Here is a 165874-nt window from a genome sequence, read left to right on the forward strand (position 1 = left end):
TAACGGCCCCACGGCGACCATCACGGTGGCCTTCCAGGGCCACTACTCCCGGTTCGTGGACATGGCGCAGACCTGAGGTCACGCGCTGGTCTGCACACCGGCGTTGGTGAGGATCTCGCGCGCTGACAGGGCGGTGCTCTGTGCGGCGGTGAGACCGGAGGCCGCCAGATGGGCGTCCACGATCCGCAGTCCGGCCGCGTACCCGGCGAAGTCCGGCAGCCCCACGGGTTGTTGCCCCATGCGCTGCGCGGTGGCGTCGCCGAAGACGTACGGGAGCAGATTCTGCATCCCTGCCACGTCGATCCCGGCGGCGATCTTTTCGTAGGCGCGGTCCAGTTCGGCGCCGGACAGTCCCTGCGACCACGGCCCCATGGCCTGCTCGCCGGCCAGCTCCCGCACGAACGCCTCGGCCAGTCCTTCGGCGACGACGTGTTCACCAACCGTCACGGCCATCGGGTCCCAGGTCACGTTCGCGTAGCGCACGTTGTGGTGCAGCTCGTGTGCGGCGGCGTGGCCGATCTTCTTCAGACTCGTGTCAGTGGGCCACATCAACAGATGGATCGCGCCCGGGATGCCGCCCATACCGAGGTAGCCGGCACTGCGGACGGTGAGGTGGTCGTCGTCGGGATCGCCGAGCACCAGGACGACGTGCACGGTCTCGGCGTGCTTGATACCGGGCACCGCACCGTCGATCCGCTGCCACGCGGTGGCGAGGGAGTCCTCGATCCGCGTCCACACGTCCGCGTTCTGCATCTGGCGCAGGGCAGACAGGTACCGCGGGTCCTCACGGTCGAGTCGGAAACCACTGCCCTGGCGGTGCACCTCGACCAGGTCCATGCCCGTCACGGACATCGCGCTCTGGAGCGGGCTGAGCATTTCCCGGAGGGCGTCGGGCCGCTCCTCCATGGGGCGTTGCAGGAGATCGAGCATGGCGGATGCCGTGTCATGAACAACAATCTTCATGGCTCGGGACCGTAGGACCTCCCGTTACGGGAGGTGCAACCCCTGCCGCTCGACCGCTCGCTCGACTCCGCTGTCGGCAAACACGCCTGGGGAAGGCACCGCCGCCTGCCAGCCTGGGCGGATGGGCAACGATTCAGCGGTTCGCCGCCTCGACCTGGGGTACTTCGTCCGGCCCGCGGCAGAGACCGGTGGCCCCCAGCCACGTGTGGAACCTGTGCTCGGCTACCTGGTCCGACGCAATGAAGGGCTGATCCTCTTCGACACGGGTATCGGTGCCGTCGACCCCGGCACCGAAGCCCACTACCGCCCTCGGCGCAGGGAGCTGGAGGGTGCGCTCGCAGCCGCGGGGACAGCCCTCGCCGACGTCTCTCTGGTGGTGAACTGCCATCTGCATTTCGACCATTGCGGCGGGAACCCGCTGCTGGGCGGGAAGCCGATCCTGGTGCAGGAGGCGGAGCTGGCCGCTGCCCGCCGAGGCGGCTACACCATCGACGCGCTTGTCGACTTCTCCGGTGCGACCTACGAGGAGATCTCGGGCGAGGTGGAGGTCTGGCCGGGAGTGTGGATCATCCCCACCCCGGGTCACACCGACGGTCACCAGTCACTGGTGGTCCGGCAGAGCGACGGGACCGTGATCCTCGCCGGTCAGGCACACGACTTCGCCTCCCACTTCGCCTCGGATCACCTGGCTCACCAGGCTGCGCGGGAAGGCGTGGAACAGCCGCTTCCCACCCCTCCACCCTGGCTGGAGCGGCTCACCGCGTTCGACCCCCGCCGGGTGCTCTTCGCACATGACTGCTCGGTCTGGGAACCGTCCGGCAGAACCCGGGGCAGCACCGACGGCTGACGGTGGAGCGGAAGGGCCAGGGCCGCGCAGGCAGCTGCGCCAGAGGCTTTGACCTTCAGGTTGGTTGAAGCTCCACAATCGCGTCCATGGACGACAGCGAAGACCTGTTGAGCATCGGCACCTTCGCGCGGAGGGTGGGGCTCGCGCCGAGCGCCTTGCGGTTCTACGACGACTGCGGGGTGCTGCGGCCGGCTCGGGTGGATGCCGGGACCGGGTACCGGCGCTATGCGGCGGAGCAGGCGGTCCGGGCGATACGACTGCGGCAGTTGCGGGAGGCAGGGCTGCCACTGGTGGATGTCGCGATGGTGCTGGACGGGCCCGAGGACGCCGCGCAGGGTGTCCTCCGGGCGCATGTGGAGCGGATGCGGCGGACCGCGGACGAGGCGCGGGTGGTGGTGGAACGGTTCCTGGCGGAAGCGGCCGGCCCCGGCACGTATGGCGGGAGCCGGGCGCGGGCACGGGTGGGCGGCGCCGAATTCGCCAGTGCGGTACGCCAGGTGGCGCCCGCGGCCGCGACCGGGGCGGCCGTGGAGGACTTCCCCGTGCTGGGCCATGTGCTGCTCGAACTCATCGGGGGCGAGGTGCGGTTGACAGCCACCGACCGCTATCGGCTGGCGGTGCGGGTGCTGCGGCCGACGGAGTTCGAGGGCGGCCCGCGGCGGGTCCTGATCGGTGCGGACAGGGCACGGAGCCTGGCGGAGTGGGCGGTGCGGCAGACGACGGTCGAGGTGGAGTGCGCGGGTGACGGGGGTGGGGCGCGGCTGCGCAGCGGGGCGGAGTGTCACGAGGCGGAGGACCGTGAGGGGCGGGGCAATGCCGTAGAAGGGCACGGCGGAGGCTCGGACCCAGCGGCCTTTCCGGACTACCGGTTGATGCTGGGGGGCCTGGAGGCCGGGCGGTATCGGGTCATCGTGGACCGGGTCGGGCTGCGGGATGCGGTGGCCGGACGGGCGGGAGTGGTCTCGTTGCTGCTTGGCGAAGGGGACGGCGCCGGGGGCGGTGCTGAGGCGGGCGGCCGGGGAGAGCGCGTCGTTTCACGTGAAACAGCGTCCGGGGCGGCGGCTGAGCGGACGCTGGAGGTGGCGGGCGGAGGACGTGAAACCGTTCGGCTGCGGAGCGTTCGCAACGGGCCGGGGCTGCGGATCGCCTTCGATCCGGCGGTGCTCGTACCCGCGCTGGAGGCCGGGGTGGGGCCGGATGTGCTGCTGGAGATCGCCTCGGCGGACCGTCCCGTCGTGGTCCGCTCTGCCGACCAGGGGAGTTTTACGACGTTGGTGATGCCGGTGAAGGCAGTGGGAACGAGGGCTGACCAGTGAAGACTGAGGACAGGAGCGGGCCGGTGGATCCGGAACTGCCTGTGGTGCGGCTGTGCGTGGAAGGGATGCAGGCCGAGGCGGCCGGGCATGCCGATGCGGCGCTCGCACTGTTCCAGCAGGCCTGGGACATCGCCGCCGACGACTATGAGGCGTGCATCGCCGCGCACTATCTGGCACGGCACCAGAGCACGCCCGAAGAGACGCTGCGGTGGAACCAGGAGTGCCTGGACCGCGCCGACCGGGTGGGGGACGAGCGGGTACGGGGGTTCTATCCGTCGCTGTACGTGAACATGGGCCATGCGTACCGGGACCTTGGCCAACCTGCCCTGGCGCACGACGCTTTCCTGAGCGCAGCGAAGCGGGTGAGCGATGTCCCTGCGGGACAGTACGGCGACTGGAACCGGTTCGCGATCGCGGAGGGCTTGCGGGACACGGCCTCTGCGGTGGCAGGGCAGGCCCCCGAGGGAGACTGCGACGGGGACGGGGACGGGGACGCAGTGCCACGGGCGCTCGATGAGGAGGTCGACGCACGCATCCGGGCGCTATTGGCGCGCTGGTGTGCGCGGGCCGATCTCAAGGCGCTGGGGCTGACGCTGCCGGCGTACCTCGGCCACCTCGGCACGGCCGAGGACCGGATGCGGCTGCGTACCACGCTGCACATGGTGCATGCGGCGCGCTGGCTGCCGGACGACGAGCAGACCGAACTGGGGGCGGTGACCGGGGCGGTGGCGACCGGCTGACGGGCGAGCCGGTGCGACGGAGCGGAGCAGGGCTGAGCTGGATCGATGCGGCGGGAAGCGCGAAGCTGTTCGCCTGAACTGGATCGGCCGAGTCGGATCTGTTGCTGAGGAGCGCCATGACGATCACCGAATCCGCGGAGTCCCACGACACCGGGGCGAGCGAGCCCGAGCCGGTCCGCCGTGCGCCGGTGGCCGATACGCCGGAGACGTTTGCGGAGCTGCTGCCCCAGACACGACGGGCGTTGCTGCGGCGGCTGGCGGTCGGACAGGCGGAGGGGCGGGCGCCGTCGATGATGGGGGCGGTGGTCCGCGACGGGCGAGCAGTGTGGACCGGGGCCCGGAGTTCGGTCGACGGGGAGGTACCGCACGGCGATGTGCAGTACCGGATCGGTTCTCTCACCAAGACCTTTGTCGCCGTGCTGGTGATGAGGCTGCGGGACGAGGGGCTGCTGCGGCTGGAGGACCCCATCGGCAAGCATCTGGACGGCACACCCGTGCCGGATGCGACGGTCGGCCAACTCCTCGCTCACAGCTCGGGGTTGGCTGCCGAGACACGGGGACCCTGGTGGGAGCGGACACCGGGTGAGCTGCGACCGGAGCTCGCCGATCTCTTCGATGACCGGCCGCAACGCCACCCGGCCGGACGGCAGCACCACTACTCCAACCCCGGCTATGCGCTGCTCGGTGCCCTGGTCGAACGGCTGCGGGGCGGCACACCGTGGGGCGAGGTGCTGCGCCACGAGGTGCTGGAACCGCTGGGCATGGGCCGGACGACGCCGCGGCCGGAGATGCCGCACGCGGGAGGCTGGGCGGTGCATCCGTGGGCCGACGTCCTGCTGCCGGAACCGGCGCAGGACACCGGAGTGATGGGCCCCGCCGGGCAGTTGTGGTCGACGCTGGACGACCTGTGCCGCTGGGCCGCCTTCCTGCTGCGCGGCGACGACCGGGTGCTGAGCGCGTCGAGTCTGGCCGAGATGCGGACGCCGGCCGTGATCCCGGAAGGGGCCACGGGGGAGGCGGAGTACGGGCTGGGACTCCAGCTCGCACGACGGGACGGGCGGATGCTGTTCGGGCACGGCGGCTCGATGCCCGGATTTCTGGCCGCCCTCTGGGCCGATGGCGAGGAGGACGTTGCCGGGATCGTGCTCGCCAACTGCACGTCGGGGCCGGCGATCGCGGCCATCGCCACCGACCTCGCCGGGATCGTGATCGAGCACGAGCCCCGGATTCCCGAGCCCTGGCGCCCGCTGCCCGGGCCGCTGGACCCGGATCTGCTGGCGCTGACCGGCCCGTGGTACTGGGGCGCCAACCCGCATGTGCTGCGGCTGCGCGCCGGACGCGGGCTGGAACTCGCACCGCTGTCCGGCAGAGGGCGCTCTTCACGGTTCCGTGCCGAGGAGGACGGCACCTGGACCGGTCTGGACGGCTACTACGCGGGCGAGACGCTGAGGGTGGTGCGTGACCCGGACGGCTCGGTCAGCCATCTGGACCTCGCCACCTTTGTGTTCACCCGCGGACCGTACGAGCCGTCGGCGCCGGTGCCCGGCGGGGTGGACCCGGAGGGCTGGCGACCGTGAGCAACTGGGGGTGGTGAACGGGCTCGTACGGTGAGCCCAGCGGCCGGCCGTACAGTCGAGGTCAGACGTCAGGAGCCGCGCCGAGGCGGCTCGCTACCGCTGGAAGGCCCTGGTGACAGCCGTGTCTGACCCCACCGCGAACTCCGCCGCCCCCGACCTGCTCGACCCGCCGCCGCTCACCGCGGCCCACTTCGCGCGGATCGAGGACAAGGTCGCCGCGTTGATGCGCACCCGCTGTGATGTCGTGGCGATGCAGGGCGAGGCGCTGTTGCCGCTGGAGGCCTGCATACGCTCGGCCGTGCGGCCCGGCAGCACCGCGCTCAACATCGTCACCGGTCCGTACGGCGAGACCTTCGGCGGCTGGCTGCGGTCCTGCGGCACCGAGGTGGTCACCCTCAGCGTGCCGTTCACCGGCGCGGTCGCACCGCAGCAGGTGGCGGATGCGCTGCGCGAGCACCCGGGGATCGACTTTGTGAGCCTGGTGCACGCCGAGGCGGCCACCGGCAACACCAACCCCGTCGCCGAGATCGGCGCGGTGGTCCGGGAGCACGGTGCGCTGCTGATGCTGGATGCGGTCGCTTCGGTGGGCGCCGAGCCGCTGCTGACGGATGAGTGGGGCGTGGACCTGTGTGTGATCGGCGGTCAGAAGGCGCTGGCCGGGCCCGCCGGGGTGTCCGTGGCGTCGGTCAGCGCCCGGGCATGGGAGCGGATCACCGCCAATGAGCAGGCTCCGCGGCGCTCTTACCTCTCGCTGCTGGACTGGAAGGAGCGCTGGATAGACGGCGGACGTACCGCTCTGCCGCATGCTCCGGCGCAGCTGGAGATGCTCGCACTGGAGCAGGCGGCGGACCGTATCGAAGCCGAGGGGCTGGAGGCGGTGATCAGGCGGCACCGGGCGGCGTCCGCGGCGACCCGGGCCGGAGTACGGGCGCTCGGTGGGCTGACTCCGTATGTCGTGCGGGACGAGGATGCGGCGCCGGCCGCGACCACGCTCCGAGCGCCCGAGGGAGTGGACGCTCGGGAGATCGTGACCGCCGCGCTTGCCGTGGACGCCGCAGTGCCGGTGCAGGCTGCGGCGGGCACGCTGGCGAAGGAGATGATCCGCGTGAACCACTATGGCCGCGCGGCCGACCAGACGGTGGTCACGGCGTCGTTGGTGGCGCTGGCGGGCGGGCTGCGCGCGCTCGGGGTGTCCGTGGATGCAGAGGGCGCGGCCGTGGCTGCAAGCGAAGCCTGGGCGGCGGTGCCCGTCGGCTGAGGCGTGCGTGCCGGGGGTCGTGTTTCACGTGAAACACGACCCCTTTTTTTGTGGGCGAAGCGGTGTCGTTTCACGTGAAACACCAACCCCGCTGCACGTGAGCAGCTGTGCCAGCTGCCGCGCGCCCCCGCGTTCAGCCAAGTGCCGTGAACATCAGGCCGGGTGGAGTAGTCCGGTGGCGCCTCAGGGGTTCCGGCAGCAGGCTGGACGCTGAAGACGCCGTACGCGCCGTCGATTGCGGGATTCAGCGTGTCGGGCCGTCAGTGATCATGTTTGAACCCTCCCGTAGAATCGGAACGAGCGACCCGGTTGAACTTGCGGAGCGCCCGGTCCGGATGTCGACGTTCCTCAGGAGGCCCGGCAATGTCGGACGGTGGTGCCGTGCGTACTGTTCCGCCCGCGCGTGCGGATGCCCGGCGCAACAGGGCGCTGGTGTTGCAGGCGGCCCGATCGGCCTTCGAGGAACAGGGGTTGGGGGTTCCGCTGGGGGAGATCGCGCGCCGTGCAGGGGTCGGCGCTGGCACCGTCTATCGCCATTTCCCTTCCAAAGAAGCACTGTTCAGGGCGGCGATCACAGACCGGATCGAGCTTTTCACCGACACCGCACGGGACTTGGCCGATGCCGAGGACGCCGGTGGGGTGTTCTTCCGCTTCCTGGCCTCGGTGGTGCGGCTCACGTCCCGGAACAAGGCGTTGTGTGACGCGCTGGAGGCGGCCGGCGCGGGGCAATTCGAGCCGTCGCCGGGAGTGGGGCGGGACTTCGACGAGGCCCTGGAAACCCTGCTGGTCAGGGCTCAACAGGCCGGCGCTGTACGGCGTGACGTGGGAATAACCGACCTCAGGGCGCTGCTGGTGGGCTGCCTTTCGATGGAGCAGGCCAGGTTGTCGGCCGATCCGCAGGCGCAGGCGCCGGGTCGGATGACGGCCCTGATGTGCGATGCGCTGCGGGCGGGACCGAACGTAACGAAACTACCGTCGGAAGGCGGGAGGCGTTATGAAACTCGATGCGAGGTGTGCGGTGCGGCGCTTGTGACGGCCCGTACGGGCCGTCCGGCGCGCTACTGCGGTGGCGCCTGCCGGCAGAAGGCCCACCGGGCACGCGGGCGCGCCCGGCAGCCGTGAGCCGATCCCGTCAGAGCATGAGCTTGAAGCCCAGGTGGGAGGCCTCGAAACCGAGTCGTTCGTAGAAGCGGTGCGCATCGATCCGGGTCGCGTCGGAGGTGAGCTGCACCATCTGGCAGCCGAGGGTGTGCGACTCGGCGACCGCCCACTCGATGAGCTGGCTGCCGAGGCCGCCGCCGCGCTCGTCACGGTGGATCCGTACGCCCTCGATGATCGAGCGGGTGGCGCCGCGCCGGGACAGGCCGGGGATGACCGTGAGCTGGAGGGTGCCGATCGTCTGCCCCTCGCGCACCGCCACGACCAGATGCTGCTGGGGGTCGGCGGCCAGCGTCTCGTACGCGGCGCGATACGGCGTCAGGTCGTCCGGCGACTCGCGGGCGGCGCCCAAGGGGTCATCGGCGAGCATCGCGACGATGGCGGGCAGATCGGCTTCGGTCGCACGGCGTATCTCGATATCGCTCATGGGCGCGACCTTATGCCGCGTGTTCCAGGGGGAGGGGGCAGGCGGCAGCTCGGTAACTCCGCCCCCGTGCCGGCCTGTCCACCCCTGGCTGTCAGCGGTCGTCCGACGGTGCGAGCGTTTCGACGGCCTCGACCAGCGGCGCCAGCTCCGGACGCCGTGCGGCGTCCTGGAGGGCTTCGCGTAGCGCACCGTCGTGTGTGGGCCGGGCCTCCACCAGGAGCGCGAGGCCGTCGGGCGTGACGTTGGTGTAGATCCCTCGCCGGTCGTCGGGGCACAGATAGCGCGAGAGCAGCCCGCGCTCCTCGAGCCGGGTGATCAGGCGCGTGGTGGCGCTCTGGCTGAGGACGACGGAGTCCGCGACCTGGTGCATCCGCAGGTGACCGCCCGGGCCGTCGTGCTGCTCGCTGAGCACATTGAGGACCGAGAACTCGCGAACGCTGAGGTCGTGCTGTGCCTGTAGCGCGCGCTCGATGTGCGACTCGATGCGGCCGTGCAGGGCGGAGAGCGCGCACCAGCCCTGGGCGAGCCCGGGGGCGCCCGCTGTCGGCTGCTGGTCCGCCGCCCGCTCCCGACGTTCCTGCTTCCGGCGCGTCTGCTGCGTCATCGAAGACCTCCTCAAGGGGCGCACGAACCAGGATAGGCCACGGATGAAATATCCAGCGCTTGCAATTAACCCGCGTCTGCAATTATTGTGGACGCTCGTAAAGGACGGACGCAATCATTCGAAGGGATCCGTCATGCCCCTCGCACTCCTGGCTCTCGCCATCGGTGCCTTTGGGATCGGAACGACCGAGTTCGCGGTCATGGGCCTGCTGCCCGACATGGCGGCCGGCTTCGGTGTTTCCATCCCGCTCGCCGGATACGCGACCACCCTCTACGCCCTCGGCGTGGTGATAGGCGCTCCGCTGATGACCGCCCTCGGCGCGCGCTTCACGCGTAAGCAGATGCTGATGCTGCTGATGGGCCTGTTCATCGTGGGCAACCTGCTCACGGGCCTCGCGCCGAGCTTCTGGGCCCTGCTGGCCGGCCGGATCGTCGCCGCGTTCACGCACGGTGCGTTCTTCGGCATCGGTGCGCTCGTGGCCGCCGATCTGGTCGCGCCCCAGAAGCGGGCCGCCGCCATCTCGCTGATGTTCAGCGGCCTGACCCTCGCCAACGTCGTGGGTGTACCGGCCGGCACGATGCTCGGCCAGCAGTTCGGCTGGCGGACCACCTTCTACGCCATCACCGCGCTCGGTGTGATCGGCCTGCTGGGCATCCTCAAGCTGGTCCCGGCGCAGCGGGTGAAGGCGGCCTCCCCCATAGGCAGCGAACTCGCCGTCTTCCGCAACCCGCAGGTCGGTCTCGCGATGCTGATGACGGTCCTGGGCTTCGGCGGTGTCTTCGCGGCCGTCACCTACCTCGCCTCGATGATGACCGAGGTCACCGGCTTCGCCCCGTCCGCCGTCATCTGGCTGACGGCGATCTTCGGTCTCGGCATGGTCGGCGGAAACCTGGTCTCCGGCCGCTTCACCGACCGCGCCATGATGCCGATGCTGTATGTGTCGCTGACCGGTCTGGCGCTCTCGCTGGCCGCGTTCACCTTCACCGCACACAACAAGATCGCCGCGACCCTCACCATCGCGCTGATCGGTGCCTTCGGCTTCGCCACCGTGCCGCCGCTCCAGAAGCGGGTGATGGACCAGGCGGCCTCGGCGCCCACGCTCGCCTCGGCCGGCAATATCGCGGCCTTCAACTTCGGCAATGCGCTGGCCGCTTGGCTCGGCGGGATCGTCATCTCGGCCGGTCTCGGATACACCGCGCCCAACTGGGTCGGTGCGTTGATGACCGCCGCGGCACTCGGCGTGGCGATATTCGCCTCCGCCCTGGAGCGGCGCCAGAAGGTCCGTGACCAGGTCGTGGTCGCGGGCGGCCCCGGCACGCGCGCCGACGAGCCCGTCCCGGCGACGCAGAGCTGACCGCTCCGGCGGCCGTGACCACAGGTGGGACAGCGTCAGATCGCCCGCGCTGCGATAGCGGAAGCCGGTCTCGCCTGAACCGCCCCCGGCTAGCGCACGCCCGCCCTCTCCGCACCCCCGCTCTCCGCACCGCTGCTCTCCGCACCGCTGCGCTCCGTCCGGCGTGTGCGGGTCGCGGCCGACCGGGCGTCGCGGAGTCGGCGGCCGCGTCGGGTCGGTCCCCAGGGCTTGAGGACGGAGATCGCCGTGAGGAAGAAGTAGGTGGCTGTGGCGACGGCCGGTGCGACGACGAGAGTGATGTCAGGCGTGGCGGTCCCCGCGGCCGCCTCGGCGGCCTGGTGGTCGATGCCCGGGCGGAGCGCAAAGACCGACAGCAGTACGGAGACCACCGTCAGCCAGAACTTGAGGTAGACCCAGCGGTGTCTGGCCAGCCCCCATGCGGTGCCCAGCGACAGCACCAGCCCGCTGACCAGCGTCGCCAGGGCCAGGGGGAGGACCAGCCAGTCTCCGAAGATTTTCATCGCGCGGTAGGCAACGGTCGCCATCTCGGGGTAGCCGCTCGTACAGCCCGTGATGCCGAGCGCCAGCAGTCCGAGCGTGAGGCCGAGCCAGCTGACGGATACGGCGACATGAACGACGAGGAGGGCCCGGCGGGCGGGCCGGCTGAGCTGCTGCATACGCTCCACGGTCGCGGCCGGCGCCCCGCCGTACATCTGCCCGCGGGAGTATCCACGCATACGCGCCCTTGAGTACGGCCCGATTCGCTCCGGGACCCGTCGGCCCCGCCCCTCTGGCTCCGCAGGGCTGTCCGGCCATCCCCCGGACCCGGCCCTGATCCACCGGACACCCCCTAGGCTCCCCGCATGGGCAAGCTGCATGTGTTCGACATGGACGGGACTCTGCTCTACGGGTCCGCGGCCGCCATCGAGATCTCCCGGCAGCTCGGGATGGAGCGGGAGATCGCCGAGCTGGAGCGCAGGTTTGTGGCGGGGGAGCTGACGCCGCCGCAGTTTGCTCAGCTGGCGTGCGAGCTGTGGGCCGCGGAGCTGACCGAACTTCAAGTGGCGGCGGCGTTCGACGGTGCTCCATGGCTGGCCGGGATCCGGGAAGTCTGGGCGGACATCCGTGCGCGCGGCGAACGGTGCGCGGTGATTTCCCTGTCGCCGAGCTTCTTCGTCGAGCGGCTGCTGACCTGGGGCGTCGACACCGCGCACGGGTCGCGCTGGCCGGCAGTGCCGTTCCGGGAGCCGGTGGTGCCGGCCGGCATCCTCTCGTCGGCGGCGAAGGTACGGATCGCGGATGAACTCTGCGTGCGGTACGGGCTGACGCGGGCCGACTGCGTGGCGTACGGCGACTCCATGTCGGACACCGAACTGTTCGCGGCGGTCCCCCGCTCCGTGGCCGTGAATGCGGATCACCATGTCAGTGACCTGGCTTCCCATGCGTACGCCGGACGCGATCTGCGCGAGGCATACGAACTGGTGCGTACTGGCCGGTAATTCTGATCTTTCTGCTAGTGATTCGCCCGCTGTATGTGCGGAAAAGGCACTCTGTGGGGAGGCTCACCGTTATCGGAAGGGCCGTGCGGAGTGCTCCAAGATCAGGGCTTGTGGTTTCAACTACTGCCGGTATGGTCGAGTCCGGTTTGGCGGGCGTGAGGGCTTCCGCGGGCCGCGACGGACGGGCCAAGCTCGTCAGCCTAGCGGTGAAGCGGCCCCTGGCACCCGGACTTCCGACTATTTGTCCGTTGCGATGAGCAGGGGTGGCATGGTGCTGACGCGGCATCTGTTGCGCATTGTCGCAGGGACGTGAGATGTGTCCGCTTTGGAGGGTGTTGCCGGAATCGCTTGAGTCGATTAAGAATTCCGGGGCAGGGCGGGGGAATTCCGGGCGCTTCCGATCGACGGAAGTGCGAAGTCAACCGAAAGACGTTCGAGGCGAGGCAGACCATGGACGCTCCGACCACCGCGTCGGCCGATAACGGCTCTTCCGGCGGCAGCAGTGGCGATTGGGGTTGGTTCACTCCGCCGGCGAAGAAGTCCTCCGAAGAACAGAGCGAGCGGCAAAACGTTCAGGACCGGCAGGACCAGGACGGCGGGGCCGAACCGAACGGCCGGCGTGCCGGCCATGGCCGCGGTGACCACGGAGACTTCAACGAGCGGAACGAACAGGACGAGTGGAGCCAAGGGGACGGATGGGGTGAGCACGGAGAACAGGGACGGATACCCAGCCGGCCGGTCAATCCGATCCGGCCGGTAGGCACCGCCGCCGCGCGCGAGCGCGAGGCCCCACCGCAGGCTCCCCCGCCTCCGTACGGCACGGACCGTCACCGCGCCGCCCCCGAGCCCGGCCCCGGTCCCGCCCCCGCCGCTGCCTACACCGAGCAGTCCGCCGCGGCCTCCGGATACGCCGCCCCCTCCTCCCCGTACGCCCCCTCCTCCCCGTACGCCCCCTCTTCCCCGTACGGCCCCTCCTCCCCGTACACCCCACCGCGCCGCGAGGCCGAGCCGCCCGCCCGTGACCGTGAGCCCGCCCCCCCGCTCGGATGGGAGCACAACCCGTTCCGGGAGAGCGAGCCCGAGCCCGTCCACGAAGCGGCACGCGCGGCCGAAGCCTCCACGGAGACCGCCACGGAACCGGCCACGGAACCGGCCGCCCAGGATGCGGCCTCCCCGTTCCTCCCTCCCCACCAGCGTCCCGCCGCCCCCGCGCCGGAGCCCACCCTCGACGCTCTGCAAGCCTCGGCCTCTTCCGCCACACCCGCCTCGCCCGATGCGGTTCTCATCCGTCGCACCATGGCCGAGATCGAGCCGGTGGCCGACAAGGTCACCTCGTACTTCTATGCGCTGCTGTTCGTCCAGCATCCGGATCTGCGGGCTCTCTTCCCCGCCTCGATGGACACCCAGCGCGACCGGCTGTTCAAGGCGCTGCTCACCGCTGCCCAGCACGTCGACGACTCCGAGGTACTCGCCGCGTACCTCTCGAACCTCGGCCGCGGGCACCGCAAGTACGGCACTCAGCCCGACCACTACCCCGCGGTCGGCGAATGCCTGCTCAGCGCGCTGGGCCGCTATGCGACGTCCAGTTGGGGGCCGGAGACCGAGGCCGCCTGGGTGCGTGCCTACACCGCGATCTCGCAGATCATGATCGACGCGGCCGCCGAGGACGAGGCCGTCGCGCCGGCCTGGTGGCAGGCCGAGGTCGTCTCGCACGAGCTGCGGACCCCCGATATCGCGGTGGTGACGGTCCGCCCCGACCAGCCCTATCCGTTCCTCGCCGGCCAGTACACCAGCGTGGAGACCCCCTGGTGGCCGCGGGTCTGGCGGCACTACTCGTTCGCCTCGGCGCCGCGCTCCGACGGGCTGCTCTCGTTCCATGTCAAGGCGGTCCCGGCCGGCTGGGTCTCCAACGCCATGGTGCACCGCGCCCGCCCCGGCGACGTGATCCGGCTCGGTGCGCCGGGCGGCTCGATGACCGTCGACCACACCACCCGCAACGGCCTGCTGTGCGTCGGCGGCGGTACCGGTATCGCGCCCATCAAGGCGCTGATCGAGGACGTCGCGGAACACGGCATCCGGCGCCCCGTCGAGGTCTTCTACGGCGCCCGCACCGACCACGACCTCTATGACCTCGACACCATGCTTCAGATGGAGCAGACCCACCCGTGGCTCTCCGTACGCCCGGTCGTCGCCAGCGGGCCGGCGGTCCGCGGCGGGACCAGCAGCGAAACCGGGCAACTTCCGGACGCAGTACGGCAATACGGACCGTTCCGGGAGTACGACGCCTATCTTTCCGGGCCGCCCGGGTTGATCCGCAGCGGCGTGGACGCTTTGGTGGGGGTTGGCATCCCGACCGACCGCATACGGCACGACTCCATAGAAGAGCTGGTCGCGGCAGGAGATTGAGGCCTTGACGGCACACGGCGACCACGGACCGACAGGGGAGGGGTGGGGCATGCCCCGGCAGGAGCGTCCAGGGAGCGACGGCGAGCACTTGGTGCAGCAGCGACTCGGGACGACCGAGCGCGCCGACCGGTTCTACGACGAACAGGTGCTGGATCATCTCAACGCCCGTATGCAGGAGTTCGTGGCCCGGCAGGAGATGTTCTTCCTGTCCACCGCCGACCGGCACGGGGAGTGCGATGCAACGTTCCGTGCCGGTCCGCCCGGGTTTGTCCAGGTACTCGATGCGCGGACGCTGGCGTACCCGGAATACCGTGGCAACGGTGTCATGGCGTCCGTCGGCAATCTCTCGGAGAACCCGCGGCTGGGCATGCTGCTGATCGACTTCACCCGCGACCGCATCGGGCTGCACGTCAACGGGCGGGCGCGGGTCGTGATGGACGAGGAGATGCGGGCGCAGTACCCCGATCTGCCGGTCGACCCGGTGCCCGGCCGGCGGGCCCAGTTGTGGGTGACGGTCGAGGTCGAGGAGGCGTATATCCACTGCGCCAAGCACATTCCGCATCTACAGAAAGTCCCGGCGCAGCAGCGCGGCGCGCGGGCTTGGGGCACGGACGACGTCAAGCGCAAGGGCGGGGACTTCTTCGGCGCGGCGGCCGAGGCGGGCGAGCGGCCGCCGTTCCGCCGCGCGGAGCGCAAGAACGAGCACCTTCGGGGCGGCCTGCACGAGGACATGGCCGAGGCGGAGGACGAAGCACACCCCGGTGAGCCCCAGGGATCCGGTCCGGTGCACGGCGACCGGCCGCGCCTCTCCGACCGGGAGGACTCTGTGGAGGAGCTGAACGCGGAGTTCCTCGACCGGGTCGAGCGGGTGCTGGCGCGCGCCCAGCCGCGCCGGCCCGCGGACGACGAGGCCGCATTCCGCGGCTGGTTCGACCGGCGCGAGGCCTGATCCGCTCTGCCGCGGCGGACGGCGCTGCGATCCGGCCGGTTCGCGGCGTCCGCTCAGCCCAGATCGGGCGCATGCATCGCCCGTACGCCCTCGATGTTGCCGTCCAGATAGTGCCGCAGGGACAGCGGTACGACCTCGACGGAGGCGATGCCGACGCGGGTGAAGGGCACCCGCACGATCTCGTACTCTCCGCAGGGTTCCTCGACCTCGGGGCCGTGCCGGCGGGAGAGATCCATCGAGTCGAGCCGGCAGACGAAGAAGTGCTGTACCTTCACGCCGTCCACCCCGACGTCGCTGAAGTGCTCGACGGTGTCGACGAAGACCGGCACCACGTCCTTGATCTTCGCACCCAGCTCTTCGTCCAGCTCACGGTGGAGGGCCTCGATGACGGTGGTGTCCTCGGGCTCGACCCCGCCACCAGGGGTGATCCAGTACGGGGCTCGGCCCGGCTTGGTGCGCTTGATCAGCACGAGCTCCTCGCCGTCGAGCAGAATCGCGCGGGCGGTGCGTTTCACGACTGGCCGTACGGTCATAGTCGACAGATGCCGCAACCACAGCCTGGTGAAACCCCTGTCCCATCGTCACCAGTCGACGGCGGAGCGCAGCAGCCACTCATGCGCCCGCGCGATATGCGGCAGCCCGAGCGTTCCGGTCCGTACGGCGAGGAAGAAGGTGCGCAGCGGGGGCACGGGCGGGTCGAGCAGGGCGACGACCTCGCCGCAGTCCAGGGCCTCGGTACACAGGTAGCGGGGCAGTACGGCGAGCCCGGCGCCGGCGGTGACACAGGCCAGTACCGCCCGGAGGTCGGCCGCGATCACGGCGGCCGAGGCCGCGGGTTTGGCGTCGAAGACCGCGGACCAGTAGCGGGTGATCAGCGGCAGGGTCTCATGGACCTCGACGAGCGGCACGGCGTCCAGCACGCGGACGCCCCCGGCATGCAGGACTGCCGGACCGCCCAACTGGGCCGCCCAGCGCGGCGCGGCGATCAGCACATGCTCCTCGTCGCACAGGGGGGTGGCGGTGAGCAGCCCGCCGCGCGGCCGGGTGGTGGTGACGGTCAGATCATGGTGGCCGGCGGCCAGGCCGGTCAGCAGCTCGTCGGCGGAGCCGAAGGCGGTGCGCAGCGACAGACCCTGGGCTATCAGCGGGGTCAGTGCGGGCAGCGCACGCTCGGCAAGGAACTCCGGGGGCCCGGCGAGGTGGAGGGTGCGGGTGACGGAGTCCCGGTCCAGGCCGGCCTCGGTGATCTCGGTGAGCGCGTCCAGATGCGGCGCGACTTTGTGGGCGAGTTCATCGCCGATGGTGGTGGCGGTGACGCCACGGGCGTAGCGGAGGAAGAGCGGGCGGCCCAACTGGCGTTCCAGCGCCCGGATCTGGCTGGTCACCGCGGGCTGGGAGAGGCCGAGTAACGCGGCGGCACGGGTGAAGGAGCCGGCTCGGTGCACCGTGACGAAGGTGCGCAGCAGAGCCAGATCCATCGCGTACCTCCTGCGCCGCTCGAAAGCCTGGTCGCGGGTCAACTATAAATTTGTCGATAGGGCTGTGTCGCTAGCGTGATTGGACACTGACGCTCAGTCAACTAGCCTTGTTTGAGCGGTTCGTTTCACGTGAAACATGGGGTCTCGCGTGAAACACGTGGGCTCGAGCCACGTAGGACCGCGGCCGGCAGGGTGACGAGGGGGGATACCCTGCCGGCCAGTTGTCCGTTCAGTCCGGTCAGTCCGTTCGGTCCGCTGTGGTCCGGTCCGCGGCCGCATCCAGCGCCCGGAGGACGTCCGCAACCAGATCCTCCGGCTCCTCGACGCCCACCGAGAAACGGATGAAGCCCTCGGACACGGCGTCCCCGCCCCAGCGGGCCCGCCGCTCGGCGCTGGACCGTACGCCACCGAAGCTCGTCGCATCGTCGACCAAGGTCAGCGCGGACAGAAACCGCTCCGCATACGCCTTGTCGGGCAGTGCGAAGGACACCACGGAGCCGAAACGGCCCGGCCGCATCTGGCGGGCGGCGAGCTCATGGGACGGATCGGACGGCAGGCCGGGGTGGCGCAGGCCGGTGACCTCGGGGCGGTCGGCCAGCGCCGTGGCGAGCGCCAGCGCACCGGCCGACTGCTGGCGGACGCGCAGCGCGAGGGTCGCGAGCGAGCGATGCGCCAGCCAGCTCTCCATGGGGCCCGGGATCGCGCCCACGGTCTTGCGCCACAGCCGCACGGAGTCCGCCAGCGCCGCATCGTGGGTACTGACGTACCCCAGCAGCACATCGCCATGTCCGGTCAGCGCCTTGGTACCGCTGGCGACCGAGAAGTCCGCGCCGAGTTCGAGCGGGCGTTGTCCGAGCGGGGTGGCAAGGGTGTTGTCGACGGCGACCACGGCGCCGCAGCGGTGTGCCGCGTCGGCCAGCCGGCGGATGTCGCAGACGTCGAGGCCGGGGTTGGAGGGGGTCTCGATCCACAGCAGCCGGGCGCCGTCCAGCACACCGAGCTGGGCATTGTGTGCGGTCGGCGCCGTACGGACCTCGATGCCGTAGCCCTCCAGACGGGTGCGGACCGCCGGCAGCAGCTGGTAGCCGTCGCTCGGCAGCACCACCGCATCGCCTGAGCGCAGCTGGGAGAAGAGGACCGCGCTGATCGCCGCCATACCGGAGGCGAAGGCGACGGTGTGGACGCTCTCTTCCGGCGCCTCGAGCTCGCCGATGGCCTGTTCCAGCCGGGTCCAGGTCGGGTTGGCGTCCCGGCCGTAGGTGTACGGGCCGACGGCATCGCCGGGGAGGTGGAAGTGCGCCGCGAAGACCGGGCCGGGGAGCGCAGGCTCGTAGGCCTCCGCCTCCGGGAGCCCGGCTCGTACGACGCGGGTGCCGTCGCCCGTCATGCGCTCTCCTTGGCCTGCGGCGGTCGCGGGACCGCCGCTCGGCCGCGGTCGTCGTCGTGGCCGGGCATACGGGCCGGGATCACGGTGCGGGCCGTGAGCGCGGCCCGCACCGCCGTCAGCAGGCCCTCGCTCGCGGTCTCGACCATCTCCAGGCACTCCTCGAAGCCCGCGAAATCGCCGTAGTAGGGATCGGGGACGTCCAGGTCGTACGCCTCCGCGTCCGCCGCGCCCGCGGTACCCGCCGTGTACGAGCGCAGCAGGCGAACCTTGGCGGCGTCCTGCGCGGTGGGGGCCAGCCGGCGCAGGGCACGCAGATGGCCCGAGTCGAGGGCGATGACCAAGTCGAGCCGGTCGAACCAGGACACACGGAACTGCCGGGCGGTATGGGCGGATTCATACCCGCCCGCGCGCAGCACGGCGACCGTGCGCGGGTCGGCGCCATCGCCCTCGTGCCAGCCGCCGGTGCCCGCGCTGTCCACCTCGACCAGGCCGTCGAGCCCGTCCTCCGCGAGGCGAGCGCGGAAGACGGACTCCGCCATCGGCGACCGGCAGATGTTGCCGGTACAGACGAAGCAGATACGGAAGGGGACGGTCACCGGTCAGTCCTTGTCGGGAAGGATCACATGCATCGCCCAGGAGACGATCGAGATGATCACGCCGCCGAGCAGCGCCGCCCAGAAGCCGTCCACATGGAAGGAGAGGTCGGCCTTGCCGGCGAGCCAGGAGGTCAGCAGCAGCATCAGTGCGTTCACGACCAGTGTGATCAGGCCGAGGGTGAGGATGAACAGGGGGAGGGAGAGCAGCTTTACGACGGGCTTGACGATGAAGTTGACCAATCCGAAGATCAGCGCGACGAGGATCAGCGTCAATATCTTGCGGCCGGTGTTCTCGCCGGTCAGCGTGATGTCCTTGAGCAGCCAGATGGCCACGGCAAGCGCCGCGGCGTTGGCGATCGTCTTGACCAGAAAATGCTTCATGGTGAGATCGTCGCAGACGAGTCTGAAACATCAGAGGGGTGCGAACGGCATGAAGGCCTTCAGGCTGGATGAACTCGAGGCGGAGCGGGCCGCGAACGACGGCGCGTATCTCCAGTTCATCAGGGAGCGCAACATGTCGGTCGGGCTGTACGCGCTGGACGCCGGGAGCACCGATCCGCAGCAGCCGCACTCCCAGGACGAGGTGTACTTCGTGGTCAGCGGCCGGGGAGCGATCACTGTCGGCACGGAGACGGAGCCGGTGGCGCGCGGAAGCGTGGTCTATGTGCCGGCCGGGATGCCGCACAAGTTCCATCACATCAGCGAGGACCTCAGGGTGATGGTGGTCTTCTCTCCTCCTGAGAGCTAAGGGTCGGGGCCCGGAACCCGTAGGGGAAGGGTCAGGGGAGGGCCGGGGCTGCGAGGCCCCCACGGCCGTGTCCGGCGCCCTAGCATCGTGAGTGATGGGAGAGCCGGAGGTGGCGCGGCGGCAGCGGCGCGCGGATGGTGCCCATGGCTCAACAGTGAGCGCAGTGGACAGATAGCGCGGTACGGACAACAGGTACAGACAGCGCGACCTACAGAAAGCAGGGCAGAGCAGTGGCTGGTAAGGGGATACTCGCAGGGCTTCCGTGGTGGGTCACCTGGGTGGTGATTCCCGTCATCCTGATCGTGGTCTTCGGCGGATTGATCACTGCCGCGCTGGGCATTCTGGTCGGCCTGCTGTTCAAGGTCCTGATCGCAGCGGCGCTCATCGCCGGTGTCGTCTACCTCGTGCGCAGGGTCGGCGGCTCGTCGTCGTCCTCATCGAAGAGCGACTGGTAAGCCACCTCCCCCCTCCTGCCCACGCGCCTATGCGGACGCCCAGCCACCTACCGGGCGGACGCCGCCCACTCATCGGCAGGCACCGCCCAACTCCACGCCGCTCGCGGCTGCTTCAGCCCGATGCCGGCCCCGGCGGTCCCCCACGCCGGGGCCGGACACCGCGCCGGACAGCGCTCGCCGGACCGCGCCGGACAGCCGTCCGGCTTCGCCTACGCACGTCCGACGGATGCGCCAGGCGGGTTAACTCCCCAGACTTTCTGCTTACTGCGGGGAACGGCAGGGCTAGAGTGCGGGCGCAGGCGTCTTCCGGATGGTGAGGTTCCGGAAAACACCGGGGTGAGGCGAGGCCGGGCCGGGCGTCCTCGCGGTGCCCGGGAGACGCGCGCGGGCGCGGGAGTGGTCCCGTGGCCGGGGCCCGTGCCTCATGGCGAGCGGACCTCTGGGGGGTTGGCGTTGGCAATGGTGAACGGCGAATCCGTCTCTCATCCCACCTTGATCGGATCGGTGCAGCGAGCGCTGCGGCTGCTGGAGGCGGTGGGGGCGCACGCGGACGGAGCGCCCGCCAAGCAGCTTGCCAGGGAAACCGGACTGCCCCTGGCGACCACCTACCACCTGCTGCGGACCCTGACGCACGAGGGTTATCTGGAGCGCGAGAACGGCGTCTTCGTCTTCGGAGCCGCCGCCCAGGCCATCGGGCGGGCCGGTGCCAGGTGCCGGCAACGGGTCCAGATCTCCGAAGCGCTGGCCGTCGTGGGACGGGAGCTGGCCGCCGCCGTCTACTTCGCCGTCTACCGCGAGGGTGAGGTGGAGGTGGTCGCGGTGACGGACGATCCGGAGCGGCCGCCCGTGGAGGAGTGGGTCGACTTCCGTACCACCGCTCACGCACATGCGATCGGTCAGTGCCTGCTCGCACAGCTCGACGAACCATCGAGGAAGGAGCATCTGTCGAGGTACCCCCTGCAATCGGTGACCCCCTTTTCCATGCGGTCCGAGGACGTTCTGCTGCACCGCCTGGATACCGTGCGTCGCGGCCAGGTCGCCTATGAACGCCAGGAATATGCCCTGGGCACGGTGTGCTCGGCCATCCCCATCCAGGTCGGGGCGGCCGCTGCGGCGCTGGCCGTATCGCTTCCCGCCGGGGAACTGCACCGATTGCGGTCCGTCACGGATCGACTACGGAAAATGGCGGAGGCGACACTAACGACACTCGCCTTCTCTATCAGTATCTGAAAACTCACTCCTTGTGATCTGCCTGCGCCTGGCAGACGATGGCGTCCATAGGGCTAGGGGGGATGTTTCCCGGCCATCTCCGATCAAGTGCGGGGCAGTGGTTGATGACCGACACAGTTCAGGCAGAAGTGATCATGAGCTTCGTCGTTTCGGAGGAGCTCGCATTCCGGATCCCGGTGGAGCTGGACTTCGACCGCGGCGATCCGTATGCCGTCCGTCTCACCTTCGATCTGCCCGGTGATGCGCCGGTGACCTGGGCGTTCAGCCGTGAGTTGCTGCTGGACGGGCTGAGCAGGCCGTCCGGTGAGGGCGATGTACGGATCGAGCCGGCCTCCTCCGCGCACCTCAGCGATGTCCTCATCAGCCTTCAAGTGGGCGCCGAACGCGCCCTGTTCCGGGTGAGCGCGGCGCCGTTGGTCGCCTTCCTGGACCGTACGGACCGGCTCGTACCGCTCGGCAAGGAAGAGGTCTGCGACACGCTGGAGGCCGTACTGGACCGGATCCTCACCGAGGCACCGGCCGGCTGACCCCGGCCCCCGGCCCGGCCCCCGGCGCACCGGTCAGCGCTTGCGCCGCCTGCCGTGGCCGCCGCGCCGCCCGGACCGGTCGCCGGTCGGGCCCGTGCCCGACGCTTCCGGCGCCCCCGGTGTGCCCTGTGTGACGTGGCTCTTGCGGTCGGCCGAGACGACCAGCGCCGCGAGCAGCGTCGTCAGCGGTACCGCCGCGACCAGTCCGATGCTGCCGACCAGCGTGCGGATGATCTCCTCGGCGACCACCTCACTCGTGGCGACCGTACCGACGCTGCTCTGTGCGATCGAGAACAGCAGGAGCAACGGTAGTGCGGCGCCCGCATACGCCAGGACAAGGGTGTTGACGACGGACGCGATGTGGTCCCGCCCGATCCGCATCGCCGCGCCGTACAACTTGCGCCAACCGGCCGTGGGATCCGCCTCCCTGAGCTCCCAGACCGCGGCGGTCTGGGTCACCGTCACATCGTCGAGCACACCCAGCGACCCGATGATGATCCCCGCCAGCAGCAGACCGTGGATCTCGATGTCCGGGTACAGGCCGTGCACCAGCGAGGTCGTGTCGTCCGTATTGCCGGTGAGCAGCGCCCAGTTGATGAAAACCGACCCGAGCAGCGCGATCAGCACCAGTGAGGCGAGCGTGCCGAGCACCGCCACCGACGTACGGGCGGTCAGCCCGTGGCACATATACAGCGCGATCAGCATGATCGCGCTGCCCCCGACCACCGCCACCAGCAGCGGATTGGAGCCCTGGAGGATCGCCGGGAGGATGAACAGCGTCAGCACGATGAAGCTGGCTGCCAGTGCCACCAGTGCGAGCACTCCGCGCAGTCGGCCGACGAGCACGACCGCGAAGGCAAAGATCGCGGCCAGCACCCACATGGGGAACGACCGGTCGACATCGCTGACCGAGTACTGCAACTCCTTCGGCGCCTTGGGGGAGTACGCCACCACCACGTCCTGCCCGGCCGTGTAGCGGCGCAGGGCGTCCGGCGTGACCACCGTCTGGAAGGTGCGTCCGGCGTTGTCCCCCGTAGTGACCTTGATCGTTGCCTGCTGGCAGGACTTGCCCTTGGCTGCTCCCCCGGGCGGCTGCTGACCCGTCGGCGACGGCGGCTGGGGCTGGGGCTGGGCATGGACGTCCGCGCAGTTCACCTCCGCCACCTTGATCACACGTGCCTTCTCCGTGGGCTGGTCGAAGCCGACGCCGGACGGCTTGTGAGGCGGCGCGCCGCCTGGCCAGAGCACGACCAGACCGACCGCGACCGCGGCCGCGAAGGGGATCAGCACCGCCGCGATGACCCGGCGGATGTGCCGGGAGGCGGGCGCGGCGGGGCCGTGACTGTGGGTGTGGGCGTGAGGTGTGGAGTGGTGGTGGGGCTCGTGAGAGGTCACCCCCAGATCATTGCAAGAACTCATGGGGCCCCCTGTTCACTCCGCCGCATCGGCCGCTACCGTGGTGGGACCTTTGCAATCGCGGGAGCTCGGAGCACCGGGCTGAGAGGGCGCTGACCTTCGTCCCAGCGACGTTTCACGTGAAACGTCGGCGGACGGAAGCCGCTGCGTCGACCGCCGAACCTGTTACCGGGTAATGCCGGCGTAGGGAGTTGGGTCTCCATGACTCTGCAGGATGCACGCACGCCCGAAAACGAAAACGGTGCCGGCGCGAGCGGTGAGCCGCAGATCGGCTGGCACAAGGGCTATGTCTCCGGATCGCGTCCGGACCTTCAGGTCCCGGTCCGGCGGGTGCACCTCACCAACGGCAAGCACGTGACGCTCTACGACACGTCAGGGCCGTACACCGACCCCAATATCGACACCGATGTCCGCCGTGGGCTTGCCCCACTGCGGGAGAACTGGATCATCGCCCGCGGCGACACCGAGGAGTACGCGGGCCGCCCGATGCGTCCCGAGGACGACGGCCTCAAGCACACCTCGCCGCGCGGTGGTCTCAAGAACCTCGACGCGGTCTTCCCGGGCCGTCCGCGCCAGCCGCGCCGCGGCCGTGACGGCGCCGCGGTCACCCAGCTCGCCTATGCACGGCGCGGTGAGATCACCGCGGAGATGGAGTACGTCGCGCTCCGCGAGAACGTCACTCCCGAGTTCGTACGCGACGAGATCGCGGCCGGACGCGCGGTGCTGCCGGCCAACATCAACCACCCGGAGATCGAGCCGATGATCATCGGCAAGAACTTCCTGGTGAAGGTGAACGCCAACATCGGTAACTCGGCGGTCACTTCCTCCATCGAGGAGGAGGTCGAGAAGATGACCTGGGCGACCCGCTGGGGCGCCGACACGGTCATGGACCTCTCCACCGGCCGCAACATCCACACCACTCGTGAGTGGGTGCTGCGCAACTCCCCCGTCCCGATCGGCACCGTCCCCCTCTACCAGGCGCTGGAGAAGGTCGACGGCAAGGCCGAGGAGCTGACCTGGGAGATCTACAAGGACACCGTCATCGAGCAGGCCGAACAGGGCGTCGACTACATGACGGTGCACGCCGGGGTGCTGCTCCGCTATGTCCCGCTGACCGCCCGCCGAAAGACCGGCATCGTCTCCCGCGGCGGCTCGATCATGGCGGCCTGGTGCCTGGCGCACCACAAGGAGTCGTTCCTCTACACGCACTTCGAGGAGCTCTGCGAGATCCTCGCCTCCTACGACGTCACCTACTCGCTCGGTGACGGTCTGCGCCCCGGTTCCATCGCGGACGCCAACGACGAGGCGCAGTTCGCCGAGTTGAAGACGCTCGGCGAGCTGAACACCATCGCCAAGCGGCACGGCGTACAGACCATGATCGAGGGCCCGGGCCATGTCCCGATGCACAAGATCAAGGAGAACATCGACCTCCAGCAGGAGATCTGCGAAGAGGCCCCCTTCTACACGCTCGGCCCGCTGACCACCGACATCGCGCCCGCCTACGACCACATCACCTCCGGTATCGGCGCGGCGATGATCGCCTGGTGGGGCACCGCGATGCTCTGCTACGTCACGCCCAAGGAGCACCTGGGCCTGCCGGACCGCGACGACGTCAAGACCGGCGTCATCACGTACAAGATCGCGGCCCATGCGGCGGACCTGGCCAAGGGCCACCCGGGCGCCCAGGAATGGGACGATGCGCTCTCCGACGCCCGCTTCGAATTCCGCTGGGAGGACCAGTTCAACCTGGCCCTCGACCCGGACACGGCACGCGCCTTCCACGACGAGACGCTGCCCGCGGAGCCGGCGAAGACGGCCCACTTCTGCTCGATGTGCGGCCCGAAGTTCTGCTCGATGAAGATCAGCCAGGACATCCGCCGCGAGCACGGCGGTGATCTGGCGATCGACCCCGAGGCCGGAATGGCGGAGAAGTCGAGGGAGTTCGCGGCGGCGGGGAACCGGGTGTACCTGCCGTTGGCGGACTGACCGGCCGGCTGTGTGGTGGGGGCCCGTCCTGTGCCTCCACCACACACTGCCGCACGCGCTTTGTCACCGTCTTCGGGGCCGCATCAGCCGACTTCGCGCGCCCGGTTGATCACTACGATGTGAACCACCTGGCTCCCCCAGCGTGACAGCCGATACGGAGTCTCCATGGCCGCGCAATTGAAGCTGACGGCGATAACGCTCGACTGCGCCGACCCACTGGCGCTGGCGGCGTTCTATCAGCGGGCCACCGGGCTCCCACTCGCCGATCGGTCCGACAGTGACTTCGCAGGGCTCGCCCGTGAGGACGGACTGTTCCTCGGCTTCCAGCGGGTCGACGACTACCGGGCTCCGCGCTGGCCGGGGCAGACCGTGCCACAGCAGTTCCACCTCGACTTCGCGGTCGACGACCTCGACCAGGCCGAGGCCCTGCTGCTGGAGTTGGGCGCGGTCAAGCCGGAGGAGCAACCAGGTGGGGACCGGTGGCGGGTGTTCATCGACCCGGCCGGACACCCGTTTTGCCTGACCCGTGGCTGACGTCAAGGACACCGTGGGCAGCGTGCCGTCCGGCACACGCCGGGCCGTCAGAAGACCAGCCAGTACACCAGGAAGCCGATGACGGCGATGACCGGGATGAAGGGCGCCGCGATCACCAGGACCGTGACGATGTCGACGATCCGGTCGAACACCGTCTTGCGGTCCCGTGGATCATCCTTCCTCCGCACCGGCGTCGGCATGGCTGCCAGGCGTTCCCGCTCGCGCTGCCGCGCACGTTCCCGTTCGTACTGCCTGATGCCCTCGGCGACGGCCCGTTCCGTCTCGCGTTTGTCGCCGCGCCTGGAGCGTTTGATGCCGTCGGCGATCGCCTGCTCCAGATCGCGCTTCTCCCGCCAGTCCATTCGCTCTCCCCCACTCGCAGACCGCCGCTTCCATACGGTGCCGTATGGTACCTACGCTGCGCCTGAATCTCTCGCGCGTTTTCGTCCGCCCCGCTGTGACGGTTGTTGGCGGCACAGATATCGGAAAGCGGACCCGCTTCTTGATCATGTTGTCTACGCTCCGGGGAATGGGCGGAATCGACGTGGTCAACGGAGTGGTCGGCGCCGTGATGGGCATGGTCCTGGCGACGCTGTTCCAACAGCCGCTACAGGACGCCTGGTTCAAGGCCCGCAAGCGTTCGATGCGCGCGGTGCGCAACCTGCGTGCACGCGGGGAGGAGTTGCCGGGCCGGGCCTGGACGACCTTCTCCTTGGGGCCGCTGCACACCTCGGCGCTGATCGTGGAGGGCGACGGTGAGGCGTCGATCGCTGCCGATGCGATCCACCTCCAGGTTCTCGACGACGAGATAGCCCTGCCGGCGGACATGGCCGGCTGGCGTCAGGAGATCGAGGAGGAGAGCGAGCGGCTGCGGGCGGAGGGCCGTACACCGGTGTGGAACGGTCCGCGCTACGCCGTCGAGACGTTCGATGTCTCCAGGTCGGCACTCGACGAACAGCCGGAGGTCCATCTCAGGCTGCGGCCGACGGACTACTACACCTTTCTCGCCGCCCAGCAGCTCGACCGCCGCTTGCCCGACGGCACCACCCCGCGGTCCCGTTACCTCGACCCGGACCGTCCGCTGGCCGGGCCGGCCTTCCTGCATTGCAGCTTTGGGATCAACGTTGCCGTGGTGACCGCCGATGACATGCTCGTGGTCAGCCAGCGGAGCGCTCGCGTGCGGATGGCGCCCGGGGTGTGGAACTCCTCCGTGACCGAGGGGCTGTCCCGGCACATCGACTCCTCCGGAAGGAACGCACCGGATCTGTACGCGGTCTGCCGGCGCGGAATGCGTGAGGAGCTGTCGCTGGAGCAGCACGAGTACACCAGCTCCCTCTTGGCGTTCGTGCTCGATGTGGACCGGCGCCAGTGGTGCGCGCACTTCTACGCGAGGCTGAAGGATCTGACCAGCGAGGACCTTCAGGCGCGGATGAGCAGAGGTGTCGCGGACAGATGGGAGCACCAGACCATCGAGTACGTGCCCTTCCGTCCGGCGGACGTCGCCACGTACCTGCTGCGCACGGACCGCATCCACCGGTGGGCCCCGGTGGCCCCGGCGCTGTTCCATCTGGCGCTGGTGCATGTCCACGGGCGTACCTCGGTGGAACGGGCGGAGGCACAGGTGGTGCGCCGGCTGTAGCGGGTGCGGGCCCCTGCTCCCAACTCCCTTAATCAGGAGCCCGATCCGGGCTGCCGTACTCCTGGTTGCCGTACTCCGGACTCCCGTATTCGGGACTGCCGTACTCCGGGCTGGTGTAGTCCGGGCTGGAGTACCGGGGGCGGGAGCCCGACGAGCCGCGGTCGGGGCTGGTGAACTCGGGGCGGGTGTAGCCCAGGGTGGGGATGCGGCTCTCGGGGGCCGTGGTGCGCCGCGGGACGTAGCGGACCGGGTCCTTGTCCGGGGTCGCCGACGGATCGGCCAGCGCCTCACGGAGGAAGGGCAGCAGCCCGCGCTCCAGGAGGGCGCGCCGCCAGGCCTCGTGGGCGCTGTCGAGGGCCTCGGCCAGCTGGTCAGCCCTGACGGTCTGCGCCGACGAGCCGTTGCGCAGCGCCGTGATGACCAGCCCGCCCATCGCGAAGAGGGAGCCGACGGCGGTGAGCGCCGCGAAGACCCAGCCGACGCTGATCAGCGGCTGCGCCAGCGACTTGTCGGGGCCGAGCGCCCGCAGCACATAGCCGATGAGAAGGAAGAGGACGGCGGCGATGCCTGCGAGGACCGGGGCGAGGACGGTGATCATCGCGCCCAGCCCGGCACCGGTGGTTTCGGCCTCCGTCACGGCCGCGGCGGTGGCCGGTCCTCCTCCCTCGGAGGCGGCCGCACCCGGCTCCTCGTCGCTCGCGCCGGCACCCGGCGAGGCGGCCACCGGCGCGCGCAACTCGGCACGGAGCTGTACATAGCGCTGGTATTCGGCCGTGGCGCAGGCGGCGATGGCGGTGGTTGCGCTGAGCGCCATCGTGCGCAGTTGCTGGGCGTTGAGGTGCGGTGCCGCGGCGGCGCCGGTGCCGTCCGGGCGGTATTCGGCGGTACGCAGCGCCTCATCAAGGATCCGCGCGAATTCCGCGCGGTCCTCGTTCAGCAGGTGCGGAGCGCTGTTCATGTGCATCCCCCGATGCTCCGTAGGGCCGTACGGCCGGCGTTGGCCGGGCAGTGGGCGGAAACGGAGGAGAGCCTGCTACGGATAGACCGATGGTAGAGCGACTCCGGCACGTGGTGACAGAGAGTTTGCGGAAATTGAACAATGCCACGACCGGATTCCGCCGGTGCCGCCCCCTGCTCCCGCCCCGGACCTGCCCTCCGCCGGTCCGACGTACACCTGCCCGCGGAACGCTCAGCCAGTCAGCGGGAGTTGAACGACCAGCAACTTTCCGGCCATTGTGATGCCACCGTCCATGGCGATCGCCAGCCCGTCGGCGTAGACGTGCGGGCCGTCGACCGCGATGCCGTCGCTCTCGCCGTCCTCCGTGCCGACCTCGCCCAGCAGATACGGGATCGGGCTGTGGCCGTGGACGACCCGGTCGCCGCCGTAGGCGTCCAGGAGTTCGCGTACGGCCTGTGAACCGGACTCGTCGCGGAAGGCGAAGCGCTTGGTGAACTTGCGGAAAAGATCCCAGACTTCATCGGCGTCGCTGCGGGTGAGCACGTCGTGGACGGTGTCGTTGACGGCCTCGATGGAGTCGCCGTATTCGAGGTAGGCGGTGGTGTCGGAGTGCACCAGCAGATGCCCGTCCTCCTCCATCACGGCGTCCAGCCGGGCCATCCACTGGAGGTGGTGGTCCTCCAGGCGGTCCATATCGGTCTTCTGGCCGCCGTTGAGGAGCCAGGCGGCCTGGAACGAGGCGGTGCCGGCGCCGGACTGGACGGGGGTGTCGCCGAACCGCTTGGCGCCCAGCAGCAGCAGTTCATGGTTGCCCATCAGGGCCTTGCAGTAGCCGCCGGCCGCCGCGGCCTCGGCGGAGAGCTGCATGACCAGGTCGATCACGCCGATACCGTCCGGGCCGCGGTCGGTGAAGTCGCCCAGGAACCAGAGCCGGGCGTTGCCGGCCGCCCAGTTGCCGTCGGCGTCGATCAGGCCCTCGGCGGCCAGCGCCTCGCGCAGCTCGTCGTAGTAGCCGTGCACATCGCCGACGACGTACAGCGGGCCCATGCCCTCGGGCGCGTCGGGGTCGCCGGCCGCCTCGGGCACCGGGACGACGGCCGGCCGGTCGATGAGGGTGTCCGTACGGCCCGGGGTGACGACCGGGAGGTCGCGCGCGGTCGGGGTGTAGTCCTCCGCCAGCTCGACCGGCGGTGCCGCGGGCGGCGCGGCGGGCGCGGGCGGCGGTCCGGCCGGCAGATGCAGCGGCGGACCGGCAGGGGGGACCGGGGAACCGGCGGGCACGCCGAAGGGCGCTCCGGGCAACGGGGACTCCGGAGTCTGTCCCCCCATGGTCCACACCATGGGTACCTGACTGGCCCCCTGAGTCATCGACCCCTCCACCGTCGCGCCGCCGTGCACCTCTCGGACCTTTGCCTGGTCGACGGCGGTCCGCGGTGTCGTGCGCCCATCATAGGAATGCCGATCGCGGGTTGTGACGCACCCGGGGGTGATCAATCACGCAGAGCCCGGCATTCGCGGCTGATTTGTACCGTGATCACCCAGTTTTTTCCTGGCCGACGGGGGCGCCCGCCGTCGGCCGGCAAACCCGCTCATCCGTATGCGACTGCACACGCGGAGCCTGTCCTTGACGCTCCGCCCGGGCCCGGACCGGCGTGCAAAGACAGGCTTTCAGTCGCAGGAGGGGCCCCGCGGCGGGCTGATGGTCGTCCGGGGGGACCGTCGCTGGGAAGAGGTGCGCACGATCAGATCGGTCGGTATCACCTGTTCGACGGGCCGGCCGTTGTCGAGTCCTTCGATGGCGTCGATGAGGATCTGGACGACGGCGGTGCCGATGCGGCGTGGCTTGAGCGACAGGGTGGTGATGGGCGGCTCGGTGGAGGCGTAGACGGTGGACTCGCTACAGCAGACCAGTAACAGGTCCTCCGGCACCCGCAGCCCGTAGCGCCGGGCGGCGGCGAGCAGGTCGGTGCCGTTGGGGTCGAAGAGTCCGTAGACGGCGTCCGGCCGGTCCGGACGGGCGAGCAGCCGGTCGGCCGCGACGGCGCCCGCGCACGGGTCGTGCGCCGGGTACGACTCGTAGACCGGGTCCTGGCCGACGCGCTCGCACCAGCGCAGATAGGCGGTGGTCGACAGCCGGGTGTAGGTGTCGGTGGTGGTGCCCGTGAGCAGCCCGATACGGCGGGCGCCGGCCTCCGCGAGGTGGTCGAGCAGCCCGAGGACGGCGGCTTCGTGGTCGTTGTCGACCCAGCCGGTGACCGGCAGGGTGCCGCCGGGGCGGCCGTCGGAGACGACCGGGATGCCGTGCCGGACCAGCTCGGTGACGACGGGGTCGCCGTCGGCGGGGTCGATGACGACGGTGCCGTCCAGGGCGACGTTGGACCACACGTCGTGGCGGGAGGTCGCGGGCAGGATGACCAGGGCGTAGCCGCGGGCCAGGGCCGCGGAGGTGGCGGCTCTGGCCATCTCCGCGAAGTACGCGAACTCGGTGAAGGTGAAAGGTTCATCCCCGTACGTGGTCACGGTCAGGCCGAGGAGCCCTGACTTGCCGGTACGGAGGGTGCGGGCGGCTGCGGACGGGCGGTAGCCCAGCCGGTCGGCCACCTCGCGGACATGGCTACGGGTGGCATCCGGAAGCCGGCCCTTGCCGTTGAGCGCGTCGGAGACGGTCGTGATCGACACCCCGGCTGCGGCGGCCACGTCCCGGATCCCCGCCCGCCCCAGCCGGCGACCGGTCGACCGGCTCACCTGGTGCTTCCCTGCTGCTGTCATGGCGAGCCGATAGTAGGGCTCGACAGGGCCATTCGCGGGTCTCTGCCGATGGCTGTGGAAAGGCACGTTTCTGCATGGTGATCTACCGTCAATTGCCTACGAAGTGGAGTAAGTTGGCGTTAATATTGATCATTCAGGGGGAGATTCGAGGTCTTTGCCTGTAGATCGGCTCCGGTCTCGAAGCGCTCTCATGTCACCTTGACGGGGGATGCGCGCCACGGCGTGAGCCACGGGCGCGCGCCGGTCCGGAGAGCGCGCGCTGTGGGCTTTGCGCCGGGTGCTTCGCGCGGCCGCGCCGGGGCCGGCATGCCGCGGGCACCGGTCCGGCTTCGCGTCGGGGCTGCCGCCGAACGGGTCAATCCTCATAAGGTGTGCAGTATTGGAGACGAGCGGGACGGTCGAGGAGGACCTGCGGTGAGCGAGAAGACCCCGAAGCTGCGTGCTGCGCTGGACGGTATCCCGACCTACAAGCCGGGCCGCCCGGCCCCGGCCGGCGGTCCCGTCACGTACAAGCTGTCCTCCAACGAGAACCCCTATCCGCCGCTGCCCGGGGTCCTGGAGAGTGCGGTGACCGCGGCCGGCTCCTTCAACCGCTACCCGGACCTGGCCTGCACCGGCCTGATGGCGGAGCTGTCCGAGCGGTTCTCGGTGCCGGTGGAGCATCTGGCGACCGGGACCGGATCGGTGGGCGTGGCCCAGCAGCTGGTCCAGTCGACGGCCGGGCCCGGCGATGAAGTGATCTACGCCTGGCGGTCGTTCGAGGCGTACCCGATCATCACCCAGGTCTCCGGTGCCACCGCCGTGCCGGTCCCGCTGACCTCGGGCGACGTGCACGACCTGGAGGCGATGCTCGCCGCGATCACCGACCGGACCCGGTTGATCTTCGTCTGCAACCCCAACAACCCCACCGGCACCGTCGTACGCCGTGCGGAGCTGGAGTCCTTCCTGGACCGGGTGCCGGGCGACGTCCTGGTGGTGCTGGACGAGGCGTACCGCGAGTTCATCCGTGACCCCGAGGTCCCGGACGGTATCGATCTCTACCGCGACCGTCCCAACGTCTGTGTGCTGCGGACCTTCTCCAAGGCGTACGGCCTGGCCGGGCTGCGGGTCGGCTTCGCGGTGGGGCATGACGAGGTGGCCGCCGCGCTGCGCAAGACGGCGGTGCCGTTCGGGGTCAGCCAGCTCGCGCAGGAGGCGGCGGTGGCGTCGCTGCGCAGCGAGGCGGCGCTGATGGAGCGGGTGGATGCGCTGGTGGCCGAGCGGGCACGGGTGGTCGACGGGCTGCTCGGGCAGGGCTGGACGGTCCCCGAGTCGCACGCCAACTTCGTCTGGCTGCGGCTGGGGGACCGTACGACCGACTTCGCGGCGGCCTGCGAGCGGGCCGGGGTGATCGTGCGGCCGTTCGCCGGCGAGGGTGTCCGGGTCACGATCGGTGAGACCCCGGCGATGGACCTGTTCCTCCAGGCCGCGGAGGAGTTTCGCAAGGCGCTGTAAGCGCTGTCGGGCAGTGAGCAAGCCGGTGTAAGGCGTTGCAGTGAGGCCGTGGATCCGTCGATCCGCGGCCTCAGGCTTGTCCTCTCCGCCACGAATTCAACAACGTGTTGAAGCTCGGGCGGAAGGGTGCGCGCGGGCTGCGGCGAGCCCCAGGGGAATCCGCAGACGCCATAAATCCGGACGTGATCGCAGTCACGTACCCCCGCCGTCATGGCGGAGAAGCGATGGGAGATAATTGCTTGTGAATGTGAACGCGTTCACAAGCCCGTCCCGGTATGTACCGCTTTATGTGACACAAAAGGGACATTGCCCTAGGCAATGGCGACGTTAGGAGAGCGAGGCGTGGAACTGGCGTTGGCGCCAGAGACACTGGCGCGATGGCAATTCGGCATCACGACCGTCTACCACTTCCTGTTCGTCCCCTTGACGATCTCCCTCGCCGCTCTGGTGGCCGGACTTGAGACCGCATGGGTGCGAACGGGCAAGGAGAAGTACCTCAGGGCCACCAAGTTCTGGGGCAAGCTGTTTCTGATCAACATCGCGATGGGTGTCGTCACCGGCATCGTCCAGGAGTTCCAGTTCGGCATGAACTGGTCCGACTACTCGCGGTTCGTCGGTGACGTCTTCGGTGCCCCGCTGGCCTTCGAGGCCCTGATCGCCTTCTTCTTCGAGTCCACCTTCATCGGCCTGTGGATCTTCGGCTGGGACAAGCTGCCCAAGAAGATCCACTGCTTCTGCATGTGGATGGTCTCGATCGGCACCATGCTCTCGGCGTACTTCATCCTGGCCGCGAACTCCTGGATGCAGCACCCCGTCGGCTACAAGTACAACGCCGCCAACGGGCGCGCCGAGCTCACCGACTTCTGGAAGGTGCTGACGCAGGACACCACCCTGGTCGTCGCCTTCCACACACTGACCGCGGCCTTCCTGACCGGCGCCGCGTTCATGGTCGGCATCTCCGCGTACCACCTGATGCGCAAGAAGCACCTCAAGGTCATGCGGACCTCGCTGCGGCTCGGTCTGATAACCCTCGTCATATCCGGCCTGCTCACCGCGATCAGCGGTGACTCGCTCGGCAAGGTCATGTTCAAGCAGCAGCCGATGAAGATGGCCGCGGCCGAGGCGCTGTGGGACAAGGAAGAGCCGGCGCCCTTCTCGGTCTTCGCCTACGGAGATGTCGACAAGGGCCACAACAAGGTCGCCATCGAGGTGCCCGGCCTGCTCTCCTTCCTCGCGCACAACGACTTCAGCTCGCCGGTCCCCGGCATCAATGACGTCAACAAGGCCGAGCAGCAGAAGTTCGGGCCCGGCGACTACCGGCCCAACATCCCGGTCGCCTACTGGGGCTTCCGCTGGATGATCGGCTTCGGTATGTCGTCCTTCGCCATCGGACTCGCCGGGCTCTGGCTCACCCGGAAGAAGTTCTGGCTGTCGCCCGGACTGCGTACCGGCGACGACGAGCCACCGCACCTCGCGCTCACCAGGAACAAGGTGCTCGGCGCCCGGCTGAGCAAGTGGTACTGGTCGCTCGCCTTCGTCACCCTCGGCTTCCCGCTCCTGGCGAACTCCTGGGGCTGGATCTTCACCGAGATGGGCCGGCAGCCCTGGGTCGTCTACGGCGTGCTGCGCACCTCGGACGCGGTCTCCCCGGGCGTCTCGCAGGGCGAGGTACTCACCTCGATGATCGTCTTCACCACGCTCTACGCGATCCTCGCCGTGGTCGAGGTCAAGCTGCTGGTGAAGTACGTCAAGGCCGGCCCCCCGGAGCTCACCGACTCCGACCTCAACCCGCCCACCAAGATCGGCGGCGACAGCGCCGACGCCGACCGGCCGATGGCCTTCTCGTACTAGGAGGCGACTGTGCAACTCCATGACGTCTGGTTCGTCCTCATCGCCTTCCTCTGGACCGGGTACTTCTTCCTCGAAGGGTTCGACTTCGGGATCGGCGTGCTCACCAAGCTCCTCGCCCGCGACCGGCGCGAGAAGCGGGTACTGATCAACACCATCGGGCCGGTCTGGGACGGCAACGAGGTCTGGCTGCTCAGCGCGGGCGCTGCGACCTTCGCCGCCTTCCCCGAGTGGTACGCCACCCTCTTCTCCGGCTTCTACCTGCCGCTGCTGTTCATCCTCGTCTGCCTGATCGTGCGCGGCGTCGCCTTCGAGTACCGCGCCAAGCGGACCGAGGAGCGCTGGCAGCGCAACTGGGAGCAGGCGATCTTCTGGACCTCGCTGCTGCCCGCGGTGCTGTGGGGCATCGCGTTCGGCAACCTCGTGCGCGGCGTGAAGATCGATGCGCACAAGGAGTACGCCGGCAGCGTGCTCGACCTGCTCAACCCCTACGCGCTCCTCGGCGGCCTGGTCACCCTGACGCTGTTCACCTTCCACGGCGCGGTCTTCGCCTCGCTCAAGACGGTGGGCGACATCCGGGAGCGGGCGCGCAAGCTGGCGACGGTCCTCGGGCCGGTCACCGCGGTGCTCGCGGTCGGCTTCCTGGGCTGGACCCAGGCCGAGAAGGGTGACGGCACCAGCCTGATCGCCATGATCGTTGCGGTGGTTGCGCTGGTCGCCGCGCTCGGGGCCAACAGGCTCGGGCGTGAGGGCTGGGCGTTCGCCTTCTCCGGCCTCACCATCGTGGCGGCGGTAGCGATGCTGTTCCTGACGCTCTTCCCGAACGTCATGCCGTCCACGCTGAACGAGAGCTGGAGCCTCACGGTCACCAACGCCTCGTCCAGCCCGTACACCCTGAAGATCATGACCTGGTGTGCGGGGATCGCCGCCCCCCTCGTGATGCTCTACCAGGGGTGGACGTACTGGGTGTTCCGTAAGCGCATCGGTACGCAGCACATCGCCGAATCCCACTAGCTGAGCCTCCGCCTCTCGGGGCGGCCTCGGCAGGATGGACTGTTTCACGTGAAACCCGTCGACCCGCGCCTGCTCCGTCACGCCCACGCCACCCGCGGCTTCCTCATAGCGGTGGTGGTGCTCGGGCTTGCCGGAGCGGGGCTGGTCGTCGGCCAGGCGATGCTGATCGCCGAGATCGTGGTCGGAGCCTTCCAGCGCGGTCAGGGTCTCGGCGGTCTGACCACACCGTTGGCGCTGCTGGCCGCGGTCTCCGTCGGGCGCGGTCTGGTCTCCTGGCTCACCGAGCTGGCCGCGCACCGCGCCGGTGCGGCCGTCAAGTCCGAGCTGCGGACGCGGCTGATCGAGCGGGCGGCGCGGCTGGGGCCGGGCACCGGCACGGCGGCCGATGACGGCACCCTGGACCTGCGCACCGGTGAGCTCACCACCCTCGCCACCCGCGGTATCGACGCCCTCGACGACTACTTCTCGCGCTATCTGCCGCAGCTGGGGCTGGCGGTCGTCGTCCCCGCGGCCGTGCTCGCGCGGATCGTCACCGGCGACTGGATCTCGGCGCTGACGATCGTGCTCACCCTGCCGCTGATCCCGCTGTTCATGGTCCTGATCGGCTGGGCCACCCAGTCGCGGATGGACCGTCAGTGGCGGCTGCTCGCCCGGTTGTCCGGCCACTTCCTCGATGTCGTCGAGGGCCTGCCCACCCTCAAGGTCTTCGGCCGGGCCAAGGCCCAGGCCACCGCCATCCGCACCATCACCAGCGCATACCGCCGGGCGACCCTGCGCACCCTGCGGATCGCCTTTCTCTCCTCCTTCGCGCTGGAGCTGCTGGCCACGATCTCCGTCGCACTGGTCGCGGTCGGCATCGGGATGCGGCTGGTACACGGTGAACTCGACCTCTACACCGGCCTGATGGTGCTGGTCCTCGCGCCCGAGGCGTATCTGCCGCTGCGGCAGGTGGGCGCGCAGTACCACGCCGCGGCCGAGGGGCTTGCCGCCGCCGAGGAGGTCTTCGCGGTGCTGGAGACACCGCTGCCGCCGGCCGGCACCGCGCCCGCACCCGAGGGCACCGGGCTCTCCGTCGAGGACCTGGTGGTCCGTCACCCCGGCCGGACCGCCGACTCGCTCCCCGCGACCTCGTTCGAGGTCCGGCCCGGCGAGACCGTCGCCCTGGTCGGCCCCTCCGGCGCCGGTAAGTCGACGCTGCTGAGCGCGCTGCTCGGCTTCACCCGGCCGTCCGGGGGCCGGGTCCTTGTCGACGGCCGGGACCTTGCCTCCCTCTCCCCCGACAGCTGGCGGCAGCGGATCGCCTGGGTGCCGCAGCGCCCGCATCTGTTCGCCGGCACCATCGCCGAGAACGTACGGCTGGCGCGACCGGACGCGGACGAGGCCGCGGTACGCACCGCCCTGGCCGACGCCGGTGCACTCGACTTCATCGACGCGCTCCCCGACGGTATGAAGACCCGGCTCGGCGAAGCGGGCGCCGGGCTCTCCGCCGGCCAGCGTCAGCGCCTCGCGCTCGCGCGTGCCTTCCTCGCGGACCGCCCGATCCTGCTGCTGGACGAGCCCACCGCGAACCTGGACGGCGAGACCGAGGAGGCCATCGTCGCCGCGGTCCGCCGGCTCGCGGCCGGCCGTACGGTCCTGCTCGTGGTGCACCGGCCGGCGCTGCTGTCGGTGGCGGACCGTGTGGTGCGGCTGCCGGGGCCGGCGCCCGCCGCGGGCCCGACGGCGGTTTCACGTGAAACCGCGGCACGGCCGTCCGCGCCGTCCGCGGCCCCCACAGGGACCGGCAGCGACACCACGCCGGAGACCACCGCCCCCACCCGTGGTGCGGCGCTCACCCGGCTACGGCACCTGGCCCGTGCCCGCCGCGCGCGCTTCGCCTTGGCGCTGCTGCTCGGCAGCCTCGCGCTGGGCAGCGCGGTGGGCCTGATGGCGACCTCCGGCTGGCTGATCTCGCGGGCCGCGCAGCAGCCGCCGGTGCTGTATCTGATGGTGGCCGTCACCGCGACCAGGGCGTTCGGCATCGGACGCGCGGTCTTCCGGTACGCCGAGCGGCTGGTCGCGCACGATGCGGTCTTCCGGATGCTCGCCGACGTACGCGTGGCCGTCTTCCGCCGGCTGGAGCGGCTGGCGCCGGCTGGACTCAAGGAGCGCAGCCGTGGCGATCTGCTCTCCCGGCTCGTCGCCGATGTCGATGCGGTCCAGGACTACTTCCTGCGCTGGCTGCTGCCCGTCGGGGCGGCGGTGCTGGTCGGCGCGGGCGCGGTCGGCTTCACCGGATGGCTGCTGCCGGAGGCCGGCGCGATCCTCGCCGCCGGGCTGCTGCTCGCGGGCGTGGCGGTGCCAATGCTCTCGGGTGCGCTGGCCCGGAGGGCGGAGCGCCGGCTGGCACCGGCCCGCGGCCGGCTCTCCACCCGCGTCGTCGATGTGCTCACCGGTACCGCCGAGTTGACGGTGGCCGGTGCGCTGACGGCCCGTACGGAGTCGGTGCGGCGCGCGGACCGCGAACTCACCCGGATCGCGTCCCGCTCGGCCGCGGTGGCCGGGACCGGCGCCGGGCTCTCGGCGCTGGTGTGCGGGCTGACGGTCGCCGCGGCGGCGGTGGCCGGTGTGCAGGCGGTGCACGCGGGCCGGCTGGCCGGGGTGGCGCTGGCGGTCGTCGTGCTCACCCCGCTCGCCGCCTTCGAGGCGGTCGCCGGGCTGCCGCTCGCCGTGCAGTACCGGCAGCGCACCCGCCGCGCCGCCGAGCGGGTCTTCGAGGTGCTGGACGCCCCCGCACCGGTGCAGGAGCCGACCGTGCCCGCGCCGGCTCCCGGATCGCCGTTCCCGCTGGTCGTGCGGGATCTGACGGCGCGCCACGCCGGGCAGCGGAGGCCGGCGCTGGACGGTGTCTGCTTCACCCTGACGTCCGGTCAGCGGCTTGCGGTCGTCGGCCCGTCCGGCTCCGGCAAGACCACGCTGGCGCAGCTGCTGCTGCGCTTCCTGGACCGGGAGTCGGGGACATACACGCTGGGCGGGACGGATGCCCAGGCCATGGACGGCGATGCGGTCCGGCGGCTGGTGGGCCTGTGCGCGCAGGACGCGCACCTCTTCGACAGCTCGCTGCGGGAGAACCTCAGGCTCGCCCGCCGGGACCGGAGCGCCGGCCCGGGCGACGCCGAAGACCGGGACCTGTGGGACGCACTGGGCCGGGCGCGGCTCGCCGACTGGGTGCGCGGGCTGCCCGACGGCCTGGACACCATGGTGGGCGAGCACGGCGCCCGGCTGTCCGGTGGCCAGCGGCAGCGGCTGGCGCTGGCCCGTGCGCTGCTCGCGGACTTCCCGGTGCTGGTCCTGGACGAGCCCGCCGAGCACCTGGACCTGGCCACGGCCGATGCGCTGACCGCCGACCTGCTGGCGGCGACCGAGGGCCGCACCACGGTCCTGATCACCCACCGGCTCACCGGTCTGGAGTCGGTGGACGAGGTGCTGGTGCTGGAGGGTGGCCGGGCTGTGCAGCGCGGCGGTTACGCGGAGCTGGCGGCCGCCGACGGTCCGTTCCGGCGGATGCTGGAGCGCGAGCGGACGGTGGATGCGGCGTACGGCGAAGGAGAGGCGGTACGGGCGTAGGGCCTGACTCCCTGATCTCCGTGCGGCACGGGCCGGGCCCGCGCCCCGTGCCGCCGCAAAGCTGCACTTTCCCTGCAAATGCCCCCTTATTAGGCTCGTGGGCATGGAGCCCGCCCCCGACCCCATGGATGCCGCCACCGAGGCCACCCGCAGTCTGCAAGGTCTGTCCTCCGAGCTGACCGCACGCGTACCGCAGCTGCTGGAAGCGATGCGCACGGTCGGCGCGGGCCTGGACCTGCACATCACCCTCGACCGGATCGTGGAGACCGCCGCCGAGCTCGCCGACGCCCGCTACGCCGCCATCGGGATCATCGACGACGCCCGCGAGGGACTGTCGGACTTCGTCACGTACGGCGTGACCGCGCAGGAGCACGAGCGGATCGGCGGGCTGCCCGACGGCCACAAGGGCCTGCTCGGCGCGCTCATCCACGACCCCAAGCCGCTGCGGCTCAGCGATCTCACCCAGGACCTCCGCTCGGCCGGCTTCCCGCCGGGGCATCCGCCGATGCGGACGTTCCTGGGGGTGCCGGTCCGCGTCCAGGGCGAGATCTTCGGCAACCTCTATCTGACCGAGAAGCGCGGCGGCGGGGAGTTCAGCGAGGAGGACCTGCACATGGTGCGGGTGCTCGCCACCGAGGCCGGTATCGCGATCGGAAACGCCCGGATGCACGCGGCGACCCGCCAGCGGGAGCGGTGGATCGACGGTTCGGTGGCGGTGACCACGGAACTCCTCGCCGGCAGCGGTGTCGACGATGCGCTCGCGGTGGTCGCCGAACAGGCCAGGAAACTGGCGGAGTCGGCGGCCGGCATCGTGCTGCTGCCCGACGACGAGGGCGGTCTGGAGATCGTCGCGGTATCGGCCGACGACCCGACGGGGATCATGGGGACGCATATCCCGCCCGACAGCCCGGTGGCCGAACAACTCCTCGCCGGCGAGGCGGTGTTCGTGGACGACTCGGCCACCGACCCCCGGATGGTCACGGACATCGCCGCCCGCTTCGGACCGAGCATGATGCTGCCGCTCAAGAGCGGGGGCCGGGTGCTCGGCACGCTGGCCACACCGCGGTCCCGGGGCGCTCGTCCGTTCACCGCGGCCGAGCGGACGTTGGCGATCCAGTTCGCCGCGCAGGCCGCACTGGCGCTGGTGCTGGCCGACGCGCAGCGCGACCGCGAGCGGCTGGCGGTCTACGAGGACCGCGACCGGATCGCCCGTGACCTGCACGATCTCGTCATTCAACGGCTGTTCGCGACCGGCATGATGCTGGAGAGCGCACAGCGCAGGACGATCGTCCCCGAGGTGGCGCAGGGCGTCGGCAAGGCAGTCGACGAGCTGGACGTGACCATCCAGGAGATCAGAACCGCGATCTTCGCCCTCCAGCAGGCGCCGGCCGAGGTGCCGTGCGGCCTGCGGACCCGGGTGCTGCGCGAGATCGGCACCGCCGCCGTCCCCCTCGGCTTCCAGCCGTCGGCCTCCTTCGTCGGCCCGGTCGATTCCCGGGTCGGCGAGCTGACCGGCAAGAACCTGATCGCCGCACTGCGCGAGGCGCTGTCGAACGCCTTCCGGCACGCCCAGGCCTCCCGGATCGAGGTCGTCGTCGACGCCACCATCACCTTGCCGGACGGCACCGACGGCGTCCGGCTGACCGTCGCCGACGACGGCATCGGCATCCCGGACAGCGGCCGCCGCAGCGGCCTGAAGAACCTCTCCAAGCGCGCCGAGTCACTGGGCGGCTCCAGCGCTTACGGACCGGGGCTGGGCAAGAACGGCACGGGCACGACCGTGACGTGGGAAGCGCCGCTCTAGGAGCCGTTCAGCCTGGCAGGAAGCCCGGTTCGCCGCACCGCCGCAGGATCTGCTCGATGACGACCGCCACACCGTCGTCGTTGTTGGAGGCCGTCCGGTGGGTGGTGGCCGCCAGCACCTCCGGATGCGCATTGGCCATGGCGTACGAGGTGCCGGCCCAGGTCAGCATCTCCATGTCGTTCGGCATGTCCCCGAAGGCGACGACCTCTTCGGGGCTGATGCCGCGCTCCGCGCAGCAGTGGGCGAGGGTGCCGGCCTTGCTGACACCGGGGCCGCTGATCTCCAGAAGGGCCGTGGGGCTGGACCGGGTGAAGGACGCGAGACCACCCGCGACCGTGCGGGCCAGCGACAGGAACGCGTCGGGCTCCAGCTCGGGGTGGTGGGCGAGCAGCTTGATGACGGGCTGGTCGGGGAAGGCCTGGTCGGCGTCCTCGGCGGCGCTGAGCGGCGCCACGAAGTCCTCGGCCAGCAGCTTCTCCACCGGCGCGACGACCGCGGCCGGGTCCAGCAGGAGGGGCGGGTACTGCGGCTCGTAATGGATGCCGCTGGTGCGCTCGACCGCGAACGAGGTGCCCGGCGCGGCGCTGCGCAGTGCGTCCACGACATCGAGGGCGATCGTCCGCTCCAGCGGGCTGACCTCGACGATCCGTCCGCCGCGGTGCAGATCGATGACGGCCGCACCGTTCGCGCAGATCGCCAGGCCGTGACCGTGCACATGGTCGCTGACCACGCCCATCCAGCGCGCCGGGCGCCCGGTGACGAAGAAGACCTCGATGCCGGCCCGCTCGGCGGCGGCGAGCGCGGCGATCGTCCGGTCGGAGACCGTCTTGTCGTCGTGCAGCAGCGTGCCGTCGAGGTCGGTGGCGATCAGCCGGGGCGCAACGGACGGTTCGGGCGTCCGGAGTGGCGTAGCAGGGGCATCAGTCACGGGGCCATCTTCCCGTACCTTCGCGCACAGGCGTGCGGTGGGTTGCGCGTATGAGCCCGCGAGGCGGGGCCGAAGCGGGGGCGCGGGCCGGGGTACCGGGGCACGGAGGCGGCTCGTCGGTTGTCTCCGGGCGGCCGTACGCTCGAAGGCATGCGACTGAGCACCCTTATCCTCCCCGTCCGCCGTTGGTCCGAAGGCGGGCGGGAGGTCTGGCAGCGCGCCGAGGAGCTGGGCTTCCACGCCGCGTACACCTATGACCACCTCTCGTGGCGGAGCTTCCGTGACCAGGCCTGGTTCGGCGCGCTCCCGACGTTGACCGCCGCGGCGGCCGCCACCTCACGGCTGCGTCTGGGCACCCTCGTCACCTCGCCGAACTTCCGGCACCCGGTCACCCTCGCCAAGGAACTGATCTCGCTCGACGACCTCAGCGACGGCCGTATCACCCTGGGCATCGGTGCCGGCGGCAACGGCTTCGACGCCACCGCGCTCGGTCAGGAGCCCTGGTCACCGCGGGAACGGGCGGACCGTTTCGGCGAGTTCGTGGCGCTGCTGGACCGGCTGCTGACCGAGGACGCCGTGACGTACGAGGGCGTCTACTACTCCGCGGATGAGGCACGCAACATCCCCGGCTGTGTCCAGCGGCCGCGGCTGCCCTTCGCGGTGGCGGCCACCGGGCCGCGCGGGATGAAGCTCGCCGCCCAGTACGGCCAGGCGTGGGTGACGACCGGTGACCCCAAGGTCTCGAACGGGGGCGGGACGCCGACCGACTCGCTGGAGGCGGTCCGCGGGCAGACCGAACGGCTCGCCAAGGCCTGCGCCGACCAGGGCCGGGACGCCGGTGACCTGCGGAAGATCATGCTGAGCGGCTTCACCCCGGACCGTCCGCTGGACTCCGTGGACGCCTTCGTGGACTTCGCCGGCCGGCACGCCGAGCTGGGCATCGACGAGCTGGTGCTCCACTGGCCGATCGCCGACTCGGTCTTCGAGGCCGATGTCGAGGTCTTCGAGCGGATCGCCACGGAGGGGCTTACCCAGCTGAGCGGCCAGTAGGGCGGCTGCCGGGGCCGGTCGGGGCCCCTGGCGACAGCGACTTCAGGGGCTCATGGCTCACCGGGACGGCGCCCTCCGGGCGGGCCCGACTCGCCCGGCCGGCTGCCGACCTCGGCTTTACCCCGTATATAGCCCTGAAGAGGGAGAATCGGGACAGCGGCGCAGTGTGGCGGACGCGGCGCGCGGGCCGAGGCCGGCGCGGGAGCGGCCCGGCGCACTGCGCGAAGTGCGGTGTGTGTGGAGGAGCCATGGCACAGACCCGATTCGCCCCGGACCGCGGGCTGACCTCGCGCATGGTCACGACGATGTTCCTCATCGGACTGCTGTACGTCGTGGTCGTCGGTGTGCTGGTGGTGCTGCTCAAGGGCGCCTGGGTGGTGGTGCTGCTGATCGCCGGTGCGCTGTTCGTCGCGCAGTTCTGGTTCAGCGACCGGATCGCGGCGTTCAGTATGGGCGCGCGCGAGGTCACGCCGGAGCAGGCCCCGGAGCTGCACGGCGCGGTCGACCGGCTGTGTGCGCTGGCCGATATGCCCAAACCGCGGGTCGCCATCGCCCAGTCCGATGTGCCGAACGCCTTCGCGACCGGCCGCAACCGGAAGAACTCGGTGGTCTGCGCCACGACCGGGCTGCTCAGGCGGCTGGAGCCCGAGGAGCTTGAGGGGGTGCTGGCCCACGAGCTCTCGCATGTCGCGCACCGCGACGTCGCGGTGATGACCATTGCGTCGTTCCTCGGCGTACTGGCCGGGATCATCACCCGGGCCGCTCTGTGGAGCGGCGTCGGCCGCAACAACCGGGACCAGAACACGGCCATCGCCGTGCTCATCGTCACCGCCGTCAGCGTGGTCGTCTATGCGATCAGTTTCCTGCTGACCCGGCTGCTGTCCCGTTACCGCGAGCTGTCCGCCGACCGGGCCGCCGCGCTCCTGACCGGCCGCCCCTCGGCGCTGGCCGCCGCGCTGACGAAGGTCACCGGTCAGATCGCCCGGATCCCGACCGAGGACCTGCGCAAGGCCCAGCCGTTCAACGCCTTCTACTTCGCCCCGGCGCTCACCAAGGAGAGCTTCAGCCGGCTGCTGGCCACGCACCCGACGCTGGAACAGCGGCTGGAGCAGCTGGGCCGCATAGCGACGGAACTGGGGCGGCCGTGACGGGCGGGGCGCGGGAGCCGGAAGCAGCCTTCACGGACGGTCCGAGGAGTTCCGGCGCCGCCGTGACGGCGGAGCGGGTGAGGCAGCGATGCAGTGATGTGGGGCAGCCGTAGGAGGGCGGTCCGCCGCGATGAGCAGTCGTGACGGGCGGCCTTCCGTGAGGAAGGAGCAGTTCGCGCATGGGATTCCTGGACGCCATCCTGGGCCGCAGCAAACCGGTACGCCCCGATCTCGACCAGCTCTTCGCGCTGCCGTCCGCGGCGGTGACGCTCCAGGCCGCGGCCGGCTTTTCGGCCACCGGTCTGGGGTCGGTGTGCTTCGCGAGCGTCGAGGGCGGGGCGTTCTCGCGCATCCAGGAGGAGGCGCGCGCCCTGCTGGACGGGCCGGTCGAGTTCACCCAGGACGCCTACGGCTATACGTGGCTGCTCGTCCGGCATGCACCGGAGGACGTGGCAGGCCTGGTCAACGACCTGCACGCGGTCAACACCTCCCTGGAGGAGGCGGGTTTCGGCCCGCAGCTGCTGTGCTCACTGGTCGGCTTCCGCGACGACCGGCAGCGGTCGCTGGCGCTGGTCTACCTCTACAAGCGCGGCACGTTCTACCCGTTCGCGCCGAAGCAGGACGGCGGCGAGAAGCGTGACAACCCGCTGGAGCTCCAGGCCCGGGCGATGCTCGGCAACGATCTGACGATCGAGCAGGACCTGGCGCGATGGTTCCCGGTGTGGGGGGCGCCCGGACTGTGACCCGACGAGCCCGAGGTCTTCAGGGGGGCGGAGGGCTCAGCCGGGGAAGCGCAGGAACTCGGCCGGGACGCGGCTGGTGAGCCAGACCCCGTTGGCGCTGACCCGGAAGACATGGCCTTGCTGGTGCATCGCCCCGGCCTCCACCGTCAGGACCACGGGCTTGCCGCGCCGCGCGCCCACCCGGGTCGCCGTTTCGCGGTCCGGCGAGAGATGCACGGCATGCCGTGCCATCGGCCGTAGCCCCTCCTCCCGGATAGCGGTCAGGCTGCGGGCCACCGTGCCGTGGAAGAGGTACGGGGGCGGGACGGCCGGCGGAAGATCGAGGTCCACGCGCACGGAATGGCCCTGGTTGGCGCGGATCCGGCCGTCCTCAAGGGCGTAGCGCTGCTTGTCGTTGCCGACGACCACGGCCTCCAACTCCGCCCGGGAGAACGGGAACCCATGGCGCGCCGCGGCAGCCATGAGCTCGTCGACGGGCACCCAGCCCTGGGCGTCGAGGGTGAGGCCGATCCGTTCCGGCTGATGGCGCAGATGCATCGCCAGGTACTTCGAGAGGCGCACGGAGCGCTCGCTGTTCATGGCTCCAGGGTGCCGCGCGGAGCGCCGGGCGGCACCTGAATTCGCGGCCGGGGCGTCTGCGGCCCGACCGGCGTGGCCGGGTGCGTCTACTCCCCGGCTCCTTCGGGGGCTCCGCCCTGCTCAGCGCCCTCCCCTTCCTGCCGACGGCCTGTCTCCCGGTGGCCCTCCGCATGCTGCGCCTGTGCGAGCTCGCTGGCCTTTCTGGCCTTTGCGTTGGTCACCTCTTCGGCCGCCCACCGGGCCCACTCCTCCTGGGCCGCCGAGATCCGCAGGCCGTACTCAAGAGCGATCCGCCCGTAGACCGAAATCATTTCCTCGTCCCAGTCGACGGCCTCGTCGATCCGCCGGCATGCGGCGTGCATGCGGGCGGCGCGCTCGGCCTGGTGCAGCAGGTACGTCTGCGCTTCGAGCGGAGTGACGACGCCGAGGAAGAAGACGCGCAGCAGTCCGTCATGGCGCTGGGGACTGCTGGGTTCGACCTCGGTGAGCCAGTGGCGCAGCTCCGCCAGACCGTCCTCGGTGATCGCGTACTCCTTGCGGCCGCGGGGGCCGCGGGCGGAGACCTCGACCAGGCCGGCGGTCGTGAGCTTGCCGAGCTCGCCGTACACCTGACTCTGCGTGGCCGGCCAGACGTTCACGAGCGAGGCGTTGAAGAGCTTCATCAGGTCGTAGCCACTCGCGGGGGATTCGGCCAGCAGGCCCAGCACGGCATGTTTCAGGCTCATGGTCAGCACTTTACCTTCCACTGTTGACATGTCAAAGGTGGAGGTTCTACCTTCGACATGTCGAGATTGGAATGTTCGCGGGTGAGTCTGGCCGCGAGTGAGCAGGGGGAGTCATGAACTATCTGCGGAGCTTCGTCCCGTGGCTGGTCTTCGCGGGGGTGTCCTCGGCCGGCTGGCAGTGGGGTGCGCTCGCCGGTCTGGCGGTCGCCGTCGCGCTGCTCATCGCCGACCGGGCCGCGGGCCTCGCGCTCGACTACCGCCTGCTGGAGTACGGCACGATCGTGTTCTTCGCGGCCCTCAGCGTGCTGGCGTTCGCCAGCCCCGACAGCGGCCTCAAGGCGTACGGCAGTGCGCTCTCGATGGGCTGGCTGGCGGTTGTCGCCTGGTCGTCGATCGCCGTACGGCGCCCCTTCACGATGGGCATAGCGCGCCGCATGGCCCCGCCGGAGGTCTGGCACACCCCGCTGTTCCACCGCATCAATGTCGTGCTGACGGCCGTGTGGGCACTGTCCTTCACCCTCACCGCGGTCGCCCAGGCAGCCGTCTCCGCCCTTGCGCTGAACGTCGGCTTCTCGATCGCCCTCCAGATCGCAGGATTCGTCCTTCCCGTCCGCTTCACCGCCACCTATCCGGAGCGCGCCCGCGCCCGCTTCATGGAGCAGTCCGGTGCGCGGTCCACCATCCAGGGAGGCCTGGCCTCATGACCACCGCATCTCCGAACACGCCCGTCGAATCCACCGCTCCCGCACCGCATATGGCCGGCAACTTCGCGCCGGTCAAGGAGGAGCTGACCGCCTACGACCTCCCGGTCACGGGCACGATCCCGCCCGAGCTCAGCGGCTGGTACCTGCGCAACGGCCCCAACCCGAAGGACGCAGCAAGCCGGCACTGGTTCTTCGGTGACGGTATGGTCCACGGCCTGCGCCTGGAGGGCGGCCGGGCCGTCTCCTACCGCAACCGCTGGGTGCGCACCTCGACCTTCACCGACGGAGTGCCCGCCCGGGATGCCCAGGGCCGGCGCAATCTGGCGGCGGGGGTGGCCAACACCCATATCGTCCGGCACGCCGGCCGCACGCTCGCACTCGTCGAGTCGTCCTTCCCCTATGAGATCGACTGCCGTCCCGGCCATGAGCTGGAGACCCTCGGGCCCCATGACTTCGGGGGCCGGCTCACGACGGCCATGACCGCGCACCCCAAGACCTGCCCGACCACCGGTGAGCTGCACTTCTTCGGATACGGCGGGCCCACCCCGCCGTATCTCACCTACCACCGGGCCGATGCGGCAGGGGAGTTGGTGATCAGCCGCCCCATCGACGTGCCGGGGCACACGATGATGCATGACTTCCATCTGACCGCCGGCCATGTCGTCTTCATGGATCTCCCGCTCGTCTTCGACCGCAACCACCCAGGTATGCCGTACCGCTGGTACCCGGAGTACGGCGCCCGGCTGGGCGTACTGCGCCGCGACGACCCCTTCGGCGAGGTCCGCTGGCTGCCCATCGACCCCTGCTATGTCTTCCACGCGCTGAACGCCCATGACGACGGCGACCAGCGCATCGTCCTGTATGTCTCCCGCTACGCCGACTTCGGTGGCACGACCCCGCCCTGCCTCTGGCGCTGGACGATCGATCTCGTCGCCGGCACGGTCACCGAGGAACAGCTCGACGACCAGCTCTGCGAGTTCCCGCGGGTGGACGACCGCCTGGCCGGCCACTTCACCCGCTTCGGCCACGGCACAGCCGGCGAACTGCCCGGCACCGGCAACATCCCGGGCGCCCTGCTCCGCTACGACCTACAGACCGGCGCGGTCGTCCGGCACGCTTTCGGCCCCGGCCGCACCCCGGGCGAGGCGGTCTTCGCCCCGGCCGACGGCCGCCCCGGCGGACCGGGCTGGCTGATGACCTACGTCTATGACGCCTCCACCGACACCAGCGATCTGGTCATCCTCGACACGGAGGACATATCCGCCGACCCCGTCGCCACCGTCCATCTCCCCCAGCGCGTGCCCTACGGCTTCCACGGCAACTGGCTTCCGGATCCAGCGCGTTGACGAGCTCAGGGCGCGCAGGGCCGCGTCCGCCCGCTCCTTGACAACTGAACAACGAAGAGAAGAGGCACCACGAAAGCGCGACCGGAGACGCCAAGGGGTGCGGGCGCGGGGCGATGCCCAAGACAGGCCCCTGGCCGGCCGGCCCCGCACCTGACCGGTGGATCAGGCAGGGCCCGCGACGCCTGGCCCGTCCTCGCCGCCCGCCGCCACCGTCCCACGCTCGCCGGACGCCAGTGCGTCCATGGTGCGGGCCTGCACCTCCCGCCGGGCCGCGGCAGTGATGAACGCCGCCGTGTTCTCGGCGCCCACCAGGGCCCGGACGGCCGCTACGGCCTCGGCGGGCAGCGCCACCGTCTCCGAGGCGGGCGCATTCGGGGCAACGGCCTCCGGGGCGGTGGACCCTGGGGCGGCGGGCCCCGGGGTGGCAGTCTCCGAGTCGGTCGCGGTACGGGGGTCCGCGGCCGGCTCGGGGGTGGCCCGAGGCCCGGGGATCCGTCCCGATTGATCATCTTCGGGGTCGTCCGCCCTGTTGGCCCTCCGCGTCTCGGCCGGAAGGACGGCTTCGCTGAGGTGATGGCGGAGGTAGCGGGTGGCCAAGGTGCGCATGGCGCGGGCGAGTTCGGCGTCGATGGTCTGCTGGGCCAGTGGGCGCAGCCGGCGGACGAGGGCGGCCGCCTCGGCGGCCTCGGCCTCGGTGGGCGGGTGGTCGAGGAAGGGCTGGAAGATGTGCTCGGTGGTGAAGTCCAGGAAGCGGGAGGCGATGTGCTCCACCTGGCCGCGCACCTCCCGCAGATGCCCGGAGATCGCCGGCAGCGGGACGCCGGCGGAGTGCAGTTCGGCGGCGACGGCGAGCTCCTGCGGGCTGGGCACAAGGAACTCGTCGTCCCGGCCGGGGATGCGTTCCAGGACGCCCAGCTCGACGGCCTCTGCGACCGACGCCTCGTCGGAGGTGCCGCCGAAGGTGGCGTCCAGGTCGGCGCGGCTGATGCGGGTCGCCTGCTCGTCGGTCCAGGGGCCGTCGATCTCGGCGACCAGGCCCAGCACCCCGCCGAGATCGAGGCCGGCGTCCCAGGCTTCGAGGAGTTCCTTGATGCTGGCGAGGGTGTAGCCGCGGTCGAGCAGATCGGCGATCTGGCCCAGCCGGGCCAGATGGGCATCGCCGTAGACGTTCGCCCGGCCGCGGCGCTCCGGACGGGGGAGCAGCCCGCGGTCCTGGTAGGCGCGTATCGAACGGACCGTGGCGCCGCTGAGGTGAGCCAGGTCCTCAATGCGGTACTCGGCCGCATGCGACGCGGCCGTATGCAGCGGCGCCGTATGCGACGCGGCCGTTGGGGACGGGGCTGTGCGGGGTGCGGCCTCAATCGGCTGCTCGGTCACTGGGGTGCTCCTCACGAGATGGCCGCTCGCCATGAGGCGGCCGCCCTGCCCGCCATGCCCGCCGCGGCCCGCGCGGCCGGGGAGGACGCCGGACAGGCGACGGCCGTGCGCAGCGACCCTTCCTGCGAGGGATGGTACGACCGTCGCAGATACCGCGGTATCGCCGCGCCTCGCGCACGCCGGGCGGGCAGTCCCTTGCGGCCGGCGAGCAGGTGCCCCACCGACACCGGGGCACCAACCGCGCTACGGGGACGAGCCCACCAGGCGTCGCGGGCCAGGCGGGATTTTGCGGACACGCCCTAGAGCTTCGGCTCGATGCGGGCGAGGGCGCGCAGGGCACGCGGGGCGAAGCGGGACAGCAGATGGACGCCGCGGGCCTCGGGGGTGACGGGGACGACTGCCTGGTTGCGGGCCACCGCGCGCAGAATGGCGTCGGCGACCTTCTCCGGCGGGTAGTTGCGCAGCCCGTACATCCGCGCGGCCTTTGTCCGGCGGCGCTTCTCCTCCTCCGCGGAGACGCCGGCGAAGTTGGCGGTGGCGGTGATATTGGTGTTGACCAGCCCGGGGCAGATGGCCGAGACGCCGATGCCCTGGCCGGCCAGCTCGGCGCGCAGACACTCGCTGAGCATCAGCACCGCGGCCTTGGACGTGCTGTACGCGGGCAGCATCTTCGACGGCTGGAAGGCGGCGGCCGAGGCGGTGTTGACGATATGGCCGCCCTGCCCGCGGGCCGCCATCCGCCGGCCGAAGCTCCGGCAGCCGTGGATGACGCCCCACAGATTGACGTCCAGGACCTTCTTCCAGTCCTCGGCGCCGGTCTGAAGGAAGGAGCCGGACAGGCCTATACCGGCGTTGTTCACCAGCACATCGACGGTGCCGTACTCGGCGTCGACCTTGTCGGCGAGCTTCTCCATCGCCGCCTCGTCCGAGACATCGACGGCCTCGGCCCAGGCCTGCGGGGCGCCTATCAGCCGGGACATCTCGGCGGTCCGCGCCGCGCCCTCGGCGTCCCGGTCGACGGCGATGATCCGCGCACCGGACTCCGCGAAGGCGAACGCCGTGGCCCGGCCGATGCCGCTGGCCGCGCCGGTCACCAGCACCAGCTGGCCGCCGAATCGGTCGGCATACGGACCGGAGGCCACGACCTGCTTCGCCGGGTCGCCCTCCTCCTTGGCGGCGATGAACTCGCCGATCCAGGAGACGAGTTGGTCGGGACGGGTGCGGGGGACCCAGTGCTTGGCCGGGAGCGTGCGGCGTACCAGCCGGGGTGCCCACTGCTCCAGGTCGTCATAGAGCCGCTGGGAGAGGAAGGCGTCGCTGGTGGGGGTGATGAGCTGGACCGGACAGTGCGCATAGGCGTCGGTGCGCGGACGGCGGAGCCGGGGGCGCACATTGTCGCGGTAGAGCCAGGCGCCATGCGCCGCGTCGGTCGGCAGCGAGTCGGTCGGATAGTCGCCGGCCGGCACCTTCTCCATCCGTTGCAGGATCCGCGGCCAGCGCTTGCCGAGCGGGCCCTTCCACGCGAGCTCGGGCAGCACGGGCGTGTGCAGCATGTAGACGTACCAGGACTTGGCGCCCTGGTTGAGAAGCTGCGCGGCGCGCCAGGGGGTGGGGCGCACCAGCCGCTTCTTGATCCAGTGGCCGAAGTGGTCCAGGGACGGGCCCGACATGGAGGTGAAGGAGGCGATCCGGCCCTCCGTACGGCGCACGGTGGCGAACTCCCAGGCCTGTACGGACCCCCAGTCATGGCCCACGAGATGGACAGGGCGGTCGGGGCTGACGGCGTCGGCGACGGCCAGGAAGTCGTCCGTCAGCTTCTCCAGGGTGAAGCCGCCGCGCAGCGGACGCGGGGCGGTGGACCGGCCGCAGCCCCGGACGTCGTAGAGCACGACATGGAAGCGGTCGGCCAGTCCGCGGGCGACCTCGGACCACACCTCCTTGCTGTCCGGATAGCCGTGCACCAGCACCACCGTGGGCTGCGCCGGGTCCCCGAGCTCGGCGACGCACAGCTCGATGCCACCGGTGCGCACCCAGCGCTCCGTCGCCTCCACTGGACCCTTCTTGGCCCCTCCACGTCCCGTGTTCATGCGGCCTTCTCCTCCTGCCACCGCCGCACATGCGGCAGATCGTCGTCCAGCCAAAAGGCGCTCTCCTGCGGGTCCTTGGAGTCCGTGACGACCAGGATCTCCTCGAACTTCGCGCCGGTACCCCGGAATCCGAGGTGGGGTTCGACCGCCCACAGCCCCGGCTTGGGCGGGTGGTCGGAGAAGGTGTACGGGCTCCACAGCGGGGACCAGCCGTCCCGATGACCGTGCAGCGCGTCGGAGGCGAGGCCCTTGAGGGACTGGGTGCCGAACCCGAAGAGGGTGGGGGACCAGCGGCGCTGCCTGACCCGGTCGATCTTGTGCGCGATGACGCCGAAGGGGTAGGCGCGGTGGCGGTTGGCGTAGCCCTGCCGCACCATCAGCCGGTCGACGTCCTCGTAGATCTCCCGCAGTGGGCGGCGCTCACGTACCTCGCGCAGGATCAGCTCCCGGTGTGCTTCGAGGTCGGCGAGCAGCCGGTCGTGCACGGGGTTGAGCCCCAGGCAGCCGGAGTAGCCGATATCGGCCGTGAAGCCGTTGTGGACGGGAGCCATGTCGAGGATGAAGGCCATCCCCGGTTCCAGCTCACGGTTGGTGGGGAAAAACTGCAACGGTATGCGGAAGTTGACGAAGGCGGTGCGGTCGCCGAACCAGGCGAACGGCAGATGGAACCAGTCCCGCACCCCGCGCTCGCGCAGCCACTCGCGCTGCATCCGCGCCGCGGCACGCTCGGTGACCCCGGGCTTGAGCTGGGCGGCCACCGCTTCCGCACAGTCATAGGCGAGCCGCTGGACCTCTCTGAACCCCCTTAGGTCGGCGGTGAGTTCTCCGGAGCCTGCTGAGGTCGCTGAGGTGACTGAGGCCATCGCCAACCGTCCGTCCGTGAGCGGTCCATCGCGGTACGTGCCCGTAACTTGCCACTGATGAATGTGACAATGACCGGCGGCTGCGTCAAGAGGTGCGCATGCACCGGCACAGGAACGACACGCGGTCCGGCGCCCGGTCGAAGTGCTGGAAAAGCGCAGAAACACGGCGAATGCGGAGAGAGTGGGAAGGCCCTGGAGGCCCCGAGGGCCCGGAGAGGCCCGGAGAGGCCCGGAGAGGCCCGGGGAGGCCCGGGGAGGCCCGGGGAGGCGTCGCCCCGGCACCCGGCACCCGGCCCCGGCAGCCCCCAGCTCGTCGCGCAACCCTGAGACCGGGACCGCTCAAAGCAGGAGAACCCCTACGGGCCGTAATACCGCAGGGGGAGACATATCCCATCGTCTGGTCTGACGACCGATGTGGCGGACGCCACTACCGTCGATGACGTGACTGTGATCGTGACCGAAAGCCTGAGCAAGCGGTACCCGCGGGTGACCGCCTTGGACCGGCTCTCCGTTGACATCGCCCCCGGCGTGACTGGCCTGGTGGGTGCCAACGGCGCCGGCAAGTCCACCCTTATCAAGATCCTTCTCGGCCTGGCCCCGGCCACCGAAGGGACAGCGCACGTCCTGGGTCTGGACGTGACCAAGGACGGCGGAGCCATCCGTGAGCGGGTCGGCTATATGCCCGAGCACGACTGCCTGCCGCCGGACGTCTCGGCCACCGAGTTCGTCGTGCACATGGCCCGGATGTCCGGCCTGCCGCCGACCGCGGCCCGTGAGCGCACCGCCGACACCCTGCGCCACGTCGGCCTCTACGAGGAGCGCTACCGCCCCATCGGCGGCTATTCGACGGGCATGAAGCAGCGCGTCAAGCTGGCCCAGGCGCTGGTCCACGACCCGCAGCTGGTGTTCCTCGACGAGCCCACCAACGGCCTCGACCCGGCCGGGCGGGACGAGATGCTCGGCCTGATCCGGCGCGTCCACACCGACTTCGGCATCTCCGTCCTGGTGACTTCCCACCTCCTCGGTGAGTTGGAGCGCACCTGCGACCATGTCGTCGTCATCGACGGCGGCAAGCTGCTGCGCTCCTCCTCCACCGATGAGTTCACGCAGGTCACGACCTCGCTGGCGGTCGAGGTGACGGACACCGACACGCACCCGGACGGTACCGAAGCGCTCCGCGCGGCCCTGGCCGGTGCCGGTGCCGCGGTGACCACCGGCGCCCCCGGCTCCGAAGGCCTCGCCTCACCCGCCCGTCTGCTCTTCGTCGAGGCGGCCGGTGAGGAGACGTACGACCTGGTGCGGGACACCGTCGCGGGGCTCGGGCTCGGTCTGGTCCGGATGGAACAGCGCCGCCACCGGATCGCCGAGGTCTTCCGTGACGCGGACCGGGACGCGGACGGGGACGCGGCGGCCACCGCCCCCGGCCCGACCAACGTTTCCAACGCCCCCAAGGCCCCCACCGCTCCCGTCAACTCAGGCGCTCCCGGCGCCCCGTTCACCAACCAGGAAGGAGGCGCCCACGATGCCGCCTGAGCCCACGACCACCGCCTCCGCCGCGCCGGCCGGGGCGTACATCCACAACATCGGCTACCGCCACTACGACGGCCCCCGGCTGGGCCGCGCCTACGCCCGCCGCTCGCTGTTCTCACAGAGCCTGCGCGGCGCCTACGGCCTGGGCCGCTCGGCCAAGAGCAAGGTGCTGCCGATGCTGCTCTTCGCGGTGATGTGCCTGCCCGCCGCGATCATGGTCGCGGTCACGATGTTCACCAAGGCCGCCGCCCTCCCGGTCGGCTACACCCGCTACGCCATCTACCTCCAGGCCGTCATCGGCCTCTACCTCGCCGCCCAGGCCCCGCAGTCCGTCTCCCGCGATCTGCGCTTCAAGTCCGTGCCGCTGTACTTCTCCCGCCCCATCGAGCGCAGCGACTATGTGGCATCGAAGTTCGCGGCCATGGCGAGCGCTCTGTTCATCCTCACCGCCGCCCCGCTGCTGATCCTCTATGTCGGGGCGCTGCTGGCGAAGCTGGACTTCGTCGACCAGACCAAGGGGCTGGCCCAAGGATTGGTCTCCGTGGTGCTGCTCTCCCTGCTGTTCGCCGGGATAGGCCTGGTCATCTCCGCGCTCACCCCACGCCGCGGGTTCGGGGTCGCCGCCGTGATCGCCGTGCTGACCATTCCGTACGGCGCGGTGAGGGCGGTGCAGGAGATCGCCTTCGTCCAGGGCAGTGAGTCCGCGGTCGGCTGGCTGGGGCTGTTCTCCCCGATCACGCTCATCGACGGGGTGCAGTCGACCTTCCTCGGCGGCACCAGCTCCTTCCCCAACAGCCTGGCGCCCACGACCGGAGCCGGCTTCGTCTACCTCCTCGTCACGCTGGCCGTCATCGCCGGCAGCTACCTGCTGCTGATGCGCCGCTACCGGAAGGCCGGCCTGTGACCGCGCACCTTCCCCCGGCTCCCGCCCGGCGGTACCCCCAGCCCACCACCACCCTCCGAAGGAATGGGCCGCGCCCATGACCACCATCACGATCGACCATGTCTCCCGCTGGTTCGGCAATGTCGTGGCCGTCAACGACATCACGATGACCATCGGCCCCGGCGTCACCGGCCTGCTCGGCCCCAACGGCGCCGGCAAGTCCACCCTGATCAACATGATGGGCGGCTTTCTCGCCCCCTCCAACGGCTCGGTCACCCTCGACGGGACGACGATCTGGCGTAACGCCGGCATCTACCGCCACATCGGCATCGTCCCCGAGCGCGAGGCGATGTACGACTTCCTCACCGGCCGCGAATTCGTCCTGGCCAACGCCGAGTTGCACGGTCTCGGCCGGGCGGAGGCGGCCCGGGCGCTGGCCACCGTCGAGATGGAGTACGCCCAGGACCGCAAGATCTCGACGTACAGCAAGGGCATGCGGCAGCGCGTGAAGATGGCCTCCGCGCTGGTCCACGACCCGTCCGTGCTGCTGCTCGACGAACCGTTCAACGGTATGGACCCGCGCCAGCGGATGCAGCTGATGGAGCTGCTGCGGCGGATGGGCGACGAGGGCCGTACGGTCCTGTTCTCCTCGCACATCCTCGAGGAGGTCGAACAGCTCGCCTCGCACATCGAGGTGGTGGTGGCCGGCCGGCATGCCGCCTCCGGCGACTTCCGCAAGATCCGCCGGCTGATGACCGACCGTCCGCACCGCTATCTCGTCCGCTCGGACAACGACCGGGCGCTGGCCGGTGCGCTGATCGCCGACCCCTCGACGTCCGGCATCGAGGTCGACCTCACCGAGGGCGCGCTGCGCATCCAGGCGATCGACTTCGGCCGCTTCACCGAACTCCTGCCGCGGGTCGCCCGCGACCACGGCATTCGCCTGCTGACGGTCTCGCCCTCCGACGAATCGCTGGAATCCGTCTTCTCCTACCTCGTAGCGGCCTGAGGCCTGAAAGGAGCCCTGACGCATGTCCACGACCACTCCGACGGCCCCGCCGGCGTCCGTATCCGCGCCCAAGGCCTCGCTGTTCCACCCGACCGTCGCCCGGCTCACCTACCGTGCCCTGCTCGGCCGGCGGCGGGCCCTGATCCTCTTCGCGCTGCCAGCCCTCCTCGTGGTCATCGCGATCGCCGTCCGGATGCTGACCGGTGGTGACGACTCCACGGCTGGCGGCATCCTGGGCAGCTTCGCGCTGGGCACGATGGTGCCGCTGATCGGCGTCATCGCCGGTACGGGCGCGATCGGCCCGGAGATCGACGACGGCTCGGTGGTGTACGTCCTGGCCAAGCCGGTGCCCCGGCCGACGATCATCCTCACCAAACTTCTGGTGGCGATAGGGGTCACGGTCGCCTTCTCGGCGATCCCCGTGCTGCTCGCCGGCTTCCTCCTCAACGGCAACAGCCAGCAGATAGCCGTGGGGTACGCGCTGGCGGCGGCCATCGCCTCGGTGGCGTACAGCGCCCTCTTCCTCCTCTTCGGCACGATCACCCGGCACGCCGTGGTCTTCGGACTGGTCTACGCCCTGGTCTGGGAGGCGCTCTTCGGGAACCTCGTCCCCGGCGCGCGCACCCTCAGCATCCAGCAGTGGGCGCTCGCGATCGGGCAGAAGGCCGCCGCGGAAGGGGCGATCACTTCCGACGTCCAACTTCCGCTGGCCGTCAGCCTGTTGGTGGCCCTGACGGCTGCCGCGACCTGGTACGCGAGCCGTCGACTCAAGGCGCTCACCCTGGCCGGCGAGGAGTAGGGCATGGCACGGCGCCCGGGGCCTGTCCGGTGGATCACGGCGTCCAGGCTCTGATCCACCGGGCTGGCCCTCACCCACCCCACCGGGCTGGCCCTCACCCACCGGGCTGGCCCTGGTCCACCGGGCAGGTCAACCGGGCAGACCCTAAGCGCCCTCGCCGGTGCTGTTCTGCCGGTCGTTGAACTCCCGTACGTTCCGCAGGTGTTCCTGGTAGTCGGCGGTGAAGCGGGTGTCGCCCGGTTTGACGGTGACGAAGTACAGCCAGTCCCCCGCGGGCGGCGCGCCGGCCGCCTTCAGCGCGTCCGCACCGGGGTTGTCGATCGGGGTGGGCGGCAGACCCTCGTACTTGTAGGTGTTGTAGGGGCTGTTGGTCCTGGTGTCGGCGTGGCTGGTGTTGAGGGTGCTGCGGCCCAGCGCGTAGTTGATCGTTGAGTCCATCTGTAGCGGCATGTGCCGGGCGAGCCGGTTGTTGATGACCCGGGCCACCCTGCCCATGTCGGCCGGCCGGTCCGCCTCGGCCTGCACGATGCTGGCGATCACCACCGTCCGGTAGGCAGTGATGTGGTCCTCGGCGAGCCGCTGGTTGGCGGTCTTGACCATGTACGAAAGCAGCGAGGCCGGTGTGGTGTCCGAGCGGATCGGATAGGTCGCCGGAAAGAGGTAACCCTCCGGATTGCCCTTGGCCTCGGCCGGCAGGGGGAGGTGCGCGGTCTTGGCGGCCTTCGCCGTCGAGCCACCGGGCAGGCGCAGGGCCTTGTCGGCGGCGGCGTAGATCTGGCCGGCCCGCTGCCCCTCAGGGACGGTCAGTCTCTCCTCGGGTGCCGGCCCGCGCAGCAATCGAGGCAGCAGCAGCACGGCAAGGACGACCAGGACCACCAGCACGGCCACAGCAATGAGCAGGCCGCTGCGGGAGAACCGCGGACCCGGCCGGCGAACGGTGTGCTGAACCTCGCTCATGAGGGCACGTTAGGACACGACCGCACGGCCGCGGGGCGGCCACCGCCGGATCGTTGCCGGCGACGAAGATCGTTCACTCCGTCGTCATGGAGCCCACACGAGGCCGCCGACGCCAGGACAAGAGCCCGCGGCCACCGTTGCTCCTCGCCGCTACGCCGCTACGCCGCTACGCCGCTACGCCGCTACGCCGTCGTCCGCCTTGCGCCTTCCGCCCTCGCCGATCCGCCGGTCGCGGCCCGCGCCCATGCCCAGCAGGGCCAGACCGGTGCAGACGGCGAGCAGCAGCAGGAGGGGGACGGTCCAGCCGCCGGTGGCCTGGTGGACGGCGCCGAGCGCCAACGGCCCGGCGGCGGCCAGCAGATAGCCCCCGGCCTGTGCCATACCGGAGAGGCGCGCGGCGGTGTGGGCGTCGCCGGAGCGCAGCACCATCATCGTCAGGGCCAGTCCCAGCGCCCCACCCTGCCCGACACCGAGCAGCGCGGCCCACAGCCAGGCACCCGCCACCGGAGCCAGCAGCAACCCGGTGACTCCGCAGGCCATCAGCCCCGAGACCGTCACACCCAGCAGCCGCTGCCGGCGCATCCGCCCCGCGAGCATCGGCACGACGAACGAACCGGCCATCTGCACCAGCGTGCTGAAGGCGAAGACCAGGCCCGCCTCGCCCTTGCCCATCCCGTGGTCGGTGAAGATCGTCGGCATCCAGGCGATGACCACATACGCGATCAGCGACTGCGAGCCCATGAAGAGCGTGACCTGCCAGGCCAGCGGCGAGCGGCTGAGCCTCGGCCCGTCCTGCGCCGGGTGCGCGGCAGTGGCCGCGGGCACGCCATGGCCGTTGCTGCGCCGGGCCGGCAGCGCCATGGTCACCCAGATCACCGCGGCGACGGCGGCCGGCAGCGCCCAGGAGACCAGTGATCCCTGCCAGCTGCCGAGCACGTTCTCCAGCGGGACCGCGGATGCGGCGGAGACGGTCGCGCCCAGGATCATCGCCGTCGAGTACAGCGCCGTCATGCCGGCGGCCCGGTCCGGGAAGTCGCGCTTGATCAGGCCCGGCATCACCACGTTCAGCAGGGCTATCGCGGTGCCGACCACCGCGCAGCCGGCGAACAGCGCCACCATCGGCGGCGCGATCCGCAGCACGATGCCGCCGCACAGCATCAACAGCGCACCGCACAGCACCGTTTCGGTGCCCCAGCGGCGTGCCAGCCGCGGCGCGGCGATCGAGCCCAGGCCCATGAAGATCAGCGGGATGGTGGTCACCAGGCTGCTGGCGGTCGCGGCCAGACGGAAGTGTGCGCCGATCTCACCGAGCAGCGGTGAAGCCCCGGCCAGTGCCGCCCGCATGTTGAGCGCGGCGAGCACGATCCCGGTCAGGACCAGCGCCGGGTGCGCGGCCCGCAGCCGCCGACGGGCCGTGGCGGCCGGCGGTGCGGCGACCAGATCCTCCTCGGCGTCGATCAAGGGTGCTGCGGACCGGGGCGCTGACATGGGTGGGTACCTCGCCAAGAGTGGTTCGAGAAGGGAAGCGCAAGCGGGGGGAGGGGGAGGGGGAGCGTAAGAGGGAACGGGGGAGGGTGAGGAGGAGGCTCAGCGCTCCACGGTGCCCAGCGGTCGGTCGTCGCCCAGCAGGGCCTCCACGGCCCGCTTCGGCTTCTCCAGCAGTTCGCGGGTGGCCCGTTCCGCGGCCTCCGGGTCGCCCGCCGCGATCGCGTCCATGACGGCGCAGTGGTCGCCGTGCACGATCCTCGGCATCGCCCGGTCGTCGAGCGCACTGACCAGGGCCTCCCGCACCGAGCTGCTGAACCAGCCGTAGGTCGCCGTCAGCGCGGTGTTGTGCGCGGCCTCGACGACGGCTCTGTGGAACGCGATGTCGTGATCGGCGTAGAGCTCCAGATTGCCGGAAGCGGGTTGCCCCTCCGCGTCCGCCAACTCCGCCTGGGCGTCCAGGGCCGCCCGCATCCGCTCCAGGTCGGCGGGCCGGTGCCGCAGCGCGGCCAGCCGGGCGGCCTCCGCCTCCAGGGCGATCCGCAACTCCAGAACGTCGCGGACACCGGCCCGTTGGACGCTGCGCATGATGTCGCCGGGGTCCGCCGTGGAGACGACGAAGGTGCCCTCGCCCTGCCGTGACCGCAGCATTCCGGCGTGTACGAGCACCCGTACCGCCTCGCGCACGGTGTTACGGCCGACCTGGAGCTGCTCGGCGAGCGCATGCTCGGTGGGGATACGGGAGCCGACCGGCCACTCCCCGGCTGCCAGTTGGGACCGCAGGGCGTCGACGACGGTGTCCACGAGGGATTGCCGACCGGCTGCCTGAAGTGCCATGTCCGTCCGTTCCCCCGTCCCCGTTCGTCCCGCCCGAGGCGCTGGTTGCCCAGTCATCCTACAACTGACGCATTCATCGTACACGGAAATAGGAGCATGAGACGAGCAGGAGCATGAGACGAGCAGCGCATGAGACGCGCAGGAGCATGAGACGCGCTGGCACAGGCCGGGGCCGGGTCCGCAACCGGTCGGTCCGCGCCCGCGAACCGTCGGGCCAGGCCCGGGACCTGGTCGGTCGAGGCCCGCAACCGGTCGTCGCGGGCCCGGCCCCCGCCCCCTCACAGGCCGATATCCCGCTCCTGAATGTCCGCCAGGGATTCGCGCCGTACGAGAAGGCGGGCGCGGCCGTCGGTGACCGCGATGACCGGGGGCCGGCCGACGAGGTTGTAGCCGGAGGCCATGGAGAGGTGGTACGCACCGGCGACGGGGACGGCCAGCAGATCGCCGGGCCGGATGTCGCCGGGCAACTGGACCTCGTCGGCCAGCACATCGCCGGCTTCGCAGTGCCGGCCGACGACGGTGACGGGCTCCGGCGCGGCGAGCGAGCCGCGGCCGACCAGCCGCGGCGCATAGCGCACCCCGTACAGCGCGGGCCGCGGGTTGTCGCTCATCCCGCCGTCCACCGCCACGAACGTGTGCGCACCGGTCCGTTTGACGGACAGCACCCGGTAGAGGACGACCCCCGCCGGACCCGCGATGGCGCGGCCGGGTTCGACGGCGAGTCGGGGTACCGGCAGGCCCGCCGCCGCGCAGCCGCGTACCAGCTCCGCGTGGATCCTGGTGCCGAGCGCGGCGGGGTCGAGCGCGGGCTCGCCGGGGCGGTAGGCGACTCCGTGGCCGCCGCCGAGGTCCAGCTCAGGGAGGGTGATCCCGTGCTGTTCGCGGATCCGGGCCAGCAGACCGACCAGCCTCCGTACGGCCGCCAGATACGGCTTGGCGGTGGTGATCTGTGAGCCCAAGTGGCAGTGCAGACCGGCCAGTTCGAGGCGCGGTTGGCTGAGCACCCGGGTGATGGCGTGCTGCGCCGAGCCGTCGGCGATCGACAGCCCGAACTTCTGGTCGTCGGTCCCCGTACGGATCTTGGCGTGGCCGCCCGCGGCGATCCCCGGTACCACCCTGATCAGCACGCGCTGGCGGGTGCCGGCCGGGACCGCGGCGGCCAGCCGGACGATCTCCGAGGGGGAGTCGATGACGATGCGTCCGACGCCGAGGCGCAGCGCGGTCGCCAGGTCGGCCGGGCTCTTGGCGTTGCCGTGCAGCACGATCCGCTCGGGCGGAAACCCGGTGGTCACGGCCAGTTCCAGTTCACCGGCGGAGCAGACGTCCAGGCCCAGACCCTCCTCCTGCACCCAGTGGACCATGGCGCGGCACAGGAACGCCTTGGCCGCGTAGTAGACATCGGTGTCGGGGAAGGCCCGCAGGTAGGCGCGGCAGCGGTGGCGCACCTCGTCCTCGTCCAGGACGTAGGCGGGGGTGCCGAAGCGGTCGGCCAGTTCGGTGAGCGGGACACCGGCGACGGCGACCTCACCGTGCGGGAGCAGCGCCGCGGAGGCCGGCCAGACGGACCGGGAGGCGGTACGGGGTGCCACGGGCGTGGTGCGCGAGGGCACCTCGGTGGTGGCTGTGGTGGCCGGGGTGGCGGCCGTCGCGGCCGTGGTGGCGGTGGCCGGTGGCGGGGCGTCGCCCTCGTGGGCGGTCCGGGGCAGAGTGCTGTGGCTCATGAGCGTGCGCCCCCTCTCAGACGGCCCGTAGGTGGGGGTGCGTCCTCGGCATCCGGGACATCTCCGGGGCGAGCCGCGGGTCGACGGTCACCACGGTGGCTCCGACGGGCTCGGCCAGCGCACGCAGCGCGGGCTCGGAGAGCCGGATCCAGCGCTGACCGTCCCCGAGGGCGGTGACGAGCCGCTGGGCAGAGGTGAAGCCGACGGCGGTACGGCCACCGAGCGGCGTGCGGAACAGACGGGCCGTACAGCCCGCGGGGCCCGACCGGACGGGGACGAACAGAGGCCCGGCCGGGACGCGATCGGAAGGCTCGGGATCTTCCGCGTACAGAGAGTGGGACACGGCGTTGCTCCTCGAACAGGACATCGGCGGCCCCGGACCGGTGGAAGTGCATACGCCGGGGCTCGGCTCTGCCGACGCTATGCCCGCCCGAAGGGGCCCTCCGCCCGTCGCTGACGCGTCATTGACGGGTTGCGGACGCTACTTGACGCGATGCTGCTGCCCGGTGGCCGATTGTGGGGCGGTGGTGACGCGGCGGTACCGGCGCCCTGTCCCCCGCCCTTGTCCCCCCGCCCCTGTGCCCCGCCCCTGTCCCTGTCCCCCGCCCGTGGACATGCGCGCTTGACGCCGTGCTCCTGCCCTGGACCTGTCCCGTGCCCTGGACCTGTCCCGCGGCCTCGGGGCTCAGGTGCGCGGCCACGCCCCTGGTCGCGCACGCACTTGACCTTGACACTGTGGAAAGCACTCCACTGGAAGGCGTCATGTTCACCATCGGAGACTTTGCCCGGTACGGCCGGGTGTCGGCCCGCATGCTGCGCCACTACGACGCGATCGGGCTGCTGCGCCCGGCCCGGACCGACCCCGTCAGCGGCTACCGCTACTACGAGGCGGCCCAGCTCGCCCGGCTCAACCGCATCATCGCCCTCAAGGACCTTGGATTCAGCCTCCAGCAGGTGGGGGCGATCCTGGCCGAGGAGGTGAGCGTGCCGGAGCTGCGCGGCATGCTGCGGCTGCGGCGTGCCGAGCTGGAAGCGACGCTGACGGCGGCCGCTGCGCGGCTGGCGCAGGTCGAGGCGAGGCTCCGGACGATCGAGAGTGAGGGACGCATGTCTGCCGACGATGTGGTGGTCAAGCACACCGGAACGGTCCTGCTCGCGGAGCTCAGCGGCCATGCCGCCAGTTACGGGCCCGAGGACATCGGCCCGGTGATCACGCCGCTCTACGCCGAGCTGTGCCGGCTGCTGGAGACGGCGGGGGTGACCCCGGCGGGACCGGGGCTGGCGTACTACGAGGACGCGGCGGAAGGAGGGCGCGGGGAGGGGGCCGAGGGCGCCGTCGTCGTCCATGCGGGGATGGCGGTGACGTCGGAAGCCCTGGCCAAGGCCGGTGCGGCGAACGACGGTTCGGCCGGCCGCCCAGGCACCCCCGTCGCCACCGGCCTCGGCTTCGACGTGGTCACCCTGCCCGCGCTGGAGTGCGCCGCCACGGTGGTGCACCGCGGTCCGATGAGCCGGATCATGCCGACCGCACAGAACCTCGCGCACTGGATCGACGCCAACGGCTACCGATCCGCCGGGTACGCCCGGGAGTTGTACCTGGAGTGCCCACCGGACCAGGAGCAATGGGTCACCGAGATCCAGGAACCGGTGGAGAGGGCCGCCTCCGCCCCGGGCAGGCCCTGAGGGGCACACGCCTGAGGGGCACACGCCTGAGGGGCACACCTCCTGAGGGGCACTCCCCCAAGGGGGACGCCTCCTCACCGTCACAAGCCCTGACCGTCACAAGCCCTGACCGTCACAAGCCCTGACCGTCACAACCCCCGACCGTCACAAGCCCTGGCCGTCCGGCCCCGCGCGCGGCGGGCACTATGCCCCGGCCCCCGCGCGCGGCGGGCACTATGCCCCGGCCCCCGCGCCCGTACGGTCAGAAGCGGCGGCCTCCGCTTCCAGGGCGCGCTCACTCTCCGCGGCACTCTCCGCGGCCCCCTCCCCCGCACCGCCGCCCGACTGCCGTACCACCCTCAGCACCAACAACCCTGCCCCCAGGGCCACCACCCCCGAGATCAGCATGAGGTCCGTCAGCCCGGCGACGTACCCGGCCGCGACGGCACGGCGGGAGGCGCCGGGCCCGACCGCGTGCACCGCGTCGGCGAAGACGGTGCCGAGCAGAGCGATGCCCAGGGCGTAGCCCAGCTGGCGGAAGGTGTTCACGGCGCCGCTCGCCATGCCGGCCCGCTGCGGGGGCGCCGCGCCGAGCGCCGCCGAGACCAGGACCGGCATCGCCATGCCGATGCCGAGCCCGCTCACCGCGAGCCCGGGGACCAGCACCGCCCAGCCGGAGCCGTCGTCGAGCAGCGCGTACTGGAGCAGCGCACCGGCCCCCACCAGCAACAGGCCGATGCCAACCGGAACTTGAGGTGCCATCCGCTGCAACTGCCGACCGCCCAGCGCGCCGACCAGCAGGGACATCAGCGCCATCGGTGTCACCGCCAGCCCCGCCTGCACCGGGCTCAGGCCCACAACGTTCTGCACCCACAGCCCCACGAACGTCAGGTAAGGGAACGCCGCGGCCTGGAGCAGCAGCGCCGCCGTCATCAGCGTCGCGAACGACGGCCGGCGCAGCAGCCCCAGGTCCAGCAGCGGCCGGCGCACCCGCCGCTCGACGACGAGGAACACCAGCAGCGCCAACGCCGCGCCCACCAGCGACGTGAGCGTCCCACCTTCCGTCCAGCCCCGCTCACCGCCGCGCATCAGCCCGTACGTCAGCGCGCCCGTGCACAGCGTGAACGACGCGGCACCCGGCCAGTCGATCCGGGCCATGGGGGTCCCCTCGGCCGAGTTCGTTCGAGGGTGGGGGAAGTCGCCGTACGACTCGTGGACCCGGCGCAGCGTGATCCACCCCGCAACGGCGGTCAGCGGCAGATTGACCAGGAAGATCGCCCGCCAGTCCGCGTACTCGGTGAGCAGCCCGCCCAGCACGGGGCCGGTCGCGGCCGCGGCGCCACTGGTGCCGCCCCAGACGCCGAACGCCACACCGCGGTCCCGGCCTTGATAGGCGGCCATCAGCAGCGGGGTGTTGGTGGCGAATATCGCCGCCGCGCCCACGCCCTGGACGGCCCGGGCCGCGATCAGCAGGCCCGCGTCCGGGGCCAGTCCGCAGGCCAGCGAGGCGAGCGCGAACAGCGTCAGCCCGGCCATGTACAGCCGGCGCCGCCCGAAGAGGTCCGCCGCCGAGCCCGCGACCATCAACAGCGCGGCCAGCGCCAGCGCGTAGATGTCCAGCACCCACTGGAGCGAGGTGAAGGACGCGCCCAGCCCGTCGGCCATCCGGGGCAGCGCGGTGTTCACGATCGTCACATCGACCAGCAGCAGGAAGTTCCCGAGGGTGAGGGCGACCAGCGGCCACCACTTCCCGCGCCGGCCCGGCGTCGTGCCGACCGGCGTGGCCCCCGTCCCGGGTGTGCTCCGCATGACCAGTTGTCCTCCGTCGTCGTAGGGCGAACGTGTGCGTGGTGCCGACCGATCCACGGTCCGGTCCCCACCCGGTGCACTCCCAGCCGGCTCGCTCCCGGCGGCGCAATCCGACACGCGCTAGCCTCTAATGGTGAAAATCGACGGAAAGGCCGGCACCCACAGCGAGGGTTTTGACGCGCTCGACCGCCGGCTCGCCCATGCGCTTCAGATCGACGGCCGGGCACCGTTCAGCCGGATCGCCGAGGTGCTCGGGGTTTCCGACCAGACCGTGGCCCGGCGCTACAGCCGGCATCGCACCAGCGGTGCGCTCAAGGTGCTGGGCCTGGCCGATGCGCGGGCGCTGGGCGAGGTCACATGGATGGTGCGGATCCAGTGCACGCCGGAGGCCGCGGTCACCGTAGCCGAGGCGCTGGCCCGCCGCTCGGACACGTCCTGGGTCAGTCTGATGTCCGGCGGCACCGAGATCGCCGCGGTCTGCCGCGCCGCAAGCAGCGAGCACAGCGATGCACTGCTGTTACAGAAGCTGCCCCGGACCCCCAGCGTCGTCGGCGTCACCGCGCACTGTCTGCTGCACGAGTTCTACGGCGGCCCGCGCGGCATCATCAGCAAGTCCGGTGCGCTGACCGACGAGGAGATCGCCCGGCTCGGCCCGCCTCCGGCCCCGGAAGGAGGCCCGGCCCCGGAAGGAGGCCCCGACCCGGACGGAAGCCCCGACCCGGAAGGAAACCCTGCCCCGGCCGCCGAAGCAGAAGCATCCGGCACGCCGGTGGTGCTCAGCGACGCCGACCGCCGGCTCTTCGACGCGCTCGCCCGTGACGGCCGTACGCCGCTGGCCGAACTCGCCGCCGCCACCGGCTGGTCGCCCACCACGGTCCGCCGCCGGCTCGCCGAGCTGCGCGCCGCCGGGGTCCTGTACTACGACGTCGACTACGACCTGCGGCAGTTCGGGTTCGGCGTGATGGCCGCCCTCTGGCTGTCCGTCGCACCGGCCGAACTCGCCGCCGCCGGCGAGGCGTTGGCGGCCCACCCGGAGGTCGCCTTCGCCGGTGCCACCACCGGCCCGAACAACCTCTTCGCGTCCGTCCTGTGCCGGGATGGCGGCGCGCTCTACACGTATCTGACGACCCGGGTCGCGGCGCTGCCCGGCGTACGGACGATGGAGAGTGCGCCCCGTATCAGGCAGGTCAAGGGGCCGGGACCACTCATCGTCACCTCGCCGGCCGCCCGGGGACGGCGCCGATGAGACCGTGGACGGTACGGCCGTCGCGGCCTCTGATGGAGCCGCCGCGCGACGGCGGGGCCTGGCGGTCCGGCCACAACCCGCTGAGCTGGGCGAAGGCATGGGTGCGTTCGACACCCGGCACCCACATCTGGCTGCTGATCATCGGCGTCACCAGCCTCGTGATCGCCTCGGCCTCCGAGGGGCTGGAGCAGTTCCTCGTCCACCGCACCAGCAGCAACATCCACGAGCTGAACGAGCATCCGCTGCCCTCGCTGCTCATCAGCGGCTTCTGGATCGAACGTCCTGAGTCGTTCCTGCTCTACGTGGTGATGTTCGAGCTGCTGCACGCCAACGTCGAGCGCTGGGTGGGGAGCTGGCGCTGGCTGCTGACCGTCGGTGGCGCGCATATCGCCGCCACGCTGGCCAGCCAGGAACTCGTGCTGCTGGCCATCGAGGGCCACCAGCTGCCGCGCTCGATGACGCACGTCGTCGACATCGGCGTCTCCTACGGGCTGGCGGCGGCCGCCGGTCTGCTGACCTACCGGCTGTGGCCGCCCTGGCGCTACGGGTACCTCGCCGGGGTGCTGATCTTCTTCGGCATTCCGCTGACGACCGGCGCGACCTTCACCGACTTCGGCCATGCCATCGCGCTGGTCATGGGCCTGGCGGCCTGGCCGCTGACGCCGGAGGCGGCCGTACCGGAGGAGGAACCGGAAGGGAAAGCGGACGACGCACCGAAGGACGTACCGGAGCACGAACCGAAGGACACACCGCAGGACGCACCGGAGCACGAACCCAAGGAAGCACCCGAGGAGGAACCACAGGCCGGCCCCTACGGCCCCTAAGGGCGGGGCGAACACATCCCGTAGGGGAGGCGAGGCCCCCCTCGGGGGCCACAACGCGAGGGCAGGGGACGGCATTCCCGCAGTGTGGGGCGGCTTCCCACAGCCGTGGGCGGTCTTCCAAAAGCCGTAGGGCCGTATTCGCGCAGCCATGCGGCGGCCTTCCCGCAGCCGCGGGGCGGCATTCCCGCAGCCGTAGGTGCGGTATGCCCCCAGCCCACCGCGGGTGCGATCTCCCTGTAGCCCTCAGCCCCCGTAAAGCCGCTCCAGGACGACCGCGATGCCGTCGTCCTCGTTGGAGGCGGTGACCTCGTCCGCGACGGCCTTCAGTTCGTCGTGGGCGTTGGCCATTGCCACGCCGTGTGCGGCCCAGGCGAACATCGGGAGGTCGTTGGGCATATCGCCGAAGGCCAGGGTCTCCTTGGCGGTGAGGCCCAGGCGGCGGGCCGCCAGCGACAGGCCGGTGGCCTTCGTCAGGCCGAGCGGCAGCAGTTCGACGATGCCCGCACCGGCCACCGTCACGCCCACCAGATCACCGGCGACCTGCCGCGCCGTCGCCGCCAACGCATCGTCGTCCAGCGTCGGGTGCTGGAGGTAGACCTTGTTGAGCGGGGCCGTCCACAGCTCGCCGGGCTCGTCGATCATGACGTTCGGCAGCGGGCCTTCCTGGACGCGGTAGCCGGGTCCGACCAGCACCTCGCCGTCCAGCCCGTCCCGGCTCGCCGCCAGGAACAGCGGGCCGACCTCCGCCTCGATCTTGGACAGCGCGAGCCCGGCCAGCTGGCGGTCGAGCGTCACCGACGTCAGGAGCCGGTGCTCACCTGCGTGGTAGACCTGCCCGCCCTGGCCGCACACCGCGAGGCCCTGGTAGCCCAGGGCGTCGAGGATGTGCCGTGTCCAGGGCACCGCACGGCCGGTGACGACGATGTGCGCCGCGCCCGCCGCGGTGGCCGCGGCGAGCGCCTGGCGGGTGCGCTCGGAGACGGTCTCGTCGGAGCGCAGCAGCGTGCCGTCGAGATCCGTCGCGATGAGCTTGTACGGCAGCGGCGGCACGGCCGCCGGAGCTGATGCGCTCACTTGGTGACGGGCTCCAGGATCTCCCTGCCGCCCAGGTAGGGACGGAGCACCTCGGGGACGCGCACCGAGCCGTCCGCCTGCTGGTGGTTCTCGAAGATCGCCACGATCGTGCGCGGGACGGCGCAGAGCGTGCCGTTGAGCGTCGCGAGCGGCTGGACCTTCTGCTTGCCGCCCACGGTCTCGCGCATCCGGACCGAGAGCCGGCGGGCCTGGAACTCGTCGCAGTTCGAGGCCGAGGTCAGCTCGCGGTACTTGCCCTGGGTGGGGATCCACGCCTCACAGTCGAACTTGCGGGAGGCCGAGGCGCCGAGGTCACCGGTGGCGACATCGATCACCTGGAACGGCAGCTCCAGACCGGTCAGCCACTGCTTCTCCCAGTCCAGCAGCCGCTGGTGCTCGGCCTGCGCGTCGTCCGGCGCGACGTAGGAGAACATCTCCACCTTGTCGAACTGGTGGACCCGGAAGATGCCGCGGGTGTCCTTGCCGTACGTGCCGGCCTCGCGGCGGAAGCACGGGGAGAAACCGGCGTAGCGCAGCGGCAGCTTGGCGGCGTCGACGATCTCGTCCATGTGGTACGCGGCGAGCGGGACCTCGGAGGTGCCGACCAGGTAGTAGTCGTCCTTCTCCAGGTGGTAGACGTTCTCGGCGGCCTGGCCGAGGAAGCCGGTGCCTTCCATGGCGCGCGGGCGGACCAGCGCGGGGGTCAGCATCGGCGTGAAACCGGCCGCGGTGGCCTGGGCGATGGCGGCGTTGACGAGGGCGAGCTCCAGCAGCGCGCCGACGCCCGTCAGGTAGTAGAAGCGCGAGCCGGACACCTTGGCGCCGCGCTCGACGTCGATCGCGCCGAGCAGCTCGCCGATCTCGAGGTGGTCCTTGGGCTCGAAGCCCTCGGCGGCGAAGTCGCGGATGGTGCCGTGCGTCTCCAGGACCGTGAAGTCCTCCTCGCCGCCGACCGGTACGTCGGGGTGGACGAGGTTGCCGAGCTTCAGCAGCAGCTGCTGGGTCTCTTCCTTGGCCTCGTCCTGGGCGGCGTCGGCGGCCTTGACGGCGGCGGCGAGCTCGCCGGCCTTCTTCAGCAGCTCGGCCTTCTCGTCGCCGGTGGCCTTGGGGATGAGCTTGCCGAGCGACTTCTGCTCGGCACGCAGCTCGTCGAAGCGGACGCTGGACGACCTGCGCCGCTCGTCGGCGGAGAGGAGTGCGTCGACGAGGTCGACGTCCTCTCCACGGGCGCGCTGGGACGCGCGCACACGGTCGGGGTCCTCACGGAGCAGGCGAAGGTCAATCACCCCCCCAGGCTACCGGGGCCGCACCCCGTCCCTCGACGCGATAATCTCCGGTAAATCGCTTTGCCCGTTTTGGGAGGTTTATTCCCTTAGGGGGTGGAGGTGCCCTGAGGGGTGTGCGGGGTAAGTGGGGGTTAAGGGGGAGATAAGGAGATGAGGGGCGGGGGAGAATTCCTGATGTCCGCGATGAGGCTTTCGTGGGGCCTTCGTGGCGGGCGCGCCGAGTGATCCACTGCGTGGGCGGCGGGAGTTGAGCCGCGGGTTTTCCCCGGCGAATCCCCCAGTTGTCCACAGGGGTGGGCGGTTCCCGGATTCTTATCCACAGGCTGTGTGTGAGATCTGTGGAAGTCGGAGGTGATCATTCCGCTCCCGAAATGCTCGGCTATGGAATCCCTGGCCAAACCCTGTTCATGCACTCTTTCGTGTGGGATTACCTCGCCCTAAAGGATTGATCGCGTAAATTGCGCTGACGGCGTCCGAGCTGAGGTGCTGTGGAGTGATGTGCCACGGTGTGGTGTCAGTAGGGCGATATGTCGACTCTGTCCGACTCTTCTGTCGACTTACCCACAGGTCGAGAACCGAGCCTGTGGATAACTTTGTGGACAACTCACAGCCGCCCCGAACCCGCAGGTCGCCCCCGACTCTGAGCGGCTCAGCCGCGCCCGTCCAGACAGCGCGCCAGCCAGTCCGACGCCTCGGTGAACGCCGAATCAGACATCTGCCCCCGCACGGTCGGCGCCATCTCGTCCGCCCGCGGATACGAGCCGAGGAACCGCACATCGCGGCAGATCCGCTTGAGCCCCATCAGCACCTCGCTGACCCGGCGGTCGGTGATGTGCCCCTCGCAGTCCACCGAGAAGCAGTAGCGGCCGATGCCCTCGCCGGTCGGCCGGGACTCGATCCGCGTCATGCTGACGCCGCGCACCGCGTACTCCTGGAGCAGTTCGAGCAGCGCACCGGGGTGGTCCTCGGACAGCCACAGCACGACCGAGGTCTTGTCCGCGCCGGTCGGCGCCGCGGGCCGGGCCGGTCGGCCCACCAGGACGAACCGGGTGGCGGCGTTCTGTGCGTCATGGATGTCGGTGACCAGCGGCTCCAGCCCGTACGTCGCCGCCGCGAACTCACCCGCGAACGCGCCGTCGTAGCGGCCCTCCTGCACCAGCCGCGCGCCGTCGGCGTTGGACGCCGCCGACTCCCACACGGCCTCCGGGAGTTGGGCCGCCAGCCACTTGCGCACCTGCGGCTGGGCGACCGGGTGCCCGGTCACCGTCTTGATGTCGCTGAGCACCGTTCCGGGGCGCACCAGCAGCGCGAAGGCGATCGGCAGCAGCACCTCGCGGTAGATCATCAGCGGCTCGCCGCCGGCGAGTTCGTCGAGGGTGGTGGTCACCCCGCCCTCGACGGAGTTCTCGATCGGCACCAGGGCGGCCGCGGCCTCACCGGCGCGCACCGCGTCCAGGGCGGCCGGCACCGACACCATCGGCACCAGCTCACGGGTCGCGGCCTCGGGAAGGCTGCGCAGCGCGGCCTCGGTGAAGGTGCCCGCGGGGCCGAGATACGTATAGCGACTGGCCGACATCGTGAGCACTCCTCGCGTAACTGCGGGGGCACCCCGCCGATCTCTCCCTGTCCTGCCACGATACCCAGCCGCACCGGCCACCGGGCGGGACTTCCAGCGGGCGGACGGACCCGCTGAGCTCCGGACGACAGGCCCTAGGGGGTGTTTCCCCCTAACCCTCCAGCAGCGGCTGCCCGACGTACCCGCCCCGCTCCGCGGCCGGGGGCACCGCGAACAGTCCGCTCGCCTCATGCCGCAGGAACGGCGACAGCGCGTCCCCGCGGTCCAGCTTCCGCTGGACCTGGGTGAAGGCGCGCAGCGGGTCGGCCTGCCAGCAGATGAAGAGCAGTCCGGCGTCGGGGGCGCCGTCCTCCCGGTAGCCGTCGTGGTAGGAGAACGGCCGGCGCAGCATCGCCGCACCCTGGTTGGACTCCGGCGCGGCGATCCGGGCGTGCGCGTTGGCCGGGATGACCGGCAGCCCGTCCGGCCCGGTCGCGTCCAGCCGCATCGGGGTGGTCTCCGAGCCGCCGCTCAGCGGCGCCCCGGTGTCCTTGCGGCGGCCGATGACCCGCTCCTGTTCGTGGCGTGAACGCTTCTCCCAGTCGTCCAGCAGCATCCGGATCCGGCGGACGACGGCGTACGAGCCGCCGCGCATCCACTCCTGCCCGGCGTCCCGCCCCACGAAGATCCGCCGGTCGAAGTCCTGGTCGGTCGGCTTGGGGTTGTTGGTGCCGTCGACCTGGCCCATCAGATTGCGGGCGGTCATCGGGTGCGCGGTGGCGCCCGGTGTGCGGTTGAAGCCGTTCATCTGCCAGCGCAGCCGGGCGCTGCCGGCCGCGTCCTTCTGGAGCGCCCGCAGCGCATGGAAGGCGACCAGCGCGTCATCGGCACCGATCTGGATCCACAGATCACCGTTGCTGCGCCGGGGATCCAGCGCATCGGCGGAGAAGTCGGGCAGCGGATCGAGCTGTACGGGGCGGCGCTTCGTCAGACCCGTACGGCCGAAGAAGCTGTGGCCGAAGCCGAAGGTGACGGTCAGCGAGGACGGCCCGGCGTCCAGCGCGACCCCGGTGTCGGCGTCCGGGGTGCGGCCGGCCATCAGCTCCTCGGCGGTCCGCGACCAGCGGCGCAGCAGTGCGGCCGCGGCCTTGCGGTCCGTGCCGGGCAGCAGGTCGAAGGCGACGAGATGCCCGTTGGCCTGCAACGGCGTGGTGATCCCCGCCTGGTGCCTGGCGCGCGCCGAGCGGAACGGCACCTCGGTCGAGCCGAGGGTGGTGAGGGCCTTGGGGGCGTCGTCCTCGGTGGCGGAGACCCCGAGGGCGGCGCCGGCCCCGCCGACGACCAGCCCGGCCGCGCCGGCCGCGCCGACGGTACCGAGCAGCCGCCGCCGGGAGAACTCCAGGGAGTTCTGCGGGGCGGCGGCCGTGGACGCGGCGGACCCGGCGCCGGAAGTCTTGCCACCGGAAGTCTGCGAAGTCTTGCCGCCGGAGGTCTTGCCGCCGGGGGTCTTCGGGTCGGCCGCCCGGGGGCCGGTGGCCTGCTCGGTTCGCTTGCTCATCAGCCGATCTTCACGTTTCTGATCTCGGTCACCTGGTCGATGTCGGAGGTCCGTACGAGCAGCGAGAGCTGCCACTTCCCGGGCACCGGCAGCTGGACACGGCTCGCGCGCCAGCGGCCCTTGCCGAGGTGCTGGGGGACGACCGGCAGCGGCCCGAGCTTCTTGGCCTTCTGCGTGAAGGAGACCTTCACCTCCGGGACGTCCATGGCCCGGCCCGACGGGTCGGAGAGCCGCAGCCGCAGCTCATGGGAGCTGCCGCCGCGCGTGGGGCCGAGGTCGAGGCGGGCGGTGCCCTTGCCGTGCGGACCGCCGGTGTCGAACGGGACGGTCAGCGACTGCGGCCGGTCGGCCACGGCGGACCGGCCGCCCGAAGCGGCCTTGACCGCCTCTTCCGTACGGGCCGGCTCGGTGGCGGTCAGCACCGTGGTCACCGCCAGCAGGACGACGGCGACCGACGCCTCGGCGAGGACGGACCGGCGCAGCCCCAGCCGCTCCGGGTCCGCATCGCGCAGCCGCTTGGTACGGGCGGTGCGCAACGCGGCCCGCTGACGGGCGAGTTGGGCGGCGCGGGCGGGGTCGGTGGCGGGGTCCGCGGCTGAGCCGGTCCCGGAGCCGGAGCCGGTCCCGGAGCCAGCACCTGCCTCGCTCCCGGCCCCGGTACCTGACCCGCTCCCGGTCCCGGGCGCGGTGGCCCCGTCGGGGACGAGGGCGGGCACCGGCTCGTTGGCTGGCGCGGGCTCGTGATCGGGCGAGGACTCGTCGGCAGGCACGGGCTCGCGGTCCGGGCCGGGCTCGTGGTCCGGGCCGGACTCGTCGGCGGCGGCCGCCGGTACCTCGCCCAGCCGCGACGTCCACCGCCGCGACAGCCAGCCGATCCCGACCAGGACCACCACCAGCCCCGCCTTGAGCAGCAGCAGCCGCCCGTAGGAGGTGCCGGTCAGCGCGCTCCAGGTGCCGACCTGGCGCCAGGACTGGTAGACGCCGGTGGCCACCAGCACCACCACGGAACCGAACGCGATCCGGGAGAAGCGGCGTACCGCGCTCCGCTCGACCGGCGGGCCCCAGTACAGGGAGACCACCAGCGCCGCCAGCCCGCCGAGCCAGGCGGCCACCGCGAGCAGATGCAGCACATCGACCGGCATCGCGAGGGCCGGCTGAAGGCCGGTCGAGGCGTGTTCGGCCATCGCCCAGGTCGCGGCGAGGCCGGTGGCGACGATCACGCCACCGATGCCGAGCCCGAAGGTGAGGTCCTTGCGCCGCCTGGCCTCCTCGGCGGCCGAGGCACCCTCGTCCTCCGTGGACCCGTCCTCCGAGTCCTCGCCTGACGGGCTCCCGTCCTTCGTCTGCTCCGTCTCCTTCGTCTCCTCCGTCTCCTCGGCCTCCCCGGCCGGTTCCTGCGCCCGGGCGTACGCCCCGAAGAGCACCGCCACGAACAGCGCCGCGGCCGCGAGCAGCAGCAGCCGGGAGACCAGCGCCGCGCCCGGCTTGGTGATCAGCACCTGCTGGAGGCCGCCGAAGTCGAAGACATCGGCGAGATCGCCGGAGCCGGTGTACGGGTTGCGCAGCAGCAGCATCGCGACGGTGGTGCCGGTCAGCAGCGCCCAGCCCTGGACGACCAGCCGCTGTACGGACCGTACGAGGGCAGCGGCCGGCATGCAGGCCACCACGAACGCGGCGCCACCGGCCAGCAGCACGAACCCCGCGTACGCCAGATAGCGGGCGATGCCGTAGAGCGCGCCCACCAACCCGCCGCCGGCCTCCTGCTGGAGCACCGCCGCGGTCGTCTTCGAGGGCGCGCCGACCGAGAAGGTGAAGGCGCCGGAGACCGGGTGGCTGTCGGCGGAGACCGCCTGCCAGGCGACGGTGTAGGTACCGTCGCCGAGCCCCGCCGGCAGCTCCGTACCGTATTTGACGGTGCTGCCGCTGGAGAGATTGCGCAGCTTGCCGCGGTCCACCCGCTTGCCCTGCGGATCCAGGACCCGGATGGAGTCGTCGCCCATGGCCACGCCCTCGGAGAAGGTGAGCGCCACCTGTTCGGGGGCGCGGTCCACCACCGAGTCCTGCGCCGGTGTACTGCCGGTCAGCGCGGCGTGCGCGGACGCCGGGACGGCGCCCCCGAACAGCGCGCCGGCCAGTGCCACCGCGACGAGCAGCACCCGCAGTACGGCGGACCGCCGCGGCCGTGGCCCGGTGATGACCATAGTGATCGCTCCCTCAACTGCCGTGTGAGTGCGGTTGCGTGCCGTACCGTGCCGCCCGTTACTTCTTCGGTTGGTAGTTGACGGCCCTGACCGGGATGCTCACCCTGACGGGCTCGGCATGGGCGAACTGAAGCTGGACGGTGATCTGGTCGCCCTTGGTCGGCTTGTACTTGAGGCCCATGAACATCACGTGGGCGCCGCCGCGGGCGAGGTCGAGCGTGCCGCCCTCCGGTACCGGCAGCGAGGGGACGCGCTCCATCTTGTTGCCGACCGTCTTGTGGATCGAGACGTCCTTGGCCATGTCGGTGGTGACCGAGACGAGCTTGTCGGCGGCGCCGTTGTTCGTGATCGTGAAGAACGCGCCGGCCATGTCCTTGGTGACCGGCTGCGGCATGTACGCGCCGTCGACGGTGAACTGCGGGCCGCTCTCCCCGGTGTCGCAGCCCGCCAGGGCGAGAGAGGCGGTCAGGGCGAGGGCGGCGGCGAGGGTGGTGCGGCGGTTCACGGGTTCTGTCCCTTGATGATCTTCGGAAGTGCCTTGGTGTAGTTGTCGGAGGTCGCGTCCTGCATGCCCATCCAGTGGATCTTGTCGTCCTTGGGCGAGCTCAGCAGAACCTGCGCGCCATGGGTGGAGACCACATCGCCGTTCTTCTTCTTGACCGGCTTCTCGATGCCGATGTTCACGCTCCGCGCGCCGGCCTGGATGGTGTCGAAGGAGCCGGTCAGCCCGACGAAGTCCTTGTTGATGCCGCCGAGCCACTTCTTGAGAGCACCGGGGGTGTCGCGCTCCGGGTCGGAGGTCACGAACACCACCCGCAGATCCTTCTGCTCCGCCTTGGGCAGCTGCTTCACCGCGACGGCGATGTTGGCCATCGTCAGCGGGCAGACGTCCGGGCAGTTGGTGTAGCCGAAGTAGATCAGCGTCGGGTGGCCCTTGGTCTTCTCCAGCAGGTCGTACTTCTTGCCGTCGGAGTCGGTCAGGACCAGGTCCGGCTTCTCCATCGGGCTGTCGAGCGTGACGAGCGGCTTGGCGGTGGTGCCGCCGGAGACCTCGGCGGCGGGCTTGTTCTCGTCGCCGCCGCAGGCGGTCAGGCTGAGGGCCGCGGCCGCCGTGAGGGCGGACGCAAGCAGGGTCCTTCTACGCATTGCAGATCTATCCCATGTGTTCTGAGGTCCCGGCCCCGTGGCCGTCGCCGGGAGCGGTGTCCCGTCGTGCGGGCCCCGGGGGCCGGGAAGGGGTGCCGGGGCCGGCGCGGGCAGGGCGCCGGCCCGTGCGGTGGTCAGGCGCTACGGCGCCGGCCGGCGAACACGCCGAAGCCGACTCCGATGACGCCGACGACGATGCCGACGGCGCCCAGGACGCGCGCCGTGGTGTCGCTGGAGGACGTCTCCGCGGCGGCCGCCGTGGTCTTGGCGCTGCCCTTGTCCTCGTGGTCGTCCACGCCGGAGGCGCCGTGGCCGTCGTCCTCCGCGGCGGTGAGCTTGAGCACCGGCGCGGGGTTCTCCGGCTCCGGGCCGCCCTCCTTCGTCGGCTCGATCCAGCGCACGACCTCCTTGTTGTCGTACGTCTGAAGCGCCTTGAAGACGAGCTGGCCGGCGTCCTCGGGCAGCTGCCCGACGGACACCGGGAACTGCTGGAACTGGCCGGGCTCGATGCCCTTCCCGTCGGCGGTCCAGGTGATCTTCGAGGGCGCCTTGTTGATCTTCTCGCCGTGCATCTCGATCGGCTTGGCGAGCTTGGCCTTGGTGACCGCCACCTTCCAGCCGGGCACCGGCTGCGGCATGGCGGACGCCAGCGGATGGTCGGTCGGCAGGGTGACCTCGACCTTCACCGTGGAGGCGTCGTCCCGCTCGTTGGGCACCTTGAAGTTGACGGTCGCGAAGCCGCCCTTCGGGGCCGTGCCGGGCTGCACGCTCACGTGCGCGAAGGCCGGGCCGGCGAGCAGCAGCAGGCTGCCGGCCGCGACACCGCCGATGAGCGGCAGCCGCGAAAGCCGCGCGATCTTCGACGACTTCGACGACTCCGGCGACTTCGAGATCTCAGACATCCGTAAACACTCCACAGGAAGGAAAACGCAAGGGTGACGTGGTGGGTGGCGCGCGTGCGGCGACGGCGCGCGAGAGCCCGTACCCGTCCTATGGGAGCGTGCGTGCTTCGCGTGACGTCAGGCCGCGAGGGCGAGGGAGGGCGGACCCCGCCTGACGACACTGTGGTGGAGTACGGGGTCCTGCGGGCCGGGTTTGTCATCCCCGTACGAAACGGGGGCGCGCAGCGCCTTGTCGTGCGCTGCGCCGAGGCCCGTGATCAGGGCGCGTACCAGCGCGAGCGCACCGCGCACCGCACCGATCAGGGTGCGTACGGCGCTCTCGTACGCCGGGGCCGACAGCCGGACCAGCCGCCACAGCGCCGCCTCGCCCCGCCGCAGCAGCCAGCCGAGCGCGAGCGCGGCCAGCAGATGCCCGATCAGCATGGCCATCGACGGCAGCGGACCGGGCGGGGTGAGGCCCGCCGTACCGTGCCCGGCCGGTACGGGCAGCCCGGCGGCGGAGCCCGCCCCGAAGCCGCCGGGACCGAGGATCCGCCGCGCCTGTGCGGCGTCGAGCCGGGTGGCGTCCAGCCCGCACATCACATGCCGGGCGAGGGAGACCGCGGCCTGGTCGGTGAGCCCGCCGCCGCCCGCCCTGCCGGGCGTCGTCATCGCCGTCGGCTGCTGCCCCCAGGCGAACAGGGAGTGCAGCGCCAGCTGGCCCAGCGCGAGTCCCGCGGCGATCCCCGGCAGCGAGCGTTCCCGTCCGGCCAGCGGAGCGGCGAGTGCGAACACCGCGGCGGCCGCCACACCCAGCGTCCACAGCGGGACGGCCGCGCAGGACGCGATCATGTGCCCGGCCGCGGACAGCGCAACACAGACCGCGGTGAAGACCGCGGCCCTCAGCAGCCGCAGATCGGCGGCCGCGCGCGCTGGGGGGACGGACGGGGCAAACATGGCCGCGCCATCATCCCACTGCCCCCCTCCGCCACCTACGGCAGGGCGGCGTCGAGCGGGTGCTGATGGGAGCGTCAAGGGCGGTCGGCGGGGCGCGCGACGGCGCGTGCGCGGCGCTGCACCTACACCGATGCGCTCAGTCTTCGCATCCGCCGAATGAGCGGTATCACGTCCCGGACACGCTTACGGACCTTGAGGCGAGGCAATACGTATCGATATGTCGAGCCGCGGCCAGGAGGCTGGAGCGATGAGCATCTGGTGGTCACTCCAATTGCGGCGCGAGGCGGCGAGTGTGCCGCTCGCCCGTCGCCTGCTGCTGGGCACGATGGAGACGGCGGGTGTCGACCCGGAGATCTGTTACGACCTGTCGGTGGCCCTCTCCGAAGCCTGTGCGAACGCCGTGGAACACGGTGGCGACGCCGTCGGCGAGGACTATCGCGTCACGGCCTTCATCGACGGCGACACCTGCCGCATCGAGGTCACCGACTCGGGCCCCGGCTTCGGCCGCACCGTGCCCCCCGCCCCGCCGCATACCGCCGCGGACCGCGCCCGCACGCCGGCCCCCGTCCCCACCCCCGCGCAGGCCCCCGCGTTCGCGGAGGAAGGCCGGGGGCTCTTTCTGATCGAGGCCCTCACCGACCACGTCCGCTACCGCAACCGCACCGGCCGCCCCGGCGCGGTGGTCAGCTTCGACAAGATCCTCAAGTGGCGCGAGGGAGCGGCGCTGCCGATGGCGTCGTGACGCGAGGCGCGGCGGTCCGGAGGCGATACGCCCAACGGTGAGCGCATGCCCGCCGGGTGACGCCGCGTACGCCCGCGGGACCGAATCGGCCGCACGGCCTGCGCGCCGGTGAACTCTCCGCCCGGCCAAGGGAATTGTGCAGCCTGGGCCGGGCCCGGACAACCGACATATGGGGCGGAAGAAGAGCTCCGCGTCTTCGTGTCAAACCGGGTGAACGTCGGAAGTCGAATAGCTGTCCGGAAATCGCCCGTTGAGAGTGGTGGCAGCGCGGTCTCGCGGTGGGAGGACCTCCCCCGCGGCGTCCCCTGTCCCTGCGAGACCAGCGCACACCAGGACTAAAGCGAACTGCTTCGCGTTAGTCTTTGTTGGACAATACTTGGCGTGATCCCGCACTGCAATACGGAGCCCTCGTGGTGACAGCGCACCAGGCCCCGGGCGAGAGCCGGCCCGGTGGGCGGACGGCCCGCACCCGGCAGGCCGTATTAGCCGCCGTACTGGCGGAGTTGGGCGACGGCGGGTTCGCCGGACTGACGATGGAGAAGGTCGCCCAGCGCGCGGGAATCCATGTGGCGACGCTCTACCGGCGCTGGCGCTGCACCGAGGGACTGGTCTGCGAGTCGCTGACCGATCTGACCGGCAGTGTGCCGCTGCCGGACACCGGCAGCCTGCCCGGGGATCTGCGGGCGCTGGCCCATGCGATAGCCGCCTTCTACGCGCAGGCGCCGATGTGCCGGCTGATCGAGGCGGTGGTCTCCGCAGCGGCCCGGGACCCGCGGGCGGCCTGTGTGCTGCGCACCTTCTTCGACGAGCGGCTGCCGCAGGCGGGCCGGATGGTGGAGCGGGCCGTCGCCCGCGGTGAACTGCCCCCGGAGACCGATCCGGTGGAGGTGGTGGCGGCCCTCGGGGCGCCCTTCTACTACCGGATCCTGATCGCCCGTCGCCCGGTGGACGCCGCGCTGGCCGAGTCCGCCGCGACCGCCGTATGGGCGGCGGCCCGCGCGGGCGCCTACGCGCGGGGGCCCGTCGGGCCGGCGGCCGTGGCCACCGGCCCGTGAACCAGGGTTACTTCCTGAGGCCGGCCATCCACGCCTCGACCTCGTCCGACCGGCGCGGCAGCGCGGCGGACAGGTTCCGGTTGCCGTCGTCCGTCACGAGGATGTCGTCCTCGATCCGGACACCGATCCCGCGGTACTCCTCCGGCACCGTCAGATCGTCCGCCTGGAAGTACAGTCCGGGCTCGACGGTCAGCACCATGCCCGGCTCCAGCGTGCCGTCGACATACGCCTCGGTCCGGGCCGCCGCGCAGTCGTGTACGTCCAGGCCGAGCATGTGGCCGGTGCCGTGCAGCGTCCAGCGGCGCTGGAGCCCCAGCTCCAGCACCCGCTCGACCGGGCCCTCGACCAGGCCCCACTCGACCAGCTTCTCGGCGAGCACCCGCTGCGCCGCGTCGTGGAAGTCGCGGTAGGCGGCGCCCGGCTTGACCGCCGCGATGCCTGCCTCCTGGGCCTCGTAGACCGCGTCGTAGATCTTGCGCTGGAGGTCGGTGTAGCGGCCGTTGACCGGCAGGGTGCGGGTGACGTCGGCGGTGTAGAGGGTGTGCGTCTCCACACCGGCGTCCAGCAGAAGCAGGTCGCCGGAGCGGACCGGGCCGTCGTTGCGGACCCAGTGCAGGGTGGTGGCGTGCGGGCCCGCGGCGCAGATCGAGCCGTAGCCGACGTCATTGCCCTCGACGCGGGCGCGCAGGAAGAACGTGCCCTCGATGTACCGCTCGGACGTCGCCTCGGCCTTGTCCAGGACCTTCACGACGTCCTCGAAGCCGCGCACCGTCGAGTCGACGGCCTTCTGGAGCTCGCCGATCTCGAACTCGTCCTTGACCGCCCGGGCCTCGGACAGGTACACCCGCAGCTCTTCGTCGCGCTCGGCGGTGACCTTGTCGGTCAGCGCGGCCTCGATACCGGCGTCGTGCCCACGGACGACCCGGACCGGTCCGGTGGCCTCCTTGAGCGCCTCGGCCAGCTCGCGTACGTCCTTGCAGGGCACACCGAGCAGCGCCTCGGCCTCGGCCAGGCTGTGCCGGCGGCCGACCCACAGCTCGCCCATGCCGTTCAGCCAGAACTCGCCGTTCTCGCGGTTGGAGCGGGGCAGGCGGTAGACCGTCGCCCGGTGGCCCTTCTTGGTGGGCTCCAGGACCAGCACGCTGTCGTCGGTCTGGTCACCGGTGAGGTAGACGTACTCGGTCGACGCGCGGAAGGAGTATTCGGTGTCGTTGGAGCGGGTCTTCAGGTTGCCCGCCGGGATCACCAGGCGCTCGCCGGGGAAGCGCGCCGAGAGCGCGGCGCGGCGACGGGCGGCGTTCGGGGCCTGCTCGACCGGCTCCAGGTCGCGCAGCTCGGTGTCGGCCCAGCCGCTCTTCATGTTCTCCGCGAGCTCATCCGAGACGCCCGGGTAAAGGCCGTTCTTGCGCTGCTTGATCGGCTGCTCGTCCTCGTCCGGGGTCTCCGGCGTGAGCTCGTCGGTCACAATGCCTCCTTTTAAGACTGAACCGCATTCCATCGTATGTGTGGACGGATAGCGGTCCAGAGGGCCGAAGGTGTGACCTCTCCGGCACCACGGCCGGAGCGCGCGTACGGGACGCCGCAGCCGCGGGGCGCTCCTTGCCGTGCTGGGTGCGTTACTCCTCGAAGTACGCCGCCAGCAGCACCACGTCCTCCTCCGAGGTCTCGTCCTCCAGGCCCTGCGGCAGCATCGTGCGCACGATGTGGTCGAGCACCGCCTCCGGATCATGGCGGCTCGTCCTGGGGACACCGGCGGCGGCCGCGTGCAGCCGGGCGAAGGCGCGGTCCATCGGCTCGCCGGTGCGGTGCAGCAGCCCGTCGCTGTAGAACAGCAGGGTCTCGCCGCCGGCCGGTTCGATCTCCACGCTCGGCGCTTCCCAGCAGGCCAGCATGCCCAGCGGTGCGGACAGCGAGGTCTCCACGAACTCGGTCCGCAGATCGCCCAGGATCAGCGGCGGACAGTGCCCGGCCCCGGCGAGCACCAGCTTGCGGGCGAACGGATCGGTGATCCCGCCCGGCATCGGCGTCGCGGGCGGCCCGCCGGGCGCACCGGGCGGCGGCTCGGTGAACGCGAACAGCGCGGTGGCGCTGCGGGCCGGCTCGGTCAGCCGCAGCAGCAGCTCCAGGTCGGAGAGGACCGCGACCGGATCCTCGCCCTCCATGACCGCATACGCGCGCAGCGACGCCCGCAGCCGCCCCATGGCGGCCACCGCGCTCGGCCCGGAGCCGGTCACCGAACCGACGGCCAGGCCCAGCGCCCCGTCGGGCAGCGGCAGCGCGTCGTACCAGTCGCCGCCGCCGCGCGGACCGGTGCTGTGCCGCACCGCGAGACGTACGCCCGGGACCCTCGGCAGCCGGTGCGGCAGCAGCTCCTCGCGGAGGGTGTCGACGGCCTGCCGGCTGCGGTGGAGTTCGAGGAGACGGGCGAGGTGCGCGGCGGCGTGCGCGCGGTAGAGGCCGACGAGATGGCGCTGGCGTTCGGTGGGTTCGGCCGGTTCGTCGTAGAGCCAGACCGCGGCGCCGGTCCGGCCGATGGGGGCGGCACTGAGCGGCACGGCGTAGCTGGCGGCGTACCCGAGGCGGGCGGCGACCTCGCGCAGGCGGGGGTCGAGGTCCTTCTCACCGGGGATGTCGGGTTCGGCGATCCCGGGGGTGTCGTCACCGGCTGCGCCCGGCTCGGGGAGGCCGTCCAGTATCCGGGCGTACGACAGGGCGCGGCGCGGGATGGTCTCGATGGTGCCGATCTCGGCGTGGCCGAGACCGAGTCCGACGGTGGTCTCGGGGCCGAGCCCGTCGGCCGGGGCGACGACGACCATGCCGCGGCGGGCGCCGACCAGCAGGGCGCCGGCGCGCAGCAGTTCGTGGAGGGCGTCGTCCAGCGTGCGGGTGCGGGCGAGCTGTTCGGTGAGGTCGTGCAGGGTGCTGAGGTCGGAGATCCAGCCGGCCAGCCGGTCCTGGACGGCGGCGAGTTGATCGACGACGGCCCCCTCGGGGGAGAGGTCCGATGCGGGGCGGGCGTCGTCCTGACCGACGTCCGTAGGGGTGCCGGAGCCGCCCGAAGGGGCGTCCGCGGGGGTCTTCACGACATGCGGGCCGGCAGTGTGCGCTGGGGTGGGGAGAGCTGGTTCGATTCCAGCCACTTTCGGTACGTGAGGGGTGGTCATGGCCGACGGCTAACGTCGCGCCAGGCTTTGTCCCAGGTCAGGACGGAGTTTGGTCGGGAGTGTGGCATTTCGTTGAGTGCTGTTGTGCGGTGCGTTCGGCCGCGCAATTTCCTCAATAGCATCGCAAACCCCCATGTCATGCTGCTCCGCTATCAATGCTCCACATGTACACGCATCAACGATGTGATGTCCAGCACTGTTCCCATGGGGTTTGTGGTGTCAACGAGGTCTGTAGATTGGCCTGAAAAAATCCCCCCGAGCGTCAATTTGCGGTCGACTGACGGCGATCGACAGCGCGTCATCACCACAGTGGCGGGTACGTAATCGGAGAAAGTGCGGGGCCAGTTGGGTTCGCACCGGAACTCTCCGGCGGGCACCGGCGTCTCATACGACGAAGACCGCGACGCACTCCCATGGCGGGGACTGCACTACGGAAGCGCAAGCGCCATGCGCGCGCCACCCCCCGCCACGTTCCACGCTCGGCGTACGGCGTGATGCGCTGCCTTGTACACGCGGTGACCAGTGATCCACGTGGCGTGATCGATGTGCGATCGACCCCGGGGTGCACCACCGGGCCGCAAGAACGCCACACCATGGCACCCAGCGGCGCGGCGCGAACGACGGTGAACCGGCAAGCAGTGCCATGTAGTGCGATGGACGAAGCCCTCGGCGTTTACGGAAAGGAACGAGCGCTCATGCGCGAGATCCTCGGAAGGCGACGCAAGCTCCTGTTCCGGCGCGGCGGAAGGTCGGCGCTGCTCGGTGCGGCGCTGCACTGCGCCACCGAGTGGCAGTGGCCGGTACTCCCCGGAGTGGGCCTGCGGTCCGCCGGCCGGCAGCCGGCCGGCGCCCGGCTCGGACTAGGCGACCGCCCCACCCCTCGGTGCAACTGTCCCGACCCCGACTGTGTGGTGCCCGGCGCGCACCCCTTCGACCCGGGTCTGCTGGCGGCCACCACAGACGCCCGGATGATCCGCTGGTGGTGGACCAACCGCCCGGACGCCCCGATCGTGCTGGCCACCGGAGGGCGCGCCCCCTGTGCGGTGAGCCTGCCCGCGGTCGCCGGCGCCCGTGCCCTGGCGGCCCTGGACCACTTCGGCGTACGCCTCGGCCCCGTGGTGGCTACTCCTACCCGCTGGTCGCTGCTCGTATCCCCTTACGGGCTACCGGAGTTGGGCGAGCTGCTGCACTCCCAGGACTGGGTGCCGAGCTCGCTGCGCTTCCATGGGGAGGGCGGGTATCTGGTGCTTCCGCCGTCCCCGGTCGGCGCCGGGCGGGTGCGCTGGGAGCGCCCGCCGGCCTCCCCCAAGCTCTCAACTCCTCCCCCGCTCTCCACTTCGTTCGAGCGGGGGGACCCCCATGCGCAGGGGGGACCCCCGTCCCCGGCCGCGCCCTGGCTGCCGAAGGTGGCCACGATCGTCGACGCCCTGGTCATGGCGAGCACCGGCACTCCGGACGGCGGCAGCAAGCTCGCGTACTGAGTTCACCCGTCCGGGTGCGACCTGCCCGGTCACTACGGGAAACGAGCGCCCAGGTGGCCGGGTGGCCCCGCATCGGCCGATAGGTTCGGCGCACCGTCAAGCCGTCGTCGGCGGCATCTCAAGTGCAGGTGGGGCCCATGCAGCGTGCGCAGAAACTCCGCATGACCGGGCTCGCCGGCGCGGTGGTGCTCGCCATCGCCGTGCCGCTGGGTGCGGCGATGGCCGGCCCGGCGGATGTGTCCCTGTCGGGCACCCCGGTTTCGGCGGCCCGGTCGGGGGTGACGGGCCAGGCCGAAAACAGCTCTTCCATCGGAAAGGGCGTTGTGGCTGAAAAAGGCGCCAAAGTGGGCAAAGGTTCCGCGAGTGGCGCCCGCGTCCGCCGGCCCTCCGGCCCCGCCACTGGGCTGCCGCGCCTGGCCGGACGCACCGCCCACTGCGGCCCCGAACTCGCTTCCGCCCAGGGCGTCGAAGCCCAGACCTGCGTCCTTGCCGAGCGCGGCCGGACCTGGGCGCGGACGTACTACCGGAACCTCACCGGCGGCCCGCTGCGGGCCGTGCTGACACTGCTGCCGCCGGCCGGCGGGACCGTGCAGGTGAACTGCGAGGTGCCGGCGGGCGATGCGCCGGGCGTGTGCGAGACCCCGGCCGGTGCGACCGTGCGCCGGGCGCGGTCGGTTTACGGCGCGGTGGCGGAGATCTCCGATGCGGCGGGGGAGCGGCTGCTGCTGCACTCCGGCAGCAACTCTGCGGCGGCGGCGAGTGGTTCGGACCACTGACGGTGCGGGGCGCCGGCGGCACCCGGCCGACCGGGCGGAGTGCCCGGTTCCGGATATGGAAGCGCCCGGTCGCTGGCGACGGGGGATGCACCAGCGACCGGGCTTTTAGAACCGTAACAAGAGATCCGCGGTTAGCAAATTCGATCGTGGATTTCCGGACGCTTATTTCTCGGCGCCTACCGGGAGTTGTGACCGGTGTCACCCAGAGGGCCCGGGCGGTGCGTCCACCCGGGCCGCCCGGTCAGCTCAGCGTGATCTGACGGTTGGTGAGCCCGCCGCGCGCCCGGCGCTCGTCGGGGGACAGCGGGGCGGTGGCCGCCAGGGCCTCGGCCAGCCGCTCGGCGAACGCCTCGGCCGGCTTGGCGACCTCGTCGGCACCCATCGAACTGGGCAGGTCCCAGACCGGAACGACCAGGCCATGGGCGCGGAACGAACCGACCAGACGGGTGCCTTCACCGAGCGAGGAGGTGCCCGCCGCATGCAGCCGGGCGAGCGCGTCCAGCAGCTGCTCCTCGGGGTGGGAGGTGACCCAGCGCAGATGATTCTTCTCGGGGGCCTCGCACCAGTACGCGCCCTCCAGGCCGGGGATCCGGGCGGTGGGGATGGCCGCCGCATTGGCCCGCTCCAGGGAGGCGGCGACCTCACCGGTGGCGTTCTCCGCGTTCTCCACCCAGAACTCGAATCCGGTGTGGACGGTCGGCTCAAAAGGCGCGTTCAGATCGAGCAGATCCTGGAGCCGGGGACCCTCGGCGGCGGGCCGGCCGGCAGCGACCGGAGTGCCTGGTTCCGCGGCCAGTGCGCGCTGGAGGGTGTCCGCGAGGTCCCGGCTGATGTCGCCGGAGGCGGTGTCGTTCTGGAGCCCCAGCATCACCGCGCCGTTGTCCCGGCGCAGCGCGGGCCAGGCCATCGGCAGGACGGTCGCGAGCGTCACGGAAGGCACGCCCTCGGGCAGTCCGCCCTTCAGCGTCAGCTCGGCGGTCGCGGCCGGCACCAGCTCGCGCATCGCCACCCAGTCGCACTCACCGGGCAGGCCCTCGAAGGGGCGCTGCACCAGCTCGGTGACGGCGTGCGACGCGCGCCGCCCGTGACACGCCTTGTACCGGCGGCCGGAACCGCACGGACAGGGCTCACGAGCGCCGACGACCGGCACCTCACCGTCCTTGATCTGCGGTGCTGCGGCCTGGGGCTGGGGACGGCGCTTCTTGGCCATGGCGACGGGCTCTCCTGGTCGTTCCTGGGCTGACGGACGCGTTTCGGCGCGAGCCTAGAGGATTGCGTACCAGGTCGCGTTCGCCTGTGGACAACGCCGTGTCCCGCTCCGGGACCGGCGATTCGCCCGCCCGCATGGGCCTGACGCCCGCCCCCTCCCGCCCGTCGCGGGCCGCCCGCCTGTCGCGGGCGGCGCTTGGCGTGACTGCCGCTACGTCAGGTCGTCGAAGTCCATGAACGCCGGTGCCGGCCGCCGTCCGTGCGACGGCAGTGCGGACGGCAGACCCGGTGTCAGGTCGGCTGCCCGGTCGGGCGTCAGATCCACGCGCGTAGCGAAGGCGCCTTGAAGAGAGAGCACGGCCCAGACCGTCACCTCGCCCGGGGCGGTGTCGCGTACGCCCCAGTCCTTGGCGAGCGACCGGATGATCGCCAGCCCGCGGCCGCCGTGTGCGGTGACCGAAGGAGTGGCCGGAAGTGGCCGGGTCGGTCCGCCGCCGTCGGTGACCGCCACGGTCAGCCGGCCCTGTGCGTCGATCCGCCAGGACGCCCGCACGGAGGCCGGCGGGACATCGTGCGACGTGTCCTTCGATGCGGCTCTCGCGGAACCAGGTGATCCGTTTTCGTATATCGGACGCGCATGGCGACACGAATTACTCAGAAGCTCCGAAAGAATAAGGACCGCGTCATCGACGACACTGTCCTGAACTCCACTTGCCAACAGCTCATCTCGCATGCGCCGCCTGGCCATGCCCACACCCGCTGGGCCATGGGGTACGGCCATGATCGACGACGTCGGCACCTCTTGTGCCACCACCAACGCCACCCCCGAGACCTCCTTTGCCCCACGCCACGGGATGAATGCCCCAATGGACTGGACCGGAAACCGGCCAAGCGGCACGCAGTGACGCACTCGACACAATCGAATACTCGCCGAATGCGCCGGTGCACACCCTGTGATGAGCTTTAGCCAAGGCCGAGTTGCCTTCGTACCTGCTTGGGGCGATTTGTAATCACCGCGTCCACGCCCAACTCCTGGCACAGCTCGACATCTGCCGGTTCGTTGACCGTCCACACATGGACCTGGTGGCCCGCCTGGTGCGCCCTGGCGACGTACTCGGGGTGCGAACGGAGGATCCGTATACCCGGGCCCGCGATGCCGACACCGGCCGGCAGCCGGCCGTCGCGGTAGCGGGGGGTGAGGAATTGCATCAGGTAGACGACGGGGATGCCGGGCGCCGCGGTCTGTACGCGGTGCAGCGAGCGCGCCGAGAAGCTCATGACCCGGACCGGAGAGGTCCAATGGGGGCTCATGGCCGGTTTTGTATGCCCGAACCGGCCCAGCAGCTCGACCAGCCGCTCCTCCACCTGTCCGGCCCAGCGCGTCGGGTGCTTGGTCTCGATGGCCAGCTCGACCCGCCGGTCCGCGTCCGCGACCAGCTCCAGCAGCCGCTCCAGGGTCAGTACGGACGTCCGCTCCGGGTCCTCGTGCTGCCGGTCCGGCGCCTCGTTGCCGTACGCCTCGTCCTTCCACGACCCGAAGTCGAGCGTCGCGAGATCGGCGAGCTCAAGGGTGGAGACCGCGCCGCGCCCGTTGGAGGTGCGGTTCACCCGCCGGTCGTGGACGCACACCAGATGGCCGTCCGCGGTCATCCGGACATCGCACTCCAGCGCGTCCGCACCGTCCTCGATCGCCTTGCGGTAGGCGGCCAGGGTGTGTTCCGGGGCATCCTCGGAGGCACCGCGATGGGCTACGACGGACATGGCGGGACGACCCGGACGGGCCTCCTGGGCGGGGCGTGCATAGGTCACCGCGTTATCGTGCCATCCGCCGTCGCAGGGCCGCCCGGGTGTATCCCAAGGTGCGGAACCGGGGATGCGTCCGCTTTGTCCGGCATAAAGGATGAGGGGACAGTCACAGCCTCGGCTTACGGCGCTCTGACGCGCGGTGGGAAAGGCTGGGAGGGACACTCGCCCGTAAACCGGCCGGACCGGCCCGCCCCGGACCGGCCCGACGGCGGACCGTCCGCCCGCGAACCCGGGCCGGAAACCCGGCCCGGATCCGCGGATCCGCCGGTCCGCCGCCCCCGGACCGGCGGACCGGGACTCGCCCGGATCGCCCGGATCCTGAATCCTGGAGTACCTGGGTAGGGGTCACCGGTGGACCCGCAGCGAGGAGCTGTACGACCCGCAAGACCCGTAGGGGCCGCAGACCCGTACGGGACCGTAAGGCCCGCGTGAAGCTGAGGAGAGAGCTGTGAGCACCGAGAACGAGGGAGCCGCCGTCCCGTCGGAGGCCAAGCCGCCGACCGGGCCGAAGCCGGACAGCGCCCCCGCGTCCGCCTCCGGCGCCCAGACTCCCCAGGCCCCGCCCGCGCCCGGCACGCCCCCGCCCCCGGCCTTCGCCCCCACCGTCGCCCCGGCCCCCGAGGGCCCCGGCGATCAGGGCGGCACGCCGCCGGGCGCCGGGCACCCCGCCGACGGGCCGCCCCCCGCCCCCGGAAGCGAACAGACCGCCCAGATCCCTGCATACGCCGCGGCCGGCCACGGCTCCCCGGGCGGCGGCTGGGGCCAGCCCCCGTACGGCGGCGGTGGCGGCGGTCACCCCTGGGCCGCGCCCGGCACCCCCACCCCCAAGCGGCGCAACGGCGGTCTGATCGCCGCGGTCCTGGTGGCCGCGCTGGTCGCCGGCGGAGTCGGCGGCGGCATCGGCTTCTGGGCGGCGGAACGCGACGACAGCGCCTCGACCACGGTCTCCGCGCCCGGCGACATCGGTGCGCTCAACCGCAAGCCCACCTCGGTCTCCGGCATAGCCCAGAAGGCGCTGCCCAGCGTTGTGACGATCGAGGCGCAGGGTGCCACCGGCGAGGGCGGCACGGGCACCGGCTTCATCTACGACAAGCAGGGCCACATCCTCACCAACAACCACGTCGTCGCGAGCGCCGCCGACGGCGGCAAGCTCACCGCGACGTTCTCCGACGGCAAGAAGTACGCCGCCGAGGTCGTGGGCCACGCCCAGGGCTACGACGTCGCCGTGATCAAGCTCAAGAACGCCTCCGGCGCCACCCTCAACCCGCTCCCCCTCGGCAAGTCGTCCCACGTCCAGGTCGGCGACGCCACCATCGCCATCGGCGCCCCCTTCGGCCTGTCCGGCACGGTCACCACCGGCATCATCAGCGCCAAGGACCGCCCGGTCGCCTCCAGCGACGGCGGCGGCACCCAGGCCTCGTACATGAGCGCCCTCCAGACGGACGCCTCGATAAACCCCGGCAACTCCGGCGGCCCCCTGATGGACGCCGCCGGCAACGTCATCGGCATCAACTCCGCGATCCAGTCGGCCGGCAACGGCGGCGGCCTGGGCGAGTCCAGCCAGTCCGGCAGCATCGGCCTGGGCTTCGCCATCCCCATCGACCAGGCCAAGCGGGTCGCCCAGGACCTGATCAAGACCGGCAAGCCGGTCTACCCCCAGATCGGCGTCCAGGTCGGCATGCGCGAAAGCGGCGACGGCGCAACCATCGCCCAGACCGGCAACAACGGCTCCGACGCGGTCACCCCCAACGGCCCGGCCGACAAGGCGGGCCTGCGCCCTGGCGACACCATCACCAAGCTCGACGACACGGTCATCGACAGCGGCCCCACCCTGATCAGCGAGATCTGGCAGCACAAGCCCGGCGACGAGGTCACCCTGACCTACAAGCGCGGCGGCAAGGAGCACACCACCAAAGTCACCCTGGGCCAGCGCACAGGCGACAAGTGACGCGCTAGTCTGATCCCCGCGACACCCGCGCCCCCGGCGCAGCGGTGCCGTGGGGAGGCTTGCCCGAGCGGCCTAAGGGAACAGTCTTGAAAACTGTCGTGGCGGCAACGTCACCGTGGGTTCAAATCCCACAGCCTCCGCCGAGGTCAGCTAAGTAGCTGGTCAGAAGGGGTGCCCGAGAGGATCGGGCACCCCTTCTGTGTCTGGCCTGTCTCACCCCGGATCGCGGGTATCCCGGCTTTGACCAGCGTGTGTGGACGGGGCGTGGACGGGGATCAGGAGCCTTCGCTCTCCCGCTCCGCCGCTCGCATGGCCCGTTCGATCAGCGCATTGGCCTGGTCACGCCTTCCGTCCAGCACCTTGGCGTAGAACTTGTAGAGCACGGCCACGCTGTGGCCCGCGCGGCGGGCGATGACCTACCAGGGCGCCGCCATGGTGCTCGGCAAGCTCGGCGAGAACGAGCTGGCCTGGATCGCAGCAGACCGAGGGCTCGCCGCGGCACAGCTGAGTGAGAACAACGTGATCACTGGGTCGCTGTTCCGGTCCGTGACGCACTGCCTGCTCTCCACCGGACGCTTCGAGACGGCCGCGCAGCTCGTGAGGGACGCCGCAGGTTTCCTAGAGCCGGGGCTCGACGAGCCGACGCCGGCATACCTCTCCGTGTACGGCACGTTGTTCCTCACCGGAGCCATGGCTGCAGCCCGGGCGGAGGATCGAGCGACCACCCAGGAGTTCCTCCGAGAAGCTGAGAGCGCCGCATCTCGGCTCGGAGCCGACGCCAACCACATGTGGACGGCCTTTGGCCCGACGAACGTGGCGATCCACCGAGTGGCCACCGCCGGCGAGCTGGGCGACATGCAGATCGCTGCGGAACTCGGCCCGCAGGTGGACACAAGCAGCCTTCCGGTAGAGCGGCGCGTTCGGCACAACCTGGAAGTCGCACGGGCACTCAGCGCGTGGAACCGTACAGACGAGGCACTCGCCGCAGTACTCGAAGCCGAACAGCTCGCGCCCGAGCAGGTCAGGCACCACTACATGAGCCGCGATCTTGTCCTCGGCTGGGTCCGCGGCACCCGAGGACGCCCGACCCGACCGATCGCCGACCTGGCCGAGAGGCTGCGCGTCGTGTGAGCTGGTTAGGCTCGTTCGCATGAGCGACAACGAGCACGAGGCGAAGATGGCGCGCCCGAGAATGGCCTCGGGCGCGCTGTTCTTTGATGATCAGGGTCGGGTCATGATGCTGGAGCCGACGTACAAGGACTACCGGGAGATCCCGGGCGGCTATGTCGAGACCGGCGAGTCTCCGCGCCAGGCGTGCATCCGGGAGGTGCGCGAGGAACTGGGCATCGAGCCGGAGATTGGGCGACTCCTCGCGGTGGATTGGGCTCCCAGCCAGACGGAGGGCGACAAGGTCCTCTACATCTTCGATGGCGGAGTTCTGGCCCCAGACCTGCGGGGACGGATCGAACTGCAGTCATCAGAGATCGGGTCGTACGACTTCCACCCTGCTGCCACCCTGGCAGGCCTCACGATTCCTCGACTCGCGCGGCGAATCGAGGCTGCCGTCCAGGCCAGGACCACAGGAAGAGTGGCCTACCTGGAGCATGGGCGTGAGCCTCAGCACGCGGTATGACCGGCCAGACCAGCCGAAGAGTGACAACCTTTCTCTACGGGTTCAAGGCGGCTCGCTTTCGCTCGCCACGCGCGCCCCTTCCCCCGTCCAGGCCTGCGCTCTTGTCTCCGCCTCGCTCCAGTCCAGGGCAGCGTGGTCCCGTTTCCACGCTCTCATTGCCAGGGCCCAGGCCGCTCGTGCGCGGGCAAAGTCGTGGAGGGAGACGTTATCGGCGAGGAGGTTGACAGGTTGGGTACCCGCCACCCTCGCCAGGGCCTCGGCCGCCCCCGTGCGGTCGACGTCGCTGAAGGAGGTGTTGTCGACGAAGGTGATCAGCCGGTCAACGCCCGCATCCTGGTAACCCTCCACCCCCACAAGACCCTCGGCTGCCTTCACGCGGTCGACATCGTCGAGGGAGGTGTTGTCAGCGAAGGCAATCAGCCGGTCACCCGCCGCATCCTGGTAACCCTCCACCCCCACCAGACCCTCGGCCGCCTTCACGCGGTCGACATCGTCGAGGGAGGTGTTGTCGGCCAAGGCAATCAGCCGGTCACCCGCCGCATCCTGGTAACCCTCCATCAACGCCAGGGTCTCGGCCGCCTTCACGCGGTCGGCGTCGTCGAGGGAGGTGTTGTCGGCCAAGGTGATCAGCCGGTCAACGCCCGCATCCTGGTAACCCTCCACCTCCGCCAGAGCGAGGGCCGCAAACGTGAAGGTGTCACCGTCGAGGGAGGTGTTGTCGGCGAAGGCAATCAGCCGGTCGGCCCCCGCATTCCGGTAACCCTCCACCCCCGCCAAGGCGCTGGCTGCCCCCGCGCGGGAGAAGTCGTCGAGGGAGGTGTTGTCGGCGAGCTGAGCAAGAAGTTCAGCAGCACGGTCCCGGTAACCCTCCACCCCAGCTAGGGCCTCGGCCGCACTCACACGCTCGAGGCCGTTGGAGGAGGTGCTTTCGGCTATGGCGATCAGCGGGTCGGCCCCCTCATTCCGGTTCCCCCCCACCCCCACCATTACCTCGAACGCCATTACGCGGGAGATGCCGTCGAGGGAGGTGTTGTCGGCGAGCTGAGCAAGAAGTTCAGCAGCACGGTCCCGGTAACCCTCCAGCCCAGCCAGGGCCTCGGCCGCCGCTATGCGGTCAAAGCCGTGGAGAGTGTTGCCTTGAGTGAACGATTCGAGTTGTTCTGCTGTGGGCGCAGTGGGGAGGTTTGTCCTTAATCTCACCTGCTCTATAAGGAAGTGGTAGGCGTGTACTCCTGCCTTGCAGGTGAGAGCTTCGATCCTGGTAATGGTCGCGGCTGCGGTGGCGTCGGGGTAGGTGAGGAGGCCGTCGAGGAGGAATCCCAAGTAGGACGGTTCGGTAGCTGGAACCTGGGGCTTCCGCCAGGTAGGGAACAGTTCGTCGAGGAGTTTGGCGCGTGCCTGTGCGTCTCGTGTGGCGTAGCGGGCAGCGTGGTACTCGAGGAGGGTTTGGTGGGGGAAGATTAGGCCATCTGCGCGGTGGGCCAGCAAGCCAGTGTGGCGGAGAAGGTCCTCCAAGAACGCGTCCCAGGTCTTCCGGTGTACCTTGCTGGGGCGGCAGACGGCCCCGTGCGAGGCCAGGGCCTCGGTCACCGGCGCCTGATTTCCCGTAAGCCATTGGTGGGCCAGGTAGTCGACCAGCTCGAGCAGCCGTTCGTGGACCTTCCGCGCGGCGGCCTCGGCCTCCTGCCGCGCCCGCGGAGTCTGCACGCTTTCCACGAGGCGCTGGATCGCTCCTTCGTGGCTTTCGGCGACGCGCTTGCTCTGGTTGCTCTCGTAGAGCAGGTCGGTGAAGGCTTCGTACACCGCGGTGCGCCCATCGGGCAGCGGGCGTTCAGGTGTGGCGAGGTAGAGCTGGCAGAGCATGAAAGCCATCAGCGGCGTGCGGGCCAGCTCAACCAGTCGGACGGTGCGAAGCGCGCAGATGAACTGCTGAGCACGATTAGTGGCCTCTTGCCGCGGCCATCGGGTGCTGAAGAACTTTTCGACGTAGGTGTGCAGATCATCGCTCGTGAAGGGCTGCAGTTCGTAGTGCGGGACGGTACTGCCGAGAACGGTGAGTTCGTCCTTGCCCAGTGGACGAGTGGCCACGACGCAGCGGTATAGCGGTGGGTCTTGTGTGACGGCGTTGGCCAGTTTCTGCAAAACGGCGCGACGCTGCTCGGCATTGGGGAGCTCGTCGAGGCCGTCGACGAGCACCTGCCAGTAAGCGCCGGCGCATGGCCGCTGAAGGAAGCGGGCCCTGGCCAGTTCTGGGTTCCGACCGTACCGGGAGAGCTTTCTGGTGGCGGCGGCGAGCGTATCGGGTACCGATGTCTCCTCCCCAACCAGGTCGCGTGCGCTCACCCATACCGGGACTGCCCCAGAGGACTTCCCAGCGCTCTGTGTGTTGTTAATCCATTCACCTGCAACATCGCGCAGGTGAGTGCGCAGCAGCGTGGACTTGCCAGCTCCCGGGCCGGCGATGAGCACACATACGCGATGATCCGTCCTCCGGAAAGCCGCTTCTGCCGGCTCGGCTGCGGGGCCATTGCCAGGCTCGGCATCCGCGTCGTCGACTGCAGGATTGCTGCGTTGGCGCACGTGGACCTCGGCCAGGGACGGTGGATCTACCTGGCCGAGGATGTCCAGATACGGGTGCTGCCCGGCGGCCTTCCGGGCAGCTTCAAGGTAGCCGCGCACCTCCTCGTCCAGGCTGGTCCTGCGCTGGGCCTCCGCGTAGAGCTCGCGCCAGTAGCGGCGGAGCGTGTCCTCAGAGGTTCTGTCGCGGAGCTGGCCGGTCCACCGCAACATCACGGCGACCACAGACCACAGGGCCTCAAAGCTCTGCGGCACGCTGGGGTCCTTCTCCGGCTTGGGAAACCAGCCGTTGACCGTCTGTAGGGGCAGGTCCCGGCCGTCTTTCCCCTTCCCACGTGGCCAGGGCTCGTCCTTGGGGCGGCCAGCGGAGGCTCGCTGGCTCCTGTTGGCCTCTTCGACCGCGGCCTTTTCGGTCTTCCCCTGCTTAAGCAGGTCGTCGCGAAGCTGCCCTAGTCGGGTCGCCAGGGCTTGCCGACCCGCGGGCTCTTCCTTGGTGCTCACGGCCTTACCTTTCTCTCCCCGGAGCTGCTCCCATCCGGCGTGATCCGGTGACCAGGATCGGACAGCTCTGTGGCCTGGGAGCTTGCTGCCAGAAATCCGGCGATCTGGGATCCATGGCGGTGCCCTTGGAGGGCTGGCGACAGTGCTCGTGGCCGCCTCGTCCCGGGGCAGTCGAGACCTCTTGTGGAAGGATCACCCATGGATATCCGGTGGGCAGCGATGTTCCTGGTCGGGCTCGCGATCCTTGCGATCGCCGCCGTAACCCTCGCCGGCCTGGCGCTCAAAGACACCGCGTCACAGGACCGCGCCGGCATCCTGCGCGCCGTCGCGGTACTGGTGCGGGAACTGCGCTGGCGCCGATGACAGCCGCACCTAGCCGCCCGTCGCCTCACTGCCTTCAGCCCACCCTCGCTGGGCAGAAGGCAAAGCGAAGCCGAGGTCGAGCCATGCCGGGCGTCGTGCTCCGGCAACGCGATGCTGAGGCGAGCCCCGCCCCTCTGCCTTGCGACGAGCTCCAGCCCGTCATCGAACACCGCCCAGTGCTCAGCTAACTCGTCCCTGTCACCCGCTGCCGCCATGACTTCACATCATGCCGGACAGGCCCAGCGCACCGTACAACTCCGCACCACTTGCGCACCGATGATCGCGGTACGGGATTCCCAAGCTGGTGGCCCTTTCGGCGCGCCTGTTGCACTCCCACTCGGACCAGCAAGCGCCTTTCCAGGCGTCAGAACCCGGGCCACGGTGCCCAGAACCGTGGACTCACCATCAAGCCGAAGGGGAGACCGCATGGCTAAGCGTGGAGAGCCGACGAAGGCAGGTGGTCGGTGTCAGCGGAAGGTGGTGACGGGTACCGCCCGGTGTCCCATTCACCAAAGGCCCTGGTCGGCCTACGCCGTAGCTCAGCGCAAGGAGAAGGAAGCCAAGGAGAAGAAGCGCGAGATACGCAGGAAGCGCTAGCGCAATCTGACATCCACGGCGCCGTACACAGCACATGTACGCGGTCCGGCTCGGCCGTGGCGACCACGCAGTCCCTCGGCCGAGGCCGGCAGTGATCGAACTCCTAATGCGATGCTTGCCGAATGGAGCGCGCTGCCGCCAGGGCGGCCGAACCGTCCGCTTCGATCGGCTCTGAGTGAAGGTGGGCGTGACGTCGGCTGCCCAGGGGCCTGTGAGCGAGGTGTGGACGAGGACGGGCGCGTAGCGAACGGTCGGGTGACTTCGAGCAGGTCAAGGGCATAGCGGCTATCCCGCGGTGCATTGCCTTGGTAGACGGGTTGGCCTCTCGCCGCCGCAAATCGCGTGACCGATTACTCACCAGTGACGTCGCTTGCAGCTGCAGGAGCTGCTCCGGATCGAGGTTCAGCACTCGCGGTACGACGTCCCCACTGCTGACCTCCCGGGGGCGGTGATGTCAGCCTTTCTCGCTAGCGTCCTCCTATGGACTCAGGGGATTGGATCTCGTTCGCAGCCGTTCTTGTATCAGTGGGTGCAGCGTTGGTCAGTATCTGGCAGGCAAGAATTGCCAGCACATCGACAACCAAGCAGCTTGCCCTAGCGGAACGTATCCACCGGGAGCAGAGCGAACCGTACGTTGTTGTAGACATCGAGCCCTACGCGTCCGGCTCGCCTGCCATGGTCCTAGCCATCGAGAACATCGGTCCCACTGTCGCACGGAACGTACGCATTAGTTCAGAACCGCCACTTCAGTCGAACTGGGGTGAGGACCTGACCGGGATCCTGCGACGCGTCCTCGCTGAGCCCATTGCGGCACTCCCGCCGCGGCGGCGCCTGGTGTTCTTGTTCGACGACCACGACCGATGGCGTACCGACCTGCCATCCGCCTATACCTTTACCGTCCAGTCGGAGGGACCGCAGGGACCGGTGGAGACCCTGGAGTACACCGTCGACTTCGGTGCTTGGGGCGAATCGCTCATAGGGGAGCGGCCCACCGAGCGCCTGGAGGAGAGCTTGGACTACATCCATACCGAGTTGAAGAACCTGGCAGAGAGCTACAAAGTCGCCAACGCCCCGCTCATCAGGGATGAACGCGAACGTATGGTGCAAAGGCTCCGAGGCCAGCGACGGGGCGCGCCTCCTACGGGTACTTCTCAGTAGCACGGAAAAGGGCCCGGCCGGAATCCGGTCGGGCCCTGCACGTTCAGCGGAAAAAGTTGCTCGTCATCCGTGAGATCAAGCTGACGTGCCGCTCAGATCGTGTGCGGCCGGAAGCCGGCCAGCGACTAGAGAGCTTGGAGGCGGGAGTTCCGGCGGCGGCGGTCACCGAGACTGATGACATTGGCCACCGCACGTGGCGCTGGGTCGATCGCGATGTCTGGTGCCAGGGACCTCATGAGCACAGGGTGCAGCCCCAGTTCTTCGGAAGCCTGAAGCAGGGAAGGCGGTTCGCCGTACTTGCGGCCCAGCATCGCCCTCATCAGGCTCGGCTGCTCCGGGTGGACGACAACAGGCTCGTTCGTCCTCCATCCCCGGGCACCGAGTTGCTTGTAGAGACTTTCTCGGCGGGCTTGGTCAATGTGCCCGAGATCGTAGGCACGGTTGATGAGGGCCTGGATCGAGATGCCCCACCGCTTTTTGAGCGCGGCGAACTCCCTCAGCATCAGGGGGCCGGTGAACGCTTCTTCCGCGCGTTGCCGCGGCAGCAGGAACGCGCCAGCGAATCGGTGCGCCTCACTCTCCGCACGTTTGGCGTCCAGTCCGTTACGGCGTGCGGGATGGAGAACCAAGTGCCCCAGCTCGTGAGCCGTCGTGAATCTCTGCCGGTCTCCGCTCCCGGCAGAAAAATAGCTGATCATTGCTGGCTCGGATGTCCCCCGCCAGCAGGAGGCGCCGGAATGCCCCACCACGATGTCTTCTCCCTGCCCCTGGGAGTCCACCAGCATGAGAGGAACAACTGGAACGCCTGCGCGCTCGCAGGCACGAATGACATGCCCGATCACCCCATCAGAGCCGATGCCCAGCGCTGCGCGGGTCTGCATGGCGAGGTCCTCGATGTCGTCAGAGGTGACGTCTCCCTCTGCCCGAGGAAGAGAGGTCCGGCGCACCTTGGTATCGGCCATGAGGCGTACGGAAACTCGGTATGCCTCCCTGACTGTCGCTTCTACCCGCGCGACCTCCTTGGCCAACGCGCTGGCCTTCTTCCGGAACATCAGTGTGTCGGCAGGGAGGTCAGCGGGGTCGACGTCGAAGAACGACATAGGCGTGCCGGTCGCCTCGGCGATGCGCACGAGCACGTCGTTGCTGACGGGCTTGATCCCCTTTTGGATCTGCGAGATCAGTGGTTGTGACACACCAGCAGCCTGCGCGAGCTCCCCCTGGGTGAGCCCCATGAGGAGCCTCAGGGTTCGAATGCGCTCAGCTGGATCACGTGCCACTTCCTTCACCCTCTTCGCGCTGGTCTTCTTCAAACTCGAAGGGCAGTGCCAGGCCCTTGTCGTCTGGTACGAACTCCCAGTCCGTGAACGACTCAGTGTTCCTGGGGAGCTCGAAATCGAGGTCGAACTTCGGGGGTCGACCCGGCTTCCACTCACCGATCGGGCGAACGATGCGCACGGAGATCTCTCCGCCCTCCTCCGGAGGGGAGAGCCACACGGCGAGGAGGTTGCTGGCCTCGACTCCGAATAGATCGACCGTTCGATTGTAGTAGTAGCTGATCCGAGCCTTGTTGCGACCCGGTGCCGGGATCATGTCGTACGGCGTGGCGTGCAGAAGTCGCAGCGTCATCATCCCGCTGCGCAGGTGTAGACGCCCACTGGAACTCCTGGTCGGCTCCCATCCGCCCAGGTCAAGGTGCTCCGCGTAACGGCGCTCGATGAAGCGGCGCGTATGGTCCCGGGCAAGGTCGGTGCGCCCCTTGGTGTAGCCCTCGCCAGTCATGCCGGAATCGTCATAGTGGCCGTGGGCGGCGGTGTAGCCGTGATCAAGAGCCTCGTATAAGGGGGTGGCAAGGCCCTCGGTGGCTGTGGTGATGAAGGAAGCTTCCTCAGGTGTGAGCATGGCGGTTATTTTATAACCGCTCGATGCACGCGATCAATGTTCCGGTCTCTGGAGTCGCGTATTGGCCAGGGCGCGTCGCGGCCGATGCATGTACAGGTATGGATGAGGACTCACGCCAGCGAGAGGCACGGTCGTGTCGGCCCGACACGGAGCTCGGCATCCTCTGACCCACGAACCACTTCGCCAAGGGACTGCTTCTATGGCCGTCCGTGGACGAGACGTGGACGGGCAGGGGCCGTACTGCCTTGCGTGAGCTTGACGGAGCAGGTCAGAAGCCGCATCGCTTCGACCACGGGCCTTGTCTTGAAAACTGTCGTGGCGGCAACGTCACCGTGGGTTCAAATCCCACAGCCTCCGCAGAGGTCAGCGACTTAGCTGGTCAGAAGGGGTGCCCCGCTTCGGTGGGGCACCCCTTCTGCGTCCGTCCTGTCTCACCCCGGTTCGCCTGTATCCCGGCGCTGAACAGGACGTACGGGCCAGCGGCGGGCCAGGGTTTCGAGAGAGCACGGCCGCGCTGTGGTTTCGGGGGCATTGTTTGCGCTTTCACCCTGAGCGAGGGACATGCACGAGTAGGCACGCACCGTTTGCGGGGTATGGGCCTTATGCCAGATGCTCGATCGAGACGTCGCCCCACTGTTGCGCTATGTATTCGGCAACCAGGCGACGATGACAATGCCCCGCATTATCTTCGCTGCAAAGCAGGACTGCGTTGTTGAGTAGTTCCTGTGGGACGGTGTTCTCAATGTGGCGATTCTTCATTAATTCCAGGAAGCGTTCTTCGTAGGATGTCCAGCTGGCTCCTCGCTTCTTGTAGTCGTCGAGCATGGACCGGGTTGGCGCAAGATCGATACGATGGGCGTATTGCACGTCGCAAATCTCGCTGAGGAAGTACTTCAGGTCATCGCGCTTGGCGAAGCCAGACAATTGTGAGACGTTGTTCAGCCGGACATCGACCAGCGTTGTCACCTCGGCTTTGCGCAATAGCCCGAAAAACTTTTCCGCGGACTTCTTTGTGAAGCCGATTGTGTATAGTTTCATTTTCCCGACGTCCCGTTGATGCGAAGCTCCTCATTGACGTACGCAATCCGGTGTTCCTGGCGGCTGAGAGCCTCCTGGAGGCGCTCGGTCGGCGTGCGGAATAGTTCGGCCTGGTCCAGCCCGAAACGGGCCATCAAGCGTCGCATTGCCATGGTATGGCTCTCGATATGCCCGTCGCCGTGAATGTGGTCGATGCTGATCCCGTGTTCTTCGAGCACTCGCGCGACGAGGATGCAGCGATGGCATTCGAGTGGTTCTTGTTCAGTGCACATGATTGCGATCCGCTCGTTCTGTGCACCCTTCAGTACGCGGTTGATGCCACTGACGAAATCCGCGGTCCGGGCGAGACGGCTGTACTGTACCTGTCCGTCGACATAGCATGCAGCGTCTTTCGTACGTGCTCCGAGTTCCTTGCCCAGGAAGACGTACTTAATGTCAACCTCGCACAAACTACGCTTCACTGCATCTTGGTTGAACTGGGGGGTGAACCGACTGGCGGGTGTCGACCGCACATCGGCGACCGCCGTGATTTCATGCTTGTGAAGTAGGCTTAGAAAATGTGAAACACTGTGCGTGGAGTGGCCGACGGTAAACACGGTATTCAGTGTCATTGCTTGCTGCCTGCTTAAATCTTTGCTCGCTCGATGATGGCTGCCACTAATTTGTAAGCATAATCTTCGTACGGTTCACCGAGACTCACCGTAAGGAAAGATTCGCTCAGTTTGTAGGTCCCTTCCTGCTTGGCCAGGTATGTTTGTTCATACTCGGGATCGGTAAGCCGCAGTATGTATGGGGATCCGGCATGGCGAAAGTGTGCGTCCACGACCGGCCTCCTGTCGTCGAACGCTGCACCAGGGGTGTGTACCTGTAATGTTACGCAGTCAACGCGAATGAGCTTGAGCGAGTCCGGTAAAGTGTGCGCTTGTTCAATTGGGACACGGTTGTTGCTGCCGTGATATGTGCTATGTCCGTTGATCCATAAGGTTTTTGGGCGCTGTTCCAGCGTGAGCAGTTTGTCCCACTCGGCCCTGCCGGTCTTCTCCCAATAGTAATTGGGATCAAGGAGCCAGTTTTCGCTCTGGTAGCTGCGTGCCTGAGGGTGGAGAAGTGGCACGGCGATAATGTCGAGGACTCTCGGGTCCGATCTGTCAGCATACTGCCGCTCATATTCGGATACTTCACGGTTCCGGCGGGCGCTGACTGGGCGTATCCATTGTCCTGAACCCTCGTCAACCATGCCCGCCACACATCGACCCGCATTCTTGCGCGAGTTTGCTAAGCACACGAGCGTCTTGACAGTTGCCAATGTGTAACCCCCCAAAGCTGATGTGCTGGCTCGTTCGTGACGATAACGCGGCGCACTAACACAGCCAGTGAGGTAACCACCGCTATCAGCCAGGCTCAGGTCGAGAACTCGCGCCTCGCAGAAGAGCTTCGTCGAGCCGCCCGTGGCCCATGGTCCTGGGCGGGGTCCTCCTTTTCGATCACGACCGACTTTCCCTCTCGCAGGTCAGCCACAACCTTCAGGTCAGCCACAGCCCTCGGACGGGAGTGCAACAGGCATGCACGTAACGGTCAGCTGGCGGCGGTGGGCCAGTTCACGTAAGCCATGAACTCCGCCAGCCCACCACAGGGCCGGCATAACAATGGCTCAGATCTTGTCCCGCACTTGATGTTGTGGGGAGGGGCTCCAAGGGTGCTTCGGGCCTGTTGCTGTGGGGTGCGCTGGTACCAGCGCCGCCCGCACCGCCGGGCGCTGGTGCCCCAACGGTGACTGACTGCATACGGGAGTACCAAGGATCGTTCCGCAGTCCGGGCTGACTGTAAGTCTGCGGGCTTCGGCTGTCGTGGCGGCAACGTCACCGTGGGTTCGCATCCCGCCGCAGCCTCCGCAGAGGGTCGGCTGCGTAGCTGCTCGGAAGGGGTGTCCTGCTCTTGCTTGCGGGCGGCCCTTCTGTGTGTGGGCGGGGCTTTGGGCCGGGGTTTTTCTCTGGGCGTTATCGTAAATTGTCTTTCAATTGTTCTGGGCTGCGCGGGGCATGCGGCGGCGTTAGAATGCGGCGTAGCGAATGTGCGGTCGGGGGTTTTCGCTGGGGATTTGCGAAAACGTGCGGGGGGCTGTCATCGCTTCTAGCGTAAGTGTCATGAGCACTCAACAGAGAACACGCGACAAGTTCTATACCGTGGTGGCGGGCGACACGCTTACCGCTATCGCTGCGCGCTTCCATACGACCGTGAAGCAGCTTCAGATCTGGAACAACATTCCGGACGCGAACATCATCCGGGTGGGGCAGAAACTGATCGTCGGCAAGGCAGTGGTGGGCGAGCCCGCGCCCGGAGGGCCGGACTTGGTGCCGTTCCCCGGGGCGGAGTGGTTCAGCAGTCTGCCGCCTCCGGAGAGTCCGATCATTCTGCATATGGGGCTGCGGCTCGTCGACGAAGGCTGCGGTGAGCCCTACGGGTTCAGCGGGCCCGGGCCCAGGTGGAACGAGAAGCACCGGCAGGCTTATGCGCTCTGGCAGGAGCAATTGGGCTTCTCGGGGCCCGATGCGGACGGCTGGCCGGGGCGGAAGTCCTGGGATCGGCTACGTGTTCCGTCGCCGACGCCCGAGGAGTGGGGTTCGGACTGAATCGGGACTGAACCGGGACTGAATCGGGCCGGAGAAGCGGAAATTGTGAGGTCCCCGTCACGCAATGTCTGTGCGTGGCGGGGACGTAAATGTGGCGGGGTGGTGGGGCGTATTGTGGGGAATGATTTGTTGCCGGGGGAGCTGTGCGGGAAGTGGGTAGGTGTCACCGTGGGTTTTCGGCGGGCGGGAACGGTGAACCGGCGCGGGGATGTGGTGATACGGCGGGCCGAGGGACGGGATGCGGCTCGGCTCACTCGGCTGGTGCGCGGTTCGGCTGCGTATGAGGGGCAGTACGCGGCGATGGTCGCCGGGTACCGGGTGGGGCCGGACTACATCGCGGCGCATCGGGTTTTCGTCGCGGTGCAGGCGGGTGGTGACGGCCGCGTTGGTGGGGAGCGGGTGGTGGGGTTCTATGCGCTGGTGGCGGAGCCGGCCGAGTTGGATCTGATGTTCGTGGCCGATGACGTGCAGGGGTACGGCATCGGGCGCCGGCTGATCGAACATATGCGGCGCGAGGCGTGGCGCGCCGGGTTCGGGAGCGTACGGGTGGTCTCGCATCCGCCCGCCGAGGGGTTCTACCGCAGTATGGGCGCCCGGCCCAGTGGGACGGTGCCGGCGAATCCGCCGGCGGTGATGTGGGCGCGGCCGGAGCTCACCTTTGTGGTGGGGGAGCCCGCCGCCGAGCGGTGAACCGGTGGATGGTGAGCCGGTGGGTGGTGAGCCAGCGAGCGGTGAGTCGGTGGGTGGTGAGCCGGTGGGTGGTGAGCCGGTGGGTGGTGCTCCTCCCAAGAGGGCGGTTTCTCATGGGGGTTGGGGCGGAGGTATGGCGGCGGGCCCGGGAACGGGCCCGCCGGGCGTTTACGACAGGCCCACCAGGTCCCCGTGTTCCGTGCTCCACAGGTCCTCCGTGCCGTCCGGCAGTAGGAGGACGCGGTCCGGGCGCAGGGCCTCGACGGCGCCGGGGTCGTGGGTGACCATCACGAGGGCGCCCGGATAGCCGTCGACCGCCGCCAGTACCTCTTCGCGGGACGCCGGATCGAGGTTGTTGGTGGGTTCGTCGAGGAGCAGTACGTTCGCGCCCGAGTGGACCAGGCCGGCCAGTGCCAGCCGGGTCTTCTCGCCGCCGGAGAGCACCCCGGCCGGCTTGTCGGCGTCGTCGCCGGTGAAGAGGAATGAACCGAGGACGTGCCGGGCCTCGCCGTCGGTGAGGTGGGGAGCGGCGGCGGACAGGTTCTGACGGACGCTGGACGCCGGGTCGAGGGTGTCGTGTTCCTGGGCGAAGTAGCCCAGCCGCAGGCCGTGGCCGGGCACCACACGGCCGGAATCGGGGGTCTCCTGTCCGGCGAGGATCCGCAGCAGGGTGGTCTTGCCGGCGCCGTTGAGGCCGAGGACGACCAGCCGGCTGCCCCGGTCGACGGCCAGGTCGACGCCGTCGAGGACCTGGTGGTCGCCGTACGCCTTGGTCAGGCTGATGGCGCCGAGCGGTGTGCGGCCGCAGGGCGCGGGCTCGGGCAGCCGGATCCGGGCGACCTTCTCCGTCCTTCGGGCCGGTTCCAGGTCGGCCAGCAGGCGGTCCGCGCGGCGCGCCATGTTCTTCGCGGCGACGGCGGTGGCGACGTGGGAGCGCATCTTGTCGGCCTGGGTGCGCAGGGCGGCCGCCTTGCGTTCCGCATTGGCGCGCTCGCGGGCGCGGCGTCGTTCGTCGGCCGCGCGCTGGGCGAGGTAGGCATGCCAGGTGGTGTTGTGGATGTCGATCGTGGCGCGCCGACTGTCCAGGTGGAAGACCCGGTTGACGAGGCCGGCCAGGAGGTCGGTGTCATGGCTGATCAGGACCAGGCCGCCCCGGTGGGACGTCAGGAAGGCGCGCAGCCAGGCGACCGAGTCGGCGTCGAGGTGGTTGGTGGGCTCGTCGAGCAGCAGGGTGTCGTGGTCGGCGGCGAGGATGCGGGCCAGTTCGACCCGGCGGCGCTGACCGCCGGAGAGGGTGCCGACCGGCTGGTCCATGACGCGCGGCGGGAGCCCGACGCCGGCGGCGATCCGGGCCGCCTCGGCCTCGGCCGGATAACCGCCGCACGCCTGGAACTCGGCCTCCGCACGGGCGTATGCGGCCATCGCCGCCCGCTCCTCGGCGGGGCCGCCGGCCGTGGCCATCGCGGTCTCGGCGGTCCGCAGGGCCTGTACGGCACGGTCCAGACCGCGGGCGGAGAGGATCCGGTCGGTGACGGTGGTCTGCGGGTCGGCCGTACGGGGGTCCTGAGCGAGGTGGCCGAGGGAGCCGGTGCGGGTGAGGGTCCCGGCGGCCGGGCGGTGCTGCCCGGTCAGCGTGTGCAACAGGGTGGTCTTGCCGGCGCCGTTGCGGCCCACCAGGCCGATGCGGTCGCCGGGGGCGATGTGGAAGGAGAGGTCGGACAGCAGCAGTCGGGCGCCGACGCGTACGTCGACACCGCGCGCGGTGATCATGGAAAACGCTCCGGAGGGAGAGTGGAGAGGGGAAGTCTCGGAAGCTCGGGGGCCGGTGCATCGGGCGCTTCGGACGGTGCGAGGTGCGAGGTGCGAGGCGCGGTGCAATGCACGGTGCGAGGCGTGGTGCGATACGCGGTGCGCGCCGGTGGATGTGGGCACACCGGTGGCGTGGAAGCGGGGTTCCGAGCTAGGAGATCCGGGGCGTAGACATGGTCGGGAGGGTAGCGAGGGGGCGTGGTGGGGGCATCTGAATTTTGGTGGCGATGGCCCGGCGTCAGTGGTCCGCCCGGTGGGCCGCCTCAGTGGCGTGCGGCCGAGGCGATCGTTGCGCGGGCCTCCTGTTCGGACAGGCCGGTGTGGCAGGCGGCCTCCGTGAGCCGTTCGGCGAGCTCGCGTCCCAGACCCGACTCGTATGCGCGGCAAGCGGCCCAGAAGAGGCGGGCGTTGCGCTGGCCGTCCGGAGAGGTGCGTACGAAACGTACGAGGGCGGCGGCGTGCTGGGGCGGGGTGCCGGGTGGGGGCTCGCGGTGGGCGGACGGGGGCGGGGCCGTGAGGAGGGCGAGCAGGGCTTCGGGCACGGCGGCGGGGTGGGGCGGCGTGTCGGGGGCGAGGACGTACCGGCCGTGGGTGGTGAGTGAGCCGGGGCCGACGAGATAGCCGCCGGTGCCGCGGACGTCGATGCCGGGGGCGAGCCGGCCGACCGAATTGGGGACGGGCGGAGACGGCGGGCCGGTGAGCCAGAGGTGGCGGCCGCCGCTGGGGGTGCGGACGGTGACCGTCGGCGGGATCGGGAAGCTGTGCTCTTCGGCGACGAACCGGAGCGCGGTGAGGCCGTCGGCGCCGTTCTTGGTGTCGAGGTCGAGGCCGATGAGGTGGTGCGGGGGCCGTCCGCAGGCGATGCCGTAGCCGGTCGCCCAGGGGGCGGCGGCGAACAGCCGGCGGATCGTGAACGGGTCCGTGCTCGCGTCATGGACGCCGTGTCCGAGGCGGCCGCAGCCGCCGCGGCAGGGCGGGACCTCCGGGTGGCCGCGGTGCGGGGAGCGGATGGCGGGGAGTTTGCTGCGGGTGAGCGGGATGACCGGGAAGCCGCGCTCGGCGGCGAGCAGGGCCTGGGCCAGCGCGGCGGCGTGGGCGTCGGCGGGAGGTTCGGGCCGGGCGGCGGTCGGTGTTTCGGCATGGCGTCGGTGCGGGGCCATGGCTCCATTTTCGTACGAATGTTCGAGGAAGGGAAGAGGGGCGTGCGCGGGGTGCACTGCGCGCCGGGGTGTGCGGGGGTGGTGGGCGGAAGCGCGTAGCCCTTGCGGGCGAAGGCCTCCGGGGGGATGTGGCCGCGCCGGGCGGGGCGCGGGGCGGGCAGGGGGGCCGACAGGGGTTTACCCGGGGTTCCTCATGCTTGCGAGGGAATCGCCCCGTGGTGGCTGGTTCGGCGGGGATCCGGTGGGCAACCTGAGGGCGCGACGTCGACGAAGGCATCGGGTCGTCGGCCAACTACCCGATGAGCCAGCGGAGTTCATGCAATCCGGATCAAGGTCGAGCGAGATCGAGCAGGCAGGTCCAGCAGGTCGGGTCCAGCAGACAACAGATCCAGAAGTTGTGTTCCGTAGGAGGAAGAGACATGGCAAGCACCCGTACTGCCCGCGCCCTCGCCGTTTCCGCCGTGCTGCCCTTCGCGGTGGCGCTGCTCTCCGGTGTGGCGCAGGCCGACAACGGCGGCCTTGCGAACAACGGCTCCAGCTCTGCCGCGGTGAGTCAGGGGGGCGTCGTCATCGACGGCGACAACCAAGGCAACGCGACCAACGGTCAGCAGGTCGCCAACGGTGCCGGGGCCTCCAACCAGAACAACACCGCGAGCGTGAACGGCTCCGACTCCACGGAGATCGAGCAGACCAACACCACCATCAGCTTCGGGAACAACCTCGGCTGATCCGGCCCGCCGCCATGGGGAGTGGCGGCCGGCCGGCGGGTGAGGTGTCGGGGTCGGCGTACGGAGCGGTGGGGCTGCTCCGGGGTTCATTGCGCCGGCCTTGACAGCGAGCGGGTTTCTGACGGACAGTCAGAAACCCGCTCGCTCGTTCGTATGCCCGCACGCCCTGGCGCTGTGGACGTACGGCCACCAGAAGGGGAGGCCGCCCGCCGTGCACCTCGCCCCCACCCCGCGCCTGGAGCAGCTGCGCACCGAACTCCGCGCATACTTCAGGAGGTTGCTGCCGGACGGGCCGGTCGAGGACCCCGCGGAGCAGCGCGCGGTGCTGCGCCGGATCGGCGCCGACGGGCTGCTGGGGCTGGGCTGGCCGACCGCGTACGGAGGACAGGGCCGCGGCCCCGGCGAACAGTTCGTCTTCTTCGACGAGGCGTACCGCGCCGGCGCCCCGGTCTCGATGGTCACCCTCAACACCGTCGGCCCGACCCTCATGCAGTACGGCACAGAGGGACAGAAGGACTTCTTCCTGCCGCGGATCCTCAAGGGCGAACTGGTCTTCGCGATCGGCTATACGGAGCCGGAGGCCGGTACCGACCTCGCGGCGCTCCGCACCCGCGCGGTGCGGCAGCCCGCCGCCTCGGGGGACCAGTGGCTGATCAATGGCGCCAAGTCCTTCACCAGCAACGCCCACCAGGCCGACTGGATCTGGCTCGCCTGCCGCACCGACCCGGACGCGCCCAAGCACCAGGGCATTTCGATCCTCCTCGTGCCCACCGACGCGCCCGGCTTCTCCTGGACGCCGATCGAGACCGTCGGCGGGCTGATGACCACCGCCACCTTCTACGACGGCGTACGCGTCCCGGCCGGGAACCTCGTCGGCGAGGAGAACGCCGGCTGGCGGCTGATCACCCATCAACTCAACCATGAACGGGTCGCGTTGGCGGCCATCGGGATGCAGGCCGAGGACGCCTACGAGGCGGCGCTGAGGTACGCCCGGACGCCCGATCCGCGGACCGGCGAGCGGCCGGCGGACCGCCCCTGGGTACGGTCCCGGCTCGCCGAGGCGCACGCCAGGCTCGCCGCCACCCGGCTGCTGAACTGGCGGCTGGTCGGCGACGTCGGGGCCGGCACGCTCAGCCCCGGCGATGCCGGCGGCGTGAAGTTCGCCGGGACCGAGAGCACCGTCGAGGTCTACCGGATGTGCCAGGAGGTGGCCGGCGACGCCGCCCTCGTACGGGCCGGGTCGCCCGGCGCCTTCGGGGACGGCGAGCTGGAGCGGATGAACCGCGCGGCGCAGATCAACACCTTCGGGGGCGGAGTGAGCGAGGTCCAGCAGGAGCTCGTCGCGACGATGCGACTGGGGATGCGGAGGGGGCGGCGGTGAGCGGTCCGAGTGGTCCGAGTGGTCTGAGTGAGCCAAGTGAGCCAAGTGATCCGGGCGGGCCGGGCGAGCTGTACCGGCAGCTGAAGGCCTACGAAGGCCGGCCGACCGCCACCGCCGGCGTCGGCAAGGACCTGGTCAATGCGCCCATGATCAGGCACTGGTGCGAGGCGATGGGCGATGCGAACCCCGCCTACCGGGGGCCGGACGCCATCGCCCCGCCGACGATGCTCCAGGCCTGGACCATGGGCGGGCTGTCGGGGCACACGGACCGCTCGGCGGCGTACGACGAGCTCTCCGCGCTGCTCGACGACGCCGGGTACACCTCGGTGGTCGCCACGGACTGCGAGCAGGAGTATCTGCGGCCGCTGCGCCCGGGCGAGTGGATCACCTTCGACGCGGTGATCGAGTCGGTGTCGGAGCGCAAGACCACAAAGCTGGGGACCGGGTACTTCGTCACGACGCGGATGGAGATCCGGGCGGACGGCGAGCCGGCGGGCACGCACCGCTTCCGGATCCTCAAGTACGCACCGGCGCGCCGGAAGCCGCGGGCCGAGCGACCGCGGCCGGTGATCAACCGGGACAACGCCGGGTTCTGGGAGGGCGTACGGCAGCACCGGCTGCTGATCCAGCGCTGCGGCGGGTGCGGGACGCTGCGCTTCCCCTGGCTGCCCGGGTGCAGTGCGTGCGGGTCGCCCGCATGGGACACCGTCGAGGCGAGCGGCGCGGGGACGGTCCATTCGTACGTGGTGATGCACCATCCGCCGTTCCCCGCCTTCGACCCGCCGTACGCAGTGGGGCTGATCGAACTGGCCGAGGGTGTGCGGATGGTCAGCAATGTGCTCGGCGTGCCCTGCGGGGAGGTGCGGATCGGGATGCCCGTACGGCTCGCGTTCCTGCGGGTGGACGAGGAGTGGGAGCTGCCGGTGTTCCGCGTGGACGAGGGCGGGGCGGGCTGAGATGGACTTCACGCCCACGGAGGGGCAGTCGGCGGCCGCGGAGCTCGCCGCGCGGATCTTCGGCGATCTCGCCACCCCCGACCGGCTCGCGGCGGCCGGGAGCGGGACGGACACCGAGCTGTGGCAGGCCCTGTGTACGGCGGGGCTGCCGGCGGCCGTCGAGGACATCGGTCTGCTGGGGCTCGCGCTGGTACTGGAGGAGCAGGGGAGGACGACCGCGCAGGTGCCGTTGGCCGCCACCTGTGCGTACGGCGTGCTCGCGATCGCCGGTCACGGTACCGGGGCGCAGCGGGAGCGGCTGCTGCCCGGTCTGCGGGACGGGACGACGGTGGCGACCGGGGTTCTCGCGCCGGCCGGCGCGTCTCCGTCGGCCGGGACGGTACGGGCGGCGGCGGCAGCCGGCCCGGGGGCGGGGGAAGGGCCGCGGGTGCCGGGGGACGGTCGGCTGACCGGGACGGTGGGCTGGGTGCCCTGGCTGCGCGACGCCACCCATGTGGTGGTCGCGGACGCGGACCGGGCCCTGTGGTGGGTTCCGGTGGCCGAGGCGCAGGTCGAGCCGGTCGAACTCACCGCTCCGTGGGCGGCCGGCCGGCTCGTGCTCGACGGGGTGCGGGCCGAGCGGATCGGCGACGGGAGCGTGCGGGCGTACGAGGAGGTGCTGGCCGCGAGCCGGATCGCGTTCGCCGCCCTCCAAGCCGGTGTCTGCGCCGGCTCGTTGGCGCGTGCCGTTGCGCACACCACCACCCGCGAACAGTTCGGCCGCCCGCTCTCCAGCAACCAGGCCGTCCTCCTGCGCGCCGCCGACGCGTACATGGACACCGAGGCGATACGGGTCACCGCCTACGAGGCGGCCTGGCGGTACGACCAGGGGCTGCCCTGCGCCGAACATGCGCTGACCGCCGCCTGGTGGGCGTCCGAGGCGGGCAAGCGTGTGGTGCACACCGGCCAGCATCTGCACGGCGGGCTCGGCGCCGACCTCGGCCACCCCGTCCACCGGCACTTCCTGTGGGGCCGGCAACTCGATGCCTACCTCGGCTGTGGCGCTCAACTCCTCGAAGAACTCGGTGACTTGATAGCGAACGGACAGTCAAGGAGGACCGGGCATGAAGGCCGGTGACGAGCTGCCGCCCCTGGAGATCCCCCTCACCCGCACCCTGATCGTCGCCGGGGCGCTCGCCTCCCGCGACTACCAGGACGTCCACCACGATGCCGAGGCGGCCAAGGAGAAGGGCTCCCCGGACATCTTCATGAACATCCTCACCACCAACGGGCTGGTCGGCCGCTACCTCACCGACCACTTCGGGCCGCGCTGCACCCTGCGCAAGGTCGCGATCCGTCTGGGCGTCCCCAACTACCCCGGAGACACCATGAGGTTGACCGGAACGGTCATCGAGGTGGCGGACGGTACGGCGGTGGTGCGGGTCGTGGGAGCGAACGCCCTCGGCAACCACGTCACCGGAACGGTCACCGTAAGCCTCCCGGACGACGGGGCGGGCCTTCCGGAGGGCGCGGTATGAGCCTGGCCCGTCCCGACACCCTCTCCGGCCGGGCCGCGATCGCCGGCATCGGCGCGACCGAGTTCTCCAAGGACTCCGGCCGCAGCGAACTGAAGCTCGCCGTCGAGGCCGTCCACACCGCGCTCGACGACGCCGGGCTGACCCCCGCCGACGTCGACGGCCTGGTCACCTTCACCATGGACACCACCCCCGAGATCACCCTCGCGCAGGCCGCGGGCATCGGCGAGCTGTCCTTCTTCTCCCGTGTCCACTACGGGGGCGGCGCGGCCTGCGCCACCGTCCAGCAGGCAGCCCTGGCCGTCGCCACCGGCATCGCGGAGGTGGTCGTCTGCTACCGCGCCTTCAACGAGCGCTCCGGCCGCCGCTTCGGCTCCGGGGTGCAGCAGCGCGAACCCTCCGCGGAGGGCGCGGCAATGGGCTGGGTGCTCCCCTTCGGTCTGCTCACCCCCGCCTCCTGGGTCGCCATGGCCGCCCAGCGCTACCTCCACACCTACGGCCTGACCCCGGACGCCTTCGGGCCGGTCGCGGTCACCGGACGCCGGTACGCGGCCCGCAACCCGGCCGCGCACTTCTACGGCCGGCCGATCACCCTCGCCGATCACGCGGCCTCCCGCTGGATCGTCGAGCCGCTGCGCCTCCTCGACTGCTGCCAGGAAACCGACGGCGGCCAGGCGCTGGTGGTCACCTCGGCGGAACGCGCCCGCGGTCTACGGCAGCCGCCCGCCCTGATCATCGCCGCGGCACAGGGCGCCGGCCGGGCCCAGGAGCAGATGACCAGCTTCTACCGCGACGAGCTGACCGGCCTCCCGGAGATGAACGTGGTGGCCCGCCAGCTCTGGCGCACCTCCGCGCTCACCCCCGCCGATATCGATGTCGCCATCCTCTACGACCACTTCACCCCCTTCGTGCTCATGCAGCTGGAGGAGTTCGGCTTCTGCGCGCCCGGCGAGGCCGCCGGCTTCGTCACCGCGGACACCCTCCCGCTCAACACCCACGGCGGCCAGCTCGGCGAGGCCTACCTCCACGGCATGAACGGCATCGCCGAGGCCGTCCGCCAGCTCCGCGGCACCTCCGTGAACCAGGCCCCGGACGCCGCCCATGTACTGGTCACGGCGGGGACGGGGGTCCCAACGTCCGGGCTGATTCTGGGGGTGGACCGGTGACCGGCGTTCGGGCAACGCCCTTAGGGGCGGCGCGTTCCCGCCCATCCCCCCTGAGGAGGTGGAGGCGACCCCACCCGTACAACTTGAGGGGGATGGCGCTTCGGCACCTTGGGGCGATCCCCGCTACCCGCCCTCGCTTCTAGCGTGGAGCCCATGACCACGCCAGTGTGCACAAGCGCTTCGACCGCCGCTGTGTTCCCGTCGTTCTCCTCCTATGTACGGGCCCGGGGGCCGGTCCTGCTGCGCGCCGCGCGGTCGCTGTCCGCCAACCCGAACGACGCCGAGGACCTGCTCCAGACGGCGCTGACCAAGACCTACATGGCCTGGGAGCGCATCGAGGACCACCGTGCCCTGGACGGCTACGTCCGCCGCGCGCTGATCAACACCCGTACCTCCCAGTGGCGCAAGCGCAAGGTCGAGGAGTTCGCCGTCGACGAGCTCCCCGAGCCGGACCCGATGCCGGTACCCGACCCGGCCGAACTACAGGGCCTGCGCGATGCGATGTGGCGGGCCGTGATGCGGCTGCCCGCCCGCCAGCGGGCCATGGTCGTCCTCAGGTACTACGAGGACCTCAGCGAGGCCCAGACCGCCGAGGTCATGGAGGTCTCGATCGGCACGGTCAAGAGCGCCGTCTCCCGTGCCCTGGCCAAGCTCCGGGAGGACCCGGAGCTGGCGATGATCGCCTAGCACCCGACACCCTGCTCGTGGCGGTCCAGGTCGTCACCGAGCAGCCCCATGACTTCCCTGCCGCCATGCCTGTCCTGCGTGGCGCCACGTCTGATCTGCGAAAACGTCATCCTGATGCCAGGCGATGCCACGTGGTGTCGGATTGGCCTTGCGGTGGTGCCACTGTGATGCCATGATGGCGTCATGGACCTCACGCCGTACGTCGACAATCTCCGGCACGAGCTCGCGGTCGCCGCCGAGGCGGGCGGAGAGGAAGCCCGCGCGCTGGCCGAACGACTCACCACACCCTTGGAGTCGGCCGCCCGGCTCACGCTGCTGAACGCCCTCTCCGCCGCGGTGGGCGAGATCACCCGCGATCTGGCGCCGGGCTCCGTCGACGTACGGCTGCGCGGGATCGACCCCGAGTTCGTGGTGGTTCCGCCGCCGAGCCTGGAGTACGAGGAGGCCGAAGAGCCGCCGAGCGTGCGCAGTGCCGCACCGGCTGCCCCGGCGCCCCCGCCCTCGGACGGAGAGGAGGGCGGTACGGCGCGGATCAACCTCCGGCTCCCCGCCCACCTCAAGGCCCGGGTCGAGGACGCCGCGGGCCGCGAGGGCCTGTCCGTCAACGCCTGGCTGGTACGGGCCGTCGCCACCGCGCTGGAACCGGGTGAGCGCGTCGCCCGGCCAACTCCCGGTAAGCGCGCCCGGGGACAGCAGGGCTATACGGGCTGGGTCCGTTAGGCCGGACCGGCCACCCCCGACGCTCTCCCCGCACCTTCACTCAGCTGCACCCAGCCGCACCCAGCCGCACCCGCAGCTTCATCACTTCCCTCCACACCCGCTCCACCAGCGGGAACGCAGACCACAGTCAAGAGGACGGCACAGCCATGCCTGATTTCGATACTCCCGAACCGATCTCCGTCACCCTCGAATTCGACGTCGGTGACGCCCGGATCACCGCGAGCAAGCGCACGAACACCGTCGTCGAGGTGCTGCCGGGCAACAGCGCCGAGGACGCCGATGTGCGGGCCGCGCAGCAGACCAAAGTGACCTTCTCCAACGGCCAGTTGCTGGTCAAGGGGCCCAAGAAGCGTTCCCTGTTCGGCAGGAACGGATCGATCGAGGTGCGCATCGAACTGCCGGCCGGCTCGGACGTTCAGGGCACCTCACCCGTGGGGGACTTCACCTGCGAAGGCCGGTTCGGCGATTGCCGGATCAAGACCTCGGTCGGCGCCGTCCAGATCGACGAGGCGGGATCGGTGAACCTGCGGACCGACCACGGAAACATCAGCGTGGACCGGGTCGCGGGGGACGCCGAGGTCGCGGCGGCGGGCCGGATCGACCTCGGCGAGATCGCCGGCGCGGCAACCGTCAAGAACGGCAACGGCGAGACCGTGATCGGTGAGGTCCACGGCGACCTGCGGGCGAATGCCGCCAACGGTCTGATCTCCGTCGGCGTCGCGCATGCCGGGGTCAACGCCAGGTCCGCCAACGGGGCCCTCCGGGTCGGTGAGGTCGCGCGCGGCCAGGTGGTGCTGGAGGCAGCCGTCGGCGAAATCGAGGTCGGCATCCGGGAGTCCACCGCCGCCTGGCTCGATGTGAACACCCGGCTCGGCAGTGTGCGCAACTCCCTCGGCGCGGCCGAGGGGCCCGAAGCGTCCGACGAGACCGTCGAGGTGCGCGCCCGCACCGCCCTCGGCGACATCGTCGTCCGCCGCTCCTGACCGCGCACCACGCCGGCACCCACGACGACAGCCTCGGCGGGCCCGTACTGCGCCGGGCCCCTACCTCGCCGTGCCCGCACTTCACCGTGCCCGCATCTCACCCTGCCCGCACGTCACTTCGTACGACCGGAGGACACCATGCATCTGCACCACGAACCGTCGACACCCGCCGACTCCCAGGAAGCCGCCGTGCTCCCGACGGCCCGCCCCGCGGGCTGCCCGTTCGACCCGCCCCAGGGCCTGGCGGAGCTGCGTGCGCAGCGTCCGCTCAGCCGGATGCGCTACCCGGACGGGCACCTGGGCTGGCTGGCGACCGGCCACTCCGTGAGCCGGGCGTTATTGGCCGACTCCCGTTTCAGCGCACGCTACGAGCTGATGCACTACCCGTTCCCCGGCGGCCCCGAGGGTGAACTGCCGCCGGCGCCGGTCGGCGACATGATCGGATTGGACGCACCCGAGCACACCCGCTACCGGCGGTTGCTCATGGGCAAGTTCACCGTCCGCCGAATGCGTCAGCTCACCGAACGCGTCGAGCAGATCACCACGGAATACCTGGACGCCATGGAGCGGCGGGGCCCGGAGGTGGACCTGGTGGAGGCGTTCGCCCAGCCCCTCCCCGCGCTGATGATCTGCGAGCTGCTGGGGGTGCCGTACGCCGACCGCGAGACCTTCCACCGGTACACGGTCACCCTGATGAGCATGGATGCGGCCCCGGAGGACCGGTACGCGGCGCTCACCGGGTTGCAGGAGTACCTGCACGGACTGGTCCTCACCAAGCGCGCCGAACCCGCCGACGATCTGCTCAGCGATCTGGCCCGGGACAGCGACCTCACCGATGAGGAACTGGCCGGCCTCGGCGGCTTCCTGCTCGCCGCCGGCCTCGACACCACCGCCAATATGCTCGCGCACGGCACGTTCGCCCTGCTGCGCCACCCCGAGCAGGCCGCCGCCCTGCGCGGCGACCCGGACCTCGCCGACGGGGCCGTCGAGGAGCTGATGCGCTATCTGACGGTGGCCCACACCACCGTGCGCTCGGCGCTGGAGGACGTCGAACTGGACGGGCAGTTGATCAAGGCGGGCGAGTCGGTGACGCTCTCCCTGGAGGCGGCCAACCGCGACCCGGAGAGGTTCCCCGACCCCGACACCCTCGACCTCCGCCGCAAGGCCACCGGCCACCTCGGCTTCGGCCACGGCGTTCACCAGTGCCTGGGCCAGCAACTGGCCCGCGTGGAGATGAAGGTCGCCCTCCCCGCCCTGTTCGCCCGGTTCCCCACCCTGCGCCTGGCCGTCGACCCGGAGGAGGTGCCCCTGCGCACCAACATGAACATCTACGGCGTGCACCGCCTCCCGGTCACCTGGGACCCGGCCGGCCCCGCCTGACGAGGCGGCAAGGCCCGCACGCCGAAAACAGCCGCCTGCCACCCGGGCGGCTGTGGCGCTGAACCCGTGCCTGCGCTCCGGGCGGCGACCCGCGGGCCCGGGTGCCCCGTCGCCAACCACCCGCCCCGTCATGGGAATTGGGCCCGGCGGCCGGGCCGTCACACATATGCTCGTCCCAGGTGGGTGAGTGCCGTGGCCGGGTGGAACCTGGTTGCGGGAGTGAGACGAACGGGGGGCGTCGTTGCACAACCCGATCCCCATCCCCATGGATCTGGCGCTGCCGCCGGTACGCCATGTGGGGAAGCTGCGGAGGCTGTGGCGCTCCAGGAAGGCGCTGGCCGGGCTGACCCAGTGGATCATCGACTGGGGACTGCCGTTCGCCGCGGGCATCACCGTGCTGTACGTCTTCGCCGCCCGGGCGGCGAGCCCCAGCGAGGTGTACCGGACGTTCACCCTCATCGATCCGCCGGAGCACACCCTGCTGTGGCTGGCCTCGGTCATCGGCTGGCTGGCCGTACCTGCGGTCATCGGTGGTGTGGCCGGTCATGTGATCGCCACCCGCATCCAGAGCGTGAAGTCGATCTCGACCAGCACCCTGTTCCAGCGACGCGGCATGGGAGCCAGGCTCAGACCGCCCTCCCGGATCGACTACATAGGGTCCTACTTCCACGGGACGCCGGCGGAGCAGGTCTTCGTGGATGCCTTTGTGCGCATCGCCCATCGCAACGACTGGGTCAAGGCGCAGGACCACTGGGAAGTCATCATCAGGGACACGATGAGCACCCAGCAGTTCGCCAAGCTCGACCGGCACGAGTGCCTGCGCCAGGCACAGGACGCGACGCTCATCCATCTGCGGCCGGCGGCGCTGGTGGGGCTGTGCGTGGTGTGTATCGCCCGGAAGCCGTGACGGGGCTGACGGGGCAATGGGCCGCGGAGCACGGGGCGTTGGGGGAGAGGACGGCGTTTGATGCAGGCCGAGAGCGCAGTGGAGATCGTCCGGGCGTCGCTCGCCCTGGCGTTCCCCACCGCCACCGACGAAGGGCTGACCCGGGCCGCGGAGCTCGTACTGCGCTGGGGCTCCGAGGGGGTGGGGGTCCAGCTGGAGCCGGACCTGGCGGAGCGGATGCTGCTGGACCTGATGGCGGTCGCCGGGCAGGACCCGGGTGAGTTCGAGGAGGCCCGGGCGCCACGGACCGAGCTCACCCATGTCCGGCCGGCGCTGAGCCGGGCCTGGAGCCGTACGGGCGCGACACGGGACCGTCTGCCGTTCATCCCCCGCCCGCCGGAACGCCCGGGACGCGGCCGGTTCCGGGGCGGCCGGGGACGTCCGGACCGCGACTGACCGGGGACTGGGGAGCGGTCGGGCCGGGTGTCGTCGGGCGGCCGCCTCGCGGCAGCGGGCCACCACCCTGTGCGTCCGGGGAGGCCTTGGCCTATGTCCCCCGGCTCACCATCAGCCTGCCCACCGCGTGTTCCAGTTCGGCGATGCGGTCGGCGAGGTTCGTCTGGCCGGTGCCCTTGGCGTCGCGGAGAAGGAGTTCCAGCTCGGCGAGTTGACCGGCGATCTCTGCCAGGCGGGCGGCTTCGCCGGCTTCGGGGGCCGGCGGGGCGGCGATGTGCTCATCGGACGCGGGCGGCCGTTCGGCCGGTGCGGCGGGTGGCTCCTCGTACTCCTGCGACTGCTGAGGCGTGGGAGCCGTGGGCGCGGCCCGGGCAGGGGTGGCGGCCTCCGGCTCGTCCTCCGGGCGGCTCTCGGAGGACAGCAGTCGCTTCAACTGTTCGGCCTGCGAGGCGAGTTGATGGTTCTTGCGGTGCAGTTCGAGGAAGACGTTCACCTTGGTGCGCAGCAGCCAGGGGTCGAACGGCTTGATGAGGAAGTCGGCGGCGCCGACCGTGTAGCCGCGGTAGGCGTAGTTGGGGTCGACCGAGGCGCCGGTCAGCAGGATGATCGGCACATCCTTCGTCTGGTCCAGGCCCTTGATGTTGGCTGCCGTCTCGAAACCGTTCATGCCTGGCATCAGGACGTCCATGAGGACCACGGCGAACTCCTCGCGGAGCATGGCCTTGAGGGCCTCTTCGCCGGAGCGGGCGCGGACGACGTGGGGGGAGAGGGAGCCGAGGACCGCTTCGAGGGCGACGAGGTTCTCCTCCATGTCGTCGACGATGAGGATGGCGGGGGCGTCGGACGAGGTCGCCATCACTGCTGCCCCGCCGTTCCGGGGGCGTCGCCGCCGACGCCGGTACCGGCACCTGAACCCGCAGCTGAACCGTCCTCGTCGGAGGTGTCGGAGGTGTCGGTGTTGTCGGAGTGCGGCTCTGCGGGGGCGTGCTCCGGGTCGAGGAGACGGCAGATCACGGACAGCAGCCGGTCCACGTCCACCGGTTTGGGGATGTAGTCGCTGGCCCCGCTCTCGATCGCGTTGTCCCGGTCGCCCGGCATGGCCTTCGCGGTGAGCGCGATCACCGGCAGGTCCGCGAAACGAGGGGTTTGCCGGATCGCCTTGATCATCTCGTAACCATCCATTTCCGGCATCATGATGTCCATCAGCACCAGGGAGACGTCAGGTGTCCGGTCGAGGACCTCCAGTCCCTCGCGGCCGTTCTCCGCGTACTTCACATGGATCCCGACCCGTCCGAGCACATGCGTGAGCGCGAAGACATTGCGGATGTCGTCGTCGACGACGAGGATCCGGCGGTTGGCCAGCACCTGGCCCTGCCGTCCGCTGAGCCAGTCCTTGAGCCGGGTGGTCTCCGGCCAGGTGACATCGCCGCCGTCGGCGGCGCGGGTTCCCGTACCGGGCACCAACTCCTGCTCCTCGCGGGCGGCGAAGACATCGCCGCTCGGCGGGCCCTGGCCGGACGGGGCGGTCTTGACCGTGCGGCGGTCGGCCGGGGCGGGGCGGGGTGCCGCGGCGGCCCCGGGGGAGGGCTGGGCGGCGCTGTCCGCCGGGTGGGCCGCGGAGGTGGGGCCGGGCGTGGGGAGCGGGGCGGTGTAGCGCGCGGGCACGTACAGCGTGAAGGTGGAGCCGACGTCGGGCTCGCTCTCGGCGGTGATCCGGCCGCCGAGCAGCGCGGCCATGTCGCGGCTGATCGACAGTCCGAGGCCGGTGCCGCCGTACTTGCGGTTGGTGGTGCCGTCGGACTGCTGGAACGCCTCGAAGATGCCCTCGAGTTTCTCCGCCGGGATGCCGATACCGGTGTCCTTCACGGAGAGCGCGATGACATCGTCGGCGGTGCGCAGGGATTCCTCCTCGAACCGGGAGCCCGGCAGGCGCCGGACATGGAGTTCGACGCCGCCGGAGGTGGTGAACTTCACCGCGTTGGACAGCAGGTTGCGCAGGATCTGCTGAAGGCGCTGTTCGTCGGAGAAGAGCTCCTCGGGGACACCGTCGTCCACCTTGATGTCGAAGGTGAGGCCGCGGTCGACGGTGAGCGGCTTGAAGGTCGCGCGGACGTAGTCGAGGAGTTTGATGAGCGGCAGCGGCTTGGGGTGCACATCCATCCGGCCCGCCTCGATCTTCGACAGGTCGAGGATGTCGTTGATCAGCTGGAGGAGATCGGAGCCGGCGCGGTGGATGGTGACGGCGAACTCCACCTCCTGCGGGGAGAGCCGGTCGTCGGGGTTGTCGGCGAGCAGCCGGGAGAGCACCAGCAGGGAATTCAGCGGGGTGCGCAGCTCGTGCGACATGTTCGCCAGGAATTCGGACTTGTACTGGGAGGACGTGGCGAGCAGGGCCGCCTTCTCCTCCAGCTCGGCGTTGGTGAGCTGGAGCTCGTCGGAGCGCTGGCGGAGTTCGGCGGTCAGCCGCTGGGATTCCGAAAGCAGCGACTCCGTACGGGCGTTGGCGATGATGGTGTTGATGGAGACGCCGATGGTGTTGACGAACTGGTCGATGAAGGCGAGGTGGACCTCGCTGAAGCGGCTGAACGAAGCCAGCTCGATGACGCCCAGGACCTGGTCCTCGAAGAGGATCGGGAGGATGGCGATGCTGGCGGGCGCGGCGGCGCCGAGGCCCGAGCTGATGGTGATGTAGTCGGGCGGTACGGCGTCGACGACGATGCGCTTCTTCTCCATGGCGGCCTGGGTGATCAGACCCCAGCCGGGGGTGCCCAGCCGCAGCCGCGGCAGCGAACGGCGGCCTTCGGGCTGGCCGGTGCCGTAACCGGCGATCAGCTCCAGCCCCTCGCCGGGCTCGGCGCCCGCCTCCGCCAGGAAGAACGCGCCGAACTGCGCATTCACCAGCGGCGTCAGCTCGCGCAGGATCAGATCGGCGACCTCGACCAGATCGCGGTGGCCCTGCATCAGACTGGCGATACGGGCCAGGTTGGACTCCAGCCAGTCCTTGGCGCGGGTGGTCTCGCGGAGGTTGGCGACCATCAGGTTGATGTTGTTCTTCAGGGCGGCGACCTCGCCCTGGGCGTCCACGGTGATCGAGCCGGACATATCGCCCTGGGTGACCGCGCTGGCCACCTCGGCGATCGCACGGACCTGTGTGGTCAGGTTCAGCGCCAGCTCGTTGACGCTGGTGGTCAGCCGCTTCCAGGTGCCGTAGACGCCCTCGACCCGGGCCTGGCCGCCCAGTTGGCCCTCGCTGCCGACCTCGCGGGCGACGCGGGTGACCTCGGAGGAGAACGAGGAGAGGGTGTCGACCATCGTGTTGATGGTCGTCTTGAGTTCGAGGATCTCGCCGCGGGCGTCGACGTCGATCTTCTTGGACAGGTCGCCCTTCGCGACCGCGGTGGCGACCTGGGCGATGTTGCGGACCTGGGACGTCAGGTTGTCCGCCATGAAGTTGACGTTGTCGGTGAGGTCCTTCCAGACGCCGGACACGCCATGGACCTGGGCGCGCCCGCCGAGCCGGCCCTCGGTGCCGACCTCGCGGGCCACCCTGGTGACCTCGTCCGCGAACGCCCGTAGCTGCTGGACCATGGTGTTGACGGTGTCCTTCAGCTCCAGGATCTCGCCGCGGGCGTCGACGTCGATCTTCTTCGACAGATCGCCGTTGGCCACCGCCGTGGTGACCTGGGCGATGTTGCGGACCTGCGAGGTCAGGTTGAGCGCCATGAAGTTGACGTTGTCGGTGAGGTCCTTCCAGACCCCGGAGACGCCTCTGACCTGTGCCTGACCGCCCAGGTTGCCTTCGGTGCCGACCTCGCGGGCGACGCGGGTGACCTCGTCGGCGAAGGCGGAGAGCTGGTCGACCATGGTGTTGATGGTCGACTTCACCTCCAGGATCTCGCCCTTCGCCTCGACGGTGATCGTCTTGCCGAGGTCGCCCTCCGCGACCGCGGTGGCGACCTGGGCGATGTTGCGGACCTGGGACGTCAGGTTGTCCGCCATGAAGTTGACGCTCTCCGTGAGGTCTTTCCAGACCCCGGAGACGCCCCTGACCTGGGCGCGTCCGCCCAGCTGGCCTTCGGTGCCGACCTCGCGGGCGACCCGGGTGACCTCGTCGGCGAAGGCGGAGAGCTGGTCGACCATGGTGTTGATCGTCGACTTCAGCTCCAGGATCTCGCCCCGGGCATCCACGGTGATCTTCTGGCTCAGATCGCCGTTGGCCACCGCCGTGGTCACCTGCGCGATATTACGGACCTGCCAGGTCAGGTTGGACGCCATGAAGTTGACGTTGTCCGTGAGGTCTTTCCAGACCCCGGAGACGCCCCTGACCTGGGCGCGTCCGCCCAGCTGGCCTTCGGTGCCGACCTCGCGGGCCACCCTGGTGACCTCATCGGCGAACGCCCGCAGCTGGTCGACCATCTTGTTGACGGTCAGCTTCAGCTCCAGCAGCTCCCCGGTGGCCTCGACCGTCACCTGCTGGGTCAGATCGCCGCGCGCCACCGCCGTGGTGACCACGGCGATGTCCCGCACCTGCGCCGTCAGCCGCGACGCCATGGTGTTGACCGCCTCGGTCACATGGAGCCAGTCGCCGGAGAGCCCGCTGACCTTGGCCCGGCCGCCCAGCCGGCCCTCGGTGCCGACCTCGCGGGCGACCCGGGTGACCTCGCCGGTGAACAGGGAGAGCTGGTCGACCATGCGGTTCACCCCGCTGCCCAGGCGGCGCAGATCGCCGCGGAGCTCGCGGTTGCCGTCGTGCAGATCGACATGCCGGGTCAGATCACCGTCGGCCACCGCGTCCAGCACCCGGGTGGCCTTGGCGAGCGGGATCACCAGCGCTTCGAGGAAGGTGTTGGCCGCCTCGATGTTGGTGGTCCAGGCCCCCTGGCCCGGGCTCGCGGAGATCCGCTCGTCCAGCCGGCCCTCGCGGATGATCTCGCGGCGGACCCGCTGTAGCTCGGAGGTGAGATGGGCGTTACGGGCGACGATCTGGTGGAAGACGCCGGCCATGTCGGCCAGGACACCGTCCGCGGCATCGCCGGCCGGATGGCTCTCCACACGTGCGGTGAAATCCCCGTCGCGCAGTGCGTTCATTGCCGCGAGCAGCGGCCGCAGCTCGCTGGTGCGTACCCAGCCCCCGTCCCCGCCGGGCCGCGGCGCCAAGGTCTCCGGCGCAGGCGGTGAGTCCCGGGTTCCCTCCGTGACTCCCTGGGGCCCGGGGCCGTCCGGGGGCGTCGAGGCAGACTCCGGCCGGGGTGGGTCGAGAGCCATCGCGCATCATCCCCAGAGGTCGTTGTGGAGAGATCCATTGGGGCCGGGAGATCCATTTGGGCAGTTATGACATAGTATAAAGCGCTTGTAATCAGTTTTTCCCGGCATCCCCAGGGGGTGCGGTGGCGCCGCTGTCCTCCCCGTACGCAACGGAATCCGTGTCCCGCAGAGGCCTGCCGGCCAATCAGCTCGCGGCCTCCGGAGCCCGGAAATTCGTGCGTGCACTGCTCACCGAACGGGCGGCCGCATCGCCGGCCACCGCGGGCCCCGGGGTGGCGGCGATCAGCTCGGACCTCATCGGCACCGCGGTCCTGCTCACCAGCGAGCTGGTCACCAACGCGGTGATGTACGCGGGCACCGACATCGACGTGACCTGCCGCATCGAGCACGGCCCGCCCCCCGACTCCGAGGAGGGCGACGGCCGGGCGAAGGTCGGCGTGGTGATGGAGGTCTCCGACCGCCACCCTTCCCGGCGGGTACGCGGCGGGGTCGACGCCCGCCCCGGCGAGCCGGGCTTCGGTCTCCAGCTGGTCAGCGCGCTGGCGGAGTCCTGGGGCGTGACCTACCGCCAGTCGGTCAAGACGGTCTGGTTCCGCCTGGAGGCCACCGAGGGCGAACCGGCACCGGCCGGCCCCGAGCCCCGGCGGGAACCACCGGCGCGCCTGACCCACGCCGCCGGCCCGCGCGACCGCCCGCGCGGCTACGCCGCCGAATGGGCCGACCGCGGCGGCCCCTCCTTCCTCGCCGAGACCAGCGAGCTGCTGGCCGGCCAGCTCGACCAGGACATGGTCACCGCGCTCGCCGCCCAGCTGCTGGTCCCCCGGCTCGCCGACTGGTGCGCGATCTGGCTGACCACGGACGGCGGCGGCATGCAGCTCTCCCGCGTCTGGCACGTCGACGAGCGGCGGATCACCCCGCTCCGCGCCGACCTGGAGCGCGATCCGCCCACCGACATGGTCCGTACCGCGGGCACCCCCTGGCCCTGGCCCGAGTGCGCCGGTACGACTCACGCGGGTGGCTCCGCCCTCGCCTTCCCGCTGGTCGCCCGGGACACCGACCAGGGCGTCCTGCTGCTCGGCCGGGCCGGGCAGCTACAGATGACCGACACCGTCGTGCGGATGGTCGAGGACGTGGCGCGCCGGGTGGCCCAGGCCGTGTTCACCGCCCGGCAGTACACCCGGCAGACCAGCATCAGCCTGGCGCTCCAGCGCCGCCAGCTGCCCGCCTCGCTGGCCAGCATCGTCGGCGTGGACACCGCGATCGTCTACGAACCGCACGGCGAGGGCCAGACCGTCGGCGGCGACTTCTACGACGTCTTCCCGATGGGCGACCGCCGCTGGTGCTTCCTGCTCGGCGACGTACAGGGCAAGGACCCCGAGGCGATGTCGGTCACCGGCCTGGCCAGGCACCTCGTACGCCTGCTGGCCCGCGAGGGCCACGGTGTCGAATCGGTCCTCGGCCGGCTGAACCTGGCCATGGCCGAGGAGAGCGCGGAGGCGCTGGAACTCGGCGGCGAACAGGCCGGCTCCCGCTTTCTGAGCCTGCTCTACGGTGAGCTGGAGGTCGACCCGGGCGTACCGGGCGCCCGCTGTACGGTCGCCAGCGCCGGCCACCCCCCGCCGCTGCACATGTTCGTCGACGGCACCGTCGAGCCCGCCTCCGAGCCGCAGATGCTGCTCGGCATCGACGAGGGCACCGAGTACCACGCCAGCTCCTTCCCCCTCGCGCCGGGCGAAACGCTGCTGTGCGTCACCGACGGTGTCACCGAACGCCGCTGCGGCAACTGGCAGTTGGACGACAACGACGGTCTGATCGAGGTCATGAAGGACGGGCTGGGCCTGGGCGCCAAGGCCCTGGCCGAGCATGTACGGCGCGCGGCCCACGACTTCGGCACCGGCCCGGTCGAGGACGATCTGTCGGTGCTGGTCCTCCAGGCGCTGCCGTCGACGGCCGACGCACGGGCCTGACCGGCGGCGGCCGCCGGTCAGTGATCACAACCAGGCACCCTCGCCAAAGGCAAGATGAAGCCCCGCTACTCCCAGACCGGATGAAGCGGGGCTTCAGCGGTTGTGGTGGTCAGATGGCGCCGAACTCGTCACGCCGGACGGCCGACACGAACGAGGACCAGGCGGACGGTTGAAAGGTGAGCGAGGGGCCGTGCGGGGCCTTGCTGTCACGGATGGGCACCACGCCGAAGGGTGCGAATACGGGGGCCCACTCGATGCAATTGCCGCCGTTGCCTTCGCTGTAACTGCTCTTGACCCACTCCGCGCGGGACAGGTCGGGGGTGGTGCTCATGGTTGTACGCCTCCATAACGTCATGGATAAGGGAGAGGGAGTCTCCTCGGGACAGGGCATCAGCGCGCAGCCGCTCGTATGCCGCCCGCGCTTCGGCGACCGCGTCCGCTGAATCGTCCACCTGCCCTCGCTCGTAGGTCTCCTCGTACAGGACTTCAGTCCCGTCCCGCTGGGTCAGCACGATAAACGGCACTCCTCGTGACGCGGTGCCCGCGCTAAAGGGGAAGACCTGGATGGTGACGTGCGGAGACTCGGAGGCAGACAGCAGGTGTTGAAGCTGCTCCTGCATGACGTCTGCGCTGCCCACGCGGGACCATAGGGCCGCTTCGTACAAGATGACCCACAGCGAGGGTGGGGTGGGGGTGTCGAACAGTTCTCGTCGGCGCATGCGATCTTCTACGCGCCTCTTGATCTCCGCTGCCGGGTCTTGCGGGCGGGCAGATCGGAAGACGGCTTCCGCGTACTTCGGGGTTTGCAGTATGCCCATGATGCGCGTGGTGGAGTAATCGCAGATGGACAGCGCCTCACGCTCAAGCTGAAGGTACGGAATGAACCACACAGGATTGCCTGCGTCGGCCGCACGCTGGCGCATCCGGGCGTAGGTCCCCGGCGTTCCGAACACCTTGTCGGCCTGCTCGGCGAACTGGGCGCTGGCCAGCTGCTGCCCCCTCTCCACCTTGCTCACATAGGGCTGTTGGCAGCAGAGCTTGTCGGCCAGCGCAGCTTGAGACCAACCGCGCGCCTCGCGGGCGCACTTGATCTCTGTGCCGAACGTCTCTGTGGGTGACTCGGGCGCCTCGCTCATTTGTCCAACTCCCCATATTCCAGCCTGGTTTGGAATGGCTGAAGCCCTGTTCAGCGTACTCCTGGACGCGCAGTGTGGAGCCATCCCCGGAACAGGACAAAGGAGAGCAGGGCCATGACCGGCACAGGTATCCGGACAGCGCACCAGGCAGCAGACGACGTGCGGAAGCGTCTGGACGCAGCGTTGCGCAAAGGGGGTCTCGACATCGAACCGTCAGTCGTGGCACCCGGCATGGTGGAGGGGGTCAAGGTCACTCGGATCCGCGTCATGACGCTGACGACCCAACAGGCCCAGTGGCTCACCAAGGCACTGGGTGGCCAGATCCCCCGCTACGGCGTTCCTCCGGTGTGCGAGGTGCGGAACATGCTGGACGAAGCGCTGCGTACGGCCGGTGTCATCGCGCAGCCGTCGTCAGTGGTCGTAAGCACCGTGCACGGCAGGCAGGCGAACAAGATCTTGTTGCCGTCGCTGTCAGCCCCGCACGCCGAGAAGATCGTGAAGATCCTGGAGGGGGAGGTTGTACCGATGAGGGGCACGCCCGAGGACCTGAGTCAGAAGACCCGCGAGGCGAACAAGAGGACCCAGGACAAGCGGGAAACGGAACAAACTGGCCGGACGAGGTAGCAGTGCGCTGCCCTCTCAGCCGGCACGAGATTGTGCAGGTATGCAGCTGGATGTACCGCTGCGATGAGCCTGGCGTGACCGTTGTCTTCCACGACACCGACCGTCCCGAATTCCAGCATCAGTTGGATCGGTTCGAGGACCATTTGGAGCGAGCCATGGAGCACGCTATAGATCACGGGCGGGCCAGATGATCAGCGCGGCGATCGCATCCCTTCTCCGCCCCGGAGACGGCAGCGATCACGGGAACCTTAAGCCTGTGCAAGTTCATGCAAGTTCAGTGCGCAGCAGGGTGACTTGAGCGCAAGCTCGTACATAGAGATCGTCTTCACTAAGTGAGGAGGGCACCATGGCTTTGCACATGCTCGGCAAGGACCCGAACTCCCCGGAGGGTAAGTCCGCCACCGTCTATTACGACGACGTGGCTGACAAGTACCTGGTCCAGGGTCTGAAGGTGCTGGATGGCGAACGACTCTCCCAGTTGGATCTCCCGGACCATGAGACCGTCGTAGAGATCCCCAAGTACATGACACAGTTCTTCCCGGAGGTACGCGGTGGCGGACGAGCTGACGTTTAGCGAGCTGTTCAAGCAGGCCAAGCGTTCCGCCGTTCACCTGGAGATGAGGGACGGGTACATGCGATCCGACCCGCGATTCGTCTCCTGGCTACAGGACTGGCAAAGCGTCCCTGCCGAGAACGACCCGGCATCGCGCCCCTGGCTCGCCCTGATGCAAGAGATCACCACGCGCGGTGTGGAAGTCCGCCGTGCTCGGATCTTCTCCGAGCCCATGAGTGATTACCTCCGCTTCGAGCACCACCTCACGCCCAGCAACGTGGAGGCCGGCGAGCAGGTCCGCTGGCTACCACGTCGCAAGGCGTCGGACCTCGCGCTCCCAGGCAATGACTTCTGGCTGTTCGATGACAGCCTGGTCGTGTTCCTGCACTTCACCGGGGACGGCGAGCTGTCACCTGAGGGAGACGAGGAGCGCACGACGGAACCAGCCATCGTGGATCTCTGCTCGACGGCTTTCGAGGCGGTCTGGGAACGCGCAGTCCCGCACGAGGTGTACAGGCCGGTCTGAACCACGAACAGGGCTGAACTCTCCGTGTCCCCGTCGTCGCCGTCGTCCAGCGTCCGGCAGGCCAGGGAAGCGCTCGGGAAGCGCCTCCGTGAGATTCGCAAGGACTCCGGCCTGACGGCTCGCGCCCTGGCGGCGGCGGCAGGGTGGCATGAGTCGAAGTGTTCCCGGCTTGAGAACGGTCGAACTCCTCCCTCCGATGAGGACATTCGGATCTGGACCCGGATCTGTGACGCCGAGGGCCAAGCCGCGGACCTCATCGCGACCGCCCGTGGCATCGACGGCATGTACGTGGAGTGGCGTCGTCTGGAGAGCGCCGGCCTGAAGCGCGCCCAGGAGTCTGTACTACCGCTCTTCGAGCGAACCCATTGGTTCCGCTTCTACCAGTCATGGGTCGTCCCAGGGCTGCTCCAGACCCACGAATACACACGAGCCATCCTCAACACGGTTGCCTCTGTCAGGGACACTCCTGGCGACACGGACGAGGCCGTTGCAGCGCGGATGGAGCGCCAACGGGTCCTGCACACGGGAGGACGCCGGTTCGCCTTCCTCATTGAGGAGTGGGTTCTTCGCACGGTCATCGGCGACTCCGCCACGATGGTGAGCCAACTGGGCCATCTGATCGGCATGACGGCTGCGCCCTCTTTGAGTCTTGGCGTGATCCCCATGGGCGTCGTACGCGGCAATGCGTGGCCGTGCGAGTCCTTCTCCCTGTACGACGAGAAACAGGCCACCTGTGAGCTGGTGTCCGCCAGCCTCACCGTGAGGCAACCGAGTGAAATCGCCGAGTACGCCAAGACGTTCACCGAACTCGCAGGTATCGCTGCTTACGGGGCGGCCGCCAGGAAGCTCATTGCTTCGGCAATCGACGCTCTCGGGTGAAGGCGTGCAAGTTCGTAGAAGTTCATTGAGCTGAGTCTTTCGCTCTCCATACCGTCGGGATGACAAGCCGTTCACTCCGCGGAGATGCCATGACGAGCCCAATTCGGTACAGCCAACCGCCCGTTGAACTGCAGCTGGACGGCTGGCTGCTGGAGGGCGAACCGGTCCCCGGTTGCAAGGTGTGTCGCGCCCTGAACCTCCAGCGGAGTCAGGCGCGGGAGCGGAACGAATTGCGGACGGCATGCGCTGCTGCTCGGGAGATCCGAAACCACGGCCGTGGGCACGCGGAGGCGTCATGACCGACCCCGAGCAGGACAGGCCGAGCACCGAGATCAGTGAGGGCTGGTGGGCACCACTGGGCGGAACCCTGGATCTTTACTCGAACACCGTGTCTCTACCACAGGCAGCGAAGGTGCCCCATGCCCGTTTCCGTGCCTTGGCGCCGTGCCAAGGGGCGTCAATGAATGCTCTGCGGCCATGGGCAGGCGATGACTGAGAGCAGGCCGACATGTGGGTCTGCTGCGTCTGCCCGGCGATGGTCGGAGCCTGAAGACTCCCGCCCCGGCGGCAGAAACCTGGACAGTCGAGCAGCCGGGGCGGGACCAACCGCAGAGGAAACCCTCTGCGGACTACGGGCCATGCCTCGACGGTACGGCGGCATGGCTCCTCACGAAAGAGGAGGTTGGTGAATGAGCCTCGTAGCCGTCGAGACGTACGAGACGCGCGAGCCGGACAGTGAAGGTTGGCGCGGCGTCCCGTTCCGGCACCCGGCCGACATGGAGGTGGACGGGGGCAAGCACGATGGCGGCCCCATGCCCCCGGAGGCTCCGCGTGAACCGTCGCCGCAGGGAGGGGACGGTCAGTAACCCACGCTGGTAGCGACGAAAGCGCCCCTGCTCCGGCACATGGCCGGAGCAGGGGCGCGGTGCGTTCAGCCGCCCCTCCCGCTCAGACCCCGCCGGCCCCGGTGACAAAGGGCCGCCCGCTGCCCGCGATCACGCCTCCGCCATGGCCGCCGACCGGGTCCAACTGCCCGCTGAACAGCGGCCGTCCGAGGGCGGAACCGTCGTCGGCCGGCCGCTGGACCGGCACGGTCTGCGGCGCCGCCTGCGCGGCACCGCAGGCGAACAGCCCGGCACCACCCAGGGCGGCGAGGACGAGGCAACGGCGGAGAGGGGGGCGCATATGTCGCTCCTGTGGGGAAAAGTAACCGGTTGCCCGCCAGCGTGGTGTCCCGCCCGGAGCCCGCACAAGCAACGTGCCCGCAAGGCCATCCCTGTGGGTGAACCGCGCCCCGTCGCCAGGCCCGGAGCTGGCAAGAACACACCCCCGAGGGCGTGACATACCGCCCGGTATGCGCTGACAATCGCAACACCACTACCCGCCCGTAACAAAGCGGAGGCACCCGGTGCTCAGCACGATGCAGGACGTACCGCTCACCGTCTCGCGAATCCTGGCCCACGGATCGACGGTCCACGGCCAGTCGCAGGTCATCACCTGGACCGACGGTGACCCGCACCGTCGCACCTTCGCCGGGATCGGCCGCCGCGCCGCCCAGCTGGCCCGCGCCCTGCGCGACGAGCTGTCGGTCGCCGACGAGGAGCGGGTCGGCACGCTGATGTGGAACAACGCCGAGCACATGGAGGCCTACCTCGCGATCCCCGCCATGGGGGCGGTGCTGCACACCCTCAATCTGCGGCTGCCCGCCGAACAGCTGGTGTGGATCATCAACCACGCCGAGGACCGGGTGGTGCTCGTCAACGGGAGCCTGCTGCCGCTGCTGGCCCCGCTGTTGCCGCAGCTGCCGAAGGTCGAGCACGTCGTGGTCGTCGGTGCGGGGGACACCTCCGTCCTGGACGGCGCGCGGGCGCGGGTGCACGACTACGAGGAGCTGATCGCCGGGCGGCCGGAGACGTACGACTGGCCGGAGATCGACGAGCGGGAGGCCGCGGCGCTCTGCTACACCTCGGGGACCACCGGCGACCCCAAGGGCGTGCTCTACAGCCACCGTTCGCTCTATCTGCACTCGCTCCAGGTCAACACCGCCGAGGCGTTCGCGCTCACCCCGCGCGACATCACGCTCCCGGTCGTGCCGATGTTCCACGTCAACGCCTGGGGCCTGCCGCACGCCGCGTTCATGGCCGGCGCCTCGCTGCTGATGCCGGACCGCTTTCTCCAGCCCGCCCCGCTCGCCGAGATGATCGAGACCGTACGGCCCACCATCGGCGCCGCCGTCCCCACCATCTGGCAGGGCCTGCTCGTCGAACTCGACGCCACACAGCGTGATGTCGGCTGTCTGCGGACCGTCGTCATCGGCGGCTCGGCCTGCCCGCCGGCCCTGATGCGCGGGTTCCAGGAGCGGCACGGCATCCGCGTCGTGCACGCCTGGGGCATGACCGAGACCTCTCCGCTGGGCTCCGTCTCGCACCCGCCGGCCGGGGTGAGCGGCGAGGAGGAGTGGGCCTACCGCGCCACCCAGGGCCGCTTCCCGGCCTCCGTCGAGGCGCGGCTGATCGGCCCCGACGGCGCACAGCTGCCGCACGACGGGCAGTCGGCCGGCGAGCTGGAGGTCCGCGGCCCGTGGATCGCGGGCGCGTACTACGGCGGTGCGCAGGGCGAACCGCTCCGCCCCGACGACAAGTTCAGCCCCGACGGCTGGCTGCGCACCGGCGACGTCGGCACCATCACCCCCGACGGCTATCTGACCCTGACCGACCGCGCCAAGGACGTCATCAAGTCCGGCGGGGAGTGGATCTCCTCGGTCGAGCTGGAGAACCACCTGATGGCACACCCGGATGTGGCGGAGGCCGCGGTGGTCGCCGTACCGGACGACAAGTGGGGCGAGCGGCCGCTGGCGACCGTGGTGCTGACGCAGGGCGCGACGGTCGGCTACGAGGAGCTGAAGGCGTTCCTCGGCGAGCGGATCGCGCGCTGGCAGCTGCCCGAGCGGTGGGCGCTGATTCCGGCGGTGCCCAAGACGAGCGTGGGCAAGTTCGACAAGAAGGTGCTGCGTAGGCAGTACGCGGACGGCGAGCTGGACGTGACGCTGCTCGCGTGAGGCGGGCCTGAGCGGGCCGGTGCCGGCCCGCTCAGTTCGTACCGATCTTGGCGAGCAGATCGACGATCCGGGCCTGCACCTCGGCGCTCGTCGAACGCTCCGCGAGGAAGAGCACCGTCTCACCGGCCGCCAGCCGCGGCAGCTGCGCGGGATCCATGTCGGCGTAGGTGTAGACGACCAGCGGGGTGCGGTGCAGCAGCCCGTTGGCGCGCAGCCAGTCGACGATGCCGGACCGCCGGCGGCGTACCTGCATCAGATCCATGACGACGAGATTCGGCCGCATCTGCGCCGCCAGGGTGACCGCGTCGGCGTCCGCACCGGCCCGTGCGACCTGCATCCCGCGCCGCTCCAGCGATGTGGTCAGCGCGCCCGCGATGGCGTCGTTCTGCTCGATCAGCAGCACCCGCGGCGGATGTGCCTCGCTGTCACGCGGGGCCAGCGCCTTGAGGAGTACGGCCGGGTCGGCGCCGTACGCCGCCTCCCGGGTGGCCTGCCCCAGACCGGCGGTCACCAGCACCGGGACCTCGGCCGCGCCCGCCGCCTGACGCAGCGACTGAAGCGCGGTACGGGTGATCGGCCCGGTCAGCGGGTCGACGAAGAGCGCCGCGGGGTACGCCGCGATCTGCGCATCGACCTCCTCGCGGGAGTTGACGATGACGGGCCGGTAGCCACGGTCGCTGAGCGCCTGCTGGGTGGCGACGTCCGGTGCCGGCCAGACCAGCAGCCGACGCGGGTTGTCCAGCGGCTCCGGCGGCAACTCGTCGTCCATCGGCATCGGCTGACGGTTCATCACCTCTATGGCGCCGTTCGGGCCGTCCAGCGGCTCGGGGCCCTCGCTGCCCTCGTCGGGCGCGGAGATGGCAAAGGCCCGGCCCTCACTGGCGTCCATCAGATGCGGCTGCGGCTGGGCCGGCGGCGCGGGATGCGCAGGGGGGAGCGGGGGCCGCTCCGGCTGCCCGGCCTGCGGCTGCGGTGCGCCGGGCTGGGTCCCGGGGTGCGGGCGCCCCTCGGCCGCCGCGGAGTCGGCGGCGGCGATGCGCGGGTCGTCCTGCGGGGGCGCGGCGAGCTTACGGCGGCGGCCCGAACCGGTGGACGTACCACCGGGCGGGGTGCTGCCGGGCGGCGCCGGCGGCCGCTGCGGATCGACGATCTGCTGGGCGAACGGCACGCCCTGCCCGAGCGTGCGCACGCTGAACGCCCGCCCTGCGGCCTGCCCGTCGTCCTCGGCTGCGGGCGGCAGCGGCTGCCGGTGCGGTGCGGCCGGCGGGACCGCCGCCTCTTCGGCGGGGCTGGGCCGGCCCCGTCGGCGGCCGGTGGGCGCGGGGGCAGGGGCCTGCGCGGTCTGCGGCTGCTGGTGCGCAGGGCCGCCCGACGGCTGCGGGACGCCGGGCGGCGTCCCCAGCCCGGTGCCGACCCCGCTCCCGGTGCCGGTCGCGTCGACGGGGCCGCTCGCCTCGGCCGCGGCGGCCGGCTCGGCCGGAGCGGCCGGGTCGCTGTGCTCGGCCGGCTGCGCCACCAGCCCCTCCGGGCCCGCCACAAAGGTGCCGGACGACTCGGAGTCGGCCATCGCGGCCGCCGCACGCTCCTCGGCGGCGGCCCGCCGGGCCCGCCGCCTTCCGGTCGGCTCGGCATCCCAACTCGCCTGAGAATCAGCAGAGTTGGCCGCGTTGGCGACCACATCCAGCTCGTTTCCGGGCTGCCCGGCGGACGCCGCCTCCGGGCCACCGGCCACCGGCCGACGGGCCCGACGCCGTCCCGTACCGGCGCCGTCCTGGGGCGCGGGCCCCTGGTCGGCGGTCGCGGGCAGCGCCGACGGTGCGGGCTGCGGGCTCCGGTCCGCCGCCGCGGGCGGCAGTGCGAAGGCGGTACGCGCACCGGCCGACTGCTGCGCACCGGCGGCCGCGGGCGTCTGGGCCCGCTCGCCCTGCGCGGTCCGCTCGGGCGCCTCGGCCAGCGCCCGGCGCGCCCGCCGGCCGGACGGCTGCACCGGCCCCAGGCCCTGCGGCTGCTCAGGAGCGGGCGCCTGCCCCGGAATCTGCGCACGTGCCGCGGCGGAAGCCGGCACCGGGGACCCGGCGGAAGCTGACGAAGGAGAAGGAGAGGAGGCCGACGCCGGTCCCCCTTGGGCCTCGGCCGGTACCGGTGCGCCCGCCGCGGGCCCCTGGGGACCGCCCGCCGTTCCGCCCGCCTGCTGGGCGGGCACCTGACCCGCACCAGAGGGGAGCGCGGGCAGTCCGCCGCCCTCCGGGGCGCCCTGCCGGGCCCGCCGCCGACCGGTCGGCGGTACGGCCTCGGCCCCCGCCGTACCCTCCGCACCCGGACCGTCGGGCTGTGCACCGCCGCCCGCACCACCGTGCTGGGCAGCCGCCTCCGTCCCGGAGTCGCCACCCCCGGTCTCGCCCTGCGCACCACCACCCGCAGCACCCTGCGGAACACCTGCACCCTGAGTACCGCCCGCCACCGGGCCGTTCCCCGTCTCCGCACCCGCGGCCGGTCCGCCCGCAGACGCACCCTGCTCCGCACCGGCACGCCGGGCTCGCCGCCGACCGGTCGGCGGCACCCCGCGGCCGTCCGAAGCGCCACCGGACGGTTCACCGGCCGCGCCCTCGCGGCCGTCGCCCCCGGCCCCCTGGCCGGCCTCGGCCGACCCGGGCTGGGTGCCCCTCGCGTGGGCGGCCGGTACCGGCATCACCGTCGTCTCATTGCCGGTCGGCCGGTCCCCGCCCGCCGCCGTGCCGTCCGCCGGCGCCGTACCGTCCGCCGCCACCGGCAGCTCCAGCACATACGCGCTGCCGCCCGCGCCCGGCGCCCCCGGCACCTCGTGCGTCTGCATCAGCCCGCCGTGCTGCCGCACGATCCCGCGGACGATCGGCTCATGGACCGGATCGCCGCCGCCGAACGGGCCGCGCACCTCGATCCGTACGACATCACCGCGCTTGGCCGCGGCCACCACGATCGTCGAGTCGCCGGGGATCGCCCCCGTACGCCCGCCCGCGCCGAGCGCGGCCTCAGCCACCGGCATCCGGCCCGTGGAGTCCACACCGGCGACGTCCGCGATCAAATGCGACAGCGCCTGCGCCAGCCGCTCCGCGTCCACCACGGCCTCTATCGGCGGGGCATGCACCGCGAACTGCGCCCGGCCGGGGCCGATCAGCTCGATCGCACCCTCCACGCCCGCCGCGACGACACCGTCGAGCGAGACCTTCGCGCGGTTCAGCTTCTCCTTGCCGGAGTCCAGCCGCTGGTAGCTCAGAACGTTGTCCACCAGCGTCGTCATCCGGGCGTGGCCGGCCGCGAGGTGGTGCAGGATCTGGTTGGCCTCGGGCCACAGCTGGCCGGCCGGGTCGGAGGCGAGCGTGCCCAGCTCGCCCTTCAGCTCCTCCAGCGGCCCGCGCAGCGCCTGGTCGAGCACGGCCAGCAGCTGCGCATGGCGCCCCGCCAGCGCGTCGTACGGACGCCGGTCGGTGAACGTCATCACCGCGCCGACCAGCTGATCGCCGTCCCGCACCGGCGCCGTCGTCAGATCGACGGACACTGCACGCCCGTCCTTCGCCCACAGCGCCTGCCCCCGCACCCGGTGCTTGCGCCCGGACTTGAGCGTGTCGGCCAGCGGCGTGTCCTCCCACGGCAGCGCCGAGCCGTCCGCCCGCGAGTGATGAATGAGCGGATGCAGCTCCTTGCCACCCAGCTCACTCGCCCGGTAGCCCAGAATCTGCGCCGCGGACGGATTGACGAGAACGACCTTGCCCTCGGCATCGACCCCGACCACACCCTCGGCCGCGGCCCGCAGGATCATCTCGGTCTGCCGCTGCTGGCGGGCCAGCTCGGTCTCGGTGTCCAGCGTCCCGGTCAGATCGCGGACGACGAGCATCAGCAGCTCGTCGCCCGTATAGCCGTTGCGGTGATCGGCGTACGCGGCCTCGAAGGCGGACTCGTACGGGGTACGGCCGTCCTCCAGGTTGGCGCTGGTCACCTCGACCATCAGCTCGGTGCCGTCGGTACGCCGCGCGATCATCCGCGTCGGCTTCGTCCGCTGGCCGACCTCCTCGTCCCTGCGCCGCATCGAGCCCGGGATCCGCTTGGAGTCGAAGGACGGCAGCAGATCCAGCAGACCGCGCCCCACCAGGGCCGTGCCCGGCGCCTCGAAGGTCTCCAGGGCGATGGTGTTGGCGTTGACGACCGTGCCGTTGCAGTTGACGAGCAGCAGCGCGTCGGGGAGGGCGTCGAGTATGGCTGCGAGGCGAGCAGCGCCTCGGGATGGCCTGCTGCTCACGAGACCGGTTCCTCCCTGTTACCGCACCTTGCCGACCCACCGTGGCGGATCGCTGGAATGGAGTCTACGGGCACTCGCCCGCGACGCGGAGGCGGATGACGGGGAGGTATTGCCCCGGCGGTGTGCGACCCACCGCACGCCCGACATGTGCCCACTCGTCCTGACCTGGCCTGCTACTGCGGCACGAATCGGGTCACGAAGTGGTCGATGGGAGCAGGGGTTCGAAGCGCCCCCAGCGGCTGATCTCACACCCATTGGTGCGTCGGAAGTCGGCGTTGACGGGCCGCCCCGCCCACGTCCCGGTCACATGTGCGGTCGCCGGACCGCCGTACATCATCGTGCACTGCGCGTTCTGCGGCACGGGAGCGAACGGGTCCCTGCCCCACTGCGTCATCCGGTCCAGCTTGGCGCAGGCGCGCTTGGCGTCCCGGTGGGTGCTGCCGCGGTCAGGGTGGCAGTACAGCTCGAAGGTCCCGTCGTTCCGTGCCGACCCGGAGTGGTGGACGGTGACGGTGAGGTGGTCGGCGGGCGCGTGGTGGAGCGGCAGGTACGGGCCGAGGAACGCCGCGTCCCCGGGGCCACGGTCCTCGGGCGCCGGCCGGCCGCCGTCGGGCCCGTGGTGGCCGGCACCGGTGACCCCGTTCCCGACCCGGTGGTGCGGCAGGGGGATCGGGGCGGCGGACGCGGCGGGCGCCGCCAGGGCCAGCGCGGCGGTGGCGGCGGTGGCAGCCGCGACGAAGAGGGGCGAGGTCCGGCGGTGCGGCATCACAGGCTCCAAGAGGCGAGTGCGGGGCGGTACGCGGTACGTACACGCCGGGGGCGCACGACACGAAGCCGTCACGGCCCCGACTCTCCTAACGCGCCGCCGCCCCCGACGTTGCGCCGCAGGAACGTCTTTGCCGGGGGCCCCGCGGGCCTAGTACCGTAGGGGGCGATTGGTGACAGCCCTGGGAGCTGTGCCATCATCTGGACACACCACAGCGTGCGTGCGCGCGTGGGGTGCGTGGAGGCGTCGCCTAGTCCGGTCTATGGCGCCGCACTGCTAATGCGGTTTGGGGCTTACCCCCCATCGAGGGTTCAAATCCCTCCGCCTCCGCTCTCTTTCGCTCAGGCCCCGGTCCTCTCGACCGGGGCCTGAGCGCATCTGCGGGGAGAACCGGAGAGCCCACCGAACGCCTGGCCCTGGCGTTTCTGAATGCTTCCGGGCTTTCTGAGTGCTTCCGACCCCGCTGGCCTCCGGAGCCCGGAGCCCGGAGCCCGGAGTCGAAGTTCCGAACGCGTCCGCGCAGCCCTTACGCGATCAAGAAAACCTGCCCCGTCGACCGGACCCGCCCACCCTCCCCGGGCCTCGCGATCTCCACCACTCCACTTCCCGGCCTTCCGACCCCCGGCACTCCGCCGGGCCGGCTCCCCGCCATCGTCATCCCCCGCCACCCCATCCGGCGGTCACCCTCGGCAACCCCGAGCCGACGCGACCCACCCTCCCCGCGAAGAGCACTACACCCGCCCGAACTTCGCCCAGATCATCGAGGCCGCGCCCCGCCCCGAGCATCCCCCCGCGCCCCGCCACAACCACATTTCCGCAGGTCAGAGCAGCTACGGCTAATGGATTTCGCCTGACGGCGCAGGTCATGTAATGTTGTTCCCGCAACGCCGACCGGCAAGAAAAACCGCCGGAAAGCCAAGCGCTCGTAGCTTAACGGATAGAGCATCTGACTACGGATCAGAAGGTTGCAGGTTCGAATCCTGCCGAGCGCACAGCAGGCCAGAGGCCCCGTTCGATATCGAACGGGGCCTCTGGTGTTTCTCTTGACGGCAGTGATTGACGGCCACCGCCTCAGAGAGTCCGCGTGAAGTCGATCAGAGGCAACGACAGCGGCCCCGCCCGGGAGATCCGGGCGGGGCCGCTGTGCTGTGCGGGGTGGTGCTACTCGGCGGCCGTCTTGCGGCGGCGCATCCACCACACCAGGGCCGCGCCTGCGGAGGCCAGGGCCGCGGCTACACCGGTGATGAGGCCGATCGGGGTGTCGGATCCGGTGTGGGCGAGGTCGCCGCCCTGGTTATCGTTGGTGGGCGGGTGGCTCGCTCCGCCGCCGGCCGGGGTGGTTTGCCCAGGCTCCGGGGTGTGGGTGGCCGGAGGTGTGGACGGGGCATGTGTCGGGGTCGGCTTGTCGGTCGGCTTCGGGGTCGGCGTGGGGTTCTGGCCGTCGCCCGCACCCTTGCCGGTGGTGTTGCCACCGAGGTAGCCGGTGTCGGTGTCGCCGTACTGGACGGTGGAGTTCTGCGCGGCCTGGACGGTGTCGGGCATCTCCGGGTTCTCGGCGTGGAAGCGGGCCCGGGTGATGTTGCGCTTGGGCTGCTTGGAGAAGTCGACGCCGCCGAGGTAGAAGGAGAACTCCAGGACCGATCCGTCCTGCGGGTACTTGCGCTTGAAGTGGAAGTCTCCGTTACGGAAGGACTTCAGGTAGTCGGCGTAGATCTTCTCCCGCGACCACTTGACCCGTGAGGGCCACTTGGCGGCGGAGTCGGAGCCGATGATCTGGTGGAAGTCGCCCGGCTTGACGGCGTCACGCTGCTTGATCCACTCGGCAGCGATGCGCGAGGTGTAGACGCTGCGCAGGTCCGCGTACGCCGGGGAGCTGTTGACGATCTTCTCCAGCTCGGGGATCGCAATCCGCTGGATCTGCCGGAAGTTGTACTCCTGGACCGCTCGGGGCTGCTTGCACTTGTAGCCCTCCTTGAAGTCGATCTTCGCGGCCTTGACGTCCATGGGCGCGTCGAGGATGTAGAGGCGGCCGTTCTCCTCGCGGACCTTGGCGGGGGCCGGTTCGATGAAGTACCGGTAGGTCTTCCAGCAGGGGGCGCCGTTGACGTGCTGGAAAGAGTCCCACAGGCGCTTGCCGGTGGGGTTGTCGGGGACCATGACCTTGGCCAGGTCGTGCTTCATCTGGAGGTCGGCCGTCAGCAGCACCCGGCCGGCGTCGGTCTTGGCGAGCTTGTCGTCAACGACCTGGTCGGGCTGGTCGGGGTTGAGGTTCACCCAGAACCGGCGCGGGTCCAGCGCGAGCCAGGTGAACATGGCATCCGAGGAGAGGTCGAGCTTCGCGCCCCCGCCGTAGGAGGGGTTGGTCTCCTCGTCCGGGTTCAGCTTGGCCTTGAAGCCGTAGTCCATGCCCTTGCCCTTGACGGGCTCGGTGACGTAGCGCAGCTCCATGCTGGAGAAGTCGATGCCGCCGGGGCCGCGGACCCGGTTGATCGCGCCGGGGGCACGGCGGTTGGCGTCGGCGATGCGGCGGGCTTCGGCCTTGTTCTTGCCGGAGTTACGGGCCATGTCGTTGGCCGGTCCGCTGGAGCAGCGGCCCCGTCCGCCGGCGGCGGCCAGGCTCATGGTGGTATTGCCGCGGGAGGCGGTGGTGCAGCCGGTGGAGAAGGCCGGGTCCTGGCGGGTGTGGGGGCCCGGGGTGAACGTGCCCTTCTCGGTGGCGCGGTGCTGGTACCAGTTCAGCCCGGCTTCCTTCAACTTTGTCTGCGTTCCCGAGGTGGGCGGGGTGCCGAAGACGTAGACGATCTTGAAGCCCTTGGCGGCGAGCTTCTGGTCGATGAGGATCTGGGCGCGGGAGACGTCACGGCCGGACTTGAACTCGTAGATGATCCGGTCGCGGCCTTTCGGCTTGATCGCGTCGAAGCGGCGGTCTTCCTTGAGGATCTTTTCGGCTTCCGTCTTGCCGAGCTCCTTGATCAGCTCCTGGCGGATCTTCGCGTACGTCTCGGGCATCTGCTCCTTCAAGGAGTACTGGCAGTACCAGCCCCGGCCGCCGAGCTTGAAGTACTCGGCGTTCTCCCGCTCGTAGGCGTAGCCGCGGGCCTGGTTGGCCTCGCCGTTGACGTAGAGGGTGTTGACGTACTCGTTGAACGTCCCCGGGTAGGGGTTGTCGCCGCCCTGGTTCTCCAGCCACTTCGCCCAAGCGTGCTCGGGCGTCCCGTTGATTTTGATGTTCGGATACTTATCCGGATTGGCTTTGAGGTCGCGGAGAACTTTCCGACTAGGCAGTTCCAGCCCGGACAAGGCCTTGCGCGGATTGTCGTAGGTATAGGTGCGCTTGGTGTCGCCCTTGGTGCGCCACTGGTAGGGGCCCGGTGCCTTGTAGCCGGGGAGGTTCCCTTGGACGCGGGGGGCCCGATTGGGCACCCCGGGGTACATGTCCATGCATCGCTTGGTGGCGGCTTCGGCTTCCTGAACGTTGTGCAGGACCGGCAGACCGCCCGTGAGGATGCCCACGCTCATCGCCAGCGCCGCTACACGGCCGAGCTTGGATGAGCTTCGTGGTATCGCGATTTTCAAGATGTTGTGTCCCGTGGTCAGGGGGCACGGGCCATGGCAGCTTCGGCAAGGTCACGCCCCCGTGAAGTGACCTTGCGCGATCCACCATAGGGGGAGCCAGTGACAGGACACGAACAAATGGGCCAGAGTCCGCCGGAGTGCAACTTGCCATCCCCGTAGGCAAGTTCGCCCCGCCTGCGGGTCGGCGGCTTAGGGTGGGCGGCATGTCTGATCGCGAAACGGGCCCGATGGACGGCGAGTCGGCCGACCAGCAGTTGGCCGCGTGGGTGGGCGATGTCCAGCCGCTGGTGATGCGTCTGGAGACCTGGCACACCCCCGAGCATTTCCGCCCCGACATGACGGTGGAATCGCTCGACGTGCTGGAGGAGGCCATCGTGCTCACCTACGAGCCAGAAGGCACTGACGACTCCCAAGACTTCCTCCAGGGCGCCATGGCCTACCTCGGTGAGGCCCTGATGCACATCGGCGGCGGCCGGTGGGGCTGGAGCCTTTCCGGTCACCCCGTCGTCTGTCCTGACCCTCGTCTGCGGCTGGAGCCGCTGGACCCCCTCAAGCTGATCATTGCCGCGCAAGAGGTCGGCGACTTCGCTCAGTTCGCACAGGCTGCGCAGCGGCTGCGTGCGACCGTCGACGCCTACCAGGGGCAGCATGCGGGCTGGAAGCCGGTCAAGGAGCCCACCCCGGGCCTGGACCCGTGGACGCCCGTCGAGAAGCACCCGTGGCTTACCCAGTGGCTCACCCTGCGTCAGGACGGCTTCGCGGCGTGGGTGGAAGAGACCGGACTGGGCGAGGGCGTGTGGGACTTCTCCCCCGCCTCACTAGACGTCTTGGGGCGCCTGGTCATCGATCGCTACGAGACCGAGGACAACGTCAGTGCTGATGAGGGATCTTCCTTCATCCAGGGAGCGATCTGGTACATCGGCGAAGTCGCCGTGCGCCATAAGAACGGGAACTGGAACTACCGCGACGCTCCCGCCGGCCTCCCGCGGGAAGAGGTCGAGAAGAACATGTACCTGGAGCACCCCTTCATCAACCAGCCCTCCATCCGCGAAGGCGGCAACGGCGTCCCCATTGACCAGCTCGAACATGCCGTAGGGGACAACGACGAAAAAATACTGGCACTGTACTTTTCCCGCCTGAAGGATCCAGCACCAGACGGCCCGGTCATCTACCGGGACAGCGGATCACGCTGAAGGCCACGACCCAGCCTGTTGCAGTTTGTTGCTCCCCGTGGCACACAAGGCCCCGCCGGATCGGTCATCTGGCGGGGCTTTCGTCGTGTGTGCGGGACGTCAGGGGCATCGGTGGGTGGGTTGGAAGGTTACAGGGGGGAATTGGGTGGTTTGGTGGTGGGTTGGGGGGGTGTGGGGTGAGGGTGGGAAAAGGATTAGGTGTTGGGGCGGGAGTCGCGTAGTGTTCGGGGAACCGACGCGGGGTGGAGCAGCTCGGTAGCTCGCTGGGCTCATAACCCAGAGGTCGCAGGTTCAAATCCTGTCCCCGCTACTGATGCCGCAGACCCGGTGGATTTCGATCCGCCGGGTCTGCGGTTTTTTGCGTTCGGGGTGGGTGGTGGCGGTGGGTGGTGGGTGCCTGGTGGGGTTGGTGAGATGGGCTTTGGGTCAGGTGTGGGTGGGTGGGGGTGGGGCGGTGTAGTGGGTGGTGGGGCCGGTGGGGGTCGGGGAGAGGTGGGGGTGGAGGAGGAGGTCGTCGTCGTAGTCGCCGGTGTTCTGGTGGCGGAAGGGGAGCGGGGTGGTGGTGGGGAGGGTGAGGAGGCGGGTGTGCAGGCGGTCGGCGGCGGCCGCGTAGGCGGTGGGGGTGGTGCGGTCGGCGCTCGGGATGAGGAGGGGCGGGACGACGGAGATCCCCGTGTACCAGAGGGTGCCGTGCTGGAGGGGGAAGAGGAGGTCGTTGAGGTCGCCGTTGACGCCGCGCGGGCCGAGGGTCGCGGCGCGGGCGCCGGCGGTGGTGACGACCATGGCGCGCTTGCCGGTCAGCCGGCCGTCGCCGTAGCGGCATGGGCGGCCGGTGGCGGGGTCGGTGAGGCCGAAGGCGAAGCCCTTGACGAAGACGCGGTCGAACCAGCCCTTGAGGATGGCCGGCATTCCGTACCACCAGAGGGGGAACTGGATGATCAGGGTGTCGGCCCAGGTGAGTTTCTGCTGTTCGGCGGCGATGTCGGGGCTCAAGTAGCCGCCCGTATAGGCGCGTTCGGAGGCTGGTCCGACCAGGAAGCGGTCGGCCGGATCGTGGCCGTAGTCGGTGGGGTCGACCACCGGGTTCCACTTCATGGCGTACAGGTCGGAGACGCGGTGCTGGTGGCCGTGGGCTTCGAGGGCGCGCAGCCCTTCGGTTTTGAGGGCGCCGCTCAGGGAGCGCTGGTCGGGGTGGGCGAACAGCCAGAGGACCTTCATGGCGTCCACTGTCCGCGGTGGTCGCGGAGGTGAACGAGTGGCTGGATGGTCATAGTGTGCAAGGATCGGGCCATGTCTCCGGCAGTTGGTGAGGGTGCCATGGGTGCTGAGGGAGAGCAGACGGGGCGTGGGTACGGGTCCCGGCGTCGGCATCGGGTGGCGGTGCTGGTGCGGGACGGGATGCTGCCGATCGAGGTGGGGATCGTGCACCGGATCTTCGGGGAAGCCAGGTCGGCCTCCGGGGAGCGGTTGTACGAGCTAGTGACATGTGCGCTACGGCCCGGTGAGGTGCGTACGGACACCGACTTCACGGTGAACGTCGCGCACGGTCCCGAGGCGCTGGCGGAGGCCGACACCGTGGTCGTACCGGCCTCCGGCAACGACTACGACCTGGGGGAGGAGCGGTGTGCCGGACGGCTGAGCGCGGAGATGGCCGATGCGCTGGGCCGGATCCGGCCGGGGACGCGGGTCGCGTCGATCTGTACGGGGGCGTTCGTGCTGGCCGCGGCCGGGATGCTGGACGGGCGGCGGGCGACCACGCACTGGCGGTCGGTGGACCACTTCAGGCAGCTGTTCCCGGCCGTCGAGCTGGATGCGGATGTGCTGTACACGGACGAGGGGGACGTGCTGACCGCGGCCGGGGTCGCGTCCGGGATCGATCTGTGTCTGCACATGGTCCGGTGCGATCACGGGGCCGCGGTGGCCAACGATGTGGCGCGGCGGACGGTCGTACCGCCGCACCGGGAGGGCGGCCAGGCGCAGTACATCCGGCGGCCGATGCCGGAGCCACAGCGGTCCTCCACGGGGGCGGCGCGGGCCTGGGCGCTGGAACACTTGGACCGGCCGCTGACCCTGCGGGAGCTGGCGGCACGGGAGTCGATGAGCGTACGGACCTTCACCCGGCGGTTCCGTGAGGAGGTCGGGGTCTCGCCGGTGCAGTGGCTGACCCACCAACGGATAGAGCGGGCACGCCAGTTGCTGGAGGAGACGGAGCTGACGGTGGACCGGATCGCGGCAGATGCGGGCTTCGGGACGGCGGCCTCGCTGCGGCAGCATTTGCAGTCGGCGCTGGGGGTGTCGCCGCGGGCCTATCGGCGGACGTTTCGGGGGCTGGCGGCTATGGAGGGGGTGTAGGGGGGAGGGGACCCCGGGGGGAGGTGAGGGGGCGTAGGGGGAGGCTTGTGGGGTGGTGAGGGGCGGCTGTTTGGGGGCTCTGGGGCTGTGCCTGGTGGGGGCGTAGGGGCGGGTGGGGTTGGCTGAGTTTGGGGGCGGGCGTTGGCGGGGGGGCGTTGTCAGTGGGGGGTCGTACGCTGGCGATGTGTGGCGATGTACGGGACCGCGCTGGTCGGGCGGTGGGTCTGGATCCCGGACCGGGGATCGGGCCGGGACGCGCATGGGCGGGCCCAGGTCTGGGGTGGAGTCTGGGCCTGGGGCTGGTGCTGGTGCTGGGTCTGGTGCTGGGGTGGTGTCTGGGCCGGGGGTGACGTCCGGCGTGGCTCCGGGGGCGGCGCTGAGGCCTGGGGCGGGACCGGGACCGGGCTCGGAGCCGGAGGGGCGGTTCGGGCAGCGGTTGGGGTGGTACTGCGCCGAGCGGGGGGAGGAGCGGGTCAGCATGCTGCCCGCGGGCAAGTTGCTGGCCTTTGCCGCGCAGGGGGAGCGGCGCTGCCTGGGGGTGCGGCGGGCCGGCCGCTGGATCGTGTGCCCGTATGCGGCGGTGCTGGACGGTGCGAGCGCCAAGGACCAGTGCGCGCGCTGCGCCCAGCTGGACCGTTCGCGTTCGGTGGCCGCGGACACCCTGGCCGACGATCCACGTCCGTACGGCGTATATCTCGCGTACTTCGGGCCCGGGCTGCTCAAGGTGGGGATCACGGCCGCCGAGCGTGGGCCGGCGCGCCTGGTGGAGCAGGGCGCGGTGGCGTACGCCTGGCTGGGGCGCGGGCCCCTGATGGCGGCGCGGCGGGCGGAGGCGCTGTTGGGGAGCGGGCTGGCGGTGCCCGACCGGTTCACGAAGGCGGCCAAGCGGGCGGCTCGCGGGGCGCTGCCACCGGTGCCGGAGCGCATCGCCGAGCTGGCCCGACTCCATGAGTCGGCACGGGACTTGGCGGGCTGGCCGGAGACGCTCGAACCGGTGGAGTTCGCCGGTACGGACCATACGGAGCTGTTCGGGCTCGACCGCATTCCGGGCGAGGTGGCGGAGCTCGGTGGGATGACGGCGGGCGCGGAGATCGTGGGGGAGGTGCTGGCCGGGGTGGGGCCGGATGTGTATCTGCGGCTGGCCGGGGAGAGGGAGCCCGGAACGGCGGACGGCCCGGGCTCGGCGGCGGTTGCCGGGGGGATTGCGGGGAGGGGCGCGGGGCGGAACGTGGGGAGGAACGTGGGGAGGGTTGCGGTGATGGATGCGCGGATGCTGTCGGGGTGGGTGCTGGGGGCGGCTTCGGGGTCGGTGACGACCGTTCCGGTGCGGGCCGCGGTGCACCACGGGGCGGCAAAGCGGGAGGGGGAGGGGGCTCAGGAGGGGTTGTTCTGAGGCGGTGGTCCGGAGGGGCGGTAGTGCGGCGGTCCGGAGGGGCGTTGGTGGGTTGGTGGATTGGCGGGTTGGTGGGTTGGTGAGTTGGGGCGGCGGTGCGATGGGGCGTCGGGCGCTATGTGCCGAGGTGCTGGTGTGCTGGAGCGGCCTCGGGGGTGGGAGTGGGGACAGAGGAGGGGTGGGGTGCGGTTGTGTGGCTGGGCGGGGTGGGGGCGTTGAGAGGTCGTGTTTGTGGGCAGGTGGAGGGCGTAGGGGCGGTAGGGGGCGGCGTTGTGGGAGGGGGCTGGGGTGGCGGAGGGGGATGAGCAGGTCGAGGTGTTCTGGCGGGAGTTGGGGCTGCCGGGGCTGATCGACGTGCATACGCACTTCATGCCCGAGCGGGTGCTGGCCAAGGTCTGGGAGTACTTCGATGCTCCCGGGCCGTTGGTGGGCCGGGCATGGCCGATCGCGTACCGCTTCGATGAGGACGAGCGGCTGGCGGTCCTGCGTGGCTTCGGCGTACGGGCGTTCACCTCGATGATCTATCCCCACAAGGCAGGGATGGCGCAGTGGCTGAACGGCTGGGCGGCCGACTTCGCGGCCCGTACGCCCGACTGTCTGCGGACCGCGACCTTCTTCCCGGAGGACGGCGTCGCGGCGTACGTAGGGGCCGAACTGACTGGTGGGGTACGGGTCTTCAAGGCGCATGTGCAGGTGGGGGCGTACGACCCGGCGGATGCGCTGCTCGATCCGGTGTGGGGTGCCATCGCGGAGGCGGGGGTGCCGGTGGTCGTCCACTGCGGGTCGGGGCCCGTACCGGGTATGCACACCGGGCCCGAGCCGATAGCCCGACTGCTCGTCCGCCACCCCCGGCTGCGGCTGATCATCGCGCACATGGGCATGCCGGAGTACGCCGACTTCCTGGACCTCGCGCAGCGCTACCCGGGTGTGCACCTCGATACGACGATGGCCTTCACGGACTTCTCCGAGCGGGACGCACCGTTCCCGCGGGCGGAGCGCGGCCGGCTGGCGTACCTCGGCGACCGGGTGCTGTTCGGCAGCGACTACCCCAACATCCCCTACGGGTACGCCCATGCGCTGGAGGCGCTGGCCCGGTTGGAGATGGGGGAGGAGTGGCTGCGGGGGGTCTGTTACGGGAATGCGGCGCGGTTGTTCGGTGTGTGAGGGGGAGTGTGTGCGGCGTGGGACGGGCCTGGGTGGGGTGGCGCGCCGGGTGGGTGAGGGGTGGCGTGCGGGCGTGGAAGGGGCCTGCCGTCAGGTGGTTCAGGTGGTTCAGGTGGTTCGGGGGGTGAGCGGGGTGGCGGCCGCGGCCAGGTGAGCCATGGCGGTGGCCAGGTCGGCGAGAGTGGGCTCGTCCGTGACGCGTTCCGTGACGGCGTCGATCTTCGGCCCGATGGCAGGGATTTCGCGGCAGGCGGCCGCGACGACCTCGCCGGTCATCATGCGCAGGGTTTCGCGGAGTTGGGCGTTGGCGTGGTCGCCGCCGGTGGGGAACGGCGAGGCGGTGATCACCGCTACCGGCTTGTCCACGCACTCACCGCTGCTGACCAGCCAGTCGAGGGCGTTCTTGAGGACACCAGGGACTCCGTGCGCGTACTCGGGGCTGACGAGGAGCAGTGCGTCGGCCGACGCGACGGCGGTGCGCAGGGCGGCGACGGGCGTGGGCGGCGTGGCGTCCTCGCCGTCGAGGTCGGGGTTGAAGTGCGGGAGCGCACCGATGTCCGCGGTGGTCGCCGGCCCGTCCCAGAGTTCGAGGGCGGAGCGCAGTACCGCCCCGTTGGAGGAGCGGGCACGCAGACTGCCGGAGAGGGCGAGGAGTCTCATGGGAGGACGGTACGGGGTGGGGGGCGGAGACCCTCGGGAGACCTGTGGCGGGTGGATGCGCGAGGTGTGAGGTGCTGGGGTGTCCGGGTGTTGGGGGCGTTTGGACGTCGGGGTGTTGGGGGTGTTGGGGGCGCCCGGGTCTCGGGGGTGTTGGGGCGGGGCTGCCAGGCTGTGAGATGAGGGCAAAGGCGCTGGTCAGGGCGATTGTCAGTGGTGGGTGCGATGCTCTGGGAGTGGTGATCGACCTGGACCGCGCGGGGGGCGGCCCAGGTCGGTCGCGGGCGGGTTCGGGCCCGGCCGTTGCTTACGGATCACCGTACGGGCCGCGGTCGAAAGGCCCGTGCTGATGGCCGTGTGCCGCGTAGCTTGGGAGTGAAGGGGTCAGTGGGGGAGGGGCGTTCAGGTGGGGAGGGGCGTTCATGCGCGGCAGGCGGTACGAGCGGTTTGGTGGCCAGGTGTCCCGGTGCCCGGGGGAGGGTGCTGAGATGATGCTGACCAGGACGGCGCGCGCGTGAGCGACTCGTCTCCGGCAGCCGACCCCACTCCCGGCGGCGTCACTCCTGGCGGCGTCACTCCCTGCGGCGCCACCCCTGAACCCACTCCCGCCCCCGTGCCGGAAGCGGATATCACCGTCGACGGCACCGGCCTGCTCTGCGTTGCGCTCCTCTTGCGGCTGCGCGCCGAGATCGCCCAGGCCGGACCGGGCACCGTCGTCCATGTCGTCGCGACCGATCCGGCCGCCCCGCTCGACCTGCCTGCCTGGTGCCATATGACCGGCCATCACTATCTCGGCCCTGTCGCCGACGACGAGGCCAGGAGTGTTTACGCCCTCCGGCTCGCTGCCGGCGCACGCCCTACCCGCTCCGATGCCCCGTGGCGCCCTGCATGAGCGTTGACATGGAGCCGTGACGAACAGGGCCGCCCGGGGCCCGGAGACAGGGAATTCTCAGGAGATTCACAGAAAGGCGAAAGAGAGCTTTCACGGGCGAGGGTCAGTCTCAGGCCATGACCGTGACTTCGTCGTCCTCAGCGTCCCTTCGTGCGCCGGCTCCGGCCTCGGCCTCAAGAGGCGCGCCCGGGAGGCAGCCGGAGCTGCTGCGGGCGGACGGCAGCCCCGTACGGGTGCTGGTCGTGGACGACGAGTCCTCGCTCGCCGATCTGCTGACGCTCGCCCTGCGTTACGAGGGCTGGGAAATCCGCTCCGAGGGCGACGGTGCGGGCGCGCTGCGCTGTGCCCGTAGTTGGCGGCCGGATGCGGTGTTGCTCGACGTCATGCTGCCGGACATGGACGGGCTGACGGTGCTCGGACGGCTGCGGAGCGAGCTGCCGGATGTGCCGGTGCTGTTCCTGACCGCCAAGGACGCGGTCGAGGACCGGATAGCCGGGCTGACGGCGGGTGGCGACGATTACGTCACCAAGCCGTTCAGCCTGGAGGAGGTGGTGGCGAGGCTGCGGGGGCTGCTGCGCCGGGCCGGAGCGGCGGCCGCACGGAGCGCATCGCGGTTGACGGTGGGTGATCTGGTGCTCGACGAGGACAGCCACGAGGTGTGGCGGGACGGCCAGGAGATCCGTCTGACGGCCACCGAGTTCGAGTTGCTGCGCTATCTGATGCGTAATCCGCGGCGGGTGCTGAGCAAGACGCAGATCCTCGACCGGGTCTGGAGCTATGACTTCGGCGGCCAGGCCAATGTGGTGGAGCTGTACATCTCGTATCTGCGGCGGAAGATCGACGCCGGCCGGGCGCCGATGATTCACACCCGGCGGGGCGCGGGCTATCTGATCAAGCCGGGCGGGTAGCGGGCGGTGGAGGGGACGTACGGCGCCCAGGTGGGCGAGGTAAGTGGGGTGGGCGGGGTAAGCGGGGTGGGCGAGTTGGGCGGGGTCCCCGTGGCGGGGCCGACCGCGGCCGAGGCGTCCGAGAACTCCGACGTCTCCAGGGGCCTTGGAGCCTACGAGGCCCCCGAGGCGTCCGAGGCGTCCGGGATCCCCGAAGCCTCCGAGACCCCCGAGGCGTCCGGGAACCCCGAAGCCTCCGAGACCCACGAAGCCTCCGGAACCCCCGAGACCTCCGGCGACGTCGAGGCGGTGCCCTCACCCCGCCGTCGCTGGACGCTGCGGACGCGGCTGGTGGTGTCGGCCGTGGCGCTGATCGCCGTCGTCGGGGCCGTCATCGGGGTGGTGACGACGATTGCGCTGCACTCCTATCTCCAGCGGCGATTGGACGTCGAGCTGGGCGGTTACGTCGTGCGGGCGCAGATGCCGCGCCCGCATGATCCGATGCCGGGCGGCACGCTCGACTTCGTGGCGATGGGCGGCCAGCCGCTCGGGACGGTGGGGGCGCGGGTCGGGCCGGACGGCACGATCGATGCCGGGGCGAAGCTGAGCAACTCGACGAGACGGCTGCCCCCGGATCGGCTGTCGGCATTGTCCGCCGGGCAGGCCGCGGCGCTGAACTCGGTGCCGCGGGACGGCGCGCCACACACCGTGGAGCTGCCCGGCCTCGGCGATTACCGCGTGAAGTCCGCCAAGAACGGCTCGCTGGTGATCGGACTGCCGCTCGGCCGGGTCCAGGAAACGGTCGGCCGGCTGGTGCTCATCGAGGAGTGTGTGACGGTCGCTGGTCTGATCGCGGCCGGAATCGCCAGTTCCACCATGGTCGGGATCGCGCTGCGGCCGCTGCGACGGGTCGCCGCCACGGCTACCCGTGTCGCCGAACTCCCCCTCCACCAGGGCGAGGTGGCCCTGCACGTACGGGTGCCCGCGCCCGAGGCGGATGCCCGTACGGAGGTGGGGCAGGTCGGTGCGGCGCTGAACCGGATGCTCGGGCATGTCGGCTCGGCGCTGTCGGCCCGTCAGGAGAGCGAGATGCGGGTGCGGCGGTTCGTCGCCGACGCCAGCCATGAACTGCGGACACCGCTCGCGTCGATCCGGGGCTATGCCGAGCTGACCCGGCGCGGACGGGAGCAGCCCGGGCCGGAGACCCGGCACGCCCTGGGGCGGATCGAGTCGGAGGCGGAGCGGATGACGGGGCTGGTGGAGGACCTGCTGCTGCTCGCCCGGCTCGATTCCGGGCGGCCGCTCTCGTATGAGAGCACTGATCTCTTGCCGTTGGTGGTGGACGCGGTGAGCGATGCGCGGGCCGCCGGTCCCGGCCACCGGTGGCGGCTGGAGCTGCCGGACGAGCCGGCGTTGGTCCACGGGGACGGTGGGCGGCTGCATCAGATTCTGGTGAATCTGCTGGCCAATGCCCGTACGCATACGCCCGAGGGGACGACGGTCACGGCACGGGTGCGCACCCTGGGGCATGAGACCGTTCACGGGGCGCCGCAGGGGGGCGCGCCGAGGGTTTCGCGGGGGAGCCGGGGTGTCGTCCAGCTGGAGGTGCAGGACGACGGTCCCGGCATTCCGCCCGAGCTGCTTCCCCGGGTCTTCGAGCGTTTTGCGCGCGGTGATGCCTCGCGGTCCCGTGCCGCCGGAAGTACGGGACTCGGCCTGGCGATTGTGCAGGCGGTGGTGGCCGCGCACGGCGGGACGGTCGGTGTCACGAGCGTGCCGGGGCGGACGGTCTTCACGGTGAGGCTGCCGGCAGGGTGACGCGGCCCGGCTCGGTGAGGCGGCCGGCACGGTGAGGCGGTCGGCTCGGTGACGTGGCCAGCCCGGTGACGCCGCCGGCACGGGGACGCTGCTGGTGGCGTCGGTGGTCCAGTCGTCGGCAGCGGCAGCGGCAGCGGCGGTGGCGGTGGTCGCTTCCGCCCCCCACGGGCCCGTGCACTCGGACTCACAGCCCGAGCACAGGCTCAGCACACCGTCGCGACAGCGCACTTGACGAGTGTCAGCGGTATGACGACGACACCGCCGCCCCAGGCACCGCCGGGCACCCAGGAACAAGGGAGTTCACGGACGCCACCGGGCTCCCGGACACCACCGGCCGCACGGACGCCCCCTCTGGGGTCCCTCCCGCCCCGTGAGCATCTGCGTCTCGGCCAGATCGCGACCGTTCTCGATGTGGTCATCCCCGTGTACAACGAGGAGACCGACCTCGAACCCTGCGTCCGGCGCCTGCACGAGCACCTTGCCCGGACCTTCCCCTACGGGTTCCGGATCACCATCGCCGACAACGCGAGCACCGACCGCACGCCGGAGGTCGCCGCCCGGCTCGACGACGTGATCGACGAGGTCACAGCGGTACGGCTGGAGCAGAAGGGGCGGGGGAGGGCGCTGCGCACCGTGTGGTCGCTCTCCGAGGCGCCGGTGCTGGCCTATATGGACGTCGATCTCTCCACCGACCTCAACGCCCTGCTGCCGCTGGTCGCACCGCTGATATCCGGGCACTCGGACCTGGCGATCGGCACCCGGCTCAGCCGCGGTGCGCGGGTCGTCCGCGGACCGAAGCGGGAGTTCATCTCGCGAACGTACAACCTCATCCTGCGGGGTTCGCTCGCCGCCCGCTTCTCTGATGCGCAGTGCGGGTTCAAGGCCATACGGGGGGACGTCGCCGCGCGGCTGCTGCCGATGGTCGAGGACTCCGGGTGGTTCTTCGACACCGAGATGCTGGTGCTCGCGGAGCGGGCCGGGCTGCGGATCCACGAAGTGCCGGTGGACTGGGTCGACGATCCGAACAGCACCGTGCACCTCGTGCGGACGGCCACCGACGACCTCAAGGGCGTATGGCGGGTGGGGCGGGCGCTGGCGACCGGAGCGCTGCCGCTGGACCGGCTCGCCCGGCCGTTCGGGGACGACCCGCGGGACCGTGAACTCTCCGGGGTGCCGGGCGGACTGGCCCGCCAACTGATGGGCTTCTGCGTCGTCGGCGGGCTCAGCACCGTGCTCTACCTCGTCCTCTACTCCCTCTTCAGGCTCGGGGTGGGGCCCCAAGCGGCCAACGCCGCCGCACTGTTGGTGTCGGCCGTCGGCAATACGGCCGCCAACCGCCGGCTGACCTTCGGCGTACGGGGGCGGGACCGGGCGGTCCGCCATCAGGCGCAGGGGCTGGTGGTCTTCGCCATCGGACTGGTGCTGACCAGCGGCTCCCTCGCCGCCCTCGCCGCCGCCAGCGGCAACCCTTCCCCAGCTACCGCTGGGTGGTACCCCCACGCCGGCACCGAACTCGCGGTGCTGGTGGCCGCCAACCTCGCGGCGACGGTGCTGCGGTTCCTGCTCTTTCGCGCCTGGGTGTTTCCCGAGCAGAGGTCCGGCTCCTCCGGCGTGCCCGCCTCGCCTGACCCGCACGGCCCGGACGGCTCGTCCCGCATGCCCGCCACACCCGACCCGCACGGCCCCAACGGCCCGAACGGCCCGAACGGCCCGCACAGCCCGAACGACTCTTCCAGGAGCACTCGATGAACCCGCCACCGTCCGGTACGCCCCCGCTCGCGGCACAGGTCAGAGCGCCGGGGCCGGTCACCGCCGAGCGGACACCACCGACGCCGGCCGCACGGATCCTGCGCGGCCGGCCCACGGATCCGCGTTGGGCGCGGTCCGCCCTGCTGGCGTTGTTGCTGGTCACGGCGGTGCTCTACCTCTGGAGCCTGTCCGCTTCCGGGTACGCCAACCAGTTCTACTCGGCCGCCGTACAAGCCGGCAGCGAGAGCTGGAAGGCGTTCTTCTTCGGCTCCTCCGATGCGGCGAACTCCATCACCGTCGACAAGCCGCCGGCCGCGCTGTGGCCGATGGCGCTGTCCGTACGGCTCTTCGGGCTCAGCTCGTGGGCGATCCTGGTGCCCGAGGCGCTGATGGGCGTGGCCACGGTCGGCGTGCTGTACGCGGCCGTACGGCGGCGGTTCGGGGCGGGTGCCGGGCTGCTCGCGGCCGGGGCGCTGGCGGTGACGCCGGTCGCGGCCCTGATGTTCCGGTTCAACAACCCCGATGCGCTGCTGTGCCTGCTGATGGTGTGTGCGATCGCCGCCGTACTGCGCGCCCTTGAGGACGGCCGTACGAAGTGGCTGGTCCTGGCCGGGGTCTGCTTCGGGCTTGGGTTTCTCACCAAGACGCTCCAGGCGTGGCTGATCCTGCCGGCGCTCGCCGTGGTCTACGCCTGCTGTGCGCCGGTCGCACTGCGCAAGCGGTGCGGGCAGCTGCTGCTCGCCGGGCTGGCGATCGTGGTGTCCGGCGGCTGGTGGGTGGCGATCGTCGAGCTGTGGCCGGCGTCCTCGCGCCCGTACATCGGCGGCTCGCAGCACAACAGCTTCCTGGAGCTGACCTTCGGCTACAACGGTTTCGGGCGGATCAGCGGCAATGAGACCGGCAGCGTCGGCGGGGGCGGCGGGCGTCCGGGCGGTGGTGGTGGAGGCGGCTGGGGGGAGACCGGGATCACCCGGCTGTTCTCGGCCGACATGGGCGGGCAGATCTCGTGGCTGCTCCCCGCGGCGCTGATCCTGCTGGTCGCGGCGGTGGGTGTGCTGTGGCGGGCCCGGCGCGCGGTGGCTGCCGAACAGGCCGCTCAGCGGGCGGAGTTCCTGGTGTGGGGCGGCGCGCTGCTGATGACCTTCACGACCTTCAGCTTCATGTCCGGGATCTTCCACCAGTACTACAACATCGCGCTCGCCCCGTACGTCGCGGCGCTGGTCGGGATGGGTGCGGCGCTGCTGTGGCGGCGCGGCGGGCGGCTCGCGGTGAGCGTGCTGGTTCTGACGGTCGCGGTGACCGCCGCCTGGTCGTATGTGCTGCTGAGCCGGTCGCCGGAGTGGCTGCCGTGGCTGCGCTGGACGGTGCTGGCGCTCGGACTGGTAGCGGCGGCGGGCCTGCTGCTGTCGCTGCGGACGGGAGCGGCGGAAGTGGGTGGAGCGACGGCGGAAGCGGGTGGAGCGACGGCGGAAGGCGAGGCGGCGGCAGCGGGCACGGTGCCGGGACGGGCGGAGGCGCGGGTACGGACCGCCCGCCGGGTTGCCGTGATCGCGGCCGTGGCCGGGCTGGCGACGGCGCTGGCCGGACCGGTGGCGTACACGCTCGAGACGGTCAACACGCCCAAGGGCGGTTCGATCATCACGGCCGGGCCGTCCGTACAGGGCGGTAGGGGCGGGCCCGGCGGCGGCCCCTTCCCGGGCGGTCGTCTGCCCGGCATGGGGCGCGGCACCAACGGCACCGGCAACGGCACAGGCACCGGCAGCGGCAGCGGCACGAACAAGGGCACCAACAACGGAGCCACCAACGGAGCCACCAACGGAGCCATGCCGGGTGGCGCACCGGGCGGCGCACCAGGTGGCGCACCAGGCGTCGGCCAGGGGCAGGGCCAGAGCCAGGGCCGGGCCCAGGCCCCGTTCCCCGGCGGCCCGGCCGGCTTCGGTGAACGCGGTGCCGGCCGGATGCGGGGCACAGGCGGTATGGGCGGTATGGGTGGTCTCCTCAGCGGCAGCAAGGTGAGCGCCAAGGCCAAGGCGCTGCTGGTGAAGGACGCGGAGGACTACACCTGGGCCGCGGCGGCCATCGGTTCGCAGAACGCCGCGAGCTACCAACTCGCCACCGAGAAGCCGGTGATGGCGATCGGCGGCTTCAACGGGAGCGACCCGTCGCCGACCCTCGCTCAGTTCAAGACGTATGTCGCCGAGGGGAAGATCCACTACTTCATCGGCAGTGGGCAAGGCGGCTTCGGTGGGCCCGGCGGTCGAGGCGGGCCCGGTGGTGGCGGCAAGGGCGGCTCCTCGAAGATCACCTCCTGGGTCGAGAAGACCTTCAAGAAGGTCACGGTCGGCAGCGCCACCTTCTACGACCTGACCCAGAAGGCCTGACACGGAGGTCCTGGCAAAAAATAAAATGTACGGCGTATAAGACTCCCTGTACGGTGTAAAGCATCCGCTCGACACCGTACAGGGAGCCCATATGTCCGCCGTGGCCTCCGAAGCCACCACGCTTCAGCCGACGGGCCGGCCCGCCGCCCGCTGGCTGATCCTGGCCGTCATCTGCCTCGCGCAGCTGACGGTCATCCTCGACAACACCGTCCTCAACGTCGCCGTCCCCTCCCTCACCGAGGAGATGGGCGCGACCACCGCCGACGTCCAGTGGATGATCAACGCCTATTCGCTGGTCCAGTCCGGTCTGCTGCTCACCGCCGGCAATTCCGCCGACCGCTACGGCCGTAAGAAGATGCTCGCCGTCGGTCTGGTGCTCTTCGGCGTCGCCTCGCTCGGTGCGGCGCTCGCCCAGTCGCCCGGACAGCTGATCGCCGCCCGGGCCGGTATGGGCGTCGGCGGTGCGCTGCTGGTGACCACCACCCTCGCCGTCGTCATGCAGATCTTCGACGACGACGAGCGCCCCAAGGCCATCGGCATCTGGAGCTCGGTCAACTCCCTCGGTTTTGCCGCAGGGCCGCTGATCGGCGGCTCGCTGCTCGACCACTTCTGGTGGGGTTCGCTGTTCCTGGTCAATCTGCCGGTCGCCGTACTGGCGCTGGCGGCGGTCGTCGCCCTCGTCCCCGAGTCCAGCAGCCGAGGCGGTGAGCGGCCGGACCTGCTGGGCGCGCTGCTGTCCATGATCGGCATGGGCGGGGTGGTCTTCGCGATCATCTCCGGGCCGCAGGCCGGCTGGCTGTCCGGCCGGGTGCTGATCTCCGCCGCCATCGGGGCCGTCGGCCTCGCGGTCTTCGCCCTGTGGGAGCTGCACGTCCCGTATCCCATGCTGGACATGCACTTCTTCCGCAACCGGCGGTTCATCGGGGCGGTCTCCGGCGGCATCCTTGTCGCCTTCGGGATGGGCGGCTCGATGTTTCTGCTCACCCAGCATCTGCAACTGGTCCTCGGCTACGGCCCGTTGGACGCCGGGCTGCGGATGGCGCCGCTCGCCGTCACCGTCATCCTGATCAACTTCACCGGCCTGGGCGCCCGTCTGATGCCCAAGGTCGGCACCCCCGGAATGATCATCTCGGGGATGTCGCTGCTCGCGGCCGGGCTCGCTGCCATAGCGCTGCTCGGCGGGCACAGCTACGGCGGCATGCTGACCGGCCTGATCGTGATGGGCGTCGGCGTCGCGCTCGCCATGCCGACGATGGCCAACGCCATCATGTCCGCCATCCCGCCGGCCAAGGCCGGGGTGGGCGCCGGCGTCAACGGCACGCTGATGGAGTTCGGCCAGGGCCTGGGGGTGGCCGTCCTCGGAGCGGTCCTCAACTCCCGCTTCGTGGCGCTGCTTCCGCTGGTCGCGGCGGGTGCCGGTTCGCTGCCGGCGGCGCTCGCCAGGACCCGTACGGGTGCCGAACGGGCGGCGGTCCAGGATGCTTTCGCCGCGGGTATCGGCGTCAGCCAGCTGGTCGGCGCGGCCGCGGTCCTGCTGGGCGGACTGCTCGCCGCCGTCCTGCTGCGACGGGCCGAGCGCACGGGTCAGCAGCAGCCGGCGCCGGCCACGCCGTCCGGTCCGGAACCGGCTTCCGCCGCGGCGGAATAGCATCGGCTGTGTAAGTGATCGTGAACGGCGCGTACGGGCGGTACGTACACCACCGGTGCCACCACCCGTACGGGCCGTACCCCGACGACTCTCAGGGACAGGGAGGGGCGCCATGGCAGCGACCGAAGGCCACACCGGAAAGCGGCCGAACAGCGTCTGGCTGAGCGAACGCCCCCCGCCCAAACGGAAGGCTGACCAGCTTGCCGGGCTCGACCTCGACAAGATCGTCGCGGCAACGGTACGGCTGCTGGACGCCGAGGGGCTGGCGAAGTTCTCGATGCGCCGGCTCGCCGCCGAGCTCGGCGTCACCGCGATGTCCGTCTACTGGTACGTCGACACCAAGGACGATCTGCTCGAACTCGCCCTGGACAGGGTCATGGGCGAGATGCGGCTGCCGGACGAGTCCGACACCGATCAGGACTGGCGCGACCATCTGCGCTCCCTGGCCCACGAATACCGAACCCTGCTGACCGGCCACCCCTGGGTGTCCCGGCTGCTGGGCACGTACATCAACGTCGGCCCGCACTCCATCGCCTTCTCCAACGCCAGCATGCGGGTGATGAAGGAGAGCGGGCTGTCGCTCCAGCAGATCACCGGCGGACTGTCCGCCGTCTTCCAGTTCGTCTACGGCTTCGCCACCATCGAGGGCCTCTTCAACGCCCGCTGCGAGGAGGCGGGGGTGCCCGTGGACGAGTACTTCCAGCAGGTGATGACCTCGGTCCAGGGCCGTCCGGAGTTCGCGGAGACGCTGGAGAACTCCACCAAGGTCATGGAGGCCCGCGGCGGCGTCACCGTACAGGAGATGCGTGACCGCGACTTCGCCTTCGCGCTCGACCTACAGATCTCGGGCATCGAGGCGCTCCGCGACCGGCCGGGGGACCGAGGGCACGGCGGGGGCTGAGGACCCGATGGGGACTGGGGACACGGCGCGGACCGAAGGCCCGACGGGAACTGAGGGCCCGACGGGCGCCGCCTGCCCGGGTGCCCCTCACCCCATCGGCAGGCTCTCCCCCTGTACCGCCTGGATGGCCAGTTCCACCTTCAGGGTGGTGCCGATCGCCGCGATGCCGGCCGCCACGACCTGGTTGTAGTTCATCTTGAAGTCCTCGCGGCGCAGTTCGGCGGTGGCGCGGAAGGCGGCGCGTACCCCGCCCCAGGGGTCGGGGCCGGTGCCGAGGTAGCTCAGGTCGAGGTCCACCGGCCGTACGACGCCGTGCAGCGCCAGGTCGCCGTGGACCGTCCAGCGGTCCGGGCCGGCCGGCTCCAGGCCCGAGCTGCGGTAGGTGATCTCCGGGTACTCCTCGACGTTCAGGAAGTCCGCGGAGCGCAGATGGCCGTCGCGCATGCCGTTGCCGGTGTCGATGGTGGCGGCCTCGATGACCGCCTCGACCCGCGACTTCTCCAGGACCTCGGCGATCTCGATCCGGCCGGCGAAGCCGGTGAACCGCCCGTGCACGCTGGAGATCCCCAGGTGCTGGGCGACCGCGCCCACCGTGGAGTGCACGGGGTCGATGGTCCAGGCGCCGGGCGGCGGCAGCTCGGTCCCGCCCTGCCGGGCCAGCACGATGCTGCCCACGTCCATCCGCCCGCTCGCCGTCACGATCGCGCTGGAGGCGACCGGCGCATAGCCGACGGCCGTCACGATCACCGTGTACGGGCCGGCCGGCAGCGGCTGCGCGCTGCGGATGGCGCCCTCCTCGTCCGCCGCCGCGCGCAGCACCTGCGTGCCCGTCATGTCGGTGACGGTCAGTACGGCGTGCTGGACCGCCCAGCCGTCGCGTGTGCGGACCTGCGCCCTTACGCCTGCGGCGCCTACGGCCGCAGCTTCCGCGCCCGTCGAATCCATTGCCTCTCCCGTTTGTTGCCAGGTGTGTTGCCCCGTGCTCATGGGTCCCCGTGCGAAACCGGGAGCTGGGGGGAAGTGTCGGGCCCCGGCGGCGGCGTGCAGGCCGTCCCCTGCCTGTGCGCAACGCTGCCGCCGGAGCCCTGGGGTCCGGTCAGGGGCGCGTCTCCGCTCAACGCGCGCCCCTGACCGGGGTCTTGCCGCCTGGAAAGCCGTCTCCACGAGGGGTTAAGGCCTACGGCTTCCCGGGCCGGGGCCGGGTCAGTCTCCGGGGTGCGCGAGCTCCACGTCGTACCCGTCGATCCCGCGGGCGTCGACCACGAGGCTGGTCGCGACGGGCGGGTAGCCGCTCGCGATGACCGTGTAGTCGCCGGCGTCCAGGTCGGTGAAGGCGTACGCCCCGTCCTCCCCGGTCGTCGAGGTGGCCACGACGTTGCCCGCCGCGTCCACCAGCGTCACCCGCGCATCGGGCAGCGGCCGGCGGCCCCCGTTCGGGCCGCCCGCCCGTACGACGCCCTGCACCCGTGCGCCCGACAGCAGCTCGACCTCGATACGGGTCGTGCCCTGGCCGCCGATCTCGACCGGCAGCGCCGCCGGGCGGTGGTCGGCGGCGTTCACCGCGACGGTGAAGGCGCCCGGTGCCAGCTCGTCGAAGGCGAAGTAGCCCTCGGCGCCGGTCTTCCCGGTGGCCACCACCTCACCGCGGACGTCGGTGACGACCACCATCGCCCCGTCGACCGGCTCGCCGCTCGCCGCGCTGCGCACCTGGCCGGCGAGGCCGCTGGTGCCGCTGAGCAGGATGTCGTACGCGTAGGGCGCCTCACCGAGGACGACCGTGGAGGCCTGCGGCTGGTGCCCGTCGGCCGCGGCGATCAGGACGTACGAGCCGGCGCCGGGGGCGCTGAGCGCGTACGAGCCGTTGGCCTGGGCGACCGCGCGGCCCAGCTGGCGCCCGCTGAGCGAGATCAGCGTCACCGCGGAGCGCGGGACGGGGCTGCCCTCCGCGTTGCGGACGAAGCCGTGCACCGATGGACCGGCCGGGACGGCGTCGCCGCCGCCCGTGGAGGCGTACCCGGCGAGCGGCTGCGAGGCCGACGCGGCGGCCGGCTGTGCCCAGGAGGGCGTATGCGCACCGTCGTCATACGGACCCTCGGCCGGATCCGGGCCGACGAGCGGGGCGCCCACCAGGGCCGGCTCCTGCCCCACGGCCGCCGCCGGAGCGGCAGCCTGATCCGAAGCGGCGGCCTGATCCGAAGCGGCGGCCTGAGCCGGAACGGCCTGAGCAGGAAAGGCCGCCTCCGCAGGGCTGGCCGCGCCCGTAGTGCTGTCCGCCTCCGCCGGGCCGTCCGCGGCCGCCGGGTTCGGGGACGTCGCCGTGGCCTCCTCGCTGCTCTGCGCCATCCCGCCACGCGTCTTCAACGCGACCTCCTTGATGAACAGGGTGAAGAGGAAGGCGAGCAGCGCGCAGGGCGCCGCGTACAGGAAGACATCGGCGACACCGTGGCCGTAGGCGCTCTCCATGACGGTGCGCAGCGGCGCCGGGAGGGCGTCCAGGTCGGGGATGCCGCCGCCGCTCTTGCCCGCGGCGTGCGCGGCGGCCTTGGCGGCCTTGGGGCCGAGGTCGGCCAGTCCGTCCTTGACGTAGTGGGTGACGCGGTGGGCGAGCACCGCACCGAGGGCCGAGACGCCCACCGCGCCGCCGAGGGAGCGGAAGAAGGTCACGACGGACGAGGCGGAACCGAGGTCCTCGGGGGCGACCTGGTTCTGCGTGGCGAGCACCAGGTTCTGCATCATCATGCCGATGCCGAGACCCATCAGGGCCATGAAGAGCGCGATGTGCCAGTACTCGGTGTCGTAACGGATGGTGCTCAGCAGGCCGAGGCCGGCCGTGAGCAGCACACCACCGGCGACCAGCCAGGCCTTCCAGCGGCCGGTCTTGGTGATGATCTGGCCCGAGACGGTCGAGGAGACGAACAGCCCGCCGATCATCGGGATCGTCATCACCCCGGACATCGTCGGCGACTTGTCGCGCGCCAGCTGGAAGTACTGGCTGAAGAAGACGGTGCCGGTGAACATCGCGATACCGACGAACAGCGAGGCCACCGACGCCAGGGTGATCGTCTTGTTGCGGAACAGCCGCAACGGGATGATCGGCTCCTTGGCCTTGGTCTCGACGAAGACGAAGAGCGCGCCGAGCACCACCGCGCCGCCGACCATCGCCGCCGTCTGCCACGACATCCAGTCGTACTTGTCGCCGGCCAGCGTCACCCACACCAGCAGCAGCGAGACCGCCGCGCTGATGAAGAACGCGCCCGCCCAGTCGACCTTGACGCCCTCGCGCCTGACGACGGGCAGCTTCAGGGTCTTCTGCAACACGATCAGGGCGATGACCGCGAACGGCACGCCGACGTAGAAGCACCAGCGCCAGCCGAGCCAGCTGGTGTCGGTGATGACACCACCGAGCAGCGGCCCGCCGACGGTGGCGACGGCGAACACGGCACCCAGGTAACCGCTGTAACGGCCGCGTTCCCGCGGCGAGATCATCGCGGCCATCACGATCTGGGCCAGGGCGGACAGACCGCCCACGCCTATGCCCTGCACCACACGGCAGGCGATCAGCATGCCGGTGTTCTGCGACAGCCCGGCGACGACCGACCCCGCGACGTAGATGATCAGCGCGATCTGCACCAGCAGCTTCTTGCTGAAGAGGTCGGAGAGCTTGCCCCACAGCGGTGTGGACGCGGTCATCGCCAGCAGCGCGGCCGTGACCACCCAGGTGTAGGCGCTCTGCCCGCCGTCCAGATCATGGATGATCTCCGGCAGCGCATTCGACACGATCGTCGACGACAGGATGGCGACGAACATCCCGAGCAACAGCCCGGACAGCGCCTCCATGATCTGACGGTGCGTCATGGGCGCCCCGTTGGAGGCAGCGTGTCCGCCGCCTCCGTGCTTGGCGTGGCCGCCCCGCACACCGGCTGGTGTGGTCGTAGCCATGTAGGTCCTTTTCATTCCGCGGGTGTACGGGTGGTGGAGTGGTGTGGCGTCGCATGGTGTGACGCATGGTGCGGTGACGGCCGGGTCCGGCAGTCGCCGAAGCTCGCACGGAGCCGGGCGAGCAGTTCGTTGAGGAGACCGACGTCGTCGTCGGTCCAGTCGTCCAAGTACCGTGCGAGCGTTGCGGTGTAGCGCTCGGCCAGCTCCTCCAGGAGCTCCCGCCCGCTCGGCGTCAGCCGCAGCAGCCGCGACCGTTTGTCGGCCGGGTCGGGCTTGCGCTCGACCCAGCCGCGCTCGCAGACATGCGCGACATGCCGGCTGGTCACCGACATGTCGATCGCCAGCAGCTCGGCGAGCTGACTCATCCGCATCTCGCCGTGCCGGTCGAGCAGGGTGAGCACGCCCGCCGAAGCGGGCGGACAGTCCTGGGGCAGGACCCGGCTCATTCCCCGCTTGACGGCACCGATGGCGCTGAGTTGCCTGGCCAGCTCCTCGAACTGACTGTGAGCGGCCACCGTCTCCTCCACGCCTCGTCCGTACGCCTCGCCTGCGATCTTTTGTTGCTTGGGGCAACCATAAACAATGTTGGTTGCTGAAGGCAAACGATTGCGTGGCAGATGCAGGTAAAAGAACTCCAAAGTCCGGCCCGACCACTGCCCCGTGCACACCCAGTTGCACGCAAAACAGCAGCTCACCGTGCGCCCCACCGGCGATCCGCGTCCTGCCCGGCGCCGGGTCACCACCGCCCCCAGTGGTGCGCCTCACCCAGCTCCACTCACACCCCAGGGCCCACATCACCCCGGCCACCCTGCTCACCCCCCGGCTCCCCACCGTCTGCCCGGCGCCTCCCCCTCCGCCGCATCCGGCCGCTCCATACGTGCCCCAGGGGTGCCGCCCGGCCCCCGGTTCGCTAGGGTCCTTCCCCATGGCGAACAACCCGCAGAACCCGGCCGACGGCAACTACGACCCGGCGGGCAGCACGCAGATGTTCCGGGCCTTCGTGGACGAGGGCGGCACCCCCCAGGCCGGCGGCCGTCGCGCCCCGGCCCCCCAGCAGTCGGGTGGCCCCCGCGTGGGCGTCATCGTCGGCGTTCTCGTCGCCCTCCTGGTCGTCGCGGGCGCGGCCTGGCTGGCGCTGGCGTAACGGCCCGTCCGGCGCCGCCCCATAGTCATCAGCTGCCCACGGCCGCTCGGCTTCTTGGCCCTTGGCCCGTGGCCCTTTGGGCCGCAGCTGCCTACGCATGTGTACGGGCCCGGCGCAGTCATGCCGGGCCCCTGACCGTTGTGCCCACCCACTACGTCACGCGCTCGCCCCTGCTCTCGGCAATCCGTAGCGCATCCCGCAGCGCTTCACACAGCCTGTGGACACAGAAGCGGAGCTCATCGCTGGTCGCCGTGGCGCCGTCGGCAAGCAGCCCGGCGACGTGCTCCAGCACCTCTTCTCCCGTATTGAGCTGAACCTCCTCCATACGGTCGGCAAGCTTCGACACAAAGCCGTCGTCACAGTCCGTGGAGACGTAGCACCGCTGCCCGTTGGGCCCCGCCCAGGGGAGCAGCCGCATGCCGCCCTTCACGAGGTAACCGCCATCTCGCGCAGGAACGCCCGCTCGCGCTGCGCTTGTTGACGCTCGTGCGCGAGGAGGTACGGGCGTACGAGGGGCGTGGCGTCGCCGTCGAGGGAAGATTCGGGGCGGGGGAGGGGCCGGTGGGCTGCGGGCCTGAGCTGGTGTGGGGCGGTAGGGGCGAAGCTTGTGGGGCTGCCCCTTAACCAAGCGATGAGACTGCGCATAAGGTTTCGCATGTCGACCTGCTTCCGTCAGGTTGGCCATGCCCCGGGGCCGTTGGTGCGGTCGCCGGGGTCCTTGCTGTGTCACCGTACGTGTGCCTGTAGGCCCCTGTCTATAGCTATAGGCCTCTATGCCTGTCTAATTACCCGTGCGTACAGTCCGTTCGTGATGGAGTTCGACCCGACGTTGCCCAAGTGGACGCAGATTGCCGATGTCATCCGGGAGCGGATCGCCGATGGCACGTACCCGCCGCACCACCTCATCTCCGAGGTGCGGATGGAGCAGGAGTTCGGTGTTGCGCGCGTGACCGTCCGCAAGGTGACCGCGGCACTTCGGGAGGAAGGGCTCATCGTCACCACCCCGGGCATGGGGTCCTTCGTGACGCAGCGCCGACCGGACGCCTGACGCTGCCGAGCAGCAGCGTGCCATTCCCGGGTCTGTCACGGACGGTGAGAACCGTGGTGTGATGACGCCGTGAGCCGCGCTGCCGAAGAGACCAACCGCCGCATGCTCCGGGCACGGGACGCCATGGACCGTGCCTACGCAGAGCCGCTGGACGTCCCGGCCCTGGCCCGGATCGCCCATGTGTCGGAGGCGCACTTCACCCGCACCTTCCGGGCCACGTTCGGCGAGACGCCGCACCGCTACCTTCAGCGTCGCCGTGTCGAGCGGGCCATGTTCCTGCTGCGGGAGACCGACCGCAGTGTGACGGACATCTGCTTCGACGTCGGCTTCGGCAGCCCCGGAACCTTCAGCCGCACGTTCCGCGACATCGTCGGCCGGTCGCCGAGGACGTACCGCAAGGAAGCGGCAGCCACGGGCGTACCGACGTGCTTCACGATGGCGTGGACGCGTCCGAGCGACTGACCGTCCCTACTGCCAGTCCGTACTGCTCGTACTGCCCGCACCGGCCGTCGACTGAGCAGTTTTGGATAAGTTTTCGGCCGGGGTGCTGAGTAGCGTGGTGGACATGTTCAACGCAATCACGCATTCGGCGATATACGTCCTCGACCAGGACAAGGCACTCGACTTCTACGTCGGCAAACTTGGCCTGGAGGTCAGCGCGGACGTCGACCTGGGCTTCATGCGCTGGCTGACCGTCAGCGTCCCCGGCCACCCGGAGCGCCAGATCCTGCTGGAGAAGCCGGGCGCTCCGGCGATGTCCGAGGAGACGGCGCAGCAGGTCCGCGAGCTGGTGACCAAGGGCGCGATGGGTGGCTGGCTCATCTTCACCACGGACGACTGCCGCAAGACGTACGAGACGCTGCTGGGCAGGGGCGTTGAGTTCACCGAAGAACCCACCGAGCGCCCGTACGGCACCGACTGTGGCCTGCGCGACCCCTTCGGCAACCGCATCCGCTTCACCCAGCCGAAGGCATAAGCCCACACGGGCCGCAGACCGCCGAGGTCATGTGCGCCCCGCGACGAACCCACCGCATGTCCCCGCGGCGGGCGCGTGGCGGGGCAGCAGCAGCGGCGTCCCGAGGAGGAGCGCGCCGACGAGGGCGAGGGCGGTGCGGGGGCCGGTCACGGTGGCGAGGATCCCGCCGCTCACCGTCAGTGCCGCGATGGTCGCGCTGCTGGTGATGGACCAGGCCGAGAGGGTCCGGGCGACCCGGTCGGTGGCGGTGTGTTCCAGACGGTAGGTGGCGAACACCGGGTTGAAGACGCCGATGCACACGATCAGGCCGAACTCGATGGCGATGACGAGCAACATCCCCCAGGTGCCGGGCGGGACGAACGCCAGGCCCAGGGGCCAGCAGGCCCGGAGGGTGCCGCTGATGCGCAGTACGCGGTGTTGTCCGAAGCGTGTGACCAGAGGCCGTGCGAGCCGTGAGCCGACGAGGCCGCCGAGGCAGGACAGGCCGAAGGTCAGGCCGTACTGCCACAGCGCGAGGCCCAGGTCATGGATGAGGAGGACGGTCAGCAGCGGCGCGGTCGCCATGATCAGCCCGTTCACCAGGACCGTGTTGAAGAACAGCGGTCGCAGCAGCGGGTGGCGCAGGATGTGCCGCCACCCCTCGACGATGGCGTCGGCGCCGGCCCGCTTCCCGGCCGTGGAGCGCTCGGTGTGCCGGGGCCGGGGGCGCGGTTCGTCGCCGCCGATCGCGCGGACGCCGAGCGCGGAGAGCAGATAGCTGACCGCGTCCATGACCACCGTCGTCACCGGCCCGAAGATCCCGATCGCAGCGCCGCCCAGGGGCGGGCCGAGGGCGGTCGCCGTCCAGGTCGTGGCCTCGAACCGGCTGTTGGCCGTCAAGAGGCCATCCGGCCTGACCAGGGTCTTCAGGCAGGCGCCGCTCGCGGCGGTGAACACGATGTTGCTCGCGGCCACGAGCACCGACACGGCGATGAGTTGGGCGAAGCTCAGCGCCCCCAGCGCGTACGCGGCGGGAACGGACAGCAGCGCCAGAAACCGCAGCAGATCCATGGCGATCATGACCGGGCGCTTGCGCCGGAACTCCACCCACGGCCCCAGCGGCACCGCGATCAGCGCCCCCACCGCCCGCCCCGCCGCGGCCAGCACGGACACCTGGGCCGCGCTGCTGTGCAGCACCAGGAGAGCGATGAGCGGGAACGCATCGAGCGCCAGCATGGTGCCGGCCGTGCTCGTGGCGTAGGCCGCCCACAGCCACCCGAACTGTCGCCCCAGCGGCTGTCGCTGCCCCATGACTCCGCCCCCGGCCCACTCGATCGAACAACCACTGATTGACCGAGGAGATCAAACAGCCAGGGCCCTGCCGCCATCAAACAACCGCCACCGCGGACCACTACAACCGCCGGTTGTACGGAAAAATAGGATGGCGAAATGGACCTCGATGCTGTGCGTACGTTCGTCGCCGCCGTGGACCAGGGCCAGTTCCAGGAAGCAGCCGCTGAACTCGGCATCACCCAGCAAGCGGCCTCCAAGCGGATCGCGGCCCTTGAGGCGGAGCTCGGCGTCCGGCTGTTCACCCGCACCGCGCGCGGTGCGCAGCCGACCATCGACGGGCAGGCGTTCCTGCCCCACGCCCGCGCGATGCTCGACGCCGCGGAGCGTGCGGCCGAGTCCGTCCGGCCGGGGCGCCGCGCCCTGCGGGTGGACGTCCTCGGCCGACGGCTGGCTCCGGCCGGTCTGCTCCAGGAATTCCACCGCAGGCATCCGGACATCGCCCTCGACGTCGTGGCGCTCCCGCATGCGGACGCCGCTACGGCGGCCGTGCACGCCGGCACGATCGATGCCGCGTTCTGTACCCAGCGGCTGCCCCCGAGCCGCTTGCCGGACCACGTCAGATCCGTACCGGTCTACGACGAACCGATCGAGCTGCTGACCGGCCCCACCCACGAACTCGCCACCGCACGCACGGTGAGCCCGGCCGCACTCGCCGGGCGCCGGATCTGGATCCCCGGCATCGTCGCCGGCACCGAATGGGCGGCGTACTACGAGGAACTCGCCGCGGCCTTCGGGCTCGACATCGACGCCACGGGCCCCAACTTCGGCATCGAGCACCTGCTGGACATGGTCAGCGATTCGTCGTCGCTCGCCACCTGCGTCGGCGCCCGGACACGTCTCGTCTGGAGCGCACACCAGGACCTCCGGCGCATCCCGCTACGCGGTCCGACGCCCCTCTACCCCCACTCCCTGATGTGGCGAACCGACAACGCCCACCCCGGACTCACGGCCCTCCGCAAGCACCTCGGCCGCCGCCCGGTGGGCCCCCGCAATGCCGATACCTGGGCACCGAGCTGGGCGTGACGATGCCGTCGCCCTGTGGCCCGCCCTGAGCGGCAGGTCAGAGCGGCAGCACCACCCGCATCACCAGACCGCCGCCCTCGCGGGGCTGAGCGGTGATCGTGCCG

General features: G+C 70.4%; 145 protein-coding genes, 4 tRNA genes and 1 pseudogene (1 of these 150 cut by a window edge). 86 read left to right on the forward strand and 64 right to left on the reverse strand.

Annotated elements, in window-relative coordinates; genetic code table 11:
- Positions 1–76, forward strand: partial view of a replicative DNA helicase gene (gene dnaB, locus ACZ55A_RS17475; RefSeq protein ID WP_468840875.1) — the end only. Its footprint begins 1385 nt before the window's first position; 76 of the gene's 1461 nt are visible here — the last part of the coding sequence; its start codon lies off the left edge, out of view; it ends in the stop codon at positions 74–76.
- 2 nt (positions 77–78) lie between these two features.
- On the opposite strand, the gene ACZ55A_RS17480 is transcribed toward dnaB, so the two are convergent.
- The gene (locus ACZ55A_RS17480) at positions 79–963 is read right to left on the reverse strand and encodes a DUF2268 domain-containing putative Zn-dependent protease (RefSeq protein ID WP_468840589.1); all 885 of its coding nucleotides are present in this window, start codon (positions 961–963) and stop codon (positions 79–81) included.
- Positions 964–1084: 121 nt separating this feature from the next.
- On the opposite strand from ACZ55A_RS17480, the gene ACZ55A_RS17485 reads away from it, so the two are divergent.
- The 6 genes from ACZ55A_RS17485 to ACZ55A_RS17510 all read left to right on the forward strand — a co-directional run bounded on the left by ACZ55A_RS17485 (position 1085) and on the right by ACZ55A_RS17510 (position 7823).
- Complete coding sequence (locus ACZ55A_RS17485) at positions 1085–1810, forward strand: N-acyl homoserine lactonase family protein (RefSeq protein WP_468840591.1); 726 nt, start codon at positions 1085–1087, stop codon at positions 1808–1810.
- Between the two features lie 86 nt (positions 1811–1896).
- Positions 1897–3126: a MerR family transcriptional regulator gene (locus ACZ55A_RS17490; RefSeq protein WP_468840593.1), complete on the forward strand. Its 1230-nt coding sequence runs from the start codon at positions 1897–1899 to the stop codon at positions 3124–3126.
- A gap of 23 nt (positions 3127–3149) precedes the next feature.
- A complete protein-coding gene (locus ACZ55A_RS17495) occupies positions 3150–3866 on the forward strand; it encodes a hypothetical protein (RefSeq protein ID WP_468840595.1) in 717 nt (238 codons plus the stop codon).
- Positions 3867–3982: 116 nt separating this feature from the next.
- Positions 3983–5443 carry a serine hydrolase domain-containing protein gene (locus tag ACZ55A_RS17500; protein WP_468840597.1) on the forward strand — a complete coding sequence of 487 codons (1461 nt, stop codon included), beginning with the start codon at positions 3983–3985 and terminating at the stop codon, positions 5441–5443.
- Between the two features lie 121 nt (positions 5444–5564).
- The gene (locus tag ACZ55A_RS17505) at positions 5565–6701 is read left to right on the forward strand and encodes a pyridoxal-phosphate-dependent aminotransferase family protein (RefSeq protein ID WP_468840599.1); all 1137 of its coding nucleotides are present in this window, start codon (positions 5565–5567) and stop codon (positions 6699–6701) included.
- A 363-nt stretch (positions 6702–7064) separates the two neighbouring features.
- Positions 7065–7823, forward strand: coding sequence for a TetR/AcrR family transcriptional regulator (locus ACZ55A_RS17510; RefSeq protein WP_468840601.1), 759 nt, complete (start codon positions 7065–7067; stop codon positions 7821–7823).
- A 10-nt stretch (positions 7824–7833) separates the two neighbouring features.
- Here the strand turns inward: ACZ55A_RS17510 and ACZ55A_RS17515 are convergent, their stop codons facing one another.
- Positions 7834–8286: a GNAT family N-acetyltransferase gene (locus ACZ55A_RS17515; RefSeq protein ID WP_468840603.1), complete on the reverse strand. Its 453-nt coding sequence runs from the start codon at positions 8284–8286 to the stop codon at positions 7834–7836.
- A gap of 91 nt (positions 8287–8377) precedes the next feature.
- Positions 8378–8890, reverse strand: coding sequence for a MarR family winged helix-turn-helix transcriptional regulator (locus ACZ55A_RS17520; RefSeq protein WP_468840605.1), 513 nt, complete (start codon positions 8888–8890; stop codon positions 8378–8380).
- A gap of 133 nt (positions 8891–9023) precedes the next feature.
- Between ACZ55A_RS17520 and ACZ55A_RS17525 the strand changes: the two genes are divergently transcribed.
- Entirely contained in the window at positions 9024–10244 is a 1221-nt protein-coding gene (locus ACZ55A_RS17525) for an MFS transporter (RefSeq protein ID WP_468840607.1), read from the forward strand.
- Positions 10245–10333: 89 nt separating this feature from the next.
- Here ACZ55A_RS17525 and ACZ55A_RS17530 read toward each other — a convergent pair whose 3' ends face one another.
- The gene (locus ACZ55A_RS17530) at positions 10334–10921 is read right to left on the reverse strand and encodes a DUF2269 domain-containing protein (protein WP_468840609.1); all 588 of its coding nucleotides are present in this window, start codon (positions 10919–10921) and stop codon (positions 10334–10336) included.
- 186 nt (positions 10922–11107) lie between these two features.
- Here ACZ55A_RS17530 and ACZ55A_RS17535 point away from each other — a divergent pair, with 186 nt between their 5' ends.
- From ACZ55A_RS17535 to ACZ55A_RS17545, 3 genes are all read left to right on the forward strand, one after another.
- Positions 11108–11743, forward strand: a complete 636-nt coding sequence (locus tag ACZ55A_RS17535) for an HAD family hydrolase (RefSeq protein ID WP_468840611.1) — start codon at positions 11108–11110, stop codon at positions 11741–11743.
- A gap of 450 nt (positions 11744–12193) precedes the next feature.
- Positions 12194–14149, forward strand: coding sequence for a globin domain-containing protein (locus tag ACZ55A_RS17540; protein WP_468840613.1), 1956 nt, complete (start codon positions 12194–12196; stop codon positions 14147–14149).
- A gap of 49 nt (positions 14150–14198) precedes the next feature.
- Positions 14199–15098 carry a pyridoxamine 5'-phosphate oxidase family protein gene (locus ACZ55A_RS17545; RefSeq protein WP_468840615.1) on the forward strand — a complete coding sequence of 300 codons (900 nt, stop codon included), beginning with the start codon at positions 14199–14201 and terminating at the stop codon, positions 15096–15098.
- A 53-nt stretch (positions 15099–15151) separates the two neighbouring features.
- Here ACZ55A_RS17545 and ACZ55A_RS17550 read toward each other — a convergent pair whose 3' ends face one another.
- The 5 genes from ACZ55A_RS17550 to ACZ55A_RS17570 all read right to left on the reverse strand — a co-directional run bounded on the left by ACZ55A_RS17550 (position 15152) and on the right by ACZ55A_RS17570 (position 18940).
- Complete coding sequence (locus ACZ55A_RS17550; protein ID WP_468840617.1) at positions 15152–15631, reverse strand: NUDIX domain-containing protein; 480 nt, start codon at positions 15629–15631, stop codon at positions 15152–15154.
- A 48-nt stretch (positions 15632–15679) separates the two neighbouring features.
- A complete protein-coding gene (locus tag ACZ55A_RS17555) occupies positions 15680–16576 on the reverse strand; it encodes a LysR family transcriptional regulator (RefSeq protein ID WP_468840619.1) in 897 nt (298 codons plus the stop codon).
- A gap of 238 nt (positions 16577–16814) precedes the next feature.
- Positions 16815–17963, reverse strand: a complete 1149-nt coding sequence (locus ACZ55A_RS17560; protein ID WP_468840621.1) for a cystathionine gamma-lyase — start codon at positions 17961–17963, stop codon at positions 16815–16817.
- Positions 17960–18502 carry a low molecular weight protein-tyrosine-phosphatase gene (locus ACZ55A_RS17565; protein WP_468840877.1) on the reverse strand — a complete coding sequence of 181 codons (543 nt, stop codon included), beginning with the start codon at positions 18500–18502 and terminating at the stop codon, positions 17960–17962. Before ACZ55A_RS17565 ends, ACZ55A_RS17560 begins: the two co-directional genes overlap by 4 nt.
- 60 nt (positions 18503–18562) lie before the next feature.
- Positions 18563–18940 (reverse strand): phage holin family protein, encoded by a 378-nt coding sequence (locus ACZ55A_RS17570; RefSeq protein WP_468840623.1) that lies wholly within the window; start codon positions 18938–18940, stop codon positions 18563–18565.
- A gap of 49 nt (positions 18941–18989) precedes the next feature.
- On the opposite strand from ACZ55A_RS17570, the gene ACZ55A_RS17575 reads away from it, so the two are divergent.
- From ACZ55A_RS17575 to ACZ55A_RS17590, 4 genes are all read left to right on the forward strand, one after another.
- Entirely contained in the window at positions 18990–19307 is a 318-nt protein-coding gene (locus tag ACZ55A_RS17575; protein ID WP_468840625.1) for a cupin domain-containing protein, read from the forward strand.
- A 230-nt stretch (positions 19308–19537) separates the two neighbouring features.
- Positions 19538–19762 (forward strand): DUF5326 family protein, encoded by a 225-nt coding sequence (locus tag ACZ55A_RS17580; RefSeq protein WP_468840627.1) that lies wholly within the window; start codon positions 19538–19540, stop codon positions 19760–19762.
- Between the two features lie 459 nt (positions 19763–20221).
- A complete protein-coding gene (locus ACZ55A_RS17585; RefSeq protein ID WP_468840629.1) occupies positions 20222–20992 on the forward strand; it encodes an IclR family transcriptional regulator in 771 nt (256 codons plus the stop codon).
- Between the two features lie 104 nt (positions 20993–21096).
- Positions 21097–21519, forward strand: a complete 423-nt coding sequence (locus ACZ55A_RS17590; RefSeq protein WP_468840631.1) for an SsgA family sporulation/cell division regulator — start codon at positions 21097–21099, stop codon at positions 21517–21519.
- 33 nt (positions 21520–21552) lie between these two features.
- Here the strand turns inward: ACZ55A_RS17590 and ACZ55A_RS17595 are convergent, their stop codons facing one another.
- A complete protein-coding gene (locus tag ACZ55A_RS17595; protein WP_468840633.1) occupies positions 21553–22938 on the reverse strand; it encodes a YibE/F family protein in 1386 nt (461 codons plus the stop codon).
- Positions 22939–23136: 198 nt separating this feature from the next.
- Between ACZ55A_RS17595 and thiC the strand changes: the two genes are divergently transcribed.
- The gene (gene thiC, locus ACZ55A_RS17600; RefSeq protein ID WP_468840635.1) at positions 23137–24921 is read left to right on the forward strand and encodes a phosphomethylpyrimidine synthase ThiC; all 1785 of its coding nucleotides are present in this window, start codon (positions 23137–23139) and stop codon (positions 24919–24921) included.
- A gap of 165 nt (positions 24922–25086) precedes the next feature.
- Positions 25087–25455 carry a VOC family protein gene (locus ACZ55A_RS17605; RefSeq protein WP_468840645.1) on the forward strand — a complete coding sequence of 123 codons (369 nt, stop codon included), beginning with the start codon at positions 25087–25089 and terminating at the stop codon, positions 25453–25455.
- A gap of 47 nt (positions 25456–25502) precedes the next feature.
- On the opposite strand, the gene ACZ55A_RS17610 is transcribed toward ACZ55A_RS17605, so the two are convergent.
- Positions 25503–25817, reverse strand: a complete 315-nt coding sequence (locus ACZ55A_RS17610; protein ID WP_468840647.1) for a hypothetical protein — start codon at positions 25815–25817, stop codon at positions 25503–25505.
- Between the two features lie 167 nt (positions 25818–25984).
- On the opposite strand from ACZ55A_RS17610, the gene ACZ55A_RS17615 reads away from it, so the two are divergent.
- Entirely contained in the window at positions 25985–27094 is a 1110-nt protein-coding gene (locus ACZ55A_RS17615) for a hypothetical protein (protein WP_468840649.1), read from the forward strand.
- A 28-nt stretch (positions 27095–27122) separates the two neighbouring features.
- Here the strand turns inward: ACZ55A_RS17615 and ACZ55A_RS17620 are convergent, their stop codons facing one another.
- The 3 genes from ACZ55A_RS17620 to ACZ55A_RS17630 form a co-directional block, all read right to left on the reverse strand.
- Positions 27123–28058, reverse strand: a complete 936-nt coding sequence (locus ACZ55A_RS17620) for a hypothetical protein (protein WP_468840651.1) — start codon at positions 28056–28058, stop codon at positions 27123–27125.
- A gap of 225 nt (positions 28059–28283) precedes the next feature.
- Positions 28284–29393 carry a metallophosphoesterase gene (locus ACZ55A_RS17625; protein WP_468840879.1) on the reverse strand — a complete coding sequence of 370 codons (1110 nt, stop codon included), beginning with the start codon at positions 29391–29393 and terminating at the stop codon, positions 28284–28286.
- A gap of 327 nt (positions 29394–29720) precedes the next feature.
- Positions 29721–30821, reverse strand: coding sequence for a LacI family DNA-binding transcriptional regulator (locus ACZ55A_RS17630; protein ID WP_468840653.1), 1101 nt, complete (start codon positions 30819–30821; stop codon positions 29721–29723).
- A gap of 414 nt (positions 30822–31235) precedes the next feature.
- Between ACZ55A_RS17630 and hisC the strand changes: the two genes are divergently transcribed.
- The 5 genes from hisC to ACZ55A_RS17655 all read left to right on the forward strand — a co-directional run bounded on the left by hisC (position 31236) and on the right by ACZ55A_RS17655 (position 40587).
- A complete protein-coding gene (gene hisC, locus ACZ55A_RS17635) occupies positions 31236–32315 on the forward strand; it encodes a histidinol-phosphate transaminase (RefSeq protein ID WP_468840655.1) in 1080 nt (359 codons plus the stop codon).
- Positions 32316–32657: 342 nt separating this feature from the next.
- Entirely contained in the window at positions 32658–34166 is a 1509-nt protein-coding gene (locus ACZ55A_RS17640; RefSeq protein ID WP_468840657.1) for a cytochrome ubiquinol oxidase subunit I, read from the forward strand.
- A 9-nt stretch (positions 34167–34175) separates the two neighbouring features.
- Positions 34176–35177: a cytochrome d ubiquinol oxidase subunit II gene (gene cydB / locus ACZ55A_RS17645; protein ID WP_468840659.1), complete on the forward strand. Its 1002-nt coding sequence runs from the start codon at positions 34176–34178 to the stop codon at positions 35175–35177.
- A 48-nt stretch (positions 35178–35225) separates the two neighbouring features.
- Positions 35226–38783 carry a thiol reductant ABC exporter subunit CydD gene (gene cydD, locus ACZ55A_RS17650; protein ID WP_468840661.1) on the forward strand — a complete coding sequence of 1186 codons (3558 nt, stop codon included), beginning with the start codon at positions 35226–35228 and terminating at the stop codon, positions 38781–38783.
- Between the two features lie 103 nt (positions 38784–38886).
- Entirely contained in the window at positions 38887–40587 is a 1701-nt protein-coding gene (locus tag ACZ55A_RS17655) for a sensor histidine kinase (protein ID WP_468840663.1), read from the forward strand.
- Positions 40588–40594: 7 nt separating this feature from the next.
- On the opposite strand, the gene ACZ55A_RS17660 is transcribed toward ACZ55A_RS17655, so the two are convergent.
- A complete protein-coding gene (locus ACZ55A_RS17660) occupies positions 40595–41515 on the reverse strand; it encodes a Cof-type HAD-IIB family hydrolase (RefSeq protein WP_468840666.1) in 921 nt (306 codons plus the stop codon).
- 150 nt (positions 41516–41665) lie between these two features.
- Here ACZ55A_RS17660 and ACZ55A_RS17665 point away from each other — a divergent pair, with 150 nt between their 5' ends.
- The 3 genes from ACZ55A_RS17665 (at position 41666) to pspAB (ending at position 44456) form a co-directional block, all read left to right on the forward strand.
- Positions 41666–42565 carry an LLM class flavin-dependent oxidoreductase gene (locus tag ACZ55A_RS17665; RefSeq protein WP_468840668.1) on the forward strand — a complete coding sequence of 300 codons (900 nt, stop codon included), beginning with the start codon at positions 41666–41668 and terminating at the stop codon, positions 42563–42565.
- A gap of 248 nt (positions 42566–42813) precedes the next feature.
- Complete coding sequence (gene htpX, locus ACZ55A_RS17670) at positions 42814–43713, forward strand: zinc metalloprotease HtpX (RefSeq protein ID WP_468840670.1); 900 nt, start codon at positions 42814–42816, stop codon at positions 43711–43713.
- Positions 43714–43892: 179 nt separating this feature from the next.
- Complete coding sequence (gene pspAB, locus ACZ55A_RS17675) at positions 43893–44456, forward strand: PspA-associated protein PspAB (protein ID WP_468840672.1); 564 nt, start codon at positions 43893–43895, stop codon at positions 44454–44456.
- Positions 44457–44492: 36 nt separating this feature from the next.
- On the opposite strand, the gene ACZ55A_RS17680 is transcribed toward pspAB, so the two are convergent.
- Together ACZ55A_RS17680 and ACZ55A_RS17685 are read right to left on the reverse strand one after the other, a co-directional pair.
- On the reverse strand, positions 44493–45035 hold the full coding sequence (locus ACZ55A_RS17680) for an RNA 2'-phosphotransferase (protein WP_468840674.1): 543 nt from the start codon (positions 45033–45035) through the stop codon (positions 44493–44495).
- Positions 45036–45121: 86 nt separating this feature from the next.
- A complete protein-coding gene (locus ACZ55A_RS17685; RefSeq protein WP_468840676.1) occupies positions 45122–45760 on the reverse strand; it encodes a PadR family transcriptional regulator in 639 nt (212 codons plus the stop codon).
- Between the two features lie 113 nt (positions 45761–45873).
- Here ACZ55A_RS17685 and ACZ55A_RS17690 point away from each other — a divergent pair, with 113 nt between their 5' ends.
- Together ACZ55A_RS17690 and ACZ55A_RS17695 are read left to right on the forward strand one after the other, a co-directional pair.
- Positions 45874–46464: a hypothetical protein gene (locus tag ACZ55A_RS17690; protein ID WP_468840678.1), complete on the forward strand. Its 591-nt coding sequence runs from the start codon at positions 45874–45876 to the stop codon at positions 46462–46464.
- Positions 46461–47810 carry a carotenoid oxygenase family protein gene (locus ACZ55A_RS17695; RefSeq protein WP_468840680.1) on the forward strand — a complete coding sequence of 450 codons (1350 nt, stop codon included), beginning with the start codon at positions 46461–46463 and terminating at the stop codon, positions 47808–47810. The genes ACZ55A_RS17690 and ACZ55A_RS17695 overlap by 4 nt, the downstream gene beginning before the upstream one ends.
- A 162-nt stretch (positions 47811–47972) precedes the next feature.
- Here ACZ55A_RS17695 and ACZ55A_RS17700 read toward each other — a convergent pair whose 3' ends face one another.
- From ACZ55A_RS17700 to ACZ55A_RS17715, 4 genes and pseudogenes are all read right to left on the reverse strand, one after another.
- The gene (locus ACZ55A_RS17700) at positions 47973–49115 is read right to left on the reverse strand and encodes a MerR family transcriptional regulator (protein WP_468840881.1); all 1143 of its coding nucleotides are present in this window, start codon (positions 49113–49115) and stop codon (positions 47973–47975) included.
- An 83-nt stretch (positions 49116–49198) separates the two neighbouring features.
- Positions 49199–49402, reverse strand: a pseudogene (locus ACZ55A_RS17705) (metal-dependent hydrolase); the annotation flags it as partial.
- Between the two features lie 84 nt (positions 49403–49486).
- A complete protein-coding gene (locus ACZ55A_RS17710; RefSeq protein WP_468840682.1) occupies positions 49487–51274 on the reverse strand; it encodes an SDR family oxidoreductase in 1788 nt (595 codons plus the stop codon).
- Positions 51271–52137: a M24 family metallopeptidase gene (locus ACZ55A_RS17715; RefSeq protein ID WP_468840684.1), complete on the reverse strand. Its 867-nt coding sequence runs from the start codon at positions 52135–52137 to the stop codon at positions 51271–51273. The genes ACZ55A_RS17710 and ACZ55A_RS17715 overlap by 4 nt, the downstream gene beginning before the upstream one ends.
- Before the next feature lie 414 nt (positions 52138–52551).
- Here ACZ55A_RS17715 and ACZ55A_RS17720 point away from each other — a divergent pair, with 414 nt between their 5' ends.
- The 4 genes from ACZ55A_RS17720 to ACZ55A_RS17735 all read left to right on the forward strand — a co-directional run bounded on the left by ACZ55A_RS17720 (position 52552) and on the right by ACZ55A_RS17735 (position 56358).
- The gene (locus tag ACZ55A_RS17720; protein WP_468840686.1) at positions 52552–53670 is read left to right on the forward strand and encodes an ABC transporter ATP-binding protein; all 1119 of its coding nucleotides are present in this window, start codon (positions 52552–52554) and stop codon (positions 53668–53670) included.
- Positions 53660–54571: an ABC transporter permease gene (locus ACZ55A_RS17725; protein ID WP_468840688.1), complete on the forward strand. Its 912-nt coding sequence runs from the start codon at positions 53660–53662 to the stop codon at positions 54569–54571. Before ACZ55A_RS17720 ends, ACZ55A_RS17725 begins: the two co-directional genes overlap by 11 nt.
- Before the next feature lie 76 nt (positions 54572–54647).
- Positions 54648–55559, forward strand: a complete 912-nt coding sequence (locus tag ACZ55A_RS17730) for an ABC transporter ATP-binding protein (protein WP_468840690.1) — start codon at positions 54648–54650, stop codon at positions 55557–55559.
- Between the two features lie 79 nt (positions 55560–55638).
- Entirely contained in the window at positions 55639–56358 is a 720-nt protein-coding gene (locus ACZ55A_RS17735) for an ABC transporter permease (protein WP_468840883.1), read from the forward strand.
- A 144-nt stretch (positions 56359–56502) separates the two neighbouring features.
- Here the strand turns inward: ACZ55A_RS17735 and mltG are convergent, their stop codons facing one another.
- The 5 genes from mltG to ACZ55A_RS17760 all read right to left on the reverse strand — a co-directional run bounded on the left by mltG (position 56503) and on the right by ACZ55A_RS17760 (position 61701).
- Complete coding sequence (gene mltG / locus ACZ55A_RS17740) at positions 56503–57315, reverse strand: endolytic transglycosylase MltG (protein WP_468840692.1); 813 nt, start codon at positions 57313–57315, stop codon at positions 56503–56505.
- 174 nt (positions 57316–57489) lie between these two features.
- On the reverse strand, positions 57490–58803 hold the full coding sequence (locus ACZ55A_RS17745; protein ID WP_468840694.1) for a CynX/NimT family MFS transporter: 1314 nt from the start codon (positions 58801–58803) through the stop codon (positions 57490–57492).
- Positions 58804–58902: 99 nt separating this feature from the next.
- On the reverse strand, positions 58903–59637 hold the full coding sequence (locus ACZ55A_RS17750; RefSeq protein ID WP_468840696.1) for a FadR/GntR family transcriptional regulator: 735 nt from the start codon (positions 59635–59637) through the stop codon (positions 58903–58905).
- Positions 59638–59915: 278 nt separating this feature from the next.
- A complete protein-coding gene (lysA, locus tag ACZ55A_RS17755; protein WP_468840698.1) occupies positions 59916–61358 on the reverse strand; it encodes a diaminopimelate decarboxylase in 1443 nt (480 codons plus the stop codon).
- Between the two features lie 16 nt (positions 61359–61374).
- A complete protein-coding gene (locus ACZ55A_RS17760) occupies positions 61375–61701 on the reverse strand; it encodes an SAV_915 family protein (RefSeq protein ID WP_468840700.1) in 327 nt (108 codons plus the stop codon).
- Between the two features lie 419 nt (positions 61702–62120).
- Here ACZ55A_RS17760 and ACZ55A_RS17765 point away from each other — a divergent pair, with 419 nt between their 5' ends.
- Positions 62121–63041: a MerR family transcriptional regulator gene (locus ACZ55A_RS17765; protein WP_468840702.1), complete on the forward strand. Its 921-nt coding sequence runs from the start codon at positions 62121–62123 to the stop codon at positions 63039–63041.
- Positions 63042–63254: 213 nt separating this feature from the next.
- On the opposite strand, the gene ACZ55A_RS17770 is transcribed toward ACZ55A_RS17765, so the two are convergent.
- A complete protein-coding gene (locus ACZ55A_RS17770; RefSeq protein ID WP_468840704.1) occupies positions 63255–64829 on the reverse strand; it encodes an MFS transporter in 1575 nt (524 codons plus the stop codon).
- A gap of 130 nt (positions 64830–64959) precedes the next feature.
- On the opposite strand from ACZ55A_RS17770, the gene ACZ55A_RS17775 reads away from it, so the two are divergent.
- Both ACZ55A_RS17775 and ACZ55A_RS17780 read left to right on the forward strand, forming a co-directional pair.
- Positions 64960–66075: an Lrp/AsnC family transcriptional regulator gene (locus ACZ55A_RS17775; RefSeq protein WP_468840706.1), complete on the forward strand. Its 1116-nt coding sequence runs from the start codon at positions 64960–64962 to the stop codon at positions 66073–66075.
- A gap of 32 nt (positions 66076–66107) precedes the next feature.
- Positions 66108–66899 (forward strand): rhomboid-like protein, encoded by a 792-nt coding sequence (locus ACZ55A_RS17780; protein WP_468840885.1) that lies wholly within the window; start codon positions 66108–66110, stop codon positions 66897–66899.
- Positions 66900–67142: 243 nt separating this feature from the next.
- Here the strand turns inward: ACZ55A_RS17780 and ACZ55A_RS17785 are convergent, their stop codons facing one another.
- The 9 genes from ACZ55A_RS17785 to ACZ55A_RS17825 all read right to left on the reverse strand — a co-directional run bounded on the left by ACZ55A_RS17785 (position 67143) and on the right by ACZ55A_RS17825 (position 77557).
- Complete coding sequence (locus tag ACZ55A_RS17785) at positions 67143–67973, reverse strand: HAD family hydrolase (protein ID WP_468840708.1); 831 nt, start codon at positions 67971–67973, stop codon at positions 67143–67145.
- Positions 67970–69259, reverse strand: a complete 1290-nt coding sequence (gene serS / locus ACZ55A_RS17790) for a serine--tRNA ligase (protein WP_468840710.1) — start codon at positions 69257–69259, stop codon at positions 67970–67972. The genes ACZ55A_RS17785 and serS overlap by 4 nt, the downstream gene beginning before the upstream one ends.
- Positions 69260–69908: 649 nt before the next feature.
- Positions 69909–70835: a prephenate dehydratase gene (gene pheA, locus ACZ55A_RS17795; protein WP_468840712.1), complete on the reverse strand. Its 927-nt coding sequence runs from the start codon at positions 70833–70835 to the stop codon at positions 69909–69911.
- 151 nt (positions 70836–70986) lie between these two features.
- Positions 70987–72372, reverse strand: a complete 1386-nt coding sequence (gene efeB / locus ACZ55A_RS17800; protein WP_468840714.1) for an iron uptake transporter deferrochelatase/peroxidase subunit — start codon at positions 72370–72372, stop codon at positions 70987–70989.
- Positions 72372–74573 (reverse strand): copper resistance CopC/CopD family protein, encoded by a 2202-nt coding sequence (locus ACZ55A_RS17805; RefSeq protein WP_468840716.1) that lies wholly within the window; start codon positions 74571–74573, stop codon positions 72372–72374. Before ACZ55A_RS17805 ends, efeB begins: the two co-directional genes overlap by 1 nt.
- 58 nt (positions 74574–74631) lie before the next feature.
- On the reverse strand, positions 74632–75078 hold the full coding sequence (locus tag ACZ55A_RS17810) for a copper chaperone PCu(A)C (RefSeq protein WP_468840717.1): 447 nt from the start codon (positions 75076–75078) through the stop codon (positions 74632–74634).
- Positions 75075–75719 carry an SCO family protein gene (locus ACZ55A_RS17815; RefSeq protein ID WP_468840719.1) on the reverse strand — a complete coding sequence of 215 codons (645 nt, stop codon included), beginning with the start codon at positions 75717–75719 and terminating at the stop codon, positions 75075–75077. Before ACZ55A_RS17815 ends, ACZ55A_RS17810 begins: the two co-directional genes overlap by 4 nt.
- Positions 75720–75853: 134 nt before the next feature.
- On the reverse strand, positions 75854–76621 hold the full coding sequence (locus ACZ55A_RS17820; protein WP_468840721.1) for a YcnI family copper-binding membrane protein: 768 nt from the start codon (positions 76619–76621) through the stop codon (positions 75854–75856).
- A 117-nt stretch (positions 76622–76738) separates the two neighbouring features.
- Positions 76739–77557 (reverse strand): hypothetical protein, encoded by an 819-nt coding sequence (locus ACZ55A_RS17825; protein WP_468840723.1) that lies wholly within the window; start codon positions 77555–77557, stop codon positions 76739–76741.
- Positions 77558–77804: 247 nt separating this feature from the next.
- Between ACZ55A_RS17825 and ACZ55A_RS17830 the strand changes: the two genes are divergently transcribed.
- Positions 77805–78299 (forward strand): ATP-binding protein, encoded by a 495-nt coding sequence (locus tag ACZ55A_RS17830; protein ID WP_468840725.1) that lies wholly within the window; start codon positions 77805–77807, stop codon positions 78297–78299.
- Positions 78300–78709: 410 nt separating this feature from the next.
- Positions 78710–79354 carry a TetR/AcrR family transcriptional regulator gene (locus ACZ55A_RS17835; RefSeq protein WP_468840727.1) on the forward strand — a complete coding sequence of 215 codons (645 nt, stop codon included), beginning with the start codon at positions 78710–78712 and terminating at the stop codon, positions 79352–79354.
- A gap of 7 nt (positions 79355–79361) precedes the next feature.
- Here ACZ55A_RS17835 and ACZ55A_RS17840 read toward each other — a convergent pair whose 3' ends face one another.
- Positions 79362–80819: an aminopeptidase P family protein gene (locus ACZ55A_RS17840; RefSeq protein ID WP_468840729.1), complete on the reverse strand. Its 1458-nt coding sequence runs from the start codon at positions 80817–80819 to the stop codon at positions 79362–79364.
- Between the two features lie 151 nt (positions 80820–80970).
- Complete coding sequence (locus ACZ55A_RS17845) at positions 80971–82494, reverse strand: PP2C family protein-serine/threonine phosphatase (protein ID WP_468840731.1); 1524 nt, start codon at positions 82492–82494, stop codon at positions 80971–80973.
- Positions 82495–83213: 719 nt separating this feature from the next.
- Here ACZ55A_RS17845 and ACZ55A_RS17850 point away from each other — a divergent pair.
- Both ACZ55A_RS17850 and ACZ55A_RS17855 read left to right on the forward strand, forming a co-directional pair.
- Entirely contained in the window at positions 83214–83999 is a 786-nt protein-coding gene (locus ACZ55A_RS17850; protein WP_468840733.1) for a bifunctional DNA primase/polymerase, read from the forward strand.
- A 137-nt stretch (positions 84000–84136) separates the two neighbouring features.
- Positions 84137–84775: a hypothetical protein gene (locus ACZ55A_RS17855; protein ID WP_468840735.1), complete on the forward strand. Its 639-nt coding sequence runs from the start codon at positions 84137–84139 to the stop codon at positions 84773–84775.
- A gap of 241 nt (positions 84776–85016) precedes the next feature.
- Here the strand turns inward: ACZ55A_RS17855 and ACZ55A_RS17860 are convergent, their stop codons facing one another.
- On the reverse strand, positions 85017–85985 hold the full coding sequence (locus tag ACZ55A_RS17860) for a DUF5926 family protein (RefSeq protein WP_468840737.1): 969 nt from the start codon (positions 85983–85985) through the stop codon (positions 85017–85019).
- Positions 85986–86195: 210 nt separating this feature from the next.
- Entirely contained in the window at positions 86196–86807 is a 612-nt protein-coding gene (locus tag ACZ55A_RS17865; protein ID WP_468840739.1) for an ATP-binding protein, read from the reverse strand.
- On the opposite strand from ACZ55A_RS17865, the gene ACZ55A_RS17870 reads away from it, so the two are divergent.
- Positions 86764–86889, forward strand: coding sequence for a hypothetical protein (locus tag ACZ55A_RS17870; RefSeq protein WP_266105151.1), 126 nt, complete (start codon positions 86764–86766; stop codon positions 86887–86889). The two genes, ACZ55A_RS17865 and ACZ55A_RS17870, sit on opposite strands and share 44 nt — an antisense overlap.
- A gap of 58 nt (positions 86890–86947) precedes the next feature.
- Here the strand turns inward: ACZ55A_RS17870 and ACZ55A_RS17875 are convergent, their stop codons facing one another.
- Entirely contained in the window at positions 86948–87793 is an 846-nt protein-coding gene (locus tag ACZ55A_RS17875; protein WP_468840741.1) for a glycerophosphodiester phosphodiesterase, read from the reverse strand.
- Positions 87794–88238: 445 nt separating this feature from the next.
- Here ACZ55A_RS17875 and ACZ55A_RS17880 point away from each other — a divergent pair, with 445 nt between their 5' ends.
- The 4 genes from ACZ55A_RS17880 to ACZ55A_RS17895 all read left to right on the forward strand — a co-directional run bounded on the left by ACZ55A_RS17880 (position 88239) and on the right by ACZ55A_RS17895 (position 91371).
- Entirely contained in the window at positions 88239–89738 is a 1500-nt protein-coding gene (locus ACZ55A_RS17880) for a S1C family serine protease (protein WP_468840743.1), read from the forward strand.
- A gap of 53 nt (positions 89739–89791) precedes the next feature.
- Positions 89792–89878: transfer RNA gene (locus ACZ55A_RS17885), tRNA-Ser, on the forward strand.
- Positions 89879–90170: 292 nt separating this feature from the next.
- Positions 90171–90869, forward strand: a complete 699-nt coding sequence (locus tag ACZ55A_RS17890; RefSeq protein ID WP_468840745.1) for a hypothetical protein — start codon at positions 90171–90173, stop codon at positions 90867–90869.
- A 19-nt stretch (positions 90870–90888) separates the two neighbouring features.
- A complete protein-coding gene (locus ACZ55A_RS17895; RefSeq protein WP_468840747.1) occupies positions 90889–91371 on the forward strand; it encodes an NUDIX domain-containing protein in 483 nt (160 codons plus the stop codon).
- Between the two features lie 42 nt (positions 91372–91413).
- Here the strand turns inward: ACZ55A_RS17895 and ACZ55A_RS17900 are convergent, their stop codons facing one another.
- A complete protein-coding gene (locus tag ACZ55A_RS17900) occupies positions 91414–94449 on the reverse strand; it encodes an NACHT domain-containing protein (protein WP_468840749.1) in 3036 nt (1011 codons plus the stop codon).
- Positions 94450–94647: 198 nt separating this feature from the next.
- Here ACZ55A_RS17900 and ACZ55A_RS17905 point away from each other — a divergent pair, with 198 nt between their 5' ends.
- Both ACZ55A_RS17905 and ACZ55A_RS17910 read left to right on the forward strand, forming a co-directional pair.
- On the forward strand, positions 94648–94812 hold the full coding sequence (locus tag ACZ55A_RS17905; protein WP_468840751.1) for a hypothetical protein: 165 nt from the start codon (positions 94648–94650) through the stop codon (positions 94810–94812).
- Positions 94813–95889: 1077 nt separating this feature from the next.
- Complete coding sequence (locus ACZ55A_RS17910; RefSeq protein ID WP_468840753.1) at positions 95890–96567, forward strand: hypothetical protein; 678 nt, start codon at positions 95890–95892, stop codon at positions 96565–96567.
- 125 nt (positions 96568–96692) lie between these two features.
- On the opposite strand, the gene ACZ55A_RS17915 is transcribed toward ACZ55A_RS17910, so the two are convergent.
- The 5 genes from ACZ55A_RS17915 to ACZ55A_RS17935 all read right to left on the reverse strand — a co-directional run bounded on the left by ACZ55A_RS17915 (position 96693) and on the right by ACZ55A_RS17935 (position 100789).
- Positions 96693–97877, reverse strand: coding sequence for a helix-turn-helix domain-containing protein (locus ACZ55A_RS17915; protein ID WP_468840755.1), 1185 nt, complete (start codon positions 97875–97877; stop codon positions 96693–96695).
- Positions 97834–98466, reverse strand: coding sequence for a hypothetical protein (locus tag ACZ55A_RS17920; RefSeq protein WP_468840757.1), 633 nt, complete (start codon positions 98464–98466; stop codon positions 97834–97836). The genes ACZ55A_RS17915 and ACZ55A_RS17920 overlap by 44 nt, the downstream gene beginning before the upstream one ends.
- A 600-nt stretch (positions 98467–99066) precedes the next feature.
- Positions 99067–99504, reverse strand: a complete 438-nt coding sequence (locus tag ACZ55A_RS17925; RefSeq protein ID WP_468840759.1) for a DUF488 domain-containing protein — start codon at positions 99502–99504, stop codon at positions 99067–99069.
- Positions 99501–100115 carry a DUF488 domain-containing protein gene (locus ACZ55A_RS17930; protein ID WP_468840761.1) on the reverse strand — a complete coding sequence of 205 codons (615 nt, stop codon included), beginning with the start codon at positions 100113–100115 and terminating at the stop codon, positions 99501–99503. The genes ACZ55A_RS17925 and ACZ55A_RS17930 overlap by 4 nt, the downstream gene beginning before the upstream one ends.
- Positions 100116–100129: 14 nt before the next feature.
- Positions 100130–100789: a dual OB domain-containing protein gene (locus ACZ55A_RS17935; protein WP_468840887.1), complete on the reverse strand. Its 660-nt coding sequence runs from the start codon at positions 100787–100789 to the stop codon at positions 100130–100132.
- An 859-nt stretch (positions 100790–101648) separates the two neighbouring features.
- Here ACZ55A_RS17935 and ACZ55A_RS17940 point away from each other — a divergent pair.
- Both ACZ55A_RS17940 and ACZ55A_RS17945 read left to right on the forward strand, forming a co-directional pair.
- Positions 101649–102134 carry a peptidoglycan-binding protein gene (locus ACZ55A_RS17940; protein ID WP_468840763.1) on the forward strand — a complete coding sequence of 162 codons (486 nt, stop codon included), beginning with the start codon at positions 101649–101651 and terminating at the stop codon, positions 102132–102134.
- Between the two features lie 210 nt (positions 102135–102344).
- Positions 102345–102824 carry a GNAT family N-acetyltransferase gene (locus ACZ55A_RS17945; RefSeq protein ID WP_468840889.1) on the forward strand — a complete coding sequence of 160 codons (480 nt, stop codon included), beginning with the start codon at positions 102345–102347 and terminating at the stop codon, positions 102822–102824.
- 168 nt (positions 102825–102992) lie between these two features.
- On the opposite strand, the gene ACZ55A_RS17950 is transcribed toward ACZ55A_RS17945, so the two are convergent.
- Positions 102993–104594: an ABC-F family ATP-binding cassette domain-containing protein gene (locus ACZ55A_RS17950; protein WP_468840765.1), complete on the reverse strand. Its 1602-nt coding sequence runs from the start codon at positions 104592–104594 to the stop codon at positions 102993–102995.
- A 302-nt stretch (positions 104595–104896) separates the two neighbouring features.
- Positions 104897–105793 (reverse strand): bifunctional DNA primase/polymerase, encoded by an 897-nt coding sequence (locus tag ACZ55A_RS17955; protein WP_468840767.1) that lies wholly within the window; start codon positions 105791–105793, stop codon positions 104897–104899.
- Positions 105794–106212: 419 nt separating this feature from the next.
- Between ACZ55A_RS17955 and ACZ55A_RS17960 the strand changes: the two genes are divergently transcribed.
- The 12 genes from ACZ55A_RS17960 to ACZ55A_RS18015 all read left to right on the forward strand — a co-directional run bounded on the left by ACZ55A_RS17960 (position 106213) and on the right by ACZ55A_RS18015 (position 116650).
- Entirely contained in the window at positions 106213–106521 is a 309-nt protein-coding gene (locus ACZ55A_RS17960) for a hypothetical protein (RefSeq protein WP_468840769.1), read from the forward strand.
- Between the two features lie 211 nt (positions 106522–106732).
- Complete coding sequence (locus tag ACZ55A_RS17965) at positions 106733–107902, forward strand: acyl-CoA dehydrogenase family protein (RefSeq protein ID WP_468840771.1); 1170 nt, start codon at positions 106733–106735, stop codon at positions 107900–107902.
- A 23-nt stretch (positions 107903–107925) separates the two neighbouring features.
- On the forward strand, positions 107926–108858 hold the full coding sequence (locus ACZ55A_RS17970) for a bifunctional MaoC family dehydratase N-terminal/OB-fold nucleic acid binding domain-containing protein (protein ID WP_468840891.1): 933 nt from the start codon (positions 107926–107928) through the stop codon (positions 108856–108858).
- 1 nt (position 108859) lies between these two features.
- A complete protein-coding gene (locus ACZ55A_RS17975; RefSeq protein ID WP_468840773.1) occupies positions 108860–109975 on the forward strand; it encodes an acyl-CoA dehydrogenase family protein in 1116 nt (371 codons plus the stop codon).
- Entirely contained in the window at positions 109962–110375 is a 414-nt protein-coding gene (locus ACZ55A_RS17980; RefSeq protein ID WP_468840775.1) for a MaoC family dehydratase, read from the forward strand. Before ACZ55A_RS17975 ends, ACZ55A_RS17980 begins: the two co-directional genes overlap by 14 nt.
- Positions 110372–111538 (forward strand): lipid-transfer protein, encoded by a 1167-nt coding sequence (locus ACZ55A_RS17985; protein ID WP_468840777.1) that lies wholly within the window; start codon positions 110372–110374, stop codon positions 111536–111538. Before ACZ55A_RS17980 ends, ACZ55A_RS17985 begins: the two co-directional genes overlap by 4 nt.
- Positions 111539–111691: 153 nt before the next feature.
- The gene (locus ACZ55A_RS17990; protein ID WP_468840779.1) at positions 111692–112225 is read left to right on the forward strand and encodes a SigE family RNA polymerase sigma factor; all 534 of its coding nucleotides are present in this window, start codon (positions 111692–111694) and stop codon (positions 112223–112225) included.
- 183 nt (positions 112226–112408) lie between these two features.
- Positions 112409–112945: a hypothetical protein gene (locus ACZ55A_RS17995; protein WP_468840781.1), complete on the forward strand. Its 537-nt coding sequence runs from the start codon at positions 112409–112411 to the stop codon at positions 112943–112945.
- Between the two features lie 146 nt (positions 112946–113091).
- Positions 113092–113928, forward strand: coding sequence for a DUF4097 family beta strand repeat-containing protein (locus ACZ55A_RS18000; RefSeq protein WP_468840783.1), 837 nt, complete (start codon positions 113092–113094; stop codon positions 113926–113928).
- A gap of 138 nt (positions 113929–114066) precedes the next feature.
- On the forward strand, positions 114067–115308 hold the full coding sequence (locus ACZ55A_RS18005) for a cytochrome P450 (RefSeq protein ID WP_468840785.1): 1242 nt from the start codon (positions 114067–114069) through the stop codon (positions 115306–115308).
- A gap of 241 nt (positions 115309–115549) precedes the next feature.
- Positions 115550–116215 carry a DUF6313 family protein gene (locus tag ACZ55A_RS18010; protein WP_468840787.1) on the forward strand — a complete coding sequence of 222 codons (666 nt, stop codon included), beginning with the start codon at positions 115550–115552 and terminating at the stop codon, positions 116213–116215.
- A gap of 60 nt (positions 116216–116275) precedes the next feature.
- Complete coding sequence (locus ACZ55A_RS18015) at positions 116276–116650, forward strand: hypothetical protein (protein ID WP_468840789.1); 375 nt, start codon at positions 116276–116278, stop codon at positions 116648–116650.
- Between the two features lie 91 nt (positions 116651–116741).
- Here the strand turns inward: ACZ55A_RS18015 and ACZ55A_RS18020 are convergent, their stop codons facing one another.
- Together ACZ55A_RS18020 and ACZ55A_RS18025 are read right to left on the reverse strand one after the other, a co-directional pair.
- Positions 116742–117506: a response regulator gene (locus tag ACZ55A_RS18020; protein WP_468840791.1), complete on the reverse strand. Its 765-nt coding sequence runs from the start codon at positions 117504–117506 to the stop codon at positions 116742–116744.
- Complete coding sequence (locus ACZ55A_RS18025; protein WP_468840893.1) at positions 117506–121738, reverse strand: HAMP domain-containing protein; 4233 nt, start codon at positions 121736–121738, stop codon at positions 117506–117508. Before ACZ55A_RS18025 ends, ACZ55A_RS18020 begins: the two co-directional genes overlap by 1 nt.
- 335 nt (positions 121739–122073) lie before the next feature.
- Between ACZ55A_RS18025 and ACZ55A_RS18030 the strand changes: the two genes are divergently transcribed.
- A complete protein-coding gene (locus ACZ55A_RS18030) occupies positions 122074–123882 on the forward strand; it encodes a SpoIIE family protein phosphatase (protein ID WP_468840793.1) in 1809 nt (602 codons plus the stop codon).
- Positions 123883–123991: 109 nt separating this feature from the next.
- Here ACZ55A_RS18030 and ACZ55A_RS18035 read toward each other — a convergent pair whose 3' ends face one another.
- Together ACZ55A_RS18035 and ACZ55A_RS18040 are read right to left on the reverse strand one after the other, a co-directional pair.
- A complete protein-coding gene (locus tag ACZ55A_RS18035) occupies positions 123992–124138 on the reverse strand; it encodes a DUF397 domain-containing protein (protein WP_468840895.1) in 147 nt (48 codons plus the stop codon).
- On the reverse strand, positions 124089–125018 hold the full coding sequence (locus tag ACZ55A_RS18040; protein WP_468840796.1) for a helix-turn-helix domain-containing protein: 930 nt from the start codon (positions 125016–125018) through the stop codon (positions 124089–124091). Before ACZ55A_RS18040 ends, ACZ55A_RS18035 begins: the two co-directional genes overlap by 50 nt.
- Positions 125019–125132: 114 nt before the next feature.
- Between ACZ55A_RS18040 and ACZ55A_RS18045 the strand changes: the two genes are divergently transcribed.
- From ACZ55A_RS18045 to ACZ55A_RS18065, 5 genes are all read left to right on the forward strand, one after another.
- Complete coding sequence (locus ACZ55A_RS18045) at positions 125133–125642, forward strand: hypothetical protein (RefSeq protein ID WP_468840798.1); 510 nt, start codon at positions 125133–125135, stop codon at positions 125640–125642.
- Positions 125643–125988: 346 nt separating this feature from the next.
- Entirely contained in the window at positions 125989–126216 is a 228-nt protein-coding gene (locus ACZ55A_RS18050) for a hypothetical protein (RefSeq protein ID WP_468840800.1), read from the forward strand.
- The gene (locus ACZ55A_RS18055) at positions 126194–126721 is read left to right on the forward strand and encodes a DUF6879 family protein (RefSeq protein ID WP_468840802.1); all 528 of its coding nucleotides are present in this window, start codon (positions 126194–126196) and stop codon (positions 126719–126721) included. Before ACZ55A_RS18050 ends, ACZ55A_RS18055 begins: the two co-directional genes overlap by 23 nt.
- A 24-nt stretch (positions 126722–126745) precedes the next feature.
- The gene (locus ACZ55A_RS18060) at positions 126746–127600 is read left to right on the forward strand and encodes a helix-turn-helix domain-containing protein (RefSeq protein WP_468840804.1); all 855 of its coding nucleotides are present in this window, start codon (positions 126746–126748) and stop codon (positions 127598–127600) included.
- 689 nt (positions 127601–128289) lie between these two features.
- Positions 128290–128466: a hypothetical protein gene (locus ACZ55A_RS18065; protein WP_468840806.1), complete on the forward strand. Its 177-nt coding sequence runs from the start codon at positions 128290–128292 to the stop codon at positions 128464–128466.
- A gap of 82 nt (positions 128467–128548) precedes the next feature.
- On the opposite strand, the gene ACZ55A_RS18070 is transcribed toward ACZ55A_RS18065, so the two are convergent.
- Positions 128549–128785 (reverse strand): hypothetical protein, encoded by a 237-nt coding sequence (locus ACZ55A_RS18070; RefSeq protein ID WP_468840808.1) that lies wholly within the window; start codon positions 128783–128785, stop codon positions 128549–128551.
- A gap of 223 nt (positions 128786–129008) precedes the next feature.
- Between ACZ55A_RS18070 and ACZ55A_RS18075 the strand changes: the two genes are divergently transcribed.
- Positions 129009–130658 (forward strand): long-chain fatty acid--CoA ligase, encoded by a 1650-nt coding sequence (locus tag ACZ55A_RS18075; RefSeq protein WP_468840810.1) that lies wholly within the window; start codon positions 129009–129011, stop codon positions 130656–130658.
- A gap of 31 nt (positions 130659–130689) precedes the next feature.
- Here the strand turns inward: ACZ55A_RS18075 and ACZ55A_RS18080 are convergent, their stop codons facing one another.
- Complete coding sequence (locus ACZ55A_RS18080; RefSeq protein ID WP_468840812.1) at positions 130690–134931, reverse strand: PAS domain-containing protein; 4242 nt, start codon at positions 134929–134931, stop codon at positions 130690–130692.
- Between the two features lie 193 nt (positions 134932–135124).
- Positions 135125–135697 carry an SSI family serine proteinase inhibitor gene (locus ACZ55A_RS18085; protein WP_468840814.1) on the reverse strand — a complete coding sequence of 191 codons (573 nt, stop codon included), beginning with the start codon at positions 135695–135697 and terminating at the stop codon, positions 135125–135127.
- A gap of 239 nt (positions 135698–135936) precedes the next feature.
- Here ACZ55A_RS18085 and ACZ55A_RS18090 point away from each other — a divergent pair.
- Both ACZ55A_RS18090 and ACZ55A_RS18095 read left to right on the forward strand, forming a co-directional pair.
- Positions 135937–136027: transfer RNA gene (locus ACZ55A_RS18090), tRNA-Ser, on the forward strand.
- 589 nt (positions 136028–136616) lie between these two features.
- A tRNA-Arg gene (locus ACZ55A_RS18095) sits at positions 136617–136689 on the forward strand.
- A gap of 169 nt (positions 136690–136858) precedes the next feature.
- Here the strand turns inward: ACZ55A_RS18095 and ACZ55A_RS18100 are convergent.
- Positions 136859–139216 (reverse strand): hypothetical protein, encoded by a 2358-nt coding sequence (locus ACZ55A_RS18100; RefSeq protein WP_468840816.1) that lies wholly within the window; start codon positions 139214–139216, stop codon positions 136859–136861.
- 260 nt (positions 139217–139476) lie between these two features.
- On the opposite strand from ACZ55A_RS18100, the gene ACZ55A_RS18105 reads away from it, so the two are divergent.
- Together ACZ55A_RS18105 and ACZ55A_RS18110 are read left to right on the forward strand one after the other, a co-directional pair.
- The gene (locus ACZ55A_RS18105; RefSeq protein WP_468840818.1) at positions 139477–140466 is read left to right on the forward strand and encodes a hypothetical protein; all 990 of its coding nucleotides are present in this window, start codon (positions 139477–139479) and stop codon (positions 140464–140466) included.
- Positions 140467–140702: 236 nt separating this feature from the next.
- Positions 140703–140776: transfer RNA gene (locus ACZ55A_RS18110), tRNA-Met, on the forward strand.
- 116 nt (positions 140777–140892) lie between these two features.
- On the opposite strand, the gene ACZ55A_RS18115 is transcribed toward ACZ55A_RS18110, so the two are convergent.
- Positions 140893–141684, reverse strand: coding sequence for an NAD(P)H-dependent oxidoreductase (locus ACZ55A_RS18115; RefSeq protein ID WP_468840820.1), 792 nt, complete (start codon positions 141682–141684; stop codon positions 140893–140895).
- 99 nt (positions 141685–141783) lie between these two features.
- On the opposite strand from ACZ55A_RS18115, the gene ACZ55A_RS18120 reads away from it, so the two are divergent.
- The 3 genes from ACZ55A_RS18120 to ACZ55A_RS18130 all read left to right on the forward strand — a co-directional run bounded on the left by ACZ55A_RS18120 (position 141784) and on the right by ACZ55A_RS18130 (position 145375).
- Positions 141784–142818 (forward strand): GlxA family transcriptional regulator, encoded by a 1035-nt coding sequence (locus tag ACZ55A_RS18120; RefSeq protein ID WP_468840822.1) that lies wholly within the window; start codon positions 141784–141786, stop codon positions 142816–142818.
- A 478-nt stretch (positions 142819–143296) separates the two neighbouring features.
- The gene (locus ACZ55A_RS18125) at positions 143297–144211 is read left to right on the forward strand and encodes a DUF2797 domain-containing protein (RefSeq protein WP_468840825.1); all 915 of its coding nucleotides are present in this window, start codon (positions 143297–143299) and stop codon (positions 144209–144211) included.
- Positions 144212–144499: 288 nt separating this feature from the next.
- On the forward strand, positions 144500–145375 hold the full coding sequence (locus tag ACZ55A_RS18130) for an amidohydrolase family protein (protein ID WP_468840830.1): 876 nt from the start codon (positions 144500–144502) through the stop codon (positions 145373–145375).
- 108 nt (positions 145376–145483) lie between these two features.
- Here the strand turns inward: ACZ55A_RS18130 and ACZ55A_RS18135 are convergent, their stop codons facing one another.
- Entirely contained in the window at positions 145484–146035 is a 552-nt protein-coding gene (locus tag ACZ55A_RS18135; RefSeq protein ID WP_468840832.1) for an NADPH-dependent FMN reductase, read from the reverse strand.
- A gap of 610 nt (positions 146036–146645) precedes the next feature.
- Here ACZ55A_RS18135 and ACZ55A_RS18140 point away from each other — a divergent pair.
- From ACZ55A_RS18140 to ACZ55A_RS18170, 7 genes are all read left to right on the forward strand, one after another.
- Positions 146646–146924, forward strand: coding sequence for a sulfurtransferase TusA family protein (locus ACZ55A_RS18140; protein WP_468840834.1), 279 nt, complete (start codon positions 146646–146648; stop codon positions 146922–146924).
- 206 nt (positions 146925–147130) lie between these two features.
- Positions 147131–147832 carry a response regulator transcription factor gene (locus tag ACZ55A_RS18145; protein ID WP_468840897.1) on the forward strand — a complete coding sequence of 234 codons (702 nt, stop codon included), beginning with the start codon at positions 147131–147133 and terminating at the stop codon, positions 147830–147832.
- Positions 147833–148120: 288 nt separating this feature from the next.
- The gene (locus ACZ55A_RS18150; protein WP_468840899.1) at positions 148121–149629 is read left to right on the forward strand and encodes a sensor histidine kinase; all 1509 of its coding nucleotides are present in this window, start codon (positions 148121–148123) and stop codon (positions 149627–149629) included.
- 246 nt (positions 149630–149875) lie between these two features.
- Positions 149876–151378 (forward strand): bifunctional glycosyltransferase family 2/GtrA family protein, encoded by a 1503-nt coding sequence (locus tag ACZ55A_RS18155; RefSeq protein WP_468840836.1) that lies wholly within the window; start codon positions 149876–149878, stop codon positions 151376–151378.
- Positions 151375–153759 carry an ArnT family glycosyltransferase gene (locus tag ACZ55A_RS18160; RefSeq protein WP_468840838.1) on the forward strand — a complete coding sequence of 795 codons (2385 nt, stop codon included), beginning with the start codon at positions 151375–151377 and terminating at the stop codon, positions 153757–153759. Before ACZ55A_RS18155 ends, ACZ55A_RS18160 begins: the two co-directional genes overlap by 4 nt.
- A 91-nt stretch (positions 153760–153850) precedes the next feature.
- Positions 153851–155407 (forward strand): MFS transporter, encoded by a 1557-nt coding sequence (locus ACZ55A_RS18165; protein ID WP_468840840.1) that lies wholly within the window; start codon positions 153851–153853, stop codon positions 155405–155407.
- 112 nt (positions 155408–155519) lie between these two features.
- Positions 155520–156308 carry a TetR/AcrR family transcriptional regulator gene (locus tag ACZ55A_RS18170; protein ID WP_468840842.1) on the forward strand — a complete coding sequence of 263 codons (789 nt, stop codon included), beginning with the start codon at positions 155520–155522 and terminating at the stop codon, positions 156306–156308.
- Positions 156309–156395: 87 nt separating this feature from the next.
- On the opposite strand, the gene ACZ55A_RS18175 is transcribed toward ACZ55A_RS18170, so the two are convergent.
- The 3 genes from ACZ55A_RS18175 to ACZ55A_RS18185 all read right to left on the reverse strand — a co-directional run bounded on the left by ACZ55A_RS18175 (position 156396) and on the right by ACZ55A_RS18185 (position 160762).
- Complete coding sequence (locus ACZ55A_RS18175; RefSeq protein WP_468840844.1) at positions 156396–157253, reverse strand: YceI family protein; 858 nt, start codon at positions 157251–157253, stop codon at positions 156396–156398.
- Between the two features lie 258 nt (positions 157254–157511).
- Positions 157512–160163 (reverse strand): MFS transporter, encoded by a 2652-nt coding sequence (locus ACZ55A_RS18180; RefSeq protein ID WP_468840846.1) that lies wholly within the window; start codon positions 160161–160163, stop codon positions 157512–157514.
- A 95-nt stretch (positions 160164–160258) separates the two neighbouring features.
- A complete protein-coding gene (locus ACZ55A_RS18185; protein ID WP_468840848.1) occupies positions 160259–160762 on the reverse strand; it encodes a MarR family winged helix-turn-helix transcriptional regulator in 504 nt (167 codons plus the stop codon).
- A 410-nt stretch (positions 160763–161172) separates the two neighbouring features.
- Here ACZ55A_RS18185 and ACZ55A_RS18190 point away from each other — a divergent pair, with 410 nt between their 5' ends.
- Entirely contained in the window at positions 161173–161391 is a 219-nt protein-coding gene (locus ACZ55A_RS18190; protein ID WP_468840850.1) for a hypothetical protein, read from the forward strand.
- Positions 161392–161542: 151 nt separating this feature from the next.
- Here the strand turns inward: ACZ55A_RS18190 and ACZ55A_RS18195 are convergent, their stop codons facing one another.
- Positions 161543–161809, reverse strand: a complete 267-nt coding sequence (locus ACZ55A_RS18195) for a hypothetical protein (protein ID WP_468840852.1) — start codon at positions 161807–161809, stop codon at positions 161543–161545.
- Positions 161810–162202: 393 nt separating this feature from the next.
- Here ACZ55A_RS18195 and ACZ55A_RS18200 point away from each other — a divergent pair, with 393 nt between their 5' ends.
- From ACZ55A_RS18200 to ACZ55A_RS18210, 3 genes are all read left to right on the forward strand, one after another.
- Positions 162203–162439, forward strand: coding sequence for a GntR family transcriptional regulator (locus ACZ55A_RS18200; RefSeq protein WP_468840854.1), 237 nt, complete (start codon positions 162203–162205; stop codon positions 162437–162439).
- Between the two features lie 69 nt (positions 162440–162508).
- Positions 162509–162901, forward strand: coding sequence for a helix-turn-helix domain-containing protein (locus ACZ55A_RS18205; protein ID WP_468840856.1), 393 nt, complete (start codon positions 162509–162511; stop codon positions 162899–162901).
- A gap of 103 nt (positions 162902–163004) precedes the next feature.
- On the forward strand, positions 163005–163415 hold the full coding sequence (locus ACZ55A_RS18210; protein WP_468840858.1) for a VOC family protein: 411 nt from the start codon (positions 163005–163007) through the stop codon (positions 163413–163415).
- Positions 163416–163442: 27 nt separating this feature from the next.
- On the opposite strand, the gene ACZ55A_RS18215 is transcribed toward ACZ55A_RS18210, so the two are convergent.
- Entirely contained in the window at positions 163443–164705 is a 1263-nt protein-coding gene (locus tag ACZ55A_RS18215; protein WP_468840860.1) for an MFS transporter, read from the reverse strand.
- A gap of 138 nt (positions 164706–164843) precedes the next feature.
- Here ACZ55A_RS18215 and ACZ55A_RS18220 point away from each other — a divergent pair, with 138 nt between their 5' ends.
- Positions 164844–165770, forward strand: a complete 927-nt coding sequence (locus ACZ55A_RS18220) for a LysR family transcriptional regulator (RefSeq protein ID WP_468840862.1) — start codon at positions 164844–164846, stop codon at positions 165768–165770.
- Positions 165771–165874 lie beyond the last annotated feature (104 nt).

It is taken from the genome of Streptomyces sp. NPDC034111, from assembly GCF_055575375.1.

Excerpts from the sequence above, each read along its gene's own strand:
- ACZ55A_RS17480 (WP_468840589.1), bottom strand. The coding sequence starts at position 963 with ATGAAGATTGTTGTTCATGACACGGCATCCGCCATGCTCGATCTCCTG.
- ACZ55A_RS17485 (WP_468840591.1), top strand. The coding sequence starts at position 1,085 with ATGGGCAACGATTCAGCGGTTCGCCGCCTCGACCTGGGGTACTTCGTC.
- ACZ55A_RS17490 (WP_468840593.1), top strand. The coding sequence starts at position 1,897 with ATGGACGACAGCGAAGACCTGTTGAGCATCGGCACCTTCGCGCGGAGG.
- ACZ55A_RS17500 (WP_468840597.1), top strand. The coding sequence starts at position 3,983 with ATGACGATCACCGAATCCGCGGAGTCCCACGACACCGGGGCGAGCGAG.
- ACZ55A_RS17510 (WP_468840601.1), top strand. The coding sequence starts at position 7,065 with ATGTCGGACGGTGGTGCCGTGCGTACTGTTCCGCCCGCGCGTGCGGAT.
- ACZ55A_RS17515 (WP_468840603.1), bottom strand. The coding sequence starts at position 8,286 with ATGAGCGATATCGAGATACGCCGTGCGACCGAAGCCGATCTGCCCGCC.
- ACZ55A_RS17520 (WP_468840605.1), bottom strand. The coding sequence starts at position 8,890 with ATGACGCAGCAGACGCGCCGGAAGCAGGAACGTCGGGAGCGGGCGGCG.
- ACZ55A_RS17525 (WP_468840607.1), top strand. The coding sequence starts at position 9,024 with ATGCCCCTCGCACTCCTGGCTCTCGCCATCGGTGCCTTTGGGATCGGA.
- ACZ55A_RS17530 (WP_468840609.1), bottom strand. The coding sequence starts at position 10,921 with ATGCAGCAGCTCAGCCGGCCCGCCCGCCGGGCCCTCCTCGTCGTTCAT.
- ACZ55A_RS17535 (WP_468840611.1), top strand. The coding sequence starts at position 11,108 with ATGGGCAAGCTGCATGTGTTCGACATGGACGGGACTCTGCTCTACGGG.
- ACZ55A_RS17540 (WP_468840613.1), top strand. The coding sequence starts at position 12,194 with ATGGACGCTCCGACCACCGCGTCGGCCGATAACGGCTCTTCCGGCGGC.
- ACZ55A_RS17545 (WP_468840615.1), top strand. The coding sequence starts at position 14,199 with ATGCCCCGGCAGGAGCGTCCAGGGAGCGACGGCGAGCACTTGGTGCAG.
- ACZ55A_RS17550 (WP_468840617.1), bottom strand. The coding sequence starts at position 15,631 with ATGACCGTACGGCCAGTCGTGAAACGCACCGCCCGCGCGATTCTGCTC.
- ACZ55A_RS17555 (WP_468840619.1), bottom strand. The coding sequence starts at position 16,576 with ATGGATCTGGCTCTGCTGCGCACCTTCGTCACGGTGCACCGAGCCGGC.
- ACZ55A_RS17560 (WP_468840621.1), bottom strand. The coding sequence starts at position 17,963 with ATGACGGGCGACGGCACCCGCGTCGTACGAGCCGGGCTCCCGGAGGCG.
- ACZ55A_RS17565 (WP_468840877.1), bottom strand. The coding sequence starts at position 18,502 with ATGGCGGAGTCCGTCTTCCGCGCTCGCCTCGCGGAGGACGGGCTCGAC.
- ACZ55A_RS17570 (WP_468840623.1), bottom strand. The coding sequence starts at position 18,940 with ATGAAGCATTTTCTGGTCAAGACGATCGCCAACGCCGCGGCGCTTGCC.
- ACZ55A_RS17575 (WP_468840625.1), top strand. The coding sequence starts at position 18,990 with ATGAAGGCCTTCAGGCTGGATGAACTCGAGGCGGAGCGGGCCGCGAAC.
- ACZ55A_RS17585 (WP_468840629.1), top strand. The coding sequence starts at position 20,222 with ATGGTGAACGGCGAATCCGTCTCTCATCCCACCTTGATCGGATCGGTG.
- ACZ55A_RS17590 (WP_468840631.1), top strand. The coding sequence starts at position 21,097 with ATGACCGACACAGTTCAGGCAGAAGTGATCATGAGCTTCGTCGTTTCG.
- ACZ55A_RS17595 (WP_468840633.1), bottom strand. The coding sequence starts at position 22,938 with ATGAGTTCTTGCAATGATCTGGGGGTGACCTCTCACGAGCCCCACCAC.
- thiC (WP_468840635.1), top strand. The coding sequence starts at position 23,137 with ATGACTCTGCAGGATGCACGCACGCCCGAAAACGAAAACGGTGCCGGC.
- ACZ55A_RS17605 (WP_468840645.1), top strand. The coding sequence starts at position 25,087 with ATGGCCGCGCAATTGAAGCTGACGGCGATAACGCTCGACTGCGCCGAC.
- ACZ55A_RS17610 (WP_468840647.1), bottom strand. The coding sequence starts at position 25,817 with ATGGACTGGCGGGAGAAGCGCGATCTGGAGCAGGCGATCGCCGACGGC.
- ACZ55A_RS17615 (WP_468840649.1), top strand. The coding sequence starts at position 25,985 with ATGGGCGGAATCGACGTGGTCAACGGAGTGGTCGGCGCCGTGATGGGC.
- ACZ55A_RS17620 (WP_468840651.1), bottom strand. The coding sequence starts at position 28,058 with ATGCACATGAACAGCGCTCCGCACCTGCTGAACGAGGACCGCGCGGAA.
- ACZ55A_RS17625 (WP_468840879.1), bottom strand. The coding sequence starts at position 29,393 with ATGGTGTGGACCATGGGGGGACAGACTCCGGAGTCCCCGTTGCCCGGA.
- ACZ55A_RS17630 (WP_468840653.1), bottom strand. The coding sequence starts at position 30,821 with ATGACAGCAGCAGGGAAGCACCAGGTGAGCCGGTCGACCGGTCGCCGG.
- ACZ55A_RS17655 (WP_468840663.1), top strand. The coding sequence starts at position 38,887 with ATGGAGCCCGCCCCCGACCCCATGGATGCCGCCACCGAGGCCACCCGC.
- ACZ55A_RS17665 (WP_468840668.1), top strand. The coding sequence starts at position 41,666 with ATGCGACTGAGCACCCTTATCCTCCCCGTCCGCCGTTGGTCCGAAGGC.
- htpX (WP_468840670.1), top strand. The coding sequence starts at position 42,814 with ATGGCACAGACCCGATTCGCCCCGGACCGCGGGCTGACCTCGCGCATG.
- pspAB (WP_468840672.1), top strand. The coding sequence starts at position 43,893 with ATGGGATTCCTGGACGCCATCCTGGGCCGCAGCAAACCGGTACGCCCC.
- ACZ55A_RS17680 (WP_468840674.1), bottom strand. The coding sequence starts at position 45,035 with ATGAACAGCGAGCGCTCCGTGCGCCTCTCGAAGTACCTGGCGATGCAT.
- ACZ55A_RS17685 (WP_468840676.1), bottom strand. The coding sequence starts at position 45,760 with ATGAGCCTGAAACATGCCGTGCTGGGCCTGCTGGCCGAATCCCCCGCG.
- ACZ55A_RS17690 (WP_468840678.1), top strand. The coding sequence starts at position 45,874 with ATGAACTATCTGCGGAGCTTCGTCCCGTGGCTGGTCTTCGCGGGGGTG.
- ACZ55A_RS17695 (WP_468840680.1), top strand. The coding sequence starts at position 46,461 with ATGACCACCGCATCTCCGAACACGCCCGTCGAATCCACCGCTCCCGCA.
- ACZ55A_RS17710 (WP_468840682.1), bottom strand. The coding sequence starts at position 51,274 with ATGAACACGGGACGTGGAGGGGCCAAGAAGGGTCCAGTGGAGGCGACG.
- ACZ55A_RS17715 (WP_468840684.1), bottom strand. The coding sequence starts at position 52,137 with ATGGCCTCAGTCACCTCAGCGACCTCAGCAGGCTCCGGAGAACTCACC.
- ACZ55A_RS17725 (WP_468840688.1), top strand. The coding sequence starts at position 53,660 with ATGCCGCCTGAGCCCACGACCACCGCCTCCGCCGCGCCGGCCGGGGCG.
- ACZ55A_RS17730 (WP_468840690.1), top strand. The coding sequence starts at position 54,648 with ATGACCACCATCACGATCGACCATGTCTCCCGCTGGTTCGGCAATGTC.
- mltG (WP_468840692.1), bottom strand. The coding sequence starts at position 57,315 with ATGAGCGAGGTTCAGCACACCGTTCGCCGGCCGGGTCCGCGGTTCTCC.
- ACZ55A_RS17745 (WP_468840694.1), bottom strand. The coding sequence starts at position 58,803 with ATGTCAGCGCCCCGGTCCGCAGCACCCTTGATCGACGCCGAGGAGGAT.
- ACZ55A_RS17750 (WP_468840696.1), bottom strand. The coding sequence starts at position 59,637 with ATGGCACTTCAGGCAGCCGGTCGGCAATCCCTCGTGGACACCGTCGTC.
- lysA (WP_468840698.1), bottom strand. The coding sequence starts at position 61,358 with ATGAGCCACAGCACTCTGCCCCGGACCGCCCACGAGGGCGACGCCCCG.
- ACZ55A_RS17765 (WP_468840702.1), top strand. The coding sequence starts at position 62,121 with ATGTTCACCATCGGAGACTTTGCCCGGTACGGCCGGGTGTCGGCCCGC.
- ACZ55A_RS17770 (WP_468840704.1), bottom strand. The coding sequence starts at position 64,829 with ATGCGGAGCACACCCGGGACGGGGGCCACGCCGGTCGGCACGACGCCG.
- ACZ55A_RS17775 (WP_468840706.1), top strand. The coding sequence starts at position 64,960 with ATGGTGAAAATCGACGGAAAGGCCGGCACCCACAGCGAGGGTTTTGAC.
- ACZ55A_RS17780 (WP_468840885.1), top strand. The coding sequence starts at position 66,108 with ATGGAGCCGCCGCGCGACGGCGGGGCCTGGCGGTCCGGCCACAACCCG.
- pheA (WP_468840712.1), bottom strand. The coding sequence starts at position 70,835 with ATGTCGGCCAGTCGCTATACGTATCTCGGCCCCGCGGGCACCTTCACC.
- efeB (WP_468840714.1), bottom strand. The coding sequence starts at position 72,372 with ATGAGCAAGCGAACCGAGCAGGCCACCGGCCCCCGGGCGGCCGACCCG.
- ACZ55A_RS17805 (WP_468840716.1), bottom strand. The coding sequence starts at position 74,573 with ATGGTCATCACCGGGCCACGGCCGCGGCGGTCCGCCGTACTGCGGGTG.
- ACZ55A_RS17815 (WP_468840719.1), bottom strand. The coding sequence starts at position 75,719 with ATGCGTAGAAGGACCCTGCTTGCGTCCGCCCTCACGGCGGCCGCGGCC.
- ACZ55A_RS17820 (WP_468840721.1), bottom strand. The coding sequence starts at position 76,621 with ATGTCTGAGATCTCGAAGTCGCCGGAGTCGTCGAAGTCGTCGAAGATC.
- ACZ55A_RS17825 (WP_468840723.1), bottom strand. The coding sequence starts at position 77,557 with ATGTTTGCCCCGTCCGTCCCCCCAGCGCGCGCGGCCGCCGATCTGCGG.
- ACZ55A_RS17830 (WP_468840725.1), top strand. The coding sequence starts at position 77,805 with ATGAGCATCTGGTGGTCACTCCAATTGCGGCGCGAGGCGGCGAGTGTG.
- ACZ55A_RS17850 (WP_468840733.1), top strand. The coding sequence starts at position 83,214 with ATGCGCGAGATCCTCGGAAGGCGACGCAAGCTCCTGTTCCGGCGCGGC.
- ACZ55A_RS17855 (WP_468840735.1), top strand. The coding sequence starts at position 84,137 with ATGCAGCGTGCGCAGAAACTCCGCATGACCGGGCTCGCCGGCGCGGTG.
- ACZ55A_RS17860 (WP_468840737.1), bottom strand. The coding sequence starts at position 85,985 with ATGGCCAAGAAGCGCCGTCCCCAGCCCCAGGCCGCAGCACCGCAGATC.
- ACZ55A_RS17870 (WP_266105151.1), top strand. The coding sequence starts at position 86,764 with ATGATCGACGACGTCGGCACCTCTTGTGCCACCACCAACGCCACCCCC.
- ACZ55A_RS17890 (WP_468840745.1), top strand. The coding sequence starts at position 90,171 with ATGGTGCTCGGCAAGCTCGGCGAGAACGAGCTGGCCTGGATCGCAGCA.
- ACZ55A_RS17895 (WP_468840747.1), top strand. The coding sequence starts at position 90,889 with ATGAGCGACAACGAGCACGAGGCGAAGATGGCGCGCCCGAGAATGGCC.
- ACZ55A_RS17905 (WP_468840751.1), top strand. The coding sequence starts at position 94,648 with ATGGATATCCGGTGGGCAGCGATGTTCCTGGTCGGGCTCGCGATCCTT.
- ACZ55A_RS17910 (WP_468840753.1), top strand. The coding sequence starts at position 95,890 with ATGGACTCAGGGGATTGGATCTCGTTCGCAGCCGTTCTTGTATCAGTG.
- ACZ55A_RS17920 (WP_468840757.1), bottom strand. The coding sequence starts at position 98,466 with ATGCTCACACCTGAGGAAGCTTCCTTCATCACCACAGCCACCGAGGGC.
- ACZ55A_RS17925 (WP_468840759.1), bottom strand. The coding sequence starts at position 99,504 with ATGAAACTATACACAATCGGCTTCACAAAGAAGTCCGCGGAAAAGTTT.
- ACZ55A_RS17930 (WP_468840761.1), bottom strand. The coding sequence starts at position 100,115 with ATGACACTGAATACCGTGTTTACCGTCGGCCACTCCACGCACAGTGTT.
- ACZ55A_RS17940 (WP_468840763.1), top strand. The coding sequence starts at position 101,649 with ATGAGCACTCAACAGAGAACACGCGACAAGTTCTATACCGTGGTGGCG.
- ACZ55A_RS17950 (WP_468840765.1), bottom strand. The coding sequence starts at position 104,594 with ATGATCACCGCGCGCGGTGTCGACGTACGCGTCGGCGCCCGACTGCTG.
- ACZ55A_RS17955 (WP_468840767.1), bottom strand. The coding sequence starts at position 105,793 with ATGGCCCCGCACCGACGCCATGCCGAAACACCGACCGCCGCCCGGCCC.
- ACZ55A_RS17960 (WP_468840769.1), top strand. The coding sequence starts at position 106,213 with ATGGCAAGCACCCGTACTGCCCGCGCCCTCGCCGTTTCCGCCGTGCTG.
- ACZ55A_RS17975 (WP_468840773.1), top strand. The coding sequence starts at position 108,860 with ATGGACTTCACGCCCACGGAGGGGCAGTCGGCGGCCGCGGAGCTCGCC.
- ACZ55A_RS17980 (WP_468840775.1), top strand. The coding sequence starts at position 109,962 with ATGAAGGCCGGTGACGAGCTGCCGCCCCTGGAGATCCCCCTCACCCGC.
- ACZ55A_RS17985 (WP_468840777.1), top strand. The coding sequence starts at position 110,372 with ATGAGCCTGGCCCGTCCCGACACCCTCTCCGGCCGGGCCGCGATCGCC.
- ACZ55A_RS17990 (WP_468840779.1), top strand. The coding sequence starts at position 111,692 with ATGACCACGCCAGTGTGCACAAGCGCTTCGACCGCCGCTGTGTTCCCG.
- ACZ55A_RS17995 (WP_468840781.1), top strand. The coding sequence starts at position 112,409 with ATGGACCTCACGCCGTACGTCGACAATCTCCGGCACGAGCTCGCGGTC.
- ACZ55A_RS18000 (WP_468840783.1), top strand. The coding sequence starts at position 113,092 with ATGCCTGATTTCGATACTCCCGAACCGATCTCCGTCACCCTCGAATTC.
- ACZ55A_RS18005 (WP_468840785.1), top strand. The coding sequence starts at position 114,067 with ATGCATCTGCACCACGAACCGTCGACACCCGCCGACTCCCAGGAAGCC.
- ACZ55A_RS18015 (WP_468840789.1), top strand. The coding sequence starts at position 116,276 with ATGCAGGCCGAGAGCGCAGTGGAGATCGTCCGGGCGTCGCTCGCCCTG.
- ACZ55A_RS18020 (WP_468840791.1), bottom strand. The coding sequence starts at position 117,506 with ATGGCGACCTCGTCCGACGCCCCCGCCATCCTCATCGTCGACGACATG.
- ACZ55A_RS18025 (WP_468840893.1), bottom strand. The coding sequence starts at position 121,738 with ATGAACGCACTGCGCGACGGGGATTTCACCGCACGTGTGGAGAGCCAT.
- ACZ55A_RS18040 (WP_468840796.1), bottom strand. The coding sequence starts at position 125,018 with ATGAGCGAGGCGCCCGAGTCACCCACAGAGACGTTCGGCACAGAGATC.
- ACZ55A_RS18045 (WP_468840798.1), top strand. The coding sequence starts at position 125,133 with ATGACCGGCACAGGTATCCGGACAGCGCACCAGGCAGCAGACGACGTG.
- ACZ55A_RS18050 (WP_468840800.1), top strand. The coding sequence starts at position 125,989 with ATGGCTTTGCACATGCTCGGCAAGGACCCGAACTCCCCGGAGGGTAAG.
- ACZ55A_RS18065 (WP_468840806.1), top strand. The coding sequence starts at position 128,290 with ATGAGCCTCGTAGCCGTCGAGACGTACGAGACGCGCGAGCCGGACAGT.
- ACZ55A_RS18070 (WP_468840808.1), bottom strand. The coding sequence starts at position 128,785 with ATGCGCCCCCCTCTCCGCCGTTGCCTCGTCCTCGCCGCCCTGGGTGGT.
- ACZ55A_RS18085 (WP_468840814.1), bottom strand. The coding sequence starts at position 135,697 with ATGCCGCACCGCCGGACCTCGCCCCTCTTCGTCGCGGCTGCCACCGCC.
- ACZ55A_RS18100 (WP_468840816.1), bottom strand. The coding sequence starts at position 139,216 with ATGAGCGTGGGCATCCTCACGGGCGGTCTGCCGGTCCTGCACAACGTT.
- ACZ55A_RS18105 (WP_468840818.1), top strand. The coding sequence starts at position 139,477 with ATGTCTGATCGCGAAACGGGCCCGATGGACGGCGAGTCGGCCGACCAG.
- ACZ55A_RS18115 (WP_468840820.1), bottom strand. The coding sequence starts at position 141,684 with ATGAAGGTCCTCTGGCTGTTCGCCCACCCCGACCAGCGCTCCCTGAGC.
- ACZ55A_RS18120 (WP_468840822.1), top strand. The coding sequence starts at position 141,784 with ATGGGTGCTGAGGGAGAGCAGACGGGGCGTGGGTACGGGTCCCGGCGT.
- ACZ55A_RS18125 (WP_468840825.1), top strand. The coding sequence starts at position 143,297 with ATGCTGCCCGCGGGCAAGTTGCTGGCCTTTGCCGCGCAGGGGGAGCGG.
- ACZ55A_RS18135 (WP_468840832.1), bottom strand. The coding sequence starts at position 146,035 with ATGAGACTCCTCGCCCTCTCCGGCAGTCTGCGTGCCCGCTCCTCCAAC.
- ACZ55A_RS18155 (WP_468840836.1), top strand. The coding sequence starts at position 149,876 with ATGACGACGACACCGCCGCCCCAGGCACCGCCGGGCACCCAGGAACAA.
- ACZ55A_RS18160 (WP_468840838.1), top strand. The coding sequence starts at position 151,375 with ATGAACCCGCCACCGTCCGGTACGCCCCCGCTCGCGGCACAGGTCAGA.
- ACZ55A_RS18165 (WP_468840840.1), top strand. The coding sequence starts at position 153,851 with ATGTCCGCCGTGGCCTCCGAAGCCACCACGCTTCAGCCGACGGGCCGG.
- ACZ55A_RS18170 (WP_468840842.1), top strand. The coding sequence starts at position 155,520 with ATGGCAGCGACCGAAGGCCACACCGGAAAGCGGCCGAACAGCGTCTGG.
- ACZ55A_RS18175 (WP_468840844.1), bottom strand. The coding sequence starts at position 157,253 with ATGGATTCGACGGGCGCGGAAGCTGCGGCCGTAGGCGCCGCAGGCGTA.
- ACZ55A_RS18180 (WP_468840846.1), bottom strand. The coding sequence starts at position 160,163 with ATGACGCACCGTCAGATCATGGAGGCGCTGTCCGGGCTGTTGCTCGGG.
- ACZ55A_RS18190 (WP_468840850.1), top strand. The coding sequence starts at position 161,173 with ATGGCGAACAACCCGCAGAACCCGGCCGACGGCAACTACGACCCGGCG.
- ACZ55A_RS18195 (WP_468840852.1), bottom strand. The coding sequence starts at position 161,809 with ATGCGGCTGCTCCCCTGGGCGGGGCCCAACGGGCAGCGGTGCTACGTC.
- ACZ55A_RS18200 (WP_468840854.1), top strand. The coding sequence starts at position 162,203 with ATGGAGTTCGACCCGACGTTGCCCAAGTGGACGCAGATTGCCGATGTC.
- ACZ55A_RS18210 (WP_468840858.1), top strand. The coding sequence starts at position 163,005 with ATGTTCAACGCAATCACGCATTCGGCGATATACGTCCTCGACCAGGAC.
- ACZ55A_RS18215 (WP_468840860.1), bottom strand. The coding sequence starts at position 164,705 with ATGGGGCAGCGACAGCCGCTGGGGCGACAGTTCGGGTGGCTGTGGGCG.
- ACZ55A_RS18220 (WP_468840862.1), top strand. The coding sequence starts at position 164,844 with ATGGACCTCGATGCTGTGCGTACGTTCGTCGCCGCCGTGGACCAGGGC.